At 51.1% G+C, this 230,686-nt stretch carries 208 protein-coding genes, 2 tRNA genes, 1 other RNA gene and 1 riboswitch (2 of these 212 cut by a window edge); of the genes, 112 read left to right on the top strand and 99 right to left on the bottom strand.

The features are described 5' to 3' along the window. Positions 1-643, bottom strand: partial view of an amidase activator ActS gene (actS, locus tag SK36_RS01840; protein WP_045447133.1) — the 5' portion only. Its footprint begins 116 nt before the window's first position; only the first 643 of its 759 coding nucleotides appear in the window; it begins with the start codon at positions 641-643; its stop codon lies off the left edge, out of view. Positions 644-1,024: 381 nt separating this feature from the next. On the opposite strand from actS, the gene xdhA reads away from it, so the two are divergent. From xdhA to xdhC, 3 genes are read left to right on the top strand one after another with little or no spacing between them, the layout of a single operon-like run. Further along, positions 1,025-3,322: a xanthine dehydrogenase molybdenum-binding subunit XdhA gene (xdhA, locus tag SK36_RS01835; RefSeq protein ID WP_045447135.1), complete on the top strand. Its 2,298-nt coding sequence runs from the start codon at positions 1,025-1,027 to the stop codon at positions 3,320-3,322. 10 nt (positions 3,323-3,332) lie between these two features. Next, positions 3,333-4,208, top strand: a complete 876-nt coding sequence (gene xdhB / locus SK36_RS01830) for a xanthine dehydrogenase FAD-binding subunit XdhB (protein ID WP_048220612.1) — start codon at positions 3,333-3,335, stop codon at positions 4,206-4,208. Further along, positions 4,208-4,687: a xanthine dehydrogenase iron sulfur-binding subunit XdhC gene (xdhC, locus tag SK36_RS01825; protein WP_045447167.1), complete on the top strand. Its 480-nt coding sequence runs from the start codon at positions 4,208-4,210 to the stop codon at positions 4,685-4,687. The genes xdhB and xdhC overlap by 1 nt, the downstream gene beginning before the upstream one ends. A 39-nt stretch (positions 4,688-4,726) precedes the next feature. Here the strand turns inward: xdhC and SK36_RS01820 are convergent, their stop codons facing one another. Next, positions 4,727-6,505 carry a sigma-54 interaction domain-containing protein gene (locus SK36_RS01820; RefSeq protein ID WP_048220611.1) on the bottom strand — a complete coding sequence of 593 codons (1,779 nt, stop codon included), beginning with the start codon at positions 6,503-6,505 and terminating at the stop codon, positions 4,727-4,729. A gap of 476 nt (positions 6,506-6,981) precedes the next feature. On the opposite strand from SK36_RS01820, the gene ygeW reads away from it, so the two are divergent. Genes ygeW through arcC form a run of 5 tightly spaced genes read left to right on the top strand, consistent with a single transcriptional unit; the run spans position 6,982 to position 13,108 of the window. Continuing rightward, the gene (gene ygeW, locus SK36_RS01815) at positions 6,982-8,169 is read left to right on the top strand and encodes a knotted carbamoyltransferase YgeW (protein WP_045447173.1); all 1,188 of its coding nucleotides are present in this window, start codon (positions 6,982-6,984) and stop codon (positions 8,167-8,169) included. A 56-nt stretch (positions 8,170-8,225) separates the two neighbouring features. Continuing rightward, a complete protein-coding gene (gene dpaL, locus SK36_RS01810; RefSeq protein ID WP_048220610.1) occupies positions 8,226-9,422 on the top strand; it encodes a diaminopropionate ammonia-lyase in 1,197 nt (398 codons plus the stop codon). A gap of 56 nt (positions 9,423-9,478) precedes the next feature. Then, complete coding sequence (locus SK36_RS01805; RefSeq protein ID WP_048220609.1) at positions 9,479-10,690, top strand: YgeY family selenium metabolism-linked hydrolase; 1,212 nt, start codon at positions 9,479-9,481, stop codon at positions 10,688-10,690. Positions 10,691-10,742: 52 nt separating this feature from the next. Beyond that, on the top strand, positions 10,743-12,128 hold the full coding sequence (hyuA, locus tag SK36_RS01800) for a D-phenylhydantoinase (RefSeq protein ID WP_048220608.1): 1,386 nt from the start codon (positions 10,743-10,745) through the stop codon (positions 12,126-12,128). A 47-nt stretch (positions 12,129-12,175) separates the two neighbouring features. Continuing rightward, on the top strand, positions 12,176-13,108 hold the full coding sequence (gene arcC, locus SK36_RS01795; protein WP_048220607.1) for a carbamate kinase: 933 nt from the start codon (positions 12,176-12,178) through the stop codon (positions 13,106-13,108). A 38-nt stretch (positions 13,109-13,146) separates the two neighbouring features. Here the strand turns inward: arcC and yqeB are convergent, their stop codons facing one another. After that, on the bottom strand, positions 13,147-14,772 hold the full coding sequence (gene yqeB, locus SK36_RS01790; protein ID WP_048220606.1) for a selenium-dependent molybdenum cofactor biosynthesis protein YqeB: 1,626 nt from the start codon (positions 14,770-14,772) through the stop codon (positions 13,147-13,149). A gap of 47 nt (positions 14,773-14,819) precedes the next feature. Beyond that, complete coding sequence (gene yqeC, locus SK36_RS01785; protein WP_045447194.1) at positions 14,820-15,590, bottom strand: selenium cofactor biosynthesis protein YqeC; 771 nt, start codon at positions 15,588-15,590, stop codon at positions 14,820-14,822. Positions 15,591-15,693: 103 nt separating this feature from the next. Here yqeC and mocA point away from each other — a divergent pair, with 103 nt between their 5' ends. From mocA to ghxQ, 8 genes are all read left to right on the top strand, one after another. Further along, on the top strand, positions 15,694-16,284 hold the full coding sequence (mocA, locus tag SK36_RS01780; protein ID WP_048220605.1) for a molybdenum cofactor cytidylyltransferase: 591 nt from the start codon (positions 15,694-15,696) through the stop codon (positions 16,282-16,284). A gap of 309 nt (positions 16,285-16,593) precedes the next feature. After that, entirely contained in the window at positions 16,594-19,692 is a 3,099-nt protein-coding gene (gene ygfK, locus SK36_RS01775) for a putative selenate reductase subunit YgfK (RefSeq protein WP_048220604.1), read from the top strand. 2 nt (positions 19,693-19,694) lie between these two features. Next, the gene (ssnA, locus tag SK36_RS01770) at positions 19,695-21,023 is read left to right on the top strand and encodes a putative aminohydrolase SsnA (RefSeq protein ID WP_048220603.1); all 1,329 of its coding nucleotides are present in this window, start codon (positions 19,695-19,697) and stop codon (positions 21,021-21,023) included. A 50-nt stretch (positions 21,024-21,073) separates the two neighbouring features. Then, complete coding sequence (ygfM, locus tag SK36_RS01765) at positions 21,074-21,853, top strand: molybdopterin-dependent oxidoreductase FAD-binding subunit (RefSeq protein ID WP_048220602.1); 780 nt, start codon at positions 21,074-21,076, stop codon at positions 21,851-21,853. Beyond that, a complete protein-coding gene (locus SK36_RS01760) occupies positions 21,850-24,720 on the top strand; it encodes a molybdopterin-dependent oxidoreductase Mo/Fe-S-binding subunit (RefSeq protein WP_045447212.1) in 2,871 nt (956 codons plus the stop codon). Before ygfM ends, SK36_RS01760 begins: the two co-directional genes overlap by 4 nt. Before the next feature lie 164 nt (positions 24,721-24,884). Then, complete coding sequence (gene xanQ / locus SK36_RS01755; protein WP_045447215.1) at positions 24,885-26,285, top strand: xanthine/proton symporter XanQ; 1,401 nt, start codon at positions 24,885-24,887, stop codon at positions 26,283-26,285. Between the two features lie 17 nt (positions 26,286-26,302). Further along, positions 26,303-27,619: a guanine deaminase gene (gene guaD, locus SK36_RS01750; RefSeq protein ID WP_045447218.1), complete on the top strand. Its 1,317-nt coding sequence runs from the start codon at positions 26,303-26,305 to the stop codon at positions 27,617-27,619. Positions 27,620-27,654: 35 nt separating this feature from the next. Then, positions 27,655-29,022, top strand: coding sequence for a guanine/hypoxanthine transporter GhxQ (gene ghxQ, locus SK36_RS01745; protein WP_045447221.1), 1,368 nt, complete (start codon positions 27,655-27,657; stop codon positions 29,020-29,022). A gap of 35 nt (positions 29,023-29,057) precedes the next feature. Here the strand turns inward: ghxQ and SK36_RS01740 are convergent, their stop codons facing one another. Both SK36_RS01740 and ygfT read right to left on the bottom strand, forming a co-directional pair. Beyond that, positions 29,058-29,546: a 4Fe-4S dicluster domain-containing protein gene (locus tag SK36_RS01740; protein ID WP_048220601.1), complete on the bottom strand. Its 489-nt coding sequence runs from the start codon at positions 29,544-29,546 to the stop codon at positions 29,058-29,060. After that, positions 29,543-31,465: a formate-dependent uric acid utilization protein YgfT gene (gene ygfT / locus SK36_RS01735; protein WP_048220600.1), complete on the bottom strand. Its 1,923-nt coding sequence runs from the start codon at positions 31,463-31,465 to the stop codon at positions 29,543-29,545. The genes SK36_RS01740 and ygfT overlap by 4 nt, the downstream gene beginning before the upstream one ends. 434 nt (positions 31,466-31,899) lie before the next feature. On the opposite strand from ygfT, the gene uacT reads away from it, so the two are divergent. From uacT to idi, 3 genes are all read left to right on the top strand, one after another. Next, positions 31,900-33,348, top strand: a complete 1,449-nt coding sequence (uacT, locus tag SK36_RS01730; RefSeq protein WP_045447229.1) for a urate/proton symporter UacT — start codon at positions 31,900-31,902, stop codon at positions 33,346-33,348. Between the two features lies 1 nt (position 33,349). Beyond that, positions 33,350-33,475 (top strand): protein YqfG, encoded by a 126-nt coding sequence (gene yqfG / locus SK36_RS24535; protein ID WP_136345252.1) that lies wholly within the window; start codon positions 33,350-33,352, stop codon positions 33,473-33,475. Between the two features lie 122 nt (positions 33,476-33,597). Beyond that, positions 33,598-34,146: an isopentenyl-diphosphate Delta-isomerase gene (gene idi / locus SK36_RS01725; protein ID WP_048220599.1), complete on the top strand. Its 549-nt coding sequence runs from the start codon at positions 33,598-33,600 to the stop codon at positions 34,144-34,146. A gap of 43 nt (positions 34,147-34,189) precedes the next feature. Here idi and lysS read toward each other — a convergent pair whose 3' ends face one another. The 5 genes from lysS to xerD all read right to left on the bottom strand — a co-directional run bounded on the left by lysS (position 34,190) and on the right by xerD (position 40,278). Then, on the bottom strand, positions 34,190-35,707 hold the full coding sequence (lysS, locus tag SK36_RS01720; protein ID WP_045447234.1) for a lysine--tRNA ligase: 1,518 nt from the start codon (positions 35,705-35,707) through the stop codon (positions 34,190-34,192). A 9-nt stretch (positions 35,708-35,716) separates the two neighbouring features. Continuing rightward, a protein-coding gene (prfB, locus tag SK36_RS01715) for a peptide chain release factor 2 (protein ID WP_136345251.1) occupies positions 35,717-36,815 on the bottom strand; the annotation gives its coding sequence in 2 pieces (ribosomal slippage) (positions 35,717-36,739 and positions 36,741-36,815; 1,098 coding nt in all). A gap of 90 nt (positions 36,816-36,905) precedes the next feature. Next, positions 36,906-38,639 (bottom strand): single-stranded-DNA-specific exonuclease RecJ, encoded by a 1,734-nt coding sequence (gene recJ / locus SK36_RS01710; RefSeq protein WP_048220598.1) that lies wholly within the window; start codon positions 38,637-38,639, stop codon positions 36,906-36,908. A 5-nt stretch (positions 38,640-38,644) separates the two neighbouring features. Continuing rightward, a complete protein-coding gene (gene dsbC / locus SK36_RS01705) occupies positions 38,645-39,358 on the bottom strand; it encodes a bifunctional protein-disulfide isomerase/oxidoreductase DsbC (protein ID WP_045447244.1) in 714 nt (237 codons plus the stop codon). Between the two features lie 23 nt (positions 39,359-39,381). Further along, positions 39,382-40,278 carry a site-specific tyrosine recombinase XerD gene (gene xerD / locus SK36_RS01700; protein ID WP_045447247.1) on the bottom strand — a complete coding sequence of 299 codons (897 nt, stop codon included), beginning with the start codon at positions 40,276-40,278 and terminating at the stop codon, positions 39,382-39,384. A gap of 113 nt (positions 40,279-40,391) precedes the next feature. Here xerD and fldB point away from each other — a divergent pair, with 113 nt between their 5' ends. Continuing rightward, the gene (gene fldB, locus SK36_RS01695; protein ID WP_048220597.1) at positions 40,392-40,913 is read left to right on the top strand and encodes a flavodoxin FldB; all 522 of its coding nucleotides are present in this window, start codon (positions 40,392-40,394) and stop codon (positions 40,911-40,913) included. A gap of 45 nt (positions 40,914-40,958) precedes the next feature. Here the strand turns inward: fldB and SK36_RS01690 are convergent, their stop codons facing one another. After that, the gene (locus SK36_RS01690; RefSeq protein WP_045447253.1) at positions 40,959-41,366 is read right to left on the bottom strand and encodes a protein YgfX; all 408 of its coding nucleotides are present in this window, start codon (positions 41,364-41,366) and stop codon (positions 40,959-40,961) included. Beyond that, a complete protein-coding gene (gene sdhE / locus SK36_RS01685; protein WP_045447256.1) occupies positions 41,347-41,613 on the bottom strand; it encodes an FAD assembly factor SdhE in 267 nt (88 codons plus the stop codon). Before sdhE ends, SK36_RS01690 begins: the two co-directional genes overlap by 20 nt. A gap of 256 nt (positions 41,614-41,869) precedes the next feature. Between sdhE and ygfZ the strand changes: the two genes are divergently transcribed. Next, on the top strand, positions 41,870-42,850 hold the full coding sequence (ygfZ, locus tag SK36_RS01680) for a tRNA-modifying protein YgfZ (protein ID WP_045447259.1): 981 nt from the start codon (positions 41,870-41,872) through the stop codon (positions 42,848-42,850). A 78-nt stretch (positions 42,851-42,928) separates the two neighbouring features. Here ygfZ and trhA read toward each other — a convergent pair whose 3' ends face one another. After that, complete coding sequence (gene trhA, locus SK36_RS01675; RefSeq protein ID WP_045447262.1) at positions 42,929-43,588, bottom strand: PAQR family membrane homeostasis protein TrhA; 660 nt, start codon at positions 43,586-43,588, stop codon at positions 42,929-42,931. Between the two features lie 163 nt (positions 43,589-43,751). Continuing rightward, a complete protein-coding gene (yqfB, locus tag SK36_RS01670) occupies positions 43,752-44,063 on the bottom strand; it encodes a N(4)-acetylcytidine aminohydrolase (RefSeq protein ID WP_045447266.1) in 312 nt (103 codons plus the stop codon). 51 nt (positions 44,064-44,114) lie between these two features. Here yqfB and SK36_RS01665 point away from each other — a divergent pair, with 51 nt between their 5' ends. Together SK36_RS01665 and bglA are read left to right on the top strand one after the other, a co-directional pair. After that, positions 44,115-44,843 carry a MurR/RpiR family transcriptional regulator gene (locus SK36_RS01665; RefSeq protein ID WP_045449772.1) on the top strand — a complete coding sequence of 243 codons (729 nt, stop codon included), beginning with the start codon at positions 44,115-44,117 and terminating at the stop codon, positions 44,841-44,843. A 119-nt stretch (positions 44,844-44,962) separates the two neighbouring features. Further along, entirely contained in the window at positions 44,963-46,396 is a 1,434-nt protein-coding gene (gene bglA / locus SK36_RS01660; protein ID WP_048220596.1) for a 6-phospho-beta-glucosidase BglA, read from the top strand. 59 nt (positions 46,397-46,455) lie between these two features. On the opposite strand, the gene SK36_RS01655 is transcribed toward bglA, so the two are convergent. The 9 genes from SK36_RS01655 to SK36_RS01615 all read right to left on the bottom strand — a co-directional run bounded on the left by SK36_RS01655 (position 46,456) and on the right by SK36_RS01615 (position 57,901). Next, positions 46,456-47,358 carry a transporter gene (locus tag SK36_RS01655; RefSeq protein WP_045447272.1) on the bottom strand — a complete coding sequence of 301 codons (903 nt, stop codon included), beginning with the start codon at positions 47,356-47,358 and terminating at the stop codon, positions 46,456-46,458. 407 nt (positions 47,359-47,765) lie between these two features. Continuing rightward, a complete protein-coding gene (locus SK36_RS01650) occupies positions 47,766-48,509 on the bottom strand; it encodes an SDR family oxidoreductase (protein ID WP_045447275.1) in 744 nt (247 codons plus the stop codon). Between the two features lie 72 nt (positions 48,510-48,581). Beyond that, positions 48,582-51,455 carry an aminomethyl-transferring glycine dehydrogenase gene (gene gcvP, locus SK36_RS01645; RefSeq protein WP_048220595.1) on the bottom strand — a complete coding sequence of 958 codons (2,874 nt, stop codon included), beginning with the start codon at positions 51,453-51,455 and terminating at the stop codon, positions 48,582-48,584. Positions 51,456-51,572: 117 nt separating this feature from the next. Further along, a complete protein-coding gene (gene gcvH, locus SK36_RS01640; protein WP_045447282.1) occupies positions 51,573-51,962 on the bottom strand; it encodes a glycine cleavage system protein GcvH in 390 nt (129 codons plus the stop codon). Between the two features lie 24 nt (positions 51,963-51,986). After that, positions 51,987-53,081 (bottom strand): glycine cleavage system aminomethyltransferase GcvT, encoded by a 1,095-nt coding sequence (gene gcvT / locus SK36_RS01635; RefSeq protein WP_048220594.1) that lies wholly within the window; start codon positions 53,079-53,081, stop codon positions 51,987-51,989. 452 nt (positions 53,082-53,533) lie between these two features. After that, positions 53,534-54,736 (bottom strand): FAD-dependent 2-octaprenylphenol hydroxylase, encoded by a 1,203-nt coding sequence (gene ubiI / locus SK36_RS01630; RefSeq protein WP_048220593.1) that lies wholly within the window; start codon positions 54,734-54,736, stop codon positions 53,534-53,536. A 70-nt stretch (positions 54,737-54,806) separates the two neighbouring features. Next, on the bottom strand, positions 54,807-55,985 hold the full coding sequence (gene ubiH, locus SK36_RS01625) for a 2-octaprenyl-6-methoxyphenyl hydroxylase (RefSeq protein WP_048220591.1): 1,179 nt from the start codon (positions 55,983-55,985) through the stop codon (positions 54,807-54,809). Beyond that, entirely contained in the window at positions 55,982-57,298 is a 1,317-nt protein-coding gene (gene pepP / locus SK36_RS01620; protein WP_048220590.1) for a Xaa-Pro aminopeptidase, read from the bottom strand. Before pepP ends, ubiH begins: the two co-directional genes overlap by 4 nt. Positions 57,299-57,322: 24 nt before the next feature. Next, positions 57,323-57,901: a YecA/YgfB family protein gene (locus SK36_RS01615; protein ID WP_136345249.1), complete on the bottom strand. Its 579-nt coding sequence runs from the start codon at positions 57,899-57,901 to the stop codon at positions 57,323-57,325. A gap of 166 nt (positions 57,902-58,067) precedes the next feature. Here SK36_RS01615 and zapA point away from each other — a divergent pair, with 166 nt between their 5' ends. The 3 genes from zapA (at position 58,068) to SK36_RS01605 (ending at position 59,238) form a co-directional block, all read left to right on the top strand. Next, positions 58,068-58,397, top strand: coding sequence for a cell division protein ZapA (gene zapA, locus SK36_RS01610; RefSeq protein ID WP_045447299.1), 330 nt, complete (start codon positions 58,068-58,070; stop codon positions 58,395-58,397). 41 nt (positions 58,398-58,438) lie between these two features. Beyond that, a non-coding RNA gene (gene ssrS, locus SK36_RS23220) (6S RNA) lies at positions 58,439-58,622 on the top strand. A 19-nt stretch (positions 58,623-58,641) separates the two neighbouring features. Next, entirely contained in the window at positions 58,642-59,238 is a 597-nt protein-coding gene (locus SK36_RS01605) for a 5-formyltetrahydrofolate cyclo-ligase (protein ID WP_045447302.1), read from the top strand. A gap of 101 nt (positions 59,239-59,339) precedes the next feature. Here SK36_RS01605 and SK36_RS24530 read toward each other — a convergent pair whose 3' ends face one another. The 3 genes from SK36_RS24530 to rpiA all read right to left on the bottom strand — a co-directional run bounded on the left by SK36_RS24530 (position 59,340) and on the right by rpiA (position 61,884). Further along, positions 59,340-59,399, bottom strand: coding sequence for a type I toxin-antitoxin system Ibs family toxin (locus SK36_RS24530; protein WP_136345268.1), 60 nt, complete (start codon positions 59,397-59,399; stop codon positions 59,340-59,342). Positions 59,400-59,721: 322 nt separating this feature from the next. Continuing rightward, positions 59,722-60,954: a phosphoglycerate dehydrogenase gene (gene serA / locus SK36_RS01600; RefSeq protein ID WP_045447305.1), complete on the bottom strand. Its 1,233-nt coding sequence runs from the start codon at positions 60,952-60,954 to the stop codon at positions 59,722-59,724. A 270-nt stretch (positions 60,955-61,224) separates the two neighbouring features. Next, on the bottom strand, positions 61,225-61,884 hold the full coding sequence (gene rpiA, locus SK36_RS01595) for a ribose-5-phosphate isomerase RpiA (RefSeq protein WP_136345248.1): 660 nt from the start codon (positions 61,882-61,884) through the stop codon (positions 61,225-61,227). 159 nt (positions 61,885-62,043) lie between these two features. On the opposite strand from rpiA, the gene argP reads away from it, so the two are divergent. The 5 genes from argP to SK36_RS01570 all read left to right on the top strand — a co-directional run bounded on the left by argP (position 62,044) and on the right by SK36_RS01570 (position 68,569). Further along, complete coding sequence (gene argP / locus SK36_RS01590; protein WP_003825477.1) at positions 62,044-62,937, top strand: DNA-binding transcriptional regulator ArgP; 894 nt, start codon at positions 62,044-62,046, stop codon at positions 62,935-62,937. A gap of 212 nt (positions 62,938-63,149) precedes the next feature. After that, positions 63,150-65,294: a methylmalonyl-CoA mutase gene (gene scpA, locus SK36_RS01585; protein ID WP_048220589.1), complete on the top strand. Its 2,145-nt coding sequence runs from the start codon at positions 63,150-63,152 to the stop codon at positions 65,292-65,294. Next, positions 65,287-66,282: a methylmalonyl Co-A mutase-associated GTPase MeaB gene (gene meaB, locus SK36_RS01580; protein WP_048220588.1), complete on the top strand. Its 996-nt coding sequence runs from the start codon at positions 65,287-65,289 to the stop codon at positions 66,280-66,282. The genes scpA and meaB overlap by 8 nt, the downstream gene beginning before the upstream one ends. 10 nt (positions 66,283-66,292) lie before the next feature. Beyond that, positions 66,293-67,078 carry a methylmalonyl-CoA decarboxylase gene (gene scpB, locus SK36_RS01575; protein ID WP_045447321.1) on the top strand — a complete coding sequence of 262 codons (786 nt, stop codon included), beginning with the start codon at positions 66,293-66,295 and terminating at the stop codon, positions 67,076-67,078. Between the two features lie 24 nt (positions 67,079-67,102). Then, positions 67,103-68,569, top strand: coding sequence for a succinyl-CoA:acetate CoA-transferase ScpC (locus tag SK36_RS01570; RefSeq protein WP_048220587.1), 1,467 nt, complete (start codon positions 67,103-67,105; stop codon positions 68,567-68,569). Here the strand turns inward: SK36_RS01570 and srsR are convergent. The 7 genes from srsR to epd form a co-directional block, all read right to left on the bottom strand. Then, positions 68,566-69,462, bottom strand: coding sequence for a LysR family transcriptional regulator SrsR (gene srsR, locus SK36_RS01565; protein WP_045447326.1), 897 nt, complete (start codon positions 69,460-69,462; stop codon positions 68,566-68,568). The two genes, SK36_RS01570 and srsR, sit on opposite strands and share 4 nt — an antisense overlap. A gap of 121 nt (positions 69,463-69,583) precedes the next feature. Continuing rightward, on the bottom strand, positions 69,584-70,330 hold the full coding sequence (locus SK36_RS01560) for an oxidative stress defense protein (protein ID WP_045447329.1): 747 nt from the start codon (positions 70,328-70,330) through the stop codon (positions 69,584-69,586). A gap of 240 nt (positions 70,331-70,570) precedes the next feature. After that, the gene (argO, locus tag SK36_RS01555; protein ID WP_048222529.1) at positions 70,571-71,206 is read right to left on the bottom strand and encodes an arginine exporter ArgO; all 636 of its coding nucleotides are present in this window, start codon (positions 71,204-71,206) and stop codon (positions 70,571-70,573) included. A gap of 141 nt (positions 71,207-71,347) precedes the next feature. Further along, positions 71,348-72,208, bottom strand: coding sequence for a small-conductance mechanosensitive channel MscS (locus SK36_RS01550; RefSeq protein WP_048220585.1), 861 nt, complete (start codon positions 72,206-72,208; stop codon positions 71,348-71,350). A 188-nt stretch (positions 72,209-72,396) separates the two neighbouring features. After that, positions 72,397-73,476, bottom strand: coding sequence for a class II fructose-bisphosphate aldolase (gene fbaA / locus SK36_RS01545; RefSeq protein ID WP_003027029.1), 1,080 nt, complete (start codon positions 73,474-73,476; stop codon positions 72,397-72,399). A gap of 90 nt (positions 73,477-73,566) precedes the next feature. After that, positions 73,567-74,730, bottom strand: a complete 1,164-nt coding sequence (pgk, locus tag SK36_RS01540) for a phosphoglycerate kinase (protein ID WP_045447335.1) — start codon at positions 74,728-74,730, stop codon at positions 73,567-73,569. Between the two features lie 48 nt (positions 74,731-74,778). Beyond that, a complete protein-coding gene (gene epd / locus SK36_RS01535; RefSeq protein WP_048220584.1) occupies positions 74,779-75,798 on the bottom strand; it encodes an erythrose-4-phosphate dehydrogenase in 1,020 nt (339 codons plus the stop codon). A 374-nt stretch (positions 75,799-76,172) separates the two neighbouring features. On the opposite strand from epd, the gene SK36_RS01530 reads away from it, so the two are divergent. Genes SK36_RS01530 through SK36_RS01510 form a run of 5 tightly spaced genes read left to right on the top strand, consistent with a single transcriptional unit; the run spans position 76,173 to position 79,227 of the window. After that, positions 76,173-76,598, top strand: a complete 426-nt coding sequence (locus SK36_RS01530; RefSeq protein WP_045447341.1) for a PPC domain-containing DNA-binding protein — start codon at positions 76,173-76,175, stop codon at positions 76,596-76,598. A 24-nt stretch (positions 76,599-76,622) separates the two neighbouring features. Next, entirely contained in the window at positions 76,623-77,201 is a 579-nt protein-coding gene (locus SK36_RS01525) for an ECF transporter S component (protein ID WP_045447343.1), read from the top strand. Further along, positions 77,202-77,909 (top strand): energy-coupling factor transporter transmembrane component T, encoded by a 708-nt coding sequence (locus tag SK36_RS01520; protein WP_045447346.1) that lies wholly within the window; start codon positions 77,202-77,204, stop codon positions 77,907-77,909. Further along, positions 77,897-78,574 carry an ABC transporter ATP-binding protein gene (locus SK36_RS01515; RefSeq protein WP_048220583.1) on the top strand — a complete coding sequence of 226 codons (678 nt, stop codon included), beginning with the start codon at positions 77,897-77,899 and terminating at the stop codon, positions 78,572-78,574. The genes SK36_RS01520 and SK36_RS01515 overlap by 13 nt, the downstream gene beginning before the upstream one ends. Then, positions 78,568-79,227, top strand: coding sequence for an ABC transporter ATP-binding protein (locus SK36_RS01510; RefSeq protein WP_048220581.1), 660 nt, complete (start codon positions 78,568-78,570; stop codon positions 79,225-79,227). The genes SK36_RS01515 and SK36_RS01510 overlap by 7 nt, the downstream gene beginning before the upstream one ends. A 52-nt stretch (positions 79,228-79,279) precedes the next feature. Here the strand turns inward: SK36_RS01510 and tkt are convergent, their stop codons facing one another. Continuing rightward, positions 79,280-81,271, bottom strand: a complete 1,992-nt coding sequence (gene tkt / locus SK36_RS01505) for a transketolase (protein ID WP_048220580.1) — start codon at positions 81,269-81,271, stop codon at positions 79,280-79,282. A 279-nt stretch (positions 81,272-81,550) separates the two neighbouring features. Here tkt and SK36_RS01500 point away from each other — a divergent pair, with 279 nt between their 5' ends. Further along, positions 81,551-82,309, top strand: coding sequence for a metalloprotease LoiP (locus tag SK36_RS01500; RefSeq protein ID WP_045447355.1), 759 nt, complete (start codon positions 81,551-81,553; stop codon positions 82,307-82,309). Between the two features lie 150 nt (positions 82,310-82,459). Here SK36_RS01500 and speB read toward each other — a convergent pair whose 3' ends face one another. The 4 genes from speB to SK36_RS25125 all read right to left on the bottom strand — a co-directional run bounded on the left by speB (position 82,460) and on the right by SK36_RS25125 (position 85,869). Beyond that, positions 82,460-83,380 carry an agmatinase gene (gene speB / locus SK36_RS01495; protein ID WP_003027056.1) on the bottom strand — a complete coding sequence of 307 codons (921 nt, stop codon included), beginning with the start codon at positions 83,378-83,380 and terminating at the stop codon, positions 82,460-82,462. Positions 83,381-83,522: 142 nt separating this feature from the next. Beyond that, positions 83,523-85,499 (bottom strand): biosynthetic arginine decarboxylase, encoded by a 1,977-nt coding sequence (gene speA / locus SK36_RS01490; protein WP_071829027.1) that lies wholly within the window; start codon positions 85,497-85,499, stop codon positions 83,523-83,525. 8 nt (positions 85,500-85,507) lie between these two features. Then, a complete protein-coding gene (gene yqgB, locus SK36_RS23205) occupies positions 85,508-85,639 on the bottom strand; it encodes an acid stress response protein YqgB (RefSeq protein ID WP_071829029.1) in 132 nt (43 codons plus the stop codon). Positions 85,640-85,731: 92 nt separating this feature from the next. Further along, positions 85,732-85,869, bottom strand: a complete 138-nt coding sequence (locus SK36_RS25125; protein ID WP_269429419.1) for a hypothetical protein — start codon at positions 85,867-85,869, stop codon at positions 85,732-85,734. Between the two features lie 482 nt (positions 85,870-86,351). Between SK36_RS25125 and metK the strand changes: the two genes are divergently transcribed. From metK to ruvX, 8 genes are all read left to right on the top strand, one after another. Beyond that, positions 86,352-87,506: a methionine adenosyltransferase gene (metK, locus tag SK36_RS01485; protein WP_048220579.1), complete on the top strand. Its 1,155-nt coding sequence runs from the start codon at positions 86,352-86,354 to the stop codon at positions 87,504-87,506. Positions 87,507-87,906: 400 nt separating this feature from the next. Beyond that, the gene (gene galP / locus SK36_RS01480; protein WP_045447364.1) at positions 87,907-89,301 is read left to right on the top strand and encodes a galactose/proton symporter; all 1,395 of its coding nucleotides are present in this window, start codon (positions 87,907-87,909) and stop codon (positions 89,299-89,301) included. Between the two features lie 77 nt (positions 89,302-89,378). Further along, positions 89,379-89,876, top strand: a complete 498-nt coding sequence (locus SK36_RS01475) for a SprT family zinc-dependent metalloprotease (protein WP_048220577.1) — start codon at positions 89,379-89,381, stop codon at positions 89,874-89,876. A gap of 94 nt (positions 89,877-89,970) precedes the next feature. Beyond that, positions 89,971-90,678 (top strand): deoxyribonuclease I, encoded by a 708-nt coding sequence (gene endA, locus SK36_RS01470; RefSeq protein WP_048220576.1) that lies wholly within the window; start codon positions 89,971-89,973, stop codon positions 90,676-90,678. 76 nt (positions 90,679-90,754) lie between these two features. Then, a complete protein-coding gene (gene rsmE / locus SK36_RS01465) occupies positions 90,755-91,486 on the top strand; it encodes a 16S rRNA (uracil(1498)-N(3))-methyltransferase (RefSeq protein ID WP_045447373.1) in 732 nt (243 codons plus the stop codon). Positions 91,487-91,644: 158 nt separating this feature from the next. Further along, complete coding sequence (gshB, locus tag SK36_RS01460; RefSeq protein WP_045447375.1) at positions 91,645-92,592, top strand: glutathione synthase; 948 nt, start codon at positions 91,645-91,647, stop codon at positions 92,590-92,592. Positions 92,593-92,771: 179 nt separating this feature from the next. After that, positions 92,772-93,335 (top strand): YqgE/AlgH family protein, encoded by a 564-nt coding sequence (locus SK36_RS01455; RefSeq protein ID WP_045447378.1) that lies wholly within the window; start codon positions 92,772-92,774, stop codon positions 93,333-93,335. After that, entirely contained in the window at positions 93,335-93,751 is a 417-nt protein-coding gene (gene ruvX, locus SK36_RS01450; protein ID WP_045447381.1) for a Holliday junction resolvase RuvX, read from the top strand. The genes SK36_RS01455 and ruvX overlap by 1 nt, the downstream gene beginning before the upstream one ends. Positions 93,752-93,794: 43 nt before the next feature. Here ruvX and SK36_RS01445 read toward each other — a convergent pair whose 3' ends face one another. Next, positions 93,795-94,775 (bottom strand): type IV pilus twitching motility protein PilT, encoded by a 981-nt coding sequence (locus tag SK36_RS01445; RefSeq protein ID WP_048220575.1) that lies wholly within the window; start codon positions 94,773-94,775, stop codon positions 93,795-93,797. Positions 94,776-94,792: 17 nt separating this feature from the next. Here SK36_RS01445 and SK36_RS01440 point away from each other — a divergent pair, with 17 nt between their 5' ends. Genes SK36_RS01440 through hemW form a run of 5 tightly spaced genes read left to right on the top strand, consistent with a single transcriptional unit; the run spans position 94,793 to position 98,099 of the window. Then, a complete protein-coding gene (locus SK36_RS01440; protein WP_045447388.1) occupies positions 94,793-95,497 on the top strand; it encodes a YggS family pyridoxal phosphate-dependent enzyme in 705 nt (234 codons plus the stop codon). 18 nt (positions 95,498-95,515) lie between these two features. Further along, positions 95,516-96,082: a YggT family protein gene (locus SK36_RS01435; protein WP_045447391.1), complete on the top strand. Its 567-nt coding sequence runs from the start codon at positions 95,516-95,518 to the stop codon at positions 96,080-96,082. Beyond that, complete coding sequence (yggU, locus tag SK36_RS01430; RefSeq protein WP_003027101.1) at positions 96,079-96,369, top strand: DUF167 family protein YggU; 291 nt, start codon at positions 96,079-96,081, stop codon at positions 96,367-96,369. Before SK36_RS01435 ends, yggU begins: the two co-directional genes overlap by 4 nt. A gap of 7 nt (positions 96,370-96,376) precedes the next feature. Beyond that, on the top strand, positions 96,377-96,970 hold the full coding sequence (locus SK36_RS01425) for an XTP/dITP diphosphatase (RefSeq protein WP_045447394.1): 594 nt from the start codon (positions 96,377-96,379) through the stop codon (positions 96,968-96,970). Next, complete coding sequence (hemW, locus tag SK36_RS01420) at positions 96,963-98,099, top strand: radical SAM family heme chaperone HemW (RefSeq protein ID WP_048220574.1); 1,137 nt, start codon at positions 96,963-96,965, stop codon at positions 98,097-98,099. The genes SK36_RS01425 and hemW overlap by 8 nt, the downstream gene beginning before the upstream one ends. Before the next feature lie 82 nt (positions 98,100-98,181). Here the strand turns inward: hemW and ansB are convergent, their stop codons facing one another. The 4 genes from ansB to trmB form a co-directional block, all read right to left on the bottom strand. Beyond that, a complete protein-coding gene (gene ansB / locus SK36_RS01415) occupies positions 98,182-99,228 on the bottom strand; it encodes an L-asparaginase 2 (RefSeq protein ID WP_045447400.1) in 1,047 nt (348 codons plus the stop codon). 188 nt (positions 99,229-99,416) lie between these two features. After that, positions 99,417-100,136, bottom strand: coding sequence for a YggN family protein (locus SK36_RS01410; protein ID WP_045447403.1), 720 nt, complete (start codon positions 100,134-100,136; stop codon positions 99,417-99,419). A gap of 49 nt (positions 100,137-100,185) precedes the next feature. Further along, positions 100,186-100,512, bottom strand: coding sequence for a YggL family protein (locus SK36_RS01405; protein WP_045447406.1), 327 nt, complete (start codon positions 100,510-100,512; stop codon positions 100,186-100,188). Further along, entirely contained in the window at positions 100,512-101,231 is a 720-nt protein-coding gene (gene trmB, locus SK36_RS01400) for a tRNA (guanosine(46)-N7)-methyltransferase TrmB (protein WP_045447409.1), read from the bottom strand. Before trmB ends, SK36_RS01405 begins: the two co-directional genes overlap by 1 nt. Before the next feature lie 160 nt (positions 101,232-101,391). Between trmB and mutY the strand changes: the two genes are divergently transcribed. The 4 genes from mutY to SK36_RS01380 all read left to right on the top strand — a co-directional run bounded on the left by mutY (position 101,392) and on the right by SK36_RS01380 (position 105,397). Next, entirely contained in the window at positions 101,392-102,444 is a 1,053-nt protein-coding gene (mutY, locus tag SK36_RS01395) for an A/G-specific adenine glycosylase (protein ID WP_136345244.1), read from the top strand. Positions 102,445-102,471: 27 nt separating this feature from the next. Continuing rightward, positions 102,472-102,747: an oxidative damage protection protein gene (locus tag SK36_RS01390; protein WP_045447415.1), complete on the top strand. Its 276-nt coding sequence runs from the start codon at positions 102,472-102,474 to the stop codon at positions 102,745-102,747. Between the two features lie 94 nt (positions 102,748-102,841). After that, positions 102,842-103,927 carry a membrane-bound lytic murein transglycosylase MltC gene (gene mltC, locus SK36_RS01385; RefSeq protein ID WP_136345243.1) on the top strand — a complete coding sequence of 362 codons (1,086 nt, stop codon included), beginning with the start codon at positions 102,842-102,844 and terminating at the stop codon, positions 103,925-103,927. A 213-nt stretch (positions 103,928-104,140) separates the two neighbouring features. Further along, entirely contained in the window at positions 104,141-105,397 is a 1,257-nt protein-coding gene (locus SK36_RS01380) for a nucleoside permease (RefSeq protein WP_045447421.1), read from the top strand. A 56-nt stretch (positions 105,398-105,453) separates the two neighbouring features. On the opposite strand, the gene SK36_RS01375 is transcribed toward SK36_RS01380, so the two are convergent. Beyond that, entirely contained in the window at positions 105,454-107,589 is a 2,136-nt protein-coding gene (locus tag SK36_RS01375; protein WP_048220571.1) for an ornithine decarboxylase, read from the bottom strand. 469 nt (positions 107,590-108,058) lie between these two features. Between SK36_RS01375 and SK36_RS01370 the strand changes: the two genes are divergently transcribed. Both SK36_RS01370 and SK36_RS01365 read left to right on the top strand, forming a co-directional pair. Beyond that, a complete protein-coding gene (locus SK36_RS01370) occupies positions 108,059-108,766 on the top strand; it encodes a DUF554 domain-containing protein (protein ID WP_045447429.1) in 708 nt (235 codons plus the stop codon). 105 nt (positions 108,767-108,871) lie between these two features. Continuing rightward, positions 108,872-108,947: transfer RNA gene (locus tag SK36_RS01365), tRNA-Phe, on the top strand. 276 nt (positions 108,948-109,223) lie between these two features. On the opposite strand, the gene SK36_RS01360 is transcribed toward SK36_RS01365, so the two are convergent. Together SK36_RS01360 and SK36_RS01355 are read right to left on the bottom strand one after the other, a co-directional pair. Then, complete coding sequence (locus SK36_RS01360; RefSeq protein WP_048220569.1) at positions 109,224-109,943, bottom strand: hypothetical protein; 720 nt, start codon at positions 109,941-109,943, stop codon at positions 109,224-109,226. Between the two features lie 344 nt (positions 109,944-110,287). Next, positions 110,288-117,205: an autotransporter outer membrane beta-barrel domain-containing protein gene (locus SK36_RS01355; protein ID WP_231593065.1), complete on the bottom strand. Its 6,918-nt coding sequence runs from the start codon at positions 117,203-117,205 to the stop codon at positions 110,288-110,290. Between the two features lie 1,273 nt (positions 117,206-118,478). Here SK36_RS01355 and SK36_RS01350 point away from each other — a divergent pair. The 3 genes from SK36_RS01350 (at position 118,479) to SK36_RS01340 (ending at position 120,671) form a co-directional block, all read left to right on the top strand. Then, the gene (locus tag SK36_RS01350) at positions 118,479-119,249 is read left to right on the top strand and encodes a winged helix-turn-helix domain-containing protein (RefSeq protein ID WP_048220567.1); all 771 of its coding nucleotides are present in this window, start codon (positions 118,479-118,481) and stop codon (positions 119,247-119,249) included. After that, positions 119,239-119,757 carry a hypothetical protein gene (locus SK36_RS01345; RefSeq protein WP_048220566.1) on the top strand — a complete coding sequence of 173 codons (519 nt, stop codon included), beginning with the start codon at positions 119,239-119,241 and terminating at the stop codon, positions 119,755-119,757. The genes SK36_RS01350 and SK36_RS01345 overlap by 11 nt, the downstream gene beginning before the upstream one ends. 377 nt (positions 119,758-120,134) lie before the next feature. Beyond that, entirely contained in the window at positions 120,135-120,671 is a 537-nt protein-coding gene (locus SK36_RS01340) for a redoxin domain-containing protein (RefSeq protein WP_048220564.1), read from the top strand. A 127-nt stretch (positions 120,672-120,798) separates the two neighbouring features. On the opposite strand, the gene gss is transcribed toward SK36_RS01340, so the two are convergent. Further along, complete coding sequence (gene gss, locus SK36_RS01335) at positions 120,799-122,658, bottom strand: bifunctional glutathionylspermidine amidase/synthase (RefSeq protein WP_048220563.1); 1,860 nt, start codon at positions 122,656-122,658, stop codon at positions 120,799-120,801. 151 nt (positions 122,659-122,809) lie between these two features. Then, positions 122,810-125,098 carry an FdhF/YdeP family oxidoreductase gene (locus SK36_RS01330; protein WP_048220562.1) on the bottom strand — a complete coding sequence of 763 codons (2,289 nt, stop codon included), beginning with the start codon at positions 125,096-125,098 and terminating at the stop codon, positions 122,810-122,812. 218 nt (positions 125,099-125,316) lie between these two features. On the opposite strand from SK36_RS01330, the gene yghU reads away from it, so the two are divergent. Beyond that, positions 125,317-126,183, top strand: coding sequence for a glutathione-dependent disulfide-bond oxidoreductase (gene yghU / locus SK36_RS01325; protein WP_048220561.1), 867 nt, complete (start codon positions 125,317-125,319; stop codon positions 126,181-126,183). A gap of 49 nt (positions 126,184-126,232) precedes the next feature. Here yghU and hybG read toward each other — a convergent pair whose 3' ends face one another. From hybG to yghX, 11 genes are all read right to left on the bottom strand, one after another. Beyond that, complete coding sequence (hybG, locus tag SK36_RS01320; RefSeq protein ID WP_003024459.1) at positions 126,233-126,481, bottom strand: hydrogenase maturation factor HybG; 249 nt, start codon at positions 126,479-126,481, stop codon at positions 126,233-126,235. A 30-nt stretch (positions 126,482-126,511) separates the two neighbouring features. Next, on the bottom strand, positions 126,512-126,853 hold the full coding sequence (gene hypA, locus SK36_RS01315) for a hydrogenase maturation nickel metallochaperone HypA (RefSeq protein ID WP_048220559.1): 342 nt from the start codon (positions 126,851-126,853) through the stop codon (positions 126,512-126,514). After that, on the bottom strand, positions 126,846-127,334 hold the full coding sequence (hybE, locus tag SK36_RS01310) for a hydrogenase-2 assembly chaperone (RefSeq protein ID WP_048220558.1): 489 nt from the start codon (positions 127,332-127,334) through the stop codon (positions 126,846-126,848). The genes hypA and hybE overlap by 8 nt, the downstream gene beginning before the upstream one ends. After that, positions 127,327-127,821: a HyaD/HybD family hydrogenase maturation endopeptidase gene (locus SK36_RS01305; RefSeq protein WP_048220557.1), complete on the bottom strand. Its 495-nt coding sequence runs from the start codon at positions 127,819-127,821 to the stop codon at positions 127,327-127,329. Before SK36_RS01305 ends, hybE begins: the two co-directional genes overlap by 8 nt. After that, entirely contained in the window at positions 127,821-129,524 is a 1,704-nt protein-coding gene (gene hybC / locus SK36_RS01300) for a hydrogenase 2 large subunit (RefSeq protein ID WP_048220556.1), read from the bottom strand. Before hybC ends, SK36_RS01305 begins: the two co-directional genes overlap by 1 nt. Further along, a complete protein-coding gene (hybB, locus tag SK36_RS01295) occupies positions 129,521-130,699 on the bottom strand; it encodes a Ni/Fe-hydrogenase cytochrome b subunit (protein WP_048220555.1) in 1,179 nt (392 codons plus the stop codon). Before hybB ends, hybC begins: the two co-directional genes overlap by 4 nt. Beyond that, positions 130,689-131,675 carry a hydrogenase 2 operon protein HybA gene (hybA, locus tag SK36_RS01290; protein ID WP_045447519.1) on the bottom strand — a complete coding sequence of 329 codons (987 nt, stop codon included), beginning with the start codon at positions 131,673-131,675 and terminating at the stop codon, positions 130,689-130,691. The genes hybB and hybA overlap by 11 nt, the downstream gene beginning before the upstream one ends. A gap of 2 nt (positions 131,676-131,677) precedes the next feature. Next, positions 131,678-132,796 (bottom strand): hydrogenase 2 small subunit, encoded by a 1,119-nt coding sequence (gene hybO, locus SK36_RS01285; protein ID WP_045447522.1) that lies wholly within the window; start codon positions 132,794-132,796, stop codon positions 131,678-131,680. A 190-nt stretch (positions 132,797-132,986) separates the two neighbouring features. Continuing rightward, positions 132,987-133,274: a DUF2623 family protein gene (locus SK36_RS01280; protein ID WP_048220553.1), complete on the bottom strand. Its 288-nt coding sequence runs from the start codon at positions 133,272-133,274 to the stop codon at positions 132,987-132,989. 85 nt (positions 133,275-133,359) lie between these two features. After that, on the bottom strand, positions 133,360-135,000 hold the full coding sequence (locus tag SK36_RS01275) for a methyl-accepting chemotaxis protein (RefSeq protein ID WP_048220552.1): 1,641 nt from the start codon (positions 134,998-135,000) through the stop codon (positions 133,360-133,362). A gap of 218 nt (positions 135,001-135,218) precedes the next feature. Continuing rightward, positions 135,219-136,103 carry a YghX family hydrolase gene (gene yghX / locus SK36_RS01270; protein WP_048220551.1) on the bottom strand — a complete coding sequence of 295 codons (885 nt, stop codon included), beginning with the start codon at positions 136,101-136,103 and terminating at the stop codon, positions 135,219-135,221. A gap of 154 nt (positions 136,104-136,257) precedes the next feature. Here yghX and SK36_RS01265 point away from each other — a divergent pair, with 154 nt between their 5' ends. Then, positions 136,258-137,298 carry an aldo/keto reductase gene (locus SK36_RS01265; RefSeq protein WP_048220550.1) on the top strand — a complete coding sequence of 347 codons (1,041 nt, stop codon included), beginning with the start codon at positions 136,258-136,260 and terminating at the stop codon, positions 137,296-137,298. 149 nt (positions 137,299-137,447) lie between these two features. On the opposite strand, the gene SK36_RS01260 is transcribed toward SK36_RS01265, so the two are convergent. Beyond that, positions 137,448-137,951: an ESA_00282 family adhesion-associated protein gene (locus tag SK36_RS01260; protein WP_048220549.1), complete on the bottom strand. Its 504-nt coding sequence runs from the start codon at positions 137,949-137,951 to the stop codon at positions 137,448-137,450. Positions 137,952-138,055: 104 nt separating this feature from the next. Here SK36_RS01260 and SK36_RS01255 point away from each other — a divergent pair, with 104 nt between their 5' ends. Both SK36_RS01255 and SK36_RS01250 read left to right on the top strand, forming a co-directional pair. Then, a complete protein-coding gene (locus tag SK36_RS01255) occupies positions 138,056-138,460 on the top strand; it encodes a hypothetical protein (protein WP_048220548.1) in 405 nt (134 codons plus the stop codon). 1 nt (position 138,461) lies between these two features. Then, positions 138,462-138,869 (top strand): hypothetical protein, encoded by a 408-nt coding sequence (locus tag SK36_RS01250; RefSeq protein ID WP_048220547.1) that lies wholly within the window; start codon positions 138,462-138,464, stop codon positions 138,867-138,869. 79 nt (positions 138,870-138,948) lie between these two features. On the opposite strand, the gene exbD is transcribed toward SK36_RS01250, so the two are convergent. Together exbD and exbB are read right to left on the bottom strand one after the other, a co-directional pair. Further along, positions 138,949-139,374 (bottom strand): TonB system transport protein ExbD, encoded by a 426-nt coding sequence (gene exbD / locus SK36_RS01245; RefSeq protein WP_045447545.1) that lies wholly within the window; start codon positions 139,372-139,374, stop codon positions 138,949-138,951. A 6-nt stretch (positions 139,375-139,380) separates the two neighbouring features. Continuing rightward, positions 139,381-140,115 carry a tol-pal system-associated acyl-CoA thioesterase gene (gene exbB / locus SK36_RS01240; protein WP_045447548.1) on the bottom strand — a complete coding sequence of 245 codons (735 nt, stop codon included), beginning with the start codon at positions 140,113-140,115 and terminating at the stop codon, positions 139,381-139,383. Positions 140,116-140,365: 250 nt separating this feature from the next. On the opposite strand from exbB, the gene metC reads away from it, so the two are divergent. Next, a complete protein-coding gene (gene metC / locus SK36_RS01235) occupies positions 140,366-141,553 on the top strand; it encodes a cystathionine beta-lyase (protein ID WP_048220546.1) in 1,188 nt (395 codons plus the stop codon). 131 nt (positions 141,554-141,684) lie between these two features. Beyond that, positions 141,685-142,344: a DedA family general envelope maintenance protein YghB gene (gene yghB / locus SK36_RS01230; protein WP_045447552.1), complete on the top strand. Its 660-nt coding sequence runs from the start codon at positions 141,685-141,687 to the stop codon at positions 142,342-142,344. Between the two features lie 60 nt (positions 142,345-142,404). On the opposite strand, the gene SK36_RS01225 is transcribed toward yghB, so the two are convergent. Next, positions 142,405-143,304: an AraC family transcriptional regulator gene (locus SK36_RS01225; RefSeq protein WP_045447565.1), complete on the bottom strand. Its 900-nt coding sequence runs from the start codon at positions 143,302-143,304 to the stop codon at positions 142,405-142,407. A 193-nt stretch (positions 143,305-143,497) separates the two neighbouring features. On the opposite strand from SK36_RS01225, the gene yqhD reads away from it, so the two are divergent. The 3 genes from yqhD to SK36_RS01210 all read left to right on the top strand — a co-directional run bounded on the left by yqhD (position 143,498) and on the right by SK36_RS01210 (position 147,358). After that, positions 143,498-144,661 (top strand): alcohol dehydrogenase, encoded by a 1,164-nt coding sequence (yqhD, locus tag SK36_RS01220; RefSeq protein ID WP_045447568.1) that lies wholly within the window; start codon positions 143,498-143,500, stop codon positions 144,659-144,661. A gap of 225 nt (positions 144,662-144,886) precedes the next feature. After that, positions 144,887-145,714: a 2,5-didehydrogluconate reductase DkgA gene (dkgA, locus tag SK36_RS01215; protein ID WP_045449780.1), complete on the top strand. Its 828-nt coding sequence runs from the start codon at positions 144,887-144,889 to the stop codon at positions 145,712-145,714. Between the two features lie 189 nt (positions 145,715-145,903). After that, positions 145,904-147,358 (top strand): DASS family sodium-coupled anion symporter, encoded by a 1,455-nt coding sequence (locus tag SK36_RS01210; RefSeq protein ID WP_048220545.1) that lies wholly within the window; start codon positions 145,904-145,906, stop codon positions 147,356-147,358. Positions 147,359-147,406: 48 nt separating this feature from the next. On the opposite strand, the gene SK36_RS01205 is transcribed toward SK36_RS01210, so the two are convergent. Then, positions 147,407-149,578: a YgiQ family radical SAM protein gene (locus tag SK36_RS01205; protein ID WP_045447574.1), complete on the bottom strand. Its 2,172-nt coding sequence runs from the start codon at positions 149,576-149,578 to the stop codon at positions 147,407-147,409. Positions 149,579-149,777: 199 nt separating this feature from the next. On the opposite strand from SK36_RS01205, the gene SK36_RS01200 reads away from it, so the two are divergent. Further along, on the top strand, positions 149,778-151,253 hold the full coding sequence (locus SK36_RS01200; RefSeq protein WP_048220544.1) for a TrkH family potassium uptake protein: 1,476 nt from the start codon (positions 149,778-149,780) through the stop codon (positions 151,251-151,253). Between the two features lie 16 nt (positions 151,254-151,269). Here SK36_RS01200 and ftsP read toward each other — a convergent pair whose 3' ends face one another. From ftsP to SK36_RS01175, 5 genes are all read right to left on the bottom strand, one after another. After that, positions 151,270-152,682, bottom strand: coding sequence for a cell division protein FtsP (gene ftsP / locus SK36_RS01195; protein ID WP_045447580.1), 1,413 nt, complete (start codon positions 152,680-152,682; stop codon positions 151,270-151,272). Positions 152,683-152,753: 71 nt separating this feature from the next. Next, on the bottom strand, positions 152,754-153,491 hold the full coding sequence (gene plsC, locus SK36_RS01190) for a 1-acylglycerol-3-phosphate O-acyltransferase (RefSeq protein WP_045447583.1): 738 nt from the start codon (positions 153,489-153,491) through the stop codon (positions 152,754-152,756). 195 nt (positions 153,492-153,686) lie between these two features. Then, positions 153,687-155,945, bottom strand: a complete 2,259-nt coding sequence (parC, locus tag SK36_RS01185) for a DNA topoisomerase IV subunit A (RefSeq protein ID WP_048220542.1) — start codon at positions 155,943-155,945, stop codon at positions 153,687-153,689. Between the two features lie 155 nt (positions 155,946-156,100). Next, positions 156,101-157,708: an ABC transporter substrate-binding protein gene (locus SK36_RS01180; RefSeq protein WP_048220541.1), complete on the bottom strand. Its 1,608-nt coding sequence runs from the start codon at positions 157,706-157,708 to the stop codon at positions 156,101-156,103. A gap of 115 nt (positions 157,709-157,823) precedes the next feature. Then, positions 157,824-158,216, bottom strand: coding sequence for a YgiW/YdeI family stress tolerance OB fold protein (locus SK36_RS01175; RefSeq protein ID WP_045447592.1), 393 nt, complete (start codon positions 158,214-158,216; stop codon positions 157,824-157,826). A gap of 152 nt (positions 158,217-158,368) precedes the next feature. Between SK36_RS01175 and qseB the strand changes: the two genes are divergently transcribed. The 4 genes from qseB (at position 158,369) to SK36_RS01155 (ending at position 161,525) form a co-directional block, all read left to right on the top strand. Then, the gene (gene qseB / locus SK36_RS01170) at positions 158,369-159,028 is read left to right on the top strand and encodes a quorum sensing response regulator transcription factor QseB (protein ID WP_045447595.1); all 660 of its coding nucleotides are present in this window, start codon (positions 158,369-158,371) and stop codon (positions 159,026-159,028) included. Then, on the top strand, positions 159,025-160,374 hold the full coding sequence (gene qseC / locus SK36_RS01165) for a quorum sensing histidine kinase QseC (protein ID WP_048220540.1): 1,350 nt from the start codon (positions 159,025-159,027) through the stop codon (positions 160,372-160,374). The genes qseB and qseC overlap by 4 nt, the downstream gene beginning before the upstream one ends. 109 nt (positions 160,375-160,483) lie before the next feature. After that, positions 160,484-161,065 (top strand): NAD(P)H-dependent oxidoreductase, encoded by a 582-nt coding sequence (locus tag SK36_RS01160; RefSeq protein WP_045447601.1) that lies wholly within the window; start codon positions 160,484-160,486, stop codon positions 161,063-161,065. Between the two features lie 145 nt (positions 161,066-161,210). Next, positions 161,211-161,525: a putative quinol monooxygenase gene (locus SK36_RS01155; RefSeq protein ID WP_048220539.1), complete on the top strand. Its 315-nt coding sequence runs from the start codon at positions 161,211-161,213 to the stop codon at positions 161,523-161,525. Positions 161,526-161,629: 104 nt separating this feature from the next. On the opposite strand, the gene parE is transcribed toward SK36_RS01155, so the two are convergent. Genes parE through nudF form a run of 5 tightly spaced genes read right to left on the bottom strand, consistent with a single transcriptional unit; the run spans position 161,630 to position 166,035 of the window. Next, positions 161,630-163,522, bottom strand: a complete 1,893-nt coding sequence (gene parE / locus SK36_RS01150; RefSeq protein ID WP_045447608.1) for a DNA topoisomerase IV subunit B — start codon at positions 163,520-163,522, stop codon at positions 161,630-161,632. A gap of 28 nt (positions 163,523-163,550) precedes the next feature. Beyond that, positions 163,551-164,132 carry an esterase YqiA gene (gene yqiA, locus SK36_RS01145; protein ID WP_048220538.1) on the bottom strand — a complete coding sequence of 194 codons (582 nt, stop codon included), beginning with the start codon at positions 164,130-164,132 and terminating at the stop codon, positions 163,551-163,553. Beyond that, entirely contained in the window at positions 164,132-164,959 is an 828-nt protein-coding gene (gene cpdA / locus SK36_RS01140; RefSeq protein WP_045447614.1) for a 3',5'-cyclic-AMP phosphodiesterase, read from the bottom strand. The genes yqiA and cpdA overlap by 1 nt, the downstream gene beginning before the upstream one ends. Positions 164,960-164,983: 24 nt before the next feature. After that, the gene (locus SK36_RS01135; RefSeq protein ID WP_005123087.1) at positions 164,984-165,406 is read right to left on the bottom strand and encodes a DUF1249 family protein; all 423 of its coding nucleotides are present in this window, start codon (positions 165,404-165,406) and stop codon (positions 164,984-164,986) included. Continuing rightward, entirely contained in the window at positions 165,403-166,035 is a 633-nt protein-coding gene (nudF, locus tag SK36_RS01130; protein ID WP_045447621.1) for an ADP-ribose diphosphatase, read from the bottom strand. Before nudF ends, SK36_RS01135 begins: the two co-directional genes overlap by 4 nt. A gap of 205 nt (positions 166,036-166,240) precedes the next feature. Between nudF and tolC the strand changes: the two genes are divergently transcribed. The 3 genes from tolC (at position 166,241) to SK36_RS01115 (ending at position 169,717) form a co-directional block, all read left to right on the top strand. After that, positions 166,241-167,725 (top strand): outer membrane channel protein TolC, encoded by a 1,485-nt coding sequence (tolC, locus tag SK36_RS01125; RefSeq protein ID WP_045447624.1) that lies wholly within the window; start codon positions 166,241-166,243, stop codon positions 167,723-167,725. Positions 167,726-167,873: 148 nt separating this feature from the next. Further along, positions 167,874-168,551, top strand: coding sequence for a DUF1190 family protein (locus SK36_RS01120; RefSeq protein WP_045447627.1), 678 nt, complete (start codon positions 167,874-167,876; stop codon positions 168,549-168,551). A gap of 5 nt (positions 168,552-168,556) precedes the next feature. Further along, complete coding sequence (locus SK36_RS01115) at positions 168,557-169,717, top strand: glutathionylspermidine synthase family protein (RefSeq protein WP_048220537.1); 1,161 nt, start codon at positions 168,557-168,559, stop codon at positions 169,715-169,717. A gap of 63 nt (positions 169,718-169,780) precedes the next feature. On the opposite strand, the gene ygiD is transcribed toward SK36_RS01115, so the two are convergent. Beyond that, a complete protein-coding gene (ygiD, locus tag SK36_RS01110) occupies positions 169,781-170,569 on the bottom strand; it encodes a 4,5-DOPA-extradiol-dioxygenase (RefSeq protein ID WP_045447633.1) in 789 nt (262 codons plus the stop codon). Between the two features lie 146 nt (positions 170,570-170,715). Between ygiD and zupT the strand changes: the two genes are divergently transcribed. After that, positions 170,716-171,489 (top strand): zinc transporter ZupT, encoded by a 774-nt coding sequence (gene zupT / locus SK36_RS01105; protein WP_045447636.1) that lies wholly within the window; start codon positions 170,716-170,718, stop codon positions 171,487-171,489. Positions 171,490-171,546: 57 nt separating this feature from the next. Here the strand turns inward: zupT and SK36_RS23180 are convergent, their stop codons facing one another. Next, positions 171,547-171,723, bottom strand: a complete 177-nt coding sequence (locus SK36_RS23180) for a hypothetical protein (RefSeq protein WP_071829036.1) — start codon at positions 171,721-171,723, stop codon at positions 171,547-171,549. Between the two features lie 392 nt (positions 171,724-172,115). Here SK36_RS23180 and SK36_RS01100 point away from each other — a divergent pair, with 392 nt between their 5' ends. The 3 genes from SK36_RS01100 to dsbI are packed head-to-tail and all read left to right on the top strand — an operon-like array spanning position 172,116 to position 175,296. Beyond that, positions 172,116-173,912: an aryl-sulfate sulfotransferase gene (locus SK36_RS01100; protein ID WP_048220536.1), complete on the top strand. Its 1,797-nt coding sequence runs from the start codon at positions 172,116-172,118 to the stop codon at positions 173,910-173,912. Positions 173,913-173,935: 23 nt separating this feature from the next. Continuing rightward, on the top strand, positions 173,936-174,604 hold the full coding sequence (locus SK36_RS01095; RefSeq protein ID WP_048220535.1) for a thiol:disulfide interchange protein DsbA/DsbL: 669 nt from the start codon (positions 173,936-173,938) through the stop codon (positions 174,602-174,604). A gap of 14 nt (positions 174,605-174,618) precedes the next feature. Next, positions 174,619-175,296, top strand: a complete 678-nt coding sequence (gene dsbI, locus SK36_RS01090; protein WP_048220534.1) for a protein-disulfide oxidoreductase DsbI — start codon at positions 174,619-174,621, stop codon at positions 175,294-175,296. Between the two features lie 83 nt (positions 175,297-175,379). Here the strand turns inward: dsbI and ribB are convergent, their stop codons facing one another. Beyond that, entirely contained in the window at positions 175,380-176,033 is a 654-nt protein-coding gene (ribB, locus tag SK36_RS01085) for a 3,4-dihydroxy-2-butanone-4-phosphate synthase (RefSeq protein WP_003828424.1), read from the bottom strand. A gap of 106 nt (positions 176,034-176,139) precedes the next feature. Continuing rightward, positions 176,140-176,289: riboswitch (FMN riboswitch) on the bottom strand. Between the two features lie 132 nt (positions 176,290-176,421). On the opposite strand from ribB, the gene ubiK reads away from it, so the two are divergent. After that, positions 176,422-176,718 carry a ubiquinone biosynthesis accessory factor UbiK gene (ubiK, locus tag SK36_RS01075; RefSeq protein ID WP_048220533.1) on the top strand — a complete coding sequence of 99 codons (297 nt, stop codon included), beginning with the start codon at positions 176,422-176,424 and terminating at the stop codon, positions 176,716-176,718. 33 nt (positions 176,719-176,751) lie between these two features. Here the strand turns inward: ubiK and glgS are convergent, their stop codons facing one another. Beyond that, a complete protein-coding gene (glgS, locus tag SK36_RS01070; RefSeq protein WP_136345237.1) occupies positions 176,752-176,958 on the bottom strand; it encodes a cell surface composition regulator GlgS in 207 nt (68 codons plus the stop codon). A 351-nt stretch (positions 176,959-177,309) separates the two neighbouring features. On the opposite strand from glgS, the gene SK36_RS24525 reads away from it, so the two are divergent. Next, on the top strand, positions 177,310-177,522 hold the full coding sequence (locus SK36_RS24525; protein ID WP_136345236.1) for a hypothetical protein: 213 nt from the start codon (positions 177,310-177,312) through the stop codon (positions 177,520-177,522). On the opposite strand, the gene hldE is transcribed toward SK36_RS24525, so the two are convergent. From hldE to SK36_RS01055, 3 genes are all read right to left on the bottom strand, one after another. Beyond that, on the bottom strand, positions 177,491-178,924 hold the full coding sequence (hldE, locus tag SK36_RS01065; protein ID WP_045447661.1) for a bifunctional D-glycero-beta-D-manno-heptose-7-phosphate kinase/D-glycero-beta-D-manno-heptose 1-phosphate adenylyltransferase HldE: 1,434 nt from the start codon (positions 178,922-178,924) through the stop codon (positions 177,491-177,493). The genes SK36_RS24525 and hldE overlap by 32 nt on opposite strands. Positions 178,925-178,983: 59 nt before the next feature. After that, on the bottom strand, positions 178,984-181,824 hold the full coding sequence (glnE, locus tag SK36_RS01060) for a bifunctional [glutamate--ammonia ligase]-adenylyl-L-tyrosine phosphorylase/[glutamate--ammonia-ligase] adenylyltransferase (protein ID WP_048220532.1): 2,841 nt from the start codon (positions 181,822-181,824) through the stop codon (positions 178,984-178,986). A 126-nt stretch (positions 181,825-181,950) separates the two neighbouring features. Then, positions 181,951-183,252 carry a CYTH domain-containing protein gene (locus tag SK36_RS01055; protein WP_048220531.1) on the bottom strand — a complete coding sequence of 434 codons (1,302 nt, stop codon included), beginning with the start codon at positions 183,250-183,252 and terminating at the stop codon, positions 181,951-181,953. 241 nt (positions 183,253-183,493) lie between these two features. Here SK36_RS01055 and SK36_RS01050 point away from each other — a divergent pair, with 241 nt between their 5' ends. Both SK36_RS01050 and SK36_RS01045 read left to right on the top strand, forming a co-directional pair. Beyond that, complete coding sequence (locus SK36_RS01050; RefSeq protein WP_045447669.1) at positions 183,494-184,114, top strand: TIGR04211 family SH3 domain-containing protein; 621 nt, start codon at positions 183,494-183,496, stop codon at positions 184,112-184,114. A gap of 62 nt (positions 184,115-184,176) precedes the next feature. Next, positions 184,177-185,412 carry a multifunctional CCA addition/repair protein gene (locus tag SK36_RS01045; protein WP_045447671.1) on the top strand — a complete coding sequence of 412 codons (1,236 nt, stop codon included), beginning with the start codon at positions 184,177-184,179 and terminating at the stop codon, positions 185,410-185,412. 83 nt (positions 185,413-185,495) lie between these two features. Here SK36_RS01045 and bacA read toward each other — a convergent pair whose 3' ends face one another. Both bacA and folB read right to left on the bottom strand, forming a co-directional pair. Beyond that, the gene (gene bacA, locus SK36_RS01040; RefSeq protein WP_048220530.1) at positions 185,496-186,314 is read right to left on the bottom strand and encodes an undecaprenyl-diphosphate phosphatase; all 819 of its coding nucleotides are present in this window, start codon (positions 186,312-186,314) and stop codon (positions 185,496-185,498) included. 89 nt (positions 186,315-186,403) lie between these two features. Then, on the bottom strand, positions 186,404-186,772 hold the full coding sequence (folB, locus tag SK36_RS01035) for a bifunctional dihydroneopterin aldolase/7,8-dihydroneopterin epimerase (protein ID WP_045447677.1): 369 nt from the start codon (positions 186,770-186,772) through the stop codon (positions 186,404-186,406). A 106-nt stretch (positions 186,773-186,878) separates the two neighbouring features. Here folB and plsY point away from each other — a divergent pair, with 106 nt between their 5' ends. Further along, positions 186,879-187,496 (top strand): glycerol-3-phosphate 1-O-acyltransferase PlsY, encoded by a 618-nt coding sequence (gene plsY / locus SK36_RS01030; protein ID WP_045449781.1) that lies wholly within the window; start codon positions 186,879-186,881, stop codon positions 187,494-187,496. Between the two features lie 38 nt (positions 187,497-187,534). On the opposite strand, the gene ttdR is transcribed toward plsY, so the two are convergent. After that, on the bottom strand, positions 187,535-188,467 hold the full coding sequence (gene ttdR, locus SK36_RS01025) for an L-tartrate utilization transcriptional activator TtdR (protein WP_048220529.1): 933 nt from the start codon (positions 188,465-188,467) through the stop codon (positions 187,535-187,537). Between the two features lie 211 nt (positions 188,468-188,678). Between ttdR and ttdA the strand changes: the two genes are divergently transcribed. The 10 genes from ttdA to ureG are packed head-to-tail and all read left to right on the top strand — an operon-like array spanning position 188,679 to position 196,757. Then, positions 188,679-189,590 (top strand): L(+)-tartrate dehydratase subunit alpha, encoded by a 912-nt coding sequence (ttdA, locus tag SK36_RS01020; protein WP_370637214.1) that lies wholly within the window; start codon positions 188,679-188,681, stop codon positions 189,588-189,590. Beyond that, a complete protein-coding gene (gene ttdB / locus SK36_RS01015; protein WP_045447683.1) occupies positions 189,587-190,192 on the top strand; it encodes a L(+)-tartrate dehydratase subunit beta in 606 nt (201 codons plus the stop codon). Before ttdA ends, ttdB begins: the two co-directional genes overlap by 4 nt. Before the next feature lie 49 nt (positions 190,193-190,241). Next, on the top strand, positions 190,242-191,705 hold the full coding sequence (locus SK36_RS01010; RefSeq protein ID WP_045447686.1) for an anion permease: 1,464 nt from the start codon (positions 190,242-190,244) through the stop codon (positions 191,703-191,705). Positions 191,706-191,755: 50 nt separating this feature from the next. Beyond that, on the top strand, positions 191,756-192,652 hold the full coding sequence (locus SK36_RS01005) for an urease accessory protein UreD (protein WP_197086119.1): 897 nt from the start codon (positions 191,756-191,758) through the stop codon (positions 192,650-192,652). 10 nt (positions 192,653-192,662) lie between these two features. After that, positions 192,663-192,965, top strand: coding sequence for an urease subunit gamma (locus tag SK36_RS01000; protein ID WP_045447688.1), 303 nt, complete (start codon positions 192,663-192,665; stop codon positions 192,963-192,965). 9 nt (positions 192,966-192,974) lie between these two features. Further along, positions 192,975-193,295 (top strand): urease subunit beta, encoded by a 321-nt coding sequence (locus SK36_RS00995; protein WP_048220528.1) that lies wholly within the window; start codon positions 192,975-192,977, stop codon positions 193,293-193,295. Then, the gene (gene ureC / locus SK36_RS00990; protein WP_048220527.1) at positions 193,288-194,991 is read left to right on the top strand and encodes an urease subunit alpha; all 1,704 of its coding nucleotides are present in this window, start codon (positions 193,288-193,290) and stop codon (positions 194,989-194,991) included. The genes SK36_RS00995 and ureC overlap by 8 nt, the downstream gene beginning before the upstream one ends. 9 nt (positions 194,992-195,000) lie before the next feature. After that, positions 195,001-195,459 carry an urease accessory protein UreE gene (gene ureE / locus SK36_RS00985; RefSeq protein ID WP_048220526.1) on the top strand — a complete coding sequence of 153 codons (459 nt, stop codon included), beginning with the start codon at positions 195,001-195,003 and terminating at the stop codon, positions 195,457-195,459. Continuing rightward, the gene (locus SK36_RS00980) at positions 195,459-196,130 is read left to right on the top strand and encodes an urease accessory protein UreF (protein ID WP_048220525.1); all 672 of its coding nucleotides are present in this window, start codon (positions 195,459-195,461) and stop codon (positions 196,128-196,130) included. The genes ureE and SK36_RS00980 overlap by 1 nt, the downstream gene beginning before the upstream one ends. Before the next feature lie 9 nt (positions 196,131-196,139). Then, positions 196,140-196,757: an urease accessory protein UreG gene (ureG, locus tag SK36_RS00975; RefSeq protein ID WP_045447714.1), complete on the top strand. Its 618-nt coding sequence runs from the start codon at positions 196,140-196,142 to the stop codon at positions 196,755-196,757. Positions 196,758-196,836: 79 nt separating this feature from the next. Here the strand turns inward: ureG and tsaD are convergent, their stop codons facing one another. Then, positions 196,837-197,850: a tRNA (adenosine(37)-N6)-threonylcarbamoyltransferase complex transferase subunit TsaD gene (gene tsaD / locus SK36_RS00970; protein ID WP_045447717.1), complete on the bottom strand. Its 1,014-nt coding sequence runs from the start codon at positions 197,848-197,850 to the stop codon at positions 196,837-196,839. Between the two features lie 236 nt (positions 197,851-198,086). Here tsaD and rpsU point away from each other — a divergent pair, with 236 nt between their 5' ends. From rpsU to rpoD, 3 genes are all read left to right on the top strand, one after another. Continuing rightward, positions 198,087-198,302, top strand: coding sequence for a 30S ribosomal protein S21 (rpsU, locus tag SK36_RS00965; protein WP_001144069.1), 216 nt, complete (start codon positions 198,087-198,089; stop codon positions 198,300-198,302). A 113-nt stretch (positions 198,303-198,415) separates the two neighbouring features. Then, positions 198,416-200,161 carry a DNA primase gene (gene dnaG, locus SK36_RS00960; protein WP_045447725.1) on the top strand — a complete coding sequence of 582 codons (1,746 nt, stop codon included), beginning with the start codon at positions 198,416-198,418 and terminating at the stop codon, positions 200,159-200,161. A 272-nt stretch (positions 200,162-200,433) separates the two neighbouring features. Then, on the top strand, positions 200,434-202,278 hold the full coding sequence (gene rpoD / locus SK36_RS00955) for an RNA polymerase sigma factor RpoD (protein WP_045447727.1): 1,845 nt from the start codon (positions 200,434-200,436) through the stop codon (positions 202,276-202,278). A gap of 45 nt (positions 202,279-202,323) precedes the next feature. Here the strand turns inward: rpoD and mug are convergent, their stop codons facing one another. Beyond that, entirely contained in the window at positions 202,324-202,830 is a 507-nt protein-coding gene (gene mug / locus SK36_RS00950) for a G/U mismatch-specific DNA glycosylase (RefSeq protein ID WP_045447729.1), read from the bottom strand. A gap of 124 nt (positions 202,831-202,954) precedes the next feature. On the opposite strand from mug, the gene SK36_RS00945 reads away from it, so the two are divergent. Further along, positions 202,955-203,030: transfer RNA gene (locus tag SK36_RS00945), tRNA-Ile, on the top strand. 270 nt (positions 203,031-203,300) lie between these two features. Here the strand turns inward: SK36_RS00945 and SK36_RS00940 are convergent. From SK36_RS00940 to SK36_RS00920, 5 genes are all read right to left on the bottom strand, one after another. Beyond that, positions 203,301-203,600: a DUF1889 family protein gene (locus tag SK36_RS00940; protein ID WP_045449790.1), complete on the bottom strand. Its 300-nt coding sequence runs from the start codon at positions 203,598-203,600 to the stop codon at positions 203,301-203,303. A gap of 140 nt (positions 203,601-203,740) precedes the next feature. Continuing rightward, on the bottom strand, positions 203,741-205,549 hold the full coding sequence (locus tag SK36_RS00935; RefSeq protein WP_048220524.1) for a diol dehydratase reactivase subunit alpha: 1,809 nt from the start codon (positions 205,547-205,549) through the stop codon (positions 203,741-203,743). A gap of 10 nt (positions 205,550-205,559) precedes the next feature. Further along, entirely contained in the window at positions 205,560-205,988 is a 429-nt protein-coding gene (locus SK36_RS00930) for a glycerol dehydratase small subunit DhaB3 (RefSeq protein WP_045447790.1), read from the bottom strand. Between the two features lie 2 nt (positions 205,989-205,990). Beyond that, on the bottom strand, positions 205,991-206,575 hold the full coding sequence (locus tag SK36_RS00925) for a propanediol/glycerol family dehydratase medium subunit (RefSeq protein WP_048220523.1): 585 nt from the start codon (positions 206,573-206,575) through the stop codon (positions 205,991-205,993). Positions 206,576-206,587: 12 nt separating this feature from the next. Then, positions 206,588-208,255 (bottom strand): propanediol/glycerol family dehydratase large subunit, encoded by a 1,668-nt coding sequence (locus SK36_RS00920; RefSeq protein ID WP_048220522.1) that lies wholly within the window; start codon positions 208,253-208,255, stop codon positions 206,588-206,590. A 393-nt stretch (positions 208,256-208,648) separates the two neighbouring features. On the opposite strand from SK36_RS00920, the gene SK36_RS00915 reads away from it, so the two are divergent. The 4 genes from SK36_RS00915 to SK36_RS00900 are packed head-to-tail and all read left to right on the top strand — an operon-like array spanning position 208,649 to position 211,167. After that, a complete protein-coding gene (locus SK36_RS00915; protein WP_048220521.1) occupies positions 208,649-209,077 on the top strand; it encodes a GlcG/HbpS family heme-binding protein in 429 nt (142 codons plus the stop codon). A 22-nt stretch (positions 209,078-209,099) separates the two neighbouring features. Then, a complete protein-coding gene (gene dhaT, locus SK36_RS00910) occupies positions 209,100-210,263 on the top strand; it encodes a 1,3-propanediol dehydrogenase (RefSeq protein WP_048220520.1) in 1,164 nt (387 codons plus the stop codon). 19 nt (positions 210,264-210,282) lie between these two features. Continuing rightward, positions 210,283-210,636 (top strand): glycerol dehydratase reactivase beta/small subunit family protein, encoded by a 354-nt coding sequence (locus SK36_RS00905; RefSeq protein ID WP_045447809.1) that lies wholly within the window; start codon positions 210,283-210,285, stop codon positions 210,634-210,636. Then, positions 210,637-211,167: a cob(I)yrinic acid a,c-diamide adenosyltransferase gene (locus SK36_RS00900; protein WP_045447812.1), complete on the top strand. Its 531-nt coding sequence runs from the start codon at positions 210,637-210,639 to the stop codon at positions 211,165-211,167. On the opposite strand, the gene dhaR is transcribed toward SK36_RS00900, so the two are convergent. The 3 genes from dhaR to SK36_RS00885 all read right to left on the bottom strand — a co-directional run bounded on the left by dhaR (position 211,145) and on the right by SK36_RS00885 (position 214,544). Next, complete coding sequence (gene dhaR / locus SK36_RS00895; protein WP_045449791.1) at positions 211,145-213,070, bottom strand: dihydroxyacetone kinase operon transcriptional regulator DhaR; 1,926 nt, start codon at positions 213,068-213,070, stop codon at positions 211,145-211,147. The genes SK36_RS00900 and dhaR overlap by 23 nt on opposite strands. 92 nt (positions 213,071-213,162) lie before the next feature. Further along, complete coding sequence (locus SK36_RS00890) at positions 213,163-214,260, bottom strand: glycerol dehydrogenase (protein ID WP_045447815.1); 1,098 nt, start codon at positions 214,258-214,260, stop codon at positions 213,163-213,165. A gap of 50 nt (positions 214,261-214,310) precedes the next feature. After that, positions 214,311-214,544 (bottom strand): hypothetical protein, encoded by a 234-nt coding sequence (locus tag SK36_RS00885; RefSeq protein ID WP_045449793.1) that lies wholly within the window; start codon positions 214,542-214,544, stop codon positions 214,311-214,313. Positions 214,545-214,821: 277 nt separating this feature from the next. Here SK36_RS00885 and SK36_RS00880 point away from each other — a divergent pair, with 277 nt between their 5' ends. Next, on the top strand, positions 214,822-216,480 hold the full coding sequence (locus SK36_RS00880; RefSeq protein WP_048220519.1) for a glycerone kinase: 1,659 nt from the start codon (positions 214,822-214,824) through the stop codon (positions 216,478-216,480). A gap of 201 nt (positions 216,481-216,681) precedes the next feature. Here SK36_RS00880 and cfa read toward each other — a convergent pair whose 3' ends face one another. Beyond that, a complete protein-coding gene (gene cfa, locus SK36_RS00875; protein ID WP_045447821.1) occupies positions 216,682-217,836 on the bottom strand; it encodes a cyclopropane fatty acyl phospholipid synthase in 1,155 nt (384 codons plus the stop codon). A 67-nt stretch (positions 217,837-217,903) separates the two neighbouring features. Between cfa and SK36_RS00870 the strand changes: the two genes are divergently transcribed. After that, complete coding sequence (locus tag SK36_RS00870) at positions 217,904-218,752, top strand: helix-turn-helix domain-containing protein (RefSeq protein ID WP_045447824.1); 849 nt, start codon at positions 217,904-217,906, stop codon at positions 218,750-218,752. On the opposite strand, the gene SK36_RS00865 is transcribed toward SK36_RS00870, so the two are convergent. Then, positions 218,746-219,531 carry a siderophore-interacting protein gene (locus tag SK36_RS00865; RefSeq protein ID WP_048220518.1) on the bottom strand — a complete coding sequence of 262 codons (786 nt, stop codon included), beginning with the start codon at positions 219,529-219,531 and terminating at the stop codon, positions 218,746-218,748. The two genes, SK36_RS00870 and SK36_RS00865, sit on opposite strands and share 7 nt — an antisense overlap. Before the next feature lie 237 nt (positions 219,532-219,768). Between SK36_RS00865 and SK36_RS00860 the strand changes: the two genes are divergently transcribed. Continuing rightward, the gene (locus tag SK36_RS00860) at positions 219,769-220,449 is read left to right on the top strand and encodes a PadR family transcriptional regulator (RefSeq protein WP_167493935.1); all 681 of its coding nucleotides are present in this window, start codon (positions 219,769-219,771) and stop codon (positions 220,447-220,449) included. 50 nt (positions 220,450-220,499) lie between these two features. Here SK36_RS00860 and SK36_RS00855 read toward each other — a convergent pair whose 3' ends face one another. Further along, complete coding sequence (locus SK36_RS00855; RefSeq protein WP_048220516.1) at positions 220,500-222,020, bottom strand: methyl-accepting chemotaxis protein; 1,521 nt, start codon at positions 222,018-222,020, stop codon at positions 220,500-220,502. A 430-nt stretch (positions 222,021-222,450) separates the two neighbouring features. On the opposite strand from SK36_RS00855, the gene ygjG reads away from it, so the two are divergent. Together ygjG and SK36_RS00845 are read left to right on the top strand one after the other, a co-directional pair. Then, on the top strand, positions 222,451-223,830 hold the full coding sequence (gene ygjG / locus SK36_RS00850; RefSeq protein WP_167493934.1) for a putrescine aminotransferase: 1,380 nt from the start codon (positions 222,451-222,453) through the stop codon (positions 223,828-223,830). Positions 223,831-224,055: 225 nt separating this feature from the next. Further along, positions 224,056-226,074 (top strand): oxidoreductase, encoded by a 2,019-nt coding sequence (locus SK36_RS00845; RefSeq protein WP_048220515.1) that lies wholly within the window; start codon positions 224,056-224,058, stop codon positions 226,072-226,074. A 49-nt stretch (positions 226,075-226,123) separates the two neighbouring features. On the opposite strand, the gene rlmG is transcribed toward SK36_RS00845, so the two are convergent. Further along, a complete protein-coding gene (gene rlmG, locus SK36_RS00840; protein ID WP_045447841.1) occupies positions 226,124-227,260 on the bottom strand; it encodes a 23S rRNA (guanine(1835)-N(2))-methyltransferase RlmG in 1,137 nt (378 codons plus the stop codon). An 82-nt stretch (positions 227,261-227,342) separates the two neighbouring features. Here rlmG and SK36_RS00835 point away from each other — a divergent pair, with 82 nt between their 5' ends. The 4 genes from SK36_RS00835 to sstT form a co-directional block, all read left to right on the top strand. Next, positions 227,343-227,843 carry a M48 metallopeptidase family protein gene (locus tag SK36_RS00835; protein WP_048220514.1) on the top strand — a complete coding sequence of 167 codons (501 nt, stop codon included), beginning with the start codon at positions 227,343-227,345 and terminating at the stop codon, positions 227,841-227,843. Positions 227,844-227,915: 72 nt separating this feature from the next. Further along, complete coding sequence (locus tag SK36_RS00830; RefSeq protein WP_045447846.1) at positions 227,916-228,914, top strand: Gfo/Idh/MocA family protein; 999 nt, start codon at positions 227,916-227,918, stop codon at positions 228,912-228,914. A gap of 270 nt (positions 228,915-229,184) precedes the next feature. Continuing rightward, positions 229,185-230,153, top strand: a complete 969-nt coding sequence (locus tag SK36_RS00825; RefSeq protein WP_048220513.1) for a TerC family protein — start codon at positions 229,185-229,187, stop codon at positions 230,151-230,153. Between the two features lie 243 nt (positions 230,154-230,396). Beyond that, positions 230,397-230,686, top strand: partial view of a serine/threonine transporter SstT gene (gene sstT / locus SK36_RS00820; protein WP_048220512.1) — the beginning only. It continues 955 nt past the right edge of the window; the window shows 290 of its 1,245 coding nt (coding positions 1-290); its start codon is at positions 230,397-230,399; the stop codon falls past the right edge of the window.

Raw genomic sequence — 230,686 nt, 5'->3', positions numbered from 1 at the left:
TGGCAATTTTCTGCCCGGCCTTCACGCTTTGTCCGTTGTTCACCAGCAGCGTGTCGTTATGGGCATAGGCGGTGATGTAATCCTCACTGTGCTTAATCATGATGAGGTTACCATAGCCCCGTAGCTGATTACCGACGTAGACCACCTTCCCTGCTCCGGCCGCATAAATCGGTGTACCACGCGCAGCAGAGATATCAATCCCTTTGTTGCCGCCGTCCGCTGTTGAATAAGGCAATATCACCTTACCACTGGCTGGCCACTGCCAGCAGCGTTGCCCTACCGGCGGCCAGGATGACTGAGGCACGGATGAAGACGGTCTGACCGCTGCGGTTTTCGTGGAGGATTTGTTTTTTGTTTTACCAGACGTCGTAGTGGATTTCGCGCCACCGCTGACCTTCAACCTTTGCCCCACTTCAATGGTATAAGGAGGAGAAATGTTGTTCAGGCGGGCAATTTCTTTTACGCTTGTTCCGGTAGCGCGCGAAATACGATATAGCGTATCTCCCCGTTTCACGGTGTAAACGGAGCCGGAATACGTTCCTGTTTCTGATGATTTGCTACCTGAACAGCCCGCCAAAAGCAGCCCTATCGATAACAACATCACGATACCCAGAGTGTGTTTATTCGGGCGTCCTGCGCTCAAAATCTTTCCTCGCTCAAAAAACAAGACGCTATATCATAGCAGTCCCCCGCCGGATCCCCAATCCATTGCTCTGGAAAACGCCTGTACAATACAAGTTTTGTTAATGAATCTCTTTCCGATTAACCTCCGACCAACAAAAACGATAAATACAATTTTCAGATAATCCCAAAGGCTTATTTATCACAATGATTTTTTATCACGCTCATATTGATACACTGCCCCTCTTTCATTACTGATAAAATCGCATCACCTCTGTCATTTTTTAAACGACATCACACTTCCCTCCTCCCCTCACGCTTATAGTCGTTTCTGGCGTAATTCTTGCCTGCATTGACTTAACCATTGCCATAAGAACTAAATGTTCAAATCAAGGGGATTTAAATGGAAGCGCGGGAAGCAACTGCTACAGGTGAATCATGCATGCGCGTAGATGCCATTGCCAAGGTCACCGGGCGGGCACGATATACTGATGATTATGTTATGGCAGGCATGTGCTACGCGAAATATGTACGTAGCCCAATTGCACATGGTTATGCCGTGAGTATTAATGATGAAGAAGCCCGAAGCTTGCCTGGCGTGCTGGCCATTTTCACCTGGGAAGATGTGCCCGACATTCCCTTTGCTACAGCTGGACATGCCTGGACACTGGATGAGAATAAACGTGATACCGCCGATCGCGGTCTGTTAACACGCCACGTTCGCCATCACGGTGATGCGGTTGCCATCGTTGTTGCCCGGGATGAACTTACGGCAGAAAACGCGGCGCAGCTAGTCAATATTGAATGGCAAGAATTACCGGTTATCACCTCACCGGAAGCGGCACTGGCAGAAGACGCTACACAAATTCATAACGGCGGCAATTTGCTTAAACAAAGTGCTATGTCGACAGGCAATGTCCAGCAAGCGATCGATGCGGCGGATTACCAAATCCAGGGACACTACCAGACACCAGTCATCCAACATTGCCATATGGAAAGCGTGACATCGCTGGCGTGGATGGAAGATGACACCCGGATTACGATCGTCTCCAGCACCCAGATCCCGCATATTGTCCGCCGGGTTGTCGGTCAGGCGCTGGATATTCCCTGGTCATGCGTGCGGGTAATTAAACCCTTCGTCGGCGGCGGTTTTGGTAACAAACAAGATGTGCTGGAAGAACCTATGGCGGCATTCCTGACCAGCAAACTTGGCGGTATCCCGGTGAAAGTTTCCCTAAGTCGTGAGGAGTGTTTCCTGGCGACACGTACCCGCCACGCCTTCACCATTGACGGACAAATGGGTATAAACCGTGACGGTACGTTGAAAGGCTATAGCCTGGATGTTCTTTCCAACACCGGTGCTTATGCCTCTCACGGCCATTCCATTGCTTCTGCGGGCGGTAACAAAGTCGCTTATCTTTATCCTCGCAGCGCCTACGCTTACAGTTCAAAAACCTGCTATACCAATTTCCCCTCGGCTGGCGCGATGCGTGGCTATGGTGCGCCGCAAGTGGTTTTCGCCGTAGAATCACTGCTTGATGACGCAGCCGAAGCATTAGGTATTGATCCGGTAGAAATTCGTTTACGCAATGCTGCCCGTGAAGGTGATGCAAATCCGCTCACTGGCAAACGTATCTACAGCGCAGGATTACCTGAGTGCCTGGAAAAAGGGCGTGAAATCTTTGAATGGGATAAACGTCGCGCGGAGTGCCAGAACCAGCAAGGTAATTTGCGGCACGGCATCGGCGTTGCCTGCTTTAGTTACACCTCAAACACATGGCCCGTCGGTGTTGAAATTGCTGGCGCGCGCCTGTTGATGAACCAGGATGGAACGATCAACGTACAAAGCGGCGCAACGGAAATCGGCCAGGGTGCCGACACCGTATTCTCGCAAATGGTAGCTGAAACAGTGGGGGTTCCGGTTAGTGATGTACGCGTAATTTCGACACAAGATACCGATGTTACTCCTTTCGATCCCGGTGCATTTGCCTCACGTCAAAGCTACGTTGCCGCGCCGGCGCTGCGCAGTGCGGCACTGCTATTAAAAGAGAAAATCATTGCTCACGCAGCGGTGATGTTGCATCAGTCAGCGATGAATCTGACTCTGATGAAAGGCAATATCGTGCTGGTTGAAAGACCAGAAGAACCGTTGCTGTCGTTAAAAGATCTGGCGATGGATGCTTTTTACCATCCCGAGCGCGGCGGGCAGCTTTCTGCCGAAAGCTCGATCAAAACCACCACCAACCCGCCCGCATTTGGCTGTACTTTTGTTGATCTGACCGTCGATATCGCGCTGTGTAAGGTCACCATTAATCGAATCCTCAACGTCCACGACTCGGGTCACATCCTTAATCCACTGCTGGCAGAAGGCCAGGTTCACGGCGGAATGGGAATGGGTATCGGCTGGGCATTATTTGAAGAGATGATCATCGATGCAAAAAGCGGCGTGGTACGTAACCCAAATCTACTGGATTACAAAATGCCGACCATGCCAGATTTACCACAACTGGAAAGCGCGTTTGTCGAAATCAATGAGCCGCAATCCGCATATGGACATAAGTCACTGGGTGAGCCGCCAATTATTCCTGTTGCCGCAGCAATTCGTAATGCGGTGAAAATGGCCACCGGTGTTGCAATCAATACTCTGCCGCTAACACCAAAACGGTTGTACGAAGAGTTCCATCTGGCAGGATTGATTTGAGGAAAACATCATGTTTGATTTTGCTTCTTACCATCGCGCGACCACGATTGCAGATGCTATCAACCTGCTGACCAACAATCCGCAGACAAAACTGCTCGCGGGTGGCACAGATGTGCTTATTCAGCTCCACCACCACAATAACCGTTATCGCCATATTGTTGATATCCACAATATGGAAGAACTGCGGGGAATTACGCTGACAGAAGATGGCGGACTGCGAATTGGCTCTGCGACAACATTCACACAGTTAATTGAAGATCCGTTAACCCAACGCCATCTCCCTGCCCTGTGTGCCGCAGCTTCATCCATCGCTGGTCCGCAAATCCGTAATGTCGCCACCTATGGTGGTAATATTTGCAACGGCGCAACCAGCGCAGACTCTGCCACACCGACGCTCATTTATGATGCCAAACTGGAGATCCATTCATCGCGCGGGGTACGTTTCGTCCCCATAAATGGCTTTCATACCGGGCCAGGTAAGGTTTCCCTTGAGCATGATGAAATCCTGGTCGCTTTTCATTTTCCTCCACAGCCGAGAGCATATGCTGGTAGCGCGCATTTTAAGTATGCCATGCGTGATGCGATGGATATTTCAACGATCGGTTGTGCCGCCCATTGTCGACTGGATAACGGCAACTTCAGTGAGTTGCGTCTGGCGTTTGGGGTTGCAGCCCCTACGCCGATCCGCTGCCAGCATGCCGAACAGACTGCGCAAAATGCGCCATTAAACCCGCAAACGCTTGAAGCTATCAGCGAATCCGTCCTGCAAGATGTTGCCCCACGTTCTTCCTGGCGTGCGAGTAAAGAGTTTCGTCTACATCTCATTCAGACGATGACCAAAAAAGTGATTAGCGAAGCCGTCGCCGCGGCGGGGGGAAAATTGTAATGAATTACAGCGAAACGATTACCATTGAATGCATTATTAACGGCATGCCTTTTCAGCTTCACGCAGCGCCGGGCATGCCGCTTTCTGAACTGCTCCGCGAACAAGGGCTGCTTAGTGTCAAACAAGGGTGCTGCGTTGGTGAATGCGGTGCTTGTACAGTAATAGTTGACGGAACGGCAGTCGACAGTTGTTTATTTCTGGCCGCATGGGCTGAAGGTAAAGAGATCCGCACGCTGGAAGGCGAAGCAAAAGGCGGCAAACTTTCGCGAGTTCAACAAGCTTATGCGAAATCAGGCGCGGTGCAATGCGGGTTTTGTACGCCAGGGCTTATTATGGCCACTACAGCAATGCTGGCTAAACCACGCGAAAAACCGTTAACCATTACGGAAATTCGTCGCGGTCTGGCGGGTAACCTCTGTCGCTGTACCGGATATCAGATGATTGTAAATACAGTACTGGATTGCGAGGAAACGAAATAAAACAATCTCCGGCCTGAATTCAGGTCGGATTTTTTACAATTACGTATCCAACAACTCATATTTTTTAATTTTGCGATAGAGCGTGGCAATTCCAATACCCAGCTCATCAGCGACTTGCTTCTTGCTGTTATGACGTGAAAGCGCATCGCGGATCATCTGTTTTTCCATCTCCTCCAGCGCCGTACCGCCAGCATCATCCAGAGCCAGATGCCCCTCGCTGGCTTCAGTCACTACACTTTGTTCCATCGTGGCATTATTTAGCAGATTTGGTGGCAGAAGCGTGTTGTCGATAACTTCACCAGAAGGAACAACGTTAACTAGATACTCCATCAAATTGCTTAACTCACGTAGATTTCCCGGCCAACGATGCTTACGCAATAATTCAACAACATCAGGAGCAATGCCAGGATAAACCGATCCCAGGCGACGCGTATGCAGATGTAAAAAGTAATGGACCAGCAGTTCAATATCTTCCTGACGTTCGCGCAGCGGCGGTAAAGTTAACGGAATGACATTCAAGCGATAGAACAGGTCTTCGCGGAATTTACCTTCGGTAATAAACTGGGCCAAATTCTGGTTAGTTGCAGAAATGATACGAATATCGACTTGTATTGGACTACTGGCACCAATAGGTAGGATCTCGCGTGCCTCAATAGCCCGCAGTAATTTTGCTTGCAGCATTAACGGCATATCGCCAATTTCATCAAGAAATAGCGTGCCCGTGTTTGCCGCCTGAATCAACCCTGTTTTGCCATTGGCTGAAGCGCCAGTAAATGCGCCTTTGACATAACCAAATAATTCACTTTCCAGCAATTGCTCCGGAATCGCCGCACAGTTAATCGCGATAAACGGTTTGTTACGCCGTCCACTCAATTTATGGATAGCACGAGCCACCACTTCTTTCCCGGTCCCACTTTCACCAACGACCATAATGCTGGATGGGCTGGGTGCGATGCGGCTAATGAGTCGTTTTAATTGCCGCATAACCCGACACTCACCCACCAGTTGCTCAATATGCGGCTCGTCTGTGGTGTTTGCTACGGAAAAACTGGTATGGGACTGGTGAAATGCCATTAAAAATAGCTGTCGCCCCTGAATGTTATGTAACTGACCAATAATCAATTCACTTTTATCATCCCACGAGACAATATGTTGCATATGACCATGGGTAAAATTGCTCTCATATGTTAATGGCCTAAAACGAATAGATTTCCCTATTATATTATTTTGAACAACACCGAGAGTTTTTAACACCGTCTGGTTAGCAAACTGAACATGGTTTTCTTCATCTATAACTAATACACCCTGATCCATATTATCAATCATGGTAGCGAATATTTTACTGATGCTATCTCCCGGCCCTTGATCCTCCAGAAGTTTCGAGACAAAAATAGTCGATATATGGCGAACATAATCAGAAAACTCGCGTAAATTATCACTGATATGTTCTTGTTGCTCATGGGTCACAGCAATCAAACTTATCACACCGACACAACGATCTTGCAGAATGACGGGCGTGCCGAGAAATGCTTTTTCGCGACAACTTTCTTTGCTGTCACAGCCTTCACACAGAGGATCGAAACGGGACTGTGTCACGACCTTTTCGGTTTTGGTTTCGAGGACATAACGGAGCAAGCGGGAGTTGCTGCTCAACTGGCGGCCAAGAAATTTCCCATACGCGCCAGTTCCCGCGACGCGACACAAGTTTTCATCAACGATCTCAACCTCAAGTTGCAAAACGCTGGCAAGCATTCTGGCAAAACGCTGAATTGTTGGTTGAATTTGCATCAATACTGACTGCGTAGTAGCAAGCTCCATAACCTTACCTTCCAGAATCGCTTATAGGTTGATCGTTGAAGACGTTGATGATTCACGGATCATGATGATATTAACTCAGGCAAATTTTGCTTTGATAAGAACATAAGATTTTTATCACTTTCTAATGAAATTATGGAAGAGATATCACATTTCTATATCAATATGAGAATTACATGGGTGAATTTATCAAACTGACGAGGGATAAACTGTTCTGTTATCTTATTCCTGATAATTAGCAGCAAATAAATAACGCCACAAAAAAGCCAAACGTTTTCGTATATTCTGAACATTCAGCAACAGTCCCCAATTCGTGATCCAATCCACATATTACCCGTCAAATTAGCATTTCACTCCCTGTTAGATAATTCTGGCATGTTTATTGTTAGTCCCAGGTATAGCTGTGAAAACACCAACCATTTGGCACGTCACAGTGAAATAAACCACTTTGCCTGTCATTCCACTACCGGGATTTTATGATGAAAACTGTTATTGAGCTGATAAAGGATATCAATTCGCTGACCTCTCACCTGCACGAGAAAGATTTTTTGTTGACGTGGGAACAGACACCCGACGAATTGAAACAAGTACTGGACGTTGCTGCAGCGTTAAAAGCATTACGTGCTGAAAACATCTCGACCAAAGTCTTTAATAGTGGATTAGGTATTTCCGTATTCCGCGACAACTCCACCCGTACTCGCTTCTCTTATGCTTCCGCGCTTAACCTGCTCGGCCTTGCGCAGCAAGATCTCGACGAAGGTAAATCACAAATTGCCCACGGCGAAACCGTTCGCGAAACCGCCAATATGATCTCTTTCTGCGCCGATGCTATCGGTATTCGTGACGATATGTATCTGGGTGCGGGTAACGCCTATATGCGTGAAGTTGGCGCTGCACTCGACGATGGCTATAAGCAAGGCGTACTGCCGCAACGTCCGGCATTAGTTAACCTGCAATGTGATATCGACCACCCAACCCAGTCTATGGCTGACCTGGCATGGTTGCGTGAACACTTTGGTTCACTGGAAAACCTGAAAGGTAAAAAAATCGCCATGACCTGGGCGTATTCCCCAAGCTACGGCAAACCACTCTCTGTACCACAGGGCATCATAGGTCTGATGACCCGTTTCGGTATGGATGTCACCCTGGCACATCCAGAAGGTTACGACCTGATCCCAGATGTGGTTGAAGTGGCTAAAAACAATGCTAAAGCGTCTGGCGGTAGCTTCCGTCAGGTAACCAGCATGGAAGAGGCATTCAAAGACGCGGATATCGTATATCCGAAGTCATGGGCGCCTTACAAAGTGATGGAACAGCGAACTGAACTGCTGCGCGCTAACGATCATGAAGGTCTGAAAGCCCTGGAAAAACAGTGTCTGGCACAGAACGCACACCACAAAGACTGGCATTGTACCGAAGAGATGATGGAACTCACTCGCGACGGTGAAGCCCTGTATATGCACTGTCTGCCGGCTGATATCAGCGGCGTATCCTGCAAAGAAGGTGAAGTGACTGAAGGCGTATTCGAAAAATACCGTATCGCGACCTACAAAGAAGCCAGTTGGAAGCCTTATATCATCGCCGCGATGATCCTTTCACGTAAATATTCAAAACCTGGCGCACTGCTCGAACAACTGCTGAAAGAAGCGCAAGAACGCGTGAAATAACCCCTCGAGCCGATCGACAGGTCGGCACTCTATTTCCAGAGGCCAAAGGATAGGATATGTCCGTTTTCTCATTGAAGATTGATATCGCCGATAACAACTTTTTCAACGGCGAAACATCATCGCTCTTTTCGCAAAGCCAGGCAAAACTGGCGCGCCAGTTCCACCAAAAAATCGCTGGCTATCGCCCAACACCACTTTGTGCACTGGACGATCTGGCAAACCTTTTTGGCGTGAAGAAAATTCTCGTTAAGGATGAATCAAAACGATTCGGTCTGAATGCATTCAAAATGCTCGGCGGCGCCTATGCCATCGCTCAGTTACTGTGCGAAAAATATCATCTTGATATCGAAACACTGTCATTTGAGCATCTGAAAAATGCCATTGGCGAAAAAATGACGTTCGCTACGACTACCGACGGCAACCACGGGCGCGGTGTGGCATGGGCTGCCCAGCAACTCGGCCAACATGCAGTGATTTATATGCCGAAAGGTTCTGCTCAGGAGCGTGTGGATGCCATTCTGAACCTCGGCGCCGAATGCATCGTCACCGACATGAACTATGACGACACCGTTCGTCTGACCATGCTGCACGCTCAGCAACGTGGCTGGGAAGTGGTACAGGATACCGCCTGGGAAGGCTACACAAAAATCCCAACCTGGATCATGCAGGGCTACGCCACGCTGGCGGATGAAGCCGTTGAGCAAATGCGCGACATGGGCGTAACACCGACGCACGTTCTGTTGCAAGCTGGCGTTGGTGCGATGGCTGGCGGCGTGCTGGGTTATCTGGTGGATGTCTATAGCCCACAAAATCTGCACAGCATCATTGTTGAGCCTGATAAAGCTGACTGTATTTATCGCTCTGGCGTCAAAGGCAACATCGTCAACGTTGGCGGCGATATGGCCACTATCATGGCTGGCCTGGCCTGCGGCGAACCTAACCCACTGGGTTGGGAAATCTTACGTAATTGCGCGACCCAATTCATCTCCTGCCAGGACAGCGTTGCCGCATTAGGTATGCGCGTGCTGGGTAACCCATACGGCAACGATCCGCGCATCATCTCCGGTGAATCTGGTGCTGTCGGTTTGGGTGTTCTCGCGGCTGTTCATTATCACCCGCAACGTCAAAGCCTGATGGAAAAACTGGCGCTAAACAAAGATGCCATCGTGCTGGTGATCAGCACTGAAGGCGACACCGACGTGAAGCACTACCGCGAAGTTGTCTGGGAAGGCAAACACGCTGTAGCACCTTGATCCCCCTATTGGAACAACTCCCTGCCAAACAGGGAGTAAAAAATCTGGAGAAAATAATGGCTAAGAATATTCCATTCAAACTGATTCTTGAAAAAGCAAAAGATTATCAGGCAGACATGACTCGCTTCCTGCGCGATATGGTTGCGATTCCCAGCGAAAGCTGCGACGAAAAACGCGTTGTGCATCGTATTAAAGAAGAGATGGAAAAAGTCGGTTTCGATAAGGTTGAAATCGACCCGATGGGTAATATTCTCGGTTATATCGGCCATGGTCCGCGCCTGGTTGCTATGGATGCTCATATCGATACCGTGGGTATTGGTAATATCAAAAACTGGGAATTCGACCCATACAAAGGCATGGAAACCGATGAACTGATTGGCGGTCGTGGTACTTCCGACCAGGAAGGCGGCATGGCATCAATGGTTTATGCCGGTAAGATCATCAAAGACCTGGGTCTGGAAGATGAATACACTCTGCTGGTAACCGGTACTGTACAGGAAGAAGACTGCGACGGGCTGTGCTGGCAGTACATTATTGAACAATCCGGCATTCGCCCGGAATTTGTGGTCAGTACTGAACCGACCGACTGCCAGGTATACCGTGGTCAGCGCGGTCGTATGGAAATTCGCATTGATGTACAGGGTGTTAGCTGCCATGGTTCTGCGCCAGAACGCGGTGATAACGCCATCTTCAAAATGGGCCCGATTCTTAGCGAATTACAAGATCTGTCTCAACGTCTGGGCTATGACGAATTCCTCGGCAAAGGCACCTTGACCGTTTCTGAAATTTTCTTCACCTCCCCAAGCCGTTGCGCTGTTGCAGACAGCTGTGCCGTTTCCATTGACCGTCGCCTGACCTGGGGAGAAACCTGGGAAGGCGCACTGGACGAAATCCGCGCCCTGCCAGCGGTACAGAAAGCGAATGCTGTCGTTTCTATGTACAACTACGACCGTCCGTCCTGGACTGGCCTGGTTTACCCAACTGAATGCTACTTCCCGACCTGGAAAGTGGAAGAAGATCACTTCACCGTTAAAACGCTGGTTAATGCCTACGAAGGCCTGTTTGGTAAAGCGCCGGTCGTTGATAAGTGGACCTTCTCTACTAACGGCGTATCCATCATGGGTCGCCACGGCATTCCGGTCATCGGCTTTGGCCCGGGTAAAGAACCTGAAGCCCATGCGCCAAACGAAAAAACCTGGAAAGCTCACCTGGTGACCTGCGCCGCCATGTACGCCGCAATCCCGTTAAGCTGGCTGGCAACAGAATAATTACTCTTCACCTAATTCCCTCCGGTTCGCCGGAGGGTTTCTGGAGTTTGCTATGCACGTATTGATTAAAAACGGCACTGTCGTTAACGCAGATGGACAAGCAAAACAGGATTTGCTGATTGAAAACGGTATTGTTCGCCAGTTGGGTCGCGATATTTCGCCGCAGCTCCCATGTGAAGTAATTGATGCCACTGGATGTTACATCCTCCCTGGCGGCGTGGATGTTCACACGCATTTCAATATTGATGTCGGCATCGCGCGCAGTTGTGATGATTTTTTTACCGGTACCCGCGCAGCCGCGTGTGGCGGTACAACAACCATTATTGACCATATGGGATTTGGCCCGAGTGGCTGCCGGTTACGTCATCAACTGGAAGTGTATCGCGGTTATGCCGCCCATAAAGCAGTCATCGACTACAGCTTTCATGGTGTTATCCAGCATATCAATCATGCCATCCTCGACGAAATCCCGATGATGGTTGAGGAAGGGCTCAGTAGTTTTAAACTCTATCTAACCTATCAATACAAACTCAACGATGATGAAGTTTTGCAAGCGTTACGCCGTCTGCATCAGTCTGGCGCACTGACTACTGTACACCCAGAAAATGACGCCGCTATTGCCAGTAAGCGTGCCGAGTTTATCGCCGCTGGGTTAACTGCGCCGCGCTATCACGCGATGAGTCGCCCTCTGGAATGCGAAGCGGAGGCCATAGCCCGCATGATTAACCTGGCGCAGCTTGCCGGTAACGCCCCGTTATATATCGTCCACTTGTCTAACGGCTTAGGCCTGGATTATTTACGTCTTGCCCGCGCAAATCACCAGCCAGTCTGGGTGGAAACCTGCCCGCAATATCTTCTGCTGGACGAGCGCAGTTACGATGCAGAAGACGGCATGAAATTTATTCTTAGTCCGCCGCTGCGCAACGTTCGTGAGCAGGACAAACTGTGGTGTGGCATCAACGATGGCGCGATTGACGTGGTAGCTACCGATCACTGCACCTTCTCAATGGCTCAGCGCCAGCAGATTTCAAAAGGCGATTTCAGCCGTTGCCCAAATGGCTTACCCGGCGTGGAAAATCGCATGCAGTTACTGTTCTCCAGCGGCGTAATGAGCGGTCGTATTTCACCGGAGCGTTTTGTCGAATTAACCAGCGCGATGCCTTCACGACTGTTTGGTCTGTGGCCACAAAAAGGGTTACTGGCACCCGGTTCAGATGGCGATGTGGTGATTATCGACCCCAATAAACGCCAGCAAATTCACCATCGTCATCTTCATGACAACGCCGACTACTCTCCCTGGGAAGGATTTACCTGCCAGGGCGCAATTGTCAGAACCCTATCCCGTGGTGAAACGATTTTCTGTGACGGCACCTTTACAGGCAAAGCCGGACGAGGCCGTTTCCTGCGACGCAAACCGTTTGTCCCTCCCGTGATCTAACCACTGCTAGGGATCTATACACAATCAAGAATGATGAGTGAGGAAAAATGAGTAAGAAAATTGTTCTCGCCCTGGGCGGGAATGCGCTGGGCGACGATCTGGCCGGGCAAATGAAAGCGGTCAAAATTACGTCTCAGGCAATTGTAGATTTAATTGCCCAGGGACATGAGGTCATCGTCACTCACGGTAACGGGCCGCAGGTGGGCATGATTAACCAGGCCTTCGAAGCCGCAGCTAAAACTGAGGTACATTCACCAATGCTGCCGATGTCTGTCTGTGTCGCCTTAAGTCAGGGATATATTGGTTACGACCTGCAAAACGCCCTGCGCGAAGAACTGCTCTCCCGAGGCATTCATAAACCCGTTGCGACTCTGGTCACGCAGGTCGAAGTCGACGCCAACGATCCGGCTTTTCTTAACCCGACTAAACCGATCGGTTCGTTCTTTACCGAGCAGGAAGCAGAACGACTGACAAAACAAGGCTACACTCTGAAAGAAGACGCAGGTCGCGGCTATCGTCGTGTAGTTGCCTCACCTAAACCGATTGATATTATTGAAAAAGAGACGGTGAAAGCACTGGTAGACGCCGGCCAGGTAGTGATTACCGTTGGTGGTGGCGGTATTCCTGTCATTCGTGAAGGTAACCATCTGCGCGGCGCCAGCGCCGTTATCGACAAAGACTGGGCAAGTGCACGTCTGGCAGAAATGATTGATGCAGATATGTTGATAATCCTTACCGCAGTCGAAAAAGTGGCGATTAACTTTGGTAAAGAAAATGAACGGTGGCTGGACCGCCTGTCATTGAGCGATGCTGACCGCTTTATTGAAGAAGGACATTTCGCGAAAGGTTCCATGCTACCTAAAGTGGAGGCCGCCGCGTCATTTGCTCGCTCACGTGCGGGTCGCGAAGCACTGATTACCGTGTTGAGTAAAGCGAAAGAAGGAATTGAAGGTAAAACCGGAACGGTGATTTGTCAGTAATTCAAAGGCCGGATGCGATGTCATCCGGCCAACTTGATTTAAGCAACTTCAAGCACTTCTTTCGTCGCTTTTACGCCCTGATGCATCAGCATCATCAACGCTTCCAACACTCCACCACCAATTGCTCTGGCTTTATCAGAAACACTGGTGAAATCAGCCGTTTTGCCACGAGGGTCGATATCACCGATTTTAAAACCACCGACCACAGCCAGTCCATCGTTCAGCAAGCCACGCACCATGCCCGTCAACGGAGCTTTAACTTCATGCTCGCCAATCCAGGCTATGACATCCCCCTCCTCCACCAAATCGCCTAATTTAACGTTCGAACGCATCATGCCCGCACCCGGAGCGCGAATAACCCGCCGGGTGGTATGTCCCATAATATTGCCAGGAACGCCGGTATTCTCCTGCGCACAACCAGAATAAATGACTTGCCCGAGCCAGTGTCCGCGATTTGTTTCAATCACCGCATGACAATCTACTCCTGCGGTAAAACCAGGCCCAAGTGCAATTGTCACTGGTGCCATATCAGCACGCATACCCAAATTCTGTTTCGCCAGAATGGCGTCCACCACGCAGAGCGGTTTAAGTTCATCGAGCTGCGCACAGGTGGGATCGACCATCACCGGAATAAACCCACGCTCAGTCAGCTTCGTTGCCTCCACAGAGCTGGAGACCAGCCGAGCAGTGACACCTTCAACCGTCATTTCGCCATCAAATACGGCCTGGGCAAACGCCACGCTGCAGCGAATCACCGTCGGTTTTTCCACTTCCAGCATGATCACTTTGAAACCCGCATGATACAGCCGCAGCGCCACCCCAGTGGCGATGTCTCCCGCCCCGCGAATCACCACTAATTGATGTCCGGAAGGATGTGAAGGTTTCATCATCAGCCCACCAGGCGCGTTATTTTTAACTTGTAAGATCTCTGCCAGCACGCTGATGGCGATCTCCTGCGGTGTTTCGGCACCGATGTTGTAGCCCACCGGCGCATGCAAACGGGCAATATGGTCTTCTGACACGCCTTTCTCACGCAACTGGCGCAGGAATAGTTGAACCTTACGGCGGCTTGCCAGTAATCCCAGCCATGCGACTGGCTGTTCAATGAATTTATCGAGAACTTCACGATCCTGATTATTGGTGGCAATAAGAACAAAATTCTCAGGTCGAATTTCCAGCGCCTCCACCGCTGCGCCAAACGAATCTGCATGCAGTAATGTTGTTGATGGCGGGAAAAGTTCAGGATTCAGACTTTCACGATAAATATCGGCAACGGCGATATCAAACCCCAACAGAGCCGCACTCTGGGCAATGGCCCGGTTGACATGCCCCGCGCCGATTAATACCAGCCGTGGACGCATACCATGTACGCTAATAAATACTGACATTGCACCTCCGCAATCTGATCCGACAGCATCCGCTCCGTTACGGGCCATGCGTCCATGGAATAAACGCGGCTTACGTTCCTGCAATGCCTCCAGCGACTCTTCAATCACCTTACGCTCAACCATTCCTCCACCAATCGTACCGACGATGGAACCGTCTGCACGCACTAACATTTGTGCAGAATGGCGAGGTGTAGAGCCTCGGCTATCAACAATTTGCGCTATCACAAACGGACAATTTTGCTCTTCTAGTTTTGCAGCCTCTGTGAAAATATTCATACCAACCTCAATGGATATCCTTTCAGTTACCCGGAATGCCCGGGCTGCTATTTCACAAATCTGCGCGCGATTGCAGGATTTTCTTGTATATCGCCCAGCCAGATTGCCTCTACGTCATGTTGTTGCAGTGGCTTGAGTAGCTCACTTTGTACGATCACATTCTCACATTGAGAAAAACGGTTAATAAACCAGACTCGCCGACAACCTGAAGGCACGTTTTTAAACGCGCCCAGAGGATGACGAACCAGCGAAACGAGATCGCTAAATTGCAAGGTCGACCCCGGCGTCAGCCCGGTGATGTCGGCAAACTGCGGCCAGCGATGGATATTTTCTGCGTCAATTATCGTGCCCAGTAAATGCCCACTCATCACAGCGATCACGCAACAACTGCTTTGTGGTATGCAAGGTTCGTGCTCATCCGGCGCTTTTAACGGCAATCCACGCGAGCCATCTGCCTCAACGAGAATCACGTCACATTCCGGACGTTGCGCCAGCGCATCAATGACGTCTGGTGCAAACCCCTGGGCTTTCCCTGACTGCGCTTTCCAGCGGTTAAAACAAAATGAAACAGGCGACGTGAGAGACACATGAGGAAGCATTACGGGATCGCGGCAGAAAATCACAGGCCAGCAGGAATCGGGCAAAAACATATGAGTGGTTGTAGTGATTAAAACGCGCCTGCCGCTGGACTGAAATAACTGCGCCAGCCAAAAAAGCAGGCTGGTTTTTCCCCCTGCACCAACAACAGAAATGACTGCGGGGTGTTTCTTTGCGCCTAAATCAATGAATAACATTGCCGGGTCAATTATACTTTTCACGAGCCTTCTGGGACCTCTCTGAGGTAAATTAGCCCCATCACTTTATTTGTAGGAAAGTGACACAATTTTCAGGTATGACTTGCCAATAAATAATGGAAACTCTATGTCAGCCATCGACTGTATAATTACCGCTGCCGGATTATCATCAAGAATGGGGCAATGGAAAATGATGTTACCCTGGCAACAGGGAACAATTCTTGATGCAAGTATCAAAAATGCGTTGCAGTTTTGTAGTCGAATTATTTTAGTAACCGGTTATCGTGCTGATGAACTGCATAATCGCTACGTAAACAATGCCAATATCACTATTATTTATAACCCTGATTATGCGCTGGGCTTGCTGACCTCGGTGAAAGCCGCAGCCCCCTCGGTTGAAACAGCGCATTGTTTTATCACCCATGGCGACATGCCCAATCTGAACACCGATATTTTCCGAAAAATCTGGGCATTACGTAACAATGGCGCAATACTCCCTCAGCACAACGGCATACCTGGACATCCGATTTTAATGTCGAAATCGTGCCTGATGCAGGCGGTCCAGCGACCTAATGTTAGCAATATGCGTCAAGCATTGCTGATGGGTGAACACTATTTCGTCGAAATGGAAAATGAAGAAATAATTTTAGATATTGATACTCCCGAAGATTTTATTAATGCACAAAAAAGCATGCTTAAATTTAGAAAACCCAGTTAAACGATTGCGTTCAAATATTTAACCCACTCACTACGCCTTTATCATAATGATAAGGAATCACTGTTTTTGAGAAACGAGAAAAGGTGATAAAAACCCTGGCAATAATAAACCTCAGGAGTGATTTTAATTCTCATTTGGCTACTGTGAGATAATTCACAAAAAGCGTTTAACTTTCGAATCGCCTCACATTTTTTTATATTACCAGGCAAAGTTGGCAAGAGTGGTGCGATTGTTGCTCTATCCCTCTAAACCACCGGATTTCTCAATACCGGTCACTCAATGATATCTGTGTAAGCTAAGGAGAGGGTTATGGGGGATATTATGCGTCCCATTCCGTTTGAGGAACTTTTGACGCGCATATTTGATGAATACCAACAACAACGCTCTATCTTTGGTATTCCTGAGCAGCAGTTTTACTCACCCGTAGAAGGTAAATCTGTCAACGTATTCGGTGAAACCTGTGCTACCCCCGTCGGCCCTGCCGCTGGCCCGCACACGCAACTCGCACAAAATATCGTCACCTCATGGCTGACCGGCGGACGATTCATCGAACTAAAAACGGTACAAATTCTTGACCGTCTGGAGCTAGAAAAACCCTGTATCGACGCAGAAGACGAGTGTTTTAACACCGAATGGTCTACCGAATTCACTCTGCTTAAAGCATGGGATGAATACCTTAAAGCCTGGTTTGCCTTGCATCTGCTTGAAGCCATGTTCCAACCTTCCAACTCAGGTAAATCGTTCATCTTTAATATGAGCGTCGGTTACAACCTCGACGGTATTAAACAACCACCAATGCAGCAATTCATCGACAATATGATGGACGCATCTGCACATCCGAAATTCACCCAATACCGCGATACGCTTAATAAACTGCTCCTGGATGATGCGTTTTTAGCCCGCCACGGTTTGCAGGGTAAACGCGCGCATTTACAGGCACTACCGGCACGTATCCCTACCAGCATGGTGCAAGGCGTAACCCTCTCCACTATGCACGGCTGCCCTCCACATGAAATCGAAGCCATTTGCCGCTACATGTTGGAAGAAAAAGAGCTGAACACTTTCGTGAAACTTAACCCGACTTTGTTGGGCTACACACGGGTACGTGAAATTCTTGATGGCTGCGGGTTCGATTACATCGGCTTAAAAGAAGAGTCTTTTGATCATGATCTGAAGCTGACACAGGCGCTGGAGATGCTGCAACGCCTGATGGCGCTGGCTAAAGAGAAATCGCTCAGCTTTGGCGTCAAACTGACTAACACTCTCGGCACTATCAACAACAAAGGCGCCTTGCCTGGTGAAGAGATGTATATGTCCGGGCGTGCGCTGTTCCCGCTCTCTATCAATGTTGCAGCAGTTCTGTCCCGCGCCTTTGATGGCAGACTGCCTATCTCTTATTCCGGCGGCGCCAGCCAACTGACTATCCGCGATATTTTCGATACTGGTATTCGCCCGATCACCATGGCAACTGACCTGTTGAAACCCGGCGGCTATCTGCGTTTAAGCGCCTGCATGCGTGAACTGGAAGCGTCAGATGCCTGGGGTCTCGACCACGTTGATGTTGAACGGCTGAACAAGCTGGCGGCAGACGCGTTAACCATGGAGTACACCCAGAAACACTGGAAGCCCGAAGAGCGTATTGAAGTGGCGGAAGATCTGCCGCTGACCGACTGCTACGTTGCACCATGTGTCACCGCTTGCGCCATCCAACAGGATATCCCTGAATATATTCGCCTGCTGGGCGAGCACCGCTATGCCGACGCGCTGGAACTTATCTATCAGCGCAACGCCCTGCCCGCCATTACCGGTCACATTTGCGATCATCAATGCCAGTACAACTGTACCCGCCTGGACTACGACAGTGCGCTGAATATCCGCGAACTGAAAAAAGTCGCGCTGGAAAAAGGCTGGGATGAGTATAAACAGCGCTGGCACAAACCAGCGGGTTCCGGTTCACGCCACCCAGTCGCCGTGATTGGCGCGGGCCCGGCGGGTCTGGCGGCAGGTTACTTCCTTGCCAGAGCCGGTCATCCGGTCACGCTATTTGAACGCGAAGCCAATGCGGGCGGCGTGGTGAAAAATATCATTCCCCAGTTCCGTATCCCGGCGGAGTTAATTCAGCACGATATCGATTTTGTCGCTGACCATGGGGTGAAATTTGAGTATGGCGGTTCATCGACTTTAACCGTCGAACAATTAAAAAATCAGGGCTTCCATTACATTCTGATCGCTACCGGCACCGATAAAAACAGCGGTGTAAAACTGGCGGGCGACAATCAACATGTCTGGAAATCTCTCCCCTTCCTGCGCGAATACAACAAAGGTGCAGCGCTCCACCTGGGCAAGCATGTGGCGATTGTCGGAGCTGGTAACACCGCGATGGACTGCGCGCGCGCCGCATTACGCGTACCTGGCGTCGAAAAAGCGACCGTCATTTACCGTCGTTCACTGCAAGAGATGCCAGCGTGGCGTGAAGAGTATGAAGAAGCACTGCACGATGGTGTAGAGTTCCGTTTCCTGAACAACCCGGAACATTTTGATGCCGACGGTACCTTAACACTGCGCGTCATGTCGCTTGGTGAACCTGATGAGAAAGGTCGTCGCCGTCCGGTTGAAACCAGCGAAACAATGACGCTGCATGTAGACAGCCTGATTACCGCCATTGGCGAACAGCAGGACACTGAAGCCTTGAACGCTATGGGCGTACCACTGGACAAAAACGGCTGGCCAGATGTCGATCACAACGGTGAAACTCGCCTCGCTGACGTCTTTATGATTGGTGACGTTCAACGCGGGCCGTCCTCTATTGTCGCAGCGGTTGGAACCGCACGTCGGGCAACGGATGCCATCCTTAGCCGGGAAAACATCCGTTCACACCAGAGCGATAAATACTGGAACAACGCCAACCCTGCGGAAATCTATCTACGCAAAGGCGATATCTCTATCTCCATGGTAAATAGCGACGACCGTGACGCATTTGTCGCTCAGGAAGCCGCACGCTGCCTTGAATGTAACTATGTTTGCAGCAAGTGCGTCGATGTCTGCCCGAACCGCGCCAACGTCTCTATTCCGGTTCCAGGATTCCAGAACCGTTTCCAGACGCTCCACCTCGATGCCTACTGCAACGAATGTGGTAACTGTGCCCAATTCTGCCCATGGAATGGCAGACCATACAAAGACAAAATCACCGTCTTTAGCCTGTCGCAGGATTTTGATAACAGCAGCAACCCTGGCTTCCTGGTGGAAAATGACCGGGTGCGCGTACGTCTGAATAACCAAAGCTGGAATCTGAACATCGACAGCGAAGGGCTGTTTAACAACGTGCCACCGGAGCTAAACAATATGTGCCGCATTATCAGCCATATCCACCAGCATCATCATTATCTGCTGGGCCACGTGGAGGTGTAATCATGTTGATTCTGAAGAATGTCACCGCAGTTCAGCTACACCCGGCAAAAGTACAGGAAGGCGTCGATATCGCCATCGAAAATGATGTCATCATCGCTATCGGCGACACCCTGACGCAACGCTATCCTGACGCCCGCTACAAAGAGATGCATGGTCGAATTGTGATGCCAGGCATTGTCTGCTCGCATAACCATTTTTACTCGGGTTTGTCCCGAGGAATTATGGCGAATATCGCCCCCTGTCCGGATTTCATCTCGACGCTGAAAAATCTCTGGTGGCGGCTCGATCGCGCTCTTGATGAAGAGTCGCTCTATTACAGCGGGCTAATTTGTTCACTGGAGGCTATCAAGAGCGGATGTACCACGGTTATCGATCATCATGCTTCCCCTGCCTATATCGGAGGGTCGCTCTCTACACTGCGCAACGCATTTTTAAAAGTTGGTTTGCGTGCGATGACCTGTTTTGAAACCACCGATCGTAACAACGGCATCAAAGAGTTACAGGAAGGGGTAGAAGAAAACATCCGTTTCGCCCATCAGATTGACGACGCGAAGAAATCCGCAATGGAGCCGTATCTGGTGGAAGCACATATCGGCGCTCACGCACCATTTACTGTTCCAGATGCAGGTCTGGAAATGCTTCGCGAGGCGGTAAAAGCAACGGGACGTGGTTTACACATTCACGCAGCGGAAGATTTGTATGACGTCTCTCACAGCCACCACTGGCACGGCAAAGACCTGCTGGTACGCCTGGCGGACTACGATCTCATCAACAGTAAAACGCTGGTCGCTCATGGGTTGTATCTGTCGAAAGAGGATATCGATCGGCTTAATCAGCACGATGCGTTCCTGGTGCATAACGCCCGTTCTAACATGAACAACCATGTCGGCTATAACCATCACCTTAGCGATATCCGCAATCTTGCGTTGGGAACTGACGGCATCGGTTCAGACATGTTTGAAGAGATGAAATTCGCCTTCTTTAAACATCGTGACGCTGGTGGTTCGCTGTGGCCTGACAGTTTTGCCAAAGCCCTGGCTAACGGCAACGAACTGATTAGCCGCAACTTCAGCGCAAAATTTGGCCTTCTGGAGGTCGGTTATAAAGCCGATTTAACCATTTGCGATTACAACTCACCGACACCACTGCTGGCAGACAATATCGCCGGACATATCGCCTTCGGTATGGGTTCAGGCAGCGTTCACAGTGTGATGGTCAACGGCGTGATGGTTTATGAAGACCATCAGTTTAACTTCGACTGCGATTCCATTTATGCGCAAGCCAGAAAAGCTGCCGCCAGTATGTGGCGTCGGATGGATGCGCTGGCATAAATGACAGATCCCCTCTTCTTTCAGAGAAGAAGGGAAATTAAGGAAAGAAGATGATTGAACAATTTTTCAGGCCCGACTCGGTAGAACAGGCGCTGGAACTAAAGCGCCGCTACCAGGATGAAGCTGTCTGGTTTGCCGGGGGCAGCAAACTTAACGCTACACCAACCCGGACGGATAAAAAAATTGCCATTTCTTTGCAGGATCTGGAACTGGGCTGGGTTGACTGGGATAACGGGGCACTGCGCATTGGCGCAATGTCGCGCTTACAGCCTCTGCGCGATGTACGCTACATTCCAGCGGCGCTGCGGGAAGCGCTCGGTTTTGTCTACTCCCGCCATGTCCGTAACCAGTCCACTATCGGTGGCGAAATCGCCGCCAGGCAGGAAGAGTCCGTGTTACTTCCGGTACTGCTGGCACTGGATGCTGAGTTGGTTTTTGGCAACGGCGAAACACTGTCGATTGAAAACTATCTTGCCGATCCACGCGACCGACTGCTGACTGAAATTATCATAAAAGATCCGTATCGCACTTGTGCTACTCGAAAAATTAGCCGTTCCCAGGCGGGGTTAACCGTGGTTACCGCAGCAGTTGCATTAACAGATCACGACGGTCTGCGGATCGCGCTGGATGGTGTCGCCAGCAAAACATTGCGCCTGCACGACGTAGAAAAACAAAATCTGGAAGGTCGCGCACTGGAGCAAGCCGTCGCCAGGGCGATTTTCCCCGTGGGGGATATTCGGGGTAGCGTCGCGTATAAACGCTATATCACGGGAGTTGTAGTAGCCGACCTGTATACCGACTGCCAACAGGCTGGGGAGGAAGCCGTATGATCATCCACTTGACTTTAAATGGCGCTTCCAGGGAACTAAAGGTTAATCCTGCTGAAAACGTACAAAAGCTGTTGTTTAACATGGGTATGCACTCTGTACGCAACAGTGATGATGGTTTCGGTTTCGCCGGTTCTGATGCGATTATTTATAACGGCAACATCGTCAACGCCTCCCTGCTTATCGCTGCTCAGTTAGATCAGGCAGAAATCCGCACCGCTGAATCCTTAGGTAAATGGAACGAATTAAGTCTGGTTCAGCAGGCAATGGTTGATGTCGGCGTAGTCCAGTCCGGTTACAACGATCCGGCAGCATCTCTGATTATCAGCGATCTACTCGATCGCGTTGCAGCACCAACCCGCGAAGAGATCGACGACGCGCTTTCTGGCCTGTTCAGCCGCGACGCTGGCTGGCAGCAATATTATCAGGTCATTGAACTGGCGGTTGCGCGAAAAAATAACCCACAGGCGACGATTGATATCGCTCCGACTTTCCGCGACGACCTTGAGGTCATTGGTAAGCACTATCCGAAAACCGATGCCGCTAAAATGGTGCAGGCAAAACCCTGCTATGTTGAAGACCGCGTGACAGCTGACGCCTGCATCATCAAAATGTTACGCAGCCCTCACGCCCACGCGCTGATTACACATCTGGATGTCAGCAAAGCCGAAGCTTTGCCAGGCGTCGTTCACGTTATTACTCACCTGAATTGCCCGGACATCTACTACACCCCGGGCGGTCAAAGCGCACCAGAACCTTCACCGCTCGACCGTCGCATGTTCGGCAAAAAAATGCGTCACGTTGGCGATCGCGTAGCCGCTGTTGTAGCCGAAAGCGAAGAGATTGCGCTGGCAGCACTGAAACTCATCGACGTTGAATATGACGTTCTCAAGCCGGTGATATCAATTGACGATGCGATGGCGGAAGATGCCCCAGTAGTACACGACGAACCGGTGGTTTATGTCGCTGGCGCGCCAGATACGCTGGAAGAAGACAATAGCCATGCAGCCCAGCGTGGCGAGCATATGATCATTAACTTCCCAATCGGTTCACGCCCACGCAAAAATATCGCGGCCAGCATTCATGGCCATATCGGCGATATGGACAAAGGTTTCGCCGATGCCGATGTGATCATTGAGCGAACCTATAACTCAACTCAGGCTCAGCAGTGCCCTACTGAAACTCATATCTGCTTTACCCGTATGGATGGCGATCGTCTGGTGATCCACGCCTCTACTCAGGTACCGTGGCACTTGCGCCGTCAGGTAGCACGCCTCGTCGGCATGAAGCAGCATAAGGTTCATGTCATTAAAGAACGCGTTGGCGGCGGCTTTGGTTCCAAACAGGACATTCTGCTGGAAGAAGTATGCGCATGGGCAACTTGCGTGACCGGACGTCCGGTTCTGTTCCGCTACACCCGCGAAGAAGAGTTTATTGCCAACACCTCACGCCACGTAGCGAAAGTCACCGTCAAACTGGGGGCGAAAAAAGATGGTCGCCTGACGGCAGTGAAAATGGATTTCCGCGCTAATACAGGCCCTTACGGCAACCATTCACTCACCGTACCGTGTAACGGACCGGCCCTGTCGTTGCCGTTATATCCGTGCGATAACGTCGATTTCCAGGTCACCACCTACTACAGCAACATTTGCCCAAACGGTGCTTATCAAGGTTACGGCGCGCCAAAAGGTAACTTCGCCATCACCATGGCGTTAGCAGAACTGGCGGAACAGTTGCAGATTGACCAACTGGAAATTATTGAGCGTAACCGGGTACACGAAGGTCAAGAACTGAAGATCCTCGGCGCTATCGGCGAAGGCAAAGCGCCAACCTCCGTCCCTTCTGCCGCCAGTTGCGCGCTGGAAGAGATCCTGCGACAGGGACGTGAGATGATCCAGTGGTCTTCGCCGAAAGCGCAGGAAGGTGACTGGCGTGTGGGGCGAGGCGTCGCCATTATCATGCAGAAATCGGGGATACCAGATATCGATCAGGCTAACTGCATGATCAAACTGGAATCTGATGGCACGATTATTGTCCATTCAGGCGGTGCAGATATTGGCACCGGCCTGGATACCGTGGTGACAAAACTGGCGGCAGAAGTGCTACATTGCGCGCCACAGGACGTACATGTTATTTCTGGCGACACCGACCATGCGTTATTTGACAAAGGCGCATATGCCTCGTCCGGCACCTGTTTCTCCGGGAATGCAGCACGTATGGCGGCGGAAAATCTGCGCGAGAAAATCCTCCTCCACGGAGCCAACATGCTGGGTGAACCACTGGAAGATGTCCAACTGACCACTCCGGGCATCGTCCGCGGGAAGAAAGGAGAAGTCAGTTTCGGAGAAATCGCTCATCAAGGAGAAACCGGTACTGGCTTTGGTTCACTGGTGGGAACCGCCTGCTATATCACACCTGATTTTGCCTTTCCATATGGGGCAAACTTTGCCGAAGTTGCCGTAAACACCCGTACGGGTGAAATCCGTCTGGATAAATTCTACGCTTTGCTGGACTGTGGCACACCGGTCAACCCAGAGTTAGCGCTGGGTCAGATCTACGGCGCCACCATGCGTGCTATCGGTCATAGCTTGAGTGAAGAAATCATTTACGACGCCGAGGGTCACCCATTGACACGCGATTTGCGAAGTTATGGTGCGCCAAAAATTGGCGACATTCCGCGTGATTTCCGCGCCGTTCTGGTACCAAGTGACGATAAAGTCGGCCCATTCGGTGCTAAATCGATCTCAGAAATTGGCGTAAATGGCGCAGCTCCGGCGATTGCAACTGCTATTCACGATGCCTGCGGCGTCTGGTTGCGCGAATGGCATTTCACTCCGGAGAAAATACTCACCGCACTGGAAAAAATATAAACCATAACTGGCCGCTCCGGCGGCCAGTTTCCCTGTTTTATAGATAACTAAATAGTGACTGCGAAAATGAGATAAGCCGTTCTCAAGGCGTCCTGCGCCCCAAATTCGTGGGAATTTATTTTACTGATTCAGATGATCAAATTTACTTTAAAAGGAGTGAAGGGATGTCTGATATAAACCGTGCAGGCTCCGACCTTATATTTGAACTGGAGGACCGCCCTCCCTTTCATCAGGCAATCATTGGCGCAATTACTCATCTACTGGCAATTTTCGTTCCGATGGTGACACCCGCGCTAATTGTGGGTGCGGCATTACAGCTTTCCGTAGAAACCACTGCCTATCTGGTTTCCATGGCGATGATCGCTTCCGGCATTGGCACCTGGTTACAGGTAAACCGTTATGGCATCGTGGGTTCCGGTTTACTCTCTATTCAGTCAGTCAATTTTTCATTTGTTACGGTCATGATTGCTCTGGGCAGCAGCATGAAAAGCGACGGTTTCCACGAAGAATTAATCATGTCGTCGCTACTTGGCGTCTCCTTCGTGGGCGCATTTCTCGTGGTCGGTGCTTCATTTATTCTCCCTTATTTACGCAGAGTGATTACTCCCACCGTCAGCGGTGTCGTCGTGTTGATGATTGGCTTAAGTCTGATTAAAGTCGGCATCATTGATTTTGGTGGCGGCTTTGCCGCCAAAAGTAGCGGCACGTTCGGCAGTTACGAACATCTTGGCGTCGGATTGCTGGTTCTGATTGTGGTTATCGGTTTTAACTGCTGCCGCAGTCCGCTTCTGCGCATGGGCGGTATCGCCATTGGTTTATGCGTTGGCTATATCGTTTCGTTATGCCTGGGCATGGTTGATTTCAGCAGCATGCGCAATCTGCCGCTCATCACCATCCCACATCCATTCAAATACGGATTTAGTTTCAGCTTTCATCAGTTCCTGGTTGTCGGCACGATTTATCTACTTAGCGTGCTGGAAGCGGTAGGCGATATCACCGCCACAGCGATGGTTTCCCGCCGCCCGATTCAGGGGGAGGAATATCAGTCGCGTCTGAAAGGAGGCGTGCTGGCGGATGGACTAGTCTCTGTCATTGCCTCCGCGGTCGGTTCATTGCCATTAACCACCTTTGCACAGAACAACGGCGTGATTCAGATGACTGGCGTCGCCTCACGTTATATTGGACGGAGCATCGCGATAATGCTGGTGATCCTCGGGTTATTTCCAATGATCGGCGGCTTCTTCACCACTATTCCCTCAGCGGTTCTGGGTGGCGCAATGACGCTGATGTTTTCCATGATTGCAATTGCCGGTATCCGCATCATTATCACCAACGGATTAAAACGACGTGAAACATTGATCGTCGCTACCTCTTTGGGTTTGGGTCTTGGCGTTTCATATGACCCCGAGATTTTTAAAATCTTACCCGCCTCTATTTATGTATTAGTTGAAAATCCTATTTGTGCCGGAGGGTTAACCGCAATTGTTTTAAATATCATTCTCCCAGGAGGCTACCGACAAGAAAACGTTTTGCCAGGTATTCCCTCAGCGGAAGAGATGGATTAACAGTAAAGGAGTTAATGATGTCAGGCGAACACACGTTAAAAGCAGTTCGAGGCAGTTTTATTGATGTCACCCGTACGGTTGATAACCCGGAAGAGATTTCCTCTGCGTTGCGATTTATCGAAGATGGATTGTTACTGATTCGCCAGGGGAAAGTGGCATGGTTTGGCGAGTGGGAAGAGGGAAAATATCAAATCCCTGACTCCATTCGTGTCCGCGACTATCGCGGCAAGCTGGTAGTCCCGGGCTTTGTCGACACGCATATCCATTATCCGCAGAGTGAAATGATCGGCGCCTATGGCGAGCAGTTGCTGGAATGGCTGAACAAACACACCTTCCCCACCGAGCGTCGTTATGAAGATTTAGAATACGCACGCGAAATGTCGGCGTTCTTCATCAAGCAGTTATTACGTAACGGCACTACCACGGCGCTGGTGTTTGGTACTGTTCATTCGCAGTCGGTGGATGCATTGTTTGAAACCGCGAGTCATATCAATATGCGAATGATTGCCGGCAAGGTAATGATGGATCGCAACGCGCCAGATTATCTACTCGACACGGCAGAAAGCAGCTATCAGCAAAGTAAGGAGCTAATCGAACGCTGGCACAAAAATGGCCGCCTGCTGTATGCCATTACGCCACGTTTCGCCCCCACCTCAACGCCCGAACAGATGGCGATGGCACAACGCCTGAAAGAAGAGTATCCCGATACGTGGGTACATACTCATCTGTGTGAAAACAAAGATGAAATTGCCTGGGTGAAATCACTTTATCCTGAACACGATGGCTACCTGGATGTTTATCATCAGTACGGTCTGACAGGTAAAAACTGCGTCTTTGCTCACTGCGTCCATCTGGAAGAAAAAGAGTGGGACCGCCTGAGCGAAACAAAATCCAGTATCGCTTTCTGTCCGACCTCCAACCTTTATCTTGGCAGCGGCTTATTCAATCTACAAAAAGCATGGCAGAAAAAAGTGAAAGTCGGCATGGGAACTGATATTGGCGCAGGAACCACCTTCAACATGCTGCAGACGCTGAACGAAGCGTACAAAGTGTTGCAGTTACAGGGGTATCGCCTCTCAGCTTATGAAGCGTTTTATCTTGCCACCCTGGGCGGTGCGAAATCATTGGGGCTCGACAACCTGATCGGCAACTTTATGCCAGGTAAAGAAGCCGATTTCGTGGTGATGGAACCGACAGCAACGCCGCTTCAGCAACTGCGCTATGACAACTCTGTTTCTTTAGTCGACAAATTGTTCGTGATGATGACGTTGGGCGATGACCGTTCTATATACCGCACCTACGTTGATGGTCGTCTGGTGTACGAACGCAACTAATAATAAAACCTTAACATCCTCGTGAGGACATCATTATGTCTGGAGACATCCTACAAACACCGGACGCACCAAAGCCCCAAGGCGCGTTGGATAATTATTTTAAAATTACAGCTCGTGGCAGTACCGTTCGTCAGGAAGTGCTGGCGGGTTTGACCACCTTTCTGGCCATGGTTTATTCCGTTATCGTGGTTCCCGGCATGCTAGGAAAAGCGGGGTTTCCTCCTGCGGCAGTTTTTGTCGCCACCTGTCTGGTCGCAGGTTTCGGTTCCCTGTTGATGGGGTTATGGGCTAATTTGCCGATGGCGATTGGCTGCGCCATTTCACTTACCGCATTTACCGCATTTAGCCTGGTGCTAGGGCAACAAATTAGCGTGCCTGTCGCGCTGGGCGCGGTCTTTCTGATGGGCCTCATCTTCACCGCCATCTCCGTAACGGGTATTCGTACCTGGATATTGCGTAATTTACCGATGGGTATTGCACACGGTACAGGTATCGGTATTGGTCTGTTCCTGCTGCTGATTGCCGCCAACGGCGTCGGTATGGTCATCAAAAATCCGATTGAAGGCTTACCTGTGGCGCTTGGTACGTTTACCTCTTTCCCGGTGCTGATGAGTTTGCTGGGATTAGCGGTTATCTTCGGTCTGGAAAAGCGCCGCGTTCCAGGCGGGATCTTGCTGGTCATTATCACCATCTCGATCATTGGCTTAATTTTCGATCCAACGGTGAAATACCACGGTCTGGTAGCCATGCCCAGCCTGACTGGCGAAGATGGAAAATCCCTTATATTCAGCCTTGATATTATCGGTGCGCTTCAGCCAACCGTGCTCCCGAGTGTACTGGCACTGGTGATGACCGCAGTGTTCGATGCCACTGGCACCATCCGTGCGGTTGCTGGTCAGGCGAATCTTCTGGATAAAGACAATCAGATTATTAACGGAGGTAAAGCACTAACCAGCGATTCAGTAAGCTCGATATTTTCAGGCCTGGTAGGCGCAGCCCCTGCAGCTGTCTATATCGAATCTGCGGCTGGGACTGCTGCCGGCGGCAAGACAGGTCTGACTGCGACTGTTGTAGGCTTTCTATTCCTGTTGATTCTGTTCTTATCACCGTTGTCGTTTCTGATCCCCGGTTATGCCACAGCCCCCGCACTGATGTACGTTGGTCTGCTGATGTTAAGTAACGTCTCGAAACTGGACTTCAATGACTTTATTGATGCTATGGCAGGACTGGTTTGCGCGGTATTCATCGTCCTGACCTGCAATATCGTTACCGGTATTATGCTGGGCTTTGTAACGCTGGTGGTGGGCCGCGTATTTGCGCGCGAATGGCACAAACTGAATATCGGTACTGTTATCATTACCGTCGCCCTGGTCGTGTTTTACGCAGGTGGATGGGCAATCTAAGAGAAGCTCCGCGCCATACAAGCGCGGGGGTTTTATCAGAGAAAATTCTCGCCGCTGGCAGCAATACGCTGCTGGCGGATCCGCTTAAGTTCTCCCTCCGTCATCAACTGTAACGCCTGCGTCGGGCAGGACTCGACACAGGCAGGCCCTTCAATCCGATGTTCGCAAAGATCGCATTTCACGATCAATGGACGTACATTTCCCGGCAACATCTGAATGGTGATCATGCCAAACGGGCATGCACAGGCACAACTCTGACAACCAATACAACGGTCGGCGTTTGCCTCCACTAGCTGCTCCCCCATGGTCAGCGCCTGTACCGGGCAAGCCCCTACACACGGCGCATTTTCACACTGGTGACACATCACCGGTGCGCTTACGCTATCCAGACGCTGTACCTTTAAGCGCGGTAGAAAAAAACTGGCATTCAACTCCAGTTCTAACGGATGAGCAACCACGCAAGCCACTTCGCAAGTACGGCAACCAATGCAGTCATTTTGATTGACAATAATTAACGATTTCATTGCGATGCCTTCGTATCAAACATAGCTAACATATCGCGCGCCGCCTGCCTTCCTGCCGCCATTGCGGTGACCACCAGGTCTGCGCCATGAACGGCATCACCACCCGCAAAGACTTTTTTCAGATGCGTTTGGGTAGATAAATGTCCCGCGTCGCCGGCTTTAATCAGGCCATATTTATCGAGTTTAATACCGCTACCTTGCAACCACGGCATCGCATGCGCCTGAAAACCAAATGCCATAATCAGGACATCGGCGGGCAGCTCAAATTCAGAACCAGCCACCGGGCAAGGACGACGTCGACCATCTGGCCCCGGTTCTCCCATTGCGGTGCGGATCAAACCAACCGCAGTTAAGTGCCCGTCATCATCACAGGCGATATATTGCGGCTGAACATTAAACTGGAATTCAACCCCTTCTTCGCGTGCATTGACTACCTCTTTGCGGGAACCAGGCATACTGACTTCATCACGACGATAAGCACAAATCACGCTGGCGGCATTCAGACGAATGGAGGTACGCAGGCAATCCATTGTCGTATCTCCGCCACCCAACACAACAACCCGTTTACCTGCAACATCCGTCTGCGGATACTCTTCAGATTCAGGCAGCCCCATCAACTGTCGGGTATGCGCAGTAAGGAACGGTAATGCCTGAATCACACCGGATGCATCTTCATTCGGCAACTCCGCACGCATCATGCCGTAAGTACCAACACCAAGGAAAACGGCATCATATTCCGCCGTTAAATCGCTAAAGGAAATGTCGCGGCCAATTTCACAGTTGAGATGAAAGTCGATCCCCATCGCCGTGAAAATCTCCCGCCGTTGGCTTAATACCGTTTTGTCCAGCTTGAAGGACGGAATACCAAAAGTCAGCATACCGCCGATTTCGGGATGCCGATCAAACACATCCGCATGCACGCCAGCCCGCGCAAGAATATCGGCACAGCCCAGCCCTGCGGGCCCTGCGCCAATCACCGCCACTCTTTCCATGCGAGGTATAACCTGGCTGACATCGGGGCGCCAGCCCATCGCCAGCGCGGTATCAGTGATGTAACGTTCCAGATTACCGATAGAGACTGCGCCGGTGTGATCTTTCAACGTACATGCCCCTTCACAAAGCCGGTCCTGTGGGCATACCCTGCCACAGATTTCTGGCAAGGAGCTGGTCTGGTGGCAACGTTCTGCCGCTTCGATAATCCGTCCTTCTTGCACCAGTCGAATGTAGTCTGGAATGGCGTTATGCAGCGGACAATGCCAGTTACAGTTAGCTTTTTCGGCGCACCAGACACAGCGGTCACTTTCATAAGCAGCTTGTTGTTGATCCAGCCCACAATAAATTTCGCCAAAGTGCGTTTTCCGCTCGCTCGCTGAAATTTTATCTGCGCCTTTGCGCGGATTAACAGGGAGTAACGCCGCGCGGCGGGATGATGGTAGTTCCTCTGCTGCTTTTCCCTCTGCGGTTCTACGCTGACGCCTCATTTTTATCTGCTGTAACCCTTTGCCATCCATCAGCCGTAACGCCTGCGTTGGGCAAACTTCAACACAAGCTTGCGTGCCAGAATCTCGCTGAAAACAAAGGTCGCATTTCAATGCGACCACGTTATTCATCTCAATGACACCAAAGGGGCAAGCGATTGCGCATCTTTTACAACCAATACACTTTTGTTCATCCAGCTGTACGCTATCTGCTTGAAAAGTTAGAGCATTAACGGGACAAGCCGTAACGCAAGGGGCATTATTGCAATGATGGCAAGCAACGGGATTTGCGGCCAGTCCTTTCCCAACAACATGGAGACGAGGTCGAAAATCACTCTGACTCTGTGGCCAGTTTTCATGATTATGCGCCACCGCACAGGCAATTTCGCAGGCATGACAGCCTATACATTCCGCAGCATCAGCAGCGATAAACTTATTCATTCGTATCCCTTTCACTTGATGAGTTTTTGTCTTCTCAAATGTTGCGATGCAATAAACGGGCATATATTAGGTAGCGTATCTGTATTAATTGCAATTTTGGAACTTAGATCAAATTATTGCTCCGCAATCTATGCCGCTTTCATTAATTGATCATCGTAACCAAAAATAGGGACTTCAGGATTAAAAGTAATAAATGCGAGAGCTCGGTATGCCAGAATGATTAAAGAAATATCAATATGAGAAAATTAGAGATAATTTCACTACCCATTTATTTTCTCATCTATTCTGTTTAACTACGATTATGTGATTACCTCCGCATTTCCACCTTATAAGCTCGCCTCCTCGCTAAAACTGGCATCCCACGAGCATGTCTTTATTCAGTTTTATGAAGGTAAACGGTTGCTTTTTAATTTGGCGAGCTTAAGGAGAGACGCATGAGCGCCATAGATTCTCAACCTCCCTCATCTTCAGGGCTAGAGCGCCCCACTGATGAAGTTGACCGCATATTATCACCAGGAAAGCTGATCATACTCGGTCTGCAACACGTGCTTGTTATGTATGCAGGTGCGGTCGCTGTACCGCTGATGATTGGCGACAGGCTTGGCCTCTCCAAAGAGGCTATCGCAATGCTCATAAGCTCCGATCTCTTTTGCTGCGGTATCGTCACGTTGTTGCAATGTATCGGCATCGGTCGTTTTATGGGCATTCGCCTGCCCGTCATTATGTCGGTAACCTTCGCTGCCGTGACACCGATGATTGCCATCGGGATGAACCCAGATATTGGTCTGCTGGGGATTTTTGGCGCGACCATCGCAGCGGGTTTTATCACCACATTATTAGCACCGCTCATCGGCCGCTTAATGCCATTGTTCCCACCGCTGGTTACTGGTGTGGTAATTACCTCTATCGGTCTTAGTATCATTCAGGTTGGCATTGACTGGGCCGCAGGCGGTAAAGGTAATCCGCAATATGGTAATCCCGTCTATTTGGGGATCTCCTTCGCCGTTTTAATTTTCATCTTGCTCATCACTCGCTATGCGAAAGGATTTATGTCCAACGTCGCCGTATTACTGGGGATTGTATTTGGTTTTTTCCTGTCGTGGATGATGAACGAAGTTAATCTGTCCGGATTATATGATGCGTCGTGGTTCGCGATTGTCACGCCAATGTCGTTTGGCATACCGGTGTTCGATCCCGTCTCTATTCTGACCATGACCGCTGTGTTAATCATCGTGTTTATTGAGTCTATGGGGATGTTCCTGGCCCTAGGGGAAATCGTCGGTCGAAAACTCTCTTCACAAGATATTATTCGCGGGCTGCGCGTAGATGGCGTCGGGACAATGATTGGAGGTACGTTTAACAGCTTTCCGCATACTTCATTTTCGCAAAACGTCGGTTTGGTCAGCGTAACGCGCGTTCATAGCCGCTGGGTGTGCATTGCTTCTGGCATCATTTTGATGCTATTCGGCATGGTGCCAAAAATGGCGGTGCTGGTGGCTTCTATTCCGCAATTCGTTCTTGGCGGCGCGGGGCTGGTGATGTTCGGCATGGTGCTTGCAACCGGGATTCGTATTCTGTCGCGTTGTAACTACACCACCAACCGTTACAACTTGTATATCGTCGCAATCAGTCTTGGCGTGGGTATGACCCCGACACTTTCTCATGACTTCTTTTCTAAGCTGCCGGCCGTACTGCAGCCCTTACTACATAGCGGCATTATGTTGGCAACCTTTAGCGCCGTTGTACTGAACGTCTTCTTTAATGGCTACCAGCATCATGCCGATCTGGTTAAGGAATCTGTTACTGATAAAAATTTGAAAGTCAGAACAGTCCGTATGTGGCTTCTGATGCGCAAGCTAAAGAAAAATGAGCATGGAGAATGATATGAATCTTTTAATACGCGCAATATTCAGTCTGCTGTTGCTCTTTCTGATTTCTATTCCTGTCATTTCTGACTGCGTTGCAATGGCCATTGAAAGCCGTTTCAAATATATGATGCTGCTTTTTTAATTACCTTTCCTTGTCGGCATCCGCATTGCTACCGTCGGATGCCGATAAACACTCACATGGTTAATCATTTCACTCTTCTGTTATCTATAATGACGAGTGACTAGAATTAAATGTGAGAAATCATGCAAACGGAACATGTCATTTTGCTGAATGTAAAGGGAATTCCCTCGGGTACGCTGGAAAAATATACCGCGCACACGGCTGATACCCCATTACATCTGGCATTTTCATGCTGGCTTTTTAACCGTGAAGGCCAACTATTAGTAACCCGCCGCGCATTGAGTAAAAAAGCGTGGCCCGGCGTGTGGACCAACTCGGTTTGCGGTCACCCACAGCAGGGAGAAAGTAATGAGGAGGCGGTGATCCGTCGTTGTCGCTTTGAGCTGGGTGTGGAAATAACGCCCCCCGAGTCAATCTATCCTGATTTCCATTACCGCGCCACCGACCCGAATGGCATCGTCGAAAACGAAGTGTGCCCGGTTTTTGCCGCACGAATTACCAGTGAATTGCTGCCAAACAGTGATGAAGTGATGGATTATCAATGGTGCAATTTATCGTGTGTTTTGCGTGGAATTGATGCTACGCCATGGGCGTTCAGTCCGTGGATGGTAATGCAGGCGACGAATAGCGAAGCGAGAAATATGTTGTCTTCTTTCGCGCAGCAAAAGTAAAAAACCCCGACAAATGCCGGGGTTGCGTGCTTTCGCGTAATGCTTATTTTACCGGACGCATAGCCGGGAACAGGATCACGTCGCGAATGGTGTGACTGTTAGTAAACAGCATAACCATACGGTCAATACCAATGCCCAGGCCAGCTGTCGGCGGCAGACCGTGTTCCAGAGCGGTTACGTAGTCTTCATCGTAGAACATCGCTTCGTCATCACCAGCATCTTTGGCGTTAACCTGATCCTGGAAACGCTGCGCCTGATCTTCTGCATCATTCAGCTCGCTGAAGCCGTTACCGATTTCACGTCCACCAATGAAGAATTCGAAGCGGTCAGTGATTTCCGGGTTTTCGTCGTTACGACGCGCCAGCGGAGACACTTCTGCCGGATACTCAGTAATGAAGGTCGGTTGAATCAGATGCGCTTCCGCAACTTCTTCAAAGATCTCCGTTACGATACGACCCAGACCCCAACTCTTCTCAACCTTGATACCGATAGATTCAGCAATAGCTTTAGCTGAGTCGAAGTTGTCCAGATCCGCCATATTGGTTTCCGGGCGGTATTTCTGAATCGCTTCGCGCATGGTCAGTTTTTCGAATGGTTTACCAAAGTCGAAAACTTCATCGCCGTAAGGCACTTCAGTCGTACCCAGAACGTCCTGTGCCAACGTACGGAACAGAGACTCGGTCAGTTCGATCAGATCTTTATAGTCCGCATAAGCCATGTAGAGTTCCATCATGGTGAACTCTGGGTTATGGCGAACGGAGATCCCTTCGTTACGGAAGTTACGGTTAATTTCGAACACACGCTCAAAGCCGCCAACCACCAGACGCTTGAGGTACAGTTCCGGCGCAATACGCAGGTACATGTCCAGATCAAGCGCATTATGATGGGTGATGAACGGACGCGCTGCGGCACCGCCTGGGATCACCTGCATCATCGGAGTTTCAACTTCCATAAAGCCGCGACCAACCATGAACTGACGAATGCCCGCCATGATCTGTGAACGCACTTTAAAAGTATTACGGGATTCATCGTTGGAGATGAGATCCAGGTAACGCTGACGATAACGCGCTTCCTGATCCTGCAAGCCGTGGAATTTATCCGGCAGCGGACGCAGAGCTTTGGTCAGCAAACGCAGTTCGGTGCAATGAATAGACAGTTCACCAGTTTTAGTCTTGAACAACTTACCTTTCGCACCGAGGATGTCGCCCAGATCCCACTTTTTGAACTGCTCATTGTAGACGCCTTCCGGAAGATCGTCGCGTGCAACGTACAGCTGAATACGCCCACCAACGTCCTGCAGCGTAACAAAGGATGCTTTACCCATAATGCGGCGGGTCATCATACGACCAGCAACAGATACCTCGATGTTCAGCGCTTCCAGCTCTTCGTTTTCTTTCGCGTCGAAGTCAGCGTGCAGTTGGTCTGAGGTATGATCGCGACGGAAATCGTTCGGGAACGGGATCCCCTGCTCGCGCAGGTTGGCCAGCTTCTCACGGCGCGTTTTCAGTTCATTGTTAAGGTCGGCTACCGCGTCAGCGCCCTGTGCGTGTTGTTCAGACATTTTGGTTCCTCATAACCCTGCTTTCAAACTTGCTTCGATAAATTGATCCAGGCTGCCATCCAGCACCGCCTGCGTGTTACGGGTTTCAACCCCGGTACGCAGGTCTTTGATGCGGGAGTCATCAAGGACATAAGAACGAATCTGGCTACCCCAGCCGATATCGGACTTGGTGTCTTCCATCGCCTGTTTCTCGGCATTCTTCTTCTGCATTTCCAGTTCATAAAGCTTTGCTTTCATTTGCTTCATGGCCTGGTCTTTGTTCTTGTGCTGGGAACGGTCGTTCTGGCACTGCGTCACTATCCCGGTAGGGATATGGGTGATTCGCACCGCAGATTCCGTACGGTTAACGTGCTGGCCGCCCGCACCGGAGGCACGATACACGTCAATACGCAGATCCGCCGGATTGATGTCGATATCGATATCATCGTCGACTTCCGGATATACAAATGCAGAGCTGAACGACGTATGGCGGCGACCACCGGAATCGAACGGACTTTTACGTACCAGACGATGCACACCGGTTTCAGTACGCAGCCAGCCGTAAGCGTAATCGCCAGCAATTCTGATGGTCACGGATTTAATACCCGCCACTTCACCTTCAGATTCTTCAATAATTTCTGTTTTAAAGCCGCGTGCTTCAGCCCAACGCAGATACATACGCATCAGCATGCTTGCCCAGTCCTGGGCTTCAGTACCACCAGAGCCAGCCTGAATATCGAGATAGCAGTCGGCACTGTCGTATTCGCCGGAGAACATGCGGCGGAATTCCAACTGCGCCAGTTTATCTTCCAGCGTATCGAGTTCAGCAACGGCTTCGTTAAAGGTTTCTTCGTCGTCGGCTTCTACAGCCAGCTCCAGCAGGCCGGAAACATCTTCCAGGCCCTGGCTCATCTGGTCGAGCGTGTCGACAATGGCCTCAAGGGAGGAACGTTCTTTGCCCAGCGCCTGAGCGCGATCTGGTTCATTCCAGACGTCTGGCTGTTCCAGCTCGGCGTTTACTTCTTCCAGACGCTCTTTCTTGGCATCATAGTCAAAGATACCCCCTAAGAACGTCAGAGCGCTCCGTGAGGTCCTGAATGCGGTTATTTACCGGATTAATTTCAAACATGGTCTGATTTCTTTTATTGGACTAGTCAAAATGCGGTGATAAGAGCGGGATTGTACCCAATCCACGCTCTTTTTTATAGAGAAGATGACGCTAAATTGGCCAGATATTATCGATGATGATTTGCAGGCTTCGGTTACCGCGAAACTCGTTGATATCCAGCTTATAGGCAAGCGTAACTTCACGAACGCCGTTGTCCGGCCAGCAACTGGTATCAACATTAAACGCAATACCGTCGAGCAGTGGCCCTCCGTCAACGGGTTCCACCATCACCTTCAAATGACGCTCGCCGACCAGGCGTTGCTGAAGCAAGCGAAAACGCCCGTCAAACAGCGGCTCCGGGAACATTTGTCCCCACGGTCCGGCATCACGCAACATTTGCGCGACCTCCATGGTCATTTCCGCTGCACTCAACGGGCCATCCGACACGACTTCCCCCTGCAGTAAAGCTGGGTCGAGCCATTCAGTCACCAGCTCACCAAAGCGTTGCTGGAATCGTTCAAACTGTGCTTCCTCCAGCGATAAACCAGCCGCCATAGCGTGGCCGCCAAACTTAAGGATCATGCCCGGATAGAGAGTATCCAGCCGCTCCAGCGCATCACGCATGTGCAGTCCCTGAATTGACCGACCAGAACCTTTAAGCGTGCCGTCACCGGCAGGAGCAAAGGCGATTACCGGACGATGAAAACGCTCTTTTATGCGCGATGCCAGAATCCCTACCACCCCCTGATGCCACTCAGGATGATACATTGCCAATCCACCGGGCAACGCCTCACGACTACGCTCAAGCTTCTCGCACAACGTCAGCGCTTCCATCTGCATACCCTGCTCAATTTCTTTGCGCGTCTGGTTGAGTGCATCCAGTTCATTGGCAAGCACTCGCGCCTCGCCAATGTTATCGCACAGCAATAGTGCAACACCGACGGACATATCATCCAACCGACCAGCCGCATTCAGGCGTGGACCCAGCGCAAAACCTAAATCGCTGGCGGCCAGCTTTTGCGGATCGCGGTTCGAAATCTCAAGCAGCGCCTTAATACCAGGACGACATTTTCCTGCGCGAATACGGCTTAACCCTTGCCACGTCAGGATGCGGTTATTCGCGTCCAACGGCACAACGTCGGCAACCGTGCCTAATGCCACCAGATCAAGCAAATCCGCCAGGTTTGGTGGTGCGATACCGCGTTCATCAAACCAACCTTTATCACGCAGGAAGGTGCGCAGTGCCAGCATCAGGTAAAAGGCAACACCAACACCCGCCAGCGATTTCGACGGGAATTCACAGTCGTGCAGGTTAGGGTTGATGATGGCTTCTGCATCCGGCAGGGTATCTCCAGGCAGGTGGTGATCGGTCACCACCACCGGTATCTTCAACGTTCTGGCATGTTCAACACCAGCGTGGGAGGAGATGCCGTTGTCGACAGTCACAATCAGTTGGGCGCCCCGGGCATGTGCCTGATCCACCACTTCCGGGCTTAAACCATAACCGTCTTCAAAGCGGTTGGGCACCAGGTAGTCAATGTTGCTACAACCCAATGCACGCATAGCCAGGATGCTCAGCGCCGTACTGGTCGCGCCATCAGCGTCGAAATCCCCCACTACAATTATGCGAGTTCCCTCGCGAAATGCGTTATAGAGGATCTCAACCGCTTTTTCGACGCCGTTCAAATGCTGCCACGGCAACATCCCTTTCACGCTACGCTCAAGCTCCTGGGCACTGCGTACACCACGACTGGCGTACAAACGACGTAGCAAAGGCGGTAATTCTGCAGGCAGTTCAGCTGTCTCGTCGGCTTCACGTCGACGAAGTTGTATCTGTTGTTTCACGCGAATTATTTACCGCTGGTCTGTTTTTGGTGCGCATCCAGGAACGCTTTCATCTCTTTTGGTCCCTGGTAGCCTGGAACAACATAGCCGTTGCTCAGGACAATCGCCGGAGTTCCACTCACGCCAAACTGCACTCCCAGCGCGTAATGGTTAGCAATATCCACATCGCAGGTCGCCGGTTTCACACTCTTGCCTGCCATAGCATCATCAAAGGCTTTGTTTTTGTCTTGCGCGCACCAGATAGACTTCATGTCCTGCTCGGCCTGGCTCTCCAGTCCCTGACGCGGGAAGGCCAGATAGCGCACGGTGATCCCCAGCGCATTGTAGTCTTTCATCTCTTCATGCAGCTTGTGGCAGTAGCCGCAGGTGATGTCGGTGAAAATGGTGATAACGTGTTTTTCCTGCGGCGCTTTATAGACGATCATCTCTTTTTCCAGCGCGTTCAGATGTTTCATCAGCAGCTGATTGGTGACGTTCACCGGACTTGCGCCACTTACGTCGTACATCGGTCCCTGAATAATATGCTTACCGTCTTCAGTGACGTACAGCACACCACTGTTGGTCAGTACGGTTTTCATTCCCGCAACTGGGGCGGGCTGAATTTCGGTGCTTTGTACGCCCAGCTTAGTTAATGACTGGCGAATCGCCGCATCGTCTGCATGCACCATGCCTGAAAACGCCGTAGCCAGCAGGGTGAGCATCATAAAACGTTTTTTCATAACCTATCCTTTCCTGTCAGCACTCACGCTCGCGGGTGATGCTGTTGATGTAATTGACGCAAGCGCTCCGTTGCGACATGAGTATAAATCTGTGTGGTTGAGAGATCGCTATGCCCAAGCAGCATCTGCACCACGCGCAAGTCAGCGCCATGGTTGAGCAAATGCGTAGCAAAAGCATGCCGCAACACATGTGGTGACAGCTTTTCGCTGTCTATCCCCGCTAACACAGCATAGTGTTTAATACGATGCCAAAAGGTCTGACGGGTCATTTGTTGTGCACGCTGGCTGGGAAATAACACGTCAATCGAGACGCCATTCAGCAACCACGGACGACCATGTTCCAGATAAGTTTCCAGCCAGTACACAGCCTCTTCACCCAGTGGTACGAGCCGCTCTTTGTTACCTTTACCGATCACGCGCACCACGCCCTGACGTAAGCTAACATCACTCATTGTCAGCCCCACCAGTTCTGAAACGCGCAAACCCGTCGCATACAATACTTCCAGCATGGCTTTATCACGTAGCTCCAGCGGCTGTTCAATCAGCGGAGCCTGCAACAACCGTTCTACCTGTGCTTCACTGAGATCTTTCGGCAGACGCTGCGGCAGTTTAGGTGAGGCGAGCGAGGCGCTGGGATCATCGTCGCGAAATTTTTCGCGGTACAAATGCTGAAAAAAACGCCGCATTGCACTCAATAATCGCGCGGAACTGGTGGCTTTATACCCGCCATCCATCCGCTCGGCCAGCAGTGCCTGCAGGTCATCACTTTGCGCTGTCGCCAACGATACACCACGATGGTGTAGCCATTCGACAAGCATGGTCAGATCGCGACGATACGCACTTAACGTATTCTCCGCCAGATTTCGTTCCAGCCACAGGGCATCAAGAAATTGCTCGATGCGCGCCAGATCCTGTTCCACTCGCGCCCCTTATATCATTCTCACTTTTGATGCATTATGCCTCATTGTGCCGCGATTGCGGCGATTCTGATACACTACCCGCAACGCTACAGCAGAATTGAGATGTTTACGTAATGAACATGGGTCTTTTTTACGGTTCCAGCACGTGCTACACCGAAATGGCAGCAGAAAAAATCCGCGATATCCTTGGTCCCGAGCTGGTGACATTACACAACCTCAAGGATGATTCCCCGACCTTAATGGAGCAGTACGACGTGCTCATTTTGGGTATCCCAACCTGGGATTTCGGTGAAATTCAGGAGGACTGGGAAGCGGTCTGGGATCAGTTGGATAACCTCAACCTGGAAGGCAAAATTGTCGCGCTTTACGGCATGGGAGATCAACTGGGGTACGGCGAATGGTTCCTGGATGCGCTGGGTATGCTGCATGATAAACTCGTCACCAAAGACGTAAAGTTTGTCGGCTACTGGCCAACAGAGGGCTATGAATTCACCAGCGATAAACCCGTCATTGCCGATGGGCAGTTGTTTGTTGGTTTAGCGTTGGATGAAACCAACCAGTACGATCTCAGCGATGAACGTATCCAGGCCTGGTGTGAACAAATTCTCGGAGAAATGGCCGAGCACTGGTCCTGAGTTGCTTCTGACTGACGGTTAAGGTCTGTAGCCTTACCGTCAGTGTTATTTCTGCGGCGCCTGTTGCAACATTAACCGCCGTAAATCCCGCCACTCAGCGTCATCCATACTGTCCGCCGCCAGCCACAGATGCTGACGTTTTCCGGCCTCTGAACGCAATCGCAACATCATGCCTGTTTTAATCATCCAGGGTGCGCTGACGATAGTCCACTCTTGCCCTTGCCAGCGTAGACGACCATCCATCAAGAGTCTGATCTCTCCCTGACAGGCGTTAATACGACGCTGGCTGCGCACGCTGTCGAACACTACAAGAGAGAGCAACACCAGCCATAATGGGGTGTAGCTCAATGGCCAGGGCATCAATAAAATAAGCACCGCGACCAGCCCGTGAATAAGTAACGAAAGCCACTGTGCGCGCCATGAAACGCGTAAATCAGATTGCCACTGGACCACGTTCCCGATTCCGTGTCTGGATGAGCCGTACCATCTGCTCCAGCTGTGGATCAGCCGGTTTCCCATGATTCATCAACCAATTAAATAAATCCGGGTCATCACATTCCAGCAGACGGATAAAGATCCGTTTTTCGTCGTCACTCAAGTTGTCATACTCGTGTTCGAAAAACGGCATAATTGAAATGTCCAACTCACGCATGCCGCGACGGCATGCCCAATGAATACGTGCTTTGTTGTTAATATCCATGTTCTTCTCTCTGTCTCACGAAAACGAAGTACTCGGCTATTGTAACGTGTTTTTCACGCTCTTTTGCGGGAATATCCGTAATCGGAAGCACGAACGCAAAATAAAACCACATTAAGTTAAAGGGTTCACCATTTTTGGATGTCTCTTCGCAAAGCTTAATATATGGCACAAATAGGGTGTTTAAACCGCTTGCAATGGGCTATAGCTCTTTTACCATTAGTCATTATTACTGCGTTAAGCAAATCAGGACATTATTATGGCTTTTACATCTTTTCCTCCTCGCCAGCCTTGTGCGTCAACTCGTTTGCCTCTGACGCTGATGACGCTTGATGACTGGGCTCTCGCCACCATTACGGGTGCCGACAGTGAGAAGTATATTCAGGGTCAGGTCACTGCGGATGTCAGCCAGTTGACCGAGCACCAGCATGTGCTGGCAGCTCATTGTGATGCCAAAGGCAAAATGTGGAGCAACCTACGTTTGTTCCGTCACGGTGACGGATTTGCGTGGCTTGAACGCCGCAGTCTGCGCGACACTCAGCTTACTGAGCTGAAAAAATACGCCGTTTTCTCCAAAGTGGTGATTGCCCCTGACGACGAGCGCGTTCTGCTGGGCGTCGCTGGGTTCCAGGCACGTGCAGCGCTGACCGGCCTCTTTAATGAACTACCGGGCAGCGATAAACAGGTAATTACCGAAGGCACATCCACGGTATTATGGTTCGAACATCCAGCCGAACGTTTCCTGCTGATCGTCGATGTCGCAACGGCAGAAATGCTCGTCGAGAAACTTCGCGGCGAAGCAGAGTTAAATAACAGTCAACAGTGGCTGGCGCTGGATATCGAAGCAGGAATTGCGGTGATTGATTCCGTCAACAGCGGGCAGTTTATTCCGCAGGCTACTAATCTACAGGCTCTGGGTGGGATCAGCTTTAAAAAAGGCTGTTATACCGGCCAGGAGATGGTCGCCCGTGCGAAATTCCGCGGCGCCAACAAACGCGCGCTTTGGTCGCTGGCAGGCGCCGCCAGTCGGGTGCCGGAAGCCGGTGAAGACCTGGAACTAAAAATGGGTGAAAACTGGCGCCGTACGGGTACCGTTCTCGCTGCGGTGCAACTGGCAGATGGTCAGTTGTTGGTACAGGTTGTGATGAATAACGACATGGAAGCCGACAGCGTGTTCCGCGTTCGTGACGACGCCAAAACATTGCATATTGTACCGCTGCCGTATTCGCTGGAAGAATAAAAGAATAATGCCTGCTGGCACGCAGACTTATGGCCTACTATCCCGTAGGCCAGATGTGGCGTTAGCGGCCATCCGGCATTAAGCCTGCCCCACGTACAAGTAAATTGCCAGGAAGTGGCAAACGCTGCCCCCCAGCACAAACCCGTGCCAGATAGCATGGTTGTATGGGATACGTTTGCAGACGTAGAAAATGACGCCCAACGAATAAATCACACCGCCAACCGCCAACAACGTCACGCCGCCTACCGCCAGTTTTATCGCCAGTTGATATACCACAATCAGTGATAGCCAGCCCATTGTCAGGTAGGTCACCAGCGACAGGATCTTAAACCGGTGGGCGATGGTCAGTTTGAACAAAATACCGAGCAGAGCAAGGCTCCAGATAACAACCATCAGCCCTCGCGCCAGCGGTGAATCCAGGCCCACCAGCAGAAATGGCGTATAGGTCCCGGCGATCAGCAGATAAATAGCGCAGTGGTCGAATTTTTTCAGCCAGACCTTCGCTCTCTGATGCGGAACCGCGTGATACAAGGTTGAGGCGAGGAACAGCAGGATCATACTGCCGCCATACAGGCTATAGCTGGTAATGGCCATAGCGCTGGCATTGGTATCCACCGCCTGAACCAGCAACAGCACCAGTCCAACGATCCCAAACACCAGCCCGATACCGTGACTGATGCTGTTGGCTATTTCCTCAGCCAGCGAATATCCCTGCGCGATTAATGGTTTCTGAACCATAAGTTACTCCGGAGAAACGAACACTTTCGTGATTGCGTCTCTAGCGTAACTGAGAATGGTTCCAGTGAACACCTGTTAGCTAAAATATTTACCAGATAATAAATAATTAATATAAATCATATAATTAGTTTTTATTTTTCAGCTAACATCCGTACCAAAACACTCAAAGACATTTAAAATCAATCACATAAAATTGCGTTTGATGCGGATAGATCTCTGCAATCACGCGCTTAAGCTCATCAAGCGTCATATTTTCCTGCCGGGCATGTTTTTCCGTCAGCGTATCAAGTGTGATAGTCGATGTACCGACAACTTCGATAGTGCAGAAATAGCCGTCATCTTCGAAGCGCCCAACTCGCAGGATGTCGCCCGTTTTGAAATGTGATTCGGACTCATCGCGTATAGTGATTGTTTTGCGTCCGGCCAGAATGTCATCCTGGAAACGCTGAAAAAAAGTGATGTCATTTGGCTGCATGTTATTATCCCTGTAAATGAAGTCTGATGAGTGAGTTTTGCCATTGTGAGTATGTTCTCCCACGCCGCCATCGCCAGTCTCAACAATCTTGAGATGCTGGTCTACAACTATGTCATCAAGAACCGTGACAAAGTCATGTACATGACCATCCGCGAACTGGCCGACGCTGCTGGAGTCTCCACCACCACCGTACTGCGCTTTTGTCGCAAACTGAAGTGTGAAGGTTACTCGGAGTTCCGCGTACGCTTTAAATTATATTTAGAACAGAATGAACCACAACAGAGTAATTTTGGTGCCAGCGAAATTATCAGCTTCTTTAAAGGCGTGAATAACGACGAGTTTGATAATCTACTCAATCAAGCTGTCGATATTATATTATCTTCCGAACGTATTATATTTGTTGGCGCAGGTACCTCAGGAGCCTTAGCAAAATATGGTGCTCGTTTTTTCTCTAATGTAGGAAAATTCAGCAACCATATTGATGATCCTTATTTCCCGGTTACCAATGATATGGCCCGAAACGCACTGGCAATCGTCCTTTCCGTTTCCGGTGAAACAGAAGAGATCCTGCGTTTCGCCAGCCAGTTCAGCCTGCACAACTGTAAAGTGCTCTCTGTCACCAGCCATGAACACTCACGACTGGCGAAGCTGGCTGACTTTAATCTCTCCTGGCACGTCCCACAGACCCGAATTGCGGGCGTATATGATATTACTACGCAAATCCCCGTCATTTATATTCTGGAATCACTCGGACGAAAACTGGCGAAAAAATTAGTGTAAAAAACAATCTGTTTTTTTGATGTAACAAATCACATTGGCGCTATTTTGTTATATCGTGACATTTATCTTTCCTTTGTTAGACTCAAAATCAGATTGTATTAATTTGAGACTGAGCGCAGATGAAAAAACTTACCTTACCGAAAGATTTTTTATGGGGCGGCGCGGTTGCGGCGCATCAGGTTGAAGGCGGCTGGAACAAAGGCGGCAAAGGGCCCAGCATTTGTGACGTACTCACCGGCGGTGCCCACGGCGTTCCGCGCGAAATCACCCAGGACGTTGTACCAGGCAAATACTATCCGAATCATGATGCGGTCGATTTTTACGGTCACTACAAAGAAGACATTAAGCTGTTTGCCGAAATGGGCTTCAAATGCTTTCGTACATCCATAGCCTGGACCCGTATATTCCCGAAAGGCGACGAAACCCAACCGAACGAAGAAGGACTGAAGTTCTACGACGACATGTTCGATGAACTGCTTAAGTACAAGATCGAGCCAGTCATTACCCTCTCCCACTTCGAAATGCCGCTACATCTGGTACAGCAATACGGTAGCTGGACCAACCGCAAAGTTGTCGATTTCTTTGTTCGGTTTGCTGAAGTCGTCTTTGAACGCTATAAGCATAAGGTCAAATACTGGATGACCTTCAATGAGATAAACAACCAGCGTAACTGGCGCGCTCCATTGTTCGGCTATTGCTGTTCAGGCGTGGTGTACACCGAGCATGAAAATCCGGAAGAAACCATGTACCAGGTACTGCATCACCAGTTTATTGCCAGTGCACTGGCGGTGAAAGCAGCGCGTCGCATCAATCCACAAATGAAAGTCGGTTGTATGCTGGCGATGGTCCCTCTGTATCCTTTCTCCTGTAAGCCGGAAGATGTGATGTTCGCGCAGGAATCAATGCGTGAACGTTATGTCTTTACCGATGTTCAACTTCGCGGCTATTACCCGTCTTATGTGCTTAACGAATGGGAACGTCGTGAATTCACCATCAGAATGGAAGATGGAGATGAGCAGATCCTGCGTGAAGGCACCTGCGATTATCTTGGCTTCAGCTACTACATGACCAACGCCGTGAAAGCGGAAGGCGGCAGCGGAGATGCAATTTCCGGTTTCGAAGGCAGCGTGCCTAACCCACACGTCAAAGCCTCCGACTGGGGCTGGCAGATTGATCCAGTAGGTCTGCGCTATGCTTTATGCGAATTATATGAGCGCTATCAAAAACCCCTGTTTATCGTAGAAAATGGCTTTGGCGCATACGACAAAGTAGAAGAAGACGGCAGCATTAACGACGATTACCGTATCGACTACCTACGAGCCCACGTTGAAGAGATGATGAAAGCCGTTACGTATGATGGCGTGGATCTGATGGGATACACGCCGTGGGGCTGCATCGACTGCGTCTCTTTCACTACCGGCCAATACAGCAAACGCTATGGCTTTATCTACGTGAACAAGCACGATGACGGTACCGGCGACATGTCGCGTTCGCGCAAGAAGAGTTTTAACTGGTACAAAGAAGTAATTGCCAGCAACGGTGAGAAGCTTTAACCACACAGGATAAAACGTACTTACCTGCGTGATGCCAGGTAAGTACGTAAACAAAGAGATCACCAGGTTTTACCGATTTTAAATTCCCAACGTACATTTTCCATTTTGGTCGCCGATTTGGCTTCTTGCATTACAGGGAAGAATGAACCAAAACCAAGCCATACATTTATTGAATCAATAGCAACATTAAAAGAGGGGCCGATAGCCCACTCGGTGGTACCTGAATGATTATTTATCACATGGCCCGTTGAGAGTTCCCGGGTACCTGAATCATTATGGCTATATGTACTCTCCACTCCAATATCCCACGGCATTTCGCTACACATATAGCGGAGTTGGGTATTCCATTGAAACTCATTTCCACGTTTAACCTCCTGATTTCCCCGTTCAAACGGACCCTGGAATATAAAATCCATATCACCTTTAATATTCGGGGTAAAAAACGTCGTTAAAGAAACTGATGCCCGAGCACCCCACGCCCCATTACCGGGTAAATGGTTATCTCCATCCTGTCCTGTCGGTAGCAACACCGCGCCACCAACTGTTAGCCAAAATGGCGCCCCCGCCCGCTGGCTCAATAATGCATAACTCAGACCAACTGACTGATCGCCTAACCCTTCTATGTGTTCGGGAGACATATTGTCGCGTCGATTGTTAATATAAGACCCAACAGTCACACCTTCGAGCCTGTCAGTAAAACCGTAACGAATTTTAAGTAGCCATATTTGTGAGTAGATATCAGGGCTTCCACTGCCTTTTATTTGATCATCCTTATCACGGAATGAACTGTTTACTGCTGTCAGTAACATTCCCTGCGGGAGTAACGCTCCCCCTGAAATTGCTGTATTAACAGGAGCACCTAACAACTTACTGGGGGGTGATGGCTTATCCATTATTTCCGCCCCCAGTGAATTCATAGATACAAAACATATTATTAATGATAATAAATTTAATCTCTTCATCATTCCTTCCTGAAATGAAAAATAAAAACACCGAAATAACTTCACAATAAATACATTTGAATCACTTATGGAATTTAATACGCTATAAATCAAAGAGGATTTAAAACCAAGCGAATTTAATGTACTGGAAATTATGCGGGAAAATTGAGATACAAATTCCGATTTAAGAGTTTATATGCTTCGCTGAAAGAGAATTTATTTACTTCCGTATCTCTGTCGCCAGATTCGGTATTTTCTCAGAGGGCTAATACTGGATGGCGTCCTTGTAAATGCAAATTATCAGGAAAACCAATTCATGGCACTGCCGGTTCAACACCTGTGGAGAACGGCAGTCCGTTGCATAAATCTACGGAACGGGTTGCGAACCTGTGTTCCGATTAGCGCAACGCCGTCCGGCAATGAACACATTACTTCCCTCCTGCCAGCTCCAGAAAACTCCCCGTAACATAAGATGCTTTCTCACTTAACAGCCAGGCGATCGCCTGAGCGACCTCTTCCGGTTGCCCGCCACGCTGCATCGGTAACATAGACTTCACACGATCAACTCTGCCTGGCTCACCGCCAGAGGCATGCATTTCGGTGTAGATAAGGCCAGGACGCACGCAATTCACACGTATCCCCTGTGCCGCCACCTCAAGTGCCAGACCGGTGGTGAGCGTATCTACCGCCCCTTTCGACGCAGCATAATCGACGTACTCAAAAGGGGCGCCAAGCCGCGATGCTGCCGAAGAGACATTAACAATTGCCCCACCCTGACCACCATGTTTTAAAGACATCCGCTTTACGGCCTCCCGACAACAGAGGAAATATCCAGTGACGTTAGTAGCCAGTACACGATTAATACGCTCGGCGGATAAGTTTTCCACAGTACTCTGTTCAAACAAAATCCCGGCATTATTCACCAGTGCAGTTAGTGGTTCTCCTTCGCGGTCGATGGCTTCAAACATCGCCATAACCTGATTTTCATTACTGATATCTGCCCGCAGGGTAAACGCCTTACCACCCGATGCGATAATGCTATTCACGACTTCTGTTGCGGCAAGAATATTGTGGTGAAAGTTAACCGCGACCGTGTAGCCCTCTTCTGCAAGTTGCCGCGCAGTGGCGCGCCCAATACCGCGACTGCCGCCTGTCACTAATGCGATTGCCATTTCGTATTCTCCAGAAATAAAAAAGCCGGGTGGCGCATGCGCTTACCCGGCCTGTCGTTCATACCTCAGGTATTACTGATATTCGCTCATCGGCACGCAGGAGCAGAACAGATTACGGTCACCGTAAACGTCATCAAGACGCTTCACTGTCGGCCAGTATTTATTCGCAACACCTGTCGGGAACACCGCTATTTCGCGGCTATAACCGTGATTCCACTCAGCAACCAGTTCGTTCTGCGTGTGCGGAGAGTTAACCAGCGGGTTATCTTCCAGTGACCACTCGCCTGCTTTCACGCGATCGATCTCTGCGCGGATTGCAAGCATCGCATTAATAAAGCGATCCAGTTCCACTTTACCTTCAGACTCCGTTGGTTCCACCATCAGCGTACCCGCCACCGGGAAAGACATAGTCGGCGCATGGAAGCCGTAGTCGATCAGGCGCTTAGCAATATCCAGTTCACTGATGCCGGTTTCTTCTTTCAGTGGGCGAATGTCGAGAATACACTCGTGCGCCACACGGCCATCGCGACCGGTATACAGTACCGGATAGGCATCTTTCAGACGGCTGGCAATGTAGTTGGCATTCAGAATCGCCACCTGGCTCGCCTGTTTCAGACCTTCTGCCCCCATCATGCGGATATACATCCAACTGATTGGCAGAATAGATGCGCTGCCGAACGGTGCAGCAGAAACTGCGCCCTGACGGGTGAGCATACCTTCAATCTGTACAACACTGTGCCCCGGTACAAACGGTGCGAGGTGCGATTTAACACCAATTGGTCCCATACCCGGACCACCGCCGCCGTGCGGAATGCAGAAGGTTTTATGCAGGTTAAGGTGCGATACATCCGCGCCGATAAAGCCCGGCGAGGTGATACCGACCTGGGCGTTCATGTTCGCGCCATCCAGGTAAACCTGACCGCCATACTGATGCACAATCTCACACACTTCACGGATGGTTTCTTCATAGACGCCGTGAGTGGACGGATAGGTCACCATAATGCAGGAGAGGTTTTCGCCCGCCTGCTCAGCTTTGGCACGCAGATCAGCCAGATCGATGTTGCCGTTTTTATCACAAGCCACTACTACCACCTGCATACCCGCCATCTGCGCGGAAGCAGGGTTAGTACCGTGAGCAGAGGCCGGGATTAGACAGATATCACGATGCCCTTCGTTACGACTTTCGTGATAATGACGAATAGCCAGCAGGCCCGCATATTCGCCCTGTGCACCGGAGTTCGGCTGCATACAAACGGCATCATAACCGGTCAGTTTTACCAGCCAGTCGGACAGCTGACCAATCATTTGCTGGTAGCCTTCCGCCTGTTCCGGGGGGCAGAACGGATGCAGTTCAGCGAATTCTGGCCAGGTAATTGGGATCATCTCGGCGGCAGCGTTCAATTTCATGGTACAGGAACCCAGCGGGATCATCGCCTGGTTCAGCGCCAGATCTTTACGCTCCAGCGAATGCATATAGCGCATCATCTCGGTTTCGCTATGGTAGCGATTAAATACCGGATGGCTCAGGATCGCATCATCGCGCAGCATGCTGTCCTGAATAGAACGGCTGTCGAGGGCCACGTCTTTATCCAGAGCATCAATGTTCAGACCGTGGCTGTCGCCCAGCAGGACACTGAACAACTGCACGACATTTTCACGGGTGGTGGTTTCGTCGAGCGTAATACCTACCGCGTTATGAATATCACTGCGCAGGTTGATTTCTGCCGCTTCAGCGCGCGCCAGTACGGCAGCTTTGTCGGTTACTTCTACGCACAGGGTGTCGAAGTAGTGTGCGTGACGCAACTTCAGCCCTTTCTGTTGCAGACCTGCCGCCAGAATATCGGTCAGGCGATGGATACGATTCGCAATGCGTTTCAGTCCAACCGGGCCATGATAAACGGCATACAGGCTGGCGATGTTTGCCAGCAGAACCTGCGAGGTACAAATGTTGGAGTTCGCTTTCTCACGGCGGATATGTTGTTCGCGAGTCTGCATCGCCATACGCAGAGCAGTGTTACCCGCTGCATCTTTCGATACGCCGATAATACGGCCTGGCATGGAGCGTTTGTATTCGTCTTTTGCCGCAAAGAATGCCGCATGCGGGCCGCCATAGCCCATCGGTACGCCAAAGCGCTGTGCAGAGCCAAACACAATGTCGGCGCCCTGTTTGCCCGGAGCAGTCAGCAGCACTAACGCCATAAAATCAGCCGCAACGCTGACCACGACTTTACGGGATTTCAGTTCAGCAATCAGTTTGCTGTAGTCGTGAACTTCACCGGTGGTACCAACCTGTTGTAACAGAACGCCAAACACATCCTGATGATCCAGCGCTTTTGCCGCATCATCAACAATGACATCAAAGCCAAAGGTTTCCGCACGGGTGCGAACCACATCCAGCGTTTGCGGATGAACATCAGAAGCGACAAAGAAACGGTTGGCATTTTTTAGTTTGCTGACGCGTTTTGCCATCGCCATAGCTTCCGCTGCGGCAGTGGCTTCATCCAGCAGAGAAGCGGAAGCCATATCCAGACCGGTCAGATCCAGCGTGACCTGCTGGAAGTTCAGCAGCGCTTCCAGACGACCCTGGGAAACTTCTGGTTGGTACGGCGTATAGGCGGTGTACCAGCCTGGGTTTTCCAGCATGTTGCGCAGAATAACTGGCGGCAATTGCACGGCGGTATAGCCCATGCCAATGTATGACGTGAAGCGCTTGTTACGTCCGGCAATGGCTTTTAATTCAGCCAGCGCAGCGTATTCGGTCGCCGCCTCGCCCACCTGCGGCGGGGTTGCAAGCTGAATGTCTTTCGGCACAATCTGGCCGATCAGCGCGTTTAACGACTCGGCGCCAACCGCATTCAGCATCTCTTGCTGCTGCGCGGCGTCCGGTCCGATGTGGCGTTCAATGAAAGCGCCGCTGTTTTCAAGCTGGCTTAACGTCTGTGTCATGGGCGATGGTTCCTGAAACGTGCAGTGAATCGTAGGTGTATCTACTTACCTGAATACACGAAATAATTCTCGTTGCAGGACACAACGGCTTCCTGCAACGTGAAGAATGAAGCGTATTTACTCGTCTTCTAACAGTGCTTCATATGCAGTCGCATCCAGCAGCGACTCTATTTCGCTTTCATCGCTGGCCTTGATCTTAAAGATCCAGCCACCGGTATATGGCTCGCTGTTCACCAGTTCCGGGGAATCACTGAGCGCGTCGTTAACCGCAACAATTTCACCGCCCACCGGCGCATAAATGTCGGAAGCCGCTTTTACGGATTCTGCAACAGCGCAGTCATCGCCTGCGCTGACAGTCGCGCCAACTTCTGGCAGATCAACAAAAACCATATCGCCCAACAGCTCCTGAGCGTGTTCGGTGATACCAACGGTGTAAGAGCCATCAGCTTCTTTGCGCAGCCATTCGTGTTCTTTACTGTATTTCAGTTCTGCTGGTACGTTGCTCATCAATCAATCTCCAAAAAGGATGAATCACGCGACGGCTTTGCCGTTACGCACAAAAATAGGTTTAGTCACTTTTACCGGCATTTCACGGTTGCGGATCTGCACTATCGCTGTCTCGCCGATACCTGCTGGAACGCGCGCCAGCGCGATGCTGTAGCCCAGCGTTGGAGAGAATGTACCGCTGGTGATAACTCCTTCCTGCAGGTTGCCCTGAGCATCAGTGAAACGCACTGGCAGTTCATTACGCAGTACACCTTTCTCCGTCATCACCAGGCCAACCAACTGTTCATGGCCTTTTTCACGTTGCATTTCCAGCGCTTCGCGGCCAATAAAGTCACGGTCAGCAGGCTCCCACGCAATAGTCCAGCCCATGTTGGCCGCCAACGGAGAAACACTCTCATCCATTTCCTGGCTGTACAGGTTCATACCTGCTTCCAGGCGCAGCGTATCACGTGCCCCCAGCCCGCAAGGCTTAACACCGGCTTCCACCAGCGCGCGCCAGAAATCCGCCGCTTTTTCATTCGGCATGGCAATTTCATATCCCGCTTCGCCGGTATAACCAGTGGTCGCGATAAACAAGTCACCAGTCTGCACACCGAAGAAAGGCTTCATGCCCTCTACCGCATGACGTTGTTCTTCATTAAACAGCGTGGCTGCTTTTGCCTGCGCATTTGGCCCTTGCACCGCAATCATCGACAGGTCGTCACGAACGGTAATGTCGATGGCATAAGGTTCAGCGTGTTGGGTAATCCAGGAGAGGTCTTTTTCGCGGGTGGCGGAGTTTACAACGAGGCGGAAGAAGTCTTCAGTGAAGTAGTAGACGATCAGGTCATCTATCACGCCACCCGAAGCGTTAAGCATACCGGAATAAAGGGCTTTGCCGGTTTTCGTCAATTTCGCGACGTCGTTTGCCAGTAGATAGCGCAAGAACTCCCGGGTGCGGCTTCCGCGCAGATCGACGATGGTCATATGCGAAACATCAAACATACCAGCATCGGTGCGGACAGCATGGTGCTCATCGAGCTGAGAACCATAATGCAGGGGCATCATCCAGCCATGGAAATCAACCATGCGCGCGCCACATAGCGTGTGTTGTTCGTACAAAGGAGTCTGTTGAGCCATCTTTTCCTCGTTGAATAAGCGGGGCTACCAACTCTTTCGTGGTGAAATCTTCGCCACGAAACCCAGCACCGCAGCCGCTCCGGGGGCTGCGACGCAAACGTTCTCTTTGCCTTGAACTTACCACCGAAATAGACGCTAAACCATAAGTCAAAATTAACCATCACATTAGCTTATGACTAAAAATGACAGGATCTGCATCAGAATAAAAAACCACACAAAGGCCATTAAATCAGCGCAATTGATATGAACATGTTGAAATAACCAGCACCAATCCATATTAAATATGGAAAAAATGTTAAAAATGGCGTTATGAGAAAATAGTAATATTAAAAAAACTAATGCGAAAAAAGGTGTGGAATTAGATTATTTCAAATGAGATAAGTGTCCCGGCGCGCAGGCCGGGAGAGGAAAGTGTGACGGGTCTCAAACTCTTAAAATTGTCCTTTCGGACGTTAACGTAGCCACTCAGGAAGGTCGTTTAATCCCATTGCCTGACGGAGGAGTTGTGGTTTTACGCCAGGGAGGGTATCCGCCAGTTTCAGACCAATATCACGCAGCAGTTTCTTCGCCGGGTTTTCTCCGGCAAACAGTTCGCGGAAACCTTGCATACCAGCAAGCATCAGCGCCGCGCTGTGCTTACGGCTACGCTCATAACGACGCAGGTAGAGATGCTGGCCAATGTCTTTCCCCTGGCGTTGCAGGCGCTTAAGCTCATCAATCAGCTCTGCGGCATCCATAAAGCCAAGATTAACCCCCTGACCCGCCAGCGGATGGATGGTATGCGCCGCATCGCCAACCAGTGCCAGACGATGGGCGGCAAACTGGCGAGCATAGCGCCCCGTCAACGGGAACGTCTGACGTTCGCTTTCGAGTTGGCATAACCCCAGACGATTATCAAAGGCAATGTTCAGCGCCTGGTTAAACTCTTCAACGCTTGCCTGCTGCATACGCTCAGCTTCCTGCGGCGAGAGTGACCAGACAATAGAGCACAGATGCGGGTCACTGAGCGGTAAAAATGCCAGAATGCCCTCACCATGGAATGCCTGGCGAGCAACAGCACCATGTGCTTCCTGCGTACGAATAGTCGCGACCAGCGCATGATGCCGGTAATCCCAGAAGGTCAGCGGGATATCTGCTTTATTACGCAGCCAGGAGTGAGCGCCGTCTGCACCAATCACCAGGCGTGCGGTCAGCATCGATCCGTCCTTCAGGGTCAGAAAAGCATCGTTCTCACCCCATGCCACCTGCTGCAGTTCTGCCGGGGCCATAAGCGTAATATCCGCCGACTGCTGTGCCTTTTGCCACAATGCGTAATGGACCACCGCGTTTTCTACGATGTGTCCCAAATGGTTGTACCCCATGCTTTGGTCATCAAATTCGATGCGCCCAAAACTGTCTCGATCCCACACTTCCATACCGTGATAACAACAGGCACGGCGGGCGACGATGTCTGACCATACGCCAAGACGGGTAAGCAGTTTTTCGCTGGCAGCATTAATTGCCGACACACGAAGCTGAGGAGGAGCATCCGTCGCCAGAGGGTGTGGAACATGTTGTTCTAACACAGCAACGCGTAACCCGCTGCCCTGCAAACCGCAGGCAACCGCCAGTCCTACCATGCCGCCACCAACAATTGCTACATCAACACTTTGCACTGTTTGCTCCTGAAAACGGGACGATCAAATACCGTAGGCCAGATAAGGCCTACTGGTCTACAGGCCATCATTAACGCGCAACCCACCCCAGGGTCCGCTCTGCCAGCGCATCTCGCGCGGGGGTAAATAATTCCATCGCCATTAATCCGGCATTACGCCCAACGATCAACGGAGCCCAGCGATTGGCAAACAGATACACCAGGCTATTCGTCACGCCAATCGTCGCTTCACGGTCAGTCTGACGACGTCGCTGATAACGTGACAAAACCGCATAATCGCCTACATCTTCGGCGGTGCTATGTGCCTGAGTCAGCGTTTCAGCAAGACTCATGACATCACGCATTCCAAGGTTAAAACCTTGTCCGGCAATCGGATGAAGCGTTTGTGCAGCATTGCCGACCAGAACAGTACGATGGGTCACTGCCTTCACTGCTGTGGTTAATGAAAGCGGATAGGCACTGCGTTTACCCGCTTGCGTAATATGACCCAGCCGCCAGCCAAATGCTGTTTGCAGTTCACGGCAAAACCGTTCGTCGGACCAGGCCAAGATCTCATCACGCCGCTCAAGCGGATGACACCACACCAGTGAGCATCGGCCATCTGACATCGGCAACATTGCCAGCGGGCCATGTTGCGTAAAGCGCTCAAACGCCCGTCCGTTATGCGGAACGGAGGTTGTGACGTTAGCAATCACGGCCAACTGTTCGTAAGGTTGTTGTTGCCACTCAACACCGCACGCGGTAGCCAGCGCAGAGCGAGTACCGTCAGCCGCTACCAGCACGCGACCGGTAATCACTTCGCCATTCTCCAGCGTGACCTCAACGCATTCCTGGGTGCGCGACACGCTGGCAACCCGATCAGGACAATGCAGCGTAACACCACGCGCTTTGCGCAACAGTGCGAACAAACGCAGCCCAACATCATGCAGTTCCACCACCTGACCCAGTGCCGGTATACGGTATTCGTGCGCATCAAGCGTAACAAACCCGGCATGTCCACGATCGCTGACGTGTACTGTTTTAATCGCCGTTGCGCAATCGGCTATTGCCTGCCAGACGCCAATTCGCGCCAGCTGTTGACAGGTACCTGCCGCTAGCGCAATCGCCCTGGCGTCAAACCCCGGATGACAATCGCCCTCTGGATCGCTCGCTTCAATCAGATGAACCGGTAGCGTCCCATGGGTAAGCTGAGAAATGGCCAGCGCCAGCGTCGCGCCGACCATACCACCACCAACGATAATTACGCTCATTGCAGTCGCGCCGCAGCCATTAAGGCTTCAATCTCATCCGCCCTCTTAACCACACCAGAAGTAAGGTTTTCATTACCGTCTTCGGTAATGAGGATGTCATCTTCAATACGAATACCGATACCGCGATAAGCGGGCGGTACGTCGGCGTCAGGTGCGATGTACAGCCCTGGCTCTACGGTAAGCACCATCCCCGGTTCAAGAATACGTGAGCGATCCTGACCATAAACACCAACGTCGTGTACATCCAGCCCCAACCAATGGCTAAGACCATGCATAAAGAAAGGACGGTGTGCGTTATCGGCTATCAGTTGGTCAATTTCACCATGCAGAATACCGAGCTTCACCAGACCGGTAATCATGATACGTACCACTTCACCTGTGACCTCCTGGATGGAAGTACCGGGGCGATACAGACGCAAGCTGGTTTCCAGCGATTCCAGCACAATGTCATAGATTTCGCGCTGTGCAGGGGTGAATTTGCCGTTTACCGGGAAGGTACGCGTAATGTCGCCTGCGTAGCCTTTGTATTCACACCCGGCGTCAATCAACACCAGATCGCCATCGCGCATTTCACTTTCATTTTCGGTGTAATGCAGGATACAGCCGTTTTCGCCACTGCCGACAATGGTGTTGTAGGACGGGTAACGCGCACCATGACGGGTGAATTCGTGGTGAATTTCCCCTTCAAGTTGGTATTCAAACATCCCTGGACGACATTTTTCCATCGCACGGGTGTGCGCAAGAGCAGTGATTTCTCCGGCGCGACGCATCACTGCGATCTCTTCTGGCGATTTAAACAGGCGCATCTCATGCACCATTGGGCGCCAGTCAATAATAGCTACCGGCGCTTTCAGATTTTGTCTGGAACCTTTACGCAATTTTTCCAGTGCAGTGAAGACTATCTCATCTGCATACGCATATTCGCCTTGTGCGTGGTAAACCACGTCCAGACCATTAAGCAGTTGGTGCAGTTGCTGGTTGATTTCACTGAAGGCTAACGCCCGGTCGACGCCCAGTTTCTCCGGCGCAGCATCCTGCCCCAGACGACGGCCAAACCAGATCTCTGCGGTAACGTCACGTACCCGATTGAACAAAACGCTATGGCTATGAGTGTCATCACTTTTAATCAGCACCAGCACAGCTTCAGGTTCGTTAAAACCAGTGAAATACCAGAAATCGCTGCTCTGGCGATATGGATATTCACTGTCCGCACTGCGCGTCGCTTCAGGGGCGGCGAAAATCAGTGCGGCGCTGCCGGGTTGCATTTGTGCCAGTAAAGCCCGGCGGCGGCGGAGATACTCTTGCTGCGTCATAACACTCTCCTTGGCGTTTCGTTCTTAGTGCAAAGTCGGTTTACGTACTTCTGGTGCAGTCGGCTGCTGACGTGTAAATGTGTCATGACATAGCAGAGCCGCAACACGCACATACTCAATGATCTCTTCGAGCGACATTTCCAGCTCTTCCTGATCTTCGTCTTCGTCGTATCCCAACTGAGCGATATTACGCAGATCGTCGATAGCTTCGCCGGTTTCGCCGGTCACTTTATCGAGCTTAGGTTGGGTGACACCGAGACCAAGCAAAAAGTGGTTTACCCAACCTGCCAGCGCATCGGCACGTTCGAAGACGCTGACATCGTCTCCCTCAGGCAGATAAAGCTGAAAAAGAAAACCGTCGTCTTCCAGGGCATCACTGGTGGCTGAGTGCATTTTAACCAGAGCCTGGGCCAGCTCATGACCAAAGGCCAGGCCTTCATTCGTCAGGTCGTGCAACAGCGGCTGCCATGAGCTGTCGTTGTTACCGCCGCAAATCATCCCACTGATCAAACCGTGCATTTCGGCAGGGGTCAATCCAGCCCCTTGTTGGTTCAAAAACTGGCTAACTTCGTTGTAACCAGGCATTTCGTTCTGTATAGACATAAGCATTCGTCATCAAAGGGAGGATATTCATGATATGCTACCACTTTGGACCCTGGTGGACCAGAAAAGGGCTTGTATCTTGATACCAGGGTAGCTATAGTGTCGCCCCTTCGCAGACCCAAGGTCTGGAGACGAAGGCAGCGCAGTCAATCAGCAGGAAGGTGGCATGTCTGCACAACCCGTCGATATCCAAATATTTGGCCGTTCACTGCGAGTGAATTGCCCGCCTGAACAAAGGGATGCGTTGAATCAGGCTGCGGACGATCTGAATCAGCGATTGCAAGATCTGAAAGTTCGCACTAGAGTCACAAATACTGAGCAGTTGGTTTTCATCGCCGCGTTGAACATCAGCTATGAGTTAACTCAGGAAAAAGCGAAGACGCGTGACTACGCGGCGAGCATGGAACAGCGTATTCGGATGCTGCAACAAACCATTGAACAGGCGTTGCTTGATCAGGGTCGCATTACCGAAAAAACGCCCCAAAACTTTGAATAACACTTTTCGGTTTACTGTGGTAGAGTGACCGTGAAGACAAAATTTCTCTGAGATGTTTGCAAGCGGGCCAGTCCCCTGAGCCGATATTTCATACCACAAGAATGTGGCGCTCCATGGTTGGTGAGCATGCTCGGCCCGTCCGAGAAGCCTTAAAACTGTGACGACGCATTCACCTTGAACCAAGGGTTCAAGGGTTACAGCCTGCGGCGGCATCTCGGAGATTCCCTTCTACCTGGCTACAGCCATGACACTACTTCCTGAACTTCCATTATCCCGGCAAGAAATTCGTCAACTGATCCGTCAGCGTCGCCGTTCGCTTACTTCTGAACAACAAATCCAGTTCGGTCAGCAGGCTGCGACCAGAATGCTGAGCTATCCCCCTGTTGTACTGGCACACACCGTAGCGGTTTTTCTCTCCTTTGATGGTGAACTTGATACCCAACCGCTGATCGAACAGCTCTGGCGGGCTGGCAAGCGTGTCTACCTTCCGGTTCTGCATCCGTTCAGCCCCGGTAACTTACTGTTTCTGCACTATCATCCGCACAGCGACCTGGTGACAAACCGGTTAAAAATCCAGGAACCTAAACTGGATGTACGCGACGTATTGCCGCTGTCGAAACTGGATGTACTTATCACACCGCTAGTCGCATTTGATGAAGACGGACAGCGTCTGGGAATGGGCGGAGGTTTTTACGACCGCACATTACAAAACTGGCAGCAATATAAGATCCAGCCTGTGGGCTATGCACATGATTGCCAGTTAGTCGAAAAACTACCGGTCGAAGAGTGGGATATCCCACTGCCTGCGGTGGTGACGCCGTCAAAAGTGTGGGAATGGTAAGGGTGACAAAAACCAAATTACCTGGATTGACTTTGCTGATTCTTTAACCTAGTTTAGTGAGTAAGGGTAAGGGAGGATTACTCCTCCCCTGTGACTGACTGTTAATAAGCTGCGAAACTTACGAGTAACAGTACAATCAGTATGATGACTGACTTCATCATAACCCTTCTCCTTTAAGCCCTCCCTTCGGTGAGGGCTTTTACCGTTTCAGCCCCATGCTGCCCCGCTATCGTAAATTGTCACTGTATTGACACAATGCGCTATACAGCCTTTACTCTCCTTCTGCGGCAAGCTTCGCAAACGCTCTTGTGAATGATGTAAGCGGTAGAAAAGTTAACAGTATTGAGAAAAGGGGTTGTCAGGGAAGAGACGATGGGAGAAGTGATGTCAAAGCTAAAATGCAGCGATTGCCCCTTTTTGACCAAGCAGCGGCAACGCTGTATTAACAACAAGCAGGCCGCAGCCTGCTTGTCAAAAGCATAATTAGTACAGCATGCGCGCGCGAATTGTTCCTGGAATGGCTTTCATCGCCAGCAGCGCTTTCTCCGCCACATCTTCATCCGCCTCGATATCAATAACCACATACCCCACCTGCGCGGAGGTTTGCAGATACTGCGCGGCAATGTTAACGCCCTGCTCAGCGAAGATTTGGTTCAGCGCGGTCAATACGCCCGGACGATTTTCGTGAATGTGCATCAGGCGACGACCACCATGCAGCGGCAGCGAAACTTCCGGGAAGTTGACAGCAGACAGCGTAGAGCCGTTGTCGGAATACTTCGTAAGCTTACCTGCCACTTCCAGACCGATGTTTTCCTGCGCTTCCAGCGTTGACCCACCAATGTGCGGCGTCAGAATCACGTTATCAAAATCGCACAGCGGAGAGGTGAATGGATCGCTGTTGGTCGCCGGCTCTGTTGGGAATACGTCGATTGCTGCCCCTGCCAGATGTTTAGTTGCTAACGCATCGCATAGCGCTGGAATATCGACCACCGTTCCGCGAGCAGCGTTGATCAACAGCGCCCCCGGTTTCATCAGTGCAATCTCTTTTGCGCCCATCAAATTTTTCGTTGATGCATTTTCCGGTACGTGAAGACTCACCACATCGCTCATATTCAGCAGATCGGAAAGATGCTGTACCTGTGTAGCGTTACCAAGAGGTAGTTTATTTTCGATATCATAGAAATAGACATGCATCCCCAGCGACTCCGCCAGAATGCCCAACTGGGTACCAATGTGGCCGTAACCGATAATCCCCAGTTTTTTACCACGCGCCTCAAAAGAGCCGGTAGCCAGTTTATTCCAGACGCCGCGGTGCGCTTTAGCATTGGCCTCCGGAACGCCGCGAAGCAGCAGCAACAGCTCGCCAATAACCAGTTCGGCAACAGAACGCGTGTTAGAGAATGGTGCGTTAAACACAGGGATCCCGCGTTTTGCCGCTGCGCTCAGGTCAACCTGATTGGTACCGATACAGAAGCAGCCAATCGCAACCAGTTTCTCTGCGGCTTCAATAACATCTTCAGTCAGATGGGTACGGGATCGCAGGCCAATGAAGTGGGCATCACGGATGGACTCTTTCAGTTGTTCTGTGTCCAACGCGCCTTTATGAAACTCGATGTTGGTGTAACCTGCCGCACGAAGGCTTTCCAGTGCTTTTTGATGCACGCCTTCAACCAGCAGAAATTTAATCTTGTCTTTCTCCAGCGATACCTTTCCCATTTACCCGACCCTGTCTTTTTTGTTCAAACTGATGTGTTGTGTGTGGGATTTTCATCCTCCTCTTCAACATATCAAAAAATAATATTGCGGCAATATGAACGTTTGCGTCGTCGTTCTGAAGAAGTGTCATTCAGTGGGAAATGTCAGAGTAAAATACTGGTGATAACTTTTTCTTTGGAGGGATCGGCAGGACAAGATTGAAAACGTGACAGATGTCACCAAATTTGCCCTGCCAAAATTTTTTTAACGGTAGAAGACTCTCCCGTCAGATCATTTTACGATAGTTTTCACGCCATCAGCCGTGCCAATCAGCGCCACATCGGCGCCACGATTGGCAAACAAACCTACGGTCACAACTCCTGGAATCGCATTAATAGCGTTTTCCATAGCAACGGCGTCGAGGATCTCCAGGCCGTGCACGTCGAGGATCACGTTGCCATTGTCCGTCACCACGCCCTGGCGGTATTCAGGACGCCCACCCAGTTTCACTAACTGGCGAGCAACCGCGCTACGCGCCATCGGGATAACTTCTACCGGCAGCGGAAAGTTACCGAGAATATCGACTTCTTTAGACGCATCAGCGATGCAGATAAATTTCTTCGCCACTGAAGCAATAATTTTTTCACGGGTTAACGCCGCACCGCCACCTTTAATCATCTGCATGTGGCCGTTAATTTCATCAGCACCATCAACATATACGCCGAGGCTATCCACTTCGTTAAGATCGAACACGTGGATGCCGAGGCTTTTGAGTTTTTCAGTCGATGCGTCCGAACTGGACACCGCGCCTTCAATCTGGCCTTTCATTGTGCCCAGCGCATCAATAAAGTGTGCGGCTGTTGAACCTGTACCTACGCCCACAATGGTGCCGGGTTGTACATACTGAAGTGCCGCCCATCCTACTGCTTTTTTCAGTTCATCCTGCGTCATGATCGTTTCGCCTGTGGTGTGAAAATTCACGCGCATTATAGAACATTGCGCAGAAAAATGTCCCCACACCCGCTCGCAGGCGGCGGATTTCGTCTTTACCCAACCAAAAATTGTGTCATAGTGCAGAACACGCAAAAATTTCAGGAGTACGTCAGAGCAATGAAACGTCCGGACTACAGAACACTACAAGCACTGGATGCGGTTATTCGTGAACGAGGATTTGAGCGCGCTGCGCAAAAGCTGTGCATCACGCAATCCGCGGTTTCACAACGCATAAAACAGCTTGAGAATATGTTCGGACAACCGTTGCTGGTGCGCACCGTACCGCCTCGACCTACTGAACAGGGACAAAAGCTGCTGGCGCTTCTGCGCCAGGTTGAGCTGCTGGAAGACGAGTGGCTCGGCGATGAACAAACCGGCTCTACCCCGCTGTTGCTCTCTCTGGCGGTGAACGCCGACAGCCTGGCGACATGGTTACTCCCGGCGCTGGCACCAGTGCTGGCAAACTCACCGATTCGCCTGAATTTACAGGTTGAAGATGAAACGCGCACCCAGGAACGCCTGCGTCGCGGTGAAGTGGTCGGTGCGGTGAGTATTCAACATCAGGCGCTGCCAAGCTGTCTGGTGGATAAGCTAGGCGCGCTTGACTACCTGTTTGTGGGATCAAAGCCTTTCGCCGAGCGTTATTTTCCTAATGGCGTCACCCGCTCAGCCCTGCTGAAGGCGCCGGCGGTGGCGTTTGACCACCTTGACGATATGCACCAGGCCTTCCTGCAACAAAACTTCGATCTTCCGCCTGGCAGCGTTCCATGCCATATCGTTAACTCGTCCGAAGCCTTCGTACAATTAGCGCGCCAGGGCACCACCTGCTGCATGATCCCGCACTTACAGATAGAAAAAGAACTGGAAAGCGGTGAGCTTATCGACTTAACGCCGGGCTTATTCCAGCGCAGGATGCTGTACTGGCACCGCTTTGCACCGGAAAGCCGCATGATGCGCAACGTCACTGACGCACTGCTGGCATACGGGCACAACGTGCTGCGCCAGGATTAACCCTTTCATTTCATTGCCGGATGACGCTTCGTTTATCCGGCTTAACACCTTTCATATTATCTCCGTCATTTCTTTGAAATTCATCACAAAATAAAACACACCACGCGGCAAAAAACGACGCCCTGTTGGCTATTTTTTGCTGGCGACAAGCCCAATGAAAAAGCTCACCGTATTCGCAAAGATTCAACTAATTGCGTAATACGGAGCAAAAAATGGCAAACGTACAGGAGTGGCAAACACTCGCCAACAAAGAACTCAGCCGACGGGATAAAACCGTCGAATCGCTGGAACGACAAACGGCGGAAGGGATTGCCATCAAGCCGCTGTACACTGAGGCTGACCTCGATAATCTGGAAGTAACAGGCACACTCCCCGGCCTGCCGCCTTACGTACGTGGCCCGAGAGCAACCATGTATACCGCGCAACCGTGGACCATTCGCCAGTACGCCGGTTTCTCCACCGCTAAAGAGTCCAACGCTTTTTACCGCCGTAACCTCGCCGCGGGTCAAAAGGGGCTTTCCGTCGCCTTTGACCTTGCCACCCACCGGGGCTATGACTCAGACAATCCACGTGTAGCAGGCGACGTTGGGAAGGCAGGCGTAGCTATCGATACAGTAGAAGACATGAAAGTCCTGTTCGACCAGATCCCGCTCGATAAGATGTCAGTGTCAATGACCATGAACGGCGCGGTGCTGCCAGTGCTGGCGTTTTATATTGTGGCCGCAGAGGAGCAAGGTGTATCACCGGAGCTACTCACCGGTACCATCCAGAATGACATTCTGAAAGAGTACCTGTGCCGTAACACCTATATTTACCCACCGAAACCTTCAATGCGCATTATTGCCGACATCATCGCCTGGTGCTCAGGCAACATGCCGCGTTTTAATACCATCAGCATCAGTGGTTACCACATGGGCGAAGCCGGAGCCAACTGCGTTCAGCAGGTGGCGTTTACGCTGGCTGATGGCATTGAATACATCAAAGCCGCACTCTCTGCCGGGCTAAAAATCGACGATTTCGCCCCACGTTTGTCATTCTTCTTCGGCATCGGCATGGATCTGTTTATGAACGTCGCCATGCTACGCGCCGCGCGCTATCTGTGGAGCGAGGCAGTCAGCGGTTTTGGCGCGACAAACCCGAAATCATTAGCCCTGCGCACCCACTGCCAGACTTCCGGCTGGAGCCTGACCGAACAGGATCCTTATAACAACGTAGTCCGCACCACTATTGAAGCGCTCGGCGCCACACTTGGCGGCACGCAGTCTTTACACACCAACGCCTTTGATGAAGCGCTCGGTCTGCCTACTGATTTCTCCGCACGTATTGCACGTAATACGCAGATCATTATTCAAGAGGAGTCGGAAATCTGCCGTACCGTTGATCCGCTGGCCGGATCGTATTACGTCGAGTCGTTAACCGATCAAATCGTCAAACAGGCGCGCGCGATCATTCAACAGATTGATAAGGCGGGCGGGATGGCGAAAGCGATCGAAGCCGGATTGCCGAAACGCATGATCGAAGAAGCCTCTGCCCGTGAGCAGTCGCTGATCGACCAGGGCAAGCGCGTCATTGTTGGGGTTAACAAGTACAAACTGGATAAAGAGGATGAAACGTCGGTACTGGAAATTGACAACGTCAAAGTGCGCAACGAACAGATCGCGTCTCTGGAGCACATCCGTGCCACCCGCGATGATGCCGCAGTCAAAGCGGCGCTAAACGCGCTCACCCACGCCGCGCAGCATAATGAAAACTTGCTTGCCGCTGCAGTCTGCGCTGCCCGCGTTCGCGCCACGCTCGGGGAAATCTCCGACGCACTGGAAGCCGCCTTTGACCGTTATCTGGTGCCAAGCCAGTGCGTCACTGGCGTGATTGCGCAAAGTTACCACCAGTCCGATAAATCCGCCTGCGAATTTGATGCCATCCTTGCGCAAACCGAACAGTTCCTGGCAGACAATGGTCGTCGCCCACGCATTCTGATCGCCAAAATGGGGCAGGACGGCCACGATCGCGGCGCGAAAGTGATCGCCAGCGCCTATTCCGATCTCGGTTTCGATGTCGATCTCAGTCCAATGTTCTCCACCCCGGAAGAAATAGCCCGTCTGGCGATCGAAAATGATGTGCATGTGATCGGCGCATCTTCACTGGCGGCGGGTCATAAAACCTTGATCCCGGAACTGGTCACCGCACTCAAAGGCTGGGGACGAGAAGATATCTGCGTGGTGGCTGGAGGTGTTATCCCGCCGCAGGATTACGCTTTCCTGCAAGAGCGCGGCGTGGCGGCCATATATGGCCCCGGCACACCAATGCTCGACAGCGTCCGCGATGTATTAACCCGTATCAGTCAACATCATGATTAACACCACCACGCTTGAAGACACCATCCAGCGCTTGCGTATGGGCGATCGCGCCACACTCGCTCAGGCCATGACGCTGGTGGAGAGCCACCATCCGCGACACCAGGCGCTAAGCACGCAATTGCTGGACGCCATTATGCCATTCACTGGTAACGCCCTGCGTCTGGGAATTACCGGCACTCCTGGCGCGGGCAAAAGTACCTTTTTGGAAGCGTTCGGCATGTTGCTGATCCGCCAGGGACTGCGGGTGGCGGTGATTGCCGTCGATCCCAGCAGTCCGGTCAGCGGCGGCAGCATTCTTGGCGATAAGACCCGGATGACGGAACTGGCACGCGCAGAGGCAGCGTTTATTCGCCCGGTCCCCTCCAGTGGCCATCTGGGGGGGACCAGCCAACGCGCACGTGAGTTAATGCTGTTGTGCGAAGCGGCGGGCTTCAACGTGATAATTGTTGAAACCGTTGGTGTTGGGCAGTCCGAAACTGAAGTGGCCCGCATGGTCGATTGCTTTATCTCGCTACAAATCGCCGGTGGCGGGGACGATCTGCAGGGGATCAAAAAAGGCATCATGGAGATGGCAGACCTGATTGTCATCAACAAGGACGACGGTGAAAACCGGGCCAACGTCGCCATCGCCCGCCATATGTATGAATCTGCCCTGCATATTCTGCGCCGTAAGTACGACGAGTGGCAGCCGCAGGCTCTGGCCTGTAGCGCACTGGAAAAACGAGGCATTGAGGAAATCTGGCAGGCGATAACCGACTTCAAAACATCTCTTACCGCCAGCGGCCGACTGGAAAAAGTTCGCCAACAGCAGTCTGTGGACTGGTTACAAAAACAGGCCGAAGAAGAGGCGCTTCACCTGCTGTTTGCGCGCGCTGATTTCGACCGTTACTTCCAGCAAACGCTACAGTCGGTCAAAAACCATGATCTTTCGCCGCGCACCGGCCTGCGGCATATCAGCGAATTTATCCAGCATCATTACTTTGAATAAAGAGAACATTATGTCTTATCAATACGTCAACGTTGTCATCATCCAGAAAGTCGCGGTCATCGAATTCAATTATGCCCGCAAGCTCAATGCCCTGAGTAAAGTGTTTATCGATGATCTGATGCAGGCGCTGAGCGACCTCAACCGCCCGGAAATTCGCTGTATTATCCTGCGCGCGCCGAGCGGGGCAAAAGTGTTCTCTGCCGGGCATGACATTCATGAACTCCCCGCCGGACGTCGCGATCCGCTCTCTTATGACGATCCACTGCGCCAGATCACCCGCATGATCCAAAAATACCCAAAACCCGTGATCTCCATGGTCGAGGGCAGCGTCTGGGGCGGTGCGTTTGAGATGATCATGAGTTCCGATCTGATCATCGCCGCCGAAACCTCCACCTTCTCGATGACGCCGGTCAACCTCGGTGTACCGTATAACCTGGTGGGTATTCACAACCTGACCCGCGATGCGGGATTCCATATCGTCAAAGAGCTGATTTTTACCGCCTCCCCTATTACGGCGCAACGCGCAATGGCGGTCGGGATCCTTAACCATGTGGTCCCTACTGATGAACTGGAAGATTTCACTCTACAAATGGCACACCACATCTCGGAAAAGGCGCCACTGGCAATAGCCGTTATCAAAGAAGAGCTACGCGTGCTGGGCGAGGCGCACACCATGAATTCAGATGAATTTGAGCGGATCCAGGGCATGCGCCGCGCAGTTTATGACAGCGAGGACTATCAGGAAGGGATGAATGCGTTTATGGAAAAACGCAAACCTAACTTTGTAGGCCATTAATCACACGGGGGAAAGGAGATCGCCATGAAACGGATGAGTGCCGAAAAAGCGGCAGAGATTATCCAGCACGATGATATGGTCGCGTTCAGCGGCTTTACGCCAGCAGGTTCACCAAAAGCGTTACCTGCTGCGATTGCCCGACGTGCCAGCGAGCTGCATCAGGACGGACAGTCCTTTCAGATCCGCCTGCTGACCGGGGCGTCCATTAGCGCGGCCGCTGACGATGCGCTATCAGAGGCTGATGCTGTTTCCTGGCGCGCCCCTTATCAAACCTCTTCCGGCCTGCGTCAGAAAATTAATCAGGGTCAGGTGAGATTTGTCGATCTCCATCTGAGTGAAGTCGCTCAGATGGTAAATTACGGCTTTTTTGGCGATATCGATGTTGCCGTCATTGAAGCCTCCGCTATCGCACCGGATGGTCGGATTTGGCTTTCCAGCGGAATTGGCAATGCGCCAACCTGGCTGCTGCGAGCAAAAAAAGTGATTATTGAGTTGAATCACTATCATAATCCACGCGTGTCAGAGTTGGCCGACATTGTTATTCCGGGCGCTCCGCCGCGCCGTAACAGCGTTCCCATCTTTCATACTATGGATCGCGTAGGCAGCCAGTGCGTTCAGATTGACCCGAAGAAGGTTGTCGCCGTGGTGGATACTGAGCTTCCCGATGCCGGAAATGCATCGGATAAAACCAACCCAGTCTGCCAGCAAATTGCTGATAATGTAGTGGCCTTTCTGCTGACAGAAATGGCGCACAAACGTATCCCGCCTGAGTTCCTGCCGTTACAAAGCGGCGTCGGCAATATTAACAACGCGGTGATGGCACGACTTGGTGAGAACCCGGATATCCCGCCTTTTATGATGTACTCAGAGGTGTTGCAGGAGTCCGTTGTACATCTGCTGGAAACGGGAAAAATCACTGGCGCCAGTGCCTCAAGCCTGACGGTTTCCGCAAATTCACTGGAGAAGATCTACGACAACATGGATTTCTTCAGCAACCGGATTGTGCTTCGTCCGCAGGAGATCTCCAATAACCCTGAGATCATCCGTAGACTTGGGGTGATCGCGCTAAACGTCGGGCTGGAGTTTGATATCTACGGTCATGCCAACTCCACGCACGTCGCAGGAGTGAACCTGATGAACGGCATTGGCGGCAGCGGTGATTTCGAACGCAATGCCTATCTGTCTATCTTCATGGCTCCGTCCATTGCCAAAGGCGGAAAAATTTCGACAATCGTCCCCATGTGCAGTCACGTTGATCACAGTGAACATAGCGTAAAAGTGATCGTTACCGAGCAAGGAATCGCCGATCTGCGCGGGTTATCACCGTTGCAACGGGCGCACACAATTATCGAAAACTGCGCGCATCCCCTTTATCGGGACTACCTGCACCAGTATCTGGAGAAAGCGCCTGGTGGGCATATCCATCACGATCTCCGTCATGCGTTTGATCTGCACCGCAACTTAATAGAGAGTGGCTCAATGCTGGGTTAATTTGCCATGCCGTCACGATCTTCAACAATGTGCTGTAGCATTGTGGCGGTATAGCGATGATTTTTCAGCGAATAGAGAAATTCCTGCATGTACATTGGACTACCGGGCGCATCGAAATATTTCAGCGTCGCCGGATTCACCAGTCGCCAGGCAAAATGGGGAATCACTGTCAGAAACTGCCCGCGCTCGACTGCGCTTATCTTGGCCATAAAGCTGTATGGACGGTAGATGATTGTCGGATGGATCCCACACGGGCGCATATATGCATCGATCATCGCCTCAAAGTTAGCCCGATTCTGAAAGCGCATTTGCAGCCAGGGTAACTCGCGCAGCAGATCCTGCGGCTGTTTTTCTTCATAACGTCGGGAAACCAGAAACCCCAGTCGCAGCGGTGGCAACTCGCTGACCGTCATATTTTCCAGTCCTTGCACACGAGGTGAAACGTGCTGAGGTGAAATAATAAAGTCCAGTTGCCTGTCGAACAGATTATCAATCACCCCATTCTCACTGAATTCAACGGCCTGAGCGGTCACGCCATCGTACTTGTCGCCAAGACTAATCAGTTGGTCAAAAATAATGGTGGGATAGGTATTGTCGATGCCGATGACGACATCTCGCGAGCGACGAGAGGAATTATTAATTTCATTATCAATAGCAGATAGACGTTGATAGACGGGAAACAGTTTCTGATACAGCTCCTGCCCCGCTTTGTTCAGACTGATGTTGTTATCTTTCCGGGTAAACAACGTATAGCCGATTTGCTCTTCCAGTGCGGCAATGCTTTTACCAAAGGGCGATGCGGTCATGTGTATTTTTTCTGCTGCTCTGGCGATGTTATTGGTTTGCGCCAACAGAATAAAATTCCGCATCTTTTTCGAGATAAAAATATCCATAGTCACCTCATAAAATCACTATGGCATATCCTCATGCAGACAAATAAAAGACTCGCGACGCGGTCTCACTTTTACAGTTGTTCACAGAAAAAGCCCGGCTGATTAGCCGGGCCTGAAATGGTTATTGCGTCTTTGTTGGTGTTGCCGTTGGCTGGCTCGCTGCAGGCTCTATCTGAAAGACCACATCCACCTGATCGTCAAACTGAATGACCGGTTGTTCGTAGGTTTCCTGAGCTGATGGCGCAGGTGCCGCGTCAGCTTTCATCATCCGTACCATTGGGCTCGGTTGATAGTTAGAGACATGGTAACGCACGCTATAAACCGGGCCCAGCTTGCTGTTGAAGCCGGCAGCCAGCTCCTGCGCCTGATGAACAGCATCATCAATAGCCGCTTTACGCGCTTTGTCTTTGTAGGCATCCGGTTGGGCAACGCCCAGCGATACCGAACGGATCTCATTCAGACCTGCTTTCAACGCGCCATCCAGCAGTGCGTTAAGTTTATCCAGCTGACGCAGTGTGACTTCAACGGTACGCACCGCGCGATAGCCTTTGAGTACGCTTTTACCGTTCTGGTAATCGTAGTCTGGTTGTGTACGCAGGTTTGCTGAGCTGATGTCCTTCTTCGCTATCTGATTCTGCTCAAGGAAGGAAAGATATTGCGCCACACGATCGTCGGCCTGTTTCTTTGCTGATGCAGCGTCCTTCGCTGCCACGTTGACTTCAATCGCCAGAGTTGCGATATCAGGCGTTGCATCTACGCTTGCCGTTCCTGAAGTCACGATGTGCGGTCCGTTCGGCAATTCATTTGCCTGTACCGATAGTGCACTGAATCCGACTAATGCCGCCAGGGCCATCACTTTGAACTTCACTCTCGTTCCTCCATGTTACATTAATTACCCCAAAACTCAGGGCACATGCAGGCAAGCTTAGCGGATCTCAGCCTGTTGTCCATCAGACAACACTTAGAGTCTGGCCCCTCAGGTGTCCTTGTTACAGCCAGTCTGGGCACAGACAACGCGGAAAAACAGGAGCTTATACATAGTAAGTGAGGATTTTGATCACTGCCCATGGTCAAAATGGCAAATAGAATAACCTAATGGGCCAGACTTTTAGTTGAACAGGGCGTGAACATGCCCAACACCCTCTTTCGCCAGTTGAAAAGCGATAAACCACATCACTAATCCCACCAGCGTATTAATGATACGCTGAGCTTTAGCCGTGCGCAGTCGCGGCGCCAGCCAGGCTGCCAGCAGCGCCAGTCCGAAGAACCACAGGAACGATGCGCTAACGGTTCCCAGCGCAAACCAACGCTTAGGCTCAACGTCCAGTTGACCGCCCAGACTTCCCAACACCACAAAGGTGTCCAGATAGACGTGAGGGTTGAGCCAGGTTACTGCCAGCATGGTGGCGATAATCTTCCAGCGCCCTTGCTTCATTACCTCAGCACTGGCCAGTTCCAGATTGCTGCTAATTGCTGTTTTTAACGCCCCGAAACCGTACCAGAGTAAGAACGCCACGCCCCCCCAGGTCACCAGAGCCATCAGCCATGGCGACTGCATCAGCAATGCGCTACCGCCAAAAATTCCTGCGCAGATCAACACTAAATCGCTGATGGCGCAGAGTAAGGCAATCATGATGTGATACTGGCGGCGAATGCCCTGATTCATTACGAATGCGTTTTGTGGGCCAAGCGGAAGTATCATGGCTGCGCCAAGCACAAGCCCTTGAAAATAATACGATAACACGTTAATCATCCCGAACTGTTTCTCTTAGGAGCAGACTATAGCGCGGGAATATCATTAGCGGAAATTGATAATTTTAATTGGTGATAAGAGCAGCTAATAACGATAATTTAAAGAAAGGCCGGCAAACCGGCCTTGTACTGATTACTCTGCTGCGTTCTCTTTAACACGCTTGAAATTCACGTCCATCTGCGGATACGGGAAACTGATACCATTGGTATCAAATTCGCGCTTGATGCGCTCCAGCACATCCCAGTAGACGCTTTGCAGATCGCTGCTATTGCTCCAGACACGCACCACAAAGTTAATGGAGGACGCACCCAGTTCATTCAGGCGCACCGTCATTTCGCGATCTTTCAGGATACGATCGTCAGACTGGATGATATCGGTAAGGATTTTTTTCACCTGATCAATATCAGAGTCATACGCCACGCCAATGATAAATTCGTTACGGCGAACCGGTTCACGTGAGAAGTTAATGATATTCCCGGCGATAATCTTACCGTTCGGGATAACAACAATCTTGCCGTCTAAGGTACGCATGGTGGTTGAGAAAATCTGCACGTTGAGCACGGTTCCGGCGACACCGCCGAGATCAACATACTCACCAGCGCGAAAAGGACGGAACATCACCAACAACACACCAGCGGCAAGGTTAGACAGTGAACCTTGCAAGGCCAGACCTACAGCTAAACCCGCGGCACCGAGAACAGCAATCACCGAGGCCGTTTGCACCCCAACGCGCCCCAGAGCGGCGATCAGCGTGAATGCAATAATACCGTAGCGCACCAGTGCAGAGAGGAAGTCAGCAACGGTCGCATCAATTTGACGCGCAACCATCACACGGTTAATGGTGTTAGAGACAACACGCGCCACAATCATCCCGATGATGATAATAGCGATAGCCGCAACGATGTTAACGGCATAACTCAGCAGCAGAGCCTGGTTACGTACCAGCCAGGTGCCCGCACCATTTATGCTGTCGACAACATTCAAATCTTCCATTCAATATTCCTTTTATGCTTACCCAATTGGGAGAACTAAAGCCGCCCCACAGGAGCTGGCAATCAGACAAGGTTAAACAAAAAACGTCATTGTTGCCAAATTGATCACAAAATTTTTGTCGTCAGCATATTGTAATCATAAAAAAGGCCCGCGTTTGCGGGCCTCATGTCACGTTGAGCAGGGGTCAATTACAGAACGTCAACCGCGTTCAGTTCTTTGAAAGCCTGTTCCAGACGGGTGATCATCGTTGCCTGACCAGCACGCAGCCATACGCGCGGATCGTAGTATTTTTTGTTCGGCTGATCTTCGCCTTTCGGGTTGCCCAGCTGGCCCTGCAGGTAAGCTTCGTTCGCTTTGTAGTAGTTCAGAACACCTTCCCAGGTAGCCCACTGGGTATCGGTATCGATGTTCATTTTCACTACGCCGTAGCTTACGGAGTCTTTGATTTCCTGAGCAGTCGAACCGGAACCACCGTGGAATACGAAGTTCAGGCTGTTGTGCGGCAGGTTATGTTTCTTAGAAACATAGTCCTGAGAGTCGCGCAGGATAGTCGGGGTCAGAACCACGTTACCCGGCTTGTACACGCCATGTACGTTACCGAAAGAAGCCGCGATGGTGAAACGCGGGCTGATTTTGCTCAGCTCGGTGTACGCGTAATCAACGTCTTCCGGCTGGGTATACAGTGCAGAAGCGTCCATGTGGCTGTTGTCCACGCCGTCTTCTTCACCACCGGTGCAACCCAGTTCGATTTCCAGGGTCATGCCCATTTTGGACATACGCGCCAGGTATTTGGAGCAGATTTCGATGTTCTCTTCCAGAGACTCTTCAGACAGGTCGATCATGTGAGAAGAGAACAGTGGTTTACCGGTTGCAGCAAAGTGTTTTTCACCCGCGTCCAGCAGACCGTCGATCCACGGCAGCAGTTTCTTCGCGCAGTGGTCAGTGTGCAGGATAACCGGAACACCGTAGTGTTCAGCCATCTGGTGAACGTGATGCGCGCCAGAGATAGCACCCAGGATTGCAGCACCCTGAGGAACGTCAGACTTCACACCTTTACCGGCGATGAAAGAAGCACCACCGTTGGAGAACTGTACGATTACCGGCGCTTTAACTTTTGCAGCGGTTTCCAGAACGGCGTTGATGGAGTCGGTACCTACGCAGTTAACGGCTGGCAGAGCAAAGTTGTTTTCTTTTGCTACCTGGAAAACTTTCTGTACGTCATCACCAGTGATTACGCCCGGTTTTACGAAATCAAAAATTTTAGACATGTTGCGAGTCCTGTATCTTCGGCCTTGGAAAGGGGGCGCGCTCTAAAAGCGCGCTAAAAATTGGGCAGGTTATCCCTGCCCATTAGTGTCTTACTTTTTAGCACGCTCTTCGAGCATTGCTACTGCTGGCAGTACTTTACCTTCCACGAATTCGAGGAATGCGCCGCCACCAGTGGAGATGTAGGAGATTTTGTCAGCGATGCCGAACAGGTCGATAGCTGCCAGAGTATCGCCGCCGCCTGCGATAGAGAACGCTTCGCTGTCTGCGATGGCGTTAGCCACAATTTCAGTCCCTTTGCGGAAATTCGGGAATTCGAACACACCTACCGGACCGTTCCACAGAATGGTTTTTGCATTCTTCAGGATTTCAGCCAGTTGCTGTGCAGATGCGTCACCGATATCCAGGATCTGCTCGTCTTCTTTCACGTCGTTAACGGATTTCAGCGTAGCAGGTGCGGTTTCAGAAAACTCGGTCGCAACACGAACGTCAGCCGGAACCGGAATATCACAGATAGTCAGCAGGCGTTTAGCTTCATCAACCAGGTCTGCTTCGTACAGGGATTTACCCACGCTGTGACCCTGCGCGGCAACGAAGGTGTTGGCGATACCACCACCCACGATCAGCTGGTCAGCGATTTTAGACAGGGAATCCAGAACGGTCAGTTTGGTAGAAACTTTAGAACCACCGACGATGGCAACCATCGGACGAGCAGGTTCTTTCAGAGCTTTACCCAGCGCATCAAGCTCAGCAGCCAGCAGCGGGCCAGCACATGCTACGTCAGCGAATTTCGCGATACCATGAGTAGAAGCCTGAGCACGGTGAGCAGTACCGAAAGCATCCATTACGAATACGTCACACAGTGCAGCGTATTTTTTGGACAGTGCTTCGTCATCTTTCTTCTCGCCTTTGTTAAAGCGAACGTTTTCCAGAACCACCAGCTCACCGGCAGCAACATCAACGCCGTCCAGGTAATCTTTCACCAGGCGAACCGGGTTAGACAGTTTGTCTTTCAGGTAGTTAACAACCGGCAGAAGAGAGAATTCTTCGTTGTACTCGCCTTCGGTAGGACGACCCAGGTGGGAAGTTACCATCACTTTTGCACCCTGCTTCAGGGCCAGTTCGATGGTCGGCAGGGAAGCACGGATACGCGCATCGCTGGTTACTTTCCCTTCTTTAACTGGTACGTTCAGATCCGCACGGATAAAAACACGTTTACCAGCAAGATCCAGATCGGTCATCTTAATTACAGACATGGTGAATCCTCTCGTTGATTCTTAAAGTTTTGCAAGCGCTCACGCGCCTTACCTGAAACCAATAGCAGCCATAGCTAACGTTGTGTCGAGCATACGATTAGCAAAGCCCCATTCATTATCGCACCAGACCAATGTTTTGATCAGGTGAGCGCCACTTACGCGCGTTTGAGTACCATCAACGATGGCGCTGTGCGGGTCGTGGTTAAAATCTACAGAGACCAACGGTAATTCCGTATAGTCAACTATACCATGAAATGCACCTTGTGCTGCTTTTTGCAGCAACTGGTTGACTTCACTGGCTTTTACAGGTTTTTTCACCGTCACGCTTAAGTCGATCGCCGTCACATTTATGGTCGGTACACGTACCGCAATCGCCTCAAAACGATCGTTAAATTGCGGGAAAATTCGCGTGATACCCGCTGCCAGTTTGGTATCGACCGGAATAATCGACTGGCTGGCTGCTCTCGTGCGGCGCAGGTCAGGATGGTAGGCATCGATAACCTGTTGATCGTGCATCGCAGAGTGGATCGTCGTGACAGTACCAGACTCAATGCCGTAAGCATCATCCAGCAATTTAATGACGGGAATTATGCAATTCGTGGTGCAGGAGGCGTTGGAAACGATCCGGTGTTCAGCGCGCAGCTGTTCCTGATTAACGCCAAACACAACGGTTGCATCGATGTCGTGACTACCTGGATGTGAAAAGAGCACTTTTTTGGCGCCAGCGGCGATATGCGCCTCGCCGTGTTCGCGGCTACCGAAGACCCCCGTACAGTCCAGCACAACGTCAACACCCAGTTCGCGCCATGGAAGCGCATTGAGTGTTCGCTCATGCAGGATGCGAATCGCGTCGTCGCCAACAATGAGCTGGTCACGCTCCTGGCGAACATCCCAGGCAAAACGTCCATGGCTGGTGTCATATTTCAACAAATGCGCCATGCCAGCGGCATCCGCCAGTTCGTTGATTGCCACCACGGTGATTTCCGCCCGACGCCCGGATTCGTACAAAGCACGAACCACGTTACGTCCGATGCGACCGAAACCATTAATCGCTACGCGTACGGTCATAGGTCTCCTGCAAGGATTTCTCAGAAACGATGTGGCTGACAGAGTAATGCAGCAAACCGCTCAGGAAAACCTTACCTGTCGCAAACTGCGACTGATTGATTAATTGTCGAACATTTAATCGACTGAAACGCTTCAGCTAGAATAAGCGAAACAAGGAATAAAAGGAATGATTGTCCAGCAACAGAACGCAGTTATCTGACTTACGTCACATTTTAAAGCCCTTCATCGCTAAATTTATTCCATATCCCAGAATTGTGAATAAGCGTAGCAAGATAATTTCGTTGCCGTATCACAAATCCTGATTTATATCAGAAAGCTCCCTTACCTGCGTCTATATTATCAGCGCTACGTCCGAGTCTCGGAGTCCCCAATCTATGGCCACATTTTACCCCCACTCATCTGAAGCTCGCTTCCACGCGCTGCGTTTATTACCCGGTCAGGAAGTTTTTGCCCAACTGCACGCTTTTGTACAACAGCATCAGCTCCAGGCTGCCTGGATAGCCGGTTGTACCGGGAGTCTGACCAACATAGCCTTACGCTATGCAGGGCGCGAAGAAACTACATTAGTGACCGGAACATGGGAAGTCATCTCCCTGAACGGTACGCTTGAGCTCACCGGAGAGCACCTTCATCTCTCGGTATCCGACCCACAAGGCGCGATGCTGGGAGGCCATATGATGGCTGGCTGCACCGTGCGTACCACGTTGGAACTGGTTATTGGCGAGCTGACAAGTCTGGCGTTTAGCCGTCAGCCCTGCGCAGTTTCCGGCTATGACGAACTGGTTATCTCATCCCGCTAACGCTTCACTTTAAAGAGGTCTTTTATGGCGCGTCGCCAATTTTCCAGCCAGTCACTGGTACTGATTGTCATTGCTATAGCGATCAATATGGTCGGAGGACAGCTAATCAGTATGTTGAAACTGCCTATTTTTCTCGACTCCATTGGCACCTTAATCAGCGCGGTGCTGTTAGGCCCGATTGTAGGGATGCTGACAGGATTACTTACCAATCTGCTCTGGGGTTTATTGACCGATCCTATCGCCGCAGCCTTTGCTCCCGTAGCAATGGTTATCGGACTGGTTGCCGGATGGCTGGCGCGGGCAGGATGGTTCCGTACCTTACCGAAAGTGGTGGTCAGTGGCGTGATTATTACCCTGGCCGTCACAATCGTCGCCGTACCTATCCGCACCACTCTTTTTGGTGGTGTCACCGGCAGCGGTGCCGATTTATTTGTCGCCTGGATGCATTCCGTCGGTCAGAACCTGGTGGAGTCCGTTGCCATCACCGTCATCGGTGCGAATCTGGTCGATAAAATTCTGACGGCGGTGATCGTCTGGATACTGTTGCGTCAGCTTCCGTTGCGCACAACGCGTCATTTTCCAACGATGTCTGCAGTGCGTTAAATGCATCCGTTTACCTCGTTGACCTTATGGGCGTTTGCCGCCTGCTCGACGTTACTGCTACCGGCAGGAATACCGCTTACCGTTTACAGCCTGGCGATGTTTCTCTGTTTGCTGAGCATAAAAGCAACGCGCCCCCGGGCGAAATATGTGGTCTGGCTAATGCTCCCCTTAGGGTTTGGGCTGTGGCTGGTACACGGAGGATGGTTGACGGAGTGGATCAGCGGTCAACCACGCACGCCAGAACGCTGGGCCGGAGCCGTCACGCTGTGGCTACGGATCCTGGCGATTGTATCAACGTCACAGATGTGGATGCAGTACGTACCGGTATCGCGGTTTATTCGCGCCCTGTTCGCCTCCCGCCTGCCCCCCGGCGTCGCCTATCTGTTCGCAGGTCCGCTACTGGTCGTCGAGCAGCTCAAACGGCAGTTGGCGATCATTCATGAGGCTCAACGTGCTCGCGGCGTACCGCTGGATGAGCGCTGGTATCAGCGCTTGCGTGCCATACCTGCACTTATTGTGCCGTTAACACATAATGCGCTAAACGATCTGGTTGTACGCGGCGCAGCGCTGGACATGCGGGCATTTCGCCTGCACCGCAGACGAACCACGCTTTGGGCACCAGAAGACAGTACATTACAGTGCATCGCCCGGTACACCATGGTGTTCGCCATGCTGACAGAAGCAGGAGTGTGGATATGGTTACGCTAGAGCAGTTTCGCTATATCCCAACACACGCCACGCGTCCGCCAGCCTGCTTTGACTTTCACTACTCAGCGCCTGGCATGATCGCGATTTTTGGGGATAACGGCAGCGGTAAAAGTACGTTGGCACAGCTGATGGCGGGCTGGTACCCGGATTTTCTTCCCGGAGAAATTGAGGGCAAAGGTACACTGCTGGGTAATCCCGTCGGGGAGCTGTCGCTCGTGGAGCAATCCTGCACCATCCAGCTTGTGCAGCAATCGCCTTATTTACAGCTTTCCGGGTGTACTTTCAGCGTAGAGGAGGAGGTGGCATTCGGCCCGGAAAACCTCAGCCTGGACGAAGCGGAGATAATGCGCCGAATTGACAAGGCACTTACGCTGACTGAATGTCAATCACTGCGTCATCGCCATCCAGCTACGCTTTCAGGCGGCGAAACTCAACGGGTTGTCATTGCCAGCGCCCTCGCGATGCAACCTAAGATATTAATACTGGATGAGGCTTTCAGTCGTCTGACGTCACAGGCCACCGACATGCTGTTGGAGCGCTTGCAACAATGGGCACAGATACAACATTCATTGGTCGTACTTTTCGAGCGTAATCACACCCCTTTTCTGAGCCAGTGCCAGCGGGCCTGGCAATTGCGCAACGGAGCTTTATTCCCCTTATGTTAACGCTGAATCAGGTCACCTATCGCTGGCCAAACGCTAATGAAGACTGTTTGCGCGATATTTCGTTAGTGCTTAGAGAAGGTGAATGGCTGGCGCTAACTGGCGATAATGGTGCAGGCAAATCCACGCTGCTGCGTGTAATGGCAGGGCTTTTGCCTCCCTCATCGGGTGAGATTACCCTGCAGAACATGCCCATTGCGCAACTAAAAAACCGTGAACGAGCCAAAATTCTCGGGGTACTGTTTCAGGAAGCAGAAAATCAAATTTTTCACAGCAAGGTAGCTGAAGAAGTGGCCTTTGGCTTACGGTTACAGAAGCGCCCTGCAACGGAGATTGCGCAACGCACCACAGCAGCACTGCAATTATGCGGGTTAGAGGACGTCGCCGACGCACATCCACTGGATTTGCACACGGCGCAGCGACGTATGGTCGCCGTCGCCAGCCTGGAAGCCCTCGCCCCCGCAATTTTGCTGCTTGATGAACCCAGCCGGGATTTTGATACGCACTGGCTGAGTATATTTGAAAACTGGCTTTCAGTATGCCGCAAGAGGGGAACCAGCGTTGTCGCAATCAGTCATGACGCTGCCTTCACACAGCGCCATTTTGCCAGCGTAGTGCGTCTTGAATCCGGTCAATTAATCACGGAACTGCCCTGATGAGCAAAAAAAACGGGCCGCCTGAGCGACCCGTTTACCGTTGTAATCAGAATTACAGCAGCGCTTTCGCTTTCGCGACCACGTTGTCTACGGTGAAGCCGAACTCTTCAAACAGCAACTCTGCCGGAGCAGACTCACCAAAGGTGGTCATACCGACGATAGCACCGTTCAGGCCCACGTATTTGAACCAGTAGTCCGCAATACCCGCTTCGATAGCAACGCGAGCAGAAACGGCTTTCGGCAGTACAGATTCACGGTAAGCCGCGTCCTGTTTGTCGAATGCGTCAGTGGACGGCATGGAAACCACACGCGCCTTCACGCCTTCTGCGGTCAGTTTGTCCCACGCAGCAACAGCCAGCTCAACTTCAGAACCGGTAGCAATGAAGATCAGCTCCGGCTGACCTGCACAATCTTTCAGTACATAACCACCGCGAGCGATGTTCGCCAGTTGCTCTTCGGTACGTTCCTGCTGCGCCAGGTTCTGACGGGAGAGGATCAGCGCGGTCGGGCCATCCTGACGCTCAACGCCGTATTTCCACGCTACTGCGGATTCAACCTGGTCACATGGGCGCCATGTGCTCATGTTCGGGGTAACACGCAGGGAAGCAACCTGCTCTACCGGCTGGTGAGTCGGGCCATCTTCACCCAGGCCGATGGAGTCGTGGGTATAGACCATTACCTGACGTTGTTTCATCAGCGCAGCCATACGTACCGCGTTACGGGCATATTCCACGAACATCAGGAAGGTAGAGGTGTACGGCAGGAAACCACCGTGCAGAGAGATACCGTTCGCGATAGCGGTCATACCGAATTCACGTACACCGTAATGGATGTAGTTACCGGCAGCATCTTCGTTAATCGCTTTAGAACCAGACCACAGCGTCAGGTTGGATGGCGCAAGGTCAGCAGAACCACCGAGGAATTCCGGCAGCAAAGGACCAAACGCTTCGATTGCATTCTGCGATGCTTTGCGGCTGGCGATTTTCGCCGGGTTAGCCTGCAGTTTAGCAATGAACTCTTTCGCTTTCGCATCGAAGTCAGACGGCATTTCACCGTTCATACGACGGGTGAATTCAGCCGCTTCCTGAGGGAAGGCTTTCGCATAAGCAGCAAACTTCTCGTTCCATGCGGCTTCTTTTGCCTGGCCTGCTTCTTTCGCATCCCACTGAGCATAGATTTCAGACGGGATTTCGAACGGCGCGTATTTCCAGCCCAGTTGTTCACGGGTCAGTGCGATTTCAGCGTCGCCCAACGGTGCGCCGTGAGAATCGTGCGTACCTGCTTTGTTTGGAGAACCGAAGCCGATGATGGTTTTGCACATCAGCAGAGACGGTTTGTCAGTCACTGCACGGGCTTCTTCTACTGCGCGTTTAATCGCATCAGCATCGTGACCATCTACGCCACGAACTACGTGCCAACCGTAAGCTTCGAAACGCTTCGCGGTATCATCAGTGAACCAGCCTTCAACGTGACCGTCGATGGAGATGCCGTTGTCGTCGTAGAACGCAATCAGTTTACCCAGTTTCAGCGTACCGGCCAGGGAGCATACCTCGTGAGAGATACCTTCCATCATGCAGCCATCGCCCATGAAAGCGTAGGTGAAGTGATCAACGATGTCGTGGCCTGGACGGTTAAACTGCGCCGCCAGTGTTTTTTCAGCGATAGCCATACCAACCGCGTTAGCGATACCCTGACCCAGCGGACCGGTAGTGGTTTCCACACCCGCGGTATAACCCACTTCCGGGTGACCCGGAGTTTTTGAATGCAGCTGACGGAAGTTCTGCAGTTCAGACATCGGCAGATCGTAGCCGGTGAGGTGCAGCAGGCTATAGATCAGCATAGAGCCGTGGCCGTTGGACAGCACGAAGCGGTCACGGTCAGCCCAGGATGGGTTATTCGGGTTGTGGTTCAGGAAATCACGCCACAGGACTTCGGCAATGTCAGCCATCCCCATCGGGGCGCCCGGGTGACCGGATTTGGCTTTCTGTACTGCGTCCATGCTCAGCGCACGAATAGCATTGGCAAGCTCTTTACGTGAGGACATTTTGACTCCAGATCGGATAATGAAGGCCATACCCTTAACGACTTGACGACAGCGCGTTTTGGGCTACGCCGGAAAAAAGTGCCAACAATGTAACCCAAGCCGCGTGTCATGTACATGGAGCATCCTTTTACCGCTTCAGAAATCTCCGGATCATGCTCGTAAGTTGCGCAATCTTCTCGCACGCTTATTGTTCTTTTCTTTATACTTAGGCCGAGCGTCGGTTTATCTGCAAACCACGCATTTTTTAGAATAATCCTGACTTTGTGCGGAAGAGAAAAAATGAAAATTCGCGCTTTACTGCTTGCTATGAGCATGGCTACGGCATTGACCGGTTGCCAGAATATGGACTCCAACGGACTGCTTTCTTCAGGTGCGGAGGCTTTTCAGGCCTACAGCCTGAGCGATGCCCAGGTTAAAGCGCTGAGCGATCAGGCCTGTAAGGATATGGACAGCAAAGCGACCATCGCCCCGGCGGGCAGCGAATATGCGACGCGTTTAAGTAAAATTTCCGCTGCGCTTGGCGATAACATCAACGGCCAGCCGGTAAACTACAAAGTCTACATGGCGAAAGATGTGAACGCCTTTGCCATGGCAAACGGCTGTATCCGCGTCTATAGCGGTCTGATGGATATGATGACCGATAATGAAGTTGAGGCGGTCATTGGTCACGAAATGGGTCACGTCGCGCTGGGTCACGTGAAAAAAGGTATGCAGGTTGCGCTGGGAACCAACGCCGTACGTGCCGCGGCGGCCTCTGCGGGCGGGATCGTCGGCAGCCTGTCACAATCACAATTGGGCGATCTGGGTGAAAAACTGGTGAACTCACAGTTCTCCCAGCGTCAGGAGTCCGAAGCGGATGATTACTCGTATGATTTGTTGCGCAAACGTGGCATCAGTCCGGCAGGGTTAGCAACCAGTTTTGAGAAGCTGGCGAAACTGGAGGAAGGACGTCAAAGCACGATGTTTGACGATCATCCGGCATCAGCAGAACGAGCTCAACATATTCGCGATCGCATGAGCGCGGATGGGATTAAATAGTTTTAGCCCTATTCTGCGATGATATCGGACGTTATTGGCGAAGCCAGTTTGGACACGGACAGCGCACAGCCACCGGAGCGTACACGCAGTACGTGAGGATGGCGAGCACTGCCCGGGTTCAAAATGGCGAGCAAAATAGTCCGATACCGGTTACTCGCCCTTTTTCGCTGCCTGGATGTAAAGCATTTCCAGAGCCAGCGTAGCCGCCGCCAGCGCGGTGATCTCGGACTGGTCATAGGCCGGAGCGACTTCTACGACGTCCATCCCAACGATGTTCAGATCCTTCAGACCGCGCACCAGCTTGATTGCACGATCGGAGGTCAAACCGCCGATCACCGGCGTACCGGTTCCCGGAGCAAACGCCGGATCAAGACAGTCGATATCAAAAGTCAGGTATACCGGCATATCACCCACAATCTGCTTAACCTGCGCAATGATGTCATCAACGCTACGATCGTTCACCTGGCAGGCATCCAGTACGGTAAAGCCGTTGTCTTTGTCGAACTCAGTGCGGATCCCGATCTGTACCGAATGGTTCGGATCGATCAGACCTTCGTTCGGTGCGGTATAGAACATGGTGCCATGATCGAATTCGCAGCCGTTGGCGTAGGTATCGGTGTGAGCATCAAAATGTACCAGCGCCATTTTACCGAAGTGCTTAGCGTGGGCGCGCAGCAGCGGCAGAGTGACGAAGTGGTCACCGCCGAAGGAGAGCATACGTTTACCCGCGGAAAGCAGTTTCTCTGCATGCGCCTGCAGCTTTTCACTCATTTCACGAGCATCACCGAACGCATAAACCAGATCGCCGCAGTCCACTACGTTCAGGCGCTCACGCATATCGAAGTTCCACGGGAAGCGGTTATGTTCCCAGGCGAGGTTGGTGGAAACCTGACGGATCGCTGCCGGGCCATGGCGGCCACCCGCACGACCGGACGTTGCCATATCAAAAGGTACGCCGGTAATCACCCAATCGGCGTCGCTGTCGTATGGCATGAAATTCATTGGCAGACGCAAAAAACCAAAGGCGTTAGAAACCAGGGAGTTGTCGTATTGATGACCTAAGGTGCTCATGTACTGACCTCTTTTAAAATCGGTGAAAAAAAATCCCCTCCGCGTCGTTAAGCCCGACGAGGAAGGGATTGATTTACGTGGCTACTTATATGGGCGAATTATCGCCGTTAATTTGTCCCGGTTCAAGCGAACCGGGACAGCCTTACTCGTCTTCCAGGTATGTGTATCCGTAAAGACCTGCCTCGAACTCTTCGAGGAACTGCTGTTGCAGAGCATCATCCAGATCGGTCTGTTTGACCTGGTCACGGAAGTGCGTCAGCAAAGTATTTGGATCCAGCTGTACGTACTGCAGCATGTCCGCCACGGTATCCCCTTCGTCAGATAGCTCAACTTCCACGCTGCCGTCCGGGAAGACAAACACGTCAACCGCTTCGGTATCACCGAACAGGTTGTGCATGTTGCCGAGGATTTCCTGATACGCACCCACCATAAAGAAGCCCAGCATCGGCGGGTTCTCTGGATCGTACTCCGGCATCGGCATGGTGGTGGCAATACCATCCCCATCGATGTAGTGGTCGATAGCGCCGTCAGAGTCACAGGTGATATCCAGCAATACCGCACGACGCTCAGGCACTTGATCCAGCCCTTCCAGCGGCAAAACCGGGAACAGTTGATCGATGCCCCACGCATCCGGCATTGACTGGAACAGTGAGAAGTTGACGTACACTTTGTCCGCCATACGCTCTTGCAGTTCATCAATGATTGGACGGTGCGCACGGTTTTGCGGATCTAACTGTTTTTGCACCTCGTGGCACATGCTTAAATACAGTTGCTCCGCCCAGGCGCGCTCCTGCAGGCTGAACGTACCGGATGAATAGCCAACATGAATGTCGTGCAGATCCATCTGGCTGTCGTGCAGCCATTCACGCAGCGAACGACGGGTACCTGGTTCGTGCATTTCCTGCCAGGTTTCCCACATACTCTGCAACGCACGTGGAGCATCTTCAACCGGTGCGGTCGGCTCGGTATATTCGTTACGCTCCACACCAATAATGTTAGACACCAGTACGGTATGATGCGCGGTTACCGCACGGCCAGACTCGGTGATCACCGTCGGGTGCGGCAATCCGTTTTCTTCACAGGCGTCGCCAATCGCCCAGATGATATTGTTGGCGTACTCGTTCAACCCATAGTTGACCGAGCAGTCAGACTGCGAGCGCGTACCTTCATAATCCACGCCCAGACCGCCGCCCACATCGAAGCACTGAATATCAACACCCAGTTTGTGCAGTTCAACGTAGAAACGTGCAGATTCACGTACGCCGGTCGCGATATCGCGAATGTTCGCCATCTGCGAACCGAGGTGGAAGTGCAGTAACTGCAGGCTATCCAGACGCCCTGCTTCACGCAGCGTTTCAACCAGTTGCAGAACCTGCGTTGCCGCCAGACCGAACTTGGATTTTTCGCCGCCGGAGGACTGCCATTTGCCAGAACCTTGTGATGCCAGACGCGCACGCACGCCCAGACGCGGGATCACATTCAGGCGCTCAGCTTCATCCAGCACGATAGCGATTTCAGACATCTTCTCGATGACCAGATAGACCTTGTGGCCCATCTTCTCGCCAATCAGTGCCAGACGGATATATTCACGGTCTTTGTAGCCGTTACAGACGATAACGCTACGGGTCATACCCGCATGGGCCAGAACAGCCATCAGTTCGGCTTTCGAACCCGCTTCCAGCCCCAGTGGCTCACCGGAATGGATCAGCGATTCAATCACGCGGCGGTGTTGGTTGACCTTGATCGGGTAAACAAGGAAGTAGTCGCCTTTATAGCCGTAAGATTCCCGCGCGCGTTTAAACGCGGCGTTAATTGAACGCAGACGGTGTTGCAGGATCTGCGGGAAGCAGAACAATGCAGGCAGGCGCTGGCCTTGCGCTTCACGGGCTTTCACCAGTTTAGCGAGATCGACGCGCGCTTCCGGTACGTCAGGGTCCGGGCACACGCTAATGTGTCCTAACTCATTGACGTCATAGTAGTTATTACCCCACCAGGCAATATTGTAAGTACGCAGCATCTTGCTGGCTTCCTGGGAACTCATTGCAACCTCCTGCATGGAGCGTAGTACACCCTGTCCGCCTGCTGACGAAGGCGAACCCATAGAAATGTCGTCAGACATAGCGAACCTCAGATTTTATTAACAAGTGTAAAACAGTTGACTACTATCGCAATCCGAAGACGCGATAACAACCCATAAACAGGCAGATTTTCCAGCAGATAGTGCTGACGCTCCGACTGTGCGACCGGTTTCTTTTTCATTTCATTGTAAACACGTAACCGAACTTAAAGATGACGGTTCGGCGAAACCACGAGAAAACTCTTGTTTTAACAAGAGCGCCCTTGTTCAGTCCTTAGTTGCCGTTACCGGCTCTGGAGTCCTGAGAAGCGCCGAGATGGGTATAACATCGGCAGGTATGCAAGATGCAGATTGCGGGGGACATATGTACACCAGAACGGTGTGACAGATTCAGCAGAATACAACGGTTCATTATCTCGTATCACCTCCATGGTCGCTCCATAAAGAACGAACCCACAAGCCAAAGCTAAAGTTTTAACCCGGCTGGAAGTGGCAACACGATGAAAACGTCGTGTGCTTTTTGTCTACCCTAAATAATTCGAGTTGCAGGAAGCCAATGCATATGCAACTTGAACTATGACGGATATTTGAGCCGCGCGCCGCGTTTTATACCGACAACAGTGCGAAAAAGCAAAAGATAAATGCACGCATTGCCAGCACCGTCAGGAAAAATTTCCAGTTACATTTTCAGTGCAATACGACTTTACTCAAAAAAAGCTGGAAATCGTGCGGAGAAGTAACCTAAAATAGACGTCCAGAAGTTAATCCATCTATACCGATTAACACTCAGACTGCCAGTGTCAGTAATATGCAGACTCATGGTAGAATCTTCTACACATGACTATTCCACGCAACAGTTTGAGCTAACCAAATTCTCCTTAGGTGAAATTAAATATGGCAAAACACCTTTTTACGTCCGAGTCCGTATCAGAAGGGCATCCTGACAAAATCGCTGACCAAATTTCTGATGCTGTTCTGGATGCAATCCTCGAACAGGATCCGAAAGCACGCGTTGCCTGCGAAACCTACGTCAAAACCGGCATGGTTTTAGTTGGCGGTGAGATCACTACCAGCGCATGGGTAGATATCGAAGAGATCACCCGTAACACCGTTCGCGAAATTGGCTACGTGCATTCCGACATGGGCTTTGATGCTAACTCTTGCGCTGTCCTGAGTGCTATCGGTAAACAGTCCCCGGATATCAATCAGGGTGTTGATCGTGCCGATCCACTGGAGCAAGGCGCGGGTGACCAGGGTCTGATGTTTGGTTATGCAACCAATGAAACCGACGTGCTGATGCCAGCTCCCATCACCTATGCTCACCGTCTGGTTCAGCGTCAGGCTGAAGTACGTAAAAACGGCACGTTATCCTGGCTGCGCCCGGATGCAAAAAGCCAGGTCACTTTCCAGTATGACGATGGCAAAATTGTCGGTATTGATGCAGTAGTTCTGTCTACTCAGCACTCAGAAGACATCGATCAAAAATCACTGCAAGAAGCGGTGATGGAAGAGATCATCAAGCCAGTACTGCCGACCGAGTGGCTGACTGCTTCGACCAAATTCTTCATCAACCCAACTGGTCGTTTTGTTATCGGCGGCCCGATGGGCGACTGCGGTCTGACAGGTCGTAAAATCATCGTTGATACCTACGGCGGCATGGCTCGTCACGGCGGCGGTGCATTCTCTGGTAAAGATCCTTCTAAAGTTGACCGTTCCGCAGCCTACGCTGCCCGCTATGTAGCGAAAAACATCGTTGCCGCAGGTCTGGCTGACCGTTGTGAGATTCAGGTTTCCTACGCTATCGGCGTAGCTGAACCGACCTCTATCATGGTGGAAACTTTCGGTACTGAAAAAGTATCTTCTGAACAGTTGACCCTGCTGGTTCGTGAGTTCTTCGACCTGCGTCCGTACGGCCTGATTCAGATGCTGGATCTGCTGCACCCGATCTACAAAGAAACCGCCGCTTACGGTCACTTTGGTCGCGAACATTTCCCATGGGAAAAAACTGACAAAGCGCAACTGCTGCGTGATGCTGCCGGTCTGAAGTAATTCACCGGCAACAGACAGCAAATTAGGACCAGCCTGAAGGCTGGTCTTTTTTTTTGCCTTCGCCTCGCCCACAACTCAGCCCACTGGCAATGCGTTTTACACGTGACTTTCACTACAAATGAAAGCGATTACATTCAGTTAATATCAACCCACACTGAATTCACATTGCCTTATTTCTATAGTTTCAATACTGTTACATATTTTTTCAGCATCGTCTTAATTCCAGGCAATCACTCACCAAACAGCATTATTAAAAATCTTTATTTTCAATAAGATAATACATAATCAATATGAATGTTAGTGTAAGCGATTACACTAATGTGATGAAAATCGCATTTTTTTACTCCGTACTCACCTACCCTTAACATCAACAAAACTAGCTACCCAACCGGAGGGCATCATGCCTGACAATAAAAAACAGGGGCGTTCCAACAAAGCCATGACATTTTTTGTCTGCTTTCTTGCAGCCCTGGCAGGATTACTTTTTGGCCTGGATATCGGTGTTATTGCCGGTGCTTTACCTTTCATTACCGACGAGTTTCAAATTTCCGCACACACTCAGGAATGGGTGGTGAGTTCCATGATGTTTGGTGCAGCCGTAGGGGCTGTCGGCAGTGGCTGGCTCTCCTTCAAGCTGGGGCGTAAAAAAAGCCTGATGATCGGCGCCATCCTGTTTGTCGCAGGGTCGCTGTTCTCCGCAGCCGCACCGAATGTTGAAGTGCTGCTTCTCTCCCGCGTACTGCTGGGCCTGGCGGTTGGCGTCGCGTCCTACACCGCACCGTTGTACCTGTCCGAAATTGCACCGGAAAAGATCCGTGGCAGCATGATCTCCATGTATCAGTTGATGATCACCATCGGGATCCTCGGCGCCTATCTGTCCGATACCGCATTTAGCTATAGCGGTGCATGGCGCTGGATGCTGGGCGTAATTATCATCCCTGCTCTGCTGCTACTGGTTGGCGTGTTCTTCCTGCCGGACAGTCCACGCTGGTTCGCCGCCAAACGTCGCTTTGTTGATGCCGAACGGGTGCTGTTGCGCCTGCGAGATACCAGCGCAGAAGCCAAGCGCGAGCTGGATGAAATTCGTGAAAGCCTGCAGGTGAAACAGAGTGGCTGGGCGCTGTTTAAAGAGAACAGCAACTTCCGTCGCGCGGTATTCCTCGGCGTGCTGTTACAGGTGATGCAGCAATTCACCGGGATGAACGTCATCATGTACTACGCGCCAAAAATCTTTGAACTGGCGGGTTACACCAACACCACTGAGCAGATGTGGGGCACCGTTATCGTTGGCCTGACCAACGTACTGGCTACCTTTATTGCCATTGGCCTGGTTGATCGCTGGGGCCGTAAGCCAACGTTGATCCTCGGCTTTATCGTCATGGCCGTTGGTATGGGCGTGCTGGGTACCATGATGCATGTGGGTATACATTCTGCTGCTGCCCAGTACTTCGCAGTGTTGATGTTGCTAATGTTTATCGTTGGCTTCGCAATGAGTGCCGGTCCGCTGATTTGGGTACTGTGTTCTGAAATTCAGCCGCTGAAAGGCCGCGATTTCGGGATTACCTGTTCTACTGCAACCAACTGGATTGCCAACATGATTGTCGGCGCAACCTTCCTGACGATGCTGAACTCGCTGGGAAGCGCCAATACCTTCTGGGTCTACGGTGGTCTGAACGTCCTGTTCATCTTCCTGACCTTGTGGCTGATTCCGGAAACCAAAAACGTTTCTCTGGAACACATTGAACGTAACCTGATGAAAGGCCGTAAACTGCGCGAAATCGGCGCACACGACTAATCATCTGAGGCTTCCTCCCCCACCGGGGGAAGCCTCCCTCTTGCAGTCCTTTTCCTGTCCCATTATCCTCTGGCGTTATGAAAACCTCCCGTCTACCCATCGCTATCCAGCAAGCCGTAATGCACAGCCTGCGGGAAAAACTCGCCCAAGCAAACCAAAAGCTGGAACGTAATTACCCGGAACCAAAGCTGGTTTATCAACAACGTGGCACCGCAGCGGGTACGGCGTGGCTGCAAAACTATGAAATCCGCCTCAACCCGGTACTGTTGATGGAAAACGTCGAGGCGTTCGTTGAAGAGGTCGTTCCTCATGAACTGGCGCATTTGCTGGTCTGGAAATACTTTGGCCGCGTACCGCCACACGGTAAAGAGTGGAAATGGATGATGGAGAATGTGCTGGGCGTACCGGCCAGACGCACGCATCAGTTCGAACTTCAGTCAGTACGACGCAATACCTATACCTACCACTGTAAGTGCCAGGAGCACCAGCTCACTGTCCGTCGCCACAATCGCGTTGTTCGCGGTGAAGCGACTTATCGCTGCGTCCACTGCGGTGAACCGTTGGTTGCCGAATAATCCTGCGAATTATCAGGAACTTTTCTGATCCTGCTGATTGCATACAGGAACAACTTTCGCTACGTTGCGCGCTCGATTTGACACGGAGTTCGTGATGTACCGTAATCTCTCTTTTGCCGTGGCGTTGCTGGCCACAGCGCTATCTGGTCCGGTTTTAGCCGAAGGCATCAACAGTTTTTCACAAGCGAAAACGGCAGGAGTAAAAGTTAACGCCGGTGCGCCTGGCGATTTCTACTGCGGATGTAAAATTAACTGGCAGGGAAAAAAAGGGGTCGTTGACCTGGCCTCCTGCGGCTATAAAGTGCGAAAAAATGAAAATCGTGCCAGCCGTATTGAATGGGAACATGTCGTGCCAGCCTGGCAATTTGGTCATCAGCGCCAGTGCTGGCAAGACGGCGGACGTAAAAACTGTGCCAAAGATCCGGTCTATCGCAAAATGGAAAGCGATATGCATAACCTGCAACCGGCGGTGGGTGAAGTGAATGGCGATCGAGCTAACTTCATGTACAGCCAGTGGAACGGCGGTGAAGGTCAGTACGGACAGTGCGCCATGAAGGTCGACTTTAAAGAAAAAGTGGCCGAGCCGCCTGCACGCGCTCGTGGTGCCATTGCTCGTACCTATTTTTATATGCGCGACCAGTACAATCTGACGCTTTCCCGCCAGCAAACCCAGCTTTTTAATGCCTGGAATAAGCAATATCCGGTGACGGACTGGGAGTGTGAACGCGACGAACGCATCGCTAAGGTACAGGGTAACCATAACCCATACGTGCAACGCGCTTGCCAGGCGCAAAAGAGCTAACCTACACTAGCGTCAATATTTTTAACCCATGCCCTGACCTTTAAGTTGCTCAGGGCCATGACGCGGATGGTTAACTATGCGCATTCCTCGCATTTATCACCCTGAACCACTCTCTTCCGGCAGCCAAATTTCATTGTGTGAAGATGCCGCCAACCATATCGGCCGCGTGCTGCGTATGGGCGCAGGCCAGGCGCTACAACTGTTTGACGGTAGCAATCAAGTATTTGACGCCGAAATCACCCATGCCAGCAAGAAAAGTGTGGATGTGAAAGTACTTAGCGCTGAGCATGACGATCGTGAATCACCGCTGCATATCCATCTTGGACAAGTTATGTCTCGCGGCGAAAAGATGGAATTTACTATCCAGAAATCGATTGAACTGGGTGTAAGCCTCATTACGCCACTTTTTTCTGAGCGCTGCGGCGTTAAACTGGATAGTGAACGCCTGAACAAGAAGCTCCAGCAGTGGCAGAAAATAGCTATTGCTGCCTGTGAACAGTGCGGTCGTAACCGGGTACCTGAAATTCGCCCGGCGATGGATTTGGAAGCCTGGTGCGCCGAACAGGATGAGGGATTGAAGCTAAACCTTCATCCTCGCGCCAGCGCGAGCATCAACACTCTGCCGCTACCCGTAGAGCGCATCCGGTTGCTGATTGGCCCGGAAGGTGGGTTGTCGGCAGATGAAATTGCCATGACCGCACGTTATCAGTTTACTGATATCCTGTTAGGACCTCGCGTTCTGCGTACTGAGACAACTGCGCTCACCGCCATTACCGCGCTACAGGTGCGTTTTGGTGATCTGGGCTAAGACCGCCCTATTAGGCGTAATTGTCGCAGCTAGTTTGAACATGGACAGCGCACAGCAACCGGAGCGTACACGCAGTACGTGAGGATTGCGAGCACTGCCCAGGTTTAAACTGGCAAGAAAAATAGCCTAAGAGGTTGGGCTTTTAACGGAGAAGAACAATGATCAAGCTCGGCATCGTGATGGATCCCATCGCAAGCATCAACATCAAGAAAGATTCCAGCTTCGCTATGCTGCTGGAAGCACAACGCCGTGGTTACGAACTTCACTATATGGAGATGGCCGATCTTTATCTGATTAACGGTGAAGCCCGCGCCCGTACGCGTACCCTGAGCGTAGAGCAGAACTACGACAAATGGTATGAGTTCAACAGCGAGCAGGATCTGCCGCTGGCAGACCTGGACGTCATTCTGATGCGCAAGGATCCGCCGTTTGATACCGAGTTTATCTACGCGACCTATATTCTGGAACGCGCTGAAGAGAAAGGGACACTGATCGTTAACAAACCGCAGAGTCTGCGCGATTGTAATGAAAAGCTGTTCACCGCCTGGTTTGCCGACCTGACGCCGGAAACGTTGGTCACACGCAACAAAGCACAACTGAAAGCCTTCTGGCAGAAACACAGCGATATCATTCTTAAACCGCTGGACGGCATGGGCGGCGCGTCTATCTTCCGCGTGAAGGAAGGCGATCCGAACCTGGGCGTAATTGCTGAAACGCTGACCGAGCACGGCACCCGCTACTGTATGGCACAGAACTACCTGCCGGCGATTAAAGACGGTGACAAACGCGTGCTGGTGGTTGATGGCGAACCCGTTCCGTATTGCCTCGCACGTATTCCACAAGGTGGAGAAACCCGAGGCAATCTGGCCGCCGGTGGTCGTGGCGAACCTCGTCCGTTAACCGACAGCGACTGGGAAATTGCGCGTCGCATTGGTCCCACCCTGAAAGCCAAAGGCTTGATTTTTGTGGGTCTGGATATCATTGGCGATCGCCTGACGGAAATTAACGTCACCAGCCCGACCTGTATTCGTGAGATTGAAGCAGAATTCCCGGTATCCATTACCGGTATGTTGATGGATGCTATCGAGGCACGTCTGCAGAAATAAAGCGTTTAATGCCGGATGACGACGCTAAAGCGTCTTATCCGGCCTACGTTTTTTGCCTCCTACAAACCGGAAAAGCGCTACTTTCCGGCAAAAGACGCCTTACATGAGTGACAATTAAGGGCTTTCCCCACATACTGCACACTGTTGCTTTTTTGAACCAGGAAACAGAACCTCTGACAATGAATTTACAGCATCACTTTCTTATTGCCATGCCTGCTCTCCAGGATCCGATTTTCCGCCGTTCCGTGGTGTACATTTGTGAGCATAATGAAAACGGCGCGATGGGGATTATTATCAATAAACCCCTGGAAAATTTACAGATTGAAGGGATACTGGAAAAACTGAAGATTACACCAGAGGCGCGTGACCCGGCTATTCGTCTGGATAAAGCCGTGATGCTTGGCGGCCCACTGGCAGAAGATCGTGGGTTTATTCTGCATACCCCGCCTTCGCGCTTCGCATCCAGTATTCTTATTTCAGATAACACCATCATCACGACTTCCCGCGATGTGTTAGAAACCTTAGGTACACAGGAACAACCCTCCGAAGTACTGGTCGCGCTAGGTTATTCGTCCTGGGAAAAAGGTCAGCTGGAGCAAGAATTGCTGGATAACGCCTGGCTCACAGCCCCCGCCGATCTCAACATTTTATTTAAAACACCGATTGCTGATCGCTGGCGCGATGCAGCGAAACTTATCGGGATAGATATTCTGACCATGCCTGGCGTGGCAGGGCATGCATAATGAGCGAAACATTACTCTCCTTTGATTTTGGTACCAAAAGTATTGGCGTGGCTATTGGTCAGCGCATTACCGGTACAGCCAGACCGCTGCCCGCCATCAAAGCGCAGGATGGCACACCGGACTGGAGTTTGATTGAGCGCCTGCTTAAAGAGTGGCAGCCGGATGAGGTCATTGTCGGCCTGCCGCTGAATATGGATGGCACTGAGCAACCCCTTACCGCACGCGCACGCAAGTTCGCCAACCGAATTCACGGTCGTTTTGGCGTAACTGTGACACTTCACGATGAACGCCTCAGCACAGTGGAGGCGCGCTCCGGTCTGTTTGAGCAGGGTGGATACCGTGCGTTGAATAAAGGCAAAGTGGACTCCGCCTCTGCCGTCGTTATTCTCGAAAGTTATTTCGAGCAGGGTTACTAAAAGGTCATCGTTTCATTTTGCTCCAGCATAAACCCTCAGCCCATTACAGCCTGCCCTGCGCCTGACGCTGCTGCAGGCTCTGAGCGAAAGTCTGCATACCTGCCAGTTGCCCGGTTTGTATAACACCGGGGAGCTGGTGGTTTTTACCCTCGCGGATCAGATTGCCGACAGCCGGAGTATTTACCAGCAACTCAAATAACGCCACTCGCCCTCCCTGCTTATCTTCTTCCAGCTTTTGCGAGAGCACCGCCCGTAAGCTACCCGCCAGTTGATTACGAACCGGATCTTTCTCCTGCGCGGGAAAAGTATCCACCAGCCGCTCCACCGCCTGCGCCGCACCACGCGTATGTAGCGTTGCCAGCACCAGATGCCCGGTTTCTGCGGCGGTTAACGCCAGGCGGATGGTTTCGCTGTCGCGTAGTTCTCCCAATAAAATAACGTCGGGATCTTCACGCAACGCAGCTCTTAATCCTGCGGCAAAAGAGCTGCAATGCGCCCCCATCTCGCGCTGTTGGATCAAACAGCGCTTGCTGGTATAGCGATATTCAATAGGATCCTCCAGCGTCAGAATATGTCCTTCAACGTTCAGATTAAGGTACTCCACCATCGCCGCCAGTGTTGTAGACTTCCCGCTCCCCGTGGCTCCCGTCACCAAAATCAGCCCATTTTCACTATGTAGCAGTTCAGATATAAGGTCAGGTGTCTGCAATGACTCCAGGTTCGGACAGGCGACCGGCAGCAACCTCAGAGCCAGCGAAGTCCCTTGTTGGTGGGCAAATGCACTGGCGCGCAGACGACGAGAGTCCGCCAGCACAATGGCAAAATCAATCTGTCCACTTTCCCGCCACTGTACCTGTTGTTGATCGCTGAGCCAGCCCATCAGCAGTTGTTCCACATCTGGCGCAGTAAACGGCGCAATTTCTATCCTCCCCCGTATGCGCCAGCGCGCAGGCCATGCATTGCACAGGTGTAGATCCGACACGTTATGCTTTACACTAAGGGCCACTATTTCTTCCATATTCATATGAACATCCTCGGAAAATGAACGATATCGCGCATAACCTGGCACATGTCCGGGACAAAATCTTAGCCGCCGCGACGCGTTGCGGGCGGTCTTCAGAAGAAGTTACGTTGCTTGCAGTAAGTAAAACCAAACCTGCGAGCGCCATCGAAGAAGCCATTGCCGCAGGGCAGCGTGCCTTTGGCGAAAACTATGTTCAGGAAGGTGTGGACAAGATCCGCTACTTCAAAGAAAGCGGCGTAGAGGGTCTGCAATGGCACTTTATCGGCCCGTTGCAGTCCAACAAAAGTCGTCTGGTGGCTGAGCATTTTGACTGGTGCCATACGATAGATCGTCTGCGTATCGCTACCCGTCTAAGTGAACAGCGCCCGACAGACTTACCACCGCTGAATGTTCTGATTCAGATTAATATCAGCGATGAGAACAGTAAGTCAGGCATTCAACTTGCTGAACTTGATACCCTGGCCGCTGAGATCGCCGCACTGCCACGCATTACCCTGCGTGGTCTGATGGCGATCCCGGCGCCAGAGTCAGATTATGTAAGGCAGTTTGAAGTTGCACAGCAAATGGCTGTAGCATTTGCCGGGCTGAAAACGCGCTACCCAAATATCGACACGCTCTCACTGGGAATGTCTGATGATATGGATGCTGCCATCGCGGCGGGTAGCACGATGGTACGCATTGGCACTGCTATTTTTGGTGCTCGTGATTACACAAAAAATTAAGGAAAACTAAGGAACACCATGAATACGTTGACCTTCCTGCTCTCAACGGTAATTGAGCTGTATACCATGGCGCTGCTATTGCGCGTATGGATGCAGTGGTCCCGCTGTGATTTTTACAACCCGTTCTCGCAGTTCATTGTGAAAATCACGCAGCCCATTATTGGGCCGTTACGCCGTATTATCCCTCCGATGGGACCAATCGACAGCGCCTCGTTAGTAATCGCGTTAATTCTCAGTTTTATCAAGGCAATAGTGCTATTCAAAGTGGTCACATTCCAGCCGATTATCTGGATCGCCGCCGTACTTATTGTTCTGAAAACCATTGGGCTGCTGATTTTCTGGGTGCTGTTGGTCATGGCCATCATGAGCTGGGTCAGCCAGGGTCGTAGCCCCGTGGAGTACGTGCTGATTCAACTGGCGGACCCACTGTTGCGTCCTATCCGTCGCATACTGCCAGGCATGGGCGGAATCGACTTTTCCCCGATGATCCTGGTACTGCTGCTCTATGTCATCAACATGGGGATTGCAGAGGTATTACAGGCGACAGGTAATATGCTGCTGCCGGGGCTGTGGATGGCGTTATGAGTGCCGTAACACCCTGCGATGACGGTCTGGTTTTACGGCTCTATATTCAGCCTAAAGCCAGCCGGGACAGTATTGTGGGTTTACATGGCGACGAAGTAAAAGTCGCCATTACCGCCCCGCCGGTCGATGGCCAGGCAAACAGTCATCTGGTTAAATTTCTCGGTAAACAATTCCGCGTGGCGAAAAGCCAGGTTGTTATTGAGAAGGGCGAGCTTGGCCGTCACAAACAGGTTAAAATCATTCATCCGCAACAAATCCCGCCAGAAATTGCGGCACTAACTGATTAGGTATCCCATGCAAAAAGTTGTCCTCGCAACCGGCAATGCCGGTAAAGTGCGTGAGCTCGCCTCTCTCCTGAGCGATTTCGGGCTTGATGTTGTCGCCCAAACAGATCTGGGCGTTGACTCCGCTGAAGAGACCGGCCTGACTTTTATTGAAAACGCCATTCTGAAGGCGCGTCATGCTGCGCAAATCACCGGACTGCCGGCAATTGCCGATGACTCGGGTCTGGCTGTCAACGCTCTGGGCGGCGCACCAGGCATCTATTCCGCTCGCTATTCAGGAGAAGATGCTACCGACCAACAGAATCTGGAAAAGCTGCTGCACACCCTGCGGGATATCCCTGAAGAGAAACGTCAGGCACAGTTCCATTGCGTGCTGGTGTATATGCGCCATGCGGACGATCCAACGCCAATTGTTTGTCACGGAACCTGGCCGGGCGTGATTACCCGCGAGCCTGTCGGAAACGGCGGTTTTGGCTACGACCCGATCTTCTTTGTACCGTCTGAAGGTAAAACCGCGGCAGAACTGACTCGTGAAGAGAAAAGTGCCATCTCCCACCGCGGACAAGCGCTGAAGCTGCTGCTGGATGCCCTGCGTAATGGTTAAGCTTCCACCACTGAGTCTTTATATTCACATCCCGTGGTGTGTGCAGAAATGCCCCTACTGCGATTTCAATTCGCATGCGCTGAAGGGTGAAGTTCCCCATGATGACTATGTTCAGCATCTGCTGAGCGATCTGGATGCCGACGTTGCGTACGCACAAGGTCGTGAAGTAAAGACGATTTTTATTGGTGGTGGCACGCCAAGCCTGCTCTCAGGGCCGGCAATGCAAACGCTGCTGGATGGTGTGCGCGCACGCCTGAATCTGGCGGCTGATGCAGAAATCACGATGGAGGCGAATCCCGGTACAGTAGAAGCCGATCGCTTTGTCGATTATCAACACGCTGGGGTGAACCGTATCTCCATAGGTGTGCAGAGTTTCAGCGCAACTAAACTTGAGCGCCTGGGACGTATACACGGGCCGGAAGAAGCCAAACGCGCCGCTAATCTGGCGAACGGTCTGGGGCTTCGCAGCTTTAATCTTGATCTGATGCACGGCTTGCCGGATCAGACCCTTGAAGAGGCCCTGGGCGATTTGCAGCAGGCGATCGCGCTCAACCCGCCTCATCTCTCATGGTATCAGCTCACCATTGAACCCAATACTCTCTTTGGCTCACGCCCTCCGGTATTACCGGACGATGACGCGCTGTGGGATATTTTTGAGCAGGGCCATCGGTTGCTGACCGCCGCCGGGTATCAGCAGTATGAGACATCAGCCTATGCTAAGCCGGGTTATCAGTGTCAGCACAATCTGAACTACTGGCGTTTTGGCGACTATCTTGGTATTGGCTGCGGAGCTCACGGCAAAGTCACTTTTCCAGATGGACGCATCCTGCGCACCACCAAAACGCGACACCCGCGCGGATATATGCAGGGGCGCTACCAGGAAAGCCAGCGTGATGTGGCGCAGACCGACAAACCATTCGAGTTCTTTATGAACCGTTTTCGTTTACTTGAAGCCGCGCCGCGTGCTGAATTTACCCAATATACCGGGCTTGCCGAAGACGTTATTCGTAAAGAGATTGATGAGGCTATCACGCAGGGGTATCTGACAGAGAACGAAGAGTTCTGGCAGATTACCCGACACGGTAAGCTGTTTTTAAACTCTCTGCTGGAATTGTTTTTAGCGGAATAACACTGAAAATAGCCAGGCCTGATGGCGCTGCGCTTATCAGGCCTGGGGGCTTAGAGACGATAAGCGCAGCTATCTTTATAGATTAATACTGATTAAACATCGTCTGGATCTGTTGCGGATCTTTGGTTTGCGTCAACGCCAGTTGCAACAGCACACGTGCTTTTTGCGGGTTCAGCGAACCTGAAGCGACAAATCCGTATTTCGCATCATCGATTTCAGCATCCTGCGTGGTGGCACCTGTTGGTACACGGGAAGAACGCACAACCACGGTACCTTTATGCGCGGCAGTCGCCAGGGTATCGAAAATCGTTTTATACAGGTTACCGTTACCTACACCCGCACTGACGATCCCTGCATAACCTGCGTCTACCAGCGCTTTTGCCGGCAGATCAGAAGCATTAGCGTAGTTGTAGATAATCCCCACTTTCGGCAGTTCTGTCAGCTTAGACACATCGAACGGCGTAGAAGTAGTGTGCTTACGGGCAGGCGTACGCTGGTAGTCAATTTTGCCGTTATGGATGTATCCCAGCGGGCCGTAGTTAACGGATTTGAAGGTAGCAACATCAGTGGTATTGGTTTTGGTCACATCACGACCATCCAGTACGGTGTCGTTCATCACCACCAGCACGCCACGGTTTGCAGAGGCTTTATCTGCCGCCGTTACCACCGCGTTATACAGGTTAAACGGACCATCGGCGCTCATTGAAGTAGATGGACGCATTGCACCTACCAGTACCACCGGTTTGTTGCATTTGACTGTCAGGTCGAGGAAATATGCGGTTTCTTCCATGGTGTCCGTACCATGCGTGACTACGAAACCGTCGGTTTTATCACATTCAGCATTGATCTTCTTCGCCAGCGTTAACCAGACTTCATCGTTCATATCCTGGGAGCCGATATTCACAACCTGCTCGCCTTTGACCACAGCGATATCTTTCAGTTGCGGCACCGCATCTACCAGATTTTCTACACCGACTTTGCCTGCCGTGTAGTTGGATTTTGTTGCGGAATCACCACCGCCAGCAATCGTTCCGCCAGTGGCTAAAATGGTGATGTTAGGTAATGCCAGCGCCGCGCCGCTGAATCCCATAACCAGTGCAGCAAGTGCCGTTTTCCTGAAAAACTCCATGTTATTTCTCCAGTTACTTGAATTTGCCGCATTATGTCTATCTCACAGATGAATAATGTGACATTGTCCAATTAACCAGATTTATATTTCCATGAAATTGTCGTTCTTAGAGGTGGATATCAAAATAACAGGAAAATACAAAATAAAACGGCACAGAATGTTTCTGTACCGTTAAAGAGAAGTGAATGTTATTTCAGACCGTTAACTAATGCCTTACGGTCATCTTCCAGCGTTACGACGCGCGCGCAAACATCTTTGCCAAACTGCTGGAAATCTTGTTCCTGATTCTTCCATTCGTTCTGGATTGACGTTTGCAAGCCGCCGAGGCTACCGAGCACGCCCTGCAACGGGTTACCGCCGCCTTTGAGCACGGCTTTCGCTCCCATTTCGTTAATGCTGTCTTGCAAAATGCCGCCCATCGCCTGGTTCACCAGCTGTTGCCCGTCAGCGCGGACCTGATCTATCGCCTTATAATGGAAGGTCAGACCGTCGGAGCGATGCTCGATTATCCGGTTCATCTGCTCTTTCAACTGAGCATCAAGCTTGGTTAAACGACCGCGCATATTACTGCTTTCGCCCACTTCTTTGGCGATGATTTTATCCAGTGCCACGCGACCTTTCTCAACGCGCGCTCTGGCACCTTCGTCAATCCACGGCAGACTGCTACGCAACGCCGCCTGATAATCTTTCGCCTGCTCACGCTGTGCAGCGCTCAGGGTGTATTGTTTACCGTTGAAGGTGACATTTCCGGTCGGCGTAATAACCAGATCGCCGTTTTCACCTTTCACCTGCACCGTTTGCGGACTTAAAATCACATCGTCTCGTGGAGTGACGCTGCACTTGTAATCAGCATGTGCGGCCATCGCCGTGAACGTTAGGAGTGCCGCCAGCAGCGTTTTGCGCATCATATCTATCCCTCAATACAAATCGGGCCGGCATTTGCCGACCCTTTGCTACTTAGTCCCACCAAACATCGAAAAGTTCGCTGGTACGCACGTCTTCAAGTTTATGCTCTTCCAGCCACTTACGGACAATCGCCTGATGTTCTTCAGTACATTTGCCAATTTCCTGCAGGCAGATCAGACCTTCCCAGGCCAGATAGCCGCTGCCGTCAAAGGCCAGTTTGTTCGGCTCGATAACTTCATTGATAAGGTCATCAACGATTTTATCAACCTGCTCTTCAGATGTGCCTTCCGGGAAACGCCATGCAACCGAAAATCCTAATTCCTGGAATTCGTCGATATGCATTTTTTTACGCAGACGACGGCTACGGTTCTTTGCCATTATTTCACCCTCTCGAACATTAAGTCCCATACGCCATGGCCAAGACGATGACCACGTTGTTCAAATTTGGTTACCGGGCGCGATTCCGGGCGCGGTACATAATCGTTACTCTCTGACTGGTTTTTATATCCGTCAATGGAGGACATCACTTCAAGCATGTGTTCCGCATAGGCTTCCCAGTCGGTAGCCATGTGGAAAACGCCGCCCAGTTTCAGCTTGCTTTTAACAAGCTCAGCAAATGGTACCTGAACGATACGGCGTTTATTATGACGTGCTTTATGCCACGGGTCAGGGAAAAAGAGCTGAACCATTGATAAAGAATTGTCAGGAATCATTTTGTGCAGTACTTCAACGGCATCATGGCACATCACGCGCAGGTTCTCGACACCCTCTTCATGAGCTGAGGCCAGACACGCGCCGACGCCCGGAGAGTGCACTTCAATGCCGAGGAAATTCTGTTCCGGACGAGCTTTAGCCATGGCCACCAGCGAAGCGCCCATACCAAAACCAATCTCAAGTGTCACTGGCGCTTCACGGCCAAACAGCGCGGCAAAATCCACAGGCTCTTCGCTAAACTCAACGCCCATCACCGGCCAGTAGTTTTCCAGCGCGTGTTCCTGCCCTTTGGTCAGTCGCCCCTGGCGACGAACAAAACTACGAATCCGGCGCAGAGGGCGGCCGTTTTCATCAAATTCCGGTGAAATGACGTCGTTCTTCATAAAAGTTTAGTCTGCTGTGTTTGAGTTCTGAAAACGGGCATTATCCAAAGTTAGTTGCCGGATGCAAGTAAAGGAAGAAAGTGAGCAGCGGAAAGTTCCGGTTTACACCCCGTTGCCGCTGTGCTGCAATCTTGCCCCCAGTCATTATGAAACGGTAACCATGCAAGCGTCTCAATTTTCAGCTCAGGTGTTGGGCTGGTACGACAAATACGGACGGAAAACGCTGCCCTGGCAAATTGACAAGACGCCTTACAAAGTATGGCTCTCTGAGGTCATGCTGCAACAAACGCAGGTTGCGACAGTTATTCCTTATTTTGATCGCTTTATGGCGCGCTTCCCGACGGTTACTGACTTAGCACAGGCACCGCTGGATGAGGTCCTTCATTTATGGACCGGTCTGGGTTATTACGCCCGTGCTCGTAATCTCCATAAAGCCGCTCAGCAGGTAGCGACGCTACACGGCGGAACGTTTCCGCAAACCTTTGATGAAGTAGCAGCCCTGCCAGGCGTCGGGCGTTCTACCGCTGGCGCGATCCTTTCGCTTTCTCTGGGTCAGCATTTTCCGATTCTCGACGGCAACGTTAAACGCGTGCTGGCTCGCTGTTATGCTGTCAGCGGTTGGCCAGGTAAAAAAGAGGTCGAGAAAAAGCTCTGGGATTTGAGCGAACAGGTTACGCCAGCTAAAGGCGTTGAGCGGTTTAATCAGGCAATGATGGATTTAGGGGCGATGGTCTGTACGCGTTCGAAGCCCAAATGTTCCCTGTGCCCGCTAGAAAATGGCTGTGTGGCTAGTGCCAACACAAGCTGGTCACTTTACCCCGGTAAAAAACCCAGACAGACATTACCAGAACGTACAGGCTATTTTTTACTGGTGCAGCATGATGATCAGGTATTGCTTGCGCAGCGCCCACCAAGCGGTTTATGGGGCGGATTGTACTGTTTTCCGCAGTTTGAAGATGAAGATGGGCTACGTCAGTGGCTGGCGCAACGGCAAATTAACGCAGATAATCTGACCCAACTTAATGCGTTTCGCCACACCTTTAGCCATTTCCATTTAGATATTGTGCCTATGTGGCTTCCCGTGTCTTCATTCACCTCATGCATGGATGAAGGCAATGCGCTCTGGTATAACTTAGCGCAACCGCCGTCGGTAGGACTGGCGGCTCCCGTGGAGCGTTTGTTACAGCAATTACGTACCGGTACGCATGTTTAACGTGTCGGTTAATAGAGAGGATTTTTTATGAGCAGAACGATTTTTTGTACTTTCCTGCAACGCGATGCAGAAGGTCAGGATTTTCAGCTGTACCCAGGCGAACTGGGAAAACGCATTTACAACGAGATTTCGAAAGAAGCGTGGGCACAGTGGCAGCATAAGCAAACCATGCTGATTAACGAAAAGAAACTGAATATGATGAACGTCGAACACCGTAAGCTGCTGGAACAGGAAATGATTAACTTCCTGTTTGAAGGTAAGGACGTGCATATTGAAGGCTATACGCCGGAAGATAAAAAATAAGCATCTCTTGCTGACAATTTCGTAGGCCGGATAAGGTGCTCACACCACCCTCCGGCAAAACGATACAACAACAAACACAACACGCACTCCCGGAATGATGAAAAAATTTCTCGCGCTTGCCGTTATTGCGCCGTTGCTCATCTCCTGTTCCAGTTCGACCAAAAAAGGCGATACCTATAACGAAGCCTGGGTCAAGGATACCAACGGTTTTGATATTCTGATGGGGCAATTTGCTCATAACATTGAGAATTTGTGGGGATTCAAGGAAGTACTGATTGCGGGTCCGAAAGACTACGTAAAGTATACCGATCAGTATCAAACCCGCAGCCACATCAACTTTGATGACGGTACGATAACCGTTGAGACCATCGCCGGGACAGATCCCGCCGGACACCTGCGTCGGGCGATCATCAAGACATTGCTAATGGGCGATGATCCCGGATCTATCGATCTCTATTCCGATGTCGATGATATCAAGATTTCCAAAGAGCCGTTCCTGTATGGGCAGGTGGTTGATAATACCGGTCAGCCCATTCGCTGGGAGGGGCGTGCAACAAACTTCGCGAATTACCTGCTACAAACGCGACTTAAGAGCCGCAGCAACGGCCTGCGCATCATCTATAGCGTGACGATCAATCTGGTGCCAAACCACCTTGATAAGCGAGCACATAAATATATCGGCATGGTACGGCAGGCATCGCGGAAGTACGGTGTCGACGAATCGCTGATTCTGGCAATCATGCAGACCGAATCGTCCTTTAACCCGTATGCTGTCAGCCATGCCGATGCGTTGGGGTTAATGCAGGTGGTACAACACAGCGCCGGGAAAGATGTATTCCGCTCTCAGGGGCGTTCGGGTACGCCAAGCCGCAGCTTCCTGTTTGATCCGGCCAGTAACATCGACACGGGTACAGCCTATCTGGCGATGCTCAACAATGTCTATTTGGGCGGTATTGATAATCCGACCTCGCGCCGCTATGCGGTGATCACCGCCTATAACGGCGGGGCGGGTAGCGTGCTGCGCGTTTTCTCCAGCGATAAGATTCAGGCCGCAAATATTATCAACAGCATGTCCCCGGGGGATGTTTATCAAACCCTGACCACGCGACATCCATCCGCAGAATCACGTCGTTATCTTTACAAGGTTAATTCCGCACAGAAAACCTATCGTCGACGTTAACATCGTCCTCTCCTGACACCTCCGCTAATGGGTGTCAGGAGAGCAAAAAGTGTTAACTCCATCACTCTTTTACCTTGCAATTAGAAATTGTTTGCAAATATTTGTCACAGCTAACAAAAAAAGAGTGTCTCTCATTGATAGAATCACATCATATTGCAACGGCAAATGTGCCTTTTAAAACATTCATCCGCATTACGGTGTGAGGAAATTAACATGAATCTTAAGCTGCAGCTGAAAGTCCTCTCCTTTCTGCAGTTCTGCCTGTGGGGTAGTTGGCTCACGACCCTCGGCTCTTATATGTTTGTCACCCTTAAATTCGATGGTGCATCCATTGGCGCAGTGTATAGCTCCCTGGGGATTGCCGCCGTATTTATGCCAACGCTGTTAGGGATCGTGGCTGACAAATGGATCAGTGCAAAATGGGTTTATGCACTTTGCCACCTGGTCGGCGCAGGAACACTGTTCGCCGCCGCCGAGGTCACCACGCCAGGGGCCATGTTCTTTGTGATCTTGCTTAACTCACTGGCCTATATGCCAACGTTAGGGCTAATCAACACTATCTCTTACTATCGCCTGCAATCTGCCGGGATGGATATTGTCACCGACTTCCCGCCAATTCGTATCTGGGGCACCATCGGCTTTATTCTGGCCATGTGGGCGGTAAGCTTCTCTGGCTTTGAACTGAGTCATATGCAGCTTTACATCGGCGCGACATTATCCGTGGTACTGGTACTGTTTACCCTGACGCTGCCGCATATTCCGGTTGCCAATCAGCAAAAAAACCAGAGCTGGACGTCAATGCTCGGCCTGGATGCATTCGCGCTGTTTAAAAACAAGCGTATGGCTATTTTCTTCATCTTCTCAATGATGCTGGGCGCAGAGCTGCAAATTACCAATATGTTCGGCAATACCTTCCTGCACAGCTTCGATAACAACCCACTGTTCTCCGGTAGCTTTATCGTTGAACACGCCTCGGTGATGATGTCGATTTCGCAGATTTCTGAAACCCTGTTTATCCTGACCATCCCGTTCTTCTTAAGCCGTTACGGTATCAAGAACGTCATGCTTATCAGTATCGTGGCGTGGATGCTGCGCTTCGGTCTGTTTGCTTACGGCGATCCGACTCCGTTCGGTACCGTGCTGCTGGTTCTGTCGATGATTGTTTACGGTTGTGCTTTCGACTTCTTCAACATCTCGGGTTCCGTATTTGTGGAAAAAGAAGTGCGACCTGAAATTCGCGCCAGCGCACAGGGTATGTTCCTGATGATGACCAACGGCTTCGGCTGTATTCTGGGCGGTCTGGTGAGCGGTAAAGTGGTTGAGTACTATACACTGAATGGTATTACTGACTGGCAGACCGTGTGGCTGATCTTCGCAGGTTATTCACTGGTTCTGGCGTTCGCTTTCGTGGCACTGTTTAAATACAAACACGTTCGCGTACCGGCTGGCTCCCAACCCGTCGCGCATTAATCTTCATTTATTGGAAAAGGTCACCTGTCGGTGACCTTTTTTTTGCCGGATGGCGCTTACTTCAAGACGTAGCCAAACAGACGCTTAATTCCGTCAGCATCGGTCTCGCTGTAGACCCCTTGCAGCTCCGGCGAGAATCCTGGGAGCAGGTTAACGCCCTCTTCCAGCGCCAGAAAATAACGCTGAACCGCCCCACCCCATACTTCTCCCGGTACCACGCACAGTACACCAGGAGGATAAGGCAGCGCGCCTTCTGCCGCAATGCGACCCGCGGCATCACAAATACGCACCAGCTCAACGTCACCACGAATAAAGGCACTGTGGGCGTCCTGCGGATTCATCGCCACGACCGGCAAACTCTCCTGACGAAACATCGCCTTTTGTAGATCCTTCACATCAAAGCTGACGTACAGATCGTGCATCTCCTGGCACAGCTCACGCAGCGTGTAATCCCGATAGCGTACCGGGTATTTGTTGGTGATGGTAGGCAGCACATCAGCTAACGGCGTGTCGTCCTCAATATGCTGTTCAAACTGCGCCAGCATAGCCACCAGTTGCGCCATTTTCTCTGCGCTTTCTGCAGGCGTCAGCAGGAACAGAATTGAGTTGAGGTCGCATTTCTCCGGCACGATGCCATTTTCGCGCAGATAATGCGCCAGAATCGTTGCCGGGATGCCGAACTCGGTATATTGCCCGGTCTGCGCATCAATGCCAGGAGTGGTCAGCAACAGTTTGCAGGGATCGACAAAATACTGGTCGCACGCGTAACCGGAAAAACCATGCCATTTCGCGCCCGGTTCAAAGCTAAAGAAGCGACGCTCGCTGGCGATGGTTTTCGTCGGATAGGTTTCCCACGGTTTGCCATCGATCACGGGGGGAATAAAGGGCTGGAGCAGCTTACAGTGGGCAATGATAGCTTTACGTGCCTCAATCCCCATCTCCACGCATTCTGCCCACAAACGACGCCCGCTCCCTCCTTCATGGATTTTAGCGTTAACATCCAGCGCGGCAAATAACGGATAAAACGGGCTTGTAGAGGCATGCAGCATAAACGCGTTGTTCAGACGTTTGTGCGGGCAGAAACGCGCCTGACCACGAATATGGTTATCTTTTTTGTGGATCTGCGAGGTTTGCGAGAACCCGGCCTGCTGCTTATGCACCGACTGGGTAACAAAAATCCCCGGATCGTTGGCATTAAGCTCCAGCAACAACGGCGATCCATCGGCCATCATCGGAATAAACTGCTCGTATCCGACCCAGGCAGAATCAAACAGGATGTAATCACACAGACTGCCAATCTTGTCGATCACCTGCCGGGCGTTGTAGATCGTCCCGTCATACGTGCCAAGCTGAATAATTGCCAGACGGAACGGGCGCGGCTGTTCGGCCTTTTGCGGTGCAACCTCCCGGATCTGCTGGCGCAAATATTCCTCATCAAAACAGTGCTCATCAATACCACCAATAAAGCCAAACGGATTGCGTGCCGCCTCCAGATAAACCGGCGTGGCTCCAGCCTGAATCAGAGCACCATGATGGTTCGACTTGTGGTTATTACGGTCAAATAGCACCAGATCGCCACGCGTCAGTAACGCATTAGTCACCACTTTATTTGCAGCCGATGTGCCATTCAGAACAAAGTAGGTTTTATCCGCATGGAAAACTTTAGCGGCAAATTTTTGCGCATGTTTGGCCGACCCTTCATGGATGAGCAGATCGCCCAGTTTGACGTCAGCATTGCACATATCCGCACGAAACAGATTTTCGCCAAAAAACTCGTAGAAATGACGACCCGCTGGATGCTTCTTGAAAAACTCGCCATGCTGATGTCCCGGGCAGGCAAAGGTGCTGTTCCCCATTTCAACATACTGAGTCAACGTGTCATAAAACGGCGGCAACAGCTCTTCCTCATAACGACAGGCTGCGGACTCAAGCTCCAGCCAGTCCTGTGCATTACCGCGAATAATTGCCTCAACGCCTGCAGGTACATCCACATCAGTCTCTGAAAAAATAAACACGGGCAAATGAAAACCTGTGCGTTTAAGCAACGAAAGGATCCCACTGCGGCTGTCCGCAACAGTAATGACGACTGCCGCAACATCAGTAAAATCGGTACTGTCCAGCGACACCACCTGACGATGGGTAGACAGGCGAGAGACCAGTTCACCACTGGCGGCAATATTCATTGATTTCATAAGCGCAAAAACCCGTTTCGGGAAAGTCAAAAGCCCCGGGCAAAGCTGCATTGCTTCGCCCTACGAAATGACAGGTCAAACTGGTAACCAGCCCCGACCGCCAGACATCAGTAAAAGCAGATAGCCTCTGATTTTACTGTTATCCTGCAGTGAGCGTGCGTTGCCGTCACCGCATAGTGGGAGAGTGAAAAAATATCGCAGGAAGGGGCAATCTTCGCGCATAAAGGCGATGTTGAAGGCGATGTAGGGGGAATATATTCATCCCAGGCAGCCCCGTGAGACAGGAGAAAATTCGCGCAATTTTGGCACCTTTAACTATCAGGCGCAAGACAAAATCCTATGCATATATCTTGCAGATAAACACCCATTTTTCCGATCGATAGCGTCATAATAATGCAATCTGAAAACATAAACACACCCGGGCCATTGCCTTTAGCATCAAGACGATAACGGGTAATCAGGAGCGAATGTGGTAATCGGACCTTTTATTAATGCCAGCGCCATTTTATGTGGCGGTGTTCTCGGCACACTACTCAGCCAGCATTTACCAGAACGTATTCGAGTCTCAATGACCTCTATTTTCGGGCTGGCCTCTCTGGGTATTGGGATTTTACTGGTAATTAAGTGCGCCAATCTGCCAGTCATGGTTCTGGCAACGCTGGTCGGCGCGTTAATCGGCGAGATTTGTTATCTGGAAAAAGGGATTAACGCTGCTGTAGCTAAAGCACAACAGGTTTTCACCAGATCAGATGTAAATGCAACGCATGAGTCTTTTATCCAAAGCTATGTAGCAATCATTGTGCTTTTTTGCGCCAGCGGTACCGGGATCTTTGGGGCGATGCATGAAGGGATGACTGGCGACCCTAATATTTTAATCGCTAAGTCTTTTCTCGATTTCTTCACCGCCGCCATCTTCGCCTGCTCGCTGGGTATTGCGGTATCAGCCATTTGCGTGCCGGTGCTGGCAATCCAGTTAACTCTGGTCACCTGTGCTGCGTTGATTTTGCCACTGACAACGCCTGCAATGATGGCCGATTTTAGCGCTGTAGGCGGATTATTGCTGCTGGCAACCGGCTTACGCATTTGTGGAATCAAAATGTTCGCGGTCGTTAATATGCTTCCCGCTCTGCTACTGGCAATGCCGCTTTCCGCTGCATGGACTGCATTTTTTGCCTGAGAATGCGTGCAATACCAGCAATCTGGTGATAGATTGTGCAGTCTGCATTGAATTGAAGAAATTTCGTTGACGAAACGAAGCGAATCGGTTTTAATGCGCCTCGTTGCCCGGATAGCTCAGTCGGTAGAGCAGGGGATTGAAAATCCCCGTGTCCTTGGTTCGATTCCGAGTCCGGGCACCAAAATTTAGAAAAACCAGCCTTAGGGCTGGTTTTTTGCTTTCTGAAGGATGCAGTAGATTTGTGGTCGTTCTGACTGCAAATGTCACCAACCTCTCGCTGAGCGGCGCTCGTTTTTTTGATACAAGGTGTGGCAACGTTTTGCTCAGCAGTAGGTGCTTCCGAACGAAATACCGGCTTGTGACTGAAGCCCCGGAACTATTAAAAAGTATGCATAATTAAAATGAGTATGCTCACATATCCACTGATATCTGCATATAAATAGTTCATAACGCGTGTTCAACGAACAAGCGTCTCACTATCATTCAAAACCTTAATTTTTTTTAGCATTTCCAGATACACTTTATGAACCCCTATTGCTTGCCCAATAGCGCATGGAGGAATAGCATTTTCTGATCTGGAAGAACTCTCCCGACGAGGAATACTATATGCATACCAACTGAAATAACCATTGACCTGAAGGTCATTGATAGCATCCAGCATATCCACGCTCATTGAGGAACCATAGCGATCTACCAGTCTATCAAGACGATTAATACCAGATGTTATATGAGTACGAAATATATCATTCCATGTGCCGCCATCAGGCACAGAGAAGAAAGTCTTTGGTCGCAATTCCAGGCATGTGTTCTGAGCCTTTTCCAGCATCGGCTTCTTAAGCATTAAATCAAAAGAGATGTTGTTATCACTGATGTATTTACCACCATTATTTTCAATGTAAAGACTTCGAAAAGGTGATGCTATAGAATTCAAACTTTTTGATATTTCTAAGTTTATAATTTTGCCAAGCTTTTGTTTTTCTAATTTAATATGTTGTTCATTTTCACGCTGTTGATACGTAGAAACAAATGAGTAAATGAGTGCAAAAACTACTAAAGCGAGTGTGAAGCGTCCTGGAATCGTAAGTTTTTTTAGGCCGGACTCATTCTTGTCCCATGTATTACCGATAATTGCTATCAGAGCAGAACCGAAAGCCAGAAAAATTGGAATGTATTCCATATATAACTCCTTAAAAACTGTTCTAAATAATATTAGAACACAAAAAAACCAAGTTCGCTATAAACCGCAGTAAATGCAACAAAACATAAATATAACGTATTAAATATTTACCTTAGGAAGCCATTAATATCGACACTCTCTAACATGCGATAGATTATTTATCTAAAACTTAGCATAAAATACTCTATCCAGACACGAGTATTTAAGTTCCCCGAATCCGATTCCAGACACCACTATTTAGAAAAACCAGCCTTAGGGCTGGTTTTTTGCTTTCTGGCACCAAAAAAGTAACTCGAACTCAGTCAATTGCCAGGACTGACTGAATTCGATCTAGTTAGTTTGAGTTACTTAAAGTTATATTTAATACCAATCATCGCTGAAGTATCGTTATAACCTTTATCTCCAATCTGCGCGCCAATATTACCCCAGATATTGAGCTGCGGATTAATTTGCCCCTCAACACCCGTTTTAATTTCACCCAGATCACGTGCGCCTTCTTGTCGGATACTGACCCCATCCATTGTTGTGCCAAAGTTACGGGTATTGTGGATCCAGTTCACTTCCACAAACGGCTGGAACTCTCGTGCGTTGCCATCATCAATTGCACTGTGGCCTTTCAGGAAAGTACGGACTCCCAGCCGAGTCTGGATATTGCCATCTCCTTTGCCGCTGACGTGAGAACCATTCGATTCACGATGATCGTCTGCTTCAACCCCCATCCAGATAGCTTGTCCCTGCGGCTGGATAAACCATTCGTTTTCAGAACCTTTACTTCCGGTGAATTCACCGAGCTTGTGCGTATAACCCAGCTCCAGCGATCCGGTAATCCCTTTCGATTTGTATGATTCACCCTGAATACCCTGGCCTTTGACACTATTATTAAACCAGTTGTACTGCGCCCATGTATCCAGATAAGCCCCCTGATGCGTTTCATCATTGGCATACCATGTTGCATAGACCCCAGCACTGTAACCATTCACGGAACCATCAGAACGATAACCTGTAGATGAGGAGCGCGTATTGCTGTTGTTATGTCCATACCCGGCCATCACGCCAAGATGCCAGCGATCCAGTCCATCGCCACTCCAGCGGGCAATATCGCTACCAATCTGCATTACATAGCGATTACTCTGGGTTTTCAGCTGGCCGCTACCGTCACGCCAGTTGTTATGTCCACCGACATGACGCATCCACATACTTGTCACTTTCTGCTCGCCTGTCAGCGCGTCGATGTACTGGGTTTCACCCAGACGATCGTGCAGACGGGTAACAAACATATTATTTGCTGCCGCCAGGTTTGCCGTGTAGCTCCCACCCTCCGGGCGCAGATCTTTATCAGTATCAGGATCTGGTTTCGGATCCGGGTCTGGATCTGTTTTACCACTGGTCAAATACCAGTTGCCACTGTTCTCATCCTGGCCACGCCCAAGAGTATAATCATAAGCGCCCGCCACAATACGACCTGCTTGCGTAAATTCACCATCCGACTGCCCGTCTACGTGGATCACTTCAATACCGTCGATCGTGGCAGCCCCTTTCCCACCAGCATTAGTGACGCTAACTGAAGTTGTGCCGCTGGTATCACCCTTCACAACCAGCTTATCCGTTACGGAATCATCATTCCCCAAAGCAGTGTTTAATGAAAGATGGCCGTCATTACCCGCATAATTGCCATTAACTACCAGTTGGTTGCCCGCCAGTTGGCCATTCACGCCGGTCTTAATAGTACCGCTATTAGTGAGATTGCCTCCCACCGTAAACAGAAGATTATCGCCAGTCCCGGTACCAACCTGCACTCTCCCTGCGTTATTCACATTGCCAGCAACACCACCGACACCAGAGAGCATGCCAAATGTCGCAACATTCACCTGTGAACTGGCAAGGATAACCGGCGACGTTGCGTTGCCCAGCACTAAGCCGCCCTGCTCAATATCCGTTTGCCCGGTCCAGGCTGCGTTATCACCTACGGTAACGGAGCCTGCGCCCAGTTTGGTCACTCGACCACTACCATATACATCATTATTGAGTTGCCAGTCAGTGTCGCTGTTCAATACCAGAGAGCCCGTATTACTCACATCCGCACTGCCCAGGTTTTCTGCAATAGAAGCGGTAAGTTGGGAATCCGCATCGATAGAGAACTGACCGGTGAAAGCGCTGTTATTGCCTACCAGCACAACATCACTGCCGTTGAGTTCAACCAGCCCGGCATCACTGATATTATTGTATAGATTGCCTGCGGCCTTACCGATCGATAGCGTTCCTGCCGCTACAATATCACCCGAACCAAGGCCCAGAGTCGTGTTCATTAACACGCGGGCACCTTCCGCGATGGTGGTTGTCGCCGTCAGCGTACTGTTTTCACCAGTAATGGTCAGCGTATCGGCATTCACATTCAGCTCACCACTTCCCGTTAACACACCGTCTGCTGAGCCGCCGTGCTCAAGTGTCAGGCTACCACCGTTAATATTCAGCAAAGAGCCTGCTGCCGCAGCTAGCTTACCGATAGTCTGGCGATGACCATTCATATCAAACCCGGACTCTGTCGCCAGACGCAGTTCGCTGGTCTGCCCAAGAACATTATCATTTTGCATCAGAAGGTTGCCGCTGCGTACATCGGTAACGCCGGTATAATCATTATCCTGATTGGACAGTGATACCGTCTGGCCTTTCTGGCTGTCAAACGCCAAATCTCCGCTCCCGGTTACACGGGCGCTGAGATCCGCCGCATTGCCGGTCTTGCCGTTTGCATCCAGTACCAGCGCATTATCTCCAGATGCCAGCAATTCTACCTGCGTCAGGCCATAGTTAATGTACAGGCCGTCATCACTCGCACCGCCGGTGAGACGATAGTCATAAGTCCCTTTCGCCACGACCTCGCCGTTTTGACTGATATCGACTTCCACGCCATCACTAATGATATTGCCATTGCTATCAGTCAGCGTCAGGTTACCCGCACCGCCTGAAACAGGGGTATCTGAGGTAGCCAGTTGGATCAGCGACTGCGCATCGTCCTGTTCAAGCAGTGACTGCGTGGTATCAGCCAGCGGACGATCGTTGCTGATCGTGCCAGTATCAACCTGCACGGTACCGCGCCCGGAAAGATCCATCTTCCCTGAATGAATAGTCCCTTCAGCGTTACTCTGCCCAGGGGTCACACCGTCAAAACTGACCGTACCGCCGTTAAAGGCGAGTCCTCCAATCTTCTGCTCGCCAACAGCCACATGCGTCACGCTACCCGTACCCGCACTTAATGTCGCCTGGCTCAGCGCCAGAGTATTCAACCCCGCCAGTTCAAAGGTGCTGTTGCTCAGCGCCAGCGTGCCATTGAATCCGTCTGCTGCATTGTTGCTGGTAAAATCGAACGCATTACCGCTGGCATCCACCTCTACCGTACCGGTACCCGCCAGATGACTGTTAAAGACATACGTGCTATTGGATTTCAGCGACAGCGTGCTGGTCTCGTCGACGCTATAACCAGTATCAGCAGCATCGTTTTGATTATCACCCAGCGCAAATGTGACATTATCAACGGTAAATACGGAGCCAGCAGTGAGATCAATATGCTCCATACCACTGATAGCATCAGTACGATTCAGGATGTACTGCGCGTTTTTCAGTTGAAGTGTATCTCCACCCGCACCACCATTAAGGCTGGTAAACAGCGATGTCTCCGTCTCTTTAATATCATTGAGCACATACAAATCGTTACCGCTTCCGGTCGTGACGTCCGTGGCCGTACTACCAGAATCCAGCGTAATCGTGTTATCGCCGCTCATCAGATTAACCTGTCCGACAATGCTCGCGCCTGCGGCGTTTGTAAACGCAACCCCGGCCCCCGTCAGCATTTCCACTGCTTTTTGCGAGGCATCCAGCGCTTTAATCACACCTTTATTAATGAAACTTTCCAGTGCACCATTATCAGCGTTGACCACCGCATGGCTTGTTGACTTCGAGGTTAGCTCACCAGATTGTTCAACATTTTTGGTTGTCCCCCCAATAATCAGCGCTTCACCGCCGTCACTGTCGAGCACGTTAACGCTGACACCTGTTTTCAGATCGGTTGACGCATTGGTGACAATCCCTTTGCCTGCAGCCTGTTCGACGTTGATCACCAGATTGCGTGAGTCGGACATATCCAGCGTTTGATCGGTTTCGCTACCGTCAATATTTTCAAAAAAAATCCCCGTGCCGCTACCCGTTACGGTAACAGTACCGGAGTTGGTTTGCGCCAGCGATGCGCCGGTATGAATACCAATACCGTTACCTACGCTTACAGTAGTATCTTTTAACTGGATGCCCGCAATTTTAGCGACGTTTTCAATAGCACTCCCTTTGCCAGCGCTGTCCATCGTAATGGTAGCGCCATCAACAGTCAGGCCTTTCGCGCCGTTAGCCAGCAGGATGCCATGCGCGTCTCCTGCTGCTTTGGTTTCCCCCGAACCGGTCAAGCTCAGCGAGGCATCATTGCCAACAAGATAGGCTGCTGTGCCATCCGTCGCGGTTACCGTCGCATCGTTTTTAACAACCGAATCAGCACCTTCAATACTGACCGCGACACCATTAACGTTAATATCACCAGCGTTATTCAGCGTGCCGCCAGAAACCAGGACGCCGGTGCTGCCCGCCTGGGCGAAATCAATAGTACCCTGGTGGTTAAGCGTACCACCGTTGCGAGCGATGTAGCCGAAGGCACCATCCGCTGTGTTGCTGGTATTCAATGTGGCATAGCTGGTAAGTACCGAGTCGCCCTTCAGACTCGCATCAACATTCCCGGACAGATCGTAATAATTACCATCAACAATCCCGGCAGTGGTCCCTTTACCGGAGAGCTTAACAATCACCGCATCTTTAGTGATAACACCATCAGCACCGCCTTCCACACGCACACCAGTGGCACCGTCGCCCGTGATGCTCAATGATTGCGAACCGGAATCAAAATGGCTTCCCGTCCCCGTCACTTGCAGAATAGTGGAGTCTTTGCCTGATGCCGTCATTGTCGTACCTGATGACCCACTACCATCAAAGGTTGCACCGCCTTCAATACGGTATAGCGTTGACCCTTCAGTCGATACGTCCTGCAGGGTCGAAGAGGATGCGTTGACTTTAGAACCGCTACCGTAAACAAAATAACCGATTTGGTTCTTACCACTGTCAAAAGACACTTTACCCGTATCGGTAATATCGATCGTACCGCCGTCACGAACATGCAGACCAATCGCGTTATCTGCAGCAAGACTGACACTCCCGCTCATGGTCAGTCGTGAACCCGATCCTTCAACCCAGGCACCAATGTTTTTCTGCGTACTGTCGGTTGTACTGCCATTGGTGATGTTGATGCTGCCGGAGTGAATCGCCTCGCTCCCTCCCTGTAGCTCAATCCCGCTGGCACTGTACCCATTCAGATTGATCTTGCCGCTGTTTTCCAGACCTTTCGCGCCGTTAATACCCATCAGCCCGGTATTTTGCGCTGACCCGGTACCATTGATATCGATAACACCATTTTGCTTAACGCTGATGCCATCTGGCGACTCGCTACCATCCGCCTTGATAGCAACAGCATTTTCTACTTTTTCCCCGATAGTAATGTTGCCGGGGTTATTGATAGTCCCACCTTTCACATACATACCAATGGCGGGGAGCGTCACCACAACCTCACTGGTCGTTTCATCTTTTACCGCCTGGGCGGTACGTCCGATATAGAGAGTCCCGTTGTTTGTCGCAACGACATTATGCTGAGCAAATACACCGTAGGTGTATACACTATCGATGGATTGCACTGGTTCACCGCCAGTCGCAATATTCATTACGCCATTATTTATAAACGTTGCCGTGTCGTTCATCAGCAAAGCGTAAGCGTTATAAATATCCTGGTGAGAAGCGAGGTTGATAATGCCGTCATTCTGCACTTTTGTGGTACCTGTCGACAGAATCGCGGTATGTGCACCGACCCATGCGTTTTTCACATCAAGACTGGTACCCCCGTCAATAACACCGTTGTTATTCACGATGCTGTCCCGTGCCGAAATGACATAATCGCCCCCCGATGCACCAGCAGCGGTCCCTAACGTACCGTTGTTGTTCAGCGTGGCGCCTTTGGTCAATGTCACCACGGAGGTATCACTGAACACAGCCTGAATATTTGCATCAGCAGAAATATTAACGACAGAGTGCGCTCCGGTAGCTTTTATGAAACTATTCACATCCCGGTTTGCAAGCTGCAATACAGCATCGCCGGCCGGGATCTTGGTATCGAAGTGGATGCTTTTTTGTTCCGTGGAATAGGCTTTGTTTAACTCAGCCTGATAGTCTGCAGGTGAGAGTTGGCCCGCCTCAACAGCCTTCACCAGGGCATCATTATAGGTTTTTAAATCATCAATATTGTTAACGGTATACTGGCCTAACGCACTGGAGAAGGTGCCATTGTAAGTTGCGGTATTAAAGCTAAACGTTTTTCCAGAAGTATCCGCGACATTACCGATGCTACCGCTTTGCACGATAGTTTTAGAGTTGTAGTTCAGTACGGCATCTTTTGTATCGCTGGCGCTGGTCTCAACGTTATAAATCCCGGAAACCTTAGTGACAGCATTAAACTTGTTCTCTGTGTGTTCTGCCCAATCGTTTCCCTTTGAACCGATATTGACATCAAGCTCACCACCCGACTTTACGGTTGCCAGCTTCATATTGACATACTGTCCGTTGCCAACTGCAACCCCCAGATATGTCGTCAGATCGCCGATATTATTAGTGGAGAAATTATTACTGTCGTAAACCTGTATTGTGCGTGAGGCTCCAGTGACAGGATCGACATATTGAATACTGTGCGTACGACCACCTAATGTCGTTTGTTTCAGGTTTATATTTTCACTACCAGATGAAATATACCCGCTATCCATTGCCTGCTGAATTGTCATCGTCTGGAAACCAGATGCCCCGGAAGCAATACTGCCATATCCTTTAGCGCCTGTGACGATATTCATCGTTTCACCATCGCCAACAACAAGCTGACCAACACCATTACTATTGGTATATGGTGTGTATTCTGGCAGTACATAATCGGCGGCCAGAGCATTTACCGACTGCGTCGCGAATACTGCACCAATTATACTTAACGCCAACGTTGATAAATTAAAGCGATAGTTATTAACTCGAATACCTACGTCGCTATTAGTTTCTACTGAAGCACCAGATCGATTAGCCAATTCAGAAACAACAAATGCACACGAGCGCGACACACTCCATACCACTTTATAAATCTTATTCATAATTACCTTTCCGAAGGACTCCACGATGCCTTTATTTACTGGCAAATTTTCGTGGTCACATAGCAGTAGATGAACTCATGAATATACAGCGGACGGACACGACTTCTTCGCTGGAAGTATTCCGCTGAAACATTGAGCAACTTGTACTCGACGGATGGTATTACTCAAGCATAGCAATATCTATTTATATCGAAAGTGATACATTATATAGATAATATGACTATAAATTTAAGCCAGCAAAGATTTTTATGTTAATAAAGTACAAAAAACAACCAAATGATTGATAATCATATGTATAAATTTTGTAATTTACACAACACACTCACATCACAACAAATAAACAATTCCAGCTTATTAAAAGGCTGTAAAAATTCAAATGATAATAAGTCTCCATTCATTTAAAATGAGAATTTGAATATAGACAAAGATATCTATAAGACTAATCTCATACTATAATCTTTATAATAAAAAATTCAATCCACTTGATTTGCAAAAAATTACATTCATGGACGATGACTACGACTGCAGTTGGAAAAACTTCACTTCACAATTCGCCAATTTTGCAGGTTCAAAGACTTTGCTTGTCGTATATAATAAGCGAAAAGCATCACACGCTACTGGCCAATGTTTTAAGTCTCTTGATGCTTTGCAATTTTTCTATTATTTTATTAGTGTGATTTTTTAGCCCTTTCATGAAGGGTGAAATACCATCTTTCTAAAAACATAGGTCATTTACAAATCAATCAATGACCTAATGGCTCTGGAGAACCTTAATCGTTATGAGATAAATATTACCTCGCCACACGTTGATATTAACGCGTCTGATCCCTTATCAACTTGAGCAAATGAATAGCGATGCAGAAACACAAAATCTTGTCCGTATCAGCGCTTTTCAGTAACGTATCAATAGAATAATGAAGGTAAGAACCATGAGTAAGAACGAAGTAATTCCTGTTTAGCAGAACTGATAGCTACTGTTGTGCGCCTTAACATTCCGGATATCCGAGGGAATAACGACATATTGGAACTGTATGTTTCAGGGAGTTTTTATCAAAAAAAAAACGAGTCTAGAATAAAACCCCTCAAAAAAACCAGGTATTTGTATCAAAAAAATACGCATCTATAGATATTTAAACTGATACTTTAAATTTTTATGTCAAAAGACAAAAATAAAACACTACATTTTAGGCAATCAGGCAGTTCATCATTCTGCAACAAGAAAGAAGAATCGTGATGGTTTATAATTAAGTGATACTCTGTTAATGAATAAAAAATGAAATATATTATTAACAATGAAGTTACATTCAGAAGTGATGACGGTGTTTTGACAAGCCTGAGTATACCTGACAATTCAGTAATGCTATCTATTACAGCAAACCGAATCCTGACTTATCTGCTGCAGCAGGAAGGGAAAGTCGTCGCCAGAGAAGAGATGTTCATCAATGTCTGGGACAAAAATGGTCTGCAGGCATCAAATAACTCACTGAGCCAGTATATTTCCCTGATTCGCAAAGGATTGCTGGAGCTTGGTTGTGAGCAAGAAATCATTCAGACTGTGCCACGCGTGGGCTTTTTTATTGCTGAGGGTTTAATATCTATGGCAGAAGAGCATCCTCGTGTCTCCTTCTCCCCCCCTCACATCGCTAAAATCATCCCCCCGATTTCGAAGCGAGTAAAAATAGCGCTGCTCACTACCATCTGCCTCTCGCTGTTTATGCTTTCTTACCCGGTAATGTCTTTATTTAGTGGCAAAGAAAACAGCATTCCTGTCCTGCCATTGCACAAACTCGGCAACATTGACCAATGTCCGGTTTATACCCTTTATAAAAGTTCGCAAGAAGTGGCTCCAGTCAAGCTTGAGCAGGCCAGAAAGATGGCTGATTTACACCTGAAATGTCAGCCCGGTGCATCATTTATTTTTCAGCCTGACGACCTGTATGTTTACGGCGAAAAGGGGCGTGTTTTTCTGTCCCGCTGTACTTTCAAAAATACAGAAAAAACGAAATTTGCCGGATGCAAGGATGTATATATACATGAATATTAAAAATAAAATATTGCTTTCTTCCTCAGCCATGTTGCTGGTATGCAGCGCCCTGTTAAGTCTTAATGGTGTGACAGTCATTCCTGCTCATCACGGGATAAGTGTGCGCTGCATTTCCATACTTTCGCTTCCTGAACTACCTGGAGGCGGGAAATACAATGGCAGCCTGATGGTTCAACTCCAGAAAGATAACACTGGCATTTTGGATTTTGCTGGCGTCATATCAACGCAAGCAGAATCAGGCAACCGTCCCGAAAAACAACTCATCTTGCAACGTTCTGTCAGCTTCGATTATCGAATTGAAGAAAACGGTACTGTGTTTATGAACGAGATGAAAATGAACAAACATAATATCGATGACGTTCCTGATAAGTTGTTTACCCGTAATATATTTGACCTGTCTATGCCTGAAAAACGCGTACAGATTTATGAAATTAACAACGCTTATCTGTTAGGGAATACCTTTTCTCCGACAAACGTTTGTGTCAGCAAAGCAGAGTACCAAAGCTAACGGCTTATCCTGACCTGTCCCTTTTCAAGGTCACCTCAACCCGTTCCTGTTTACCAGTAAACATATCCGATAAGCACACCTTCCAGCCTAGGTGTGGAGTTTTCCTTGCATATAGTATCGAATCAAAACTACATTGACAGGCGATTCTGCCTGCGCATACAATCGAATGATACCGAGTCGATACTATTATCCCACAGGGAGAGTCGCCATTTTCTTTCACGCGGGTTGGCCGGTATGACGGGCTAATGCATCCGTTCACGCGCTGCTGCTTTGCGTCGAGGATGTATTTAAAGTTACCTTCGTAAACCAATGCTGCCGGGTAAAGTAAACCAGTAACTGATACTAACCCGCAGATCCATGCGGATTCTGGAGAGAACATGAATAAGATTCGTCATCCGCGCGCACCAGCCCTGACTGTTGAACGCTGGTTTAACACACCACAGCCGATAACCCTGGAGTCACTGCGCGGCAAGGTCGTGGTGATGGAATCATTCCAGATGCTGTGTCCAGGCTGTGTATCTCACGGGTTACCGCAGGTTTCTCGCGTTTACGCCACTTTTCCGCAGGATAAGGTGGCAGTGATCGGGCTACACACTGTTTTCGAACATCATGATGTGATGACCGCACAAGCGCTGAAAACCTTTCTTTCAGAATACCGTATCCCCTTTCCCGTCGGAGTGGACATGCCGTCTGCGGAAAGCGACATTCCTCAAACCATGCAGGCCTACGCTATGCGCGGTACACCGACACTGACGTTAATTGATCAGCAGGGATACTTACGCCAGCAATATTTTGGTCAGGTAGACGACCTGGCACTGGGGGCAGAAATCGGCGCGTTGTTGAGCGAATCTCTGTCTGTTCCCTCAGAAGAACCTGTAACATCAGGGTGCAGCGATGGCCAGTGTGCACTGTAAGTCCAGACCCAACACCACTATTCAAAAAAAACCGCCCTGATGGCGGTTTTTACTTTTTGGATTTTCGATTACGGCTCGCTCGTTAAAACCCCGCGATGGCAAATCAGCCAGCACGGGGATAACAAGGCTAAGCCTTCACCACAATCAACGGTTCGATATCGCTCTCTTTTTTAATCACCAGCGACTCATCACCGCGCAGGCAGGTGCCACCGTAGTTACCACCTACGGTGAACGTACAGACCTGAATATATTTACCAGCAACCTTTGGCAGACACCAAAGCTGTTGGTAAATGTTCTTCTGCTCAGCGAACTTACCGCTGGTCTTATCCAGTAACTCTTCCTCATGACTCACCAGATCGATGTTGCTGCCACAACGTCCTGCAATAGGTTTCACCGCATAACCGGTTTGTGCAAGTTCGTCGTTGACAGTGAAATCCGTATCAAGCAGATAGCGATGATGTGGGAACAGTTGCCACAGGATCGGCAAAATCGCCTTATTACCGGGAATAACCGTCCACAGTGGCTCAAAGACCAGCACTTCCGGGCGCAGCAGCACGTCGATCAAGCGCACTTCCTGGTGGGTGTGTCCGGTACGAATCGGAACAGCGGCGTACTCGGTTTCGCTCACCTCGCGCACCTGCTCAATCGCGGTTTCCCATGCCCAGGTTTTCCAGACACAGTTCACCAGACGACCGTCGCCATCAATCAGTTGTCCCGCTTCATCCCAACGCAACTCGTCCAGACCACGCAGGATTTTGCTCTCGAAACCAGCCTGATGTAGCGCCTGCTGCATAAACTGCGCGTGGTAGTTCTCCTCAATGTCCTTATCCTGCATGATATGCACGAAAGGACGCGCACGACTGTGCTTCCAGGCGCCCGCCAGTTCGTTAATCAACCCTTCTGCAGGATTGTGCCCCTGCCCCGTGTAACCCCGTTCAGCCCATCTTTCAAGGATCAGGCCGGCTTCAGTATGGCACGATGCAGAATCGGCGTTGTATTCGTATACCTTCAGCCCACGCTCATCCATACAAAAATCCATACGACCGGTGATCATATGATGGCGACGACGCTGCCAGGAAAGGCGCAGTCGTGGCCAGAGGATTTTCGGGATATCAAACAGAGCCAGCAGATTATCGTCTTTCAGCACTTTATCAGTGGCGTGGAGATACATCAGATGCAGCTCGTTGGTCGCTTTTATCAGCTCCTGCTCTGCACTCTCGGTAATGGTGAAGTACTGGTGTGGGTCCTGATTAATCACGTGTCCGTTCGCCAGCACGTAGGCTTTTTGTAGCGGATCCTGCTCATCCAGCCATTTGCCATCAAATTGCCCTTTATCTTCCAGGCGTGCACCGTCAATTTTCAATGACTCGTTGGCGATTTCCGGCTGCGGCAGGCTGTATCGGGTGTCGTCAGTCTGGATCATCCAGCCAAGGATCGTGGTGTCATCAAAGGTATCACGCAGCGTGTAGCAGCCATTTTCGACCACCATCTCCAGTTCGCGAGTCCATTGCTGTCCAGGAGGCAGCGGCGTGTGGATCACATTCTGTTCAGCAATGCGGATTTTATTTTCCAGTAGTTGAGTGATAATTGCCACATGGCCGGTATCTTTGAACTCGCCACCTTTTTGCCAAATAAGCAGCGCACCAGCTACCGGTGCCCGGGGTGAGCCGTTGGGGAATGCCTGAAGCGGCAGGATATTGTCATTCACGACTTCACGCAGAAAGCGCAAGGAGAAGATCTCCCACGCCATGCCCACATCCGTGAACACCACACCATAGTTGAGGAAAAGAAAGCGGCGCGCAAACTCAACGCACTGCCATTTGTGGCCCATATATTCATCGTCGATATAGCTGCGAAAGGCGGCATCATCGTCATAGTCCCGCGGGTCGAGGGAGCTGTAATCTGAAGAGTAGATTGCTACGCCGCCTGGGGCGTAGCCCAATAATGTCCCGAATGGGGCATCCTGACTGGTCGTTCCTTTGCTCATGCACCTTACCTCAAAACAATACAGCCTGAGCAGTCTGGCGTGAATTTTCGCTCTGATTGCCTGCTCTGCGACACTAACCGGACAGAGGTCGACCTATCATACACCTCAACGCAGCGACTGGCGCTCAGAGGAGAAAAATTCACATCAGGAACTACGCTTTCATCAGGATAACCGGTACGCTTTTATATGCCGGGGTCAAACTTTCCGTGTCGACCGCATCGAGTGACAGCAGCACGTTCGCTTCCGGCAAATACGCACCAATGGAACCCGCCGCCATGTCGTAAATCACCACCGTTAGCCCGTACATCATGCGTTCAACACAAGGCTGCCCGCTATCGTCCAGTGCCTGAACGTTCACAACATCACCTTGAATCAGACCACGAGCAGTCGCTTCATCTTCACTTAAAAAAACCACATCGCGCCGACCGGTAATGCCACGGTAACGGTCGTTCATCCCATAAATAGTGGTGTTGTACTGGTCGTGGCTACGCAACGTGGCCAGCACCAGCGCATCAACAGGTTGGTTTTCACGTTCGATTGCGCGCTGACGGCTGACGACAAAATTGGCTTTACCATTCGCAGTTCGCCACTCGCGACGTGATGCTGGCGTATCCATGCGAAACCCACCCGGCTCAGCGATACGTGCATTGTAATCATGAAACTCCGGGATAACGGCTTCGATAGCCTCGCGGATCAGCGCGTAATTACCGGCTAAGTCTTCCCAGTTTACCGGCGAATGAAGAAGTGTGGCGCGTGCCATTCCAGCCACAATGGCGGGTTCGGATTTTAACCATCTGGAGGCCGGCTTCAGCCCACCGCAGGAGGCATGCACCATCGACATCGAATCCTCGACGGTTACAGACTGAACACCGGTAGCCTGTATATCGCGTTCCGTTCTGCCCAGCGCAGGCAACAAGTAATTGTGTTTTGCCAGCAGCAAATGCGATCGGTTCAGCTTGGTCGCGATATGGACCTGCATATCCAGTTTTTTTATCGCCGCGAAGGTACGTTGCGGTTCTGGCATCGCCACCGCCAGGTTGCCTCCCATGCAAATGAGGGCTTTCGCCTCGCCCCGTTCGATTGCCCGAATACTTTCCACGCTGGATCGACCATGTTTACGCGCAACGGTGATAGAAAAATGTGCTTCGAGCCGCTGCAGGAAATCTTCTGATGCCGCCTCATTGATCCCCACAGAACGGTCACCCTGTACATTCGAATGACCACGCAGAGGGCAAATCCCCGCCCCCTTCTTACCGATATTGCCTTTAAGCAACAGCAGGTTCACCAGTTGCTGAACATTTTCCGTACCGTTTTTATGCTGGGTGATACCCAGTCCGTAACAAATGATGGTGGCGCGGGACTTATTGTAGTTGTGTGCTAGATCTTCCATCTGGCTACGCGTCAGACCGGAATCCAGTTCCAGTTCCGCCCAACTACGCTGGCGTAAATCCTCATACAGCGCAGAATATCCGGCGGTATGTTCATCAATAAACGCATGATCGAGTGTCGGCGGTTGATCGAGCAAGATCCGCGCCTCATCCATTTCGATCAACGCCTTCATAATACCCTTGAGCAATGAGGCATCGCCGCCCATTTTGACCTGGTAGTAGTCGCTGCTGAGCTCCGTCGCCTGGCCGGTGAACATCTCTTTCGGACTCTGCGGGAAGCTAAAGCGCTCAAGCCCTCTTTCGGTCAGCGGATTGATGGAGATAATTTTGGCCCCACGGTTGGCGACATCGCGTAACGTGGTAAGCATGCGCGGATGATTAGTACCAGGATTATGTCCAATGCAAATCACCAGATCACAATGGTTAAAATCGTCAAGTTCTACGGTTCCTTTCCCCAAACCGATTGCCCGCGTCAGCCCGGCACTGGTTGGGCCGTGGCACATGTTTGAACAATCGGGAAAGTTGCTGCTGCCGTATTCGCGGGCAAACAACTGGTAAAGGAACGCTGCCTCGTTTGAGGTTCTGCCGGATGTGTAAAATTCTACTTGCTGTGCTGAATCATAGCTGCGCAGGCGTTCGCCAATTTCCTGAAACGCAATGTCCCACTCGACAGCCTGCCAGGTGTCAGTTCCGGCATCGTATTTCATCGGATGCGTCAAACGGCCTGTATTTTCCAGTTTATAATCGCTGTATTGCCACAAGGTTGAAACCGGATGGCGGCTAAAAAACGCCGGTGACGCTTTCTTCGTGGTGGTTTCCCAGGAAACTGCCTTTACGCCGTTTTCGCAAAGCTCCATCGGCGCACGATGACCCGGATCTGGCCATGCGCAACCCGGGCAGTCGAACCCCTTCACCTGGTTCATTTTAAACATCGCGATAATGTCGCGCACGACTGCCTTTTGCGAAAACACTGAAGCAGTGACGGCTTTTACCGCGCCCCACCCACCCGCCGGTCCCTGATAACCGCTTACTCCTGGAACACCCTTTTTCATTATTACTGCTTATTGACCGCCAATGATTGATGGTGAGTACGGTAGCAATTTCCGTCTTACATTGATTTCCTCTTGATGGAGTACGGTCTGAGTACAATGAACGGGTTATATTTATCTTCCCCTTTCAGCACAAAGCGACATAAAGTCCCAATCTGTTAAATTGAGTTCTACCTAACTGCTACACTGCTTCAACACAACCACTCAGAAGGCAGGTCAACATGTCAGACAATACTTATCAGCCCGCGAAAGTCTGGACGTGGGATAAATCAAACGGCGGCGCATTCGCCAATATTAACCGCCCCGTTTCCGGTGCCACACACGAGAAAACGCTGCCAGTCGGCAAGCATCCATTGCAGCTTTACTCGCTGGGTACGCCAAACGGTCAGAAAGTCACGATTATGCTGGAAGAACTGCTGGCGCAAGGGGTGAAGGGCGCGGAATACGATGCATGGATTATCCGCATTGGCGATGGAGATCAGTTTTCCAGCGGCTTTGTGGAAGTGAATCCCAACTCCAAGATCCCGGCTTTGCGCGATCATTCGCAAAACCCGCCAGTTCGCGTGTTTGAGTCTGGCGCCATCCTGCTTTATCTGGCGGAAAAGTATGGTTATTTCCTGCCGCAGGATCTGGCGAAACGTACCGAAACGCTGAACTGGTTGTTCTGGCTACAAGGAGCGGCGCCCTTCCTCGGCGGTGGTTTCGGACACTTCTATAACTATGCACCGATTAAAATTGAGTACGCGATCAATCGCTTTACGATGGAAGCCAAGCGTTTACTCGACGTGCTGGATAAGCAGCTGGCGCATCATCAGTTTGTGGCAGGGGATGAGTACACTATTGCCGATATGGCAGTATGGCCATGGTTTGGCAATGTCGTTTTGGGGAACGTCTATGACGCGGCAGAATTCCTTGATGCGGGAAGTTATAAAAATGTTCAGCGCTGGGCAAAAGAGATTGCAAAACGCCCGGCGGTTAAGCGTGGTCGCATTGTAAACCGCACTAACGGTCCGCTTAACGAGCAGTTGCATGAACGCCATGACGCCAGCGACTTCGACACGAATACCGAAGATAAACGTCAGGGTTAAAATAAGATGCCGGATTAGCCTGTTCGCTATCCGGCATTTTCAGAAGTGGTCACGCGCTGGTGACGTCATACTCCATACGGCGAAGTGCATCTAACGTGGCTTTAGCTTCATCTTCATCAATGATGCTCATGGCGAACCCTACGTGCACCAGCACCCATTGCCCAACCAGCTCGGCAGTATCACCTTCACAAATCAGGGCAATATTGACATCGCGTTTGATGCCGCACACTTCAACCTGCGCAAGCTGGTGAATATCCTCACCAACGGCCAGAACCTGACCCGGGACTCCAATACACATATCTGACTCCGCCCCATAGCAACCTATGGGCTATTCGACTTCTATACTTTTAACTTTCAGTGAATCGCCGGCATCAACCCGCAAACGATCGCCCTGACAGAGTGGACACTGCGCATCATGCTGGGTGACCTCCACGACCTGACTGCAATCCCAGCACCAGGCTTGAGCAGGTTTGTAATCAATGTGTAGTTCACATCCCTGCGCCAGCGTGCCCTGGCAGACGATGTCAAAACTGAAACGTACGGCGCTCTCTTCAACACACGAGAGCGCCCCAATTTCCAGCCAAACGCCGGTAACACGTTTTACATCGTGCTGCTCTGCCTGCTGTTGAATAATTTCAACCGCGCTCTGGCAAAGAGACAGCTCATGCATTTTCGCTACTCCGGCGGCCCAACAACAGTGCCCGACGTCCCATTTGCGGCGCATTCGGGTCGCTAACAGGTAACGATAACAACATTCGTGCACAATCGTCAGTCAGACGGATACCCTCTTGTGCCGACATGCTGTGCGAAAGCGGTGACATCAACGAACAGGAAAAGTACTGCGATACGCCATCAAGTTCGCCAACGGTAAATGTCATCTCGCCATACGGCAGACGCAGCCCGATTTTCTCACTGACCTTACGTACGGGCCAGACCTGGTCTGGCCCCGGGAAAATCAGTGCGCTGAGCATCCAGGGCGTGATAACACACCCCGTCCACTGCCCTTCAAACAGCGAAAAATCAGAAACATACACCGGCATATTCGGATGCAAGAAAGAAAGATCGTGCATCGAACGTCGGGCTACTTCTTCAAACGCAGCCTGAATCTGCTCCTTCGGGGCCGCCTGAAAGCCCAAAAACTCTTCAGCCATGGGCCGTCTCCCGAGGGATCGCTGCCACACCCGATTCGCGCAGCGCAACAAGAACCTGCTCAAGAGCAGGTTCAACCATGGCTTCAACCGTCGGGGTGAGACCGATATGCGGCTCCAGCGATTCCGGAATAACACCAACCAAAGTCAGTTTTTTCGGGAACTCGCCGGTAAAGCGCAGGGCCGACAAAACATCGGCCAGGCCAAGCTGGTGCGGTGAGATTTTGTTGGTAAACAGCGCCGGAATCTCTTCATCCCGCAGGACCATCATGGTTCCCGGCGTGTTTTTTCTCGACACAATGGCGTCAGCAATGATCAGATGATCTCTGTTCGCCATGTCGCCGAGAAGTTCCATCCCAGCCGTACCGCCATCCAGAACGTCAACATAGTCTGGCAGGATGTATCGTTGTTCTAATGCCTCAACGATACGTACCCCGATGGCTTCGTCGGTCAGCAAAATATTGCCGACCCCTAAGACTAATATCCGCATTACAGAACCTTAACTGAGACCACTTCGTTCCCGTCAACGTCCACCACATGCACCGCACATGACATACAAGGGTCGAAGGAGTGAATGGTACGAACCACTTCCAGCGGTTTGTTTGGATCAGCGATTGGCGTGCCTACCAGCGAACGCTCGTACGGCCCTACTTCGTCATTAAAGTTACGTGGGCCAGAGTTCCAGGTTGACGGAACTACCGCCTGGTAATTACTGATAATGCCGTCTTTAATCACCATCCAGTGAGAAAGCATACCGCGCGGCGCTTCAAGGAAACCAACACCTTTGAATTCGCCTGTTGCCGGAATATCCGGTTTCACGAAGGTTGTGTGGTCGCCTTTACCGATGTTCACGATCAGCGCATTGTACTGATCCTGCAGAACGTTCTGCAGTTCACAGCAGTGAACGGTACGGCCAATAATACGGCCCAGCGTGGAATGCAGTTGCGCTACTTCGATCGTTTTACCGGTCAGCTTCGTATAGATTGCAACGATTTCATTCAGCTTGGCATGGGTAGATTCGCGTTTCGCTGCCAGCTTACACAGCATGTTGGCCAGCGGACCCACTTCAACCGTTTTACCGTAGAAGGTCGGTGCTTTAACCCAGGAGTATTTGCCATCATCTGACCAGCCAGTGTAATCAGGAACCGTTGTGCCTTCCCACGGTGCCTGCGGCGATTCGTCTTTGTACCACGCGTGTTTCGCACTCTCCTGGATCCCTTTAATCAGGTATTCATCAGAGTGAGAGGTGATCGGACGATAGGTCGACAGATCGGCATCGGTGATGTAACCGCCCGGGAACAGGAAGCTGCCGTTTTTACCGTCAGTCGGGAATTCCGGCGCGCTCAGATAGTTAACCGCACCCTGACCGCGTTCCAACCACTCCGGATAGAACGCCGCAATGACAGCGGTATCCACCTTGTAAACCTGCTCAACAAAGTCGCTCAGCTTATCGATGAAGGACTTGATGTACATCAGGCGTTCAAGGTTCAACACGCCGAGACCGTCGAGGTTAATTGGGTTCGCAACCCCGCCTACCGCCAGGTTCTGAATGTGCGGTGTCTTACCGCCCAGCAGCGCCACGACGCGGTTTGCATCACGCTGGCATTCCAGCGCCTGCAGGTAGTGTGCGACCGCAATCAGGTTCACTTCCGGCGGTAACTGCATCGCCGGGTGGCCCCAGCAACCATTAGCAAAAATACCTAACTGGCCGCTGGCAACAAGGTCTTTAATCTTGTTCTGAACCTTGGTGAACTCTTCCGCACTGTTCAGGTGCCAGGTCGACACACCGTTCAGCATCGCCGAGGCCTTCGCTGGATCGGCTTTCAGCGCAGAGGTGATGTCCACCCAGTCCAGCGCAGACAGCTGGTAGAAGTGCACGATATGGTCATGCGTGGTGTGCGCTGCCAGAATGATGTTACGGATGTACTGTGCATTCACGGGAACATCAATGTTCAGTGCGCTTTCTGCTGCACGCACAGAAGAGATAGCGTGAGTCGTGGTGCAAACACCACAAATACGCTGCACAATCATCCATGCATCGCGCGGATCGCGATTCTTCACGATCTCTTCCATGCCGCGCCACATGGTACCGGACGCCCATGCTTTAGATACCACGCCATTTTCGATTTCGCAGTCGATGCGTAAATGGCCTTCAATACGGGTTACCGGATCAATAGTAATTCTCTGGCTCATGCTTTGCTCGCCTCATGACGATTTTGATCGTTTTGTTTTAAAGGAGGAAGTATCGGCAGTAGACGAATGAGTACGATGTATGCACAAATCTCAATAGCCACAAAACCAATAGAAATCAACAGTTCTTCCCATGTCGGGAAGTAGTGGTATCCACCACCAGGATTAAATGCCACCAGCGAATAGGACAAACGCCATGTCGCACAGCCCAGCAATGCACTCAGCGCAGACATATACAGCATACGCGAGTCATTACGCAGCTTAGCGATGCGCAGGACTACCAGCGGGAAGACCATCAGCACGACTTCAATCCAGAACATCACGGAGTAAAGATCGCCTGCAAACGCATACGACAATTTGTCGCGATAGATCAACTCGCCAAAGCGCAGGACGACGAATATCGCCAGCAGGACGCTAATCGTATTTGTCAGCTTGATGAACAAACTTTTCTCGTCCGGACCGTTACCTTTCAGGCCGGCTTGTACCAACGAGCCTTCAAAAATGACGATCGAGAAGCCCATAATGAAGGCGGTTAATACAGAGAAAAGCGGCAACATTTCATAAGCTTGCCATAGCGGATGGACCTTATAGCCTGCAGAAATCATCAATGAACCCATTGAAGACTGGTGCATAGTCGGCAGCAGCGCACCGAGGGCGATAATAAAGAACATCACTTTGTTCAAACGCTTGAGGGAGACTTTCCACCCCAGACGCTCAAACAAGGCCGGAGCAAATTCCAGCGCCATAATGCCGATATAGATGGTCATACAGACCGCCGTTTCGAACAGTACCGAGTTCACGTTAAAGTGGCCCGGAATGTAGAAATACGGCAGGTTCCAGTAGCGACCTACGTCAATGGTGATCGACAGGCCACCCAGCGAGTAACCAAACAGGCTCGCCAGTAGCGCCGGGCGAACCAGCGGATGATATTGCCCTCTGTTGAAAACATATACTGCCCACGCCAGCGCCCAACCGCCGCACGCGAAGCCAGTACCGATCAACAGGTCAAACGCGATCCACACACCCCATGGGAAACCGCCGTTCAGATCGGAGACAGACCCCAATCCGAAGACCAGACGTTTCACGATCAGGAGCATACACAGGACGATTAACGGCCCAAAAATAATGACCGGTTTGCTGACTATTTTTCCGCCCAGCGGTTTAGGATCATGACTCATGATCGTCTCCTCCATCGTGATGGTCGTTTTTCGTGTTACGACGAACCAGCACGGTTAAGCCCGCCAGCGCAGCCAGGGGTAAAATCATGCCCTTATACAGGGAATGTTGAACATGTTCGGAACGCGCACCGGTTGAAAGATCATCCAGTTTCGGCAGATCCAAATCTTCGTAAGGAACACCGGTCAGCACCATAACCTGCGTACCGCCGCCTTCCTTTTCACCGTACAGGTGCGGGTAGTACTTCGGTACCGTATGCAGATAGGTATCACCGGCTTTCACTGTCTGACGCGGATAGTGGTATTCGCTGCCAGGCTTCAGCGCGAGACGTTTTTTCGCCTCAGCCATCAGCTCTTCACGCGTACCAAAAATCACGGCACCAGCAGGACACACTTCAACACACCCCGGTAAACCACCTTTGTCCAGCCGTTCAACACCTTTCTGGTTACAAAGCTCACACTTGTGCAGAGCACCAAACGGGTTGTTGTAGTCGTATTTAGGGACATTGTACGGGCAAGCAACCATGCAGTAGCGACACCCGGTACAAACATCTTTGTCATAGTGGACAATGCCGGTTTTCGGATCTTTTTTCAGCGCGGAGACCGGGCAAACAGAGACACAGTTAGGATCGACACAGTGCATACACTGTTTCTTAATGTATGCGTAACCGTTCTCTTCCTGATCTTTGTTAACGCCTGTTCCGCTACGCCACACCTGAATGATGTTGTTGGTATACGGTGACAATTTGTCGTTGTTCGACCAGGTTTGCTCGCCTTCCGGGTTACGCGCCGGGAAGTTGATATCCTGACACTTGGTGACACAGGCCTGGCAGCCTACGCACAGCGTCGAGTCATAGAGCATCCCAAGAGAACCCGGGATCGGCGGACGGTTTTCTGCAGCCGCATGGCTGACGGACGGCGCAGCGCCCAACAGCAACGCTCCGCTGGAGGCTGCTTTAATAAAGTTACGTCTGTTCACGGTTATTCTCCCCGTGAGTCAGCGTTATCTTTCTTTTGCTGACGCCCCAGTTCACGTACCGCCATCACGCTGACGCCGGCAACCAGTCCTACTACGCCACCAAGCAGCCCAACAGCCCCGGCTGAAATGTTGCCGCCTTCTTTTATGTTGACATCAGGCTTCTCAGAACGCGGAGTCTGGTTTTCCACATGGGCGAGCTGGTGAATGCCTTTATGGAAACCAATGCCCTCTTCGTTACAGCCGTAGCACGGGTGACCAATTGCCACCGGCCACACGCCACCAACATCACAGAACTGCAATGTTGAGCAGTTGCCATACGTTTCTGGTCCTTTACAGCCCAGATGGTAGAGGCACCAACCTTCACGGTGACCTTCATCGCCAAACTCTTTGGCAAAGCGACCAGCATCGAAGTGCGGACGACGTTCACAATGCTCGTGAATCAGACGACCGTAGGCAAATGTCGGACGGTTTTTCGCATCCAGCTTCGGTGGTTTGCCATAGGTGATGATATGCGCGACAGTCGCGAGGAAGTTATGCGGGTTCGGCGGACAGCCGGGGATATTGATGATGGTTTTGCCTGGCAGAACTTCTTGCAAACCGACGGCACCCGTTGGGTTAACGCCAGCGGCAGCAACACCACCCCATGCGGCACAAGAGCCGATAGCAATGATAGCTGCTGCACCTTCTGCCGCTCTACGGATGTGATCCACAATTGGCTCACCGGCAACCATGCAGTAAATACCATTATCTTTTAGTGGGATAGAACCATCTACCACCAAAACATATTGCCCTTTGTACTTCTCCAGAGCGTTATGTTTATTCTCTTCAACCTGATGGCCGAAGGCGGCGGAGAGCACCTCATGGTATTCCAGAGAGATTGTCTCAAGGACGAGGTTTTCCACTGTAGGGTGTGTCGCACGAAGCAGAGATTCAGTACAACCCGTACATTCCTGAGCACCGATCCAGATAACTGGCGGGCGCTGAGGACGGGAAACTGATTCTGCCATTTCTGCGGCGGCTTTGCTACTGAGCCCCATGGTAGCGGCCAGTGCTGCACAAAGCTTCATGAAATCACGGCGATTGATGCCGTTCGAATTGATGAGAGAATTATCTCCAGTCATTTTATTGTTATTCCGTTGCGAAGACCTGGCTTTTTATTTTGCACCATTCGCATGTTGCATATTGCGATCGGCGCGCCATTTACCACACTTTTTATATGGTTATGTGCATTATAATACTTCGGCGGAGCAACAAAACGAAGGCGTAGGTCAATAGTGTAATTAATTAAAGCAAGATAATACCCCTTTTGGATCAAGCTTCGAGCCGATAGCCGGCCATGAAAAACCGAATTGTTGTACTCGACTGGTTCTCTTTAAAGAAATCCATCACCATCTCTTTATCCAGTCCATAACGACGCGTCAGGATCCCCGCCTCCCACGCGCTAAGCTGTCGATCACCCGTTTTTTCAAACATACGATGCGAAAAACCGAGCACAAATCCGCGCTTATAGTCAGCACAAAAACCAACCACTTTACGTGCACTGTCCGCACTTGAGGCGTTTAACCCGGCCATCAGGCCCTTACCAAAATGGTTGTCCATGCATATTCTCCAATCGCTATATAACAAATTATATAGCGATTTTTTAAGCAAAGACCAGAGGTATCACGCACTTTTTTGTGCCAGATTAAAAGGCCACCCATTCGTCCGTTTTAGGTGTCGCAGGTGTTCTGCTTTCTTCTGCAGAGGAAGCGGTGTTAGTTGAAGCGTATTGCACATCATTTGCAGAAAGCCGGAACTGCTGTACAGAGCGCTGTAGTTCTTCAGTCTGCCGCTCCAGTGCAACCGCCGCAGCAGAAACCTGTTCCACCAGCGCGGCGTTCTGCTGGGTCACGCTGTCCATTTGCGTAATCGCCACGCTGACCTGCGAAATACCTTTATTCTGTTCCTCAGAAGCAGAAGCGATTTGTTTCATAATGACGGTCACTTCGGTCGCACCGCGCAGAATTGCTTCCATCGTCGAGCCAGTCTCTTTAACCAGACGAGCCCCCTGATCGACACGGCGCGCCGATTCGCCAATTAATGTCTCTATCTCTTTCGCCGCCCCGGCACTACGACTGGCGAGATTGCGAACCTCACCGGCGACCACCGCAAAACCACGTCCCTGCTCGCCAGCTCTGGCAGCTTCGACTGCAGCATTGAGCGCCAGAATGTTCGTCTGGAAGGCGATACTATTAATAACTGAGGTAATTTCAGCGATCTGTTTCGAGCTGGCCGCAATACCATCCATTGTGTCGACCACTTGCGAAACTAACGTGCTACCTTTACCCGCCGTTTCTGTCGCAGTGTCGGCAAGCTGGCTGGCTTCGCGCGCGTTTTCAGCGTTCAGTTTTACCGTTGCGGTCAGCTGTTCCATGCTGGCTGCGGTCTCTTCCAGCGCAGCTGCCTGTTCTTCAGTACGTGAAGAGAGATCATTATTGCCGCTGGATATTTCTGTTGCCCCACGCCAGATGTTGTCGCTTCCCGAACGAATCGTGCTCACAGCTTCACGTAAGCTGTCCTGCATCGCGGACAGTAAAGGCACCAGTTGGCCCACGCAGTTACGCCCTAATTCTTCAATTGGATGACTAAGATCGCCCTGCGCAATCTGACGGAACTGTTGGCGAATACGCGCCAGCGGCTTCACCATCATTGAAACGAGGTAACGGTCGGTAAAGATAAGGATTGCAATCCCCAGGATGACGGCAGTGATAATTAACGTCCGGATGATAGACGTCTTGCTGTCAACCATAACACGTGTCGTATCCAGCCTCTCACCCGCAGTGGTATTAAAACGCTCGGCGCTGGCGCCAAATTCACGGCTCAGTGCAGGTGTGACGGTACTGGCATGTTCTGACCATGCCGTGAGGGTTCCCTGCTGCGCCAACTGCATTTGTGGGGTCACGCCTTTGTCCAGCAGTGCTTGCCACTTCGCCAGTACTGCGGCAGCAATTTCCGGATCCATCGGCCCTGGAGACAGTTTCTTCATCTCCTCAAGCTTTTTACTCATGTTATTCAGCGATTGTTGGGCAGGAGCAAAATCAGGTGTTCCCCCGCTAATTTTGACATCCATTGCCCGACTTAAACGCGTCACAAAACGGAAATACTGATCGTTTCCCTGGCTGAGAATCGTCATCTGCTGTACCAGATGGCGATCAATATCATTCCCTTCTGAGATTTTTGATAAAGAATGGAGACTGAATAAACCCACGCCCGACCAGAGCAGGCAAAAAAGTCCAAGTATTGCCAACATAACAATACGAATAGTGAAGTTTTTCAGCAAACGCATAATAATTTCCTTGCCGTTGATGAGGGGATTCGCCATCAGGCGAGACTTACCCTTGTTATCGGCAGAGAGCAGAGAAGATATAATGCGTTTGTTATTTTTTTACTTTTTTAAGTACATCTTAGTCTTTTCCGGCCATATCAATATGAATGCTAATGAAACCAGGTAGCATTCTTATTCAGATAACTAACCAGGTTAACTAAATAATGCCTTGTTTTTTATTATAAATATTTTTTAAACCATGAGATAGTCCGCTCCCAGGCTAAATCGGCAGCGGCTTTATCATAACGCGGCGTTGAATCATTGTGAAAACCATGATTAACCCCAGGATAGATAAATGCTTCATAGACTTTCTTATTGGCCTTCAGCGCTTCTTCATAAGCTGGCCAGCCTTCATTAATACGCTCATCTAATGCTGCATAGTGTAATAACAAAGGTGCATTGATTTTAGGGACATCTGACGCAGGCACCTGCCGCCCATAAAAGGGAACGGCACAGGCCAGTTCAGGAAAGGTGACAGCCGCTGCATTTGATACGCCACCTCCGTAGCAAAATCCGGTTATGCCGACCTTCCCCGTCGCTGTCGGATAACGCTGCATAAATTCAACTGCGGCAAAAAAATCGTTCATCAACTTAACAGGATCAACCTGTTGCTGTAATTCCCGGCCTTTATCATCATTCCCCGGATAGCCCCCTACTGAACTTAATCCATCCGGTGCGAGTGCCATATAGCCAGCTTTAGCCACCCGCCGGGCGACATCCTCAATATACGGATTCAACCCACGATTCTCATGTACAACAATGACCGCAGGTATTTTCCCCGACACTTTCACAGGCTTAACCAGATAAGCCCGCACATCGCCGTGCCCTTCAGGTGACGGGTAGGTAATGTACTCTGCCAGAATATCGGGATCGGTAAATTCCACCTGCACCGCCTGGGCATAATTCGGTTTCAACAAATTAAATAATGCCAGCGCCGTCATGCCGCCAACTGCATATTTCGCCGCTATATTGAGGAACTCTCGTTTAGATATTTTACCGTGAGCATAATAGTCATAGTAATTGAGTAGCTCCTGTGGAAAGTCTTTGGCTGTCAAACGCGGCATAGTTCCACTCCTGCATGATGTTTTTTTAAGCAAAGCACAGCGGCCTGTTTTTGCCCAGTTTTTCATCCCAATGTGACTTGTGAACGGGATATTCATCGCTAACCCGCTAGAATAGAAACGTTGTTTCGAAATTCACCTGCACTAAGGAGATCTCATGGCCTGGTTTGCCAATACTGAACGTTATGAGCAGATGCTCTATCGCTACTGTGGCCGTAGCGGTTTGCGCTTACCCGCGTTGTCGCTGGGTTTATGGCATAGTTTTGGACACGTTCAAGCACTGGATTCACAGCGTGCCCTGCTGCGCAAAGCATTTGATCTGGGGATCACCCATTTTGATTTAGCCAATAACTACGGGCCGCCTCCGGGTAGCGCGGAAGAGAATTTTGGCCGATTACTGCGCGAAGATTTTGCTCAGTATCGTGATGAATTGATCATCTCCACCAAAGCAGGCTATGACATGTGGCCGGGACCATACGGTTCGGGCGGATCGCGCAAGTACCTGCTTGCCAGCCTTGACCAAAGCCTGAAACGGATGGGACTTGATTACGTTGATATATTCTATTCTCACCGCGTGGATGAAAACACGCCAATGGAAGAGACCGCTGCTGCGCTGGCCCATGCCGTGCAAAGTGGCAAAGCGCTGTATGTCGGTATTTCATCCTATTCGCCCGAACGAACACAAAAAATGGCAGAGCTGCTGCGGGAATGGAAAATTCCGCTGCTGATCCACCAACCCTCCTACAACCTGCTTAACCGCTGGGTAGACAGCAGTGGTTTGCTCGATACGCTGGAATCCAACGGCATGGGCTGCATAGCTTTTACGCCACTGGCCCAGGGATTACTGACGGGGAAATATCTCAACGGCATTCCGGAAGGTTCGCGCATGCAGCGTGAAGGGAAAAAGGTTCGTGGACTGACGGAAAAAATGCTGTCGGAGGCGAATATTAACAGCCTGCGCTTGCTGAACGAAATGGCGCAACAACGCGGACAGTCAATGGCGCAGATGGCGTTGAGCTGGTTACTGAAAGATAACCGGGTGACATCAGTATTAATCGGTGCCAGCCGACCTGAACAACTGGAAGAAAACGTTCAGGCATTAAGCAATCTGACATTCAGTGTAGAAGAGCTGGCGCAGATTGATAAACACGTCGCCGATGGTCAGCTTAATCTGTGGCAGGCGTCATCAGACAAATAATCGTCTTTAATACTGTGCCGGGTGGCGGCGTTGCCGGCCCCGGCCAGAATGTTTCAGTACTTATGTCGTATCAGCTGGTCATCACAACTACCGAGAGCACAAAGTTCAGAGGCATGATGATGTAGTACAGTACTGAAATAACAGACGCCTCAAATCTCTTCCGCTTTGATCTGCGGACGCTGGTACTCCGGCCATACCAGCGCGACGAGTGTGGGGTAGGCTTCCAGACTGAACTCCCTGAAGCATTGTCGCAAATTGAGCACGTCCAGATCGGCATGTGGTACTTTCTCCCCACTCAGACAGCGTTTTTTGATGTTGTCGTAATATTTATACACCGCAGAGTTGAGATCGCTACAGCGTCGCTGTGAGTCAAATAGCCCAGGAGTTTCATTCAATTCCACCATTGTCATCCGTTTTATCGTCGAGTGAATAAAATCAATATATTCGTGGTTAACCCGCCAGTACCATACTGGGGTGATCGAATTCATCAGTACCGCAAAATGATCTTCACCCTCTTCTTTGCTTAGTATTTCTGGTTGGTTTGCTGATGTAAAATCCTCTGCATATCGGTTTTTATTTGTACTACGCATCAGAAAAAGTACACCGCAGGTAAGTAATAGCAGGGTAATAACAGAATAAAATATACTGTTCATATGCAGGCTCCGTTTTTTTTGATTTTAAATTTACCCCATGTTATTGTCAACGCGGCCTATCTTATTAAAAACATCCTATCATTGGCAGCAAAGGATATATCAACATGCTTCCCGAGCATCTTGTTCCCTCTCACTTTCATTTATCCACTTCCCCGAGCAATACCAGCACCACAGAAAATAGTGAAAATTTGACTCAGGGAAAGATTACGTTAAACGATTATGAAAAAGATATTTTGATCAGTTCCGCAGCGACCGGACAGTCACGAAATATGCTGTTTGAAGAGCGCGATCGTCATTTAAAAGAACGCCTTTTTCACGTAGCAAAAATTGAATCGTTCACGCGCTTGCTAAATGCCTTACAGGCAGAGGGTGACATTAACTCTCAAGAATTAAGTGAAATTCTGACTCAAAAAACGAACATGATAAATGAACATGGCAATAAAATTTGGCTTAATTTAATTACTCGTGAAACCGACGCCCCCATTTTTTATTCTCTGGTAGAAAAATAAGATGAAAGATGTTGAGGATAATAATGTTTATTTAGCTTTAGATAACCATAAAAGTGATGAGTTTGTCTTAAAGCAAAATCTGGCGGTGTTAATTGCCAATAAGAACGCGACACTGGAAAGCGTAGCTCAGGATATGGTCTCAATACCCGCAGCGCTGGTACGTATGAAATGGCAAAATCGCCGTGAAATCTATGCCCTGCAGGCTAAAGAAGAGATCTACGGGGCCGCTATTGAAGCCATCATTGCCCGGCAACCAGAGTTGCGCGACAAAATCTTGGCACGCCTGGAAAGCACATATCAACATATACTCGCTCGCGAAACAGCCACATTACGCCTGACACGCAAGCTGTCAGAGGGGAACTACGAAGCGACCAGAATCACTACAGTCGCATTGGACGAAGACAGATAGTCCAAGGTGATAACGGGGGAAGAAAACGCGGAAGTGGAAGGCCGGGTAAGGCTAACAGCATCACCCGGCAACAAAGAGGTTATTTTGCTTTCACAACCTCTTCACCAACCAAACCAATCTTCAGGAACCCTGCCTGGTGCAGCGTATCCATTACTTTCATCATGGTTTCATAGTCGACGGTCTTATCAGCACGGAAGAAGATAGTGGTATCTTTCTTCCCTTCCGTCAGCGCGTTCAGCTCGCTAATCATGGTTTCATCCGTCACCTGCTCGTTACCGATGAACATGGTGTTATCGGCTTTCACTGACAGGTAAACCGGTTTCTCCGGACGCGGTTGCGGCGTACTGGTGGATGCAGGGAGATTCACCTTCACATCCACAGTTGCCAATGGCGCTGCCACCATAAAAATGATCAACAAAACCAACATCACGTCGATAAACGGCGTCACGTTTATTTCGTGCATTTCACCGTTATCGTCCAGGTTTTCATTAAAGCTCATTGCCATGGAACATTATCCTACACGTAATTTCTGCGCAGCACGTACCGGATGAGCAGCAGCGCTTGCGCTCAGGTCCAGATCGCGACTTTGCAGCAACAACACCTGTGCCGCGACATCACCCAGCATAGCTTTGTAGCTGCCTATCTGACGTGCGAAGATGTTGTAGATAACAACCGCAGGAATTGCCGCTACCAGACCAATTGCAGTCGCTAGCAGAGCTTCTGCAATACCCGGTGCAACAACGGCCAGGTTAGTCGTTTGAGTTTGAGCAATACCGATGAAGCTATTCATGATGCCCCATACCGTACCGAATAGCCCCACAAACGGAGAAATGGCCCCGATGGTCGCCAGGTATCCATTACCGCGGCCCATCTGACGGCCGACTGCGGCGACACGACGCTCAAGGCGGAATCCGGTACGCTCTTTGATCCCTTCGTTGTCATCACTGCCTTCTGACAGTTCCAGCTCGTTCTGTGCTTCGTTAATTAGCAGTGAGCCCAGGCTTTTGGTATCAAATCCAGCGGCAATCTCACTTGCCTGATCTAAAGAGCGGGCTTCAGCCAGCATTTGCTGTTCACGCTTAAGGCGGCGCTTCTGTGTAAAGAACTCAAGGCTCTTGCTAAAGAAGATAGCCCAGGTGACCACTGATGCCAAAATCAGCCCAATCATCACGCACTTAACCACGATATCGGCGTGCTGATACATACCCCAGACGGAAAGGTCCGTCTGCATCAAATTATTACCCACTCTGTATCTCCAGGACGCAAATCACAAAATCTGAGCGTAATCATATCAAAACGACGTCGAATTGATAGTCGTTCTCATTACTATTTACATAGTGCCGCACCTTTGGTTTCTTTTCCTTGCGCTTACGCAGTAAAAAAGTCACCAGAATCATTTTGAGATTATTTTCTACTTTATGACCGCCGTGCAGGGTGCATGATGCTGGATCCATGCTAGTTTAGACATCCAGACGTATAAAAACAGGTATTAAAACATGGCAGACAAGCATCTTGAGACCAAACTTGTTCAGGCAGGGCGCAGTAAAAAGTACACGCTGGGCTCAGTTAATAGCGTGATCCAGCGCGCTTCTTCGCTGGTGTTTGAGTCCGTTGAGGCAAAAAAACAGGCTACGCACAACCGTGCTAACGGCGCTCTTTTCTATGGTCGTCGTGGAACGCTGACACATTTTTCACTACAGGAAGCAATGTGTGAACTGGAAGGCGGTGCGGGATGTGCCCTTTTCCCATGCGGTGCAGCAGCCGTCGCCAACACAATTCTGGCCTTTGTTGAACAAGGCGACCATGTGCTGATGACGAACACGGCCTATGAACCAAGCCAGGATTTCTGCACCAAAATTCTCGGCAAGCTCGGCGTCACAACCGGCTGGTTCGATCCGCTGGTGGGCGCCGATATTGTGAAACACATCCGGCCGAACACCAAAGTCGTATTTCTGGAGTCACCCGGCTCAGTCACGATGGAGGTGCATGATGTTCCGGCCATCGTTGCCGCGGTCAGAAGCGCTGCACCTGACGCAATCATTATGATCGATAACACCTGGGCTGCCGGAGTACTGTTCAAGGCATTGGATTTTGGTATCGATATCTCGATTCAGGCTGGCACCAAATACCTGATTGGCCATTCCGATGCGATGGTCGGTACGGCGGTGGCAAATTCCCGTTGCTGGGATCAACTGCGCGAGAACGCTTATCTGATGGGACAAATGCTGGATGCAGATACCGCCTATATGACCAGCCGTGGATTACGTACCCTGGGCGTTCGCCTGCGCCAACATCATGAAAGCAGTTTAAAAGTTGCCGAGTGGCTGGCAAGCCATCCGCAGGTTGCCCGCGTAAATCACCCTGCGCTACCGGGCAGCAAAGGCCACGAATTCTGGAAACGTGATTTCACGGGCAGCAGTGGACTGTTCTCATTCGTGTTGAATAAAAAACTGAATAATGAAGAGCTGGCGGCATATCTTGACCACTTTAGCCTGTTCAGCATGGCTTACTCCTGGGGGGGGTTTGAATCACTGATTCTGGCGAATCAACCTGAACACATTGCGGCAATCCGTCCGGAAGGAGAAGTGGACTTCAGCGGGACACTCATTCGTTTACACATCGGTTTAGAGAATGTTGATGATCTGATTGTGGATTTAGCCGCAGGATTTGCCCGAATCGAGTAACATTGCCGCAGATGGACATATATGCAGACACTTCTGGTGGAAAAGTCTGCAATTGTTGCGTCCGGGATCAAGGCATCCCGGACAATTCAGGAGTACAATCCACTCATAAACGCTGTTCCACAGGAAAGTTCATGGTCGTCATTCAAGATATTATCTCCGCGCTCTGGCAACACGATTTTGCCGCGCTGGCAGATCCGCACGTTGTGAGCGTTGTGTACTTTGTAATGTTTGCCACACTGTTTTTAGAAAACGGCCTGCTGCCTGCCTCCTTTTTACCCGGAGACAGCCTGCTGTTGCTGGCAGGGGCACTGATTGCACAGGACGTGATGAGCTTTTTACCCACCATCGCTATTCTGACAGCTGCAGCCAGTCTGGGCTGCTGGTTGAGCTACATTCAGGGACGCTGGCTGGGCAACACGCGCACGGTAAAAGGCTGGCTGGCACAATTACCCGAAAAATATCACCAACGTGCCACCTGTATGTTTGACCAACATGGACTAATGGCGCTGCTCGCCGGGCGTTTCCTGGCGTTTGTTCGCACTTTGCTGCCTACGATGGCGGGAATTTCAGGCCTTCCTAACCGTCGATTCCAGTTTTTTAACTGGCTGAGCGGTCTGCTGTGGGTCAGCGTCGTCACCAGCTTTGGCTATGCGCTCAGCATGATCCCGTTCGTTAAACGCCATGAAGACCAGGTCATGACCTTTTTGATGATCCTGCCGATTGCACTGCTAACCGCAGGTCTGCTGGGAACCTTATTTGTGGTGATTAAAAAAAAATACTGTAGTGCCTGAGTAACAGCCATCGCCATCCGGTACACATTACCGGGTGGCGCTTCTGCGACATCCTCAAAATCAACTCCCCTGCATCGTTCGAATTCTTGCCGCATCCTCACCCGGCGTCACACCAAAGTAGCGTTTGAACTCGCGGCTAAACTGCGATGCACTCTCATAGCCTACCCGCATCGCCGCCGCACTGGCTTTCATGCCGTCATGAATTATCATCATCCGCGCTTTATGCAGGCGATAACTCTTCAGATATTGCAGCGGGGAAGTGCTGGTTACCGATTTAAAATTATGATGAAACGCCGATACGCTCATATTGGCCTCTGCCGCCAGTTGCTCGACGTTGAGGTTCTCGGTGTATTTGTTCTCAATCCGCTTCAACACACGGCTTATCAAACTGAAATGCGTCTGGCGGCTGACCAGTGCGAGTAATGCGCCACCACGTGGCCCGGTCAGCACATGGTAAAGGATCTCGCGAATGATCTGTTTCCCCAGGATGCGCGCGTCCAGCGGTCGCTCCATTACATCCAGTAAACGCTCAGCTGCGCAGAGAATCTCGTCCGAAAGCGTGGCAGAGTTGATTCCGCTTGCCGCCATTGAGGGTTGAAACAACTCGTCCTCACCAATATCCATCAGCAACTCCTGCAATTGCAGAATATCAACATTCAGGCGGATACCGGCCAGCGGAACCTCCGGTGTCGCATAAGTTTCACATTCGAAGGGTAAAGGTACTGTCAGTAACAGGTATTCGTTGGCGTCATAACGAAATACACGTTCGTTTATGTAACCGATTTTATGCCCCGAGAAGAGAAATATGATGCCAGGCTGATACATCACTGGCGTACGCTGTCCCGGCTCAGTGCCATACAGTAAGCGCACATCAGGCAGTAGTTCGTTTAATCTATTTTCATTGTTTTTCAGTTTGTTAACTTTATCTGTCAACAGAAGACAGATCTCATCACGGTTCATAGAGCACCATTTCATTATCGGTTTTCGACCTTGATATAGTGCGCATATTTATCCGTTTTCTCCAGCAGTCTGTAGAAATGGGCAAGACATTGGCAGAAATGAGCATTGAGAGGAGCGCTTCTGGCGACCACAATGTTCACCATCAGGCAGACACTCGCCTGCCCTCTTTTTTACCCACATAAGGGAACGAGCAATGAACAACTTTAATCTACATACCCCTACTCGCATTTTGTTCGGTAAAGGCGCTATCGCAGAGCTGCGCGATCAAATCCCTCAGGACGCTCGCGTGTTAATTACCTATGGCGGCGGCAGCGTTAAAAAAACCGGCGTTCTGGCGCAGGTACAAGATGCCCTGAAAGGACTGGACGTACTTGAGTTTGGCGGAATTGAACCAAACCCGTCTTATGAAACCCTGATGAACGCAGTAAAAATTGTGCGTGATGAGAAAGTGACGTTCCTGTTGGCTGTAGGCGGCGGTTCTGTACTGGATGGCACAAAATTCATCGCAGCTGCAGCGCATTACGCTGATGGTATCGACCCATGGCGCATTCTGGAAACCCGCGGTAACGACGTGAAAAGCGCAGTACCAATGGGCTCTGTACTGACGCTACCAGCAACCGGTTCAGAGTCTAACTCCGGGGCCGTGATTTCCCGCAAAACCACCGGCGATAAACTGGCTTTTATGACCCCGTTTGTACAGCCTGTATTTGCCGTACTGGATCCGGTTTACACCTACACCCTGCCGCCGCGTCAGGTCGCTAACGGTGTGGTAGATGCATTTGTCCACACCGTGGAACAGTACGTGACGTACCCGGTAGACGGGAAAATTCAGGATCGCTTTGCCGAAGGTATTTTGCTTACGCTGGTAGAAGATGGTCCGAAAGCGTTGCAGGAACCAGAAAACTACAACGTACGTGCTAACGTCATGTGGGCGGCAACGCAGGCACTGAATGGTCTGATTGGCGCAGGCGTACCGCAGGACTGGGCAACCCATATGCTGGGTCACGAGTTGACTGCGATGCACGGTCTCGACCACGCTCAAACGCTGGCGATCGTCCTGCCTGCACTGTGGAATGAAAAACGCGATACCAAGCGAGCCAAATTACTGCAGTACGCAGAGCGCATCTGGAATATCACCGAAGGTTCCGATGACCAGCGTATTGATGCTGCCATCGCTGCCACCCGTCGTTTCTTCGAGCAAATGGGTGTACCAACGCGTCTGTCTGACTACGGTCTGGATGGTAGCTCCATCCCGGCGCTGCTGGAAAAACTGGAGGCACACGGTGGTACTAAACTGGGCGAACATCAGGACATTACACTTGACGTCAGTCGCCGGATTTACGAAGCAGCACGCTAAGCTTTTTTCACCTCTGACTTTCGTTTTTGGTCATTTAGTCCAGACTTAAGTCACACAAACCTCACCGGAGCCTGCTCCGGTGAACTCAATTTACACCTAATCATTCATGATGCATCGAGGCGGCAATTGAGAGAATCCCCAGGAGCGTACATAAGTACGTGACTGGGGTAAACGAAAGCAGCCAACAAAGAGGCAGCTTGAAGGATTCAGTGTATGGGGGGAATTATGACTAATCCAACTGTTATCAAGCTACAGGATGGTAACGTAATGCCACAGCTGGGCCTGGGCGTCTGGAAGGCAAGTAATGAGGAAGTAATCTCCGCTATTCATAAAGCGCTGGAAGTGGGTTATCGCTCTATCGATACTGCCGCCGCGTATAAAAATGAAGAAGGTGTTGGGAAAGCGTTACGTAATTCGGGCGTACCCCGGGAAGAGTTGTTCATCACCACCAAACTGTGGAATGACGATCAGAAACGTCCCCGTGAAGCTTTGCTCGAAAGTATGGAGAAACTCCAGCTTGATTACCTTGACCTTTACCTGATGCACTGGCCCGTCCCGGCTATCGACCATTACGTTGAAGCGTGGGAAAACATGATTGACCTGCAAAAACAGGGTCTGATTAAAAGCATCGGCGTGTGCAACTTTCAGATCAACCACCTCCAGCGTCTGATGGATGAAACGGGCGTTTCGCCGGTGATCAACCAGATCGAGCTTCATCCACTGCTGCAACAACGTCAGTTACATTCATGGAATGCGACGCATAAAATCCAGACCGAGTCCTGGAGTCCACTGGCACAAGGTGGGAAAGATGTGTTCGATCAAAAGATTATTCGCGACCTTGCTGAGAAATACGGCAAATCTCCGGCACAAATAGTTATCCGCTGGCATCTGGATAACGGTCTGGTGGTTATCCCGAAATCGGTAACCCCTTCCCGCATCGCAGAGAACTTTGATGTTTGGGACTTCCGCCTGGACAAAGATGAATTAGGCGAAATAGCTAAACTCGATCAGAGTAAACGCCTGGGTCCTGATCCAGACCAATTCGGCGGTTAATTCCCCTCTCCCGCCCGGCATTCTGCTGGGCCTTTTCATTTCATGAAATATCAGGAAACAATAAAACACCTGTTTATATGTGTATTTCCTGCGTCCACAAGCGCAGCATTACTACCAAATAACCACCTAATTATTAATGGTTATTATACTTAAAGAATACACATATCAATTTTTTATAGGTGTCAAACCGTGGCGGAAAACAAATCCCAGGGAGTTAAATGGCTCCCATTGATTCTTATAATATTAATCTCTTCTGGTCTCTGGCAACTCACCCCACCAACAGGGTTAAGTGCCCCAGCCTGGCATTCGGCGATTATATTTGTCGCCACTATCGCCTCTATCGTGGCAAAAGTTCTGCCGATTGGCGCTGTCGGCATTATTGGCATTACCGTTTTTGCACTCGCCTATGCCGCGGGGGATAAAACGGCCAGTGGTGCTATAACTACAGCACTAAGCGAGCTGAACAGTTCGCTTATCTGGCTTATCGTCGTCGCTTTTATGATTGCCCGTGGATTTATCAAAACCGGTCTGGGTCGGCGTATTGCGTTACAGATGATCCGACTGCTCGGTAAACGCACGCTGGGGCTCGCCTACGGTCTGGCTTTTGCCGATCTGATCCTCTCTCCCGCCATGCCAAGTAATACGGCGCGCTGCGGCGGCGTTATCTATCCGATTGCCGATTCTCTGGCACGCAGTTTTAACTCAAACCCAGAAGATGAATCTCGCAGCAAAATCGGTACCTTTCTCATCACTTGTATCGGCAATGTCAACGACGTCACCGCCGCGCTCTTTATGACTGGGTATACCGGTAACCTGCTGGCGGTGAAACTGGCGGCAAACGCAGGAATCACGTTGACATGGGGAAGCTGGTTTATGGCAGCGCTGCTGCCTTGCCTGGTGTCACTACTGCTGGTTCCGCTGCTGGTGTACTGGCTGGTGCGCCCGGAAATTAAACATACGCCTGATGCCCCTAATCTGGCCCGTAAAGAGCTGGCAGAAATGGGCCACATGTCACGCGGCGAGTGGTTGATGCTGGCGACCGTCGGCGTTCTGCTGGTGTTGTGGATCTTCGGTGATACGTTAGGTGTCGATGCCACTACGGCCTCGTTTGTTGGCCTGTCGATTTTATTACTTAGCGGCGTTCTGAGCTGGGAAGATGTGAAAAGCGAAAAAGGCGCATGGGATACACTGATTTGGTTCGCCGCGTTGCTGATGATGGCAAACCAGTTGAAAAAACTCGGCTTTACCACCTGGTTTGGTAACCTGATTGGCGATAGCCTTAGCAGCACCATGCACGGTACCAGTTGGGTGCTCGTTCTGCTGCTGCTTAACGCCGCCTACTTCTACACCCACTACTTTTTTGCCAGCGGAAACGCGCAGATTGCCGCACTGTATGCCGTATTCCTTGGCGTCGGCCTGCATCTGAATATTCCGGCTGCTCCTACAGCATTAATGTTGGCCTTCACCAGCAGCCTGTACTGTTCTCTCACTCAGTATACTCACGCCCGTGGTCCGATCCTGTTTGGCGCGGGATATGTACCAACGGGAGTCTGGTGGCGAACAGGATTTGTCATCAGCCTGTTTAACCAGGCGGTCTTCTTGACCGTGGGTTTGATGTGGTGGAAGGTGTTGGGTCTGTACTAAGCTGAAGTGAAACTGGCCCGGTAAGCGTTGCGCCACCGGGCTACACATTTAGCGCCCTGCCACTTTCCCGCGTTTTTTATTCGCCGCCGGTGTCTGGCGTTGATGTGCCACTGGCGTATGTTTGGTCAGCGCCGGACGTGTATGTCGGTTCTGGCGACGCGCTTCACGCATCTCTTCCAGCGTAGGAGACGGAACCAGACATTCGCGACGACCACCAATCAGATGCTTTTTACCCATATCTTCCAGCGCCTGACGAATTAGCGGCCAGTTGGCTGGATCGTGATAACGCAGCAACGCTTTATGCAGACGACGTTGTTTGTCGCCCTTCGGCACCACCACATCCTCACTCTTATAACCAATTTTACCCAGAGGATTTTTCCCGGTGTAATACATGGTTGTCGAGTTCGCCAGCGGCGATGGGTAGAAGTTCTGCACCTGATCCAGACGGAAACGACGCTGTTTCAGCCACAGCGCCAGATTTACCATATCCTCGTCACGCGTACCCGGGTGCGCAGAGATAAAGTATGGGATCAGGTACTGCTCTTTACCGGCCTGTTTAGAGTAGGTATCGAATAGTTCTTTAAAGCGATCGTAGCTGCCCATGCCCGGCTTCATCATCTTCGACAATGGGCCTTCTTCGGTGTGTTCCGGCGCAATCTTCAGATAGCCCCCCACGTGGTGGGTCGCCAGCTCTTTGATATAGCGGGGATCTTCAACCGCGATGTCATAACGCACACCAGAGGCGATAAGGATCTTTTTAATACCTTTTAAATCACGCGCACGACGATAGAGATTAATGGTCGGCTCGTGGTTGGTATCCATATGCGGGCAGATATCCGGGTAGACGCAAGACAAGCGACGACAGGTCTGTTCCGCGCGCGGCGACTTACAGCGCAGCATATACATGTTGGCCGTTGGGCCGCCAAGATCGGAAATCACACCGGTAAAGCCCGGAACGGTGTCACGAATCGCTTCGATCTCGTTGATGATCGAATCTTCCGAGCGGCTCTGGATGATGCGTCCTTCGTGCTCGGTGATCGAACAGAAAGAACATCCGCCAAAACACCCACGCATAATGTTGATCGAGAAACGGATCATTTCATAAGCCGGGATGCGGCTGTTACCGTACGCCGGATGAGGAACACGTTGATACGGCAGCGCGAAGACGCTATCCATCTCTTCAGTCGACAGCGGGATCGCTGGCGGGTTGATCCAGATGTAGCGATCGCCGTGTTTTTGCATCAGGGCGCGCGCGCAGCCAGGGTTTGTTTCGTGGTGCAGGATTCGTGATGCATGTGCATACAACACTTTATCGCCCTTCACCTTCTCAAAAGACGGCAGCAGCACGTAGGTTTTCTCCCACGGCTTCGGACGTGGCGGCTGAACGGTGACCGCTTTTGCTTCCTGCTTTTTAGGTGCAACAGGCTTGTTATCCGCGCAAGGCAGATCTTCACCATACGGATGTGGGATAGGATCAATTTTCCCCGGCGTATCCAGACGCGTGGAATCCACACCGCTCCAGCCTGGCAGCGCTTCTTTGACCATGATCGCGGTGTTACGCACGTCGCGGATCTGATCAATTGTCTCGCCCATCGCCAGACGGTGCGCCACTTCAACCAGCGGACGTTCGCCGTTGCCAAACATCAGCATATCCGCTTTGGAATCCACCAGCACAGAGCGACGCACGGTATCAGACCAGTAATCATAATGCGCAGTACGGCGCAGGCTGGCTTCAATACCACCGAGGATCACCGGAACATCTTTCCAGGCTTCTTTACAGCGCTGGGTATAAACCAGCGTAGCGCGGTCCGGGCGTTTGCCTGCAACGTTGTCCGGCGTATAGGCATCGTCATGGCGCAGTCGGCGATCGGCGGTATAACGGTTGATCATCGAGTCCATATTGCCGGCGGTCACGCCGAAGAACAGGTTCGGTTTACCCAGACGCATAAAATCGTCTTTGTTGTTCCACTCCGGCTGCGCGATAATCCCGACACGAAATCCCTGGGATTCCAGCATACGACCACAAATGGCCATACCAAAGCTTGGGTGATCGACGTAGGCATCACCGGTAACCAGAATAATGTCGCAGCTATCCCAGCCAAGTTGGTCCATCTCTTCTCGCGACATCGGCAGAAACGGCGCGGGACCAAAACAGGCGGCCCAGTACTGCGGCCAGGAGAAAAGGTCTCTGTCCGGTTGGATCAGGGATATTGCGCTCATAATGCTTCCAAAAATGGTAAAAAAATAATCAAAGGCCGGGGATTATACGCTGTATGTCCGCAAGAAATGAAGTGGAGTCTGAGCCAGACGGGTAGAAAGCTTTATAAATTGTTAAATTTTACTACACCCATTTTTTTCAATCATAATTAACACCATGCCGACCTGTTGAGATATCTCTTTTTCGGCGGGGGATTTTTCATTGCGACTCAACGATTCACTGCATATTTCCCAGTTACGGGTTGTTGTTCATCTGTGCGGATTTTTGGTTCTTCTGTACAGCTTCTCTATGCTGCCACCGATGGCCATCGCTCTGTTGCATAAAGAGCGGAGCTTTTTCGCTTTTTTCAGTACATTTATGACTTTCTTTACCCTCGGCGGCGGTGCATGGCTGGTAACAAAACATGCCGGTATTCAGCTACGAACCCGGGATGGTTTCGTCATCATCGTTCTCTTCTGGCTGCTTTTTTCATTTATCAGCGCGATGCCGATGTGGATGGACGATGGCTTAAATCTCTCCTTTTCCGATGCCCTGTTTGAAGGGGTCTCCGGCATTACCACTACCGGAGCAACGGTGATTGGCGACGTCAGCGCCTTGCCAAAGTCCTATCTGTACTATCGGGCTCAGCTCAATTTTATTGGCGGCCTGGGGGTTATTGTCCTCGCCGTAGCGGTATTGCCGCTGCTAGGTATCGGGGGTATGAAACTCTATCAGTCTGAAATGCCCGGCCCCTTTAAAGAAGAACGCCTCACGCCAAGACTTGCTGACACTGCACGCACGCTGTGGCTAACCTATTTCATTCTGGGACTTATCTGCACTCTGGCTTACTGGATTGCCGGTATGTCGTTTTTCGACGCTGTATGCCACGGGCTTTCGACGGTCTCCCTTGGCGGATTTTCCACCCGCAGCGAGAGCATCGGCTTTTATAACAGCCATGCTATTGAGCTTGTCGCCGGGCTGTTTTCGCTGTTATCTGCATTTAACTTCACCCTCTGGTACGTCGCTATCGTAAAACGTACCTTCAAGCCATTTCGCCGTAATGCCGAACTGCAATTCTTCTTGATTATTGCGCTGGTTATCACCCTGATCAGCACCTGGCAGGTCTGGCGAGCGGGCATGTACGGTATATCAGACAGTCTGGTGCACGCCTTTTTTCTGGCCAGCTCCATGTTGACAGATAATGGCCTGTCGACGGCGGATTACGCACAGTGGCCCTCACACACAATTTTCATGCTACTCAGCGCCAGTTTCTTTGGCGGTTGTGTGGGTTCGACCTGCGGGGGAATTAAGGTGCTGCGCTTTCTAATTATGTTCAAGCAGTGTCGTCAGGAGTTACACCAACTCGCGCACCCTCGCGCATTGCTGAATATCAAAGTTGGCAACAACGTGGTTACCGACCGTGTGGTTCGCTCGGTATGGAGCTTCTTTTTTCTTTATGTTTTGTTTACCAGCTTTTTCATCTGGGCGCTCAATTTGATGGGCTACGATCTCTTCTCATCTTTCGCCACCGTCGCCGCCTGCATCAATAATATGGGACTGGGATTTGGCGTAACCGCTACAACGTTTGGCACTTTACACGACGAGGCAAAGCTTCTGATGTGCGCAGCTATGATCATGGGGCGTCTGGAGATTTACCCCATTTTGATCCTTTTCTCGCGCATGTTCTGGCGGGCCTAACAGGCCCACCTGCGCATTACGGTGCCGGATTCACCAGCATCTGTCCGATGGAGCCACGATCCGCCATTTCCAGCGTCTGGCTGTTGAAGTAGAACGGGAAATGGGCCCAGGAAGGCTGTCCGTAATAGACCAGCAACTCCACCTGACCGTCCACCCAGACGGTATCTTTCCAGCCCCTGTCTTCCGGGAACGGCATTGCGCCATTCACATTACGGACCAGGAAAGAGACGCCTTCAATATGGAACGCCTGCGGCATATCCGCGCGTACTGTCCAGCGCTCCCAGGTTCCCTGCTGAGCGGTGATATCCATGCGGTTTACATCCCACAGTTGACCATTGATGCCAGGATCGTCATCGAGGCTGATATCGCGGCTACGAATCGGCGTTCCACTCAAAATTTCTGTTGGCAAAAGACGCATCGGCAGACTGTCAGTCACCAGCGGTAGCAGGCCTGTGGGTCGCAGCGTTAATACCAGTGTGGAGACCAGAATACTGGAAGGTTCAAAGAATCCCCGGATCCGGTCAACAATACTGGCTGCCTCACCACAGGTGATCGACACTTCGTCACCGTTAGTCATATCCACCAGAATCTCACGCCGCTCGCCAGGCGCCAGCGATAGCTGTTTCACCGACACCGGAGCCGGTAAAAAACCTTGATCGCCGGAAATAACATGCAGTGCGCGCCCGTCGCTCATTTGCAGTTGGTAACGACGAGAGTTAGAAGCGTTCAGCAGACGCAAACGTACCCAGCCACGAGACACTTCCACATAAGGACTCTGCGCCCCGTTGACCAATAACGTATCACCGACAAAACCACCACTGCCCGGTTCGCTGTATTCCGGCGTACCAAAGTTATCCAGACGCTTATCCTGAATAATGATCGGAAAATCATCCACGCCATAATGGTTGGGAATAGGCAGTGATTTACTCACTTCATCTTCGACCAGCCACATCCCGGCAAGACCGTTATAGACCTGCTGTGCGGTACGGTTTGGCGTATTGGCGTGATACCACAACGTCGCGGCGCTCTGGCGAATCGGCAGGACCGGCGCCCAGTCCGCATTCGGCGACATCATTCGTGCCGGGCCCCCCATCAGTGGGCCAGGTACCTGCAATCCGGCGATGGTCATCGAGACATTTTCAGTCAGACGGTTGCTGTAGATAAGCTTAACGTCATCCCCTTTCCAGACGCGGATTGTCGGCCCCAGGTAGCGCCCGTTAATTCCCCAGACAGGCGCGCGCGTACCTTGTGTAAAGGACCAGTGAGCGCGTTGCAGGGTCATAAATAACGGCTGTCCCCGGCGGGACTCCAGCAGTGGCGGAACAGGTAGAGGTTGTTGCTGACCGGCAGCATTAGCCTTCAGCGGAACAGCACCTGCACACAGTGCGATTCCCGATGCCTGAATGAACTGACGCCGACTGAGTGACATATAAGCTCCATGTAAAACTGGCTATTAACACGCAGGAAATCACTTCCTGTAAAAAACTCGAATTGCGCGAATCAAACCTTACCGGCAGCTTCCCGCTCGGCAACTTCTTTGTCGAGTTCGGCGATTTTTTGTTCCATCAGCGTACGGCAATGCGCTGCCAGTTCACGAACCTGATCCTTACCAAAATGACTGATATCCACCGGCGGTAACATCTCAACGATCGCCAGACCATTATTCAGCCGGTTAAGTTTAATCTTATTCGAAGTCGTTGAAACACATACCGGGATAACAGGGACGCCAGCAGCAATTGCCGCATGAAACGCGCCAGTTTTAAATGGCAACAGGCCACGGCCACGGCTACGCGTTCCTTCCGGGAACATCCAGATGGAAATACGGCGTTTTTTGAAATGGTTCACCACCGCTGCAATCGTACTGTGCGCTTTCGCACGATTATTTCTGTCAATCAACAGATTACCGGTGAGCCAGTACAGTAGACCGAAGAAAGGGATCCACAACAGGCTTTTTTTACCAACCGTTACTGTCGGTGGCTGAACAATATTCGCGGCAGTAACCATGTCGTAGTTATTCTGGTGGTTACAAATATAGATGGCATTACCATAGTCCTTCGCGTCCGCTGGCATACGGCACTCAACCTTCAGGCCGTAAAGAGGAGCCAGCCGACCAAACATATGGCCGAACGTCGCGACGTGTTTTGGATTTCGCGGGCTGAAAAGACAGTATATACAACCGAAAATACAGACCAGAATGCAGTAAATAACAGTAATAAATAAACGAAAAATATATAGCATAACAACCTCTAAGGCCTAAGAGCCTGGCATTTTACGTCACCTGATCCAGAACACAGTATCAGGTTAGGGCTTTGTTAAGAGCGGCTCTCTGGAAAAGCGTATTGTTAATCGCAACGCACGAATAAACAACGGGTTCACGGGAATTTTTAACGTTTGCTCTCCCTCCGTAAAAGAAGGGAGAGCCAAACGACAGCGTTATTCTTCGCTGTCGCCGTTGCTGGCACGTCGAGGCGAGTCAATCTCAATACGATCAATGCGCTGCAGACCGCGCATTAGCGTACCGCGACGACCACGCTCGCCGGTTACCTTCTGCAACTCTTCTGGGCGCAGTTTAATTTTGCGTTTACCGACGTGAATTGTCAGCGTGCTTTGCGGCGGTAATACATAGAGCAGTGCCAGACCATCTTCACCTTTTGCCGCTTCCGCAGAAGGAATGTTGATTATCTTATTCCCTTTGCCTTTCGACAATTGCGGCAGATCGCTCACCGGGAACATCAACATACGTCCGGCCTGGGTGATCGCCAGCAACATATCGGTTTCATCTTCGATCACTACCGGTGGCATGACATGCGCATTCTCCGGTAACGTAATCAACGCTTTACCCGCACGGTTACGCGCTACCAGGTCATTGAAAGTACAGACGAAGCCGTAGCCAGCATCTGACGCCATTAATAGTTTCTGGTCATCGCCTTCCATCAGCATGTGCTCAACCGTCGCACCTGGCGGCAGCGTGAGTTTACCGGTCAGCGGTTCGCCCTGACCACGTGCTGACGGCAGAGTAATCGGATCGATAGCATAGCTTCGCCCGGTCGAGTCAACAAAGACCACCGGTTGGTTGCTCTTACCTTTCACCGCAGCTTTATAGCTGTCACCCGCTTTATAGCTTAATCCCGGCGCATCGATATCGTGCCCTTTCGCGCTACGTACCCAGCCACTCTGAGACAACACAATGGTGACCGGCTCAGACGGCAGCATGTCATGCTCGCTCATTGCTTTGGCTTCTTCACGCTCCTTCAGAGGGGAACGGCGATCGTCACCATAAGCGTCTGAATCCGCCTGCAACTCTTTCTTCAGCAGGTTACTCATTTTGCGTTCGGAGGCCAGAATGCCCTGCAGCTGATCGCGCTCTTTAGCCAGTTCATCCTGCTCGCCACGGATTTTCATCTCTTCGAGTTTGGCAAGATGGCGCAATTTCAGCTCAAGGATGGCTTCAGCCTGCGTTTCGGAAATACCAAACCGCGACATCAGCTCGGGTTTGGGTTCATCTTCATGACGAATAATTTCAATCACTTCGTCAATGTTGAGGAACGCCACCAGCAAACCTTCGAGGATATGCAGGCGCTTGAGTACTTTTTCCAGACGATAGTTCAGACGACGACGCACCGTGTCGCGACGGAACGCCAGCCACTCGGTCAGGATCTCCAGCAGGTTTTTCACCGCCGGGCGACCGTCGAGACCTATCATGTTCAGGTTGATACGGTAGCTTTTTTCCAGATCGGTGGTAGCAAACAGGTGGTTCATCACCTGCTCCATGTCCACGCGGTTAGAGCGCGGCACAATCACCAGACGGGTCGGATTTTCGTGATCCGATTCATCGCGCAGATCGTCCACCATCGGTAGCTTTTTATTGCGCATCTGGGCAGCGATCTGTTCCAGCACTTTCGCCCCGGAAACCTGGTGCGGTAGCGCAGAGATCACCACCGCACCGTCTTCTTTCGTCCATACTGCACGCATACGTACAGAGCCGCGCCCGTTTTCATAAATCTTACGAATTTCTGCGCGAGGAGTGATGATTTCCGCTTCGGTCGGATAATCCGGTCCCTGTACGATATCCAGCAGTTGATCCAGCGTTGTTTTCGGCTGCTCAATCAGCGTAATCGCCGCTTTCGCCACTTCACGCAGGTTATGCGGAGGAATGTCCGTAGCCATCCCGACGGCAATCCCGGTGGTGCCGTTAAGCAGAATATTCGGCAAGCGCGCAGGCAGCATCTTCGGCTCCTGCATGGTGCCGTCAAAGTTAGGCACCCAGTCCGACGTCCCCTGACCAAGCTCACCCAGCAGGATTTCCGCGTATTTGGACAGTCGGGATTCGGTATAACGCATCGCTGCGAAGGATTTCGGATCGTCCGGCGCCCCCCAGTTCCCTTGCCCGTCAACCAGCGGATAACGGTAAGAAAACGGTTGTGCCATCAGTACCATGGCTTCATAGCAGGCACTGTCACCATGTGGATGGTATTTACCCAGCACATCACCGACGGTACGCGCGGATTTTTTAAATTTGGCGCTGGCATTCAGCCCCAGTTCGGACATCGCGTAAACGATGCGACGCTGAACGGGTTTCAAACCATCGCCAATAAACGGCAACGCCCTGTCCATGATGACGTACATGGAATAGTTCAGATAGGCGTTTTCCGTGAATTCATGCAGCGCAAGGCGCTCTGCCATATCGCTCATTAATCGTGGTTCCTCAACTGTAAGCCCGAACAATACCCAGTATCTGTCAGGCAATATTGCCGCAGATACTACCCTATCTGGCGTGTTGAGTCACAAAGTTCAGTGGTTTTACCGCCGCAGATAGCGACGGCGATCGTCTCCTTAGTACTTCGCTCTTAATGCGCCCGGATATAGAGCTCTTTGCTATACACATAGTCTTGGGGATTATGCACAGGAAACCCTCCCACATAGGGTTTAAGTAATTTGATCAACGGCTGATAATAGATAGGAATGATGGGGGCTTGCTGGTTAATAATACCTTCCGCTTGCGCATACAGCTGGTTTCGCTGTGCAGCATCGGGCGTACGAGCCGCCTGCGCCAACAACGCGTCATAGCGCGCATCGCGCCACTGACCGACATTTTCTGCATTGCCTGACTGCAACGTATTCAGGAACGTTGACGCTTCATTATACGTCGCGTCCCACGACTGGCGAGACAACATGAAGTCCCCCTCACGACGTGCATCCAGATATGTTTTCCACTCCATGGTGCGCAACTTAACATCAGCCCCAAGCCATTTTTTCCACTCTGAGGACAAGGCAATGGCCGTTTTCTCATGCAGGTCGTACTTATTGTAAAACAGCTCAAACGTTAACGGATGCTGCTCGTCAAATCCGGCTTGTTTCAATAACGCTTTCGCTTCGGCAACCCGCTCATTCCACGGTGCCTGAAGATCGGTCAGCACAGGCGGCGTGAAACCGGTAACCTGCGGCGGTGTTAGCGTCGTTGCAGGTGTACGTAATCCAAGGACTTTCTCAGCAATAAGCTGTCGATTGGCCGTTAAGTACAGTGCCCGACGCACCCGGACATCGTTGAACGGCGCTTTGCGGATGTTGAAGTTGTAATACTCGCTGTTCAGGCGAGGGATCACCCGTAGCTCGCCCGGCAGATTCTTTTTTATCGCCGGAATTTGCTGAGTCGGAATCCAGGTGAGATCAACATCGCCGGCACGATAGCGATTGTACCCCGTCACGGCGTTATCTAACGACAGATAGTCGACCTGCTGTAAAACAGTATGTTGCGCATCACGGTAACGAGGATTTTTACGCACAACGATCTTCTCGTTCACCACCCATTTATCCAGCACAAATGCACCATTGGAAACCAGATGTTCAGGCTTACTCCACGCATCACCATATTGCACAATGGTGTGCTGCGGGACGGGAAATAACGTGGGCCACGCCAGCATGGTAGTGAACCACGGTACAGCCTGTTCGAGAGAGACTTCAAGGGTAACATCGTCCACAGCCTTCACCCCCAACGAACTAACGGGGGATTTACCGTCAACAATCGCCTGCGCATTTTTAATATGCGCCGCCGCCAGATATCCGGCAAACGGGCTGAGGGTATGCGGGTCAACCGCTCGCTGCCATCCCGCCACGAAATCCTGTGCAGTCAGCGCCACACCGTCTGACCATTGCAGCCCTTTACGCAGGTGAAAAATATAGCGTTTACCGCCATCCAGAACGTCCCAGCGCTGAGCCTGAGCAGGCTGCACTTTCCCTTCACCATCCATCCAGACCAGCCCTTCAAAGAGATCGAGTACAATTTGCGCGGCGGTATTTTCTTCCACTTTTTGCGGATCCAGGGTGCCCGGATCGCTGTGGTTGTTGTAACGAAAAATTTGTTGTGGGGCGAGAGGTGTTCCGTCTGGGATCGTTGCGGCAAAAAGCGAGGGACTGCACATCAGGCTGACCAGCCATAATAATGGATGCGTTTTCATGATTTCTCTGTCGATAAAAATGATACCGCTACTTTACATGTTGTGGCCCTCTACAGGCTGATTTGTATCACATTTAGGACAAAGAAAAGGGCCGCGAATGCGGCCCTGATGCTGATTACTTGGCGACTTTAGTAATCTGTTTCACATCGATTTCGACGGAGTTCCAGTCTTTATCAACTTCACCCTGGATTTCCACGACATCCTGCGGTGTTACGGTTACGCCATTCCAGCGTTTATGGTCAATATCTACATTCACCGTACCGGTGGCGTCTTTAAACAGGTACAAATCGTCGGAAATACGCTCGACGATATTACCGCGCAGGGTTACCCAGGTATCATCACGCAGGGATTTAGCACTTTCTACCGTCGTGCTGCTGCCGTTCGGACCAACGAACCCACCGCTTTGGCTTTGCGTCGCGGTCGGGCCAGAGAAGCCGCCCTGCTGCGCTGCCAAAACAGGTGCGGAACACAATGCCATCACGGCAACCATTGCAGCTAATTTTTTCATGTTCATGTCTCCCTTTCATGTTGTTTCACGACTATTTAATAAGTTAATCCTTAACAACTTCTTAAGCCAAAAAAAAGATTCTTTTTTGCTGTACAGCATCCGCTGCCACAAGGTTTACTGACAGGCAACAGAGTTATCGCAGGGAAGAACATATGCGTATTTTACTGATAGAAGATGACACGTTGATTGGCGATGGTCTTAAGACAGGTCTGAGTAAAATGGGTTTCAGTATCGACTGGTTTACTGAAGGTCGTCAGGGTAAAGAAGCGCTCTACAGCGCCCCTTATGATGCTGTGATCCTCGATCTGACGCTGCCGGGTATAGACGGGCGCGATATCCTGCGTGAATGGCGCGCAAAAGGGAAACAGGAGCCGGTACTTATTTTGACGGCCCGCGATGCGCTGGCAGAACGCGTTGAAGGCTTACGCCTGGGCGCGGATGATTATCTGTGCAAACCCTTTGCGCTAATCGAAGTTGCTGCCCGTCTGGAAGCTCTGGTGCGTCGCGCCAGCGGCCAGGCCAGTAGCGAACTGAGTCACGGACAGGTAACGCTTAATCCCGGCGCACTGACCGTCACGCTGACGGGGGAGCCGTTGTCGCTCAAACCAAAAGAGTTCGCGTTGCTGGAACTGCTCATGCGCAACAAAGGTCGGGTACTGCCGCGCAAACTTATTGAAGAGAAACTGTACAACTGGGACGAAAACGTCTCCAGCAATGCGGTTGAAGTACACGTCCATCATTTACGCCGTAAACTCGGCAGCGATTTTATCCGAACGGTGCATGGCATTGGCTACACCCTGGGTGACGCATGAAACTCACACAACGTCTCAGTCTGCGCGTCAGGCTCACACTTATTTTCCTTATCCTGGCCTCGATAACCTGGGCAATCTCCAGCTTTGTCGCCTGGAAACAGACAACGGATAACGTAGACGAACTGTTTGATACACAGCTGATGCTGTTCGCCAAACGGCTAAGTACGCTGGATATCAGCGACGTCACCGCCTCGCGTGATATGGCCCGCACGCCGAAGAAGCTGAAGCACGGTCATATTGATGACGACGCGTTGGCGTTTGCTATCTACTCCACCGACGGAAAAATGGTGCTGCACGATGGCGACAATGGCCAGGATATTCCCTACAGCTACCGCCGGGAAGGGTTTAGTGATGGTCAGCTCAATGGGGACAACGACCGATGGCGCTTTCTGTGGCTGAACTCTGCGGATGGTAAATATCGCATCGTGGTCGGTCAGGAGTGGGAATACCGGGAGGATATGGCACTGGCGATTGTTACCGCACAATTAACCCCGTGGCTTATTGCGCTCCCGCTGATGTTGCTTATTCTGGTGGTCATGCTCAGCCGTGAACTCAGGCCGTTAAAAAAACTAGCGCAGGCCCTGCGCTGGCGTTCCCCTGAATCGCAAGAACCTCTCGATCCTAAATGCGTGCCAAGCGAAGTGCGACCACTGGTCGAGTCCCTCAATCAGCTATTTACCCGCACACACTCTATGATGGTCCGCGAACGGCGTTTCACCTCCGACGCAGCCCATGAGCTACGCAGCCCATTAACCGCGTTGAAGGTGCAAACTGAAGTGGTGCAACTGTCAGATGATGACCCGCAAACGCGAGAAAAAGCGCTCCTGCAGCTTCACGCAGGCATTGAGCGCGCCACGCGTCTGGTTGATCAGCTGCTGACGCTTTCACGACTCGACTCCCTCGACAATCTGCAGGATGTAGCAGACATCCCACTGGAGGAGTTGTTGCAGTCCGCCGTTATGGACATTTACCACCCGGCTCAGCTGGCTCATATCGACGTGCGTTTGCAGATTAACGCACACAACGTTAAGCGTACCGGTCAGCCACTCTTACTCAGCCTGATGGTACGCAATCTGCTGGATAATGCGATTCGTTATAGTCCCCAGGGTAGCATTGTGGAAGTGACGCTCAATGCCCAATTTTTTAGCGTCAAAGATAACGGTCCAGGCGTGGCAGCGGAAGTCCTGGCGCACATTGGTGAGCGTTTCTATCGCCCGCCGGGACAAAGCGTTACTGGTAGCGGTCTGGGTCTGTCGATCGTCCGTCGTATTGCGACTTTACACGGGATGTCAGCCTCGTTTGGCAACGCTCCGGAAGGCGGGTTTGAAGCAAAAATCAGCTGGTAGCAACAATATTATTGCTAATAATGCAAAAGACTTTGCACATTTTGCTAATTTCACCGCGCCACTGGTGGAGGTAAAATCGCCTTCAAACGTATATTCTTGAGGACGAAAAATGAGCAACATTCTGATTATCAACGGTGCGAAAAAATTCGGCCATTCCAATGGTCAACTGAATGACACCCTGACCGAGGTCGCGGACGGCATCCTGCGCGACCTCGGGCATGATGTTAAAGTTGTACGCGCTGACAGCGATTATGACGTACAAACAGAAGTGCAGAACTTCGTCTGGGCAGATGCGGTTATCTGGCAAATGCCGGGCTGGTGGATGGGTGCTCCATGGACGGTGAAAAAATACATCGATGATGTTTTCACTGCAGGACACGGTACGCTGTATGCAAGCGATGGTCGCACACGTTCAGATGCTTCTAAAAAGTACGGTTCTGGTGGATTGATTCAGGGAAAAAAATACATGCTGTCCCTGACCTGGAACGCGCCAATGGAAGCTTTCACTGAAAAAGACCAGTTCTTCCATGGCGTTGGCGTTGATGGCGTGTATTTGCCGTTCCATAAAGCAAACCAGTTCCTGGGAATGGAATCGCTGCCGACGTTTATCACCAATGATGTGATCAAAATGCCGGATGTCCCGCGTTATATCGCAGAATATCGCAAGCATCTGACCGAGATTTTTGGTTAACTAGTTATTCAAAATTAGACCCAAATAATTCGAGTTGCAGCAAGGCGGTAAACGAGCGAGTCCCGATAAGCTTACTCAAGTATGTGATTTGGACGAGTAAACGCAGCTACAGCCTGAAGAATGCCGGTTATAGAAGGAGTTAACCATGCTTACAGTCATTGCAGAAATCCGCACACGTCCAGGTCAACATCACCGTCAGGCGGTACTGGACCAGTTTGCCAAAATCGTTCCGACCGTACTGAAGGAAGAGGGTTGCCACGGCTATGCACCGATGGTGGATCATGCCGCAGGTGTGAGTTTTCAGACTATGGCACCTGATTCCATCGTGATGATTGAACAGTGGGAAAGCATCGCGCATCTTGAAGCACATTTGCAAACCCCACATATGAAAGCCTACAGCGAAGCCGTAAAAGGCGATGTGCTGGACATGAATATTCGTATTCTGGAATCTGGTATTTAATTTTTCGTCATGGCCGCAAGGCCGGATGAGCACAGCGCCATCAGGCATTAGCATATTGCCGGATGGCGGCTTAAACCGCCTAATCCGGCCTACACAATGCCGCTCTACCCTTCGAGATCCGCCAGGTCGCCTTTTTCCTGCAACCAGTTGCGGCGGTCTTCAGAACGCTTCTTAGCCAGCAACATATCCATCATCGCGTTAGTACGCTGATCGTCCTCGTCATCAATGATAAGTTGCACCAGGCGACGGGTGTTCGGATCAAGCGTAGTTTCACGAAGCTGCATCGGGTTCATTTCACCCAGACCTTTAAAGCGCTGAACGTTCGGCTTGCCTTTCTTACGCTTCAACTGCTCCAGTACGCCTGCTTTCTCTTCTTCCGTCAGAGCGTAATAGACCTCTTTACCGAGATCGATACGGTATAATGGTGGCAACGCCACATAGACGTGTCCATGTTTGACCAGCGTGCGGAAATGCTTCACAAACAACGCGCAAAGCAGCGTCGCAATGTGCAGGCCATCGGAGTCCGCATCCGCCAGGATACAGATCTTGCCGTAGCGCAGCTGGCTCAGATCGTCGCTGTCCGGATCGATACCGATCGCCACCGAAATGTCATGTACTTCCTGGGATGCCAGCACTTCATCAGAAGAGACTTCCCAGGTGTTGAGGATCTTACCTTTCAGCGGCATGATCGCCTGGTATTCACGATCGCGCGCCTGCTTGGCCGATCCGCCTGCCGAGTCCCCTTCCACCAGAAACAGCTCTGTACGATTAAGATCCTGCGCGGTGCAGTCCGCCAGCTTACCCGGCAACGCCGGACCGCTGGTGAGCTTTTTACGCACCACTTTTTTCGCTGCGCGCAGGCGACGCTGGGCGCTGGAAATGGCCATTTCGGCCAGGAGTTCTGCTGACTGCACGTTCTGATTCAGCCACAGGCTGAAGGCATCTTTCACCACGCCAGAGACAAATGCCGCGCACTGACGCGAAGAAAGGCGTTCTTTAGTTTGGCCGGCGAACTGCGGGTCCTGCATTTTTACCGACAGCACGTAAGCACAACGGTCCCAGATATCTTCCGCCGACAGTTTCACGCCGCGCGGCAAAATATTGCGGTATTCACAGAATTCACGCATTGCATCCAGTAACCCCTGACGCAGGCCATTGACGTGCGTACCACCCTGCATGGTAGGGATCAGGTTGACGTAGCTTTCAGTCAGCAGCTCACCGCCTTCCGGTAGCCAGAGCAGCGCCCAGTCAACGGTCTCTGTTTCACCGCTAAAATTACCGATAAACGGTTTTTCTGGCAGCGTTGGTAAACCATTAACGGCTTCGCACAGGTAATCATTCAGACCGTCCTGGTAGCACCAGCGCTGCTCGCTGTTGTTGACCTCATCCTTAAACGTGATTTCAACGCCAGGGCACAGAACCGCTTTAGCTTTCAGCACATGCGTTAAGCGAGAAACAGAAAAACGAGGGCTGTCAAAGAAGCTTTCATCCGGCCAAAAGTGCACGCTGGTACCGGTATTGCGTTTACCGCAGGTACCGACCACCTGTAAATCCTGTACTTTGTCGCCGTTTTCAAACGCGATGTTGTAGACCTGCCCATCGCGGCGCACATTCACTTCCACACGCTTTGAAAGCGCGTTGACTACGGAAATACCGACCCCATGCAAACCGCCGGAAAACTGGTAGTTCTTATTGGAGAACTTACCGCCCGCATGCAGGCGGCACAGGATCAGTTCGACCGCCGGAACGCCTTCTTCAGGGTGAATATCCACCGGCATGCCGCGTCCGTCATCAATGACTTCCAGTGATTGATCGGCATGTAAAATCACGTCCACGCGTTTTGCGTGGCCCGCCAGTGCTTCATCCACACTGTTATCAATAACTTCCTGCCCAAGATGGTTAGGACGGGTCGTATCGGTGTACATCCCTGGGCGACGGCGTACCGGCTCAAGCCCAGTGAGTACCTCAATGGCATCAGCGTTATAAGTTTGCGTCATGGTTTAAATTAGCAATTCGAATTGATCGTCAGAAACTGTGCAGTCCAAGGAAATCGACAATCTGGTTGAAATAATCTTTGAAGCCCGTGAATGCGTGATTCCCGCCCTCAATAACTGTCTGACGGCAGGAGGCGTAATACGCCACCGCCTGGCGGTAGTCCAACACTTCATCGCCCGTTTGTTGTAGCAACCAGAGCAAATCCGGCGCTTCCAGCGGGTCAATCTGCATGACTTTAAGATCGTAAATATGGCGAGACTCTAGCACATATTGCTGCCCGGTGTAGGGGTTCTCGTTTTGGCCGAGGTAGTCAACCAGCAGTTCATAAGGCCGCACAGCGGGGTTCACCACCACTGCAGGCAGCATAAAACATTGCGACAGCCAGGTGGCGTAATAGCCCCCCAAAGAAGAACCGACAATCCCCAGCGACTCTCCGCCATGCTCAAGGATAATAGATTCCAGCATTTCTGCCGCCTGGGCAGGATACGGTGGCAGTTGCGGTACGATCATCTCAACGTGCGGATGATGCTCCGCCAGCCAGCTTTTCAGCAGGCATGCTTTCGCAGAGCGAGGCGAGCTATTAAATCCGTGTAGATAGAGGAGCGTAGACATCAATAACCTTCTGAAGCTGTATCAGGGTGGAACCGATTACCCTGCAGACGACAGACCTGGGTTTGCAGTGTACCGTCAGCAAAAAGTTCCAGCGTACGCCAGCCTGGGCTTATCGTATCTAACGTGAAATTGGAACAATGAGGCTTAAACTGCACGCAGGTCGACGGCGTAGCCAGCAGGCGGCGTCCGTTCCAGTCAAGGTCCAGTTCCTGATGAATATGCCCACAGAGCAGGTACTTTGCGCGCGGATAGTTCACCAGCACGTTGTCCAGTTCGGCAGCGTTACGCAGGCTGTGCTGATCGAGCCAACTGCATCCCGCAGGAAGTGGATGATGATGCAAAAGCAGCAAGGTATTACGCTCTGGCACATCAGCGAGTTTGCGCTCCAGCCATTCGAGCTGAAATTCGCTTAACTCACCATGTGGGACGCCGAAAACCTGGCTATCCAGCAACAAAATTTGCCACTGTTCGCCAATGAAGACGCGCTTGGCAGGGGAAATTCCTGCCTCCTGAAGGGCGCTGTACATTGCCGGCTGAAAATCATGATTGCCTGGCAACCAAACGCAGGGCGCACGAAAACTTGCGATGCCCTCAGCAAAGTGCTGATAAGCCGCAGCGGATTGATCCTGCGCCAAATCTCCAGTCGCCACGATCAGATCGTATTCAGGCGACTCAGCATGTATTGCATCCAGTACGGACTGATAGCTATCCCAGGTATTCACACCCAGCAGCGTTTCATGCTTTTCGGCAAACAGGTGAGTATCTGTAATTTGTAAGATCCTGACTCTGGCCTCACCAGCCAAAGGAAGGGTTAACAGGCTTTCCAAATGGTGTCCTTAGGTTTCACGACGCTAATAAACCGGAATCGCCATCGCTCCATGTGCTAAACAGTACCGTAACCAGTCGGCCAGAAACTGATTAATTTGATGCTTTTCGTCGCGTTGATGCAACTTTTTATTTGGATAATCATACCGCGCTTTGAAGCGAAAGATCTGCTGGCTTGAACACACTTCAGCCACCCTCGCATCATGATACAGGCGTACGGTCAGCGATGGCAGGCTCCAGTAAGTAACGGCTGGCGCCGTCTGTTCGATCGCAACAAGCGTAGTGTATCGGGTCGATTCAACAATCGTTAACCGATATTGTGCGTTTGCCACCTGATAGCTCACTGTTTCGCCGGCTGCGTCATTGCGCGGCAACAGGCGGCGCAATTGCGAAAAGTTGGTCTCGCACAGACGCATCATTTCAGGGAAGTCAGGTGTGTAACGCTTCATTTTTTCCACTCAGTTTTTAACTCTTGATAGTGCAGCTGTAACCATTGCAAAGCGATGACAGAGGCCGCGTTGTCGATTATCCCCTCTTCTACCCACTGGTAAGCCTGTTCCCGGCTAACCACATGAACACGAATATCTTCGTTTTCATCCGCCAGACCGTGGATCCCGCTTGCGGTCGTGGCGTCCACTTCACCTACCAAAATAGACAGGCGCTCACTGGTGCCACCAGGGCTTGCCAGATAGCTCAGAACGGGCTTCGTCCGCTTCACATCCAGTCCAGCTTCTTCCATTGCTTCACGGCGGGCAACATCCTCAACGGTCTCACCTTCTTCGATCATCCCAGCCACCATTTCCAGTAGCCACGGGCTTTCGCTGGTGTCATATGCCGCGATACGAATCTGCTCAACCAGTACAACTTCGTCCCGCTTAGGGTCAAAGGGTAGCAAGACTGCCGCATGTCCGCGCTCAAAAATTTCGCGCTTTACCTCTTCACTCATTCCGCCGTTAAACAGTCGATGGCGGAACCGATAAAGATCCAGTGAAAAAAAACCGCGGTATAGCGTTTCTCGTGCAATAATTTCTACATCATTTTTAGTGAAAGTCATTGGCAAGTTGTCTGGTTTACGCATCGTGCTGTCCTGATACCAATAGTGATTAAAATGTGAATTTCAAGGTCGTTTGACTGCTGTTTGAGCGCCCTTGTGTTAAATTGATGCAAATTAACGCCGTATGGCACGTAACGCCAACTTTTTGAAGTGGCGGATTCTGCTAGAATCAGCAATTATTTTTACAATTTGATCAGCGCTAAATACTGCTTCACAACAAGGAATGCAAATGAAGAAATTGCTCCCCATCCTTATCGGCCTGAGCCTGTCGGGGTTCAGTGCTTTGAGCCAGGCAGAAAACCTGATGCAGGTTTATCAGCAAGCACGCCTGAGCAACCCGGAATTACGTAAATCCGCCGCCGATCGCGATGCTGCATTCGAAAAAATTAACGAAGCGCGTAGTCCTTTACTGCCGCAACTGGGTTTAGGTGCCGATTACACCTACAGCAATGGCTACCGTGACGCAAACGGCGTTAACTCCAACGCCACCAGCGCGTCGTTGCAGTTGACTCAGTCTCTTTTCGATATGTCGAAATGGCGCGCCCTGACGCTGCAAGAAAAATCAGCAGGCATCCAGGACGTAACTTATCAGACCGATCAGCAAACGCTGATCCTGAACACTGCCACAGCCTATTTTAACGTATTGAACGCAATCGACGTGCTTTCTTACACCCAGGCACAGAAAGATGCCGTCTACCGTCAGTTAGATCAGACCACTCAGCGTTTTAATGTTGGTCTGGTCGCCATCACTGATGTGCAGAACGCCCGTTCACAATACGATACCGTACTGGCAAATGAAGTTACCGCACGTAACAATCTGGATAACGCAGTAGAACAACTGCGCCAGGTAACCGGTAACTACTATCCGGAACTGGCTTCGCTGAACGTTGATGGCTTTAAAACCAACAAACCGCAGGCGGTTAATGCCCTGCTGAAAGAAGCGGAAAACCGCAACCTGACCTTATTGCAGGCGCGTTTAAGCCAGGACCTGGCACGTGAACAAATTCGTCTTGCGCAGGACGGTCATTTACCGACCCTGGATTTAACCGCCTCTACCGGTGTTTCCGACACCTCTTACAGCGGTTCTAAAACCCGTGGTGCTACTGGTTCCCAGTACGACGATAGCAATATGGGCCAGAACAAAATCGGTCTGAGCTTCTCACTGCCGCTGTACCAGGGCGGGATGGTTAACTCTCAGGTGAAACAAGCGCAGTACAACTTTGTTGGCGCGAGTGAGCAGTTGGAGAGCGCACACCGTAGCGTGGTGCAGACCGTCCGTTCATCCTTCAACAACATCAATGCTTCTATCAGTAGCATTAATGCGTACAAACAAGCGGTTGTCTCTGCGCAAAGCTCTTTAGATGCGATGGAAGCAGGCTATTCCGTGGGTACACGTACTATCGTGGATGTGTTGGACGCAACCACCACGCTGTACAACGCTAAGCAACAGTTAGCTAATGCGCGTTATACCTATCTGATCAACCAGTTAAACATCAAGTCTGCGCTCGGTACGTTAAACGAGCAGGATCTGGTAGCGTTGAATAATACGTTGGGCAAACCGATTTCTACCGCGCCCGAAGCGGTTGCACCGGAAAACTCACAGCAAGACGCAGCTGCTGATGGCTATACCGCGAATAACGCGGCGCCAGCGGCCCAGCCGACTGCAGCACGTACAACCAGCAGCAGTAACGGCAACAACCCGTTCCGTAACTGATGCTGATGACGGGGCTTCGGCCCCGTCTGAACGTAAGGCAACGTAAAGATCCGCCCCTTCTTCCGCATTCTCGCCTCTTCCCGCTTCAATTTCGACCAGTCATCCACTATTCTGAGCAGTATTTACTACTGGGTCCTGGAAGACATAAATGAAACGGACAAAATCTATACATCACGCGTCATTCCGCAAAAGCTGGAGCGCACGCCATTTAACTCCTGTCGCTCTGGCAGTGACCGCTGTCTTTATGCTGGCGGGCTGTGAGAAGAGTGACGAAACAGTTTCGCTTTATCAAAACGCAGATGACTGCTCTGCAGCGAATCCGGGTAAAAGCGCCGAATGTACTACCGCATTCAACAACGCGCTGAAAGAAGCAGAACGTACCGCGCCTAAATACGCCACTCGCGAAGACTGTATCGCTGAATTTGGCGAAGGCCAGTGCCAGCAAGCACCTGCACAGGCAGGTATGGCACCGACCGGTGAAGGCCAGGCTCAGGCGCAGAACCAAAGCAGTGGCAGCTTCTGGATGCCGCTGATGGCGGGTTATATGATGGGTCGTATGATGGGCGGCGGAATGGGCGCTCAGCAGCCTCTCTTCAGCTCGAAAAACCCAGCCAGCCCGGCATACGGCAAATATACGGATGCAGGTGGTAAGAACTACGGCGCTGCACAGCCAGGCCGCACGATGACCGTACCGAAAACGGCAATGGCGCCAAAACCGGCAACCACATCAACCGTAACTCGCGGTGGTTTTGGTGAGTCTGTGGCAAAACAGAGCACCATGCAGCGTAGCGCAAGCGGTACCACCACACGTTCAATGGGTGGCTGATCTACATGGAAAGAATCAGTATTGTCGAGCGCCCGGACTGGCGCGATAAGGCCACCGAATACGGTTTCAACTTCCACACCATGTACGGCGAGCCATACTGGTGTGAAGACGCCTACTACAAGCTCACGCTTGCTCAGGTTGAAAAGCTGGAAGATGTCACTGCTGAGCTGCACCAAATGTGTCTCAAAGCGGTTGAAAAAGTCATTGCCAGTGATGAACTGATGACGAAGTTTCGCATTCCCAAGCATGTCTGGGGCTTTGTCCGCCAGTCCTGGCAGACCCAGCAACCATCGCTCTATTCGCGCCTTGATCTGGCGTGGGATGGCACTGGTGAACCCAAGCTGCTGGAAAACAACGCTGATACGCCAACGTCTCTGTACGAAGCCGCATTTTTCCAGTGGATCTGGCTGGAAGACCAGCTTAATGCAGGGAACCTGCCGGAAGGTAGCGATCAGTTCAACAGCCTGCAAGAAAAGCTGATTGAGCGCTTTACCGAGTTGCGCGAACAGTATGGTTTTCAGTTGCTGCACCTGACCTGCTGTCGCGATACCGTCGAAGATCGCGGGACTATTCAGTATCTGCAGGATTGCGCGGCCGAGGCGGAAATCGCGACCGAATTCCTCTATGTCGAAGATATTGGCCTTGGCGAAAAAGGTCAGTTCACAGACTTAGAGGATCAGGTTATTGCCAACCTGTTTAAGCTCTATCCGTGGGAGTTTATGCTGCGCGAGATGTTCTCCACCAAGCTGGAAGACGCTGGTGTTCGCTGGCTGGAACCGGCCTGGAAAAGCATTATCTCTAATAAAGCGCTATTGCCTCTGCTGTGGGAAATGTTCCCCAACCATCCGAACCTGTTGCCTGCGTATTTCGCCGAAGACGACTATCCGCAGATGGAAAAATTCGTCGTGAAGCCCATCTTCTCCCGTGAAGGTGCCAACGTATCCATCATTGAGAACGGTAAAACGATCGAAGCGGTAGAAGGTCCGTACGGTGAAGAAGGAATGATCGTACAACAGTTCCATCAGCTACCGAAGTTTGGCGACAGCTACATGTTGATCGGTAGTTGGCTGATTAACGATCAACCTGCCGGGATCGGCATTCGCGAAGATCGGGCATTGATCACTCAGGATCTCTCTCGCTTCTATCCGCATATCTTTGTCGAGTAATGTGCGTGTGCCGGGTGGCGATTTCGCCTGACCCGGCCTTCACTCAATTACTGCGGGTAAAAATCAGCCTACCTGCACCGACAGCATACTCAGGCTACCCATCTCAATACCGTCCACCGGGATCGTGACAGGTTCTTTGGCATCCCATGCACCTAAAACGTACAGCAGCGGCAGATAGTGATCCGGCGTCGGGTTCGACAGCGAACCGCCTTCATGGTCGAGATAGTTGATCAGTGGATGCTGCTCAACAGGTCCCTGCCAGGTCAGGTTTGCCTTCACATAATCATTAAATGAGGTCGCCCATGGGTATGGCGTATTCTCGCCGTGCCAACGTGCTGTCCGCAGGTTATGCACCACGTTACCGCTGGCAATCAGCATGATGCCCTCATCACGCAGCGCCGCCAGTTTGCGTCCTGTTTCAAAATGCCAGGCAGCAGGCTTAGTGCTGTCGATGCTTAGCTGTACCATCGGAATATCTGCATTCGGGTACATCTTGATCAACACACCCCATGAGCCGTGGTCGAAACCCCAGGCTTCTTTGTCTAACGTAACCGGTACGGGTGAAAGCAAATCCACCAGATGTTGCGCCAGTTCGGGTGAACCGGGAGCCGGATAATGGGTGTCATACAATGCCTGTGGAAACCCACCAAAATCGTGAATCGTTTTTGGTGCTTCCATGGCGGTCACGCCAGTCCCACGAGTGAACCAGTGCGCCGATACCACAACGATGGCTTTTGGACGCGGCAACGTTTCCCCCAGTTGCTGCCAGGCACGGGTATAAACGTTATCTTCCAGAACATTCATCGGGCTGCCATGACCCAAAAACAATGCTGGCATACGAGTTGAAGACATGATGATATCCTTACTGAGGGAGTCATTTTGATATCACCACAATACGCTTTTTCGGTTGATGAAGAACTCAGATAACCATGATGAAGATCATCAGTTATTTTGACGTTCTGGCCGGATAGCAGATTGATAAGGAGTTGGATTTGTCGATGTCAGTACCTTTACTTCTGACTTTGCTGGCGGGGGCTGCCACCTTTATTGGCGCGTTTCTTGGCGTTCTGGGACAAAAACCCTCTAATCGCGTCCTCGCCTTTTCTCTGGGTTTTGCCGCAGGTATTATGCTGCTTATCTCCCTGATGGAAATGCTGCCCGCCGCGCTGGCCGCTGAAGGGATGTCGCCAGTACTCGGCTACGGGATGTTTATTGTTGGTTTGCTGGGCTATTTTGGTCTGGATCGCCTTCTGCCACACGCACATCCTCAGGATCTGGTGCAAAAAACAAAACTGCCTTTACCCAGCTCCATAAAACGTACCGCAATTTTATTAACTCTTGGCATTAGTCTGCACAACTTCCCGGAAGGGATTGCTACTTTTGTTACCGCCAGCAGCAATCTCGAACTGGGTTTTGGCATCGCCCTGGCTGTTGCATTACATAATATTCCTGAAGGTCTAGCCGTTGCCGGACCAGTCTATGCCGCAACCGGCTCCAAACGCACAGCGATATTCTGGGCAGGGATCTCAGGTATGGCGGAAATACTGGGTGGGGTACTGGCGTGGTTAATTCTGGGTAGTCTGATTTCACCGGTTGTGATGGCAGCAATTATGGCCGCTGTAGCCGGTATTATGGTCGCGTTATCAGTAGATGAATTGATGCCGCTGGCTAAAGAAATCGACCCCAATAATAATCCGAGCTATGGCGTGCTCTGTGGAATGTCAGTAATGGGGCTGAGCCTGGTGATCCTGCAATCAATGGGCATCGGGTAATACAGATGGCGGATGTTACGCTGTAGTTCAGCCCATCCGCCTCAACTACAGCAGAAATTATTCCTGATCCCTGACCGTGCTGCCATCTTCGCCCGTGCGACGAAAGAGCTTGTTACGTGCCTCCAGTAATGCATCTCTGTCTTGTCGAAACGCTTTGCAATAACGCTTCATATGGCAATAATAACCAACAGCAACGAGTGCAATTAATACAATCCAATACCAGGCAATAAACATTCTTTTACCCTTAAAATTTAACATCATTAAACATTTAACGTTAAAATTTCACATAACCTTATTTTGACCTACCCCTATAGTGGCATAATGCAGAAACAAATATATGATTTCGATCATATAAACCAGTAGACAAGGTCAATCACAGAACATGTATTAAAAAGAAAACAATGTCGAAACGATCACACTCCATAATAATATTTATTGTTCTGAAAATATCACTCACTTACTATCAAAAGTATTAAAGACACCGAATATTGATAATTTATACATTTCAAAAAACAAATAAATTATAAAACTATGCTCTCCCCTATATTTTAATCAAGTCATACATCACTACAAACATAATATATTCATCGTCATTATATTTACAGGTAATATAAGGAGATATATCCATGTTTAAGCAATACCGTAAAAAACTACTGGTCGGTACTATTGCCCTGGCATGCGGATTAACCTCAGCAAATTCTTTTGCTGCAGGTTTTAAACCGGCACAACCAGCAGGAAATCTGGGCGCGGTAATTGTTGACCCTTATGGAAATGCACCGCTAACCGCATTGGTTGAATTAGACAGCCATGTCATTTCAGATGTCAAAGTAACCGTACACGGCAAAGGTGAAAAAGGAGTTCCCATTACCTATAACGTAGGCAAAGAATCGTTAATCACTTATGATGGCGTACCTATTTTTGGCCTTTATCAAAAGTTCGCCAATAATGTTACCGTTGAATATAAAGAAAATGGTAAACCGATGAAAGATGATTATGTAGTGCAAACTTCTGCCATCGTTAATCATTATATGGATAACCGTTCTATATCCGATCTGCAACAAACCAAGGTTATTAAAGTCGCACCAGGTTTTGAAGATCGCCTTTATCTTGTAAATACCCACACCTTTACTTCCCAGGGATCAGATATTCACTGGCATGGCGAAAAAGATAAAAATGCCGGCATTCTTGATGCAGGACCTGCCGGAGGCGCACTTCCCTTCGACATCGCTCCGTTTACCTTCGTCGTTGACACAGAAGGTGAGTACCGCTGGTGGTTGGATCAAGAGACGTTCTATGACGGGCATGATGTTAATATCAATAAACGTGGTTACCTGATGGGGATTCGTGAAACGCCTCGCGGAACGTTCACAGCTGTACAGGGGCAACACTGGTACGAATTCGATATGATGGGGCAGATTCTGGAAGATCATAAACTGCCACGCGGCTTCCTTGACGCTACGCATGAGTCTATCGAAACGGTTAAGGGCACGGTATTACTGCGCGTAGGAAAACGCAATTACCGTAAAGAAGATGGAGTACATGTACATACCATCCGTGACCAAATCCTCGAAGTCGACAGATCCGGCCGCGTTGTTGACGTATGGGACCTGACAAAAATTCTCGACCCGCTACGCGATGCGTTACTGGGAGCACTGGACGCAGGTGCGGTATGCGTGAATGTCGACCTCGCTCATGCCGGTCAACAAGCAAAACTGGAGCCAGATACCCCTTACGGCGATGCTCTGGGTGTGGGGGCTGGCCGTAACTGGGCGCATGTCAACTCTATCGCCTACGACGCCAAGGATGACTCGATTATTCTTTCCTCTCGCCACCAGGGCGTCGTCAAAATTGGTCGTGATAAGCAGGTTAAGTGGATCCTCGCACCATCTAAAGGCTGGAATACAAAGCTGGCGAGCAAGCTGTTAAAACCGGTAGATGCGAAAGGTAATGCACTGAAGTGTGACGAAAATGGCAAGTGCGAAAACACCGATTTCGATTTTACCTATACCCAACATACCGCCTGGCTATCCAGTAAAGGAACATTAACCATCTTTGATAATGGTGATGGCCGAGGGCTTGAGCAACCAGCATTACCAACCATGAAGTACTCCCGTTTCGTCGAATATAAAATTGACGAGAAAAAAGGAACCGTCCAACAAATCTGGGAATACGGTAAAGAGCGTGGTTATGATTTCTATAGTCCCATAACTTCCGTTATCGAATATCAAAAAGACCGTGACACAATGTTTGGATTCGGCGGTTCTATTAATTTATTTGATGTTGGCAAACCGACAATCGGCAAGATCAATGAAATTGACTACAAAACAAAAGAAGTCAAAGTTGAAATTGATGTCCTTTCAGATAAACCCAACCAGACCCACTACCGGGCATTACCGATTCGTCCACAACACATATTTAAATAAAATCGTTGTATTAAGGATAAACTATGTCAGCTAAATGGATTACTTCATTATTTAAAAGCATGGTGTTAACTGCAGCGCTTGTCGCGCCTTTTACGGCATCCGCTTTTACCGAAGGCACCGATTATATGGTTCTGGAAAAACCTATTCCTAATGCCGATAAAACATTATTCAAAGTATTTAGTTACGCCTGTCCGTTCTGCTACAAATACGATAAAGCCGTCACCGGCCCTGTATCAGATAAGGTTGCAGATCTCGTCACCTTTACGCCGTTCCATCTGGAAACTAAAGGTGAATATGGCAAACAAGCCAGCGAAGTGTTTGCCGTGATGATATCCAAAGATAAAGCAGCAGGTATTTCATTATTTGATGCGAAGTCACAGTTCAAAAAAGCGAAATTTGCTTACTACGCAGCTTATCATGACAAAAAAGAACGCTGGTCAGATGGCAAAGATCCAGCATCATTCATCAAAACAGGTCTGGATGCTGCAGGTATGAGCCAGGCAGACTTTGAAAGCACATTAAAAGAACCTGCCGTTCAGGAAACACTAGAGAAATGGAAAGCGGCCTATGATGTTGCCAAAATTCAGGGCGTTCCGGCTTACGTCGTCAATGGTAAATACCTGATCTACACCAAGAGCATCAAATCCATTGATTCTATGGCTGAACTTGTCAGGGAACTGGCAGCGAAATAAACAGGGATAAGGCTATGGCTTTCATAAAGGGATTGTGGCGGAATTTACGTACTACGCCGGTTGATACTCTGGTGAGATGGCAGGAACACCGCTTTCTGTGGTTGTTTATGGCACTCGCAATGGGTGGGTTAATTATACTGGCGCACTCTTTCTTCCAGATCTATCTCTACATGGCACCCTGCGAGCAGTGTGTTTACATTCGCTTTGCCATGTTCGTGATGGTTTTTGGTGGGTTGATTGCGGCAGTAAACCCGAGAAATATCATTCTGAAGCTCATTGGCTGTATCGCGGCGTTTTACGGCAGCATCATGGGTGTTAAGTTCTCGATCAAGCTTAATAGCATTCATCATGCAGTACATAACCCAGACCCGGATTCACTGTTTGGTGTGCAGGGATGTTCCACCGATCCGACATTCCCTTTCAATTTGCCACTGGCAAACTGGGCACCAGAATGGTTTAAACCCACTGGAGATTGCGGGTATGACGCGCCTGTCGTTCCTGATGGAGTAACGCTTAGTAGCACACAGCAATGGTTTATCGATCTCTACCAGCAATCCGAAGGCTGGTATTTGATCCCGCCATGGCAATTTATGAATATGGCGCAATCCTGTTTGCTGGCCTTTGGTTTATGTTTAGCGTTTTTACTGGTGATGAGTTGTGCGTGGATACTCAAGCTGATCAGCACAAAATAGCCTGGCCGCAGTAACAAAAAACCGAAGTCAGAAAACTGACTTCGGTTTTTTTATGCATCGCCACGACAGGCATGGCCAAAAACTCAGCTGGCTTTACGCTCGTGCGCCTGACGGTAAGCCACTAAATCTTCGATAGTGACAACTGCCATATTGTGCTTGCCTGCAAATTCGATGCACTCTGGCGCACGCGCCATGGTGCCATCATCATTGGTCAATTCACACAACACACCAGCCGGTTTAAAACCTGCCAGCGTCATCAGATCAATGGTGGCTTCAGTATGACCACCACGCGTTAACACACCGCCTGCCTGAGCGCGCAGCGGGAAAACGTGTCCCGGACGGTTCAGATCAGAAGGTTTCGCACCATCCTTAATCGCAGCGCGAACCGTGGTGACACGGTCAGCAGCGGAAACACCGGTAGTTACGCCTTCTGCAGCTTCGATAGTCACAGTAAAACCAGTACCGTAAGCACTGGTGTTATTTTCCACCATCATAGGCAGATCGAGCTGTTTACGGCGGTCTTCAGTGATGCACAGGCAGACAATACCACTGCCGTGACGGATGGTCAGCGCCATCTGTTCAACGGTCATGGTTTCTGCCGGGAAAATCATATCGCCTTCGTTTTCACGGTCTTCATCGTCAAGCACCATTACACCGCGTCCTTCACGCAGCGCAGACAGCGCATGTTCAACACGTTCGAAAGGCGTACCAAAAGAGGAAAGTAGCGTCTGATTCATGGTAAAAAAACCTCACTAAAATTATGGTTACCAGAATCAGGGCAGTCTTAGGAGTACCGTTTAAGCGGCAAAAAAATAACGTGAGCGGGTCCATGCCCGGCTGGATCGTTACTCTCTCCCATCCGGACTCTAACCGTCGGCCCCGGAATTACACCGGATCTGCTGACCTTTGAGTTTGCACTCAAAGCGCTCGCGGGCTTTCAACATCAGTTGATTTACCGCCGGTGGGGAATTTCGCCCCGCCCTGAGAATAAGCGGGTTAACTATAACGCTATTGATTACTGTCATCAACGCCTTTACTCGACTTAGCTTCACACAATTCTGGTTTATGCCTGTGCCATATCGCACTACAATAGGCAGCAACACGTACCAGTTCAGGGAAACCACCATGATTGACCCGAAAAAAATTGAGCAGATTGCTCGTCAGGTTCACGAGTCGATGCCGAAAGGGATCCGCGAGTTTGGGGAAGACGTCGAGAAGAAAATCCGCCAAACACTGCAGTCACAGCTGACGCGTCTGGATCTGGTTAGCCGCGAAGAATTTGACGTACAAACCCAGGTTTTACTGCGCACCCGTGAAAAGCTGGCGCTGCTTGAGCAACGTCTTACTGAGCTGGAAGCACGTGAAAAACCGGCCGAAGTTCAGCCTGCTCCGGCGATCCCGCCAGTCGATCCACAAGAGTAAAAATGGCAACGGGCCGCAAGGCCCGTTGATCTGTTAGTGTTCCAGCTCTAATTTCTTCGCCTCTCTGGCCTGCTGGCAATAAAGTGCGTAGCGTTTGCAAAACCAGCTGCGATGTTCCTCATCCATGTTTCCAGTCACTGCCTGGATATCAACAGCGTGGCCCTCAGCCTGCATCCTGGCAAAACTCCGGGCCAGGAAATCAAAATTGTTCAGTGAATACATATTGCTGTTCATGAGCATACCCTCCAGTTATTGAATATCTGTTAAGGCTATATGCTTTTTCTGATCTCAGTATTTACCTATATGCGAAGCTGTTCTGTGCATTAAGTGCGCACATTAAAGGCCTTGCTTCACACTTTTCTACAAAATCTGTGAGGGGATAATCGTTGAACCAATGAAGTCCAACGACGGCATTAAGATCACGAACAGTTCTCCAGGAAAATCTCTGTTTTGCGTAACCGATCCAGCAATAGAAAAGTGAGACGAGGAAGCCCTTGCGCCGCATAGACGCACACCAACAATCGCCTTGTCAGCAAGGGGCTGCAACGAGAAAGCCCCTCTCGAAGAAGGGGCTTTAATAGGGAAAGGGTTATGATGAAACGAGTCATCATACTGGGTGCTGTTACTGATAAGTTTCCAGGCTCATTAACAGTCAATCAGAGGGGGAAAAATCCCCTCTCACCCTTATTCCTGCACTCTGGGTTGAAAAAACAGCAGCGTCAACAGGAGGAAGCGCACCGCAACGAAAAGTTCGGTGCATTTCCGGCATTCATCACTTATCGCTGTCTTTCTGGATCTTTTTGATAATATTTGTTGTTGAGCAACCGTCTTCGAAGTTCAGCACCAGAACTTCACCACCGTTAGCCCACACCTCTTCACTGCCCGCAATCTCGTCTGGCTTATAATCACCGCCTTTCACCAGCAGATCCGGCAGAATGCCAGCAATCAGGCGTTGCGGAGTATCTTCTTCAAAAGAGACCACCCAGTCGACGGATTCCAGCGCACCCAGCACGATCATTCGCTGTTCGAGCGGGTTGACCGGACGGGTTTCGCCTTTCAGACGTTTGGTGGAAGCATCGCTGTTCACCGCAACGATCAGACGATCGCCAAGCTTACGCGCATTCGCCAGATAAGAGACATGGCCTGCGTGCAGGATGTCAAACACACCGTTGGTCATCACCACTTTCTCACCACGCTTACGGGCGCTGGCTACGGCTTGTTTCAATTCTGTTTCACTCATCACGCCAAAACCGGTCTCCGCCCGACCACGCACGGCGTTTTCCAGCTCAATCGGTGAAACGGTTGATGTCCCAAGCTTACCAACGACAACACCCGCTGCGGCATTAGCAAAATAGCATGCTTCCTCCAGCGTGTTACCTGCTGCAAGCGTTGCCGCCAGCACGCCGATAACCGTATCCCCCGCACCGGTAACGTCATACACTTCCTGTGCCTGGGTTGGCATATGCAGCGGTGCTTTACCCGGCTGCAACAAGGTCATGCCCTGCTCAGAGCGCGTTATCAGCAGTGCGGAAAGGTCGAAATCAGCAATCACCTTCATACCACGTTCAACGAGGTCGTCTTCGCTTTTGCACTTACCGGCAACAGCTTCAAACTCAGACAGGTTCGGCGTCAGCAGAGTCGCACCACGATAGCGCTCAAAATCAGTGCCTTTCGGATCAATAAGCACCGGAACGCCAGCATTACGCGCCAGTGCAATCATCTGCTGTACGCTAGCCAGAGCGCCTTTGGCGTAATCAGAAAGTACCAGAGCACCAATTGAACCCAGAGCCTGGTTAATACGTTCATGCAGCGGCTGCGGATCCACACCTTCAAAGCCTTCCTCAAAGTCCAGGCGAATCAGCTGTTGGTTGCGGGAAAGTACGCGTAGTTTAGTGATTGTCGGATGCGTCGGCACGGAAACAAAGTCACATTTCACGTTCACATCAGCCAGCGTTTTACTCAGCGCACGAGCCGCATCATCAATACCGGTCAGCCCAACCAGACGAGAATTCGCTCCCAGAGAGGCAATGTTCATCGCCACGTTTGCCGCGCCGCCTGGACGTTCTTCAATGGTATCCACTTTGACCACCGGCACCGGCGCTTCTGGCGAAATACGGCTGGTAGGCCCGTACCAGTAGCGATCCAGCATCACATCACCGACAACCATGACTCCTGCACGTTCAAACTCTGGCAGCGTTACTTTCATTCCTGTCTCCTGAGAGATTCTCTGAGGGTCTTAAAATTTGCGCGCGATAATAGCACACTTCACTCAGCAACCAGCCACTTCTGCCAGCTACTCCGCACCAGTGAGCGCTCTGCACTAAAGCACTCCGGCGCGACATGTCCCGGAAGCTCCTGCAGAGCAAGGTGGTGAAGCTCATCACGCAACGTCGTGTAGGCGCGGGTAAGCGCCAGTGCTTCCTGCTCATTCATAATGTCGTTCTGCGCCAGTAATTCCAGAATGCGCACATTATCCGACCAGCGCGTCAACTTCGGTTTTTCATGGGCATAGCGCAACACCAGATATTGCGTAATAAACTCAATATCGGTGATCCCACCTTCATCGGCTTTGATATCAAAACGATCGCGATGTTTATTGCCCAAATGTGCACGCATTTTCTCACGCATTTCGCGCACGTCAGTCTGTAAAGTTTTCCCGTCGCGAGCGAGTGTCATGATATCGCGGCGCACCGCGTCAAACTGAGAGGTCAATTGCGGGTCGCCATAAACCACACGAGCGCGTACCAGTGCCTGATGCTCCCACGTCCAGGCTTCGTTGCGCTGATAATCGGCGAAGGCTTCGGTGGATGTTACCAGCATTCCTGCAGCACCGGATGGGCGCAGCCGAGCATCCACTTCATACAAAATGCCGGAAGAAGTACGGGTGCTAAAAAGATGCATAATGCGCTGCGACAAACGCAGATAAAACTGCCGACCGTCAATCTCACGTTCACCGTCAGTCATCACATCCATCGGGCAATCATGCAGGAAGATCAAATCCAGATCGGAGCTGTAACCCAGCTCCCAGCCACCCAGCTTGCCATAACCGACAACGGCAAAACCACGACCATCGCGATCGCCAAGATGGGTTGGTTGCCCATAACGGGCGACCATTTGCATCCAGGCCTGCTGCACCACGGCATCAATAATGGCTTCCGCCAGCCAGGTCAGATGGTCACTCACTTTCATCACCGGTAGCGTACCAGCGATATCAGCCGCTGCGATACGCAGCAGTTGCGTTTGCTTAAACTGACGCAGCGCTTCCAGTTGCTGTTCTTCATCATCTTCCGGCACACGCAGTAAATACTGGCGTAACTCGTCACGATAAGCGTCGGTTGCGGTTGGTTGGTACAAGGTATTAGGGTCAAGCAGCTCGTCAAGCAGCAACGGATACCGCGCCAGCTGGCTGGCCACCATCGGCGAGGCGGCACATAACGAAATCAAATGCTTCAGCGCGCCAGGGAATTCACTCAGCAGCTCCAGATAGGTGGTGCGGGTGACAATGCCCACCAGTAGCGGGGTAATACGCGACAACGGTACGGAAGCATCATCGCGGGAACAGACATCGCTCAGCAGGTGCGGCATCAAATGATCCAACACCTGTCGCCCCCGTGGGCCAATCGTACGTTTATCCAGCTCTTTGCGAAAATCCGCAATAAGAGCCAGCACGCGGCGACGATCGTCATCCGCCAGATGCGTCAGCACTGGTGTGGTGTCATCTTCCTGCAACGCGTCCTGCCAAAGTTCACGCCACTGTTCCGACAGCGACTCTTCCTGTGTATCAGTTTCATCATCGCCAATTAATTCGTTAAATACCCGACGCACGTTGCCCATATGTATTGCCAACGTATCGGTTAACTGCTGCCAGTCATCCGCCCCCATACCCCATGCCAGGCGGGCCCTATTTAGCTCATCACCCGGCAGCGTCTGGGTCTGTTCGTCATTGATGCTCTGCAGCAGATTTTCCAGACGACGTAAAAAGAGATAGGCGGTTCGCAGGTGTTCCGCATCATTATCAGACAGCAGATGCAGTGCATTGATCGCACTAAGCGTAGGGAGTAACGAGCGGGATTGCAGCGAGGGTTCGCGCCCGCCGCGAATGAGCTGGAATACCTGAACGATAAATTCGATTTCACGAATGCCGCCCGCCCCCAGCTTTATGTTGTCCTTCAGGCCGCGCCGGCGGACTTCACGGGCAATCATCCCTTTCATGTTACGCAGAGATTGAATCACGCTGAAATCGATGTAGCGACGGAAAACAAAAGGCCGCAGCATAGCGCGAAGCTCGCTGACGTAGGTGCCGTCAGCATCCCCCATAATACGCGCTTTAACCATCGCGTAACGTTCCCAGTCACGCCCCTGCTCCTGGTAGTAATCTTCCAACGCAGAGAAACTCAGTACCAGCGGACCACTGTCGCCAAACGGACGTAAACGCATGTCCACCCGATAGACAAAACCATCCATCGTTGGTTGATCCAACACTTTGATGAGGCGCTGTCCCATGCGGGTGAAAAACTGCGCGTTATCCAGTTCACGCCGCCCGCCCTGCGTAGATCCATGTTCCGGCCAGGCAAAAATCAGGTCGATATCAGAGGAAAAATTCAGCTCGCCCCCGCCCAGTTTCCCCATGCCTAAAATCAGCAGCGGTTGCGCAACGCCGTCCGAATTACAGGGTGTTCCCCATTCTCGACAGCAGGCGTCATACAGCCAGTCACGCGCTGCGATAATCAACGTCTCCGCCAGATGACTTAACTGTTGCAAAATACTCTCTTCAGCCACCAGCGACAGCGTCTGTGCCCAGGCAATACGCACCATGATGCGACGACGGAACAGTCGAAGCTCGCGCATTAACGCCGTTTCATCGTGTACGTCTGACAGCGCGCGCTGTAACCAGGCGGCATAGTGCTGCCATTCATCAGCCTGGACTGGCGCGCTTTCCAGCTCCTTTAGCCACTCAGGATGAGCAATAATGCTATCGCGGACAAAATCGCTGAATGTAAGTACTGACTTCGCCTGAATACTCAGCGATGCCTCAGGAAGTGCTGTTGGCAGACGCTCAACAACGGTCGGCCAGTACTGCTGTAATGGTGAAGAGAGCTGCTTCATTTAAGGCTTATCCTTTCAATGATGCCGGATGGCTATGTTTCGCCTTATCCGGACTACATGATACATGCACCTATCGCGTAGGCCGAATAAGTAGAGCGCCATCAGGCATCCCTGCTTCGGCTCTGATTAACGTTTTCCGCTATGCAGCCAGAACGGTTCCTGAGAGATCGCTTCATTGCGGAAGTGTTCAATTTCAATATGTTGACGGGTTTTGATGGCATGAAGTAAACCCTGCCAGTTGGCAATCCATTCCGACGCGACATGTTCGTCGTAGTATCCCGCCAGCATCAGAACGCTATCAATGTTGCGGCTCAGACGCGGGATCTGATCGGTATATTGATCGCCCAACGGCTGACCAAAAACAGTTTTCAATTCAGCCGCATGACGTGAAAGATGGGTATCGGAAAAACGCTTGAAGGAATCGGCAATTTTGCCCTGCGCCTTAGCATCCAGAAACGGTTGCCACGCTTTGGTCACTAACCATTCGGTAAGCGCCAGTTTTGCCATCGCCGTTTGCGTACTATACACCGCTGAAACAGCAGAAACTTCCGAGGCAATGGTCGCTTCCGACTGGGTCAGTAAATCACGTAAGTGAGCGCTCGCTTTACGCGGAACATTACCGCCAAACAGCATCAGGATGTGACGAACCAACCCCATAGCCGCCAGCACCTCGGCTTTCGCCCCTTTGACACCGCGAACCCACAACTCTTCATGGTACTGCCATTGTGACAGCGCCAGCTCCAGCGCAGCTTCCAACCCTTGTTCAATGCTCGCCTTCGCAGGCACTTTCAGAATGCTCGTGGGTTTGAGTTCGCGTGGCGCATTTCCTTGAGCCAAATGATAACCGCGTGCCGCCTTACTCAGGCTGCCCTGGCGTAAACCCGTTTGCGAAACCAGTTGGTTCGCCAGCTTCAGCACTGCACGGGTATCGCCGCTTAAGAGCTCAAGTTCCAGCTCACAGATAGGCTCAGCGAACTCTCCCGCCTTCACGTCCCCAAGGTCAAGGGCGATTTCAATCTGGCTACCGTCAACATCAAGACGCCATTTCTCACGGTAAAAATCGGTGCTAAACAGCGGTTGTACCTGGGAAGCGAGATCGGCTGGCAGCTCGCCATTGGGCCAGACTTCCACAGGAAACTGTGCGAGATCCAGCACTGGCTCACTCAGCGCAATGTTATATTCCGGTCGCTGATGCAGGCCGCCCGTCAATCTTCCGGCAATTTTCATGGTCATTTCATAACAACCATTCTCACCGCGAATACGCAGCCCCATATCGTGAGCACGCAGCCACGCATCCGGCGTTTCGTAATAAATATTCAGTAACTGGCTGGGCGCATGGTGCTCTCCCCCCAGCGTATTCAGATGTTCACGTAGCGCATCTACGGCATCACTATTGACGATAAACTTTAATTCGATTTCCTGGGCCATGATCTTGTACTTATGGGTTATGTCACAGTTGAGAAGACAGACTGCGAACTAAGTGCTTTCTTAATTGTCAGTAGATAGTATTTTGCGCCAAATTGCCATGCAACGGACAATTTGACGGGCGTAAAAGTTTCGAGTGGTGGCAAAAAGGACACAGATGATTCCGATTGATGTCTAATGCTTTGCGTAGAGACACTGTTGCCACTACTATCGTTCCACTTTCTATGACAACAACGACAGCCTGATGCCAAAATTACGCCTGATTGGATTAACTTTACTCGCACTTAGCGCCACTGCCGTCTCCCATGCCGAAGAAAAGCGCTATGTTTCTGACGAACTGAACACCTGGGTCCGCAGTGGTCCAGGAGATAACTATCGCCTCGTGGGTACGGTTAACGCCGGCGAGGAAGTTACGCTATTACAGACCGACGCCAGCACCAACTACGCGCAGGTCAAAGACAGTACCGGGCGTACCGCCTGGATCCCACTGAAAGAGCTGAACAGTACGCCAAGCCTGCGCACCCGCGTCCCGGACTTAGAAAATCAGGTTAAAGTTCTGACCGATAAGCTCACTAATATCGATACCACCTGGAATCAGCGCACCGCCGATATGCAGCAAAAAGTGGCGCAAAGCGACAGCGTGATCGATGGATTGAAAGCAGAAAACCAGAAGCTGAAGAACGAGCTTATTGTGGCACAAAAGAAAGTCAGCGCAGCCAACCTTCAGCTTGATGACAAGCAGCGTACCATCATCATGCAGTGGTTTATGTATGGCGGCGGCGTGCTAGGACTCGGTCTGCTGCTCGGTCTGGTGCTGCCACATATGATCCCAACACGTAAACGCAAAGATCGCTGGATGAACTGAATCGCCTTCTCTGCCACACTGACATATTATTAAGGGATTAACTTTTTCAAAAGGAAAGTGGCGTGAAGATTTATCTGGTCGGTGGTGCTGTTCGGGATGCGTTATTAGGGCTACCGATTAAAGATAAAGACTGGGTTGTTGTCGGTACCACGCCACAAGAGATGCTTGACGCGGGCTACCAGCAGGTAGGCCGCGATTTTCCTGTTTTTCTCCATCCGAAAACTCGTGAAGAGTATGCGCTGGCGCGTACCGAAAGAAAATCAGGCTCAGGCTATACCGGGTTTACCTGTTATGCCGCTTCAGACGTGACGCTGGAAGCTGATCTCCAACGACGAGACCTGACGATAAACGCCCTGGCTCGCGACGATGACGGGGAAATTATCGACCCGTATAACGGACGTAGCGATCTCGAAAACCGCCTGTTGCGCCATGTTTCTCCAGCCTTTAGCGAAGATCCGCTGCGTGTGCTGCGTGTGGCGCGCTTTGCTGCCCGCTATGCGCATCTTAGTTTTCGTATCGCCGACGAAACGATGGCGCTGATGCGGGAGATGACCCACGCAGGGGAACTGGAGCACCTTACGCCAGAACGTGTGTGGAAAGAAACTGAGAGTGCCTTAACCACCCGCAATCCGCAGGTCTTTTTCCAGGTGCTTCGCGATTGCGGTGCCTTACGCGTACTGTTTCCTGAAATAGACGCTCTGTTTGGCGTACCGGCACCGGCAAAATGGCATCCAGAAATCGATACCGGAATACACACCCTAATGACACTGTCGATGGCCGCCATGCTGAGCCAGGAAGTTGACGTGCGTTTCGCCACACTTTGTCATGATCTTGGTAAATCACTCACACCGCCCTCACTCTGGCCTCGCCATCACGGCCATGGCCCGGCAGGTGTTAAGCTGGTAGAGCAATTGTGCCAGCGTTTGCGCGTACCAAATGACATTCGTGATTTAGCCAAACTGGTGGCCGAGTTTCACGATCTCATTCATACCTTCCCGATACTGCAGCCGAAAACCATCGTTAAGCTATTCGATTCCATCGATGCCTGGCGTAAACCACATCGTGTGGAACAAATAGCTCTGACCAGTGAGGCCGATGTGCGTGGTCGAACCGGTTTCGAAGCGGTAGATTACCCGCAAGGCCGCTGGCTGCGCGAAGCCTGGCTGACAGCGCAGGCAGTTCCTACAAAAGATGTCGTCGAAGCAGGATTTAAAGGACCGGCAATTCGCGAGGAGTTGACCCGACGTCGCATTGCGGCAGTAGCGGCCTGGAAAGAGCAACGTTGCCCGAAAACGTAATAACTGACGCAGCGTTCAGCGCTTACCCAGCAGGCGTGGCCGGATAAGACGCGTAAGCGTCACCATCCGGCACCATGGCAAACTCAGAAGAACACAACGTAAACAGCGGCAGCCACAATAAAGCGGTAAATCGCAAACGGAATGAACGAAATACGTTTAATCAATTGCAGGAAGGTTTTGATCGCCACCAGCGCCACGACAAAAGCCGTCACGAAACCCACAGCAAACATAGGAATATCAGCTGTCGTCAGGAACGACCAGCTTTTGTAGAGATCCAGCGCCGTTGCGCCCATCATCATCGGTACTGCCAGCAGGAACGAAAATTCAGATGCGGCATAACGACTCACCCCCATCAGCATCCCACCAGAGATGGTCGCACCAGAACGCGAAAAGCCAGGCCACAGAGCCAGACACTGGAAACAACCGATCATAAATGCCTGACGATAAGTCATATCATCCAACCCCGGTGCTCGCGGTTCCTTGGGTTTCAGGTATTCTGCAGCAATCAACAACAAACCGCCGACCACCAGTGCGTACATAACGTTAATTGGGTTAAACAGCGACTTAATCATGTCGTGGAACACTAATCCCAACACGACTGCCGGAATCATCCCCAGCAAAATATGCCCCAACGTCAGACGTCCTTTGCCAGTGCCTTCATGCGGGGTTTTGCCGAAATGGATGCCAATCAGGCCAAACAAACGCCGCCAGAACATCACCACAACTGCCAGAATAGATCCCAGTTGGATCACCACCTCAAATGTTTTTGCGGTATCACCTTCAAACCCCAGCAGATGGCCAACAATAATCATATGGCCTGTACTGGAGACAGGTAAAAACTCCGTCAGCCCCTCAACCACACCCAAAATGGCCGCCACCAGCAGCGAGTGCATATCGCTCATCAATAAACCCCTAAATAAAAAAAACGGACAATAAAAAAAGAGCCTGCTTTAAGACCCTTTTATACACGTTTGGTTTATATATTATTAAGTTAATTATTTTCTTTCAGAGTATTGCCACGCTCAATGATCACCCCAACGTTTGCCGCGCGTGCCACCGCCCCAGGTTTACTGAGTTTGATACGCACCCATGGAGAATTAAAACGACTCAATAGCAACTCCGCCACTTCTTCTGCCACACGTTCGACCAGCGCAAATCGCCCGCCTTCCACGTGGCTGACAACGGTTTGAGCTATATCAGCATAGCTTAGACAATCAGCAACATCGTCGCTTTTGGCCGATTTGCGGTTATCCCACGCCATTTCGATATCGAACACCAGTTTTTGTTCGATGGTTTGTTCCCAGTCGTAAACACCGATAGTGGTGATTACCGAAAGTTGCTCTATAAATACAATATCCATCACGACCTGCCTGCTTTTTGGCTAACCCGGATACCACTTCCGGCGAAATATGCGTATTATCCACAGAAGTAGCGTTTTACACGACATTTTCAAAACGGAACAGCTTATGAGTGCAATCGCGCCTGGAATGATCATCTTCGCGTACCTCTGCGGCTCAATTTCCAGTGCCATTCTGGTCTGCCGCCTCGCGGGTTTACCCGACCCACGCGACAGCGGCTCCGGTAACCCCGGCGCAACAAACGTGTTGCGTATAGGTGGCAAGGGAGCAGCCGTAGCCGTGCTGATTTTCGACGTCCTGAAGGGTATGTTACCCGTGTGGGGCGCATATGCGCTAGGCGTCAGTCCCTTCTGGTTGGGATTGATCGCTATCGCCGCCTGTCTGGGCCACATTTGGCCGGTATTCTTTGGCTTTAAAGGCGGTAAAGGCGTAGCCACTGCGTTTGGTGCGATAGCGCCAATAGGCTGGGACCTTACTGGCGTAATGGCGGGAACGTGGCTGCTAACCGTATTATTGAGCGGCTATTCTTCGTTAGGGGCTATCGTCAGCGCCCTGATTGCCCCGTTTTATGTCTGGTGGTTCAAACCCCAGTTCACTTTCCCGGTCTCTATGTTGTCGTGCTTAATTCTGCTGCGCCATCATGACAATATCCAGCGTCTGTGGCGTCGTCAGGAACCGAAAATCTGGACCAAGCTGAAGAAAAAACGCGAAAAAGATCCCGAATAATTGCTGCCGGATGGCGAGGCTAACGCGTCTTATCCGGCCTACGGAACCTGATATCCTTCGCCAGGTTTACCCAATCGGTGCTGACACCATGTCGCCAGAAACTCCACACACACTCTTAGCTTGGTGCTACGGTATAACGGCTCCCGATATACCGCCCAAATATTGGCGCTTTGCGCATAATCCGGTAGCACACGTACCAGCTCGCCGCTTTTCAGGAATGGCAGAACATCCCACTCGGAGCGCAACATAATTCCCTTTCCTTGCAGCGCCCACTGCAACACAATCTCGCCGCTGTTAGAAGACAGATGCCCTGCTACCTTAACCGATTTTTTCTCCTGCCCATTATTAAGTTCCCATATCCCATGCGTCATATCGCGTTCTTTCGTCACCAGGCAATCATGGTGGCTTAATTCCTGTAGCGTCATCGGCTGACCGTATTTCTGTAAATACATTGGTGCTGCACACAATATCCTTTTATTTTTCGTTAACAAATGCGCAATATAATAGTCTGGGATTTCATCATTAATACGAATATCCAGATCGATATTATCCTGAGCTAAATCAATTTGCCGATCGTAAAGCTCAAAATGTACCTGTAATTCGGGATAACTGTGCATTAATTCGGTAATAGCCGGGGCGATATAACTACGCCCAAACCCAAAACTACAGCCGATACGGATCATCCCTTCCGGGCGTGTTTTGATTCGTGTGACGTCATCCACCAGGTGCTGATAACGGGCGAGGATCTCCAGCGCATGTTCATAACATCGCTGCCCACTTTCCGTTAGTGTCACACCCCGAGCAGAGCGGCTCAGCAGTGTAGTCCCCAACGTTTGCTCAAGGATCTGAATGCGTTTCGTCACAAACGCAGGTGTTTGCCCCAGCGTCGCGGCGGCAGCGCTAAAGCTTCCAGTATGAACAATGTCCACCAGTACCTGCAGGTCTTTGGCTAAGGGATAAGTGTTCAGCATGTTCTGAATATCCGTGGATAGTGTTAGTCGCAGTGTAATTCCCCGCAACAAATTAAACCCTGCCCTTGCGCAATTTTCAGCGCCTTATTTTGACATCATTCACGAACTGTTAATTAGATATTCACAGCAGCAAAAAATATAAAACCACATTTTTAGTGGTAGTTTGTGGCGGAGAATTTATTTCCAGATAAATAAAAGAACTGGAGTTGACATGATGAGCAATCAAAATAACCAAAATGCGATAAAGACGTTGACTAACATTGTCGCTGATTTTACCGCCATGATTTCTACCCGGATGCCCGATGACGTTGTGGATAAATTAAAACAGCTACGGGAAGGCGAAACCTCGCCCATGGGCAAAATTATCTATCACACCATGTTCGATAACATGCAAAAAGCTATCGACCTGAATCGCCCGGCGTGTCAGGACACCGGTGAGATCATGTTCTTTGTGAAGGTCGGTTCACGTTTTCCTCTCCTGGGTGAACTGCAAAGCATTCTTAAGCAGGCCGTTGAAGATGCCACGGTAAAAGCACCGCTGCGCCATAACGCAGTAGAGATTTTTGACGAAGTAAATACCGGGAAAAATACCGGTACCGGCGTGCCGTGGGTGACCTGGGACATCATCCCTGACGGTGATGATGCTGAAATCGAAGTCTATATGGCAGGTGGAGGCTGTACGTTACCAGGACGTTCCAAAGTGTTAATGCCCTCCGAAGGTTATGAAGGCGTGGTGAAATTTGTCTTCGAAAACATTTCAACACTGGCGGTAAACGCCTGCCCGCCAGTGCTGGTAGGCGTTGGTATCGCCACTTCCGTGGAAACCGCTGCCGTGCTCTCACGTAAGGCCGTTCTGCGTCCTATTGGAACACGCCACCCAAATCCAAAAGCCGCTGAGCTGGAACTGCGTCTGGAAGAGGGACTTAACCGTCTGGGGATTGGTCCACAGGGGCTAACCGGCAATAGTTCCGTCATGGGTGTACATATTGAATCCGCTGCACGTCATCCATCGACGATTGGTGTCGCCGTTTCTACCGGCTGCTGGGCGCATCGTCGCGGCACGCTGCTGGTTCATGCCGATCTCTCCTTCGAAAATCTGTCTCACACCCGGAGCGCGTTATGAAAAAGATCCTGACAACCCCGATCAAAGCCGAAGACCTGGAAGATATTCGCGTTGGCGATGTGATTTACCTTACCGGTACGCTGGTCACCTGCCGTGACGTATGTCATCGCCGCCTGATCGAGCTTAAACGTCCTATTCCTTTCGACCTCAACGGTAAAGCGATCTTCCACGCCGGGCCTATCGTGCGTAAGAACGGGGAAAAATGGGAGATGGTCTCCGTCGGTCCAACCACCAGCATGCGTATGGAGGCCTTTGAGAAAGAGTTCATTGAGCAAACTGGCGTGAAACTGGTCGTCGGTAAAGGTGGCATGGGGCCGTTGACTGAAGAAGGATGTAAGCAGTTTAAAGCGCTGCATGTGATCTTCCCCGCAGGGTGTGCGGTAGTTGCCGCAACGCAGGTTGAAGAGATCGAAGAAGTGCACTGGACAGAGCTTGGGATGCCGGAATCGCTATGGGTTTGTCGGGTAAAAGAGTTCGGTCCGCTGATTGTCTCCATCGATACCCACGGTAACAACCTGATCGCTGAAAACAAAAAGCTGTTCGCTGAACGTCGCGACCCTATCGTGGACGAGATCTGCGAGCACGTGCACTACATCAAATAACCCTCCCGGAGAGGCGTGATGCCTCTCCTCTTTTCGCAGGGATACAACAATGGCACCTTTAGCTGGTTGGTGGCGATACCTGGCTCCGCTGGTGGTCATCGCCATTATTGCTGTTCTGCCCGTTCCCACTGGTCTTGAGAGTCATACCTGGCTCTATTTTGCCGTCTTTACCGGTGTGATTGTGGGACTCATTCTGGAACCTGTACCAGGCGCTGTGGTGGCAATGATCGGGATCTCGATCATCGCTGTACTTTCGCCATGGCTGTTATTTAGCCCTGAACAACTTGCCCAGGACGGTTTTAAATTTACCGCCAAATCATTGTCGTGGGCAGTTTCTGGTTTTTCAAACTCGGTTATCTGGCTGATTTTCGCAGCATTTATGTTCGGTACCGGTTATGAGAAAACCGGTCTGGGTCGGCGTATTGCGCTATGGCTGGTGAAAAGGATGGGACACCGTACACTGTTTCTCGGCTATGCGGTGATGTTTTCTGAGCTGATCCTCGCCCCCGTCACCCCTTCCAACTCTGCGCGTGGTGCAGGAATTATCTATCCGATTATTCGTAACCTGCCGCCGCTGTATAATTCACAGCCGAATGATTCCAGTTCTCGCTCTATTGGCTCCTATATTATGTGGATGGGAATCGTCGCTGACTGCGTCACCAGCGCCATTTTCTTAACGGCAATGGCGCCAAACCTGCTGCTGATTGGCCTGATGAAAGGCGCTTCTCATACCGCACTAAGCTGGGGCGACTGGTTCTTAGGTATGCTGCCGCTGAGCATTTTACTGGTGTTGTTAGTGCCATGGCTGGCGTATGTGCTGTACCCACCGGTGCTAAAATCAGGCAATCAGGTTCCTCTCTGGGCAGAGTCGGAACTTAACGCGATGGGCCCCCTCTGCTCGCGAGAAAAGAAAATGCTGGTACTGATGGTCGGGGCACTGGTGCTGTGGATCTTTGGCGGCGATTATATCGATGCCGCAATGGTCGGTTACAGCGTCGTCGCACTTATGCTGGTGCTACGTATCATATCCTGGGATGACATTGTCAGTAATAAAGCAGCATGGAACGTCTTTTTCTGGCTGGCCTCACTGATTACCCTGGCGACCGGGCTAAATAACACCGGCTTTATTACCTGGTTTGGTAAATTACTGGCGAACGGACTAAGCGGTTACTCGCCCATCATGGTAATGGTGGCACTGATCGTGGTGTTTTACCTGCTGCGCTACTTCTTTGCCAGTGCCACAGCTTATACCTCCGCACTGGCTCCAATGATGATTGCTGCCGCACTGGCAATGCCGGCAATCCCGCTGCCAGTATTCTGCCTGATGGTAGGGGCTGCAATTGGTCTGGGCAGTATTCTTACACCATACGCAACAGGTCCAAGCCCGATCTATTACGGCAGCGGCTATTTACCAACGGTTGATTACTGGCGGCTGGGCGCAATTTTCGGCCTGATCTTCCTGGTGCTGTTGGTGATAACCGGTCTGGTCTGGATGCCTCTCGTTTTGCTGTAAACCTCGTTGGGGCGACATGATGCCGCCCCTTTTTTCCATAAGCTTCTTGTATGACCGTTTACCTGTGCGCTGAGGCATACTTTTTGGTATGCACACATCCTCACGTTGATAAGGGAAACGCTCTGGACACCGCGGCGCACGAGACACTCACACGGGGCTGGCAGGCTGAACTGGACCTGCGGTTCACCCGTTCCGCGCACAAAACAGTGCTCGCTTCAGCTCGCCATGTTGGTCCACTAACGGTACAACGCCCGTTCTACCCGGAAGAAGACGTGTGCCACCTCTATTTACTTCATCCGCCCGGCGGGATTGTCGGAGGCGATGAGTTACATATCTCCGTCGCTCTGGATAACAAAAGCCACGCGTTAATCACCATGCCCGGTGCAGGGAAGTTTTATCGCAGTTCGGGTCCACTGGCTGTACTGCGCCAGGATTTTACACTCGCTCCGCAAAGCACGCTGGAATGGCTCCCGCAGGATACGATCCTCTTTCCCGGCGCACACGCGAACCTTCAGTCCGCGTTTCATCTTGCCAGTAACAGCCGTCTGCTGGCCTGGGATCTCTACTGTCTGGGGCGACCGGTGATGCAGGAAGCCTTCAACCACGGCTCGCTACACAGCCGTCTGGAGGTGTGGCGAGAGGGTTTGCCGTTGCTGATAGAACGGCTACATATTCAAAACGGTGAACTGAATGCCCTTGCCTGTCAGCCCTGGGTTGGCACGCTGCTGTGCTATCCGGCCACAGAAAACATGTTGGATGGCATTCGCGAACGGCTTGCGCCTCTCGGTGATTATACCGGGGCAACGGTGGTCGACTCATTGTTGACGGTACGCGTTCTCGCCAATGACAACCTGGTCGTTCAGCGCGTAATGCGCAACCTCTGGCAGTTTCTGCGCCCGCTGCTGACTCAAAAACCCCCTGTACTACCCCGAATCTGGCAAACATAAGAGAACCACTATGGAACTGACTCCCAGAGAAAAAGACAAGTTGTTGCTCTTTACTGCTGCGCTGGTGGCGGAGCGCCGCCTGGCCCGCGGACTGAAGCTCAATTACCCGGAATCGGTAGCGTTGATTAGCGCCTTCATCATGGAAGGTGCGCGTGACGGCAAAACCGTTGCATCACTGATGGAAGACGGTCGCCACGTTCTGACCCGCGATCAGGTGATGGAGGGGGTGCCGGAAATGATCCCGGACATTCAGGTTGAAGCCACCTTCCCGGACGGTTCGAAGCTGGTCACCGTTCACAACCCGATCATATAAGGAGCGGTCATGATCCCTGGTGAATATAAAATTCTGGCGGGAAATATCGTCATCAACGCAGGAAGAGAAACCCGCACGATCGTGGTGGAGAACCATGGCGATCGCCCCGTTCAGGTCGGATCGCATTATCACTTTTATGAGGTCAATCCGGCGCTGCGTTTTGATCGTCCAAAAGCATTAGGTTTTCGTCTGAATATTCCTGCAGGTACAGCAGTACGTTTCGAGCCTGGTCAAAAGCGGGAAGTCGAACTGGTTCGCGTGGCGGGTGCACAGCGGATCTTTGGTTTTCGCGGCGACGTGATGGGCGCGCTGGAGGCAGACAATGAGTGATCTATCCCGGCAGGCCTACGCCGACATGTTTGGCCCCACCACTGGTGACAAAGTCCGTCTGGCAGATACCGAACTGTGGATCGAAGTAGAAAACGATCTCACCACTTACGGTGAGGAGGTCAAATTCGGCGGTGGAAAGGTGATCCGCGATGGTATGGGCCAGGGGCAAATGAACGCTCAGGCGTGCGTGGACCTGGTGATCACTAACGCGTTGATCATCGATCACTGGGGGATCGTCAAAGCAGATATCGGCATAAAAGAGGGCAGGATCGTCGCTATAGGCAAAGCGGGCAACCCGGATATACAGCCCGATGTCACGATCCCGATCGGTGTAGGGACGGAAGCGATAGCCGGTGAAGGAAAGATCGTCACCGCAGGCGGCGTGGATACCCATATTCACTGGATCTGCCCACAACAGGCAGAAGAGGCGCTGGTCTCCGGCGTGACAACAATGATCGGTGGCGGCACAGGTCCTGCTGCCGGGACCCATGCGACAACCTGCACGCCAGGTCCGTGGTATATCGCCCGAATGTTACAGGCGGCAGACACGCTACCGGTCAATATTGGTCTTCTGGGCAAAGGCAACGGCTCGAGTCCTGATGCTCTACGCGAACAGGTAATGGCAGGTGCGATCGGTCTGAAGATCCATGAGGACTGGGGTGCAACACCTGCAGCGATCGACTGTGCGTTAAGCGTGGCCGAAGAGATGGACATTCAGGTCGCGCTACACAGCGATACGTTGAATGAGTCCGGCTTCGTCGAAGATACACTGGCAGCGATCGGCGATCGCACTATTCATACCTTCCACACTGAAGGTGCTGGCGGCGGGCATGCACCGGATATCATCACTGCTTGCGCATATGCCAATATTTTACCCTCTTCCACCAACCCGACGCTGCCTTATACCGTCAATACGATCGATGAACATCTGGACATGTTGATGGTCTGCCATCATCTCGATCCGGATATTGCCGAAGACGTGGCGTTTGCCGAGTCACGCATTCGCCGGGAAACGATCGCTGCCGAAGACGTCCTGCATGACATTGGCGCATTTTCTCTGACGTCATCAGATTCCCAGGCGATGGGACGTGTCGGGGAAGTGATCCTGCGAACCTGGCAGGTAGCCCACCGGATGAAGATCCAGCGCGGCGCGCTGGCGGAAGAGACCGGCGACAACGATAACCAGCGTGTTAAACGTTATATCGCCAAATACACCATCAACCCGGCGCTGACACACGGCATCGCCCATGAGGTTGGCTCGATAGAGGTCGGAAAACTGGCGGATCTGGTGCTCTGGTCACCCGCTTTTTTTGGCGTGAAGCCCGCCACGATCATTAAGGGGGGCATGATTGCCTGCGCGCCGATGGGCGATATCAACGCCTCGATTCCCACTCCACAGCCGGTGCATTACCGCATGATGTTCGGGGCACTCGGCGCAGCACGCCATCACAGCCGCCTGACGTTTATTTCGCAAGCTGCTGCTACACATAACATCCCACAGCAGCTCAATTTGCAAAGCGCTATCGCGGTGGCAAAAGGCTGCCGGACGGTAAAAAAAGCCGACATGATCCACAACTGTCTGCAACCCAATATTACCGTCGATGCCCAGACCTATGAGGTACGCATCGACGGTGAATTAATTACCAGCGAACCGGCAGACGTGCTGCCGATGGCGCAACGTTACTTTTTATTTTAAGGAGTCGAGATGCTGTTTCTGACGCAACGTATTGAAACCACTGCCGCTGTAACCGCCACGCTGACGCTGCCCATCGATGTTCGCGTCAAAAGCCGCGCGAAAGTGCGGCTGAACGACGGGCGTGAGGCGGGTTTACTGCTGCCACGTGGTCTGTTGTTACGCGGGGGGGATCGTCTGAGCACGGCAGAAGGTACGGAAGTGGTAGAAATTATCGCAGCAAACGAAGCAGTCTCCGTCGTGCACTGCGCCGATCCGTTCCTGCTCGCTAAAGCCTGTTATCACCTGGGAAACCGTCACGTACCGCTGCAAATTCTGCCCGATGAACTGCGCTATCACCACGATCATGTGCTGGATGACATGCTGCGCCAGTTCGATCTACAGGTCACGTTTGCCCACCTGCCCTTTGAGCCGGAAGCGGGCGCGTATGCCAGCGAGTCCCACGGGCACCATCACAGTCATGCACACTGATGCGTGAAACCCAACAGCTGCGCCTGATGCAGCTCGCCAGCAGTAGCTTACCGGTGGGATCGTTTACCTGGTCCCAGGGTCTGGAGTGGGCGGTGGAAATCGGCTGGGTAACAGATACCGAAACCTTCGCGCAGTGGCAAATTCAACAAATGGAACAGAACTTTTTTTCCGTCGATTTACCACTGCTGGCCCGCCTTTACCATGCCTGTGAGCTGGATGATATCAGTACCGCCCGCCGCTGGACGGCATATCTGCTGGCCTGTCGGGAAACCCGAGAACTGCGTGAGGAAGAACGCAGCAGAGGTGCAGCCTTCGCACGCCTGGTAGTCGACTGGGAACCGGATTGCGTCCAGGAATGGCGCGCGATCTTCGCTGACAGCCAGCTTTGCGGTTTGGCCTGGCTGGGCGTGCGCTGGAAAATCCCTCTGATCAGTCTCGCTCTGAGTTTCGGCTACAGCTGGATCGAGAGCGCCGTCATGGCCGGGGTCAAACTGGTTCCCTTTGGGCAACAGGCGGCGCAGCGATTGATTCTTTTGCTTTGCGATCGATATGCGCAGGGCCTGGATCAGGCACTGACATGTCCTGATGACGGACTGGGATCCGCAACACCGCTGGCCGCTATCGCCTCTGCCCGACATGAAACCCAATATTGCCGATTATTCCGCTCCTGAGGAGAAAAAATGAGTGAATACAAACATCCCCTGCGCGTTGGCGTGGGTGGTCCGGTCGGTTCCGGTAAAACGGCGTTGCTGGAGGCATTATGCAAAGCCATGCGCAACACATACCAACTGGCTGTGGTGACCAACGATATTTACACCAAAGAAGATCAGCGCATTCTCACCGAAGCGGGGGCGCTGGAGCCGGAAAGAATTGTGGGAGTGGAAACCGGCGGCTGTCCACATACGGCGATCCGCGAAGATGCTTCGATGAATCTGGCTGCGGTGGAAGCGCTGAGCAAAAAGTTTGGCAATCTGGAGCTGATCTTTGTGGAAAGCGGCGGCGACAACCTGAGCGCAACCTTCAGCCCGGAATTAGCGGATCTGACGATCTACGTGATCGACGTCGCCGAAGGCGAAAAGATCCCACGTAAAGGCGGGCCAGGGATCACTAAATCTGATTTTCTGGTGATCAACAAAACCGATCTCGCCCCTTACGTCGGAGCCTCACTGGCAGTTATGGAGCGCGACACTATGCGCATGCGCGGCGAGCGTCCGTGGACGTTTACTAATTTAAAAACGGGCGCGGGTCTGGAAAAAATAATCACATTTCTGGAAGAAAAAGGGATGCTGCGGGAGTAGTTTTCTTGCCCGGTAACGCTGTGCTTACCGGGCCTACGGAATCTGTAGGCCGGATACTGCTATCCGGCACTATATCAACTTATGCTGCCGGTAATTCCGCCAGCGGCCAGCGTGGGCGCACCGTTACGCCAAGGTCTGCCGTAGCACCGGCTTTAAAACGCACCATGCCGGCATAGGCGATCATCGCCCCATTATCAGTACAAAATTCCGGGCGCGCATAGAACACTTCACCACGGCGTTTTTGCATCATCTCCGCCAGTTTCGCACGCAGAGTACGGTTCGCACTCACTCCACCCGCCATCACCAGACGTTTAAAACCGGTTTGATCCAACGCGCGTTTGCACTTGATCATCAGCGTATCGACTACTGCATCTTCAAAGGCACGAGCGATATCAGCGCGAGTCTGATCGTCATTTTCGTTATTACGGATGGTGTTCGCGGCAAAGGTCTTCAGACCGGAGAAGCTGAAATCCAGTCCCGGACGATCGGTCATCGGGCGCGGGAAGACAAAGCGCTTTTCCACGCCTTGCGATGCCAGCTTAGAGAGCATCGGGCCGCCAGGATAATCCAGCCCCAACAGCTTGGCCGTTTTATCGAACGCTTCGCCTGCGGCATCATCAATCGATTCGCCCAGCAGTTCATACTGGCCAATACCAGTAACGCTAATCAGTTGTGTGTGTCCACCGGAAACCAGCAGTGCTACAAAAGGGAATTCCGGCGGATTATCTTCCAGCATCGGTGCCAGCAGATGGCCTTCCATATGGTGAACAGGAATTGCAGGCACGTTCCATGCGAACGCCAGCGAGCGCCCAACCGTTGCCCCAACCAGCAGCGCGCCAACCAGACCTGGGCCTGCAGTATAAGCCACCGCATCAATATCTTTTGCCGTCAGGTTCGCTTCTTTTAACGCAGCCTGAATCAGCGGCACAGTTTTACGCACGTGATCGCGCGAGGCCAGTTCAGGCACAACACCACCGTAGTCAGCGTGCAATTTCACCTGACTATACAATTGGTTGGCTAAAAGACCTTTTTCATCGTCGTAAATGGCGATGCCGGTTTCATCACAGGATGTTTCAATTCCCAGTACACGCATGTCTTGTTTTACCTCGCTCTAATACCGCGCAGTGTAGGTCGAATGCGGGTTGATGTAAAACTTTGTTCGCCCCAGGAAGAAGCGTCGTGTATACTCCTCACCCTTATAAAAGTCCCTTTCAATATCGTGTCGGTGCTTTACAAAGCAGCAGCAATTGCAGTAAAATTCCGCACCATTTTGAAATAAGCTGGCGTTGATGCCAGCGGCAAACCGAATTTATTAAAGGTGAGAGTTACATGCCGGTAATTAAAGTACGTGAAAACGAGCCGTTCGACGTAGCACTGCGTCGCTTCAAGCGTTCCTGCGAGAAAGCAGGTGTTCTGGCGGAAGTTCGTCGTCGTGAGTTCTATGAAAAACCGACTACCGAACGTAAGCGCGCTAAAGCTTCTGCTGTGAAACGTCACGCGAAGAAACTGGCTCGCGAAAACGCACGCCGCACTCGTCTGTACTAAGTCTTCTGAGAGCTAAGTCTCTCAATTCAGACCGAGTTGTAGTTGTAAGGCCGTGCTTCCGAAAGGAATGCGCGGCTTATTTTCGTTTATAGTCATCAGAAATAACGGGGCTTATGGCTGGACGAATTCCACGTGTTTTTATTAATGATCTGCTAGCAAGAACCGACATTGTCGATCTGATCGATGCGCGGGTGAAGCTGAAAAAGCAGGGCAAAAATTATCATGCGTGCTGTCCGTTCCATAACGAAAAAACCCCCTCTTTCACCGTAAACGGTGAAAAACAGTTTTATCACTGCTTTGGATGTGGCGCGCATGGCAACGCCGTCGATTTTCTCATGAACTACGACAAGCTCGAGTTTGTGGAAACCGTCGAAGAACTTGCCGCAATGCACAACCTCGAAGTGCCTTATGAAGCAGGCAGTGGCCCCAGTCAGATAGAGCGCCATCAACGGCAAAGTCTTTATCAATTGATGGATGGCCTGAACACGTTTTATCAACAGTCTCTGATGCAACCCGCCGCTACACCTGCGCGCCAGTATCTGGAAAAGCGAGGACTCAGTAGCGACGTGATCACCCGTTTTGCTATTGGTTTTGCGCCCCCCGGCTGGGACAACGTCCTGAAACGGTTTGGCGGTAATCCTGAAAATCGCAAATCGCTGATCGACGCGGGTATGTTGGTCACCAACGATCAGGGACGCAGTTACGATCGTTTCCGTGAACGGGTTATGTTCCCCATCCGCGACAAACGTGGTCGGGTGATTGGTTTTGGTGGACGCGTGCTGGGCGATGCTCTGCCGAAGTACCTGAACTCCCCGGAAACCGATATTTTCCATAAAGGTCGTCAGTTGTATGGCCTTTATGAAGCCCAACAGGATAACGCCGATCCACAGCGCCTGTTAGTGGTTGAAGGCTATATGGATGTGGTCGCGCTGGCACAATTCGGCATTAACTACGCCGTGGCATCCCTTGGGACGTCAACCACCGCCGATCACATTCAACTGCTGTTCCGTGCGACGAACAACGTCATTTGCTGTTACGACGGAGACCGTGCCGGACGCGATGCTGCCTGGCGCGCGCTGGAAACCGCACTGCCTTACATGACAGACGGACGTCAGCTGCGCTTTATGTTTTTACCTGATGGCGAAGATCCCGATACGCTGGTGCGTAAAGAAGGGAAAGAGGCATTTGAAACCCGGATGGAGCAGGCCTTACCGCTCTCCGCGTTTTTATTTAACAGCCTGCTGCCCCAGGTGGATTTGAGTACTCCGGATGGACGTGCACAGCTAAGCACTTTAGCACTGCCGCTGATCACTCAGGTTCCAGGCGAAACGCTGCGTATTTATCTGCGGCAGGAGTTAGGGAACAAGCTCGGCATTCTGGATGACAGCCAGCTTGAACGTTTAATGCCAAAACTGGCAGAAAATGGGGCTTCCCGCCCTGTTCCACAGCTAAAACGCACTACCATGCGTATACTGATAGGGTTACTGGTGCAAAACCCGGACTTAGCACCGCTGGTTCCGCCGTTAGGCGCCCTGGACCAAAATAAGCTACCCGGACTTGGCTTATTTAGAGAACTGGTCAACACTTGTCTGTCTCAGCCAGGTCTGACCACCGGACAACTTTTAGAGCACTATCGCGGCACAAATGATGCTGCAACCCTTGAAAAACTGTCGATGTGGGACGATATAGCAGATAAAGATATCGCAGAAAAAACCTTCACCGACTCACTCAACCATATGTTTGATTCGATGCTTGAACTGCGCCAGGAAGAGTTGATAGCTCGTGAGCGCACACACGGTTTAAGCAGCGAAGAACGCCGGGAACTCTGGACACTGAACCAGGAGCTGGCTAAAAAATAAGCGAAAGACAAAATCATTCGCGTTGTATCAAGGCAGTAAGTGAACGAACTCCAGGGAGTGTACATCAGTACATGACCAGGATGAGTGAACGCAGCTAACGCAGAGACAACGTGAAGGATGAAGTATTTAACGGCTTAACTGCCGAATATCGTTCGGGAAGACCCCGACAGCCGCACGGAGAGGCAGCGGCAAATATAAGTATGCCCTCGTTTTGCCGTTGGCGGTTTTACCGCCCAACACCAATCAAACGAATTAAGTGTGGATACCGTCTTATGGAGCAAAACCCGCAGTCACAGCTGAAGCTTCTTGTCCAACGTGGTAAGGAGCAAGGCTATCTGACCTATGCCGAGGTCAATGACCATCTGCCGGAAGATATCGTCGATTCAGATCAAATCGAAGACATCATCCAAATGATCAATGACATGGGTATTCAGGTGATGGAAGAAGCACCGGATGCCGATGATCTGCTGCTTGCCGAAACCTCCAACAGCACCGATGAAGACGCGGAAGAAGCGGCTGCCCAGGTTCTGTCCAGCGTTGAGTCCGAAATCGGCCGTACAACTGACCCGGTACGCATGTATATGCGTGAAATGGGTACCGTTGAGCTGTTAACCCGTGAAGGCGAAATCGACATCGCTAAACGTATTGAAGACGGGATTAACCAGGTTCAATGCTCCGTTGCCGAATACCCGGAAGCCATCACCTACCTGCTTGAACAATACGATCGCGTTGAAGCTGAAGAAGCGCGTCTTTCCGATCTGATCACCGGCTTTGTTGATCCGAACGCGGAAGAAGACCTGGCACCAACAGCGACGCACGTTGGCTCTGAACTCTCTCAGGAAGAGATGGATGACGACGAAGACGAAGATGAAGAAGAAGACGACGACAGCAGCGATGACGACAACAGCATCGATCCTGAATTAGCGCGTGAGAAATTCGGTGAGCTGCGTACTCAGTACGAAATCACCCGTGACACTATCAAAGCGAAAGGCCGCAGCCATGCAGCCGCGCAGGAAGAAATTCAGAAGCTGTCTGAAGTGTTCAAACAATTCCGCCTGGTGCCGAAGCAGTTCGACTACCTGGTAAACAGCATGCGCGTCATGATGGACCGTGTGCGTACTCAGGAACGTCTGATCATGAAGCTCTGCGTTGAGCAGTGCAAAATGCCGAAGAAAAACTTCATTACTCTGTTCACCGGCAACGAAACCAGCGAAACCTGGTTCAACGCAGCAATCGCAATGAACAAGCCGTGGTCTGAAAAACTGCACGACGTTGCAGATGATGTTCACCGCGGCCTGCAGAAACTGCAGCAGATCGAAGAAGAAACCGGACTGACCATTGAGCAGGTCAAAGATATCAACCGTCGTATGTCAATCGGTGAAGCGAAAGCCCGCCGTGCGAAAAAAGAGATGGTTGAAGCAAACTTGCGTCTGGTTATCTCTATCGCCAAAAAATACACCAACCGTGGTCTGCAGTTCCTGGATCTGATTCAGGAAGGCAACATCGGTCTGATGAAAGCGGTAGATAAGTTTGAATACCGTCGTGGTTACAAGTTCTCCACCTATGCAACCTGGTGGATCCGTCAGGCGATCACCCGTTCTATCGCGGATCAGGCACGTACCATCCGTATCCCGGTACATATGATTGAGACTATCAACAAGCTCAACCGTATCTCCCGCCAGATGCTGCAAGAGATGGGTCGCGAGCCGACGCCGGAAGAACTGGCTGAACGTATGCTGATGCCGGAAGATAAGATCCGCAAAGTGCTGAAGATTGCCAAAGAGCCTATCTCCATGGAAACGCCAATTGGCGACGACGAAGATTCGCATCTGGGTGATTTCATCGAGGATACCACCCTCGAGCTGCCGCTGGACTCTGCCACTACTGAGAGCCTGCGTGCCGCTACGCACGACGTTCTGGCTGGCCTGACCGCTCGTGAAGCGAAAGTTCTGCGTATGCGTTTCGGTATCGATATGAACACCGACCACACGCTGGAAGAAGTGGGTAAACAGTTCGACGTTACCCGCGAACGTATCCGTCAGATCGAAGCGAAGGCGCTGCGTAAACTGCGCCACCCGAGCCGTTCTGAAGTGCTGCGTAGCTTCCTCGACGATTAATCTGGCCGTATAAGCACAAACGCCACCGCAAGGTGGCGTTTTTCTTTACAGCCCGCGAACAACCAGGGCGTCATCTAATTCCCGATACGCTTGCACCAGCTTTTCCAGCGAAATCCGGCTCAACCCGCTGGGGTTTGGCAACACCCAGATCTGCGTACCACCAATCGTGAACGTCTGTTTTCCCCACTGCGCTCCACGCTGGCTGAAACCTTGTTCAAACGCCTGTTTACCCAGAATAGCTAACGCCGAAGGCTGATAGTCTTCAATTTTCTCAATGAGTTTACGGCCACCGCTACGCATTTCCTGTAGCTTCACTTCATTGGCCTGTACCGTCGGTCTGTCGACAAATTTGGTAACACCACAGCGGAAATCCAGCAAATGTTCCGCCTCTTCCGGCTTTAGCTGGCGATCGGTAAATCCCGCCTGATGGATGACTTTCCAGAAGCGGTTTGCAGGATGTGCAAATGGAAACCCTGTCCCCGCCGAAGATAGCCCCGGATTGATGCCGCAAAAAATCACTCGCAGCCCCGGCGCCAGTATGTCCTTAACCATAATCACTCCCAGCAATACATCAATGGACAAGTATAACGGACTGAAAATACATTGTTTATAAAAACAGCATCCGTACGCTTATGGCTGGATTGCAGCACAGAGTTACTTTATAATCCACCGCCACGGCCCCTTAGCTCAGTGGTTAGAGCAGGCGACTCATAATCGCTTGGTCGCTGGTTCAAGTCCAGCAGGGGCCACCAAATTTCAAGGACTTGCGAGCAATCGCAGGTCCTTTTTGTTTTGTGTGCTCTCTGATTATTTAGGCAGGTCCCCAGAGGAGGCTAATCAATAACGAAACTGAAATTTGTATACCTGAACAGGTAATGACGATCGGAAAAAACTGGGGGATGTCGATGGAGTCCTGAGCAGTACAGTGATAATCCGTACTCACCAGCATGTTGATAACGCTTTTGGACGCCACCACTCTGAAAGTGGAAACGTCCGGTTAGCGTCTAATTCAAACGATCAGCTCACACTAACGCCTGGAGCTGTTCCTGCATGTAGGCTGTAAAAAACTCAGGATTCTTAATGAGGATACGATTACCGGAGGCAATTTTTTCTGCCCATCCGGCCACTTTTTTCGTGAACTCTGGATTCCATCCCTCTTGTTCACCGCGAGCCATAATATCGGCTGCGCTAGCTGGCACACCTAACTCATTCAAATATTTTAAAATTCCCTTGGCCGTACTTTCATCCATTGAATGTGGTACTGACGCCGATGTGTTCATACCACCAATAAAATCCAATGCTTTCTCAATTGCTGTTGGCATGCTCTTATCCTTAAAATTAACCGCGTAATAAACACATTTATAATATGAACCCAAGTCAACCGGGATATCAAAGAGAACGTTACCTTTATTTGATTCATGCCTCAGCCAAACGCTTGCGGTGGCGATTTTCTGCACTATTGTTACGCTTCGTCGGCTAAAACCAGCCCGGTTGCCACCGCATTGCGCGGCCCTTCTGTGCCACGAATATTGCCCTGACCGGCAACGACGCCGTAATGCGACAGCGCTTCGGTGATCATTTGTGGGATTTCAAAATCCAGCGATGAGCCCCCCACCAGCACCACAAAGGTAATATCGCGGATAGAGCCGCCGGGCGAGACCTGGCGCAACGCGCGCAGGCAATTAGTCACAAAGACCTTATCCTTTGCCTGACGACGCACCAGGCGGATTTTCTCCAGCGACGTCTGGTTATCAATAGGGATAAGTTCACCATCTTTCAGATATACCACTTTGGCGAAAACAGAGGGACTTAGCGGCTCGCGAAAAAACTCCACTGCACCATTCTCGTGACGAATACTGAACAGACTCTCCACTTTCGCCAGCGGGTATTTCTTAATCTCCTCAGCCAGAAAAGGATCGTTCAGCCCCAGCTCCGTTTTAATCAGTAAACTGACCATGTTTCCTGCTCCTGCCAGATGCACCGCCTTAACGACACCATCACCATTAATAATGGCGGCATCGGTAGATCCTGCGCCTAAATCAAGGATCGCCAGTGGTGCTGCACATCCGGGGGTGGTCAACGCCCCAGCCACTGCCATATTGGCCTCCACACCGCCGACTTCAACGGACGTACCCAGTCGCGTACTCAGTTCGCTGGCGATCGCCTGCATCTGTAACCGATCGGATTTCACCATCGCCGCAATGCCAACGGCATTCTCCATCGAATGTTCCCCGGCGATACCGCCCTGGACTTTACGGGGGATAAAGGTATCTGCCGCCAACAGATCCTGGATATGTACTGTGTTCATATCGTGGCCGCTCAACGAGGCCATCACCTTACGCACGCGCTCAAGCATACCGCCCGCGTGCGTACCAGCCTCACCACGAATATCGCGTACAGGAGCACATCCGTTCATCGCCTGCATAATCGCCTGTGCCCCTTGCGACACATCGGCTTCGCCACTGCGCTTTTCTCCGCTGATAAAGATCTTTCCTGCCGGGATCACTCGCGACTGTACATCCCCCTGCGGCGTTTTCAACACCACGGCGGAACGATTGCCAATCAGCGCCCTGGCGATCGGCACGATCGTCTGGGTCTCCTCAGGCGTCAGGGCAAAGAAGGTGGCGATGCCGTAGGGATTCGACAGCACCCGAACAACCTGCCCTGCCGCAGCGACTTCCACCGCAGCCAGCACACCTTCCGGTACCTTTTCCAGCAGCGTCACTTCATCGACTACCGGCAATGTTCGGTGTAGGCGATTGTTAACCAGCACGCCATCATCCTTTTTCAGGATCGCCGCCACGACGTTAACACCACGATCCAGTGCCTCATTCAACAACCAGACCGCCTCGAGAAAATCTATCTTTTCACCAACCAACGGGATCCAGCCCTGCGCAAACTGATCTTTGTTTAACAAAGCCAACTTTTCCAGAGCGATAGTGGTACCCATCCCTACCCCAACGCCACCCGGAGTTTGTGGGTTATGGCCAATCATTGTCGATTCTGTAATGATGGTTTCAGTGATCGTTTCCATCGCGACATCGCCAATCACTGGTGCGGCCTCGTTGATGCAAACTTTCACCACATCGCTAAGTGACCATGGCGTTTTATCCAGCGCCTGCTGCAAAGAGGCTATCACCCCGGCGATGTTGTCCCGCGTGCCTTTCATACCCGTCGTGGCGACAATCCCGCTGGCGACAAACCTGCCACGCTGTGCCAGCGCCACTTCTGTCGTGGCGTTGCCGATATCAATCCCCGCAACTAACGACATACTGCCTCCGTTATTGGCTGCCTTTCCGCAGCTTGTTTCTCTGCTGATACACCTCTGCTGACTCACGGATAAAACCGGCATTCACCGTAGCGTGCCAGGTGTGTTCAAGCTCATCAGCAATAGCCAGTAATTCCGTCATTGAAGAGCGAAACGGGCGTAGCGCGTTGTAAATTTCCAGAATACGAGCATCCGGAATGGCAATCAGTTCCGCCGCACGACGGAAATTGCGCGCAACGGCGTGACGCTGCATTTGCTCAGCTATCTGTGCCTGATACTCCAGCGTTTGCTGAGAAATACGCACATCCTGCGATCCCACACGCCCCGCCAACACATTCTCAAGGGTGATGTCAGTTAACGGTTTACCGGTAGGCGTAAGGATTTTCTCCGGACAACGAGTCGCTAACGGATAATCCTGCGCGGTCATGATGTTTTCGCTCATGGTCATTCCCTTACTAATGCAACGTGCAGCGTGACAGGAGAGGCGTCCTGCACCACATGTTTGGTTTCTTTAATATGAAACAGCGCGGCTTTAGCCATAAATTTCGGCCTCACCATCTGATCATTCACCACCGGAACAGGCGAGGGTGACTCTTTACGCGCATAACGCGCAGCGTTCTTGCCGATCTGCCGGTAGGTTTCCAGCGTCAGTAGCGGTGCCTGAGAAAAAAGCTCAAGGTTGCTCAGCGGCAGTAAATCGCGCTGATGAATAACCGTTGTTCCTTTTGACTGGATACCAATACCAATGCCGGAACCGCTAAGGTTCGCCGCATCCCAGGCCATAAACGAAACATCCGAGGTACGCAGGATCCTGACCACCCGCGCATGCAGTCCCTCTTCTTCAATCCCGGCAACCAGCTCTTTCAGGATCGCCTTGTGCGGCATATCAATCAGGGTTTTATGCTGGTATTTATCAAAGGCCGGACCAACGCCAATCACCACCTCATCTGCGCGTTCGTCTGCCTTTGCCGCCTCTCCTTCACTGACCTGCAATGTGAAAACTGGCTTACGTTCAGTTGTGCATTCCACAGGAGTACCGCCTTATTCAATGGAGTTGGGCTGAACCACGCCCGCAATGTTTTTAATTTCCGCCCAGCGTTCAGCGGAAATGCGATAGCCGGTGCCAGGCCCCTGATAATCATTGATATCGTTGACGGCGCTAACCACATCGAACTGACGGTCAAGAATGGCAGATGTTTGCAGGTAATCGCCGGTGACACGCTGTCTCAACATATTGAGAATATTGCTGGCGATATCTTCAAAGCCACTGGCGCTTAATGCCCCAACAATATCCAGCCCGGTAATATTGCGCTTCATCATCTCTTCCACCGCTGCCAGATCTTCCACGACATTGCGCGCAGGCATATCTTTGCTGCCGTGGGCATAGGTCGCGGCTTCAACTTCCTCATCACTAATCAGCGGCAGGCCCAGCTCGCGGAATACCGCCTGAATGGCGCGGGCGGCTTTATTACGGATGGTGATGGTTTCCTCTTCAGTGACCGGACGCAGACCACCGTCAACCATCAGATCGCGCTGCAGAATGTTGTAATCATCGAAGTCTTCGGCGTCAAAGTTCGACCCGGCAAACATATTGTCGTAGTTCGGTACTGCGCTGTAGCCGGAGAAGATAAAGTCGGTGCCGGGCAACATCTGCATCAAGGTGCGCGCGGTGCGACGAATATCGGAGTGCGAGAAGGTCTGGTCATTCGCTGATGCCACTTCAAGGTCGAGCATCGAGGCAATCAGGTTTTCCGCCAGCACCGCGCGGATCCCCGACGGCACCGCGCCGGTCATCCCGATACAACTAACCGCACCGTTTTGCAGCCCCTGAACGCCCGCTCCCTTGGTGATAAAAATGCAGCGCGACTCGAGATAGAGCATTGATTTACTTTCTGAATAACCCATCAGCGCTTCAGATCCGGTACCGGAGGTATAGCGCATTTTCAGTCCGCGAGAAGCATAAGCCGAGGCGAGAAAGGCTTTTGACCATGGGGTATCATCGCCATCGGTAAACACCGACTCAGTCCCGTATACCGATACCGTTTCGGCGTAACTGGTGAATCCACGCATCCCCAGTTCCAACTCCGTGGCTTCTTCAACAGAACATTGCGTAAGCACGCCAGGGCGACCACACTGTGAGCCAACCAGTAGCGCCAGTGCGTTAAACGGCGCATAGCGAGCGATACCCACTGTCGTTTCCTGTTCGGAAAAGCCACGGATCCCCGCCTCGGCAGCGTCGGCGGCAATCTGGACCGGATTATCTTTCAGGTTGGTGACGTGGCACTGGTTTGAGGGAGTCCGTCTGGCACGCATTTTTTGCAGCGCCATCATCATCTCCACCACGTTCATTTGCGCCATCACTTCCACCGCCTTCGCCGGGGTGATTGCGGTGGTAATCGCAATAATCTCTTCCCGACTGACGTGGATATCCACCAGCATTCTGGCTATGTCCAGCGCATCGAGCTGCATCGCTTGCTCTGTCCGGGAGACATTAATGGCATAGTCGGCAATAAAACGGTCAATCATGTCGAACTGCGCGCGGCTCTTGCCGTCCAGCTCAACAATACGACCATTTTCCACCTTCACCGACGACGCCGGATCGTAGGGGCTTTCCATGGCGATTAGCCCTTCTTCCGGCCATTCGCCAATAAGCCCATCCTGGTTTACAGGCCGCCGGGCAAGGGCTTCGAATCGTTTTGATCTTCTCATAATTTATAGACTCAAAAGATAAAGAATAGAGACGCTGGGCCAGATCGCCGGAGGATTAAATCCCCGGCAATCGCCTTTCATCAGCAATAGCCGAACTTTAAATGAGCAGACCAATAAAAAAATTAAATTAATTTCGTTCCAATTTGGTACGTAATTAAACTTCTCCGTTCCACATTGAAACGGCTATCTGAAATATTCACAGCGAATTGTGACAGGGTTAAATGATCATTATCAACAAATGCCAAAAGCAGTAAATAAACTTAATTTTTTAGAAAACCTCACCCTATTGACTTAATAACACGCAGCGCGAGAATAAAGAAAACCCACTAAAAAAAATAGCTGACGCACAATATTTTTCGCGACCTCAGCCCTACAATCTTGTCAGGAGATAATGTGAATAAGACCCAACCCATCGCCACCATCACACTGGCGGCAGCAAAGAAAATGGCAGCCACAGTCGAGGCGAAAGCGCATGAAATCAACGTTCCGGTGGTCTTTTCTGTTGTTGATCACGGCGGAAATACGCTGCTGATGCAACGTATGGACGAGGCGTTTATCACCAGTTGTGACATTTCTCTCAATAAAGCGTATACCGCCTGCTGCCTGCGACAAGGTACTCACGAAATTACTGATGTGGTACAACCTGGTACTTCTCTATATGGTTTACAGCTAACCAACCAACAGCGAATAGTTATTTTTGGCGGCGGCTTGCCTGTCATATCAAACGGAAAAACAATCGGTGCTGTCGGCGTCAGTGGCGGCACTGTTGAACAGGATATGTTATTAGCCCAAAGCGCACTGAATTGCTTCTCTGAATTATAAATTAAACTTAAGAAGGTATATTATGAGCTATCGTATGTTTGATTACCTGGTGCCAAATGTGAACTTTTTTGGCCCTAATGCTATTTCCGTCGTCGGCGAACGCTGCAAACTACTGGGTGGGAAAAAAGCACTGCTGGTTACTGATAAAGGCCTGCGGGCAATTAAAGACGGTGCGGTAGATAAAACCCTCAGCCATCTGCGTGAAGCCGGTATTGAGGTAGTGGTTTTTGATGGCGTCGAGCCGAATCCTAAAGACACCAACGTACGTGATGGCCTGGCAGTTTTTCGTAAAGAGCAGTGCGATATTATCGTCACCGTCGGTGGCGGTAGCCCGCATGACTGCGGTAAAGGCATTGGCATCGCAGCCACTCATGAAGGCGATCTCTACAGCTACGCCGGAATTGAAACACTGACCAACCCGCTGCCCCCAATCGTTGCGGTCAATACCACCGCCGGTACCGCCAGCGAAGTGACCCGCCACTGCGTGCTGACTAACACCAAAACAAAAGTGAAATTCGTTATTGTCAGCTGGCGCAACCTGCCGTCTGTCTCTATTAATGATCCACTGCTGATGCTCGGCAAACCTGCACCACTCACCGCCGCCACCGGGATGGATGCATTGACTCACGCCGTTGAGGCGTATATTTCAAAAGATGCCAACCCGGTCACCGATGCCGCTGCTATCCAGGCGATTCGCCTGATCGCCCGTAATTTACGTCAGGCCGTCGCGCTGGGCAGCAACCTGAAAGCCCGCGAAAATATGGCCTATGCCTCTCTGCTGGCGGGTATGGCCTTTAACAACGCCAACCTCGGCTACGTGCATGCCATGGCGCACCAGCTAGGTGGCCTGTATGACATGCCGCACGGCGTGGCAAATGCTGTTCTGCTGCCACACGTGGCGCGTTATAACCTGATTGCCAACCCGGAAAAATTCGCTGATATCGCCGGTTTTATGGGCGAGAACACGGATGGCCTGTCCACCATGGACGCCGCTGAACTGGCGATTCATGCGATTGCCCGCCTCTCTGCCGATATCGGGATTCCGCAGCATCTGCGCGAGCTTGGCGTAAAAGAAGAAGATTTCCCGTATATGGCGGAAATGGCGCTGAAAGACGGCAACGCGTTCTCGAACCCGCGTAAAGGGAATGAGAAAGAGGTTGCCGAAATCTTCCACCAGGCATTCTGACTGAAAAAGGGGGGACGCAATGTCACTTTCATCTCCAGGTGTGCATCTTTTTTATCACTCGCGCTGGCAGGATACTCGCGTGCTTGATGAGCTGTGCTGGGGACTGGAAGAGCAAGGCGTCCCCTGCAAGGCCATCAGTTACGACGAGAATGAGAGCGCGTTGGCGCTCAGCAAACGGGCAGCAAAAAGCTCGGCGCTGCGCGTTGGTCTCGGCCTCAGCGTGACGGGGGATATTGCCTTAACCCATGCCCAGTTACCCGAGGATCGTGCGCTGGTCTGTGGGCATATCGCTGCCGGAATCGAACAGGTTCGCACACTTGGCGCCAACGCCGGTCAACTGGTCAAAGTTCTTCCCTTCAGTGAGATAACATAAATGTATCGTATCTATACCCGAACCGGCGATAAGGGCACTACCGCGTTGTTTGGCGGCAGTCGTATCGACAAAGATGATATCCGCGTTAATGCCTACGGCACCGTAGATGAGCTGATTTCCCAGCTTGGCGTCTGCTACGCTACGACCCGGCAAACAGAGCTACAGCAGGATCTACACGCCATCCAGAAAACGCTGTTTGTGCTGGGCGCCGAGTTAGCCAGTGATGAAAAAGGTCTTTCCCGTTTAAAACAGACCATTGGCGAAGGGGATATTCAGACACTGGAGCAACTGATTGACCGCAATATGGCGCAAAGTGGCCCGCTTAAAGAGTTTGTGACTCCAGGGAAAAATCTGGCATCTGCGCAATTGCACGTTGCACGAACGCTGACACGACGGCTGGAGCGTATTCTCACAGCAATGGACAGAACAATTGCCGTACGCGGAGAGCTTAAGCGTTACATCAATCGCTTATCGGATGCGCTGTTCTCAATGGCCAGAATTGAAGAAACTACTCCAGATGTTTGCGTTTAAACTGGCTGGCATCAATGTCGTACTGTTTCATCTTGCGCCACAGCGTGGTACGCCCAATGTTCAGCAGTTGCGACATCTCCTGCACACGCCCACTGGTAACACGAGCAGCGTGGATGATCGCCTCTTTTTCGATGGCGGTAAACGTCAGGCTGGCAGGAAGCAGCGACGATGCGGCCTCCAGACCTGGACGTTCGGCAAACAGATAATCCGGCAGATTGCTCAGGCGAATATGGCCGTTATCGCTGCTGATGGCGATATTCTCGATAATGCTGTTTAGCTCGAAGTCATTGCCCGGCCACGAATAAGCTACCAGTTGTGCCAGCGCGTCGTCGTCCAGTTTCAGGCTGGATGAAAAGCGTTTCTTCAGGCTGTTAAGGCGCGTATGAATCAGTGCCGGAATACTGTTACGCCGCGCCCGCAGCGGTGGAATAACAATCTCAAAGGAGTGTAGTGCGTAATACAGCTGGCGGCTAAAGCGGTTTTGCTCCACCAGATTAGCAAGATCTACCGTGGTAGTGGCGATCACTTTCACATCAACCGGGATCAACCGACGGGCATCGAGGCGAGTCAACACCCCCTGCTTGATCACCTGTAACAGAGCAGATTGTAGCTCCGGCGCCAGATACTCAATTTTTTCCAGAAACAGCGTGCCACCGTTCGCCAGTTCGAGGCGACTCAGTCGACCATTTTCATCATCGGTTGGTGCACTGCCCGTAAAGTCCTGCCCCAGTACGCTGTTGGCATACAACTGGCAGTTCACGGCAATATAAGGGCCGCTGGCACGTTCGCTTTCATTGTGAATGGCCTGACTGAGAAGCTCTTTACCCACCCCCTCTTCACCGCACAACAGGATCGGGAAACTTCCCCTGGCCGCCTGGCGACCAAAATGAATCAAACGCCGGGTTTCCGGATCATCCGTCGACATCTGTTCAAAAGTATGGCTAACCTTGCCCAGTTGACTGGTCATCAACTGACGCATTTGCTCAACCGGATGCAATAGCAAAATAAAGCTGTTGCCCTGTTCTTCTACAATCGGCTTCAGAGTAATGACCGCATCAACAAACTGATGCTGACTCTCAAAGGTGACTTCGACGTGATTCAGGCCGCGGGCATGTTTAATCGCACGACGCAGCAGGGTGGGTAAATTGACCAGGTCATTAATGTTTTTCCCCTGGCTGGCCTGAGCGTCCAGATGCAACAGCATGGCGGCGCGTGCATTGAGAAACTGCAGTACGCCCTGCTCGTTCCAGGCCATCACGCCGTCATCCATACTCTCCAGCAATCCGTACATCTGATTGAGATGTCGGTTAGATTCGGCTAACAGGCTGTCGGTCAGCAAAGAATTACCGACTTCCCTGGCAATCGCCAGCGTCAGCGATAAATCAGAAATGGATTCATGCTCTACCAGGCAGCAAAGCGAAATCGAGCCAAACAGTCGCCCGTGGTTATCAAACACCGGCGTTGAGCAAAATGACCACGGATGTAGCGCCTGTTTAAAGTGCTGATCCCCGCTGGTTTTTGTCGGTTGTCCTGGCATTGTCGCCAGCGACAATGCACAGCTGCCAATGATGCTCTCAGCACAGTAGCTACCATCCAGAAACCCAAGTTCCGCCAGTTGTTCTACCGTCTGTGGATCGCCGCAACGGCTGAGAATACAGGCAGACTCATCCAGAATAAGCAGCGCGCAGGGACGTCCGTCCATAAACTCCCAGGCATCTTCCAGCGCAGCCTGACCTATCGTCAGCAGCGCAGTCTTACGTCGACAAATCGACTCAAAAGTCAGTCCCTGCGCCTGATGCGGCGCCTGCCACGTTTCACGCTGCATAAACTTGCTGCAACGATGCCATGACTGGGCGATGACCGAAGAGACTTCCTTCCCGATGTCCTGAGTGTGCGCCGTCATATCCATTTCCGCTGTTTTACCATAGACAACCCCTCCGGCAGAGACTGTCAGAGGGGAGAAAAGATGCCGGAAAGAGGCTTACCGACGCCTGATTAACGTGCCAGCCACTGCTGCCCCAGCAGGTCCGCCGTCAGAATAGCGGCATGAACACTTTCTGGTGTCACCGGGAACGGCATATTGTGAATGGTTTCACCTTCCGCACAGGTCGCTTTGGCAACGGCATGAATCTTGTCGTCGATGCCTTCTTTTACGCCCATTTGCGCCAGCGTGACCGGCAGGCCAACTTTCTGGCAGAAATCCAGCACGGTTTCTATCTCTTCCATTGGGCTATTTTGCAGGACCAGTTGTGCCAGCGTACCAAACGCAACTTTTTCACCATGGTACAAATGGTGGCACTCTTCCAGAATCGTGAAGCCGTTATGGATCGCATGTGCGCCCGCGAGACCGCTGCTTTCAAAGCCGATGCCGCTGAGATAAGTATTCGCTTCCACGATACGCTCCAGTGCATCCGTCACCACGCCAGCCTGCGCTGCACAGCGTGCCTTTTCGCCTTCTGCCAGCAACGTATCATAGCACAGGCGTGCCAGGCTCAGTGCCGCCGCCGTGGACTGCCCGCCCGCCATGCTGGTCGCTCTGGCATCGTAACAGGCTTTCGCTTCAAACCAGGTTGAAAGCGCATCGCCCATTCCGGCAACCAGCAGACGCACCGGCGCCCTGGCGATAATCGCCGTATCCATCACCACCATATCCGGGTTTTTCGGGTAGATCAGATACTCTTCAAACTCACCGGCTTCAGTATAGATAACGGACAGCGCACTGGTTGGTGCATCAGTAGAGGCAATAGTCGGAATCACCACCACCGGCAGCTTCTGGTAATAGCCAATCGCTTTGGCTGTATCCAGCGTTTTCCCGCCGCCAATCCCCACAACGCCACGGCAGCCATGTTGTTTCAAAATGGCAATCAGACGATTAATTTCCACATGGCTGCATTCACCATTAAAGCGTTCCGCATGACAGCTAATGTCGTGGCTGTGCAGGCCGTTGAGCACTTTCTCCCCCGCCAGCTTCATCACGAAGTCATCTGCAATCACGAAAAAGCTGTCCGCCAGATTTTTAGCGTATTGACCAAATAAGATAGAAGCGTCAGGACCCTGGAGATATTTGGCTGGAGATTGAATAACTTTTAGCATTCCTTTCATCCTCAAATAAGTACATGTTTTTACATGATGAGCCCTGGCGTTCACCTGTTTAGCCTGATGTAGATAGCAAAACGAAGGGGTACCGGAGCGATGCAATAACTGTATGGCGAGGCGTGAACAAAAAAATCTTTCGTCTTTTTGTTCTGATATGAAACAGATAAAAATGACTGACGTTCCATATTGGAACGATTAACCCTGAAATTAATAAGGTTTGCGATCCCGATCCGCTCATTTAGCGCCAATGCCGCGCGGGTAACTAAAATCAGGTTTTGCATTTCCTCTCCACCACCGTCGTAACCATCCGAAAATAGCATCCTGCGACGTATTACCCTCTCTAATACAAAGAGAAAAAAGTTGTTCGGGTTCGCATTGTGTAATTTTTTCGTACAGTTACGTTTCATTTTGGAACAAAAAAGAACATTCATGTTCCGTAATGAAACTCATTTTGCATGTGTTTTTTTCCGCACTGACTCAGCCAAAATCTCTCCATCGCCTCCGCACCATGTCAATGCATCCGGGGGTTTGTTTTACTCTTAATCTCCAGGAGCCGTTATGTCTCAATTCTTTTTTAATCAGCGCAACCATCTCGTAAACGACGTTATCGACGGTACGATCATCTCCAGCCCGTGGAACAACCTGGCACGTCTGGAGAGCGATCCAGCCATTCGTATCGTGGTACGTCGCGACCTCAATAAAAATAACGTGGCAGTGATCTCCGGCGGTGGCTCAGGGCACGAACCCGCTCATGTCGGGTTTATCGGCAAGGGCATGTTAACCGCAGCTGTCTGTGGCGACGTATTTGCTTCGCCAAGCGTGGATGCGGTACTGACAGCCATTCAGGCGGTAACCGGTGACGCAGGTTGCCTGTTGATCGTTAAGAATTACACTGGCGACCGTCTTAACTTTGGTCTTGCGGCAGAGAAAGCCCGTCGGCTTGGCTATAACGTCGAGATGCTGATCGTCGGTGATGACATTTCGCTGCCGGATAACAAACATCCTCGCGGTATCGCCGGGACTATTCTGGTACATAAAATTGCCGGCTATTTTGCCGAGCGCGGCTATAACCTCGCCACCGTCCTGCGTGAAGCGCAATATGCGGCAAACAACACCTTCAGCCTTGGTGTTGCGCTCTCCAGTTGTCATCTGCCGCAGGAAACCGAGACTGCACCACGTCATCATTCGGGGCATGCAGAACTGGGAATGGGTATTCACGGTGAGCCGGGCGCATCCGTGATCTCCACCCAAAACAGTGCGCAGATTGTCAATCTGATGGTAGATAAGCTGATTGCCGTGCTGCCTGAAACCGGTCGCCTGGCACTGATGATTAATAACCTCGGCGGCGTGTCGATTGCGGAAATGGCTATTCTGACCCACGAACTGGCAACCAGCCCACTGCACTCGCGCATCGACTGGCTGATTGGCCCTGCCTCGCTGGTCACAGCTCTGGATATGAAAGGCTTTTCGCTGACGGCCATCGTGCTGGAAGAGAGCATCGAAAAAGCGCTGTTAACCGAGGTGGAAACCACCAGTTGGCCAACCCCCGTACCACCACGTGAAATCACTACCGTGCCATCATCTCAGCGCAGTGCACGCGTGGAATTCCAGCCTTCAGAGAACGCGCTGGTAGCCGGAATCATTGAACAGGTCACCGGGACGCTTTCCGGCCTGGAAGCACATCTCAACGCGCTGGATGCCAAAGTGGGTGATGGTGATACCGGTTCAACCTTTGCGGCAGGCGCACGTGAAATTGCCGACCAGCTACAGCGTAAGCAACTACCGCTTGCTGATCTGGCCACGCTGTTCGCGTTGATTGGGGAGCGTCTGACTGTGGTTATGGGAGGTTCCAGCGGCGTGCTGATGTCCATCTTCTTTACCGCAGCCGGGCAGAAACTGGAACAAGGTGCTGAGGTTGCCGAAGCGCTGAATACGGGTCTGGCTCAGATGAAGTTTTACGGTGGCGCGGATGAAGGCGATCGCACGATGATTGATGCGTTGCAGCCCGCACTAACCTCTCTGTTGGCACAACCGCAAAACCTGCAAGCTGCTTTTGAGGCCGCACAAGCTGGCGCAGAACGCACTTGTCTGTCGAGCAAAGCCAACGCGGGTCGCGCGTCTTACCTCAATAGCGAAAGCCTGCTCGGTAATATGGACCCCGGCGCACATGCTGTCGCGATGGTGTTTAAAGCGCTGGCAGAGAATGCTCTCAAATAGTCCTTCAAAAAACTCAGGTGGTGAGGTGTGGCGGGTCCGGCTGAAAATTGCCGACGCGTTTCCGTAAGGCCAGGAGAGCCAGCATGAATGCTGGCTCAGGGCGCGTTTTACGGTGAGCGGAACTCGATTCAGGAATCAAATGTTCTCGATAAATGCGACAGGCGTTGGCACGAGTTCGCATGAATCTCTCTACTAACCCTATTAGCGATAAACGCGAATACCGCCCTCGACGCCACGGCTAAACAGTACCTGCCAAAGCTCAATGTCTCGGGCGCGGAAAGCTCCGGCGCATGCGCATAAATAGTAATTGAACATTCTTCTAAAAGTGGCGGAGTAATGTGAAGACAACTCTGGCCATGCCTGATTAAAACGCTGGTGCCAGGCCATCAGCGTTTTATCATAATCACTACCGAAGTTATGCCAGTCCTCCATCACAAACCGCGACTCACTGGCCTCGGCAATATGCGATATCGCCGGTAAACATCCGTTCGGGAAAATATATTTATTGATCCACGGATCTACACTCATCCCTTTTTTATTGCTGCCAATGGTGTGAAGCAGAAAGAGGCCATCAGGTTTTAAACAGCGGTCAGCGATACTGAAATAGGTATCGTAGTTTTTCGGCCCCACATGTTCGAACATCCCCACGGAGACAATACGATCGTAGTGCTTATCAAGGTCACGATAGTCCTGAAGCAGAATGGTGACATCCAGCCCGTCACAGCGCTGCTGCGCCATTTTCTGTTGCTCTTTCGAGATGGTGACACCCTCTACCGCCACGCCATAATGGCGCGCTGCATATTCTGCCAGGCCACCCCATCCGCAACCGATATCCAGTAAACGCATCCCCGGCTTCAGTTGCAACTTCTCGCAGATCATTTTTAATTTGGCATTTTGCGCATCCTCTAATGAGGTCGCATCTTTCCAGTAGCCACAGGAATATTGCATGTACGGATCAAGCATCAGGGCGAAGAGATCATTACCAATATCATAATGCTCTTTGCCGACAATCCAGGCCCGGCTGCGCGACTGCAAATTAAAAAGGCGTGCACTGGCAATGCGTAAAATATCTTTCAGATTGCCCGGCATTTTTTGATCGAGTTTTGCTTTGAGGATCTTGCAGAACAGAATATCGAGCCGTTCGCAGTCCCACCAGCCTTCCATATAGCTTTCGCCAAGCCCTAAAGAACCTTGTTGCAGTACCCGTTTAAAGAAACCGGCATGATGAAGTTGAATATCCCAGGCACGCGAACCATTGATCTGGATATCAGCCTGCTGGAGCAGCTCTTTCCCCATCCGCGTCCAATTATCATTTGTTTCATTTACGATTACAGCATCTGAACAAAGCGTGTCCATGGTCTTTACCAAAAGTGGGCTAATAATTCTTAGGCAAGATTATTATGGAAAACAGAGTGTATGTATTATGATTTGCGGACAAGATCTATCGAGTAGAGGCCACATAACCGGGAGCATTACGTATTTCTTTATGGAAACCATCAAGCAGAAACAGTGGAATTCCTTCCCGGATGACTCAATGGCAGAACTGCCGCAGGATGTTTACTTTCGCTCATATGTCCTTGAAGCGAATAACCATGTACCGCAGCACTCACACTCTTTTACCCAGTTTCATTTTGCCCGCAAGGGAAGCATGCGTATTGATGTCGCCGGCAAATGCTGGATAATCCCCGCGCATTATGGAATCTGGATCCCTCATAATATTGAACATGCGGTATGGGCGCTGGATGATGTTCATTTAGAGAATCTGGATATTAAACCGGACTTTCTGGAGAAACGTATTGATGAGTGTAAAGTGGTCGCCATCAGTGATTTCGCCCGAGAGTTTATTCATTACGCGACCAACTTAATTTCGGGCCATTACGATCGTCAGTCAAAAGAAGGGAAGCTGGTCAGCGTATTGGTCGATATTATTTTGCAGTTACCGGAAGTTGCCTTTGTATTACCCTGGCCACAGGATCGCGAATTAACAAAAATCTGCCGGACAATACAGGAATCCCCCGCGCTGGAGCATTCGTTAGAGTACTGGGCGCAGCATCTCGGCATGTCGCCTCGCACATTTTCGCGCCATTTCAAAAAAGAAACGGGATTACCTTTCAGCGTCTGGAAGCAAAAAATGCGGATTCTGGAATCCGTATTAATGCTTAAGAAAAATAAAAGCGTGACCGCCGCCGCACTCGACGTGGGTTATTCGAGCACCGCGGCATTTAGCTACGCGTTTCGCCAGGCCTTTGGCGTTCCTCCGTCTAATTATTGATCAGCGGCTTTGCGTTGGTGCCAGTAAGCAGCTGCACGTACCAGCTGCTGATCGAACTCCTCGGTTTCAAAGCGGGCACTCAGGTTTTTCACCACTTTTCCTTCGCCTGTTATCCAGATGAAATAATCTTCTGCAGGTACATTTAGTTGCGCCAGCACGTCGTTCACCGCCTGCTCGTTGTGACCGACAAACCACTGGATAGCAAACCCGTCGAGGTAGGAAAGATAATCCTGGCAGGCTGCATCCTGCACGCTCACCAGTGCAGTCACCTCTGGACGCACCGCTAAACGACTCAGCGCTTCCAGGCGGCGGCGCAGAGCAGGCATTCCCGACTCATCACACACGTAAACCTGATACGCATAGTCTTCTGGTACCACCAGAGAACCGCGTGGTCCACCGATTGTCAGCTTGTCACCTTCACGAGCGTTCATCGCCCAGGTACTCGCCACGCCACCATCATGAATGAAGAAATCCAGCGCCAGCTCATGACGCGCTTCATCATACAGCGGCGTGTAATCCCGGGATGCAGGACGGACTCCCTCTGCCCAGACAATGCCCTCATCCGTCACCACTGGCGGCACAAAATGCGTACCCGGTTCAGGAAAAAAGACTTTGGAGTGATCATCAAAACCGCGTGAGCTAAAGCCATCCAGTGCGTCACCGCCAAGAACGATACGCTGAAAACCCGCGCTTATGCGTTCAACGCGCAGGACTGAGAGTTCGCGAAAGCGCAGTTCATTACGAACGCGCTGTGGGTAGCGTGGGGTATTTTTTGTCATTTTTCCGCCTTCGTGAAAATAATACGATATATCTAATTAAATTTTTAAATGATAATGATTGCTAGTTACAAATATTGCAAGCACTTTTTTTGATATAGTCCCGCTCTGCTTACCAGAACGACAACACTGAATTAAAAATTATAAAAATCAATATATTATAATCAATAAAAATAACACCCTTGCAAAACACAAGATTTTAGATATAAATTAGATATATCTAAATAACATCAGGAGAAGATGATGCAAAACCAACATGAAGGTTGCTGCAAAAATGCAGAACACCAACACGAAGGATGCTGCAAAGGTGAAGGGCATCACCACGAAGGCCATGACACCGAACATCACCATCAGGGTTGCTGCAAAAGTGAAGAACATCGCCACGAAGGTTGTAACAAAGAGCACCACCACGAGCACGGCTGCGGACATCGCCATGGCCGGGGCGGCGGCGGCCGTCGTCAGCGCTTTTTCGGCCACGGCGAATTGCGCCTGGTGATTCTGGATATTTTGACCCGCGATGCCAGCCACGGCTATGAACTGATCAAAGCCATCGAAACACTGACCCAGGGTAATTACACACCAAGCCCCGGCGTGATTTATCCGACGCTGGATTTTTTGCAGGACCAGGAACTGATTGTCATCAACGATGAAGAAAGCGGACGTAAACAGATAACGATCACCACGCAAGGTCAGCAGTGGCTTGATGAAAACCGTGAGCATCTGGAACATATCCACGAACGCATTAAAGCGCGTTGTGTGGGTTTTGAATTACGTAAAAATCCGCAAATGAAACGGGCGCTGGATAACTTCAAGGCCGTACTGGATCTGCGGGTTAATCATGGTGATACCAGCGATGCGCAGATCAAAAAAATCATCGGTATTATCGATCGTGCCTCACTGGACATCACCCAGTTAGATTAAAACAAACCGGTCAAAAGGCGGAACCCGTTGTTCCGCCTTCGCACCTGAGGTTAATGCAGGACCGTTACGGCATCTTCCAGACGCCCGGCACGATGTTTCACCATCGCTGAAATGTGGGCACTCTCTTCGACAAGTTCTGCATTTTTCTGCGTAATGCTGCTCAATTCATTCACCGCACGGGTCAGGCTGGAAAGCCCATCCGCCTGTTCCAGCGTGGAGTGGCTGATTTGGGCAATCAGTTGGGTAACGTTTTGTACCTGCGCCACAATGTCGTCCATTGTGCGCCCGGCAGCGTGAACCTGATCGGAACCAGACTGCACTTTGTCAGCGCTGGCATCGATCAATTTGCGGATGTCATTCGCCGCACTGGCGCTACGGCTGGCAAGATGGCGTACCTCTCCCGCCACCACGGCGAACCCTTTCCCCTGCTCACCCGCTCGCGCGGCTTCAACCGCTGCGTTCAACGCCAGAATGTTAGTCTGGAAGGCAATATCGTTAATCAGAGTAGTGATAGTGCCGATCCGCTGGGTGCTATTAGCAATATCGTCCATCGTTTTAATGACGGTGTCCATCGCCTCACCACCCTGCGTTGCCGCACTGCTGGCTGCAATGGAGAGCTTGTCGGCAGCGGATGCAGTCGCGGAGTTTTGCTTCACCGACGCCGCCATCTGGTTCATCGTCGTCACCGTTTCCTGCACATTTTCTACCGTCTGTTGCGTGTGCCGGTTCAAATCATCACTGCCTTTTGCCAGCGTTTCGCTGTCGTTACGCACACAGGAAACCTGGCTTGAAACATCATGGATAAGCCAGCGACACATTAATCCCAGTTGCCCCACTGACCGTAACATCAGCCCCAATTCATCGCTGCGGTTAAGGTGCGACACGCTATTGCGCTCTCCGGTCGCGACTTTCAGCGCCTGACGGGCAACATTCTCGATTGGGCGTACAATTTGCCATTCGAAGATCGTCGTTCCAGCCAGCATCACCAGCGCACTCATCAGCAGTAGCGGCCATTCAGTCCCCATCTGCTGCAACGCAACGGCCAGCACGGCAAACATCAATGCCATCACACTACGTACCCGCCAGCGCACCGGGAGCGACGGGAGTTTACCCAGCCAGCCTTTACGCACCACCAGCCCTTTATGAATACGCCTGTTACAACGCCCTTCATTCAGCGCCTTATATAAAGGCTCTACCGCCGCGATCTCTTCCTCCGTCGCCCGGGTCCGGATGGACATATACCCGGTAACATGTCCATCCCGCACCATCGGCACCGCGTTGGCTCTCACCCAATAGTGATCGCCATTTTTACGCCGGTTTTTCACAATCCCACTCCACGGCTCGCCCTGCTGCAGCGTGTACCACATATCCGCAAACGCCGCTTTTGGCATATCCGGATGACGAACCAGGTTATGCGGCTTACCGAGCAATTCATTCAGCTGATAGCCGCTGACCTGAACAAAGGTATCGTTCGCATGGGTAATATAGCTTTGTAAATCGGTGGTCGACATGAGGGTGATATCATCATCCAGCGGTGTATTTTGCTGACTAACGTAGGGATGAGAAGACATGGTTGCGTCCTGTGCAGGTTATCTGGTTGTTAACTCTTTCGGCTTATGTTATTTCGGCGCTAATCTTTTTAACTTTAGTTGTTAAATTTGATTTAGATCGCAATTTGCGATTAAACCTCAAAATCTGTATGTTTTCTAATTCATTGATTTAAAATACTTTCGTAACAAAACTATTCAACAACACTTCACTCCACGCACTGCAATAGTGCAATTTTTGCCCACTTTTAGCGCAGTAGGCCACTTTTCCCGTCTGTTTTCTGGCTGTAAACCTGGGCAAAATACCAGCAAATGTTAATGTTTGAGATTAAATGTTGCACAAGCGAGTTATTTCCTGGCGTTTATCCCGATTTTCGTTAAGCGCGCCGGGATGGCGCAATCCCTGCAATACTTAATTCAGTATCATGTGATACGCGAGCTCCGGGAGCATATTTTGAACAGGTTACCTTCCAGCGCATCGGCTCTGGCCTGCAGCGCACACGCACTGAATCTCATTGAGAAGCGAACGCTTGATCATGAGGAGATGAAAGCACTTAACCGAGAGGTGATTGATTACTTCAAAGAGCATGTTAATCCAGGGTTTTTAGAGTATCGAAAATCTGTAACTGCCGGCGGGGATTACGGAGCCGTAGAGTGGCAAGCGGGAAGCCTGAATACGCTTGTCGACACCCAGGGACAGGAGTTTGTCGATTGCCTGGGGGGTTTTGGAATTTTCAACGTGGGGCACCGTAATCCAGTAGTGGTCTCCGCCGTACAGAATCAACTCGCGAAACAACCTCTGCACAGCCAGGAATTGCTTGATCCATTACGAGCCATGCTGGCAAAAACGCTTGCCGCGCTGGCACCCGGAAAGCTGAAATACAGTTTCTTCAGCAACAGTGGGACCGAGTCAGTCGAAGCGGCACTGAAGCTGGCGAAAGCGTACCAGTCACCGCGCGGCAAATTTACGTTTGTTGCCACCAGTGGCGCTTTCCACGGAAAATCGCTGGGCTCGCTGTCCGCCACAGCTAAATCCACCTTCCGTAAACCATTTATGCCGCTGCTGCCGGGCTTCCGTCATGTTCCTTTTGGCGATACTGACGCGATGCGCACCGTACTCAGCGAGTGTAAAAAAACAGGTGACGATGTGGCTGCCGTTATTCTGGAGCCGATTCAGGGTGAAGGCGGAGTGATCCTACCGCCGCAGGGGTATTTGACCGCCGTACGTAAACTCTGCGATGAGTTTGGCGCGCTGATGATCCTCGACGAAGTACAAACAGGCATGGGGCGTACCGGTAAGATGTTCGCCTGCGAACACGAAAACGTGCAGCCCGACATCATGTGTCTGGCAAAAGCGCTGGGCGGCGGTGTAATGCCCATTGGGGCGACAATCGCGACTGAAGAGGTGTTCTCCGTTTTGTTTGATAACCCCTTCCTGCACACCACCACCTTTGGCGGCAACCCGCTTTCCTGTGCGGCGGCGCTGGCAACTATCAATGTTCTGCTGGAGCAAAATTTACCAGCCCAGGCAGAACAGAAAGGCGATATGTTGCTGGATGGCTTCCGACAGCTGGCGCGGGAATACCCGGACCTTGTGCATGACGTACGTGGGAAAGGCATGCTAATGGCGATTGAATTTGTCGATAATGAGATAGGTTACAACTTTGCCAGTGAGATGTTCCGCCAGCGGGTACTGGTGGCCGGAACACTGAATAACGCAAAGACGATCCGTATCGAACCGCCGTTAACATTAACAATCGAGCAATGCGAACTGGTAATACGATCAACGCGCAAAGCCCTGGCTGCATTACGGGTGAGCGTGGAGCAAGTGTGACAGATGCCGGATGGCGGCTACGCCTTCTCCAGCCTACAGCAGCACCATACCGTAGGTCGGAGTAGATGCGTTAGTACTGCCATCCGGCAATTTCTTCGCAGGCATACGCATCTTTTTTGAATCCCATCACAATCACGCCATTCCCCTTTTCCCTTTTACGCAGCGCCAGCTAAATTAGTAACTCATCCGACCACATAACAATAATTTTACATACTGGACACCTTTATGAGCTATCCGTCGCTGTTCGCCCCGCTCGATCTGGGATTCACCACGCTTAAAAACCGTGTGCTGATGGGTTCGATGCATACCGGGCTGGAAGAGTATCCCGATGGTGCAGAACGGCTGGCCGCGTTCTACGCCGAACGCGCCCGCCACGGTGTAGCCCTGATTGTGACCGGGGGTATTGCTCCTGCATTATCTGGCGTCGGTATGGAGGGTGGCGCGACGCTGAACGATACCAGCCAGTTGCCGCACCATCGCATCATTACTGATGCCGTTCACGACGAAGGTGGCAAAATTGCGCTACAAATCCTGCATACCGGGCGCTACAGCTATCAGCCACATCTGGTCGCGCCTTCAGCCATTCAGGCCCCGATCAACCGCTTTACACCGCATGAACTGACCCATGATGAAGTTCTACAACTGATTGAGGATTTTGCTCACTGCGCGCAACTGGCGCGGGAAGCAGGTTATGACGGCGTAGAAGTGATGGGTTCGGAAGGGTATCTAATCAACGAATTCCTGACATTGCGCACCAACCAGCGTAATGACGAATGGGGAGGCGATTATACCAATCGCATGCGTTTTGCTGTGGAGGTTGTTCGGGCGGTACGCCAACGTGCCGGTAATGACTTTATTATTATCTTTCGGCTGTCGATGCTCGACCTGGTGGAAAATGGTGGAACCTTTGACGAAACGGTCCAGCTGGCGCAGGCAATAGAAGAGGCAGGTGCCACCATAATTAATACTGGTATTGGCTGGCATGAAGCACGTATACCTACCATCGCCACGCCGGTTCCACGCGGTGCTTTTAGCTGGGTGACACGTAAGCTGAAAGGCCATGTGACGATCCCATTAGTCACCACGAACCGTATCAACGATCCAACCGTGGCCGACGACATTCTGGCTCGCGGCGATGCCGATATGGTGTCGATGGCGCGTCCGTTCCTTGCCGATGCCGAACTTCTTTCAAAAGCACAAACCGGACGAGCGGATGAGATCAATACCTGTATCGGCTGCAACCAGGCCTGCCTGGATCAGATCTTCGTTGGCAAAGTCACTTCCTGCCTGGTGAACCCACGCGCTTGCCATGAAACCAAAATGCCGATCCTTCCGGCCACTCAACTGAAAAACCTGGCGGTTGTCGGTGCTGGCCCTGCGGGGCTCGCCTTTGCCATTAACGCTGCTGCACGTGGGCATCACGTGACGCTGTTCGATGCGCATGGTGAGATCGGCGGACAGTTTAATATCGCCAAACAGATCCCCGGCAAAGAAGAGTTTTATGAAACGCTGCGCTACTACCGCCGAATGATCGACGTGACCGGCGTGACGCTGAAACTGAATCATTTTGTCACCGCACACGATCTGCACGCATTTGATGAAGTGATCCTCGCCAGTGGGATCGAGCCACGCATGCCGCCGATCGACGGTATTGATCACCCAAAAGTGTTGACCTATCTTGACGTCCTGCGCGATAAAGCGCCGGTGGGCAAACGCGTCGCGATTATTGGCTGCGGTGGGATCGGTTTTGATACCGCCATGTATCTGAGCCAACCGGGCTCCCCTACCAGTCAAAATATTGCTGAATTCTGTGTGGAATGGGGGATCGACACCAGTCTGCAACAGGCAGGCGGTTTACGCCTGGAAGGGCCGCATTTATCCCGCAGCCCACGTCAGATAGTCATGTTGCAACGCAAGGCCAGTAAACCAGGACAAGGCTTAGGTAAAACAACGGGCTGGATCCATCGCGCCACCCTGCTTTCACGCGGCGTAAAAATGATCCCATCAGTGAGCTATCAAAAGATCGACGATGACGGACTGCACGTACTGATCAACGGTGAACCGCTGATCTTCGACGTGGATCATGTGGTGATCTGCGCCGGTCAGGAACCCAAACGAGAACTGGTCGATCCGCTGAATGCGGCAGGTAAAACGGTGCATCTGATTGGCGGGTGCGATGTGGCGATGGAACTGGATGCCCGACGCGCTATTGCGCAAGGCACCAGGTTAGCGCTGGAGATTTAAGCTTTTGTCGGCCGGATACGGCATTTACGCCGCCATCCGGCACTCGAATTTAGCGGCGGCGGCCCGTTTTAACCGCTTTCAACACCACAAATTTGTTGTTAGTGGCGATGGTGACGCAGTTGCCAAAAATCTTCTTCAGCTTGTGGAAGTAATCCAGGTGGCGGTTGGCCACGATATACAGCTCACCGTTGATCTTCAGGCAGCGGCGGGCATGGTGAAACATCTCCCAGGCGATGTTATCGGTCAGCGCATGTTTCTGGTGGAACGGCGGGTTACACAGTACGGCGTTAAAACGGAAAGGTTCCACGCCAGAGAGCGCGTTGTTGATCATAAACTCACAGCGATCCAGCGCTTCAGGCATGTTGGTTTCAACGTTCAGACGGCTTGATGCCACTGCCATTGGCGATTCATCAACAAACACTACGCTCGCTTGCGGGTTTTTCTCCAGCAATGTCAGGCCAATCACGCCGTTACCACAGCCGAGATCGACAATTTCGCCTTCCAGATTTTCCGGCAGATGCTCAATAAAGAAACGCGCGCCAATATCCAGTCCGGTGCGTGAAAACACGTTAGCGTGGTTGTGGATAGTCCAGTCGGTGCCTTCCAGCTTCCAGCTTAACGTTTGTGAGGCTTCAGCCAGCTCAGGATTGCTAAAGGTACAGTTGATCAGACGGGCTTTTTTCCATGCCAGCGTCGTGGTGGTTGGGCCTAATACCTTTTCAAACAGCTCCAGCGTCGAGGTGTGGATATCACGCGCTTTCGCACCAGCGATGATCCGCGTTTGCGGCGTAACAACCTCACGCAGTGCACGAAGTTGCTGTTCCAGCAGAGCCATGGTTTTTGGCAGCTTAATCAGCACCACACCCGGTGCTTGCGGGTATTCAGCGGTACTATCAAGAAACTTGACGCTGGATTCCGCGATATCGTTGTGACGCAGGTTTTCACGCGTCGCCAGCTCGCTTAAATAGGAGTCGCCAATGCTGTAAGGTGTATGTTCCGCCAGCGCACAGCCCAGCGCGCCGAAAGTATCATTCAGGATAATCACCGGGCCGCTAATCTCGGTATCATCCAGCTGTTGCAGCAGATATTCATCTGCAGCTTCCCACGCCAGCAGCGGGTTAACGTCATCCGTTTCCGGGAAACGTTTAAGTGACAGCGAACGGAAACCGTTGTCTATGTGGCTCATCGGCCCTCCTGAATGGTAAAATTTCGGCGTATCCCTGAAAAGGGTGCGTGAGTATACACTTTTATGATTTGCGTGGACATGAATGAACCAACTAACTTATCTCCAGGGCTACCCGGAACACCTGCTGGCCCAGGTTCGCGCGTTAATTAGCGAGCAGCGGCTGGGCGCAGTGCTGGAAAAACGCTATCCGGGCACACATGATTTCGCGACCGACAAAGCGCTCTGGCAATATACTCAGGATCTGAAAAGTCAGTTTCTGCGTAATGCCCCACCGCTCAATAAAGTGATGTATGACAGTAAGATCCACGTGCTAAAGAATGCGCTTGGGTTGCATACTGCAGTGTCGCGCGTACAGGGCGGCAAGCTAAAAGCCAAAGCAGAGATCCGCGTCGCAACCGTGTTTCGCACCGCCCCGGAGCCATTTCTGCGCATGATCGTCGTCCATGAACTGGCACACCTGAAAGAAAAAGAGCACGACAAAGCGTTTTACCAACTGTGCTGCCATATGGAACCTCAGTATCATCAACTGGAGTTCGATACCCGTTTGTGGTTAACGCAACAATCACTCAAGCAAACTGCGTAGTAGCGCACTGGCATTGACCGCAAGGCATGCTAAATTGGCGAAAGGATCCCTTTTCTCAGCCTGAAGGCCTTTATGATACGTTTCGCAGTGATTGGCACAAACTGGATCACCCGCCAGTTTGTGGATGCCGCCCATGAAACCGGCAAATATAAGTTAACCGCTGTTTATTCCCGTAGCCTTGAACAGGCACAAACCTTCGCCAACGATTATCTCGTCGAGCATCTGTTTACCTCACTGGAAGCGATGGCGCAAAGCGACGCGATCGACGCTGTATATATTGCCAGCCCAAATTCTCTACACTTTCCGCAGACAGAGCTGTTTCTGACGCACAAAAAGCATGTGATTTGCGAAAAACCGCTGGCATCAAATCTGACTGAAGTCGATGCCGCAATCGCCTGCGCGCGCGAAAATCAGGTCGTGCTGTTTGAAGCGTTCAAGACCGCCAGCCTGCCCAATTTCCTGCAGTTGCAGCAATCCCTGCCAAAGGTGGGAAAAATCAGGAAGGCGTTTATCAATTACTGCCAGTACTCGTCGCGCTACCAGCGTTACCTGGACGGTGAAAATCCGAACACGTTTAATCCGGCGTTCTCTAATGGCTCGATTATGGATATCGGTTTTTACTGTCTGGCCTCAGCGATTGCGCTTTGGGGTGAGCCACAAAGTGTGCAGGCCAGCGCCAGTCTGCTGGATAGCGGCGTCGATGCCCACGGCGTTGTGGTAATGAACTACGGTGATTTTAGCGTCACCTTGCAGCATTCCAAAGTGAGCGACTCTGTGCTGGACAGTGAAATTCAGGGCGAATCGGGATCTCTGGTTATTGAGAAAATCTCTGAGTGCCAGAAGGTGTGCTTTGTTCCACGTGGCGGTAAAACGCAGGATCTTACTGTGCCTCAACACATCAATACTATGCTTTATGAGGCAGAGGTTTTTGCTCATCTGGTAGAAACTGGCGAAGTGGATCACCCGGCACTGGCCGTCAGCCGTATTACCGCTAAACTGCAAACGGAAATTCGTCGTCAGACTGGCGTCATCTTCCCTGCAGACCATGCGGATACATCGCTGACTGCGTAAAATTATGTAAAACAGATGTTACAGGCCATTGACTGAATACGTGGCCTGTAATACTTTGTTACCCGCAAAGGGGAGTAACTTCGTTGTCGGTTGATCGTCATTACGATGTGTGAAAAACCACATCCGGTCACCGGGCGATAACAAAGGAATACGCTACCGTATTCCTTTGTTGTTGTAAGTGAGACCTTGCCGAATGGCAAGGTCTATGCATAAAAAGCAGCGGCTAACGTCATTCGGCGTTGGCCGTTTTTTTATGCATGGGGAAATATAATGAATACTGTCGGCACACCGTTGTTATGGGGTGGCTTCGCTGTTGTGGTGGTGATTATGCTGGCCATCGACCTGCTGCTGCAGGGCCGTCGTGGCGCGCATACGATGTCAATGAAGCAGGCGGCTGTCTGGTCAATCGTCTGGGTAACACTGTCGTTACTGTTTAACGCCGCATTCTGGTGGTATCTGGCTGAAACCCAGGGCCGTGACGTCGCCGATCCACAGGCTCTGGCGTTCCTTACCGGCTATTTGATCGAGAAATCGCTGGCGGTTGATAACGTCTTTGTCTGGCTGATGCTGTTCAGTTACTTCTCCGTACCGCCGGCGCTACAACGTCGGGTACTGGTCTATGGTGTACTGGGCGCGATTGTCCTGCGTACGATTATGATCTTCGCCGGCAGCTGGCTTATCGCCCAATTCGAATGGCTACTGTATGTGTTCGGCGCGTTCCTGCTGTTTACCGGTGTGAAAATGGCGCTGGCAAAAGAGGATGCTTCCGGCATTGGCGACAGGCCGTTAGTTCGCTGGCTGCGCGGTCATTTACGCATGACCGATACCATCGAGAACGAGCATTTCTTCGTACGTAAAAACGGCCTGCTGTTCGTAACGCCGCTGATGCTGGTACTGATTCTGGTTGAGCTGAGCGATGTGATTTTTGCCGTCGACAGTATTCCAGCCATCTTTGCCGTCACCACGGACCCGTTCATCGTGCTGACCTCTAACCTGTTTGCTATCTTGGGTCTGCGCGCAATGTACTTCCTGCTGGCTGGCGTGGCGGAGCGTTTCTCCATGCTGAAATACGGTCTGTCTGTCATTCTGGTATTTATCGGTATCAAGATGCTGATCGTTGATTTCTACCATATCCCTATCGCTATCTCGTTAGGCGTGGTGTTCGGTATTCTGTTTGTGACGCTGATTGTAAATGCGTGGGTCAACCACCAGCACGATAAAAAACAGCAAATGCAGTAACGTTCATCCAGCTTTCTGACAAGGCCCGACGCGCACTATACGCATCGGGCTTTTTGTTTAAAATATCATCAAAATGTTAATTCAAAGTTATAAAATATGATCTCGCCGCGAAATCAAGGATAATTCTCTTCCGCAACCTCTTTCTTTCCTTATACTCAGCTATGCAAACATTTGCCTCATTCTGAAAGATGCGTCGACTGAACGCACAAAGACCGGGCAACAACACAATGAAAGGATTATGAAATGACTACGCAACGTTCATCGGGGCTGATCTCGCGTTTGGCGCAAGGGAGCCTGGTTAAACAAATTTTGGTGGGTTTAATACTGGGGATTTTGCTGGCGCTGATCTCAAAACCATCGGCAGAAGCCGCTGGTTTATTAGGAACTCTGTTCGTCGGCGCATTAAAAGCCGTCGCCCCAATCCTGGTTCTGATGCTGGTAATGGCCTCTATCGCTAACCACCAGCATGGACAAAAAACCAATATCCGTCCCATTCTGTTTCTCTACCTGCTCGGTACATTTTCTGCGGCATT

This window comes from Citrobacter sp. MGH106 (assembly GCF_001037495.1).
GTDB classification, from domain to species: Bacteria; Pseudomonadota; Gammaproteobacteria; order Enterobacterales; family Enterobacteriaceae; genus Citrobacter; species Citrobacter murliniae.
This window is presented reverse-complemented; position numbering and strand designations above follow the sequence as displayed.

Coding starts and splice junctions, on each gene's coding strand:
- xdhA (WP_045447135.1), top strand. CDS start 1,025: ATGGAAGCGCGGGAAGCAACTGCTACAGGTGAATCATGCATGCGCGTA.
- xdhB (WP_048220612.1), top strand. CDS start 3,333: ATGTTTGATTTTGCTTCTTACCATCGCGCGACCACGATTGCAGATGCT.
- xdhC (WP_045447167.1), top strand. CDS start 4,208: ATGAATTACAGCGAAACGATTACCATTGAATGCATTATTAACGGCATG.
- SK36_RS01820 (WP_048220611.1), bottom strand. CDS start 6,505: ATGGAGCTTGCTACTACGCAGTCAGTATTGATGCAAATTCAACCAACA.
- ygeW (WP_045447173.1), top strand. CDS start 6,982: ATGAAAACTGTTATTGAGCTGATAAAGGATATCAATTCGCTGACCTCT.
- dpaL (WP_048220610.1), top strand. CDS start 8,226: ATGTCCGTTTTCTCATTGAAGATTGATATCGCCGATAACAACTTTTTC.
- SK36_RS01805 (WP_048220609.1), top strand. CDS start 9,479: ATGGCTAAGAATATTCCATTCAAACTGATTCTTGAAAAAGCAAAAGAT.
- hyuA (WP_048220608.1), top strand. CDS start 10,743: ATGCACGTATTGATTAAAAACGGCACTGTCGTTAACGCAGATGGACAA.
- arcC (WP_048220607.1), top strand. CDS start 12,176: ATGAGTAAGAAAATTGTTCTCGCCCTGGGCGGGAATGCGCTGGGCGAC.
- yqeB (WP_048220606.1), bottom strand. CDS start 14,772: ATGAATATTTTCACAGAGGCTGCAAAACTAGAAGAGCAAAATTGTCCG.
- mocA (WP_048220605.1), top strand. CDS start 15,694: ATGTCAGCCATCGACTGTATAATTACCGCTGCCGGATTATCATCAAGA.
- ygfK (WP_048220604.1), top strand. CDS start 16,594: ATGGGGGATATTATGCGTCCCATTCCGTTTGAGGAACTTTTGACGCGC.
- ssnA (WP_048220603.1), top strand. CDS start 19,695: ATGTTGATTCTGAAGAATGTCACCGCAGTTCAGCTACACCCGGCAAAA.
- ygfM (WP_048220602.1), top strand. CDS start 21,074: ATGATTGAACAATTTTTCAGGCCCGACTCGGTAGAACAGGCGCTGGAA.
- SK36_RS01760 (WP_045447212.1), top strand. CDS start 21,850: ATGATCATCCACTTGACTTTAAATGGCGCTTCCAGGGAACTAAAGGTT.
- xanQ (WP_045447215.1), top strand. CDS start 24,885: ATGTCTGATATAAACCGTGCAGGCTCCGACCTTATATTTGAACTGGAG.
- guaD (WP_045447218.1), top strand. CDS start 26,303: ATGTCAGGCGAACACACGTTAAAAGCAGTTCGAGGCAGTTTTATTGAT.
- ghxQ (WP_045447221.1), top strand. CDS start 27,655: ATGTCTGGAGACATCCTACAAACACCGGACGCACCAAAGCCCCAAGGC.
- SK36_RS01740 (WP_048220601.1), bottom strand. CDS start 29,546: ATGAAATCGTTAATTATTGTCAATCAAAATGACTGCATTGGTTGCCGT.
- ygfT (WP_048220600.1), bottom strand. CDS start 31,465: ATGAATAAGTTTATCGCTGCTGATGCTGCGGAATGTATAGGCTGTCAT.
- uacT (WP_045447229.1), top strand. CDS start 31,900: ATGAGCGCCATAGATTCTCAACCTCCCTCATCTTCAGGGCTAGAGCGC.
- yqfG (WP_136345252.1), top strand. CDS start 33,350: ATGAATCTTTTAATACGCGCAATATTCAGTCTGCTGTTGCTCTTTCTG.
- idi (WP_048220599.1), top strand. CDS start 33,598: ATGCAAACGGAACATGTCATTTTGCTGAATGTAAAGGGAATTCCCTCG.
- lysS (WP_045447234.1), bottom strand. CDS start 35,707: ATGTCTGAACAACACGCACAGGGCGCTGACGCGGTAGCCGACCTTAAC.
- dsbC (WP_045447244.1), bottom strand. CDS start 39,358: ATGAAAAAACGTTTTATGATGCTCACCCTGCTGGCTACGGCGTTTTCA.
- fldB (WP_048220597.1), top strand. CDS start 40,392: ATGAACATGGGTCTTTTTTACGGTTCCAGCACGTGCTACACCGAAATG.
- sdhE (WP_045447256.1), bottom strand. CDS start 41,613: ATGGATATTAACAACAAAGCACGTATTCATTGGGCATGCCGTCGCGGC.
- ygfZ (WP_045447259.1), top strand. CDS start 41,870: ATGGCTTTTACATCTTTTCCTCCTCGCCAGCCTTGTGCGTCAACTCGT.
- trhA (WP_045447262.1), bottom strand. CDS start 43,588: ATGGTTCAGAAACCATTAATCGCGCAGGGATATTCGCTGGCTGAGGAA.
- yqfB (WP_045447266.1), bottom strand. CDS start 44,063: ATGCAGCCAAATGACATCACTTTTTTTCAGCGTTTCCAGGATGACATT.
- SK36_RS01665 (WP_045449772.1), top strand. CDS start 44,115: ATGTTCTCCCACGCCGCCATCGCCAGTCTCAACAATCTTGAGATGCTG.
- bglA (WP_048220596.1), top strand. CDS start 44,963: ATGAAAAAACTTACCTTACCGAAAGATTTTTTATGGGGCGGCGCGGTT.
- SK36_RS01655 (WP_045447272.1), bottom strand. CDS start 47,358: ATGAAGAGATTAAATTTATTATCATTAATAATATGTTTTGTATCTATG.
- SK36_RS01650 (WP_045447275.1), bottom strand. CDS start 48,509: ATGGCAATCGCATTAGTGACAGGCGGCAGTCGCGGTATTGGGCGCGCC.
- gcvP (WP_048220595.1), bottom strand. CDS start 51,455: ATGACACAGACGTTAAGCCAGCTTGAAAACAGCGGCGCTTTCATTGAA.
- gcvH (WP_045447282.1), bottom strand. CDS start 51,962: ATGAGCAACGTACCAGCAGAACTGAAATACAGTAAAGAACACGAATGG.
- gcvT (WP_048220594.1), bottom strand. CDS start 53,081: ATGGCTCAACAGACTCCTTTGTACGAACAACACACGCTATGTGGCGCG.
- ubiH (WP_048220591.1), bottom strand. CDS start 55,985: ATGAGCGTAATTATCGTTGGTGGTGGTATGGTCGGCGCGACGCTGGCG.
- pepP (WP_048220590.1), bottom strand. CDS start 57,298: ATGACGCAGCAAGAGTATCTCCGCCGCCGCCGGGCTTTACTGGCACAA.
- SK36_RS01615 (WP_136345249.1), bottom strand. CDS start 57,901: ATGTCTATACAGAACGAAATGCCTGGTTACAACGAAGTTAGCCAGTTT.
- zapA (WP_045447299.1), top strand. CDS start 58,068: ATGTCTGCACAACCCGTCGATATCCAAATATTTGGCCGTTCACTGCGA.
- SK36_RS01605 (WP_045447302.1), top strand. CDS start 58,642: ATGACACTACTTCCTGAACTTCCATTATCCCGGCAAGAAATTCGTCAA.
- serA (WP_045447305.1), bottom strand. CDS start 60,954: ATGGGAAAGGTATCGCTGGAGAAAGACAAGATTAAATTTCTGCTGGTT.
- rpiA (WP_136345248.1), bottom strand. CDS start 61,884: ATGACGCAGGATGAACTGAAAAAAGCAGTAGGATGGGCGGCACTTCAG.
- argP (WP_003825477.1), top strand. CDS start 62,044: ATGAAACGTCCGGACTACAGAACACTACAAGCACTGGATGCGGTTATT.
- scpA (WP_048220589.1), top strand. CDS start 63,150: ATGGCAAACGTACAGGAGTGGCAAACACTCGCCAACAAAGAACTCAGC.
- meaB (WP_048220588.1), top strand. CDS start 65,287: ATGATTAACACCACCACGCTTGAAGACACCATCCAGCGCTTGCGTATG.
- scpB (WP_045447321.1), top strand. CDS start 66,293: ATGTCTTATCAATACGTCAACGTTGTCATCATCCAGAAAGTCGCGGTC.
- SK36_RS01570 (WP_048220587.1), top strand. CDS start 67,103: ATGAAACGGATGAGTGCCGAAAAAGCGGCAGAGATTATCCAGCACGAT.
- srsR (WP_045447326.1), bottom strand. CDS start 69,462: ATGGATATTTTTATCTCGAAAAAGATGCGGAATTTTATTCTGTTGGCG.
- SK36_RS01550 (WP_048220585.1), bottom strand. CDS start 72,208: ATGGAAGATTTGAATGTTGTCGACAGCATAAATGGTGCGGGCACCTGG.
- fbaA (WP_003027029.1), bottom strand. CDS start 73,476: ATGTCTAAAATTTTTGATTTCGTAAAACCGGGCGTAATCACTGGTGAT.
- pgk (WP_045447335.1), bottom strand. CDS start 74,730: ATGTCTGTAATTAAGATGACCGATCTGGATCTTGCTGGTAAACGTGTT.
- epd (WP_048220584.1), bottom strand. CDS start 75,798: ATGACCGTACGCGTAGCGATTAATGGTTTCGGTCGCATCGGACGTAAC.
- SK36_RS01530 (WP_045447341.1), top strand. CDS start 76,173: ATGGCCACATTTTACCCCCACTCATCTGAAGCTCGCTTCCACGCGCTG.
- SK36_RS01525 (WP_045447343.1), top strand. CDS start 76,623: ATGGCGCGTCGCCAATTTTCCAGCCAGTCACTGGTACTGATTGTCATT.
- SK36_RS01520 (WP_045447346.1), top strand. CDS start 77,202: ATGCATCCGTTTACCTCGTTGACCTTATGGGCGTTTGCCGCCTGCTCG.
- SK36_RS01515 (WP_048220583.1), top strand. CDS start 77,897: ATGGTTACGCTAGAGCAGTTTCGCTATATCCCAACACACGCCACGCGT.
- SK36_RS01510 (WP_048220581.1), top strand. CDS start 78,568: ATGTTAACGCTGAATCAGGTCACCTATCGCTGGCCAAACGCTAATGAA.
- tkt (WP_048220580.1), bottom strand. CDS start 81,271: ATGTCCTCACGTAAAGAGCTTGCCAATGCTATTCGTGCGCTGAGCATG.
- SK36_RS01500 (WP_045447355.1), top strand. CDS start 81,551: ATGAAAATTCGCGCTTTACTGCTTGCTATGAGCATGGCTACGGCATTG.
- speB (WP_003027056.1), bottom strand. CDS start 83,380: ATGAGCACCTTAGGTCATCAATACGACAACTCCCTGGTTTCTAACGCC.
- speA (WP_071829027.1), bottom strand. CDS start 85,499: ATGTCTGACGACATTTCTATGGGTTCGCCTTCGTCAGCAGGCGGACAG.
- yqgB (WP_071829029.1), bottom strand. CDS start 85,639: ATGAAAAAGAAACCGGTCGCACAGTCGGAGCGTCAGCACTATCTGCTG.
- SK36_RS25125 (WP_269429419.1), bottom strand. CDS start 85,869: ATGAACCGTTGTATTCTGCTGAATCTGTCACACCGTTCTGGTGTACAT.
- metK (WP_048220579.1), top strand. CDS start 86,352: ATGGCAAAACACCTTTTTACGTCCGAGTCCGTATCAGAAGGGCATCCT.
- galP (WP_045447364.1), top strand. CDS start 87,907: ATGCCTGACAATAAAAAACAGGGGCGTTCCAACAAAGCCATGACATTT.
- SK36_RS01475 (WP_048220577.1), top strand. CDS start 89,379: ATGAAAACCTCCCGTCTACCCATCGCTATCCAGCAAGCCGTAATGCAC.
- endA (WP_048220576.1), top strand. CDS start 89,971: ATGTACCGTAATCTCTCTTTTGCCGTGGCGTTGCTGGCCACAGCGCTA.
- rsmE (WP_045447373.1), top strand. CDS start 90,755: ATGCGCATTCCTCGCATTTATCACCCTGAACCACTCTCTTCCGGCAGC.
- gshB (WP_045447375.1), top strand. CDS start 91,645: ATGATCAAGCTCGGCATCGTGATGGATCCCATCGCAAGCATCAACATC.
- SK36_RS01455 (WP_045447378.1), top strand. CDS start 92,772: ATGAATTTACAGCATCACTTTCTTATTGCCATGCCTGCTCTCCAGGAT.
- ruvX (WP_045447381.1), top strand. CDS start 93,335: ATGAGCGAAACATTACTCTCCTTTGATTTTGGTACCAAAAGTATTGGC.
- SK36_RS01445 (WP_048220575.1), bottom strand. CDS start 94,775: ATGAATATGGAAGAAATAGTGGCCCTTAGTGTAAAGCATAACGTGTCG.
- SK36_RS01440 (WP_045447388.1), top strand. CDS start 94,793: ATGAACGATATCGCGCATAACCTGGCACATGTCCGGGACAAAATCTTA.
- SK36_RS01435 (WP_045447391.1), top strand. CDS start 95,516: ATGAATACGTTGACCTTCCTGCTCTCAACGGTAATTGAGCTGTATACC.
- yggU (WP_003027101.1), top strand. CDS start 96,079: ATGAGTGCCGTAACACCCTGCGATGACGGTCTGGTTTTACGGCTCTAT.
- SK36_RS01425 (WP_045447394.1), top strand. CDS start 96,377: ATGCAAAAAGTTGTCCTCGCAACCGGCAATGCCGGTAAAGTGCGTGAG.
- hemW (WP_048220574.1), top strand. CDS start 96,963: ATGGTTAAGCTTCCACCACTGAGTCTTTATATTCACATCCCGTGGTGT.
- ansB (WP_045447400.1), bottom strand. CDS start 99,228: ATGGAGTTTTTCAGGAAAACGGCACTTGCTGCACTGGTTATGGGATTC.
- SK36_RS01410 (WP_045447403.1), bottom strand. CDS start 100,136: ATGATGCGCAAAACGCTGCTGGCGGCACTCCTAACGTTCACGGCGATG.
- SK36_RS01405 (WP_045447406.1), bottom strand. CDS start 100,512: ATGGCAAAGAACCGTAGCCGTCGTCTGCGTAAAAAAATGCATATCGAC.
- trmB (WP_045447409.1), bottom strand. CDS start 101,231: ATGAAGAACGACGTCATTTCACCGGAATTTGATGAAAACGGCCGCCCT.
- mutY (WP_136345244.1), top strand. CDS start 101,392: ATGCAAGCGTCTCAATTTTCAGCTCAGGTGTTGGGCTGGTACGACAAA.
- SK36_RS01390 (WP_045447415.1), top strand. CDS start 102,472: ATGAGCAGAACGATTTTTTGTACTTTCCTGCAACGCGATGCAGAAGGT.
- mltC (WP_136345243.1), top strand. CDS start 102,842: ATGATGAAAAAATTTCTCGCGCTTGCCGTTATTGCGCCGTTGCTCATC.
- SK36_RS01380 (WP_045447421.1), top strand. CDS start 104,141: ATGAATCTTAAGCTGCAGCTGAAAGTCCTCTCCTTTCTGCAGTTCTGC.
- SK36_RS01375 (WP_048220571.1), bottom strand. CDS start 107,589: ATGAAATCAATGAATATTGCCGCCAGTGGTGAACTGGTCTCTCGCCTG.
- SK36_RS01360 (WP_048220569.1), bottom strand. CDS start 109,943: ATGGAATACATTCCAATTTTTCTGGCTTTCGGTTCTGCTCTGATAGCA.
- SK36_RS01355 (WP_231593065.1), bottom strand. CDS start 117,205: ATGAATAAGATTTATAAAGTGGTATGGAGTGTGTCGCGCTCGTGTGCA.
- SK36_RS01350 (WP_048220567.1), top strand. CDS start 118,479: ATGAAATATATTATTAACAATGAAGTTACATTCAGAAGTGATGACGGT.
- SK36_RS01345 (WP_048220566.1), top strand. CDS start 119,239: ATGAATATTAAAAATAAAATATTGCTTTCTTCCTCAGCCATGTTGCTG.
- SK36_RS01340 (WP_048220564.1), top strand. CDS start 120,135: ATGAATAAGATTCGTCATCCGCGCGCACCAGCCCTGACTGTTGAACGC.
- gss (WP_048220563.1), bottom strand. CDS start 122,658: ATGAGCAAAGGAACGACCAGTCAGGATGCCCCATTCGGGACATTATTG.
- SK36_RS01330 (WP_048220562.1), bottom strand. CDS start 125,098: ATGAAAAAGGGTGTTCCAGGAGTAAGCGGTTATCAGGGACCGGCGGGT.
- yghU (WP_048220561.1), top strand. CDS start 125,317: ATGTCAGACAATACTTATCAGCCCGCGAAAGTCTGGACGTGGGATAAA.
- hybG (WP_003024459.1), bottom strand. CDS start 126,481: ATGTGTATTGGAGTCCCGGGTCAGGTTCTGGCCGTTGGTGAGGATATT.
- hypA (WP_048220559.1), bottom strand. CDS start 126,853: ATGCATGAGCTGTCTCTTTGCCAGAGCGCGGTTGAAATTATTCAACAG.
- hybE (WP_048220558.1), bottom strand. CDS start 127,334: ATGGCTGAAGAGTTTTTGGGCTTTCAGGCGGCCCCGAAGGAGCAGATT.
- SK36_RS01305 (WP_048220557.1), bottom strand. CDS start 127,821: ATGCGGATATTAGTCTTAGGGGTCGGCAATATTTTGCTGACCGACGAA.
- hybC (WP_048220556.1), bottom strand. CDS start 129,524: ATGAGCCAGAGAATTACTATTGATCCGGTAACCCGTATTGAAGGCCAT.
- hybB (WP_048220555.1), bottom strand. CDS start 130,699: ATGAGTCATGATCCTAAACCGCTGGGCGGAAAAATAGTCAGCAAACCG.
- hybO (WP_045447522.1), bottom strand. CDS start 132,796: ATGACTGGAGATAATTCTCTCATCAATTCGAACGGCATCAATCGCCGT.
- SK36_RS01280 (WP_048220553.1), bottom strand. CDS start 133,274: ATGGACAACCATTTTGGTAAGGGCCTGATGGCCGGGTTAAACGCCTCA.
- SK36_RS01275 (WP_048220552.1), bottom strand. CDS start 135,000: ATGCGTTTGCTGAAAAACTTCACTATTCGTATTGTTATGTTGGCAATA.
- yghX (WP_048220551.1), bottom strand. CDS start 136,103: ATGCCGCGTTTGACAGCCAAAGACTTTCCACAGGAGCTACTCAATTAC.
- SK36_RS01265 (WP_048220550.1), top strand. CDS start 136,258: ATGGCCTGGTTTGCCAATACTGAACGTTATGAGCAGATGCTCTATCGC.
- SK36_RS01260 (WP_048220549.1), bottom strand. CDS start 137,951: ATGAACAGTATATTTTATTCTGTTATTACCCTGCTATTACTTACCTGC.
- SK36_RS01255 (WP_048220548.1), top strand. CDS start 138,056: ATGCTTCCCGAGCATCTTGTTCCCTCTCACTTTCATTTATCCACTTCC.
- SK36_RS01250 (WP_048220547.1), top strand. CDS start 138,462: ATGAAAGATGTTGAGGATAATAATGTTTATTTAGCTTTAGATAACCAT.
- exbD (WP_045447545.1), bottom strand. CDS start 139,374: ATGGCAATGAGCTTTAATGAAAACCTGGACGATAACGGTGAAATGCAC.
- metC (WP_048220546.1), top strand. CDS start 140,366: ATGGCAGACAAGCATCTTGAGACCAAACTTGTTCAGGCAGGGCGCAGT.
- yghB (WP_045447552.1), top strand. CDS start 141,685: ATGGTCGTCATTCAAGATATTATCTCCGCGCTCTGGCAACACGATTTT.
- SK36_RS01225 (WP_045447565.1), bottom strand. CDS start 143,304: ATGAACCGTGATGAGATCTGTCTTCTGTTGACAGATAAAGTTAACAAA.
- yqhD (WP_045447568.1), top strand. CDS start 143,498: ATGAACAACTTTAATCTACATACCCCTACTCGCATTTTGTTCGGTAAA.
- dkgA (WP_045449780.1), top strand. CDS start 144,887: ATGACTAATCCAACTGTTATCAAGCTACAGGATGGTAACGTAATGCCA.
- SK36_RS01205 (WP_045447574.1), bottom strand. CDS start 149,578: ATGAGCGCAATATCCCTGATCCAACCGGACAGAGACCTTTTCTCCTGG.
- ftsP (WP_045447580.1), bottom strand. CDS start 152,682: ATGTCACTCAGTCGGCGTCAGTTCATTCAGGCATCGGGAATCGCACTG.
- plsC (WP_045447583.1), bottom strand. CDS start 153,491: ATGCTATATATTTTTCGTTTATTTATTACTGTTATTTACTGCATTCTG.
- parC (WP_048220542.1), bottom strand. CDS start 155,945: ATGAGCGATATGGCAGAGCGCCTTGCGCTGCATGAATTCACGGAAAAC.
- SK36_RS01180 (WP_048220541.1), bottom strand. CDS start 157,708: ATGAAAACGCATCCATTATTATGGCTGGTCAGCCTGATGTGCAGTCCC.
- SK36_RS01175 (WP_045447592.1), bottom strand. CDS start 158,216: ATGAAAAAATTAGCTGCAATGGTTGCCGTGATGGCATTGTGTTCCGCA.
- qseB (WP_045447595.1), top strand. CDS start 158,369: ATGCGTATTTTACTGATAGAAGATGACACGTTGATTGGCGATGGTCTT.
- qseC (WP_048220540.1), top strand. CDS start 159,025: ATGAAACTCACACAACGTCTCAGTCTGCGCGTCAGGCTCACACTTATT.
- SK36_RS01160 (WP_045447601.1), top strand. CDS start 160,484: ATGAGCAACATTCTGATTATCAACGGTGCGAAAAAATTCGGCCATTCC.
- SK36_RS01155 (WP_048220539.1), top strand. CDS start 161,211: ATGCTTACAGTCATTGCAGAAATCCGCACACGTCCAGGTCAACATCAC.
- parE (WP_045447608.1), bottom strand. CDS start 163,522: ATGACGCAAACTTATAACGCTGATGCCATTGAGGTACTCACTGGGCTT.
- yqiA (WP_048220538.1), bottom strand. CDS start 164,132: ATGTCTACGCTCCTCTATCTACACGGATTTAATAGCTCGCCTCGCTCT.
- SK36_RS01135 (WP_005123087.1), bottom strand. CDS start 165,406: ATGAAGCGTTACACACCTGACTTCCCTGAAATGATGCGTCTGTGCGAG.
- nudF (WP_045447621.1), bottom strand. CDS start 166,035: ATGCGTAAACCAGACAACTTGCCAATGACTTTCACTAAAAATGATGTA.
- tolC (WP_045447624.1), top strand. CDS start 166,241: ATGAAGAAATTGCTCCCCATCCTTATCGGCCTGAGCCTGTCGGGGTTC.
- SK36_RS01120 (WP_045447627.1), top strand. CDS start 167,874: ATGAAACGGACAAAATCTATACATCACGCGTCATTCCGCAAAAGCTGG.
- SK36_RS01115 (WP_048220537.1), top strand. CDS start 168,557: ATGGAAAGAATCAGTATTGTCGAGCGCCCGGACTGGCGCGATAAGGCC.
- ygiD (WP_045447633.1), bottom strand. CDS start 170,569: ATGTCTTCAACTCGTATGCCAGCATTGTTTTTGGGTCATGGCAGCCCG.
- zupT (WP_045447636.1), top strand. CDS start 170,716: ATGTCAGTACCTTTACTTCTGACTTTGCTGGCGGGGGCTGCCACCTTT.
- SK36_RS23180 (WP_071829036.1), bottom strand. CDS start 171,723: ATGTTTATTGCCTGGTATTGGATTGTATTAATTGCACTCGTTGCTGTT.
- SK36_RS01100 (WP_048220536.1), top strand. CDS start 172,116: ATGTTTAAGCAATACCGTAAAAAACTACTGGTCGGTACTATTGCCCTG.
- SK36_RS01095 (WP_048220535.1), top strand. CDS start 173,936: ATGTCAGCTAAATGGATTACTTCATTATTTAAAAGCATGGTGTTAACT.
- dsbI (WP_048220534.1), top strand. CDS start 174,619: ATGGCTTTCATAAAGGGATTGTGGCGGAATTTACGTACTACGCCGGTT.
- ribB (WP_003828424.1), bottom strand. CDS start 176,033: ATGAATCAGACGCTACTTTCCTCTTTTGGTACGCCTTTCGAACGTGTT.
- ubiK (WP_048220533.1), top strand. CDS start 176,422: ATGATTGACCCGAAAAAAATTGAGCAGATTGCTCGTCAGGTTCACGAG.
- glgS (WP_136345237.1), bottom strand. CDS start 176,958: ATGCTCATGAACAGCAATATGTATTCACTGAACAATTTTGATTTCCTG.
- SK36_RS24525 (WP_136345236.1), top strand. CDS start 177,310: ATGATGAAACGAGTCATCATACTGGGTGCTGTTACTGATAAGTTTCCA.
- hldE (WP_045447661.1), bottom strand. CDS start 178,924: ATGAAAGTAACGCTGCCAGAGTTTGAACGTGCAGGAGTCATGGTTGTC.
- glnE (WP_048220532.1), bottom strand. CDS start 181,824: ATGAAGCAGCTCTCTTCACCATTACAGCAGTACTGGCCGACCGTTGTT.
- SK36_RS01055 (WP_048220531.1), bottom strand. CDS start 183,252: ATGGCCCAGGAAATCGAATTAAAGTTTATCGTCAATAGTGATGCCGTA.
- SK36_RS01050 (WP_045447669.1), top strand. CDS start 183,494: ATGCCAAAATTACGCCTGATTGGATTAACTTTACTCGCACTTAGCGCC.
- bacA (WP_048220530.1), bottom strand. CDS start 186,314: ATGAGCGATATGCACTCGCTGCTGGTGGCGGCCATTTTGGGTGTGGTT.
- folB (WP_045447677.1), bottom strand. CDS start 186,772: ATGGATATTGTATTTATAGAGCAACTTTCGGTAATCACCACTATCGGT.
- plsY (WP_045449781.1), top strand. CDS start 186,879: ATGAGTGCAATCGCGCCTGGAATGATCATCTTCGCGTACCTCTGCGGC.
- ttdR (WP_048220529.1), bottom strand. CDS start 188,467: ATGCTGAACACTTATCCCTTAGCCAAAGACCTGCAGGTACTGGTGGAC.
- ttdA (WP_370637214.1), top strand. CDS start 188,679: ATGATGAGCAATCAAAATAACCAAAATGCGATAAAGACGTTGACTAAC.
- ttdB (WP_045447683.1), top strand. CDS start 189,587: ATGAAAAAGATCCTGACAACCCCGATCAAAGCCGAAGACCTGGAAGAT.
- SK36_RS01010 (WP_045447686.1), top strand. CDS start 190,242: ATGGCACCTTTAGCTGGTTGGTGGCGATACCTGGCTCCGCTGGTGGTC.
- SK36_RS01005 (WP_197086119.1), top strand. CDS start 191,756: ATGACCGTTTACCTGTGCGCTGAGGCATACTTTTTGGTATGCACACAT.
- SK36_RS01000 (WP_045447688.1), top strand. CDS start 192,663: ATGGAACTGACTCCCAGAGAAAAAGACAAGTTGTTGCTCTTTACTGCT.
- SK36_RS00995 (WP_048220528.1), top strand. CDS start 192,975: ATGATCCCTGGTGAATATAAAATTCTGGCGGGAAATATCGTCATCAAC.
- ureC (WP_048220527.1), top strand. CDS start 193,288: ATGAGTGATCTATCCCGGCAGGCCTACGCCGACATGTTTGGCCCCACC.
- ureE (WP_048220526.1), top strand. CDS start 195,001: ATGCTGTTTCTGACGCAACGTATTGAAACCACTGCCGCTGTAACCGCC.
- SK36_RS00980 (WP_048220525.1), top strand. CDS start 195,459: ATGCGTGAAACCCAACAGCTGCGCCTGATGCAGCTCGCCAGCAGTAGC.
- ureG (WP_045447714.1), top strand. CDS start 196,140: ATGAGTGAATACAAACATCCCCTGCGCGTTGGCGTGGGTGGTCCGGTC.
- tsaD (WP_045447717.1), bottom strand. CDS start 197,850: ATGCGTGTACTGGGAATTGAAACATCCTGTGATGAAACCGGCATCGCC.
- rpsU (WP_001144069.1), top strand. CDS start 198,087: ATGCCGGTAATTAAAGTACGTGAAAACGAGCCGTTCGACGTAGCACTG.
- dnaG (WP_045447725.1), top strand. CDS start 198,416: ATGGCTGGACGAATTCCACGTGTTTTTATTAATGATCTGCTAGCAAGA.
- rpoD (WP_045447727.1), top strand. CDS start 200,434: ATGGAGCAAAACCCGCAGTCACAGCTGAAGCTTCTTGTCCAACGTGGT.
- mug (WP_045447729.1), bottom strand. CDS start 202,830: ATGGTTAAGGACATACTGGCGCCGGGGCTGCGAGTGATTTTTTGCGGC.
- SK36_RS00940 (WP_045449790.1), bottom strand. CDS start 203,600: ATGCCAACAGCAATTGAGAAAGCATTGGATTTTATTGGTGGTATGAAC.
- SK36_RS00935 (WP_048220524.1), bottom strand. CDS start 205,549: ATGTCGTTAGTTGCGGGGATTGATATCGGCAACGCCACGACAGAAGTG.
- SK36_RS00930 (WP_045447790.1), bottom strand. CDS start 205,988: ATGAGCGAAAACATCATGACCGCGCAGGATTATCCGTTAGCGACTCGT.
- SK36_RS00920 (WP_048220522.1), bottom strand. CDS start 208,255: ATGAGAAGATCAAAACGATTCGAAGCCCTTGCCCGGCGGCCTGTAAAC.
- dhaT (WP_048220520.1), top strand. CDS start 209,100: ATGAGCTATCGTATGTTTGATTACCTGGTGCCAAATGTGAACTTTTTT.
- SK36_RS00905 (WP_045447809.1), top strand. CDS start 210,283: ATGTCACTTTCATCTCCAGGTGTGCATCTTTTTTATCACTCGCGCTGG.
- SK36_RS00900 (WP_045447812.1), top strand. CDS start 210,637: ATGTATCGTATCTATACCCGAACCGGCGATAAGGGCACTACCGCGTTG.
- dhaR (WP_045449791.1), bottom strand. CDS start 213,070: ATGACGGCGCACACTCAGGACATCGGGAAGGAAGTCTCTTCGGTCATC.
- SK36_RS00890 (WP_045447815.1), bottom strand. CDS start 214,260: ATGCTAAAAGTTATTCAATCTCCAGCCAAATATCTCCAGGGTCCTGAC.
- SK36_RS00885 (WP_045449793.1), bottom strand. CDS start 214,544: ATGCAAAACCTGATTTTAGTTACCCGCGCGGCATTGGCGCTAAATGAG.
- SK36_RS00880 (WP_048220519.1), top strand. CDS start 214,822: ATGTCTCAATTCTTTTTTAATCAGCGCAACCATCTCGTAAACGACGTT.
- cfa (WP_045447821.1), bottom strand. CDS start 217,836: ATGGACACGCTTTGTTCAGATGCTGTAATCGTAAATGAAACAAATGAT.
- SK36_RS00870 (WP_045447824.1), top strand. CDS start 217,904: ATGATTTGCGGACAAGATCTATCGAGTAGAGGCCACATAACCGGGAGC.
- SK36_RS00865 (WP_048220518.1), bottom strand. CDS start 219,531: ATGACAAAAAATACCCCACGCTACCCACAGCGCGTTCGTAATGAACTG.
- SK36_RS00860 (WP_167493935.1), top strand. CDS start 219,769: ATGATGCAAAACCAACATGAAGGTTGCTGCAAAAATGCAGAACACCAA.
- SK36_RS00855 (WP_048220516.1), bottom strand. CDS start 222,020: ATGTCTTCTCATCCCTACGTTAGTCAGCAAAATACACCGCTGGATGAT.
- SK36_RS00845 (WP_048220515.1), top strand. CDS start 224,056: ATGAGCTATCCGTCGCTGTTCGCCCCGCTCGATCTGGGATTCACCACG.
- rlmG (WP_045447841.1), bottom strand. CDS start 227,260: ATGAGCCACATAGACAACGGTTTCCGTTCGCTGTCACTTAAACGTTTC.
- SK36_RS00835 (WP_048220514.1), top strand. CDS start 227,343: ATGAACCAACTAACTTATCTCCAGGGCTACCCGGAACACCTGCTGGCC.
- SK36_RS00830 (WP_045447846.1), top strand. CDS start 227,916: ATGATACGTTTCGCAGTGATTGGCACAAACTGGATCACCCGCCAGTTT.
- SK36_RS00825 (WP_048220513.1), top strand. CDS start 229,185: ATGAATACTGTCGGCACACCGTTGTTATGGGGTGGCTTCGCTGTTGTG.